The following is a 230686-nucleotide window of genomic DNA, read 5'->3' as shown; positions in this document are numbered from 1 at the left end:
GATAATAATGGTTTTGGTGGCTTGTTTAATGGTCGCAGCGGCGGCAGTCGAGCGACCTCGAAACAAGTTGCTTTGGGCCTAAATACCATGCCTGCCGATTTTATCAATGCTTATGTGCTCGGTAGTATGGGTTCCACTGGCGGTGTAACCGGTGCCTGTGCAACATTCTTATATAACTTACGCCAGGGCGCTGAAGACATACGCAGCGGACGACGTTTGGTTGCTTTAGTCGGTGCTAGTGAAGCGCCAATTATTCCCGAAATTATTGATGGCTATGGTGCTATGGGGGCCTTGGCCAGTGATGCGGACTTGCAAAAGCTCGATGCTTCAGAGGTGACTGACCATCGTCGGGCTAGCCGTCCCTTTGGTGAAAACTGTGGTTTTACCCTCGCCGAGTCTAGCCAATATGTAATGTTGATGTCTGATGAGTTGGCGCTGGAGTTGGGAGCGAAGGTATATGGTGCGGTTCCCGCTGTCTATGTTAATGCTGATGGTTATAAAAGATCTATCTCTGCACCTGGAGCAGGCAACTATATCACCATGGCTAAGTCTTTGGGATTGGTACGCACATTGTTGGGAGAAGAGGCTTTACAGAATCGTACCTTGGTGCAAGCCCATGGCTCAAGTACTCCTCAGAATAGAGTGACGGAATCCAAAATCTTTGACGCAGTGGCAAAAGCTTTCAATATTCATTCTTGGCCCGTTGGTGCAGTTAAATCCTATTTGGGGCATTCGTTGGCTGCCGCTAGCGGAGACCAATTAGCAGCTACTTTAGGAATATTTGAACATGATATTTTACCGGGTATAAAAACATTGTCCCATGTGGCGGGTGATATTTTTGACGAGCGCTTGACCATTCCCACGCAGGATTTGGCTTTAGATAGGGCTCAGACTGATGCGGTATTTTTAAATTCAAAAGGTTTTGGTGGTAACAATGCGACAGCGACAATTTTCTCACCGGATGTTGTCAAGAGATACTGGCAAAAGCGCCACGACAAATCCACAATGGCGAAATATCAAAACAAGCTTGAGAAAACAGAAATAAATATAGGCGATTATTTGACGTTTGCCGATAAAGGTAAGTTTGATCCCATTTATGAGTTTGGCAATAAACTCGTTGATGAGGATAAGATAGAAGTTAATACCAATCGTATTCAAATTCCCGGCTACGAATGTGCGATAAGCTTGGAAAACGATGAGGGCTTTGCAAACTTTTAGCGGCCAAAAAATGCGTTTAAGTGTATTTGAACTAGCCCTAGTTTACCGCCTTTAAATACGCATTTGGAATTAGTGTGGACAAACTCTAGCATGGTTGATTAAAGGGATATATAGTCTTGCCATGAACGAGACAGACAGCACACTTAAAGATCATCCAACTGCATCTGATGTAGGTAAAGATTTCAGTGACTCTATCGGTGCACGGCTTCATGCTTTGCGCAAAAAGTTTGGTTTATCCCAGCGTGAGCTGGCTCGTCGCGCCAATGTCACAAATAGCACCTTATCGATGATAGAGCAGGGAAAAGTGAGCCCTTCTGTAGGCTCTCTTGAAAAAATTCTCTATGCTTTTCCAATTTCTTTACAAGAATTCTTTTCCGAACCAGCCGAGTCTTCGCCGACGGTTATCCAAGCGGATGAATTTGTTATCGTCAATCAGAGCCAGGTAGAAATCCGCATGTTGCCACTGTCGATGGGGAGTAGGCGCGACGGTATTTTGTTAGCCGAACAAAGTTATCAGCCTGGTGCTCGCATAAATTCAGATTGGTTGGCGCACAATGGTTTTGTTGGCGGCATATTAATAGTTGGCAGCATAGAACTGCATTTAGACGGTATCCGTTATCAGCTTAATAGTGGTGATGGTTTCAACTTCTGCTTAAATCGGGATCATACCCTTATCAATAATGGTGAAGGCGTATGCAAGGTAGTATGTGCAATAACGAATAGGTGATTGTTCAACAGTCTGCTGGCGTCAGAAGTTTCATTTTTATGAGTCATGTATGTTTCAGAATTGATAGATCACAATGGCCATTCAACTTGGCGCATAATTACCTTGCTGAAAGGAAATTCTTTGAGTCATCATGCGTTACCTGTCGCGGTCGCGTTATTACGAATAAACATTTTAGTTTTTGTTCAAAATACAAGTGAACCTTAATACGCCACCGCTTTCTATAACGGTAGAGTCGTTGTCAGGTATGTGTTTAAAAGAGCAGAATATGGCAAGCATCGTTGCACATTTTTTATAAATTATGCTGCTGCATTGCCTTACTTCATTTAGGTATTATGACTGTCCTGTTTATGTGATGGTGAAATATTTAAAACATAGGCTTCATTTTTTATTAACTGGCTGACGACAAGTCCCGTCCGCAATAATTAGAGAAAAAAGGGGATAAAATGTTATTTGATGGTAAAGCGATCAAGCTTACTCAACTCGATAATGGGATTGCCGAGCTTCAGTTCGATCTTCAGGGTGAATCGGTTAACAAATTCAGCACCCTTACCCTAACTGAGTTACAAGAAGCTGTGGGCATCGTTGAGAATGCCAGTGATATTAAAGGTCTCTTGTTAACAAGTGCAAAAGATGTATTTATTGTCGGTGCAGATATTATGGAGTTTGTACCGCTATTTCAAAAAGGCACTGATGCTATTAAAGAGTCAGTTGCAGTAACCAACAGTATTTTTACTCGAATTGAAGACTTATCTATACCTACGCTGGCGGCAGTCAATGGCTATGCTTTAGGCGGAGGCATGGAAATTATCTTGTCGTGTGATTTCCGTATTGCCAGCACCGCTGCAAAAGTTGGTTTACCCGAAGTTAAGCTAGGGATTATTCCAGGTTGGGGTGGAACAGTGCGTCTACCTCGTCTAGCAGGACTCGATACAGCTGTAGAATGGATTGCTAGCGGCAAAGAAAATAAGCCAGATGCTGCTCTTAAAGCAGGTGTTGTCGACGGTGTTGTTGCGCCCGAGAATTTGCGTACGGCGGCTATTGATACATTGACGCGCGCAATCGATGGTAAACTGGATTACCTCAAGCGTAAAGAACGTAAAAAATCACCTCTGTTACATAATGATATTGAAGCTTTGATGGCATTTGAAACGTCCAAAGCCTTTGTTAAAGCTCAGGCTGGGCGCAATTATCCGGCGCCTGTCGCTGCTATCAAATCGATGCAGGATGGTGCCAAATTAGGCCGTGATGAAGCCATCAAAGTTGAAACGGGAATTTTCACTGAAATGTCACAGACTTCTGTGGCAGGTTCGTTAGTAGGCTTATTTATCAGCGATCAAATTATTGGCAAGAAAGCCAAGAAATTAGAAAAGGCCGCTGATAAAAAGGTGGAGAAAGCCGCTGTCTTGGGTGCTGGTATCATGGGGGGCGGTATTGCTTACCAGTCTGCCTATAAAGGCGTTCCCATTGTCATGAAGGACATTAACCAGTCCGGTATCGATCTAGGCTTGGCTGAAGCGTCAAAATTGCTCACTAAACGTGTTAGCCGTGGTCGTTTAACTGCCGAAAAAATGGCAGAAGTATTAAATAGAATTGATCCTGCCTTAGGCTACGATGATTTTAATAGCGTTGATATTGTTGTTGAGGCTGTCGTTGAAAATCCGAAAGTAAAACATGCAGTATTAGCTGAAGTAGAAGGAAAAATTTCTGACGATACTATTCTGTGCTCCAATACCTCGACTATCTCCATTGATTTCCTAGCTGAAGCTTTGAAGCGCCCTGAAAATTTTTGCGGTATGCACTTTTTCAATCCTGTGCACGCTATGCCTCTGGTGGAAGTCATTCGCGGTGAGAAAACTTCCGAACAAGCGGTCGCTCGAACAGTTGCTTACGCTAATGCGATGGGTAAAAAGGCCATTGTTGTCAATGACTGCCCTGGGTTTTTAGTTAATCGCGTGTTATTCCCATATTTTGCGGGCTCCAGTATGTTGATGCGTGACGGTGCCGATTTCCAGCAGATAGATAAGGTGATGGAGCGTTGGGGTTGGCCAATGGGCCCGGCTTACCTAATGGATGTTGTCGGCATTGATACCGGCGTTCATGCAGAAAAAGTTATGGCTGACGGTTTTCCAGATCGTATGAGTAAAACCTTTAAAGCTGCTGGGGATGTGATGTTCGAAAACGAGCGTTACGGCCAGAAGAATGGTAAAGGTTTCTATGTTTATGTTCCCGATAAAAAAGGCAAGCCACAAAAAACTGTATCTGAAGAAACTTATGAATTGCTGAAACCCCATGTTGCCGAGCGCAAAGAGTTTAGCGATGAAGAAATTATTGCTCGTATGATGGTGCCTATGGCAACAGAGCTTGCTCGTTGTCTTGAAGAAGGTATTGTCGCATCGGCCGCCGAAGCGGATATGGCGCTAATTTATGGTGTAGGCTTCCCTCCATTTAGAGGCGGTGTTTTCCGTTGGCTAGATGAAATGGGTATGGCTGCATTTGCAAAAATGGCCGAACCCCTCGCAGAGTTAGGGCCTATTTATCAATTAACTGAAGGTATGAAAGCTATGCTCGAATCTGGCGCTACCTATTACACTGCGGATAAAGGAGAATAGCTGTGAGTTTGAATCCAAGAGATGTTGTAATTGTTGATTTTGCCCGTACTCCTATGGGCCGTTCGAAAAATGGGTGTTTTCGCAATGTACGTGCTGATGACTTAAGTGCTCATGTCATTAATGGCTTATTAGCTCGCAACGAAGCAATTAATCCAGAAGAAATTGATGATCTTATCTGGGGATGTGTCATGCAAAGAGGTGAGCAGGGCTTTAACGTTGCTCGCAATGTACTTTTGCACGCAGGCCTCCCTCATACTGTTCCAGCGCAAACAGTTAACCGCTTATGTGGCTCATCAATGTCAGCATTGCATACTGCTGCTGGCAATATTATGTCCAATCAAGGTGATATCTATCTTGTCGGTGGGGTAGAGCACATGGGGCACATAGATATGAACAAAGAAGTTGACCCTCATCCCCAGCTAGGCTTATCAGTAGCTAAAGCCGCTGGGTCTATGGGTATGACGGCAGAATATCTATCTTTACTTCATGGTATTACTCGCGAGCAGATGGATAAATTTGGTGCTCGCTCGCATCGTCTAGCAGCAGCAGCTACTGATAAAGGCGAGTTTGATCGCGAAATTATTCCAATGATAGGCCACGACGACAATGGTGCACCTATTCTTGTGGAGCACGACCAAACCATCCGCAGAGATACCACTGAAGAAGGATTGGCCGCATTAAAACCTGCCTTTAACCCAAAAGGCGGAACTGTTACGGCGGGTACCTCTTCTCAGATTACCGATGGTGCTTCAGCGATGTTGGTTATGTCGGCAGAGCGTGCACAAGCGTTGGGATTAAAGCCAATTGTTAAAATAAAAGCTATGGCTTTAGCGGGAGTTGATCCCTCTATCATGGGCTATGGTCCTGTGCCTTCCACACAAAAAGCGTTAAAACGAGCTGGTTTAACCATTGCCGATATTGACAAAGTGGAGCTTAATGAAGCTTTTGCAGCACAAGCTCTTCCAGTATTGAAAGACTTAGAATTACTCGATCATATGGAAGAAAAAGTTAACCTGCGTGGTGGTGCTATTGCTCTAGGTCATCCTTTCGGTTGTTCAGGCACTCGTATTACTGGAACTTTGTTAAATGTTATGCGAGACACTGATGTCACATTAGGTGTGTCGACTATGTGTATTGGCCTTGGTCAAGGTATTACAACAATTGTTGAACGTGTTAATTAATTAGCGCGCTGATCATGTAAGTAGTAACAAAAGGAGGCGTAAGCCTCCTTTTTTGTATGCAACTATTTTAGTGTTTTTGTATCTTTGCATATTAAAATTTTTTTACTGTATCGAACTTAAAACTTCGCGAATTAAGTAGATTTTTTTTTCGGCCTTGGATAAAAAATAGAGAAATAAAATTAAAAAGCCACAAACAATCTTGTGGCCTTTTAGTACTAGCTAGATTGAGTACGAGTGTTAATCAAGAATAATGGGGTAGAGTGTCCCATGCCTGGGGATGTTCGTATCTTCTTTCCAATTATCTTCTGCTGCTTGGCCTTTGGTTGGCGCTCTGAGCGGCCCTGTATAAACAACGTCATCTCTTGATTGGGGGCGGCTACCACCATGGTTGAATTGAATACAGTCATTTTTCCAAAGGAAATTGGCTCTTCTTGAATTTCTGTGTTTGCTCGACCAGGGGCCCATAACACAGCGATAGTCTGGGCCGCCCGCACCATTCGCCGGTGGCATGTCGGCAGGTAAATGTATACGGTTGTTTTCAACCAGGTTATTGCCATCATCTCCAGCGTGGAAACTTACTTCTTGTTGGAAATCGTTATCGTATACCACATTGTATTCCACACCATCTCCCTGTAGCGAAATATGTCGAAGATGAGTTACCTTGTTTTGTGTAATTAAATTATAACCGTCTAAGATAAAGAAATAACCTTGGGCACCGCCTGCTTTATTGTGAGCGCCGTCAACATTTAGACCTCTCAACGTTATATGTTTTGCACTAACCCTTACAGGGAAGTCGTAGCTATTAATGATGTCTACGTCTGTTACCCAGCAGTCTTCAGATCCCTTGATGAATATTGAAATATTTTCATTACCTCGTAGTTCGTGGTTAGCATTAATGCCGAGGTTCCAGTCATATCTAGGTGGATTACCAGCACCACGAATATGCATGCGATAGATGCCTGCGTTTCTAATATCCCGCATTTCAAAAGCACCGGCGTTGGCTGTCATTGATCTTGGAATAGTGGCAATAACACCATCGCGAGATTCACCAATAATGGAAACATTAGATTTTAATCGCACCGTACGATTTATGTTATAGCTACCATTGCGTAGGTAAACCACACCGCCACCATTATTTGCGACTCGGTTAATCGCGTTAATAATGTCTTGTGCATCACCCCCATTCAAGGTGACAGTGAATTTCTGTAATTGTGTTTCAATCGAAGGAATACCGCCACGAACACCTGCTTTTACCCACTCACGCATTTGGGGATAATCCGGATCAAACTTACTTGTATCAAAACGCACGCCAGCATCCCCTGGTCTTTTTGTACCTGGAGTAGGATCTACATCGGGTGTTGGTACTGGGGTTGATGTGGGGGCAGGACTCGGTGTTGGGTTCGAGATACTATCACAGCGTTGATTTCCACACATGCAAACACTTGAATTACTGCGACTGTTCTTACAATCTGTCGCAATCGATCCAAAAATATTACGACACTGCTGAGTAGAATCGCATTGATCAGCGAGAATAGGTGACGGCGCTGGTTCTGGCACAGGTGTGGGTTCTGGTATTGGTGTTGGTGTGGGAGAAGGTGTCGGCGCTACAATGCGATCACAACGATCACTTCCACACATACAAATACTCGAATTACTGCGGCTATTTTTACAATCTGTAGCCGAAACCCCAAATGTCGTTCGACATTGTGAAGTTGTGTCACACTGGTCGACAGCATTAGCTGTTCCAGTAATAAAAAATAAAATGATTAGAAGAGCATGATTTCTAAGTAGCTTATTCATAGTGGAATTCCAATTTTATTTCTCTTTGAGAAATTAAAGGTATTTTAATAGGGGGGTTATGCGACATCGTGTGAACGCAAATATAAATAGCGCATAACAATACGCACTTTGAATACATCAGTGAGCCGAGGTGAGTATAGAAACTGAGTTGTTTGAATGTAAAGTACCTGTTCTATGTGAAATGATTTTTTGTGATTCAATTAAAAACTTTATTGCAGGTTGGGGTGATTTTTAATTGTTTTTTATAAATTATATTTTGTTAACAAAATTTAAAGTTGAATTTGTGTGTAGAAGTGTTAAGAGAATGTAATTTTATTTTATATGGTATATCGATTTAACTATAAATATAGTCTTGGTGTAAATCCTACATTATTTTATAAATATTCTAAGAAGAGGTTTTTAAAAGTAGGTGGTTATATTTTAAAAGATATTCTAAGTATTATTGTAAAAATTAAAATGTTGCTATGTGCTCCTATTTTATTTTTCTTGGTTGAGCTTAAAAAACGTATTTTTTGTATATTTGAAGAAAGGTTTTTTTATTTTTTAGTGCTCGAGTAAGTTAAATAAGAAAGAGTCGAATCGATAAGTTTAATACTTGTTGATGATTACTCATATGCTGTTTAAGTGAATTGCTGATGTTGTCCGGATCGCTTATAAAAAGAAATATACATGCTGAATTAAAGTAGAAGGTGTTCACTTATCTGAACTGCTGCTTGATGGCTAATAAATAATTAGTGACTTGTAAGTAGCGCCTAAAAACGAGGCTTAAATAAGTGAAAGTATCCATGTCAGTCTTAGACGTTGAGCTAATAAGCCTGGGCTAGTCTTGCCAATTTCCAGGCTCCTATTTAAGGTTTTCACGTGTCAAAGTTGTAATCAAGTTCTGAGCAAAGGATCATTGACCTAGCTTCTAACGGATGGCGTATGCGTGAGACTATATCTTCGGGTAAACCAACTATGTATCTAACTGTTATGCAACTGTGCTGGACTTTGATGTGAGTTCGCGAATATACTCCCGCCCTCAAATGATACGTTGCTTCAAGCTCTATGTTGTTTTTATCAAAGGAGCGGTTAGTTAGCAGCGATTTTACATAACTTTTCACGTGGCCTTTGGTAGGGGTCACCACTGATTAAGGATTTTTACATGCCTGTAATTACTCTCCCCGACGGTTCAAAACGCGAATTTGACTCACCTGTTTCTGTATTAGATGTCGCCACTGATATCGGTCCTGGCTTGGCAAAAGCTACTATTGCTGGCCGTATTAATGGCGAACGAGCTGATGCATCTGACATCATTCAAGATGACGCTGAACTTACCATCATCACCGCTAAAGACGATGATGGGCTAGAAATTATACGCCACTCTTGTGCTCACTTAATTGGCCATGCACTAAAACAGCTCTGGCCTGATGCAAAAATGGCGATTGGCCCAACTATTGAGAATGGCTTTTACTACGACATCGATTTAGATCATATGCTAACAGATGAGGATCTGGAAAAGCTCGAAACGCGAATGAAAGAGCTGGCTGCTACTAACTATGATGTGGTCAAGAAAAAAGTGAGCTGGCAGGAGGCGAGAGATACCTTTGAGGCGCGCGGCGAGACATACAAGATGCAAATTTTGGATGATGACATCAGTCGAGATGATCATCCAGGGCTATATCACCACCAAGAATATATCGATATGTGTCGCGGCCCCCATGTACCTAGTATGCGTTTTGTTGAGCACTTTAAACTGATGCGTGTTTCTGGGGCCTACTGGCGGGGTGACTCAGATAATAAAATGCTGCAGCGGATTTATGGCACCGCATGGGCGAACAAAAAGCAGCTTAAGCAACACTTAAAGTTTCTAGAGGAGGCGGCGAAACGAGATCATCGCAAATTGGGCAAAAAGCTTGATCTGTTTCATCTGCAAGAAGAAGCACCGGGAATGGTGTTTTGGCATCCTCGCGGCTGGGCTATTTACTCAGCAGTAGAAAGCTATATGCGTGATGTACAAAGGCAGAATGGCTATAGTGAGATTAAAACACCACAAGTGGTTGACCGCACTTTGTGGGAGAAATCTGGCCACTGGGATAAATTCCGAGACAATATGTTTACTGTGGAATCTGAATCCCGCGATTATGCGATTAAGCCTATGAACTGTCCTTGTCATGTACAGGTGTTTAATCAGGGCTTAAAAAGTTATCGCGATTTGCCTTTGCGTTTTGCTGAGTTCGGTTCGTGCCATAGAAATGAGGCTTCTGGCACATTGCAAGGTTTAATGAGGGTGAGAGGCTTTACGCAAGACGACGGGCATATTTTCTGCTCTGAAGATGCCATTCAAGATGAAGTTTCCATCTTTACCGACTTGTTATTCGAAGTCTACAAAGACTTTGGTTTTAATGAAGTGATTATCCGCCTGTCAACACGTCCAGAGCAGCGTGTGGGTAGCGATGAGGTATGGGATAAGGCAGAGAAGGCTTTGTCTGATGCATTAGATGCCAAGAAACTGGACTGGCAATTACTGCCTGGGGAAGGGGCGTTTTATGGCCCTAAGATTGAGTTTTCACTGCGAGATTGTTTGGGCAGAGTATGGCAATGTGGCACTATTCAGGTAGACTTCTCAATGCCTGGAAGGTTGTCTGCTCAGTTTGTGGCGGAAGATGGCTCGCGTCAGGTGCCTGTGATGTTGCATCGCGCGATTTTAGGTTCTTTTGAGCGCTTTCTCGGCATATTAATAGAAGAATATGAAGGCTCTTTTCCCACTTGGCTGGCACCAGAGCAGGTTGTTGTGCTAAATATTACTGACAATCAGGCACAATATGCAGAAAAAGTGAAAGATTCCTTGAGAAATCAAGGGTTTCGTGCCATTTGTGACTTGAGAAATGAAAAGATCGGCTTTAAAATTCGCGAGCACACTATGCAAAGAGTTCCTTATCTGCTAGTTGTGGGTGACAAAGAACTTGAGAACAATACCGTTGCGGTGCGTGCACGTGGCGGAGAAGATCTTGGAACACTCTCCATTGAAGCTTTTGTCGAGCGCTTGAATGATGATATTGAAAAGCGTGGACGTAAATCTAGTTAAGGACTAGATTTTAATAGAAAGGTAACGATGGTGGTGAGATCGTTTGTTTTTGTCATATAAATAATTCTGGAGATATTAACTATCAGTAATCGAGAGTATGCCAATAAAGGGCGTTCTAAAAAACCGGCAATTAATGATCAAATAGACGCTGCACAAGTGCGTTTAATAGGAAAAGATGGAGGGCAGGTTGGCATTGTTCCAATCGCTGATGCTCTCGCTCAGGCGCAGGCCGATGCGCTGGATCTGGTGGCAATCGTGCCCGATGCAGATCCGGTAGTATGCAAAATAATGGATTATGGTAAGCATGTATTTGAAGCGAAAAAGTCGAAGGCTGCTGCTCGAAAAAAACAGAAGCAACAGCAAGTTAAAGAAATGAAGTTTCGCCCAGGCACAGAAGAGGGTGATTACAAGGTTAAGCTGAAGGCTCTGACACGTTTTATTGAGCATGGCGATAAAGCTAAGGTCTCACTCAGGTATCGTGGCCGCGAGATGGCTCACCAAGAGTTGGGCATGGAGATGATGAAACGAATTGAATCGGATCTTCAGGACTTAGCAACAGTAGAACAGTATCCTAAAATGGAAGGTCGCCAACTGATTATGGTGATGGCGCCTAAGAAAAGAGGCTGAGATAAACCTCGTTAAGAAATTTGAGCGACTAGTGACAGCTAGGCTGTTGCATGTTGCTCAAAACCAGGAGCTGCCGGGCTTTTAGCTGCCTTGGGAGCTTTCAAGTAATATGTTGCCTACGGGCAAACTTTTTCATTGGAGAAGTAAAAATGCCAAAAGCTAAAGTACACAGTGGCGCTGCTAAGCGTTTTAAAAAAACCGCTAATGGTTTTAAGCATAAGCACGCGTTTAAGAGCCATATCCTTACCAAGATGACAACTAAGCGTAAGCGTCAATTGCGCGGCACCAACATGTTGAATGCTGCTGACGTTCCTGCTGTAAAACGTATGTTGCGCGCTGATTAATCTGGGCGTTGTTGATAATCTTAATTTTTGAGGAAGTAAATAATGGCCCGAGTTAAACGTGGTGTAGAGGCGCGTCGCCGTCATAAAAAAATATTAAAAGCAGCAAAAGGTTACTACGGAGCACGTTCTCGTGTTTTTCGTGTGGCGAAACAAGCTGTTATCAAAGCTGGTCAATATGCATATCGTGACCGTCGCGTTAAAAAGCGTAATTTCCGCGCATTGTGGATTACACGTATTAACGCACAGTCTCGCGCTGAAGGTTTGAGTTATAGTCGTCTAATCGCAGGCTTGAAAAAAGCAGACGTTGCATTAGACCGCCGTGTTCTTGCTGATTTAGCGATCCACGATAAAGCAGCCTTCGGTAAAATTGTTGCCAAAGCGAAAGATGCACTCGCTGCATAAATCGCATTACTTGGTAAATGAGACCTAGGGGAAGCGCTTTGGCTCTTCCCCTTTTTTGTTTATCAGGTATGCTTGCCTACCGATAAAAACATCACCCACTAAATCAAGACAATTAATTAAAGAGACTTTGATGGAAAATCTCAGCGCAATCACTGATGAAGCCATCGCACTAGTAAAACAGGCGGACGAACTGGCCGCTCTTGACAGCGTGCGTGTCAACTATCTTGGTAAGAAAGGCCAATTAACGGCGTTATTGAAAACGCTAGGTAAGCTTTCAAGCGAAGAGCGACCTGCTGCCGGCGCGGCAATTAATGAGGCTAAAGTACAAGTACAAGAAGAAATTAACAAGCGTCGAACGTTTTTAGAACAAGCCGCTATCGAAGCTAAGTTGGCATCGGAAACCATTGATGTAAGTTTGCAAGGGCGTAGCAGTGAAGTAGGCAGCCTGCATCCTATTACACGTACCATGCAGCGTATAGAAGCCATATTTGCATCAGTAGGCTTTAGTGTGGAAGAGGGGCCTGAAATTGAGGATGACTTTCATAATTTTGAGGCGCTCAATATTCCCGCGCATCACCCTGCAAGGGCTATGCACGATACCTTTTATATCGACGATACACATGTTTTGCGCACCCATACCTCACCGGTGCAAGTGCGTACAATGAAAAACAAAACACCGCCAATACATATTATTTGCCCCGGTCGTGTTTATCGTTGCGATTCTGATCTCACCCACACCCCGATGTTTCATCAGGTTGAAGGCTTGGTGGTAGATAAGGGCATTAGCTTTGCTCACCTTAAAGGCACTGTGGATCAATTCTTAAAGGCTTTCTTTGAAGCCGAAGTGCCCGTGCGTTTCCGCCCGTCCTACTTTCCATTTACAGAACCCTCAGCAGAGGTGGATATTCAGTGCACCAATTGCAACGGTGAAGGTTGCCGAATATGTAAACAAACGGGTTGGCTTGAAGTTATGGGTTGCGGCATGGTGCACCCCAATGTATTTGCTGCCTGTGATGTGGATGCGAGTATTTATACGGGGTTTGCCTTCGGTATGGGCGTGGAGCGTTTGGCTATGCTGCGCTATGGCATTACTGATCTGCGTCTTAATTTTGAGAATGATTTAGATTACCTAAAACAGTTTTAAATCCTGTTGCAAGTTTAAATCCAAGGTATCTAGACAGTAGAGAGTTAATTCATTTAGCTAATTTTTAGGATAAGTAAAGTTAGGGTAAGTAGAAATGCGTGTATCTATTTTTGGCACAGGCTATGTCGGTTTAGTGACAGGAGCATGTTTGGCACACTCTGGTCATCAAGTGACCTGTGTTGATATTGATGAAGAAAAAGTCAGTCGTCTCAAACAAGGTATTATTCCTATTTTTGAACCGGGATTGGATGTCATCGTGCAACAATCTATCGATGAAGAGCGGCTGCATTTTACCACTGAGGCAAAACAAGCGGTGGAATATGCGCAGGTAATTTTTATCGCTGTTGGCACACCACCCAATGAAGATGGAGCCGCAGATCTACGTTATGTGTTGCAAGTGGCCAAGTCGATAGGTGAACACATGCAGGATTATCGGCTCATTGTCAATAAATCCACAGTGCCGGTCGGCAGTGCTGACCGAGTAAAGAATACTGTGAGTGAAGCTCTTGCAAAACGGAATACTGACATACTCTTCGATGTTGCTTCCAATCCTGAATTTTTAAAGGAAGGTGCTGCTGTTGGTGATTTTATGAAACCCGATCGAATTATTGTCGGTGCAGAATCTGCCAAAGTGGAAAAACTTATGCGCGAGTTATATGCCCCCTTTAATCGCAATCGCGACAAGCTAATGTTTATGGATATTCGCTCTGCTGAGCTAACCAAATACGCAGCTAACGCTATGCTGGCGACTAAAATCAGCTTTATGAACGAGTTGTCCCGGATTGCAGATAAGCTCGATGCCGATATTGAGCTGGTGAGAAAGGGGATTGGCTCTGATCCACGTATTGGTTACAACTTTATCTATCCTGGCTGTGGTTATGGAGGTTCGTGCTTTCCTAAAGATGTAAAAGCTCTTGTACGTACAGCTAACGAGGTAGATGAGCCGGCGGAGTTATTAAGTGCTGTTGAAAGTGTTAACGACACTCAAAAAGAAATTCTGGTAAAGAAAGTTAAAGAGCATTTTGCTGAGGACTTAAAAGGCAAAACTATTGCACTTTGGGGGATTGCATTTAAACCCAATACTGATGATATCCGTGAGGCGCCAGCGAGAGTATTTATGGAAGCCATGTGGGATGCCGGTGTCATTATTAAGGCTTATGATCCTAAAGCGATGGATGAGGCGCGTCACATTTATGGGCAGCGCAATGATCTAATTTTATGTGACCGCTCAGAAGAGGCTTTGGCAGATGCTGATGCTTTGGTTGTTTGCACTGAGTGGTCCGCATTTCGTTCGCCAGATTGGGACAACATTGCCAGATTGTTAAAAAATAAGATTGTATTTGATGGTCGTAATTTGTATGAGCCAGAGTTAATGGTTGACAAGGGCTTCACCCATTACAGTATTGGCCGCCCTCAAATTAAACATTAAGACGCGTGCGCACTTGGTGTTTTAAGACGAATAAATAACATATAGGTATTCACTTATTAATAACTTAACTGTTAATACCTTAACCAACAGGAACTAGAGTTTTTTCATGAAAATTAGCGAAGCATGGCTACGAGAATGGGTAAACCCAGAAATTTCAACGCAAGAGCTGGTTGACCAGATCACTATGGCTGGGTTAGAGGTTGATAGTGTTGAGGCTGTTGCAGGTGAATTTTCAAATGTTGTGGTTGGTGAGATTTTAAGTGCTGAACAACATCCCGATGCCGATAAGCTAAAGGTTTGTCGTGTTGCCGGTTCTCCCGAGGGGGATATGCAGGTGGTATGTGGTGCACCAAACGCACGACCAGGCATAAAAATACCTTTTGCTTTGGTGGGCGCGAAACTGCCCGGCGATTTCAAAATTAAAAAAGCCAAGCTTCGCGGTGTTGAGTCTTTCGGTATGCTGTGTGCGCAGACTGAATTGCAAGTAGGGGACGATAATGATGGATTGTGGGAATTGCCTACAGATGCACCCACGGGGCAAGACCTAAGAGAGTATCTATCTCTTGATGATAAGATTTTAGAAGTGGATCTAACGCCTAATCGAGGAGATTGTTTGAGCCTGCGAGGCTTGGCGCGTGAAGTGGGCGTGCTCAATAAAGCGGAAGTTACTGCACCATGTCTTGATCCAGTTTCCTCGAGTATTAGCGATACTAAAGCCGTAACTTTGTCAGCGTCAGAGGCCTGTTCTCGCTATGTTGGTCGTGTCATCAAAAATATCGATATTAGTAAGTCCAGTCCTCTTTGGCTGCAAGAAAAGTTGAGACGCTGTGGCTTACGCAGTATTGACCCTGTAGTAGATATTACCAATTATGTGCTTATCGAGCTTGGTCAACCCATGCATGCCTTTGACCTAGACAAACTCAGCGGCGGTATTAATGTGCGCATGGCCGAACAGGATGAAGATATATCGCTCTTAGATGGCCAGGATATTAAACTCAACGATGACACTCTAGTTATTGCTGATGACTCCGGTGCCATTGCTATGGCAGGTATTATGGGCGGGGCATCTACTGCGGTAAGCGAAAACACGCGTAATATTTTCCTTGAAAGTGCCTTTTTTAATCCTTTAGCTGTTGCAGGCCGCGCCCGATCTTACGGTCTACACACAGACTCTTCACACCGCTTTGAGCGCGGCGTAGATTATCAGGAAGCGCATAACGTATTAGAACGTGCCACGCAACTTGTCTTGGATATTGTTGGTGGTGAAGCTGGCCCAACAGTTGTCGTCGATAGCGATGCGTTGCCACAGCCCAAGAGCGTTACCCTATCTCGTAAGCGTATTGAGTCAGGTCTAGGCATGGCCATGGAAGCTTCCGATGTTGAAGATATCTTTGATCGCCTTGGTTTTCTACTGGAAGGTAAGGACAATAATGGTTGGTCGTTTAAGGCACCTAGCTATCGTTTTGATGTGGCGATTGAAGAGGATTTGTTAGAAGAGCTGGCGCGCATTTATGGCTACAACCGCCTGCCTATTGCCCCGGTAAAATTGGATGCTACCTTGCCAAGAGTCACTGAAACACAAGTAAGTGTATCGTCTATCGAAAGGCAGCTGGTGGGCAGAGGGTATCAAGAAGTTATAACCTACAGCTTTATCGATCCTAAGTTGCAAAAGATGTTTGACGATAAGTCGACACCCACTGAGCTATTGAATCCCATAAGTGCCGATATGGCTGTGATGCGTACATCTATTGTGCCGGGGCTTGTTAGCACCTTGTTGCACAATATCAATCGTCAAAAAAGCCGTGTGCGTATTTTTGAAAAAGGCTTGCGCTTTATCCCAGATGCCAATGGATTACAGCAGACTAGAGGCTTATCCGGCTTAATCTATGGTGCCAGAGCGGCATTAGATTGGAATGCAGACAAACGAGATGTTGATTTTTATGATATCAAGGGTGATGTGGAGTCGATACTTTCATTCTGTGGGAAACCCATAACATTTCAGGCAACGCAACGAACGGCCTTGCATCCGGGGCAAACTGCTGAGATCTTAATAGAAGATAAGGTAGTAGGTTATATTGGCGCGTTACATCCTGGTGTCACACAAGAACTTGAGATTCCCAAGTCGGTCTATGTCTTTGAACTAACCTTAGATGACATTCTGGAAAGCCATGTGGCGGCTTTTGAGGCTATTTCAAAGTTTCCAGAGGTAAGTAGAGACTTGGCTGTTTTAGTGCCGCGTGAACTACCTGTCAGCGAGCTTGAGATATGTATCACACGACAAGCGGGAGAATATCTAAAAAACTTAAAGGTCTTTGACGTATATAGCGGCGAAGGTATTGATCCACAAAGAAAAAGTGTAGCATTTAACTTGACGTTTCAGCATCCTTCGCGCACTCTTAATGAGGAAGAAATAAATAACCCAATGGCTTCTGTTGTGAAGCGGTTGGAGGAACAATTTGATGCAAGACTTAGATAACAATTTTATTGTTTCTCTCACCAAAGCAGACTTGGCTGAGAAACTTTATGAAGAACTTGGTTTCAATAAACGTGAAGCCAAAGAGCTTGTTGAATTATTTTTCGAGGAAATTAGAGATTCACTTGAGAGCAATGAACAGGTTAAACTCTCAGGCTTCGGTAATTTTGATTTGCGTGACAAAAAACAACGGCCTGGTCGTAACCCCAAAACGGGAGAAGAGATTCCCATTACGGCAAGAAGGGTGGTTACATTTAGACCAGGGCAAAAACTAAAAGCACGAGTCGAGGCATATGCTGGAACCCAGTCATAACGACGAACTACCTGCAATTCCAGGGAAGCGCTACTTTACCATTGGTGAGGTGAGCGAGCTTTGCGCAGTAAAACCTCATGTATTGCGTTACTGGGAACAGGAATTTCCCCAATTAAAGCCGGTGAAACGCCGTGGTAATAGGCGTTACTACCAGCGTGTGGATGTTGTTACCATCCGTCAGATTCGCTCACTCCTTTACGATCAAGGGTTTACCATTGGTGGTGCAAGGCAGCAAATGAGTGGTGAAGCGCCTAAAAGTGAGGCAGAAGCGTACAACGAATTGGTTAAGAAGATGATCGTTGAGCTAGAAGAGGTCTTAGCCGTACTAAAAACGTAAAATCTTCTTGCAATTCAAATACTAATACGTATGATGGCCAACTCTTTCGGAGCGTAGCGCAGCCTGGTAGCGCACTTGACTGGGGGTCAAGTGGTCGTCGGTTCAAATCCGGCCGCTCCGACCAGACATAAAAAAAGCCGTCCTAAAGGACGGCTTTTTTTATGTCTGCTGGAACTGTCGAACGTGTTCTTAGATCCGGTTCCTAAAATCGCCGGGAGCGATTTTACACAGCGCAGCTGCCCGTAGGGTGAGGCGCAGGACGCGCCTCATGCAATCCGGCCGCAACCTTCTTTGCAATTCTTCTTCATGTGCTTTAGGACGGCTTTTTTTATGTCTGCTGGAACTGTCGGACGTGTTCTTAGATCCGGTTCCTAAAATCGCCGGGAGCGATTTTACACAGCGTAGCTGCCCAGGATAGCGAGAAGCGTACAAGGTTGACCCAATAAAAACTTGTCCTTTGCCATCTGATGTCGTTGCTTATTGCTGCTCATAGATGCACTATGAACAGCAATAAGCGTCTAATCAGATACCAAAATCCATCGTTTTTCTTTGTGCCCCCTTGTACACTTCTCGCTATGGGGTGAGGCGCAGGACGCGCCTCATGCAATCCGGCCGCAACCTTCTTTGCAATTCTTCTTCATGTCCTTTAGGACGGCTTTTTTTATGTCTGCTGGAACTGTCGAACATGTTCTTAGATCCGGTTCCTAAAATCGCCTGGAGCGATTTTGGTTGCGCGGCAATCCGTAGGATCAGTCACAGGAAGTGACTGATAATTAAATCGCCTGGAGCGACTTTATACAACGCAGCCGCCCAGGATAGCGAGAAGTGTATAAGGTTGACCCAATAAAAATTTGTCCTTTGCCATCTGATGTCATTTTTCTTTATGCCCTAGCTTTTAGCTTAATATTTTTGAGGTCATGGAGAAAACATGATTATCTACGCGTTTGCCGCGAGTAAACGGTTTAGAACGTCTACTCTGTATTATCTAATAGCGTTTAATAGTGATATTTAGAGCCTATAGGCATAGGTTTTTAATGGTGTACAATTAACCTATGCTTTTTGCGAGTGCTCTAACTTATAATTTCAATAGGCTTAACAGTGAGAAAATATACACAATGCTTTGCATGGCTAGCAGGAATTATTCTATTTTTATTACAAATGCCTGTTTATTCTCAAAATAAATATCCAGAGACTGAACTGCATCAAGCCATTAAAAACTTTAATCAGGCTTTTATGCAAGCCGATGTTGCAACTTTAGACAACTTGTTAACTGAACAGTATTTACATACCAATTCTGGTAACAAGGCTTTTAACAAAGCAAGCTGGTTAAAATGGATTGGAAGCCGTCAGGACGCAGTAAAGTCAGGACAATTAAAATATGATAGTTATCTGACCGAAGACCTTAGTATTATCATTTACCAAAATTCCGCTGTTGTCACTGGAAGAAATATTGCAAAAGGGATTAGCGCTGATAAGCCGTTTAATGTCGATATTCGCTTTACTCATTTATGGGTAAAGCAGCAAGGAAAATGGAAACGGGCTTCTTTCCATGATGCACCGGCGAAGTAATGTGGTCATTAATATGATTTAAAAAAGCTCTAGAGATAAGTTATTCTTATCTACTCTAGGAGAAATATAAACACTAAAGTGGCAAGTCCTAGTGCGATTGACAAGATAGCATTGTTTTTGAATTTGGCAATATTAAAGGCCAGTACCACACCACTTATCAAACTAAAAGCCAAACTTACTCCCAATAGTATGCCGAAAAACCAAAATATTTTTCCTGCATGGCCTTTGTGTATGAGTAAAAATTGATGCCATAAGTCATGTTCTCTAATAACTAATTGAGCCTGCGTTTTTTTTTCATCGGATGATAAAATTACCTCTTGTTTAAAGCCATACCAACTATGACTCTCATGTTCGAAATAATAGCCCTCGGGTAGTGATGGATGATTATTTTTATCTAAGTAAGGTGTTATCAATTGAGCTGCTTCTTGTGATGATGCAGGCCAGGGGCGTTGGAGTGTGATATCATATTGATAAGTCGCTTTTACACCACCTTTTATATCAAATAAGTAAAGCACGCCTGTAGCGGTGTAAAGTAGAGTGATTGGTAGAAAAAAACATGCCAAATAAGCATGAGATAATATCCACCATAAACGTATTTTAGGTTTCATACTTTTAACTAATTTTCATCATTTATATTAATTTTAACCAAATAAGATCGCCATGTTTTGCTTGGCTATGTTAGATCTTGTTTGAACTGCTGTGCATAGTTTTGCCTAACAACTTTGTGAGATAGTTAGGTGTAGCAGTTAGATGCGATAGTGAAAACTAAATATTATTTGTTATTCATTCACTACCGCTGAACTTTTTCACCTTACAACAGGTGCATGCTCGATGTTTTTAAAAACGAAATGAGCTCGACAATCGAATATCTCTGCCAGCCTCGTATAATCCTGCAATGCCTTCCCAGCCGGGAATATGATTATAGTCTGCAACACTTGAGTGATCGCGATACTGCTTATTAAAGAGATTTTGTATGGCAAGGTTAAAAATCAATCTTTCATTTGCCCATGGTAACCATTGTAGGTAAACATCATGGGTACTATATGTTGGCTTATGGACGTATTGTGTTGTATCTATCCAACCAATTTCTACCGCACGTTGAAGCACTTCAATATTCGCCAGTTCTTCCACATAAATAAGATTCCAGCCTAATTCTAGTGTATCTGAAACTGTATATATAAGATCTATATTCCAAGTATCACCTCTGGCATTCGCTAAGCCAATATGCTCATAACCTTCCACAGTATTATTATTTAATTCCGAGTCATTATTACTGTATGAAGCTGTGATACTTAAGTTGTTCCATTGATAACTGGCATTAAGCTCAAAACCGTAAGTTTCGAGTGTACCAACGTTTTCATAATAAGTTCCTGCTTGCGGTACAGGGCCGCGGCCGAGTTGATCGAGAATAACATCATCTATTTCTGTATGGTATACAGAGGCAAGAACATCCAGGTTACCATTGTTGTAACGTAAACCCATTTCAGTATTTGCTACCGTTTCTGCTTCAAGTTCTGACGTAAAAGAAATACGGTCAGTAGCTCTTTCTAGAGTAAAGGCGTCGCCCACTTCTTTTCCTCGCAAAGCTTCCGCGTAACCTACAGTTAATTCCCATTGCGGGTGGAGGTTGTAAACTAACCCAATATTAGGGCTGAAACCGTCGCTGCTGGTCTCGTCTTGGTAGGTAATTTGTTCTAACTCATAGTGATCGTAGCGCAGGCCAAAACTCATCAATACATTATTATTGTATTGCCAATGGTTTTGCACGTAGGCACCTTGGACTTGGCCTTCTTCTTCGAACCGGCCTACCTGAGGGTTCCATGCCCATGGCATCCATACCGAACTCTCAGCCAGGTATTGACTCACTACCGAGTCATCTCGATAGTCGATACCATAAGTAATAGTATTTTTATCTATAACACTGGTGTTACGAATATCGAAGCCAAAGGTTTTTATTTCTGCACCGTAAAGCCCCCAGCGATCAAACCTATCTTGTTCCACCTCGGCCTTGGTGTTGTAGAAAGTTGTTTTTAAATTAACAAGATCATTTAAGTCAAAATGGTGGTTGGCCACTAGTGTTTGACGTTTGGCATTTATGGGAAATAGAGGCGCACTGGCCAAGGTTGGCCAGTTTGGCCTGGCTCCAAAATCGCCGTTTTCCTCACGCTGCTCGTAACTGAACGTCAGTTTTTGCAAATCTCCAATGGCGCCACTAGTTTTAACGAAAGCCAGTGTTTGTTTTGCCGATGTCCCGAACAATTCATTACCGTTGCCATCTTCCATATTGTCTCGGTCAACATGGACGTATGAGGCTAATAATCCCCAGTTATCATTGACTCGTCCGTAAACTGATGTGCTAGCTCTGTAGCCGTCATTACTAAAATACCCTGCTTTTATTAAGCCGCCTATGTTTTGGCCTTCATCTAGTAAGTCGTCAGTATCCTTTGTTTGAAAACGTATTGCGCCACCTATTGCACCGGCTCCGCTAGTGGCTTCTCCAGCTCCAGCTTGTACCTCTACTTGCTTTAGCAACTCAGGCTCAATCGATACCCGACCGATATGATGAAACAGTGTGCCAGTTTGCAGTGCGCCGTCTACTGTAATATTAAGTAAAGTATCTTCCATACCACGAACGTAAATTTTCTGGGCAATACCGAGAGAACCTCCCACAGATACTGAAGGGATATAACGAAATACATCCGCTAGATCATTGGCCTGGTACTTGTTCAATTCCTCTGGTGTGATCACCGAGTTAGTCGTACTCCCCACCACGGTGACTGTCTCAATATTATGGTTTTGCTCGGTGCTTTGAGCTTGAGCTATATCGGCATAAACTCGGTTACTTATTAGTACAAGAGATATTGCTTTAGCTAGGGTAAAGTAGGGTATTTTCTTAGAAAATATAGAGTTCAGGCCTCTAGGCATATGGCTTATCCTTCAATAATGCTGTCAAACAATGGTGCTATCAAATAAAATTGATAATTATTATCATTTGCAAAGGAAAGCATAGGAAATTTACAATTGTTACAATCAAGCAGGGCTGTGGTTAATATGAACTTGGTAAGGTAACAGTCATTCTTAAACCACCTTTGGTGAGGTTCTCTGGTTTTACGTGGCCGCCTACTGCTGCCAATTGTCTTTGTGCCAGAGCAAGGCCTAGACCGAAGCTGTCAGAAGAATCATTGAGCGTTGTATTTATCTTGAAAAACGGCCGAAAAATTGACTTTAGATATTCTTTCGCAACTCCAGGTCCTTGATCATCAATAGTGATAGTATGATGAGAAGGTGAGGATTGCAGAACAACCTTTACTTCTTTGCCGGCGGGGGTGTGACGCAGTGCATTGCGAATAATGTTTTCCAACGCTTGCCCCACTGCTCTGTGATTGCTGTTATATAAAGGCGCAGTATTAGGTAGCTGTGAAGATAGAATACGGTCGGCAAATTCAAATTGCGCATCCTCTACTAGTACATCCAAGAGGTCTACTAAGTCTAGTGTTTCCCCATGTAAGTTTGGTCGTTCGTTTTCAAGCCATGCTAGGGTTAATGTATCGTCAACTAATTTGCGAATGTGCTGCGATTCACGTCGTATTCTCTCACTATGTTTAGGCTGCATGTGACCACTACTATTTAAGTTTTCCAGTGCAACATCTAAGCGTGTCAGCGGTGTTCTCAGTTCATGGGAAAGGTCTGATATTAGTTGCCTTTGGTTGATAATCAATTCACCAATACGCGTGGCCATTTGGTCAAAAGTATTGGCCAGTTCGGTAAGTTCGTCACTACGATTACCAAGCAATTGTCGTACACGAACATCAAATTTTCCTTGGCTAAAATCTTTTGTCGCAACCTTCATTTTCTGCAACGGTGTCATGATATGACGATACAAGATAATAGAAAGTAGAGTAAGTAGGATCATGGGTAAAATGATTTGTAACGCGACGCTAGTGTATCCCCAATATATTCCTGGTCGCATGCGTTGCGGTAGTAGTATTAAAAAGTGAATGTTTTTATTTTTAACATGGTTATTAATGCCGCCTTTATTAAAGGTCACTTCCATAATAGGATTTTCTTGGAAGTACAAATGAATCTTCCAATCGACACTTCTGCCAAGCCAGAAGCCTTCATGAAAGCGCTCGTTTAGTGAGTTGCCGGCGATGCTGGTAAGTTCAGATGTAACCACTGAAGCCCAAGTTGATTCTTGTTTTTGTAGCGTATCTAGCCACTGACGTAAAGCTTTGTAGTCACCTGATAAATAGAGTTTTTCTGCTTTGCGTCCCCAATTTATTAGCTGCTTGCGATCTTCTTTTGCGAGAAAACTCATGCCTTCTTCAGTGCGAGATGTTAATACATTAATAACATAAAATAAGGCGACGGTGCCCATAGTAATTGTTAGGCATAATTTCCATAGTAGACGTCGATTCATACCAAACGGTAGCCTTTCCCATGTATTGTTTGTAGGCGTTCCCCACACCAATTAGCATTTATAAGTTTTTTGCGAACTCGGCTCAAATGCATATCTATGCTGCGATCATATGCACTAAATGTACGATTTAATACCGCTTGATACAGGTAGGCTTTACTAAGAGTTTCTCCCTTTAACGATACTAAAATCCATAGCAGCTTAAATTGCACCGGCGTCAGTTCCAGTGTCTCATCATGGATGTGTGCCTTTTGTTTTAGGCGATCCATATAAAGGCCATCGTGATTTAAATAAATGGTTTTGCTGTTACTAACTTCGTTGTAACTGCGGCGTAATAAGGCTTCAATACGCAATAGTAATTCAGTGGTGTTAAAAGGTTTTGCTAGATAATCATCAGCTCCACATGTAAATCCTTTTATGCGCTCTTCTTCGGCCCCCTTTGCTGTTAACATAATAACTGGTGTTTGGCGCGATTCTCGGAGTACATTCAAAACTGAAAACCCATCACGCTCAGGTAGCATTACGTCAAGTAAAATAAGGTGCTGTTGTTTTTCAATGGCTAGTCTAAGGCCCTCTTCACCATCTTGGCATTGATCAACTAAATAGCCTTGGCTGTGTAAAAGATCTCCCAGCTGCTTATTGAGTTCTGCGTCATCTTCAATAATGAGAATATTGGTTGCCTTCATTAAGATATTTCTATTGCTAGTTTTCTTAGTCTGTATTATAAATAATTGATGCTAAATGTAAACACTTATCATTTTCATTTGTGTGTGTCATATTAGCCTGCATGGATATAAAGAAGCATTGTTATGGTAAGCTTTTATGACGTATGCTGAATTCTCATTGAGTTCCTTTCTACACTTGTGCATACAAAAATTTGTAATCAAGCTATTTCGTACAATGGCGCTGTGTGTTAAGAGATGAGGGCTCAATATATCAGTACGATATATTGAGCTGTCAGGTTAAAAGTATTATTTATCATGACATTGTATATGTGAAATTATAGTGGCGATTTTACAAATACAGCACCAGAGAAACCATTAAGGTATATTTGATAAGGGTGTATGAAAATTATAATTAACAAAATCATTTAGTTTATGTTTTTAGTATATGGAATACTTCATAGTAAATACTGCAATAAATATGTCTTACCATTGAAATATAAGTGAGGCATTGTCGCTAAATTAATTTTTGAAATATTTGCACAATAAGAAATATTTAGTAATTCATAGAAATAAGTCAAATTATTAAAAAAACATAGTAAAAAATCTGTTTATTTATCTTGTTTTTAGTAAGATGGTAACTTGTTTAGTATTTTCCAGTGTTAATCATATTTCGTTGGAAATTTTGTCGCCGAAAGCTTTTTGATAAATATTAGGTGATAGGTGATGCAGTAATTTTGTATATGTTTTTAATATCGTTTATTTATTCTCATAATAATATTTATACCAACTTATTGCTGAATTGAATATTCAAAAAATTATATAGAAAATCATCTATATAAAAATCATTTGCTATTGTTGCTTTAGGTTAAAAGGAGTTAGACCTGTGAAAATTATTGTTTATTCATATATTCGTTTATTTGCGGAGTCCCTGTGTTATTGCATTAAATTGAACGCAGATAAATTGGATGTAAGCTATTGTGAGCAATCTGATAACCTAGCGCGTGATGTATGTAAATTTTCAGCGGATATTGCGCTGGTTTATTCGCGGTAATGCCAATCCTACAGAAACGGCTAACTTTAGTTTAGACAGGTATGAGCTCCATTTACCCGGCGGTACCAGTGACTTTAATGCGGCTCTCCACTGGTTGTCAGTCTGTGGAATTTCTTTAATTCTTAGGGATAGCGTGGCAATAAAAACACTGTACGATTACCACCTATACAACTTCGAAGGGACGTATAACCATTATCATATCACGTTAGCCCGAGCCTTAATGGTATTTGACGATGACCCCAACGAAGCACAAAAACTGTTGACGGTTGCATTAGATGAGGCCTGTGTAGCGACATTATTTCCCGAAAGGGGACGTATAAAAGGTATACCTTTAGTTCAATTGGCAGAAGCGGTTCTATTTGAAAAGAAAAATAAAATAGTTAATGCCGCGTGTGATGCTTTGCGAGGTCATTACGCTATATCGAGGCAAGCAAGTGATAATTATCTGGCACATTTGTACATCTCCTATTGAATTGTCGGCTTATGTGCTATGGCTTATGACAGTGGCACGACTTTTGATATCGAATGTCGGTATCTTCCCAAGTACTTAGTTGAGGGAGTGCTGGTTTAGATAGAGAAAAATCAACTCATATCTTTTTTAACTTATCAGAGAGTAAGTTGAATATGACAATAGACTTTATACAAGCTATTAAACAATTACACCTAATAAGATCACAAATACTTGAAGGGTGTGATTATTTGCGGGCTGATTTTAATTGTTTACGCGTTTATGATTTCACAATTAAAAACACCAACCTAAAACAAGCAGATATGCATGAAATTGACTGGCGTAATTGTCGACTTTCTCAGGTGGCACTGGATCATGTTAACGCTGAAAAAGCAAAAATGCGCTTGTGTCAGTTTGATAATGTTTCATCAGCTGCTGCCAACTATCAAAAAGCTATTATCGAAAATTGTACGATTAGTAGCTGCAGTTTTGAAGAATCAAACTTTAATAGTGCCTCGTTAATCGATAATATTTTTCATCGTGTAAGTTTTGCCGGTGCTCATATGATGAAGGCGGATATCAGCTTTTGTCAGCTACGTGGCGCTGATTTTAGTTGCGCAAATTTAAATCATGCAAAGTTTATCGATGCCGACTTACGCGGTGCGGATTTCTCTAAGGCTGTGTTAATTGGGACTGATTTTAATGGTGCTGATTTGCGTGGTGCTGTTTTTGATAATGTCGATTTAGATCCCGCTGATTTTAGTGGTGCCTTAATCGATGTTGAGATGCAGAAACGTTTATTTGGACTTGAAGTACAAAACCTAACAGAAAATTATAGTGTGAACAGGTTGACATAGATGACGTTGCAAACTTCAATGTCAATTACACGTATGAGGAAAATTTTGAAAAATTTTCTGAAAACATAATCCCTATTATTACAAAACTATTTGCGTGCTCTCATTCTTAAGATAGAGATAACGACGCAGCACCAGAGGCTACCTTTTCAGAAATGATGAGTGAATTGAAAAACTCTCATTGGCTAAAGGGTATGACTAGAAATAATCAAAAAGATGCCGAAAATATAGAGAAAGCCACAGAGCTAATATTAGATACGATTAAGCAAATGGATTTAGCCCCAACAGTAGGGGCTTTAAACCATGATTAAGATGGCCCCTCCGATGCTCTTAAGGATATGCTAGAAAATCTTGCAGTAAGCTTTGAACCTGATGAAGGAAGTACTATGGAGGATTTGGCATCTCAACTATTCGATATATACCGGAAGCAATATTAATTTGTCGGCTGTGCGTATTTCACCTCTTTTTGTCGCGGTAAGTTTGGCCTAGTCCTGGGAGGCGCGATGGAAAGTTTTCTTATTAATTGCTGATCATAATCTATAATAAAAACGGAGGTATACTCTCATAATCAAAGCGGGCAAGGTTAAATGTTTGAATTTTGGCGCTTTAAAAAGCTATCCGAAGACAACCTAGTCGAAGTCGCAGGTGATTTTAATTACGCGTTAATATTTCTGTCGGTATCGATTGCATCTCTAGCCGCATATTCTGTGCTTGTTATTATCGAGCGCATCTGGGCATCTTCTCAAAAAGACATGTTAAACCTATGGCTATGGTTTGGATCATGTGTCATGGGAATAGGCGTTTGGGCAATGCATTTTACGGGAATGCTCGCTTTTATGTTGCCGTTGCCGATGAACTTCGAACCTTGGATTACTCTGTTTTCTGTTTTTCCACCTGTTTTTGGCTCTTATATTGCGCTTAGAATTCTCGCTCTGCGTATGTTTTCTTTCTGGTGGATACAAGTAGGGTCTCTTTCTTTAGCAACAGGTATAGGGACAATGCACTTTGTGGGTATGGAAGCTATGATCGTAGAAGCGACCATGCTATATGATTTCTGGCTATTTGTTGGATCAATTTGCATCGCTCATATTCTTGCTACTATTGCTCTTTATGTAAGAGTTTTACTGAAAACTGGGGAGGGCAAAGGCGTTTCATTACGAGTATTAAGCGCTTGTGTAATGGGTTGCGCCGTCTCCGGTATGCACTATACTGGCATGGCTGCGGTGACTTATTATGTCAGTCGCGATACGGTATTGATTCATAACATGCAATCATCGCAATCCTTGGTTTTCGCACTTCTGATTTTCTTAACTATTATCATATTTTCAGGTATTACTGTTATTGGGACTTTGGTTGATAAGAGGCTTCAGGAAGCTAAAAATAATTTATTTATTCATAGTGTTCGCGAGCATACCGTAGTCGAGACTCTAGCTGATGCGCTCATTATTATCGATCACAAAGGTAAAATAGAAACATTTAATAGTGCTGTAGCGAAGATGTTTGTTTACAGTAGGAAAACTATAGTAGGTAAAAAAGCCGAGTTTTTAATACCGTCTGTTAATTATCAGCATTTGCTAGACGAATCGCAGAAGGTGGGTGCTTTAAATAAAAGCAAAGAGATAGAAGGGGTTCGCTCAAATGGTGAAAAATTTCCCCTTGAAGTCTCCTTTTCCAGGATGGAAATAAATTCAAAGGTTATGTTTACCGCAGTTATCCGAGACATTTCTGAACGTAAAAAACTCGAAGAACAGCTGCGACAATCACAAAAAATGGAATCGATAGGTCAGTTGGCAGCTGGTATTGCTCATGAGATTAACACACCGACACAATATATTTCTGACAATACTTCCTTTTTGAAAAAAGCTTTTGTTGGGATACTTAATGCATTAGATATGGCTCAAAATATCGCAGACAAAGGGATTGGCAACATAAATGTTGATGACTTAACTGATTTGAGAAAAGCTCTAAAGAAAGCAAAAATAAAATTTGTTTCTGTCGAAATACCCAAAGCAATTGATCAGTCTTTAGATGGTTTGCAAAGAGTTGCTACTATTGTTAGTGCAATGAAGTCATTTTCTCATCCAAGTGATGGTGAAAAGCAGAATATAGATTTAGCCGAAGCCATACAGGCAACGGTCACTGTTGCTCGTAATGAATGGAAATATATTGCTGAAATGGAATGTGATTTCGATAAAAATGTCCCCGCTGTGCCTTGCCTTAGAGATGAATTCAATCAAGTTATTTTAAATATAATCGTCAACGCTGCTCACGCTATTGAAAGTATCTCTAAAATTGATAACAGAAAAGGGAAAATACATATAAAAACAAGTTTGCAGGGTGATTTTGCGGTTGTTGAGATTTCTGACAATGGTCAAGGTATGCCTAATCATGTTAAGCAAAAAATATTCGATCCATTCTTTACCACTAAAAGTGTAGGCAAAGGTACTGGTCAAGGCTTAAGTATTGCCTATTCTGTTATTGTTGATAAACACTATGGCACAATTAATGTTTCATCTCAAGAAGGGCAGGGTACGACTTTTGAAATTAGGCTGCCTTTAAAAATTAAAACTTTAGATGTTGAAAAGGTGGCTTCTTGATGAAAATACTTTTTGTAGATGATGAACAAATGATTCTCGATGGAATAGAGCGAAATTTGTTTGACAGCGATTGGGAAGTGGAAGTTGCTTGCGGTGGTGAAGAAGCTCTGGAAATGCTGGCTGATGAGGATTTCGATGTTATCGTGTCAGATATGTTAATGCCTAAAATAAATGGTGTAGAACTATTATCCGAAGCATCTAAAATACAACCGCATCTTGTTAAAATAGTACTCTCAGGTCACGCTGATCAAGATATGTCTATGCAGGCAGGGTTTGTCGCTCACCAATGGCTTGATAAACCCTGCGATGAAAAAGTATTAATGGAGACACTTTCTCATATAGAAGAGGGGCTCGCTAATCAGCCAAATCACAGTATTAAAAAAGCAGTAAGTAATGCTAATGTTTTGCCAACGCCGCCAGTTACATTTACTAAAATAAAAAAAATACTGAGCAATGATGGCGAAAACTTGGACGGAGTTGCTGATCTTATTTCACAGGACACTCCCTTGACCGCAAAGGTATTGCAACTAACAAACTCTTCTTTTTTTTCTAGAGGAAAGACTATTTACGATGTCAGAGAAGCCATCGTTCGTTTAGGGGTGGAGCTTGTTAATAGTATTGTTTTACTTACTGAAACCTATGCGAACTTACCGAATAATAAAGATATTAACTTTATTGAAGAACAGGAAAAGTGCTTGCTAATCAGCAGTTTAGTCGTACATATGGTAAGTCCTGAACAGAGAGAAGCAGCAATACTTACTGCATTACTGCACCAAATAGGTAAGTTGTTGTTACTGCAAGTGTTTCCAGAAAAAGCCGAACAGTATAGTGGTATATTAAAGGCTAATAGTTATTCTGAATTGAAGGAACTAGAAGAGGAAGTTTTTGATACCAATCATGGAAAAGTAGGAGCATATTTACTCTTCTTGTGGGGTTTTCCCGATGAAATTGTTGAAGGTGTTGCGAAGCATCAGGATAAGGAGCATTTAATTAATTCTGATTTTGGTATATCAGCAGCTGTATTTTTGTCTCACATGCTCATTGAAAGAAAAAAAATAGATGATGATTTTGTCGAAGAGTTAAAGATTACTGAAAGCCTTTCAAAGTGGGAGAAAATTGCTAACCAAATTTTATCGGATGCTTGATAAAGATTGGTTTTTTTGAATTCAACAAAAATGGCGGTGTCTTTTTTTGTTAAATGAAAAATAAATTATCAATTATCACTGTAACGGTAGTTTTCTATTATAGGATGTGTATTGTGGATAGTTTGCCCAGTATATTATGTGTAGATGATGAGAAGAATGTGCTTGATGGTTTGAGTCGTATTTTATTTGAACACTTCGAGGTTGAAACTGCTACAAGCGGAGCAGAAGGCCTTGAGCTTATAAAGAGCAATAATTTCACCGTCATTATTTCCGATATGCGTATGCCTGAAATGAACGGTGCCGAGTTTTTATCTAAAGCCTTGGCCTTAGCGCCTAACTCGACTCGTATACTTCTTACTGGACAATCGGACATGGATTCTGCGATAGCCGCGGTAAACGATGGCAATATTTTCAGGTTTTTACTCAAACCTTGCCCTGAAGAAAAATTAATCGCAAATATTAATGAGGGGGTACGTTTAAATCAATTAATAAAAGCTGAAAAAGAACTACTAGAAAAAACACTAAGAGGATCTATTAAGGTCTTAACTGAAGTACTTAGTATGGTAGCTCCTACAGCATTTAGTCGCTCGACCTATATTAAAGATTACGTTTCACACATGGCGAGTGCGACAAATCAGAAGGGTATATGGGAATTTGAAATTGCTGCTATGTTATCTCAGGTCGGCGCAATAATTTTACCCCCTGAATTATTAAAAAAAGCATTCAGTACAGTGCCACTTAGCGAAGACGAAAGAGAGACTATGAAAAGTATACCAATGGCAGGGGCGAAGCTAGTTGATACTATCCCCCGACTTGGAAATATTGCACTAATGATTGAGTCTCAATTTGGCACAGATAGGGATTTAGAATCACTGACGGGTAAGGTGCAAGCGGGAGCGAGAATGCTGCGAATCGCCAGTATGCTTGATAAAATTATCTTGCGAGAAAATACCGAAGTCCTTGAAGCTTGCGCTGTCTTGACCGATATTTATAGTTCCCCTAACGACCGGGTATTTATTGATTCGCTTGCAACCTATCAGTCTAAAAAATCTAATACGATTATCCGTGACGTAGCAATCGGAGACATGAAAAAAGGCATGATTTTAGCCCAAGATGTGTTTACGAAAAATGGTGGTATCGTCCTTTGTAAAGGGCAGACGTTAACATCTCCATTAATCAATCGGCTTATTAATTTTTCTAAAGGGTCAGGCATTGTTGAGCCCATTAGTGTAGGAATAAAAAAGAAATAAGTCGTTAAAAATCACCGCCTACTCAGTAAAGAATGGTTCGAGGATGCTTTGACTTATAAACTTCCAGGCATTCTCGAAATCTGAATCATCTAATGAGGGCTTACCTAATAGCAACTGAATTTGAGTGGCAAAATCTGCATAGGTTTGAGTCGAAGCCCAAATACCAAAAAATAGATGTTGCGGTGAAACTGGCTTTATTAAGCCTTGTTCTATCCAGCTATTAATGACCGCCACATCCCGTTCAAACTGAGGTTTTGCATGTTCTAAAATGTGCGCACGAAGTACCGGGGCACCGTTAATAATCTCATGAGCAAATACTTTTGAGGCATCGGGGTAGTCCCTCGACAGCTGTAATTTTTTCTTGATGTATCTTTCCATGATCTCTCTGGGCGAGAGGCCTGGTTCTTCAAATACATGCATCTTTTCAATCCAAAGATCGAGAACATGCTCGAGAACTTTAGCGTAAAGGACTTTTTTGGAAGGAAAATAGTAGATCAAATTCTGTTTCGATAGCTTAGCCTCATCTGCTATCGCATCCATAGACGAACCACTGAAGCCTTTGCTCGCAAAGATCTTCTCTGAGGCACGTAAAATACGAGCTTCAATCTGTTGTCTATTTTCGGAAGGTTCGCGAGCTTTTCTTTTTTTCATGTTGTCGTTATTCATAAGCCTCTTATTAGCGGGCTTCTTATCTAGTTTGAAAATTTAACATAAACTGTTAAGTGAATCTTAAAAAGTGTCCCTATGCTCAGTCAAATTTTACAGTAAAGTGACATCTTACTTGAGCAGTTGCATTTTATTTTACCAAAGGGTAAAGTTTATGTCATGAACTAATAATTGCATATATTGTGCGGCTATAATCGGTCAATACTCTGGACATTTAGCTTGGTTAACATTGAAGCTTAGATCCTAGATAATGGTGCTTAAATAGTATAATGAAGCAGTAATGTCATAAAAGTGTTGTACCGAGTCAGTAATAATAGATTTTTTACTGTTTTATCATTAGTTTAGCTACTTAACTTAACTATTCGAGCTAAGGTAAATTTTGCAGCTGAGCAGTCAGATAATAGCTGAAAACGTGCAATAAATAGGTAGAAATAGATAAGTAAACGCTAGATAAAAGCATAATCGGAACGGGTCTAATACTAAGTGAAAGCAAAAGTTGTTAATTTTGGGTCAATTAATATTGATCATGTCTATAAAGTAAACCATTTTGTTCAGCCTGGTGAAACCCTATCGAGTTTGGGTTTAACAACCGGTCTGGGCGGCAAGGGCGCAAACCAATCCGCAGCACTTGCCCGGGCAGGGGTCGATGTAGCCCATATTGGTCGTATATCCAAAGCAGATCAATGGGCTTTAGAGATGCTAGCATCGTTAAATGTCAAGACAGATTGCATTTCGCTCATTGATGGGCCCAGTGGCCACGCTATTATTCAGGTGGACGATAAAGGTGAAAATGCCATTGTTTTACACGGTGGTGCTAATCAAGGGTTTCAACATTCAGATCTTCAACAAATTTTTAATGAACTGGATTCGGTTGAATATTTACTAATGCAGAACGAAACCAATTTACTTGCTCAAGCGTTCGAATTAGCCAAACAAAAAGGCATTAAAATAGTATTTAATCCTGCTCCTATGACAGACGGTATTAAAGATTTGCCTCTTCAAACTTTAGATACCTTAATTGTCAACCAAGGTGAAGCTCAAGCCCTTTGTGGAGCAAGTTCGCTGGATGATATCGTCCAAGAATTGAAAACTATGTTGCCCAATGTGCGAATCGTTATCACCCTAGGAGGGGAAGGCGCTTTACTCATTTCTGCTGATGGTGAAATTAGTCGTAGTCGAGTTGAGGCTGAGCGTATTGTAGATACAACTGCTGCAGGTGATACTTTTGTCGGCTATTTTTTAGCAGGCTTAGTGGACGGATTAAATGAGAAAGACTGTCTACTCAGAGCCTGTCAGGCCGGCGCACTAGCCGTTACTCGTGAGGGTGCAATAAGTGCCATTCCTGCGCTGAATGAACTCGACACATAATAGCCGCGCAATTTATTTATATTTTAGGTCGACTAAACAAAAGGGGTACTCACCATGCATAAAATAATTATTGATACAGATCCAGGCATTGATGATGCCCAGGCAATTGCCTTCGCTATTGCACATCCTGATATTGAATTGCTCGGCCTAACGACCGTTTTCGGCAATGCTGATGTCAGTATTACCACTAATAACGCGCTACTTTTGCTCGATTTATTTGCTCGACCTAATATCCCGGTTGCTGGTGGAGAAGGTAAACCCTTGCAACAAGCGAAGTTCCCACCGGCTGATTTTGTGCATGGTACTGATGGTTTAGGAAATTTAAATTTACCTTCATCTGATCGTAAAGCATTAGACGAAAGTGCAGCAGAATTTATTGTTCGTCTTGCCAACGAGCAGCCTGGTGAAATAACTATTGTAGCAATCGGCCCTCTGACGAATATAGCAAAAGCGGTAATGCTTGATCCTCAGTTACCAAGTAAGATAAAACAACTGGTGATTATGGGCGGTACTATTGATGAGCCAGGTAATGTCAGTCCTATTGCTGAAGCTAATTTTATTAACGATCCTCATGCTGCTGATATTGTTCTTTCCCATGATTGGCCAGCAACTTTAATTGGCTTAGACGTCACACATAAAGTGATGCTGACTGATGGCAATTTGAAAGAGCTTAAAGATAAAGCCAAAAAGACGGGGCAATTCCTTTGGGACAGTAGTCGTTTTTATGTGGACTTTTATGTCAATCGTCGAGGGCCTGAAGAGCAGGATCTAGAACGTTCCTGTGCAATGCACGATGCCAGCGCTGTGGTTTATGTGGTTGCCCCGGATGCCTTTGAAGTGGTTTCCGGTGCGGCAAGGGTTATCACAGATGGAGTAGCTATTGGTCAAGTTGCGATCGATCGAAAAGGCAATGAATATCTAGTGTCTCATTGGGATGATAGGCCTAACACCCATGCTGCTATGCAATTAGATGCGGAGCGTGTAAGGCGTGTATTTCTCGATGCGTTAATAGAACATGCGCCAGTCTAATTTTTTGATTTTAGGTTCTATTTTTTAAGCTTGTTTTCTGGCCACAGTGTTGAAGTAGATATATTAGATTTTTAGCATTTATCAATAAGACGGCTGTCGATATTAACGATATTGTATGTATCTCGTCAGCTGTCTTTCATAACACTCTTCTTTTTATACCTCTCCATAGCGACGATTTCCGCAAATCTCTTATTACTTTGTATTCACCCTTGATAATTTTATTCTTAGGCTTTTGTTAGGGCTGTTAGATGTATTAGCTTAGCGTAAAAAGAATCTACCCCTATCGAATTTATTTTTTATATTTATTATACGTTATTTCATCTAAGCTGCAGTTCTATTTTTAAAAAAAGTGTCGCTAAAGATATTTTTTGTCGATAGAAAAAAATTTCCTTAAGTGTTACGTTAAATTAATAATTAAACATAATTAATTTAATTATTAGAGCGGCTCCTAAAATACATTAAAGCGATCTAATTGATATTTTTATTGCATGAATGAAACGTACAGCAAATAAAAGCCGTTGTTTTCCAGTGATAAAAATAATCATGACGTAGTTTTCAAAATATCTAAACGCACAACGGTTAAAGAGTGTATAACGATGATAAAACCATTTTATTTACTTGTTATCGCATTATTAAGTGTCAATGCGATTGCCCAGCCAACAGCACCCACTGGTAAAAAATGGGTTAAGCAAAATAATCTTTCTGATGAGTTTAATAACGGGTTTAACGATTCTAAATGGACAAAACCTTTATGGAACTATGGTGTGCCGGTTAATATGGTTGCGCAAAATTCTGGTGTTTCCAATGGCAATCTATGGATCAAAGCCACGCTTAACAATTCTTCACAAAGATGGTTTCAGACATCAAGAGTCATGTCTAAGGCTCAAATTAAATACCCTATGTATACTGAAAGCAGAATAAGAACAGCACATATTTCTGCATTTAACACTTTTTGGTTGAACAACGGTGATATTAACAATAGAGATGAAATTGATGTTATCGAAAATAATTCCAAGCCCTCGTGTGGCTGCCAACCTGACTTCCCGTGGCAAATGAATTCACAGTATTTTCATGTAGTAAATGGCGATACTAAGAGAAATGCCGATAATTTTGATAATAGAAATTTATCTAATAGTAACCCGCTAAAAGGTGTGCGTTGGAACGAAGATTACCATGTGGTAGGCGTATGGTGGAAAGACGCAAAGAATATTCAGTTTTATTTAAATGGAGAACCTGCTGGTAAAGTTGTGTCTGCGCGAAATTTCACAAGGAACTTGAATTTAATTTGGGATCTTTGGACTGCCGATGCCAACTATCTTGGTGGTTTAGCTGTGCGCAGTGATCTCAATAACAATGCGATAAATACTATGTATGTCGACTGGGTTCATACTTATAAATTAGTAGACGACGACGGTGCCAATAATGGTGGTGGTCGCGTTTCTGTACCCGCTAAAATAGAAGCTGAAAATTACGCTAACTTTTTTGATACCACACCGGGTAATGCCGGTGGTCAATTTCGCAATGACAATGTAGATATACAAAGTACTACTGATGCGAACGGCGGTTATAACATTGGTTGGATCGATGGTAATGAATGGCTTGAGTACCCCATCAGTGTGACTCGGGCTGGTGAATATAGAGTAGATACTCGTGTTGCATCACAAGCTGGTAATGGTATGTTTTCTATTGAAGTTGATGGTGTAACTCGCGGTGATACTGTTGCTGTTGGCGACACCGGTGGATGGCAAAACTGGCAAACAAAATCTACATCAATAGGTCGGTTATCCCCCGGTAACAAAACTTTGCGTGTGCAAGTACAAGCGGGTAACTTTAATTTGAATTGGTTGGATGTTGTTCGTACCGGCAACGGTGGTGCAGTCGATCAATGTGATACTACTTTACAATGTCGAAATATCTTTGGTAATCGTGCAACGGATTGCCGAGATAGTCAAAGTAATACAAGTGTCTGTATGTGTGGTTCTTCACCTTGTAATTAGGATCTAGTGGTTTTCTAAACGCTTCCCTACAGGTATTCTTCCGCACTTGTAGGGAAGCAAAATTGACTCCCTTCCTCATCTGTATAGTTTCTTCCAGGCTCTCAGAAAGCCTAGTTGAAGCTTTCCAATTCTTTCAGCTGACGACTCTAAATAGCAATGATTTAAGATGCTAGAACTGGTAGAGTATGCTTTTGGCGTGTCGAGTCACAAATTCTACGAATTAATCTATATACCGTGTCTAGGTAAGTAGATAGACAAGCCTCAAGGCAATAATTTTAATAATACGTTTTACATCCAAGGAAATTACGCTATGACAACTGTTATTACCCTCGTGGGCATGATTACGTTGCTAGCCATCGCTTTTGCATTGTCTCGTCATCGAAAATCGATCAATATTCGCACGGTCGCAGCTGCATTTGGTTTGCAATTTTTTATTGGTGCAATTGCTCTTTATGTCCCTGCGGGAAAAACAGTGCTTGAGTCGCTGTCAAATGGTGTTTCCGGGGTATTAAAGTATGGTCAGTCCGGTATTAATTTTATGTTTGGAGATATTGGGCAATTCAAAATAGGTTTTGTTTTCGCTTTTCACGTACTACCTATTATCATTTTTTTCTCGGCACTTATATCGGTACTTTACTACCTGGGTATTATGGGGTTTATCGTTAGAGTGCTCGGTGGCGCCTTACAAAAGCTTTTACAAACCAGTCGCGCTGAATCTCTCTCGGCTACGGCTAATATTTTTGTTAGTCAGACAGAAGCGCCTCTGGTAATAAAGCCTTTTATTAGCGGTATGACCCGCTCGGAGTTATTTGCCGTTATGGTGGGAGGGATGGCCACGGTTGCAGGTTCTATACTCGCCGGTTACGTCGCTTTTGGTGCAGAGATGAAGTATCTATTGGCAGCCTGTTTTATGGCCGCTCCCGGTGGTTTTTTAATGGCAAAAATGATGATGCCTGAAAGTGAATCTTTCGATGATGATCAGACAGTTTTACAAGAGGAACATGATCAGTATGCCAATGTTATCGATGCTGCGGCTACAGGCGCCAGTGAGGGTTTGAAGCTAGCGGCCAATATCGCCGCCATGCTCATTGCTTTCGTGGCTTTAATTGCCATGCTCAATGGTATTATTGCTTGGTTAGGTTCACTGTTTGGTATGCCTGATTTATCCATGCAAATGATTTTGGGCTACTGTTTCCAACCGGTGGCATTTTTATTGGGAGTGCCTTGGTCTGAAACCCAAGTTGCCGGTAGTCTTATTGGCCAAAAACTTGTGCTTAATGAATTTATTGCCTTTGCCGATTTTGCCGAGCAAAAAGAAGCCTTAAGTGATTATTCGAAAGTAGTAGTGACATTTGCGCTGTGCGGTTTTGCTAACTTTTCTTCCATTGCCATTGTTATCGGAGGCTTATCCAGTATCGCGCCCAATAGACGATCCGATGTTGCACAAATGGGTCTGCGTGCAGTGTGCGCAGGCTTTATGGCAAATTTAATGAGTGCAACAATTGCAGGGTTTTACTTGTCTTTGTCATAGACCCAGTCTATGTAGAGACATTTTATAAAACTAGGAAATACAATAATTGAATTTGCGCGAGCTTAGCATGCAAAAAATGAGTGTATGAGCTGGTAGAGTTTTCACCGGCGTTTTACTTCCGGCTCCATATTTTTGTTGCTTTGCCTGTGCCCGCGTGAGGTATTCTTCCTCTCTCCGCAACTTTTGGTATTTGCTTAGGGATACCTGAGCCATCTAATGTTAATCCCTTCATACCAATGGCAAGCTGATCCATGTTGTGGTCATTAATAGCTTCTTTAGCATCTTTTCGCTTGGTATTCATTAGTGGTTTTTTACTACTCGCTTTTGCCGCCATTTTACTTTTAGCTTTTTTTGTAGACTTTAGTATCGGTCTATTAATATGGGAGCTATATTTACCATAAACTTCATTGCCCATTGCGATGTCTGCCTCCGTCATTCTTTAGTGAAAGATTTTATATACTATTAATAGTATTAAATCGTAATACTTAAGTGTTTTATGCTTTTTAGTAGACGTGACAAAAATTAAGTTCGATTCACGTCAGCTTGCTAGAACCTTATCTACCAATTCGATTTCCAGGAGTGATTAAAGAAAATAGCGTATGCTATTTATATTGCTAAATTAAACTATGAAATAGGTTCTGGCTGGCTTGCTCTAATGTGCGTTTACAGACGTTAGTGTTGCGTTTTATATATAAAATCTGCATTGGGAGCGATGGTTTTGAGTAAGGATAAAATATGTTGTCGCTGACTGATTCTTGCTTCCTTCCTTTCTATTAATTCAACCGTTTTAATTTTCTTAAAGTCTTGCTCATAAAAACGTAGTCTATCCAGGGCAGAAATTAAAGGTGAAAGGCTGGGATTATAAGCGGCGTTTTCAATATATATGCCGAATACTTCGGTGTTTTTATTTTCTTCACTCAAAACTTCTAGGCGGACAATAGCTGGAGATTGAGTATGGGGCGCGTAACTATGTTGGAGATTAATATAAGCGTCTGATGTCTCTTGTTTGTTCTGTGTGTGTGAAAACAACATCTTTTCAGAGCCTAACTCTTTTGGCCCAAAAGGTTCAGGTAATAGATCACTAAGAGAAAGAGTGGGCTTGTCTAAAACAATAATTTCTATTGCTGCTGCATCTTTTATCTCATTAATAAATTGTCGGCAGTGACCGCAAGGTGGATGGGTAATGGCGATACGAACCACGCCTTTTTCGCCATGCAGTAATGCGTTGTTAATCGCGGACTGCTCAGCATGGATAGTACTTGCAAGGGCGTCGCCAGCAATTTCTAAATTGGCACCGAGATATAATGCGCCGCTTTTACCTTCGACAACCGCGCCCACATAAAACTCCGATGTTGCAGGCAGGGCATAGTGACGAGCTAGAGGGAGAAATTTCAGCATTAGCTCTGCTAGGTTTGCAGGTACCTGCAAAAGTTGTGTTACCAGATCAGCGGGCAGTACACCATTAAAATTATGCGCATTAATATGGTGTTGAATAACTGCTTGTTGCTGGGGTGAAAAACTATTGAGTGCTTGTCGAATGATATCTTCGTTCATCGTATTACCTCATGAGAGACAACAAGTTCTACATGACTAGTGGGACGGAAATAACATGTTTAGTTGGCAGTAAAAAATAAAAAAATACTCTTACCCTCAAAAACCCAAGGTTTAAGAGGGTAAGTGCTGGTTTAAAATTCTTTTGTAAAGCGTAAGCCAAATTCGCTGCGATCGTTATTTAAAATAACCAGTATGTAATCCCCGGTGTTTAAACGGGCGTTTTCATATTTTTCATCGAAGATGTTGCGCCCGTAAAGCCCCACCGTCCAGCTTTCATCCGGTGATAAATAGCTCACGTCAAAATTCACCAGATCACGACTATTGAGTGATGTTAAACGGCCAGGGTCATCGCTGGGCTCACCAAACATATCATCGCGATAGGAGTAATCTGCACGTAAGGTAACCGTGCCGCCGGTAGCAACGGAGAAGGCATACTGTGGACTTATCGAGGCGGTTATCTCTGGTGTTAGCGGCGCCACTGCGTTTTCATCATCCACGTCGACATCGATATAGCCAAGAGAGGTATTTAGGAAGAAATCGCTGACTATACGCCAGGAGCTTTCCCACTCCAATCCTCTTGAGGTTTGGTCGACAATGATGTTGACTGTATTAAAGCCATTCGCAGTAGTGGTGCTTACCTGATAGGGTAGGTCACTATACTCTGTGTTAAATACCGCCAAGCTCATTTGCAGGCTATTGGTCAGTTGGCCTTTGATTCCTACTTCATAATTAAGTGCGGTAATATTATCGAGATCCTGATCGAAGCAGTTGACCGGATCCAGGACTCCAGTAGCGAAGTCGAATGAACCAAACAAACAGAATGGGCGCGGATTAAACTGACCGGACTGGAAGCCATTTGAAATACTGGCATAGGTAGACATGCCACTATCGAGTTCATAAGTCGCCGATAAATCCCAACTGGTCTCCGTAAAGGTTTCTTCTGCGGTGGCTTGAATCAGACCGAAATTGATATCCACTGCCGCTTCTTTTTCGTCCTCAGTAAAGCGAATGCCGCCGCCGAGTCGCAATTTGTCTGAGACGTTGTAGCCGATATTGGCGTATATCGCCTGGCTGGTAGTCTCTTGTGACAGAGTTTCGCTACCTGGGCCTCCATTAAAGGTGAAATTAGGCTGCAAGGCAAAGCCATCTTCCTCGAAGAAATAGACCCCAGACACAAAGTCCCACTTATCATAGGTGCCGTTTAACTGCACTTCAAAAGAAGACTGATCCGCTTCACCTTCTTCGCCAAAGGCGAGGAAGTTAGTAATGGTGCCATCGTCGTCAAGGCCGGTGGTATAGTCGGATGTGCGATCACTGGCAATAACTTTCAGATTTAAGGTATCAGATATGGTCCAGTCTGCGGTGATTGAGACTCCAGAAGCGGAGTTTTCATTATCCACAAGATCCGCTTCACCGGTGGCATTATCATAAGGGTCAGCAGGCTGATCAGCATTCGATAGACCTGCCTGTGCAGGTGCACCGTTGGGAATCTCGTCAATCAGAGTGCGATAGGGGCCAAGACCACTTTCGGCATCATTGGCATCGGCACTTAACAGTAGTGAAAAGCTATCGCTGGGTGTCCAGAGTATGCTGATACGACCCGATAGGTCTTCAAATTCACCTACTTCGGTGCTGGTATCCACATTGACAAAGTCGCCCACTCCGTCGCGGCTTTCAAAGCTACCAGAAGCGGATATTGCCAGTTGGTCATTGATTTGATAGCTGCCATAGAGCGAGGCATTGGCGCGGCCGCGACTGCCGGCTTGTAGGGATAGTTTGGCAAAATCATCCCCATCCCCAGGTTTGCGGGTGATAATATTAATGGCGCCACCGATGGAGTTACGGCCATAAAGGGTACCTTGGGGGCCGCGCAATACTTCTACTCGCTCAGTACTGGCAAGGCTTAGGTTTTGTCCCAGTTGTCGCCCTAGGTAGACACCATCTACATAGACCCCAACGCCTGGATCAGTGGTGATCAAGTGATCTTGTAGACCGATGCCACGAATAAAGGGATTGGCCGATGTTACTTGCCCACCGCCAAAGCCAGTTACATTCAAGTTGGGAACAAATTTACCTATATCAATGAGACCGCTAATGCCTTGTTTCTCTATCTGATCAGAGGAGAATGCACTTATCGCAACCGGAACTTCATAAATACTTTGTTCGCGCTTCTGCGCGGTTACCACAACCTCTTCAAAGAAGTTTTCCTGAGAATCATTATTGCTGGCTGTCTGTGCCAAGCTGTCAGGTATGCCGGTAAGAGTAAGCAGTGGTGTAAAGGCCACTAAGGATTTTTTTAATTTCATGTATATTTTTCCCCTGTCAAATCGCTGTTTGCTAGTAGAGTCTCGCTAACGAAATACTTTTGAAGGTATTGCAAAAAGGTGTTTGCTTTGTCAATCCGAGAAATGACCTCGTGATCAGCTCTACAGCCCATCATTCTTATTGTGAAATTAATTGCCAATGTGAAATTGATTAAAGGTGCCCCACAACAATGGCTTTAACCCCATGGCAAAACGAACGAAGCGAATTTGACCTTATAAATTATATTTTTATAGTGCGCTTAAAATTTATTTTACCTAATGGTCAATAATTTGCAAGGCGTGGTTATCATTAATTTAACCCTAACAGGGGCTGGTGCGTTAAGGTAAAATGCTCGGCTATTTGTTTACCAGAGCAATTATTATGGCAAAAAAGTTTTACGTAGTATGGAAAGGTCGAGAAACAGGCATTTTTACCGACTGGAACACATGCAAAAAGCATGTTGACCAATTTCCAGGTGCGCGCTACAAATCTTTCAAAACAAAAGAAGAAGCCGAGCAAGCTTTTAACGGCAAGCCTTCCTCCGCTGCACTTGGCACATCCAATAAGCGCGCTACTGCCTCATCTTCTGCTAACAAAGGGCTTAAAACCTACAATGGCGATGAAATAGCAGCGATGACGATGGATACCAAAGTTTTTACCGATGGCGGCTGTGAGCCTAACCCCGGTGAAGCGGGCTCTGGTATTGCGGTTTATCGTAATGATGTGCTCGATGAATTATGGTACGGCTTGTACAATCCTAAAGGCACTAATAATACTGCTGAACTAAATGCACTGCATCAAGCATTATTGATGGCTCAAAGCGAAATTCAGCAAGATCGTTCTATTGCGATCTATTGTGACTCCAAGTACTCAATTCAATGTATTACTCAGTGGGCGGCTGGCTGGCAAAAAAAAGGCTGGAAAAAATCTGGTGGCGAAATTAAAAACTTAGCCCTTATTAAAGAAATGTTTGCCCTTTATCAAGAGCTAAAGAGCGATATTAATATTTTCCATGTGAATGGTCATGTTGGTGTTGAAGGTAATGAACTTGCCGATAGAATGACAATGGTGGCAGTAGAAAGAAAAGATAAATCGTTTTCGCGTTTTAAAGATACCCTTGATATAGGCACTATTTTAGCGATGCGTGCTGGTTAGTTGGTTAGTGTAAGAATCCTTGCTAAAGGTTCTATGTTAAAAACACCCTTCTTAGGTCACACTTTATTTGCCCAATCTAATGATAACGGTGTGTTATGGGTAAGACAGAGCTTCTGTATATGTCTAACATAATAAAGAAGCTCTAATGTTTCCCTATAAAAAGAGATTCATTGTTTGCTGCCATTTAAATGCTCAATGTGCTTTGAGGTGGCAAGCCCTAAGCATTCAACATTTCAAGTTCTTCGGTTTTCTCCATCCAGCTTTCTTCTTTACTTTCCAGTGTTTCTCGAAGTGTCTTTTGTTGTTGAATTAGGGTTTGTAGTTTTTCGTTATTGCCTTCATATAGACTAGGGTCGGCTAATTCCTGTGTGACTTGATCCAGCGCTTGCTGATATTTTTCGATGTCTTTTTCGAGTTTTTTGATAGCATTGGTGAGCGGTTTTAATTTTTCTCTGGCAGCAGCGGCGGCTTGCCGTTTACTTTTTTTATCTGAGCTTTTATCAGTGTTTGGTGAATCTTTTGGGATGTTTTTATCGTTATCAGTATTGTTCCCGGTACCTTGGTTTTTATTCAGCAACCAGTGGTGATAATCGTCCAGTGTGCCATCGAAGGTTTGTACTTTATTATTATCCACCAATAAAAAGGTATCGACGGTGTTTTTCAGAAGATGACGATCGTGTGATACCACCACAATAGCCCCTTCGAACATTTGCAACGCGAGGGTCAGGGCATGTCGCACTTCTAGGTCAAGGTGGTTGGTCGGTTCATCGAGCAGTAATAAATTGGGCTTTTGCCAGGCAACAATTGCCAGGGCAAGACGTGCCTTTTCGCCGCCAGAAAAATGGGTGATATTTTCAAAAGCGCGATCGCCGGAAAAACCGAAACTGCCGAGAAAATTGCGAATACTTTGTTCGCTTTCCTGTGGTTTAATCCTTTGTAAGTGCAGGGCGCAAGATGCGTCGAGATCAAGTGCTTCGAGCTGATGCTGAGCAAAGTAACCGATACGCAGATGTGTGCCTTCAGATAAATCTCCTTGTACCAGGGCATTTTCTCCGGCGAGAGTTTTCATCAAGGTGGATTTTCCGGCACCGTTACTTCCTAACAAGCCTATACGAGAGGTGGACAATATATTTAGTTCAATTTTGTCTGCAAGGACTTTATCTGCGCCGTAACCAATAGCCGCTTGGCTGAGGTTTATTAAAGATTGCGGCAGTTTCTCAGGTGTCGGAAAGCGAAAGCTAAAAGGGGACTCAATATGTGCCGGCGCAATCATTTCCATGCGCTCCAGTTCTTTAAGTCGGCTTTGTGCCTGTTTGGCTTTGGTGGCTTTAGCACGAAAACGACGGACGAAATCTTCAATTTCTGCCACACGTTCTTGCTGCTTTTTGTAAGCGGCCGCTTGTTGGGCGAGGCGTTCAGCCTTTTGTTTTTCGTAGGAGGAATAATTGCCTACGTAAGTATCTAATTGGCGGTTATGAATACTGACAATATTGCCCACCACGTTATCTAAGAACTCACGATCATGAGACACAATAAGTAAGGTACCACGATAATCATTGAGCCAATTTTCCAGCCAGTAGGTAGCATCTAAATCTAGGTGGTTGGTGGGCTCATCCAACAACAAGAAGTCAGAGCGACACATCAGTGCCTGAGCGAGGTTTAGACGAATGCGCCAGCCACCTGAAAAATCGGTCACCTTGCGCCCATCATCACCGTTGTTAAAACCAAGACCATGCAGGAGCTGCTGGGCACGGGAGGTGGCGCTATAACCTTGGATACTCTCCATTTTTTCGTACAGGTGTGCGAGCTTTTCGCCACCTTCGCACTGAGCTATTTCTTGCTCTAGCTGCCGCAGTTCTTTATCGCCGTCGAGGATATAGTCTAAGGCTGTTTGCGACGATGCTGCCACTTCTTGACCCATATGAGACAGCAGCCAATTTTTGGGAATACTATAACGGCCTTTATCTTCGTGTAACTCACCTAAAAATAGCTTGAATAGGCTGGTCTTGCCTGCGCCGTTTTGACCGATTAAGCCCCATTTTTGACCGGGATATATCGTTAAACTGGCATCGGCAAATAATTCTTTACTGCCCAATTGAAGGTGAATTTGATCAAGTTGAATCATTAAACTAATGGTCTATGTTGGTGGAAAGTAATGGTATTGGTAGAACGCTGTGGTGCGTTTTAAAGCAGTTTTTGCCAGAACATGGCGTAGCCTAATTCTGGATTGAGTTGATAGCCTGCAAAGCCAAATTTTGTATAAGCGCCCTTTGCCCGTTCATTGCCTTCTAACACCTCTAGCGTAATTTTATAGTAGTCATGGCGACGGGCGAAGTCTTCGACGGCTTGTAACAGTGCTTGGGCAGCACCTTTGCCTCGGTATTCGGGGATTACACCTAAGTCATGTATATTGATGGCAGATTTGGCTGCAAAGGTGGCAATATTCTCAAAGCAATTAGCGAAGCCAACAGGCCTATCTTGGTGGTAGCAGAGAAATCCATGGGCAAAATCTTTTTCTGCCATAAGGTCGATACTTTGCTGTGCTATAGCTTGAGGCAAGGCTTCGCCGCCACCCATAGGATCGGCCGAATAGCTCATCAACATATCCCGTAGATGCTGGCGCTGTAGAGGTTGGCTAAAATCTACGTTAATAACCTGGAGTTGTGTGTCTTGTGTGCTCATAGGTACTCTTTTAGGGAAACTCGTTGTATACAAACTTTTTTGCTAGCTTTTTCTTCTGGCAACAAAGATACCACGTAATGGCGCCGGGTGGCCTTCAACAGTAAGCTGAGGGTTGTCCTGGTCGAGGAAATTTTCCAATGATTGAAAGGTCATCCAGTCCGTTGCTCGCTGCTCATTAACGGATGTGGCGTCGCTACCTACATAGCGTACGTTGTCAAAGCCACACTTTTGCAACCACGAGATAAGAGTGGGAGCACTGGGAAGGAACCAAACATTATTCATCTGTGCATAGCGTCCTTCTGGTACTAAGCTTTGTCCCAGTTCTCCCTCGATAATGAGCGTTTCTAATATTAGCTCGCCGCCAGGTCTTAAGGTGCTTCGCAATTGCCTCAAGTGATCCATAGGGGAGCGGCGATGGTAGAGCACACCCATAGAAAAAGTGGTATCAAATGCGGATAAGTTATCCGGTAACTCTTGAATTCCGACAGGCAAGATATCCACTGCAAGTTGGTTAAGGTATTTTTTGATCATATGAAACTGCACGATAAAACGCGGCGAGGGGTCAATCCCGATAACACGTTTAGCACCTTCTCCCAGCATGCGCCAACAGTGATAACCGTTACCACAACCAACATCCAGTATCGTACGATTTTTTAATGGCGCAATATGAGGTAATAAGCGCTCCCATTTCCAGTCAGATCGCCATTCGGTGTCGATATGTATGCCAAATAGTTGAAAGGGGCCTTTACGCCAGGGTATAAGCTTGCGCAGGCATTGCTCTAAGATCTCCTTTTGTTGCGCACTGCAGTCATCAGCATTACCGATGCTGACTTCACTTTTTAGAGTATAAGTAGATGGCGAGAGCGAGGGTAATGCATCAAAAGCGGCTAGCCATTGTGCTAAATCACCATAGCGTTGGTGAGATAAATTGTGTTCGATCTGCGCCGGTAAGACTTCTGCCCAGGGTTTCAATGCTGTGCGTGACAGCTCATCGATAAGTTGTGAATAGTCGATCATTGTTTGAATGTAATAAAGGATGAAAAATTAAAACATTGAAACCAGAGTTCGGTATTTTTAAAACCGATGTCCTCTAGTCTTTGGCGGTGCACGTCAAATGATTCAGGTATCAACACATTCTCAATAGCATTGCGTTTTTGGGCAATTTCCATGTCGCTGTAGCCATTGGTTTTTTTAAAGTAATGATGGAACTCGGTCATCAACTCATTGTGGTGATTATTACTAAACTTGAGCTTCTCCGATATGATGAGTATTCCCCCTGGCAGCATGCCTTGGTATATTTTGGTAAGCAGCTGCTGGCGCTGTTTAAGGGGAATAAACTGCAAGGTAAAGTTAAGCACGCACACCGAAGCATTGGTAATCTCAACTTTAAGAATATCATCATGGATGAGCTCTACAGGCACCTCTGCGGAGTCCGCATCGATCACTTGGCGGCAGCGTTCTACCATATCTGCTGAATTATCGACGGCGACAATATGTGTGTCAGCCGCGGTGATACGGTGGCGCATAGCCAGAGTAGCTGCACCTAAAGAGCAGCCAAGGTCGTAGCATTTGCTGCCACTTTGATTATAGCGTTCGGCAAATTGGCCGATCATGTGAACAATGGTGCTATAACCAGGAACCGAGCGTTTAATCATGTCGGGGAATACATTAACCACACTTTTATCGAACACAAAGTCGGCAACTTTGCCCAGAGGCTCGCTGTAGATTGTGTCTTTATTATTCTCTTTGTCGTGCTTGTTATCGTTATTAGGTTTTACTGTTGTCATGATTATTTCTATTGCTGGCGCCTTTTTTTGTGCCGCTATTCTACCTCGAATAGACGAATATTTCTTGAATTTATCGCCTTTTATAACCTGTTAGTGGTGCTGGGCAGAGGCCTTATACAGTAGCAGATTATGCTTGTAAGTCTTTTTTACAGGGAAACTAAAGAGAATCAACTACACTTTCTAAAGCATCATATAAAAAATGTACAACACGCTGGATGACTTTTGTGTGCTATGAACGAAGTAGGGAGTGTTTATTGCAGGAATATTTAAACAGCTGATGAGCAAAATTAAATACCAGGACTTATCAATATTAGTGGCAGACGATTTCGGCAGCTTCCGCAGCTTAGTTAATACTATGCTAACGGAGTTGGGGGTCAGTGATATTGAAATGGCGTCTAATGGCGATCAGGTTATCGAAAAGTGTAAGCAGAAAAAATATGACGTTGTCTTGTGTGATTATGATTTAGGGGAGGGGCGCAATGGCCAGCATGTGCTAGAAGCTTTGCGCCATTATAATTACCTTTCCCGCTCCAGTATCTTTATTGTGGTTTCCGCCGAGGCCAGTCGCAACATTGTCATGTCTGCCTATGATTGTGAGCCAGACGATTATTTGATGAAGCCTATTACGGCCATGATACTACGGCAACGTATCGAGCGCTTGCTTGCTCAGAAAGATTCACTTCGGCCAGTGTATACAGCTTTAGATGAAGGCAATATGGAAACGGCCACTGATCTGCTCATTGATTTATCTATAAGTGAAGATCGACAAGCGAGTGCTGCTCAAAAATTACTTGGCCAAGTGTTTATCGAACAGGGAGAACTACAAAAAGCTGAAAAACTTTATATCCATGCCTTAGAGGCAAGACCTCTCGATTGGGCTCGCTTAGGTTTGGCAAGAGTAAAACAATTAAAAGGCGATTTGGACACAGCAGGAGACTGGCTATATCAAATTGTGGAAGAAAACCCTCTGTATTTACCTGCATATGATTTGTTAGCGGAAAACCTCAAGCAAAAAGGGGAGAAAAAAGCCGTACAAGAAACCATCGAAAAAGCGGTTTATGTCTCTCCCATGTCGATATTGCGACAAAGACGTTTGGCGGCTGTTGCAGAAGATAACGATGATGCATTAACAGCCATTGAAGCTCGCCGTAATACACTTAAATTGGGAAAGTTATCGTGTCACGGTTGTGTGGAAGATAACTTAAGCTTTGTACGCACTGTGGCTAATGCGGTGCAAAATCATTCCGAGCTTCCTAAGGAGCTTATTGATGATGCAACTGAGGTATTGAGCCTAACTCGTCAAGAATATGCACTCAGTTCTGAACAAGAGTCAAGATGTCGTTTACTCGAGGGCCGAGTCAGTGCTTGCCTGGGCGATATAACAAAAGCTAAGGCATGTATTGACGATGCGATTGCCGAAGCTACGATCCAAGGTATAGACGCAGATATTGAGCTGATACTACTGTTGTTATCTATTAATGCCGAAGATCAGGTCGAACGTTTTTTAAAAGAGTTACAAGAGAAATATCGAGATGATCAAGAGGCATTGGAAAAGCTTGATCAATTTCTTAGCGAGCCGGCGAGTCATAGCAATCGCCGTTTGGTTGCTGAAGCGAATAAAGAAGGGATTGCTTTGTATACGCAAGGAGAGTTTGATCGCGCTATTGCGTGTTTTGAAAAAGCGCGTACTGTTTTTCCTAAACATGTGGGCATTGGTCTTAATATCGTGCAGGCAGTGATTGGCAAATTGAAAAGCACACCTGAAGATGAAGCGTTAAAAGAAGAATGTCATTCTATTCTCAATGCTGTTGAATCCATAATTGATAATTCCCACAGTCAATATCAACGTTTTATAAAGCTGAAGAAAATATCAGAAGTTTTTCTACTGTGAGGTCAAGCATTATGATGGAAGAAAGAAAACCCATTGATTTTTCTATGGTGCTAGCATCTAGCGTTCATGATATGAAAAACTCGATTGGCATGTTGTTGGCATCACTAGAAGGTGTGATTGCTCATACACAAACAGAGAGTCCAGAACAAACCAAACATTTTAACACCTTGCATTATGAAGCCTCTAGGATTAATAGTGACCTGGTACAGTTGCTCACGATTTATCGTATGGAAAATTCTTTTTTACCTATACAAGTTGATGAACACTATGTGATTGATGTTTTGGAAGACCAAATAGCCCGCAATCATATTTTACTACAAACAAGTGATATTAAGCTGAGTACTCATTGTGATAGAAATTTAAAATGGTATTTTGATGATGATTTACTTGGCAGTGTTATCCATAATGTTTTTGTTAACTGTGTCCGTTATACCAAATCCCGCCTTTTAGTTGAAGCTGAAGTAATAGATGATTTTTTATGTATTACTATCGCTGATGATGGCCCTGGCTATCCTGACTACATGCTGGAAAAGCCACCAGGGTATATTGCAGAAGATGTCTCTTCTACTAGTACGCATTTAGGCCTGTATTTTGCCGATCGTATTGTTGCAATGCATAAGCAGCACGAAAAGCACGGCTATATTTTATTAGAAAATGGTGAGCCGTATGGTGGTGGTGTTTTTAAACTATTTGTACCCTAAATCTTAGACACTATTGAAAAATACAATGTTTTCACGTGTCAATCAGATGCTTAAACGCTAGAAGCACTATTATTTATTGTTTTTTGGTAAATTGAGTGTTTTAGTTTTTTGGAAATATTTATGTGGGCTCTTTATGTGCAATTGTCGTTACTTGTGCTCGAATATGAATTTGAGCGCAATAGTTCTTCATAGATATCTTTTTTTATCTCGTCATCCTTTTTAGATTTAATGCATAGGAGTTTTATACATACTATTTTGTCTGCTAATGAGCAAAAAATAGTAAGTTTGTGTTTTTTATATATAGGTATTATTTTATTTTTTGTTTTTGATAATTATGTCACAAAATAGCACCACGTCATTGAAAATATAAAATACAATGAACTTGTTCACATAATTTGTGAATTGTAATTTAACTAGGAAGTAAGTATGTATCTTCACGGAGGATAAATCCTTGATATGTTTTAGCTAATCCATAAATACCATTTAATTTGACTTTGTTATATTTCAATTTTTTTGAAATATTGCTTTGTTATTTAATTTTATTTCTTACATTGATTTTTATCAGTCTGGAGGATAAAAATATGAAAATGCAGTCATTTAATTATATTGCATCTGTCGCAGCTGTATCTGTTATTTCATTAAGCTCGTCCTTTGCTAATGCTTTTAGTGATTATTGTGATTCAAGTTCTCAAAGCTCTAACGTCGAATGGATTGAGTCTATTGCTATTAATGGCAAAGAATTCGCGTCTGGCAATAACGATGGGTATATAAGACATCCTGAAATTGTCGCCATGCTGGCTCCTGGAACTAACGAAATTACATTAACACCAGGGTTTCCTTTTAATGTCGCATTCAGTGAGACGTGGACTGGTTGGATCGACTTGAACGGTGATGATCTTTTTACTGATTATGAAAAGATTTTTGAGTTTCGTGCAACTACCCCAGAAACAGTAAGCTTTGAAATTCCTGAAGACTTGGATATTGGCTTGGCGACCTTGCGTGTTGTGATGAGTTACGATGGCTATAATCAGCCTTGTGGCGAATATGTATATGGTGAAACAGAAGATATGGCAGTATCTGTCGATCCATTACTTTTCCTTGATTAGTCGTTAAGGGTTTTATTTGTTATCGCAGCTGCTCATGTGCATATGGGCAGCTGTTACCTATTTTTAGAATAGGGTAAATAGTAAATTACCTAGTTTTATTCCTTGGAATTTTATTTTTTGTGTATGGTATGTCTTACGCTGCTGCTTCCTGATTGTTGACTTGTCTTTTTTAATCGTCTTTTGAGCTTTTTCGATAGCCCATCTACAGCTTCGTATGTTTGCAATTGCTTGCCTGTCCTCTCATAATATTTTCTTCCATAATTTTCTACTTGAGTCATCATTGGTGGGCTCGATTCTGAGAATCGTGCATATCTAATATGAGACTTTGTTGTTTTACTTCCATGATAATTTGCATGTCTTTCTTCATGCCCAGGGGTAAGCCATCTCGTTGCTCCCTTATCTTGCGTACATGTAACACAATATGGCAGTATGTTCGGCATTTTGCTTCTCTCCTATTCATTATGTAAAACTAACTTTCGAATTGAATGATGTATACGGTATTGTGTAGCTTTAGCTGGTATTAAGTTTGTTTTTTATAGAAGGCGCAAACATTTATGCTGAACGAGTGTACTAATGTTGAATTTTTATTTTTTGCCCATAATATATTAAATTATTCGCCAGGGAGTTAATCACAATATGAATACATTTCAACTTGCGCAAATTAATATCGCCAAAGCTCGGGCGACCATGGACTCTGACATAATGAAAGGATTTGTCGATCGTCTGGATGAAATTAATGCGCTAGCGGATAAATCTGAGGGCTTTGTCTGGCGATTACAAACGGATGAAGGGGATGCGACTTCCATCCAAGCCTATGATGATCCAATGATAATTGTCAATATGAGTGTCTGGCAAGACCTGGAGTCACTTAAGAACTTCGTTTATAAGACAGTTCATGTGGATCTCATTCGTGATAGAAGTGCCTGGTTCGACAAAATAACCAGTGCCCATCAAGCCTTATGGTGGATACCTGCAGGCCATATTCCTACTGTAGAAGAAGGTAGAGAGAAGCTGGAGATTTTACAGCGACAGGGTCCAAGCCGCGAAGCATTTACTTTTGCCAAGCCATTCGACCCATAAAGATTAAGATTTTCCCTCAATTACCGATAGCCACATGGAAGTGGCGTATTAGAGTAATGCAGGAGCAATTACCGATAGCCACATGGAGGTGGCGTATTAGAGTAATGCAGGAGCAATTACCGATAGCCACATGGAGGTGGCGTATTAGAATAATTTTAAAATGATATAGGGTTAAGACGTCTTAACCCTACTGATCAAAAGTCCCTATAGCTCAACAATCTCCAAACCTATTTTTTCTGCACTTTCTCGCTGGCCATTACTGGTTATTACCGCTGTGCTGGCTTTATCAGGTGTGAGATAAGTTTGCGCGACTCGTTTTAAGTCTTCAAGGGTGGTGTTTAGCACACGCTCTCTGAACTTTTGTCGATGGGCTACCGTTCGTCCGTGTAACTCTGCATGGAAACAGCGTTTAGCGCGACCGGCAGGGGATTCGGATTTATCCAAGCCACTGATAACACCCAAAATAGCTTCTTCGATTTTCTGTTCACTGGATTGTTGCTCAGCAAGCCAGTCTAAGGCTTTGTCAAAATCGTCTAGGGTTCCCTGCATACGCGGATCGCGATAAGAATAAAAACGAAACGCCGCTAGGTTATTATCTTGTGAGGCGCCGCCACCATAAGCACCGCCTTGCTCGCGAATGGCGGTATGCAAATAACCGTTACGCAAAAAGCCTCCGAGTACAACCAGAGGCGCCGCATCTGCATGATCCATGGAAACGGTTGCATAGGATTTAGCGCAGAAGTTAACTTGTGTATTAGTTAGCCAGGCCTCATGAATTTTTGCATTATGAGTTGCTAGAGCAAAATCATTTTTGCTCTGTGACTGATGGCTACCGCATAGGCTATGCAGGCCCTTATGGTAGGAGGGCAGCAGTTCTTCTTCACCGACGACTAATATCTCTTTTTCACCACTGATAATTGTGTTGTGTAAGTCGGCAAGCTTTTGTGCCAGCTGCTGTAATTGTTCAGGATTTTTAATCGCGTCATCAAGCGCTTTAATACCTTTAATTGCCGCCAACCCAGATTGTTGATGGTGTAACTTGGCAGTCGCGCAGATTCCGGCACTCGCTGCCATCATCGCTAAAGAATGGCCATTACCGGTAATACTCTGCTCTTGATGCACGCGAATTTGCGCCACCAGTTCTTGGATTCTGTTGACTTCGTCGAAGCGCGCTAGTTGGATACTGGTATGCATTAAATCGCTCAGTGCCGCCTGATTTCGGCTCAGCGCTTTGCCTGAGAATGTGTAGTAACCATTAATATCATTATTACTATCAACGGTACCGCGAATAGAACTGTAGGCATTGAAGCTGCCGCTGACACTCGCTTGCTGCCGCTGCATATCGAGATAGCTGTGCTCACCCGCGCCTAACTCTGTAACGATACTGCTATACAACGACAGATGAGGCAGTATTGTGGGTGCAATCTCTGGCAATTTAAAAATTACCTGCTGATACATCAAGCCATTAGTCCCAGCAGAATAGGAAGTCACACGAGTACTGTTTAACGATGATACTTCGCCGCACACGGAGTCTTCATGCTTGGGCACATCCTCTAAGGTGACCTTGGGTAAAATACTCTCATCATCTTGTGCTGCTTGTCTTTCCTTTAAGTCAGCCGCACGCTGAATAATATCTGCCACATCTTGTTCACTAAGCTGGCTTTTAATAGATGCTAAGGTATCCTTTTCAGACTGTTCTTGGCGCGCAGCCATTTCACTGTCTGGCACCATGGTCAGGCGAACACAGTGTTTATTTTGTAAAATTAATTCACGCGTTAAATTTTTAATAAAATCCGGTGATTTTATATCTTCTCGTAACTGTTCTAATTCATCGTCGATGTTTAACAGAGCAACAGGGTCACCGCGATGGGTAGCATTGGTCAGTGATGTTAAAATGAGCTGCAAACCATAGGGGTAACTATCGCCGCCCACTTCTCGTTGATGTAGCTCCAGTTGGTGGAGAGCAGATTCAATATCCTCTTGCAAAACACCATCTTCGGCGACCTTCTCTAAGGTTGTCATAATGAGTTTTTCAACATCATCGGCACTATCGGTTTTACAACCCGCTAAGCCACAGACAAAAGAGAGTTCTTTTTGCGAACTATCAAGACCACATAAAGGGGAGGGTGCATTACCCAAATCAGTGCTTTCAAGGGCGTACATAAGCGGCGTTGCGCTATTATCTAACAGCACACTCGATAGCAGCTGAGCACGCAGGCTGTCTCGTAAATTGGTGCTCTTGCCTAACAGCCACGCTATCACTACATGGGTTTTATCAGTACCGTCGTCATCGGTATTTGGATAACTTTCCTGCACTCGCACCGTTGCGTGTAGACGTTTCTCGTCGGGTACAGCAACACTGTAGTTTAAACGCTCGAATTGGTTTAAGGCTTGATCTTGAAACTTTTGCTGATGATCGTAGGCGCTGATATCACCGTAGGTCATAAAAATGGCATTACTGGGGTGATAATGTGTTTGATAAAACTGTTGTAATTGCTCGTAAGAGAGGTCTGGAATACTTTCGGGATCACCGCCGCTATTGTAATGATAGGTGGTAGTGGGGAATAAATATTTACACAAGCTGTGCCATAACTGTGAAGGCACCGAGCTCATAGCACCTTTCATTTCGTTATACACCACACCTTTATATTCTAAGGGGGTGCTTGAATCTGAGGCGTCTTTAAATTCCAGCCGGTGGCCTTCCTGGGCAAAATCTAGTTCATCGAGACGAGAGAAAAATACGGCGTCTAAATATACGTCCAGCAGATTGTTAAAATCTTTCTTATTGAGACTGGCGAAAGGGTAGGCTGTCCAATCGGAGCTGGTAAAGGCGTTCATAAAAGTATTGATCGAACGCCTTGTCATCATAAAGAACGGATCGCGTACAGGGTACTTTTTACTGCCACACAGTGCGGTATGTTCAAGTATATGAGCGACACCCGTTGAATCATGGGGTACGGTGCGAAGAGCTACTAGAAAAACATTCTCACTATCGCCACTAGACTGAGGTGACAAATGTATATGTTGGGCGCCAGTTTCGATGTGCTCATATTCATCGACATTGAGATTGAGTGATTTAACATGCTGTTGGCGAATTAAACGGAACGCAGGGTGCTGTTGTGACATTTAGGCCTCAGTGGTGATGATTGTTAAGATCAAGTGTAACGCAGTTTTATTCGAGATGTTTGAGCAATATCTCTTTGGCAATATTGACTCTGGATGCTAAGTAATCATTGCCACCTCGGTCGGGATGCAGCTTTTGCATAAGGGAGCGGTGCGCCTTAATAATATCCTTTTTATTGGCCCCTTTTGAAAGCCCAAGGATCTGTTGTGCTTCTTCTACAGAAGGGTCGCCGACACTTGCGTAATTATTATCCTGTGTAAACTGTTGTCCAGCGCGCTGTTGTAACACTCGCACAAGATAGTAGGAGCGTTTATCACGCTCTTGATAATAGTGTTCAAGTTCTTTTAATTGTTCAGTTGTAAGGGTATTAATTGCTGTGCCTTCATAAAGGCCACTGATAATTTGCCCGCTAATATTACCATTTTGAAGGTTGACTTGTACCTCCACGAAGGGGGTTTTAAAAACTGGATTGGAAAAAATACTACTGCGGCCCAAAAATTTAAACACCGATAAGGAGCCAAAAAATGCCCGCATGCTGAATCTTGCTAAGGCGAGGGCGCCGCCCAATATAGCGCCAAACCAATGTAGGCGCCCAGTAAAAATAGCTATAATACAAAAGCCCAGTGCAGTGTATATTAGCCCTTGAATAATGGCATTTTTGCGTTTTTCAGGTGGCAGCTTAAGCCAACGCTTATACGCCCAGTAAAGTGTAAATAAAACGGCGATGGCTAGAATAAGGCGTATCATGATTCCGGTGTCTCTTATGCTCTATTATTTATTGGCATTGATCATCGTTAGGACTTGTTTACATCCTGTAAGTTTCCAGTTGTCGTTTCTCATGCTATTACCAGCTACCATCTATTATCAGTCAGTATTTAGTATCAGTTAGTACACGTGCCTTTTGGCAGCGGCATCAGTACCTTCGGGTAACAGCCCGCATTATTATACGTATCTACTTTACCTGTGTATGTGCTTTAGGAGTCTATAGTTAATACGACGCCAATATTTTTAAGGTAGCTCTGTTCCTGTGTTAAACCTGCCATAGTTAATGGATGATTGCTGAGCCAATCTTTGGAAAAAGACAGATGAAAACCATCATAGGTTTCTTTAAGCGCTGGCGTATCATCTATATCTTCTCTTCGGCGATGCAGCAACGCCGCGATTCGCAGGCAAACCAGCAGCGGTACAAAGGCTTCTCGGGCAGTGCCGTCTAGTCCCTCTATTTTGTTCTCGTGAGGTTTTTTCCTGTGCAGTCTCACCAAAGTGGCTAAGATATATTGCTCGTAACGGCCAAACCCTGCAAGGTCACTGTGTCTAAGAATGTAGTGACCGTGATGATGGTAGCCAGAATGAGAAATATTGAGTCCGATTTCGTGCAGTTGTGACGCCCAATATAGTATTTTTGTGCGAGATACTCCCGGCAAGTTGGCGCGCTCAATTTGCGACCAAAAACGGCCGGCGGTAGTGCTGACTCGCTGAGCTTGGTCTTCATCAATATTGTATTGTGCCTTGAGTTTTTTTACTGTTTCCACCCGCGAGTCGTGGTCGCTGTAGCGCCCAATGGTGTCATAAATCAAACCCTCCTTGAGACTTGCAGATGCCACATGGATTTTTTCAAGTTTTAGCTGCTCGAAAATTGCCTGCAAAATAGCGAGGCCAGCGGGCAGTACATCTCGTCGCAGCTTGGTCACATTAGTGGCTATGATTTTGCCATTGTTGATGGTTTCTTCTACTAACTTGTCAAGAGATGCACGGGTAATGACAGCACCGCCATCTTTTTCTACCAGTATTTCGGCAACAGCCTTCATCGTGCCAGATGTACCATAGGCGGTTTTCCAGCCAGCTTTAAGATAATTTTTGCGAATTTCTTCTAGTTCTGTACACGCTTCATAATATGCCTTACGCATGTTGCCTTTGTTAACACCACCGTTGTGAGCAATATATTTTTCGGTAAAGGACACACATCCCAAGGCTAGGCTTTCTAGATGGGTTGGATCGTGGCTTGTGCCGATAACAAATTCGGTACTGCCGCCACCTATATCAACGACCAGCCTTTGATCATTTTCACTAATGGAGTTAGCGAGACCCGCGTAGACTAAGCGAGCTTCTTCATAACCCGATATGATTTGAATTTTAGCCCCAATAACTTGTTCGGCCTGAGTGAGAAACTTGTCTGAATTATTCGCCGCACGCAATGTTTTGGTTCCCACCACACGAATTTGTTGAGGGGGAATATCTCTTAGACGTTCTGCAAAGCGGTGCAAGCATTCTAAAGCGCGTTGCTGTGCATTATCGTCAAGTATCCCTTCTGATGTTAAGCCGCGAGCAATTTGCACCATTTGTTTTTCGCGATCAATAGTTTCTATTTTATCGTTGTCATTAATCCGAACGATTAACATATGAAAGCTGTTGGAGCCCAAATCAATGGCCGCAAAATAAGGAGATTCACATTGCATCATATTTGTTCTAATTATTACTTAATGTATAAACGGTTGAGCTAAAAATCACTTGGTTTAGTTCTTTTTGACTCTTGGTTTGGCGAGCAGAATCGATCATTGTTTACCAGCCTGAGCCAATTCTATCTCAATGTTAAAAAATGGACATACATTGAGTGTATAGTAAAGTGTTGCGTCTGGCTTCTAAGGACGCGATTCATTGAGGGCGATTATGCCCAGTAAACGTGTATTTGCAAGTTGTTAGTAGTGTTTAAGGGGGCTTGCCCCTAATTGTAAATACCTGTTGTAGTAATTTGTTGATGTTGTAGTACTCAAAGTGTATTTCTGGGGGAGTACTAATTGTATATAAGTACTAATTATATAATGTGTTTGATATAAGTGGAGTAAATTTTGATCAGTGATAAATGGGAGAGGCGTGCTTTTGGCCTGAGGATACTAAAAAACGGTCATCCAGATATTAGGAAGCTGCGTAAGCAAGCAGAGAATATTCCATCGATTCATGGCAATAAGTTTTGGAAATCAACGTTCTTACTTATGGATTACCTTACCGAGTTTCCGCCTGATAAAAAAGCGAAGGTCTTGGAAATAGGCTGTGGTTGGGGCTTGGCTGGTATTTTTTGTGCAAAGGAGTTTAATGCAAAAGTAGTATCGTTGGATGCCGATGATGCTGTATTTCCTTACTTGGAATATCACGCACTTATTAATGGTGTTAAAGCTAAGACGTGGAAGTGCCGTTATGAAAATGTGCGCAAGGAAGACCTAATGGATTTCGATCTTGTTATTGGAGCGGATATTTGTTTTTGGGATTCCATGGTAAAGCCCTTATATAACCTAACTAAGCGTGCTCATTCGGTCGGTACTCGAGTGGTGATGACAGATCCAGGTCGTCCTACTTTTCGAGAAATGTCTGAGCGAGCGATGAACAAACTTAATGCGCATTATGATAATTGGGTAACCCCGCATCCACATAATGCCACTGGCCTAGTATTAGATATGGACCCTGATTAGGTGGGACATGGGACACAAGCAAAAGTGGACACCGACCAGGCAGGCGTAAATCTGGCCAGCAGATATAGATTGAGAGAATGCAGATATGTTAACGAATAAAGCACAAATGCCTAGCGCAGAGACTGCGCTTGATGGAAGACAAGAAGCACTAGTAATATCGGATAAGCATTTTGTATTGGATAGCAATATGAAAGCCCCATTTCCCGATGATACTTCCTCAGTTCTATTAGGTATGGGGTGTTTTTGGGGGGCAGAACGACGCATATGGCAACAACAGGGTGTTCATACCACCGCGGCCGTTTATGCTGGCGGTTTTACTCCTAACCCGACCTATGAAGAGGTATGTAGTGGTATGACAGGTCATACCGAAGCGGTGCTTACAGTGTATAAAAATTCTCCAGAAGCGCTTGAAAATATACTCAAAGTTTTCTGGGAATCGCACGATCCAACTCAAGGAATGCGTCAGGGGAATGACTTGGGCACACAGTATCGCTCGGCAATTTATGTATTTAATGAAGAGCAAAAAGATGTGGCGCAGAAATCTTTGGCCTCCTATCAAGACGCACTTAAAGCTTCAGGACTTGGAGCTATTTCGACCGAGATAAAAGTGGTCGATACTTTCTATTATGCCGAAGAGTACCACCAGCAATACTTGGCTAAGAACCCTAATGGTTATTGCGGTATTGGAGGGACGGGTGTGTGTTTTATTGATTAAGCCGCTTTACGCTCACAGTTTGTTTTAATAAAGTAGCTATGAGCAAGCGAGATAAAACATACGCCTAGTTAGTATATTGCCTAGGGCCTGTTGATGCTATTTGAATGACCTTTGCTAAAGATTGTTCTGTCAGTACCGACGAGCTCTAGTACTACCATGTACTTAACGACTCACAATGGATAGTGCTTTACGGTGATGATCTTGTCGAGCTACTGCGTGCTAATCACCCTTCGGCTGAACATGACTACTATAAAACTCTGAAGTTTTTTCACAGCTTCCCTCTTATTTAATATTATCACTTGTTACAGGCTGTTAACCTAATTTTTTATAGACGCATTTTGGGGCTTTAAACCAAATAGATAACGGAAAAAGCTTACGGGCTTTACAAAAAAGTAACATAAGAAACTACAAACTAAGAATGTACTCAACAATAGAGTTATTGACTTTATTGCGATACCTTTATCCCATTGCACGATATAAAAGGCCAACGCAACAATAATCGTTTGATGCAATATATAAAATGGATAAATTAACTCATTCGCTGTATGCAGCCATGTGGGTGTTTTTGTGCATAGTGCACTCGCATATCCGATCATTGCCAATAATCCGGACCAGGATACAAGTGTGCAAACCAACCACCATAACTGCCAACGTATTACCAGTGGAACATAGTCACTCATATCCGGCATGAAATAGTAACTATAAAAAACAATGGAGCTGAATATAAACCATTTTAAATTGACTGATCGGTTAATCGATAATTGCTCCCATATCTTAGGCTTACTCATGAAGCTCATGCCGGCCATAAAAAATAATAAGAAGAATATTGAAACCGATAAGTTGTCCACCCCATTGTCTTCAGAGGGCATAAGTAGCTTAAGGCTACAACGAAATAGCGAGATAATAAGCACAAGTGAGAACAGTCCGTGTTTAGACGATACGACTAATTGTTCAAGCTTATTAATAACAATACAGCCTGCCTGGCTGTTGAGTGCTGATTTAGCTGGTATGGCTAACAGCATAAACACTATAAGAAACTCAATAAACCAAAGGTGATTAGCGTCAAACGAGAAAAATAAGTGCTTATAAGCATCGATTATACCGGTATACTCGTTGACATTTTCATAGTAGTTTTGAGGCGGTACTATAAGCATCATGCCAACAATAAGAGGAATAAAAAGGCGATGAAATTTACTGATGATGAATGTTCTTGTTTTAGTTTTCTTTAATAAAAGTAGGCTGCCTGCTCCCGCAATAAAGAAGAGTGTCGGTAATCTTAGTTGCTCGAAGTACACCATAATATCATCAAGCAATTTACTCGACTGTGTATTCATTACATGCCACTTATCGCCATTAAATGGCATGAACACATGATGTAAAAATACCGCCAGGATTAAAATGACTCTCAACCAATCTAATTCTGAATACCTTTGTACTTTCATTAAATGCATGCTCTCCAAGAGCTTATTTCCTCTACTTGGTTGCGTTCTGGTTGGAGTATCCTCTTTAGGATAAAGTGGTGGAGTCACTTTAAATAAAACATAAGCTGAAAAATCACATGGATAAATTTTCTGGTCTTTTTATACACATGTCATTATGTCACCATACCCACTTATAAGAAAGCTATTGCCGAAAAGTATGTTGCTATTAACCTACTGGCAGTATTTTAAGGGGCCATAAATGGAACTCGCCTAAGATGCTGGCAGTAAAATATCAAGCCTATGAATAACCGTATCATATGAAGTATTGTGTTGTGACGTTTGGTTTGAGGTGACGCTTGAGGTGATGAAGGTTACTACGACTTTGTAGAAGTGCCTGTCTTGGGGTATGGTTCTGGGGTATGTGAGTTATTATCGTCTCAGCGATGCTTTTTATGAATGCTCTAGGCTATCTTCTTCACCTAACACTTCAAGTCGCAGTTTATGAGCAAAAGCGATAATATGAGCTACAGCAATATATAAGCCTTCGGGGATTTCATCCCCCAGTTCAAGCTGTGATAGTAAGTCAACCAGCGGGGCATTATCGCACAAGGGGACGTTATTTTCTTGTGCAATTCGAATGATTTCCTCTGCCTGAAGACCTTCTCCTTTGGCTGCAATGGTCGGTGCTTGGTTGCCGTCATAGAAAAGTGCTACGGCTTGTTTTAACTCTTCGTCTGAAAACATAAGATTTAATTTAAGTTTTAATATCTATTAATGTTTGCTGTAATTTCATGGGTTTTTCTGGTGGTTTCCCTTGAATACACTGTATTTCTTCCAACTCGATACCATTTTTTTTCATTTCTTGTTTTAGGGTTTCTAGCTTTCTCTTGCCTTTGAGCCAGAGCTGTTTTTGTTCAATCCAAAGCGTTGTTTTAACACTATGGTCATCAACCGTAATGTCGCTGGCAAAAGTACCTAGCTTTTGTAAGTCAAACTCCAAAAAAACATGCCATCTTTTTTTGAGTTTTGCTGTGTCTTTATTGTCTTTATCCCTGCCTTCTGTCTGCTCTTTATTTTCGTAGTAACGTTCTTGAATGCTGATTGTTAGAGGAAAAAACTCATCGTTTATTCGCACCGGAAATTCAAATAGGCCGCCGCTACTTACTGTGGAGTCCTGCTGTTTTTGCAGTAACTGCTGGACTTGTAAGCTTGTAAGCCTGGCGAGTGCAGAAAGTAATAGTGGTTCTAGCCGAGTAATGAATTGTCGATGGGCATCTTGCCAATTAATTTTGCTATTGTTCGTTGTTGACGAAATATTAAAAAGTGACTGCATTAATTTATCGAAGGATGAACGTTCGATAAATTGATTTTTTTGTGGATGTTTTGATAGCTCCTGAGAGAAGTTTGTTAGGGTGTTGATAATGCGTAAAACATCTGCTTTTAAATCATCTTGGAAAACTTCTTTTGTTGTTATTCCTGGACTATTTATCTTTTGATTACTTTCACCTTGTAACGGTGTGTTTATTGGTGTGCGCTGAGTTGCTTGATACCCCTTATCATTGTTGAGTGACAATATTTTTTGTTCAAAAAATATTCCGGAATTTTTCAATAAACTTTTCAACGTGCCGGCATTTGTTAGTTGTTGTGTCTCAGGGGCTTTATCTAATAGCGCTAGGGTTTTTGTGGTAATTGACGACAAAAGATTTAAGTCTTTTATTAGCCGTTGATTATTTTCCAGTTTGGCAACCTGATTAAGCTTGGTAAATATTTCGCTCATGTTTTTTTGCAATGGTAGATATTGTTTTAAGCTATTTGCCAGTGTGCTTGTCGGTAATTTTGAAAACTCGTGGATGATATTTTTTTGTGATGATTTCGCCTGGTTGATATGTGTTAATAAAGTTGAGTTTTTTTCGTTGTTAAATGTTTTTGTAAGGTTGTTGTGTTGCACAGAACTTAGATGTGATGATGCCAAAGAAGATGTTTTTGTCACCTCAATAAACGCTTGGCCATCTTTTTTTATAAGCACGGGAACTTGTTGTTTTGCTTGTAATTCTAACGCGGTAAATGCAACGAACTTTTTGCCAAGGGCTGTGAGTCTGGCGAGATACAAATGTGGTTGTGCTATTAATGTATTTTTTGCCGCACTTGCTGTATTTGAATGTGCAGTTAGAGTGACCAGTTTTTCTCGCAAAGTCGAGTCGACAAATGTTACTGCATCTACAGTCGCAGTGATTCGGCTGCCTTCGGGCAGCTTGCTGATATTGAGCAAAGCGCCTGCCTGTTGGGTATTACCCAGCTGTTGCAGTAGCTTTTGGTGAGTAATCGAAGTGAGATCCATACCTTAAGTGTAGGTTATTTGATCAGGCTTTTTGTAAATTGAGTATTAAGTGGAACAAGCAGGTGGGATTCAACGAGTGTCGATCAAAACCCGAGTAAAGCATCGACACATACCATCTTTTTATTCGTTGAGTATAATGGCCTTTTTTTTCAGGAGCCTGGTTGGGTGACGTTAGCGTTGAGCTTGAATAATATTGCATGTGAAATAGACGATCGTGTGTTGTTTTCCAATTTGACAGTCCAGTTTAACTCGGGAGACTTAGTTCAGATTGTAGGCCCTAATGGTGCGGGCAAAACCACTTTGCTACGCATTTTGACTGGTATTTCCAGTAACTACGAGGGGCAATTAAGTTGGTGTGGGCATCCTGTTCCCAGCTATGAGTTTTATTCTTCGCTGCTATATCTTGGACATTTGACCGGGGCGAAAGCGTCGCTCACGCCGCTAGAAAATTTATCTTGGTATTTTGGCTTAAATGGAAGCAAAGCCCCAGGCGGTGATGAAAGTGTGGCTAATGCTGCAGCACCTATAACGCAAGCGTCTATCTTGCAAGCGCTTGAGGCTGTGGGGCTCGGAGGCTATGAAAATGTGCCTGGGTTTCAGATGTCCGCCGGGCAGCAGCGTCGTATTGCACTGGCTCGCTTGTATCTTTCTAAGGCGCCGCTGTGGATATTGGATGAGCCTTTTACTGCTATCGATAAGTTGGGTGTGGCCAACTTGGAGAAGCACTTTAATAAGCACAGAGAGCAGGGTGGAATTGTTATTTTGACAACTCATCAGTCCCTCAGCTATGCCGAGCCTAAAATGGTCGATTTAGCGGACTATGCGGGCGGTGAGCTATGGAGAGGAGAGTTATGGGGAGGTGAGAGATGAGTTCACCTTCAGGGTTGCCACGCTTGCCGGGATTAATAGAAGCGTTTAATACTACCTTTAAAAAAGAGATTATCATTGGCTTTCGCAATCGAGGGGATTTAGCCAACCCTCTAATATTTTTTCTTTGTATTATCGTATTTGTGCCATTGGGTATAAGTCCTGATGGTAAAGTACTGGTAGGCTTGGCACCGGGCATGATATGGATTGTTGCTTTGCTCGCAACTTTGTTGTCGCTCGACCGTATTTTTCAAAGTGATTTTGAAGATGGCAGCCTTGAGCAAATGATTGTTAGTGGCCAATCTTTATACTGGATGGTGATTGCTAAGGTACTCGTGCACTGGTTTATGACGGGCTTACCACTGACTTTATTGGCGCCTTTACTGGGAGTGATGATGTCCTTGCCCGAGGAAGGCTATCTGCCATTAATGGTGTCGTTGTTTTTAGGAACTGGCAGTCTCAGTTTGATTGGTTCCATAGGTGCTGCACTCACAGTGGCGTTGCGTCGGGGAGGTTTGTTGCTGTCGCTTATCATTATGCCCCTGTATGTGCCTGTACTGATTTTTGGTTCGGCTGTGGTCAGGAATGCTATCGATAATTCACCGATTGTGGGCCAAACAGCTATATTGGGCGCATTTTTAATTTTGTCATTGGTGTTGGCGCCGCTAGCGGCGGCTGGCGCACTTAAAATTAGTATTAACGGATAAATTAAGGGTTTATTGTGGGTTGGCAATGGTTTCATAGGCTGGGTAGTCCCAGATGGTTTTATGAGAAAACAGATAGCTGGATGCCCTGGCTGTTTAGCCTCGTCTTTGTGCTGCTGGCAGTTGGCCTAGTTTGGGGCCTTGGCTACGCGCCGGCAGATTTTAAGCAGGGCAATAGTTATAGAATTATTTTCATTCATGTGCCTGCGTCAATTGTCGCTATGGCAGGCTACTATATAATGGCAATATGTGGCGCCGTCGGTCTTATATGGCGCATGAAATTGGCGTTTATGATGATGAAATCCGCGGCACCTATTGGCGCCGTATTGACCTTTATATCTTTGATTACAGGGTCAATATGGGGTAAACCTACCTGGGGTACTTGGTGGGAATGGGATGCGCGTATTACTTCAGTGTTGGTTTTGTTTTTTCTCTACTTAGGGATCATTGCCTTGCAAGAGGCCTATCGCAACCAGGATGCGGCAGATAAGACGAGTGCTATTTTAGCCCTTGTAGGAATGGTAAACATTCCGATTATCTATAAATCGGTGGACTGGTGGTATACCTTGCATCAACCTGCAACCTTGAAACTTACTGAAGAATCGACAATCTCAGCAAGTATGGCGTATCCACTGATTTGGATGATTGTGGCGTTCTATGTCGCTTACGTAACACTTTTATTGGCATATGGACGATTAGAGGTACTCAAGCGAGAACGCAAAACTCGTTGGGTAGAAAGCTTAATACTCACTTCAACGCAGGAGAAGTAGATGGAATTTCAATTTGGATCACTACAGGAGTTTCTATTTATGGAAGGTCATGGTCCTTATGTGTGGGCCGCTTATATCATTACATTAATAGGCATTGGTGGTCTTGCGCTAAAGGCGAAGTTAGCGCGCAAAAGTTTTTTTGCTATGCAGTCATCGATTGCTAAACGAAATTCACAGTCTGCGCCAGAACCAATGGCAACGAGGTAAATATGCATCCGCTGAGGAAACAACGTCTCTTTACTGTATTGTTTATTATATTAGCCAGCTCTGCTGGCGTAGGCTTGGTGGTATATGCACTGAGCGAAAATATGAATTTGTTCTATCCGCCGTCGAAAATTATTTCTGGTGAAGCACCGTTTGATAAAACGATTCGTGCCGGTGGCTGTGTGGTACCGGGGTCGATTGTGCGAGATCAACATTCCCTTAAAGTGAATTTTGATGTGACTGATGGTAATAAGTCATTGACGGTGAGTTACGAAGGCATTTTGCCCGACTTGTTTGCCGAGGGGGAAGCAGCAGTGCTGACCGGCCAGTGGCAACAAGACCAGGTTTTTAAGGCATCAAAAGTGTTAGCTAAACATGATGAAACCTATACCCCAAGAGAAGTCGCTGACAGTGTTAATACTGGAGACGCTGAAGGTGGTGAATACCAGAATCATTCTGCCACTTGTGAGGTATTAACTTATGATACCTGAGTATGGTCAACTGTGTTTGATTTTTGCGCTGCTGCTGTCGGTGTGTCTGGCGATTGTGCCCTTAGCGGGTACCTATAACGGCAGAGTCGTATGGATGTCTGCGGCTCGCTCTCTGTCTGCTGGGGTGTTTGTGTTCGTCGCCATCGCCTTCGCTATATTGATGTGGTCATTCTATGTGGATGATTTTTCTGTACGTTATGTGGCAGGCCATTCTAATACGCTTCTGCCAACCCCTTATAAATTGAGCGCTGTATGGGGTGGGCACGAAGGCTCATTGTTACTTTGGGTGTTAATGCTTTCCGGTTGGACATTAGCCGTAAGTCTATTCAGCAAAAATTTGCCCATTGATATGGTGGCCCGTGTGTTGTCAGTAATGGGCATGATCGCTGTCGGCTTTTTACTTTTTACGATTCTTACTTCTAACCCCTTTGATCGCGCTTTGCCCAATGTGCCACCAGAAGGTTCAGACCTTAACCCCTTGTTACAAGACTTCGGCTTAATTATTCACCCGCCCATGTTGTACATGGGCTACGTGGGCTTTTCTGTGGTGTTTGCATTTGCGATTGCCGCACTATTGTCTGGACGTTTAGATAGTGCTTGGGCGCGTTGGTGCCGCCCATGGACAAACTTAGCCTGGGCCTTTTTGACCATTGGCATCGCCCTGGGAAGTTGGTGGGCCTATTACGAATTAGGTTGGGGGGGCTGGTGGTTTTGGGATCCCGTTGAAAACGCATCGTTTATGCCTTGGCTTGTAGGTACGGCCCTTATTCACACGCTGGCTATGACGGAAAAAAGGGGCTCCTTTAAAAACTGGACGTTGTTTTTGGCGATTTTCACTTTCTCACTGAGTTTGCTTGGCACCTTTATCGTTCGATCCGGTGTTTTGACCTCTGTTCACGCCTTTGCTTCCGATCCGGAACGAGGTGTATTTATCTTAGGCTTTTTACTCTTTGTCGTGGGTGGCTCACTGGTGTTATTCGCATTTAGAGCGCCAGCCGTGAAAAGTACCACGGGCTTTAAAGTGCTTTCGCGTGAGAGTTTTATGTTGGCTAACACTATTTTAATGGTGGTGTCAGTCAGCTTAGTACTGTTGGGAACTCTCTATCCTTTGTTGGCCGAAGCTATTGGCGCAGGTAAAATCTCTGTGGGTGTGCCTTTCTTTAATGCTTTCTTTTCTGTTTTCATGTCTATGGTGGCGGTACTGGTGGGTACCGGCATTATGCTGAACTGGAAGAAAACTGACTTTCAGAAAATAAAGAAATGGCAATTGATCCCATTGGTTATTAGTTTGTGGTTGGGAACAACAATCCCTGGCTTTATCGACGGGCCATACTCGATTGGCGCTGCATTCTCCATATTCTTAGGCTCATGGGTAATGTTTGCAAGCCTAATCGATGTTTATCGTAAAACCCAAAATGCTGCCACAACAACTGCTGGTTTAACGCGTTTATCTGCCAGTTACTACGGCATGATTATCGCCCACATAGGCTTTGCTTTTACGTTGTTAGGTGCATCACTTAATACTATTTACAGTGTTCAGAAAGATGTTCGCTTGACCGTTGGCAATACTATAGAAGTGGGCAGTATGACTTATGAATTAGCCGATGTACGCAAAGAACGCGGCCCTAATTACAATGCCAATGTGGGTGAGATTATTGTTCGCAAGGGTGATAAGACGGTGGTGGTGTTAGAACCAGAAAAACGCAATTACCTGTCTGGTGGTAATATTATGACGGAAGCCTCTATCGATGCGGGCTTTTTCCGTGATGTTTACGTAGCTCTCGGCAGCCAGATAAACAATACAGACTGGGAGGTGCGTATCCACTTTAAACCGCTTGTGCGATGGATATGGCTAGGTGCTATTTTTATGGCAATCGGCGGCATAATGGCAATTGCTGATAAGCGCTATAAAAAGTTTCGTGAGAAGCAAAAAATACAGCAGCAAGAACAACACCAGAATGGCTCAGAAGAAGTAGGGCTGGGAAACCTGACACCGGCACAACACCAGCCACAGCAAGTGACACAAAGCGAGTAATATGTGAACCGATTTAAGTTATTTATACCACTTATAGTTTTCGTCGTAATATCTATCTTTCTCTGGCGAGGCTTAAGCTTAGACCCGAATAACGTTCCTTCAGCGCTGATTGGTAAGCCTTTGCCAAAAGTGAGTTTGCCTGCGTTGAAACAAGAACGAGTGGTAGAGCGAGAAGAGTTGCTTGGCCAGCCCTTCTTGTTGAATGTTTGGGCAACTTGGTGTCCAACCTGTATCCATGAACATCCTTATCTTGTCAAACTTGCTGAGCGAGGTGTCAAAATTGTTGGTCTAAACTATAAAGACGAGACCGATAAAGCTTTGGTCTGGCTTGAGCGTTTAGGTGATCCTTATAGTGTGAATATTGTGGATACAGAAGGGCGTATGGGGTTGAGTTTAGGCGTTTATGGCGCCCCAGAGACCTTCATTGTTGATAGTAAGGGTGTCATTCGCTATCGCCACGCTGGAGACGTCAATGATCGTGTTTGGAAGGAGAAATTGGCACCAATTTATAGCACTCTGTAGAACTGCACACCCAATTTTTGCGCATATGTTACAAACAAGTGTTTTATATGCTCCTAATATTAGAGTATATTGAATTTAATATGCCAAATTGTTCAGTTGTTTGACGCGGTGCAGCATGTGTGTGCTATTATTCTCTGAAGGCAGCTTGATCGAAATTAGGAGTGTTTATGCTATATCACGCATATGAGTTAAACCATGCAGCGGTAGGTCCTCTAAGACAACTAGTCGATTTAAATAAGCGTCTTTATGAGTCTCCCTATAACCCTCTTTCTTATACATTAGCAGGACGCAATATCAGCGCCGCCTGCGATCTGTTTGAAGCCATGACAAGGCGCTATGAAAAGCCTGCATGGCGGTTGAACGAAACCTCAATTAATGGCTGTGCCATCCCGATCCGCGAACGAGAAGTGTGGCGCAAACCTTTTTGTCGCTTATTACATTTTCAGCGAGATCACAACACTAGAAAAGCTGCTCTTGGGAAGGATAAAGCCGATCCACGAGTAGTGATTATCGCGCCGCTATCCGGCCATTATGCAACATTGTTGCGCGGCACTGTAGAAGCTTTTTTGCCTGAGCACGAAGTTTATATCACCGACTGGGCCGATGCCAGGCAGGTGCCTGTCAGCAAAGGCAAGTTCGATCTCAATACCTATATTGATTATGTCATGGAAATTTTGCGCGTCATTGGACCTGACGCTCACGTGGTGGGTATCTGCCAACCAGGGCCTCCGGTACTTGCGGCCATTGCACGCTTGGCTGAGGATAAAGCAGACTATTTGCCCGCTACTATGACTTTTATGGGATCGCCAATTGATACGCGCCTGTCGCCCACGGTACCTAATCGTTTGGCTCAAGAGCGCAGTTACGATTGGTTTAAAGAAAATGTTATCTACTCTGTGCCATGGCCTAACAAAGGTTGGATGCGCCGTGTTTATCCGGGCTTTCTTCAGTTAGGTGGTTTTATCACCATGAACCAGGATCGTCACGTGACTGCTCATAAAGAATATTTTGAGCATCTGGTGCAAGGGGATTGTGACAGTGTCAAACGCCATGAAGAATTTTATAACGAGTATTTGGCCGTTTTAGACTTAACCGAAGAGTTTTATTTACAAACTATCCTTGATGTTTTCCAAGAGCATAAGTTGCCAGAGGGGACATTTGAACATCAAGGCCGACTCATTAAGCCTGAAGCTATTAAAAACGTGGCATTGATGACGGTAGAAGGGGAGAAAGACGATATTTCTGGGATTGGGCAAACCCAAGCGGCCCATACTTTGTGTAGTGGTATACCCGATAATATGCATATTGACTATGTACAGCCAGGTGTTGGCCACTATGGGGTGTTCAGTGGCACACGTTTTAGGACAGAAATACAGCCGCGTATGAGAGAATTCATGCGGCAATATTTTAATGCTAAAAAAGAGCGAGACTACCAAAATGAAAATCCTCATTTAACTGAATGAGGGTTCTGGAGTCGAGCCACTTAAAAATGATATGTGTCTTGACTCTACCTATAGACGTGTTTCTCATGGCCTGTTGGCAGGCCTCAGTACGGAGAGCTGAATAATTATGATAAAAACTATTTTCCCTGCATTAATTATGTTTTCTGCATGTGTAGCGGCAGAGCCGAAAGCGACTGAAGATTGGAATCGTAGAGAGGCTTTTATTCGACCTGAGACTTTGGGCGAAGAGGTTCTTAATTCTTGGCAAGGAGGGCGTTGGCAAGAGAAAGGTATCGATGGATCTTTTCGCTTTATCATTACGCAATTCAAAGCTGGTCAGGAAAAACTCTATGTGCAGTGGCTGACTTCAGAAGGTGAAATTGCATACTCCATCAGTGTTAAAGAAATTAATGTATTACCTGAATATGATATTGAGTTACCTCGCTGTGTTGATGGTGATGATTGTCGTGAAGTGATAGTTAATGCAAAGCACTATTATGAAGGTTTACAGCGAGAATTTACCATCAAACTCGACGGTTTAGGCCAGTATGCATTCCATATGTAGTTTCTCGATTTTACTTGTAATATAAGTTTTTTATTAGTTTAAATAAAAGAAAGCTTAGGTAAATCTCAATCAAACCCGATACACACAATAGGTTCAACTTAACCACCTAATATAACCTTAGCTACTCGGCTAAATAGCTAAGGTTATTTACGGCAAACAGCTAGCTCTAACTTTGTAGAATCTTTATAAATAAAAACTAAATAGTTTTGAGGCGATGAACCACTTGCCGTCAACTTTTACTAAGCCTAGGTAATTGACTACATCACCTTGGCCGAAAAAATTAAGCTCTTTTAGAGTGACATTGGCTACTGAGCCTTTCATTCGAACATTCTTGATTCTATGCTTGTATTCAATGCCTTGTGATTCCATTGAGGGATTAGAGGCAATATCATTTAAAAAAGGTTCTGCGTTAGAAAAAATCTGATTTCCCGGAAGGTCTCCAGCAACGATTGCAGAGCTATGGAAAAGCTGTGAAAGTAAGCAGGTGTCAGCGCGGTAGGTGCCATCAACATATGCTCGAACTAAGCCTCTTGGTGTTGTTAAATCATATTGCAATATTGTATTAAGACTACCTTTGAGATCTTCTTTACACCATTTATTGGGAGATGGTATTTCATCCTTTGTTGTCGAATCAAAAACAACCTTTCCTTTAAATATCGTCTTTACGGCTTTTGTGTTACTAAGCTCTGCTGGTGGAATTTCAAAGACATTTTGATTGAGAATGACCATATCGGCGTTTTTCCCCACTTCTATTGAGCCACTAACATCTTCTATACGAAGCGCCGCAGCCCCATTTTTTGTGTAGATTGCGATGGCTTCCTCTAAAGTGATGGCTTGTTCTTTACCGAGGTATTGACCTGGTCTGGATCCATCGGGGTTTTGTCTAGTCATCATCGCTTCGATAGCAAACCATGGATTAATTTCTCTTGATACAGGCCAATCAGAGCCACTGGTAGGCTTGGTATCCATCAGTGTCTTAATTAAACAAAATTGTTTGGTGCGATGTTCTCCAATTAAATCATTAAATCCGTCGGTTGTTGAATTGGGATACCAAAAAACAGGGGAGAAGTTAGGGACTACACCTAATTTATTAAAACGTTCTATATCGTTTGGATTAACAATACATGCGTGGGCGACTTCGTGTCGCAGTCCTAAATAACCGTTTTGCTGTTGCGCAAGATCGACGGCGTCAAGCACAACTCTTACTGCTCGATCTCCCGCAGCATGTGTTTGTACGGTATAACCTTGTTTGTCCAGCCATACTAACGAATCAATATACATGTCTTTTTCTAGCGATAGGTGGCCATGTTCACCGTGCTCTCTGGGTTCATATGGTTCCACAAGAGCTGCTGTTTTTGAAGAGGGTATGCCGTCTAAAAATATTTTTGCAAAATTCGATTTAATATTAGCTGTGCCTGGTTTTACCATCTTTTTAAAATGCGTTTTTGCTTCTTTAAAACTGTTAAAATTGTTGGGATCCCATATCCATGAAAGGCCCACATAGGCACTAAGCTCACCGGCATCATCGAGAGACTTCCAAGCGTTGTAATTATTTATACCCACCCGAGAATCTTTGATACCGATAAAACCATTGCGATTAAGTTGTTCTAGAGACCAACTTGCGGCTTGTTTTAACTTTTCATCGCTCTCTGCTGGCACTGCATCTAAAAATCTAAAAGCAGCTACTTCGTAGAAAATGCCACTGGGTTGTTTGGTATCTGGATCAAGCTGTACATACTGACTTAGCTGTTCGATTGTTTCACTATTAAAGCCTACCACTTCCATGGCTCTGCTATTGGCCCACACTGTATGGAAACTAAAGTCTACCAGCACAACGGGCCTGCCACCTGATACCCTATCGAGGGCTTCTTTATTTGGTTTGTCTTCTAGTAGCGCCGGCCCCCATCCAGAGCCATAGATCCACTCATCTTCACCAAGATCTTGTGCGCATTCTTCAACCCTATTGATGACTGCCTCGGTATTCATTTGGGGTGAAAGAGTACACTGAAATAATTCTTGCTCACCTGCTTGGATAGGGTGAATATGGCTGTCATAGAATCCTGGGACAACGGTTTGATTTTTAAGATCTATTATTTTAATGGGCGAGTGGGCCATAAAAGTAACTGCCACATCTCTATCTCCTACATAGATAAACTTACCGTCTTTGATCACCACGGCTTGGGCAAATGGACGGCTAATATCTCCGGTATATATATTTCCGTTGATGTAAATTGCGTCATTAGATTCTTTGTGTATGTAGGTGTCCTGAGCCGCTACATAACTATTTGCTGATAGCGCCATAGTGCATATTGACGACAATAATAGCTTTTTCATCGAAGACCTCAGAGTTAAGTGTGTGTATGTTCAGCAAGCAAGCTCGATTCGCTGTCATGAGCGCGCTTTTTGGGGAATTCGAGAAAATTATTTCAAAAGATGGTAAGGCTAACAAATTAAACTCTATCGCAAATCATGATAGAGTTAGACTCACACATTACCTAGCTACCGAGATGAATTGGACGCTTGACCAACTAAATATTTTTGTCAATTGTGCGCAGGCGGGGTCGTTTTCTGCTGCCGCAAGGCTATTGCGATGTTCTCAGTCAAAAGTGAGCACAGCAATATCCGATTTAGAAACAGATTTAGGTGTAAGTCTCTTCTCTCGAGAGGCTTATAAACCGGTACTGACGTCAGCGGGGGATCAGCTGTACAAAGAAGCCATAAAAATTCTTGATAGGTGCAATACGTTTCAAAACAACGCAGCTTTGCATGCTACACGCCAACAAATATCTTTCGTGGTTGCTTTAGATGAAGCCCTACCAACAGATAAATGTGAGCAGGTATTTAGTGAGTTTGCGCAAGCGTATCCCAATGCGAGGCTCAGTATCAAGACAGGCTCATTAGGAGATATTAGTCATTGGATCGATCAACATGAAGCGGATGTTGGACTTTCTTTCGGACTTAATATATTACCGCCAAATATAGAGCGAAGGACAATTTCTAGATTTGAGCAGCGCCTAATTATTTGTAAAGACCATCCACTTACTTCGTGTTGGGATAATATTAATGCGCTTAAGAAGTATCGGCAGCTCGTAATTCTAGACAACATGAATTATTCCTCAGCAGAAGTTATTTCAAACAACTATTGGTACGTAGATAATTATTATGGGATAAGTTCATTTGTTTCAAAAGGTGTCGGTTGGGCAATTGTTCCTGAGCATATTGCTACGTTATCTGAGGATGTAAGCGCTTTTCATGTAGAACATCTACCAGTGATTAAATATGTAGATATAACCTTATTAAAAAATTTGGATACTCAGGATAGTTCAATAACACAATGGTTTTTTACAATGTTTAGTGAAGTTTTTTAATGTGCTATTTGTAAATAAGTCAAACGTAGAGCTTGTAATAAACAATTACAAGCTCTACTTATATTCGTTTCGGTATTCCTAAGACCTCAGCATATCGAGGTTCCTACCTCCAGAGAGACTCTGTAAGTTGGGTAATACACCGTTAACTTGTGTATCATTTAACCCCAGCCAGCGGCCAAAAGTTGCGCCATATTCTTCTATGGAAACTTTAGGAATTAAACGGCCTCGCGATTCGGTATATTCTTGGCTGCTAATATCCGCAGAAGGGAGACTGCCAAATATTCGCTTGCCACGCACTGAACCACCGGCAACAAAATGGTGACTCCCCCAACCATGATCGGTGCCGTCTCCGTTTTCAACCATGCTGCGACCAAAATCTGACGCAGTAAATAAAGTAACTTTATCCCACATACCAATTTCAACCATGGCATCGCGGAATGCTTTTATAGCTTCGGCGATCTCACTTTGTAAATTAGGTACCTGGTCTGCTTGAGATGCATGTGTATCGAAGCCACCACGTGCCGAGAAAAACATTTGTCTTTCCACGCCCAAACCACCACGAGCTTGTATTGCGTTGGCTACTCCACGCAATTGCTGACCTATTCCTGTTCTTGGAAATTGGGTTCGAATATCCGGTGCAGCAGCATAAGCGGCTGAGGCTATGTTAGCATTTTCGATCGCTTGTGCTCTAAAACCAGTTAAATCTTGTTGGTATAGGTTGTTAGCACCAAAATCTCGACGCTCCAAAAATCGTCTGACAAGTTCACGAGTGTCTCGTGTTTCAGAACCACCGCGAATGACGCCGCTATTGACGATGTCCAGTGGCAGAGGACCATTGGGTGTAACACGGAACGGATTGACTCTAGAGCCATTTAAAAACAAGCTGGTACTAGAGGTAATAATGGCGGCATAGCGAGGATCGATAGTGGTAGGGGAGGCGAGCAACTCATCGATAAATCGTCCTCCCCAACCCATAGTCGCGCCTTCAACAGCGAGTCCTTGCCAATAGTTCTGCTGGTCATTGTGGGAAAATAATCGTGGAGGTATCGCAACACTGCCATTGGCAAAAGTGGTGCGATTAGTGTTGGAGCTCATAAGCGGGCCAACACTGCCAACAATGGCTAATTCTTCATTATTAAACATCTCATGTAGGGGCGCTAATTCTCTGGGCAGACCATATTGTCGACCGGCTAAAGCCCCAGTGTTGATGGGTTCTATGGGCAGTAGGTTTCGTCTTTCTCGTGACGAATTACCGGAGCTATCCCCTACACCATAAGCACGAAAAATACCTTTTCGAGCATTGGCTAAGCGATTATAGGACGCCTCGTCTCGATGGATAATGGTGTCATTATTATCGAGCCCCCCTAGGAAAAAAAGACATACCAGGGCGCGATAGTCACCACTGGCTGTGGCTGCGATAGTAGGGCGGCTTATAACACTGTTGAACAAACCCGTGGTAAGGGCACAAGCCCCCATTCCTTTAATAAACTTTCTACGACTTATCGTCATTGTATTTTACCTCTTAGAACTATTGAACCACGATGAATGAGGGGCTGGAGATGGCCATAAATATTGCAGTTTTAGCCCGCTGCTCACGTTGTCGAGCTTCGGAACTACTGCCAAGATTTAGGTCGATACTTTCTACCGCTTCGACAATGGCGCTGCGTGTTTGAGATAACATCCGGTCACCCGTAAGTAGGGTATCGAGATGATCCACTAGAGCGAGAGGGTCATTAGCCAAAGCAATTTCCCGGCTATAGTCAGGATTAAAAGCAGGCCCGTTAGGCACACAAGGGTTGACGCCGTTGAAGCGACTATCTGGAGGGCAGTCTCTAATGATCGATAAGTCTTCATAGACAAAATCTGTCATAAAGTTAGCGTAGCCAAAGAAAAAAGTGGTATCGAATATTTGAAATTCTGGTGCAGTCAAACTGCGTCCTCCAGATTGAGATTGAGGTGCGACATAACCTGGGCGATAAAAATTGAAGACTGATGGCGAGCCAAAATAACGCATCTGTAAACTGCCCACATCGCCGGTATTAAAGAGACGATATATACGCACAGCCTGATCGAGATTAGCGACTTTAAAAGTGCGCACCCAGCGAGCAAAACTCAATAGGGGTTCTTGTATTTTGCCGCTTGAAACAGTCTGGCTGCTAGGGTCGCTAAAAATACTCTGGTCGAGCAATATCGCGGCTAATGTGGCCTCAAGGTCACCACGTTGCCCGTTGCCAAATCGAGTGCCATTGGCTGATGTATAGCGTCCGTCATCAAAGGCGCTAACGACTCGTCTGACATAGTCTGGGGCAGGGTTGCTGGCAGTAAAGCGCTGAATCAGCTGGCGACAGATAAACGGCCCGACATTCGGGTGTGCGAAAATACCGTCCAATGCCATGTTGAGGGAGTCGAGCCCTGACGTATTGGCTGGTATGCGTACATTGAGGAAATTCTTTTCTAACGACGAATGGTTACTGTCATATATTTCAAGAGGGAGACCTCGATTGGATGCGGTAGCGTTAGCACCGAACCTTCTTCCCTGGTAAGAAAAACCTGTAAATACTCGTGCGAGATTAACAATATCTTGATTGTTATAGAGTTCAATATTTTGTCCATTGGCGCGCGTGACGGCTGTACCATCGGTATTAAGCTCGACCAAACCTATTGTGAAAAGCTGCAACAGTTCACGGGCATAGTTTTCATCGGGCATTCTGCCTGAAGCTGGGTCGCCACGGTCGTTATTGATATAACTTAACCATTCAGCCATGGCCGGAGAGAATGTGACATCCTCGATGAGTTTGCGGTAATTACCAAAGGCATTTGCAGTCAGGACATCTACATATTGTAAACCGCGTAATGGCGCAAAGTTGTTGGTGATAGTTTCATTGCCCACTACTAATATCTGAGACAGAGCTAAGGTCATTCTGGTGCGCAGTTGATCATCGTTTTCAAACAGCGTGCGGATTAATTGCGTGTTCATAAAGCGTGTGTAGGGCGCAAAGAAATTGCCGCCATTAGCTCGATGAGAAACAATGATAGGAGACAATAAAGTCGCAGGTTTATCCATTTCCTCTCGCAACCAATCGGCGGCATCTCGGCCAACCAGCTGCTGTATTTCTTCCTGTGATCCACCAAATGCAGCAAAAGCTAAAAAGCGTGCGGCGTCTGCATTAGAGCCAATAATATTCAAATCTCTTGGTATCGGGGTGGCCGAGGGCGATGGTATTGGTGAAGACGATGGCGCGGGTGAAGGTGGTGGCGCAGGTGTCGATTGCGGTGTGGCCGAAGGTTGAGGGTTCGCCGGCGCACCTGTACCCGGAGATGGCGTTGCTGGAGATGTCGGGGCGGGCAAGGGCGGACTAAATAAACTTGAGCCACCTTCCGAAGCTTCTTGTGATCCACCACATGCGGCTATAGTAAGAACGCAGCACATCAAGCTAGTTTTTTTAATAACACAGCCAAACTTTGCGCATACTATTTCAATGGAATTTTCGCGCACTTTTGATAGAAAAAAACTCATTTGATTAGTCACTCTTAACGTATTGATTTAAAAGCAAGCGCACATTAAATAATGTTTTTCAGTTGCTTTGAAAAATTGTACAGTTATTACATTGATCATATTTATATCGTTTAACTACTATGTCTATGTATGTCGCTATGAATCTTATTAACCGCGTGCTCCTAAAAATATGTATATATATAGTTTATGTTCACCTTTGTTGAGCTTAATTTAAGAAAGCTCAAAAGCTCCGACAAAAGTTATAAACGTATAAAACAATGAGCATTTAATATGCTTATTAACCGAATTAGAAAACCTTAAATACTAAGGAGCTGAAACCCCAAATCGATCGTTTAGATATTTTTAAGATGTTTTAAATTAATATAAGTATTTTATGGAAACTTATTCTAATTGAAACTGAAGTAAATAAAGATATAGTGTTTGTAACAATTCTGTATACAGTGAGATACATCTCATTTGTTTACAGGATACAAACAATGTTTATAAGGTTTTAGAAGATTAAATTAAGGATGTGTTGTGTGGAATTGGCAAGGCCAAATATGAGTTTATATAGTGCTAGGTAAGTAGTGAAAAGTTTATTTTTTATTGCTGAGTAAGATATGTTGTTAATGAGTCGTGATTAAAAAATAATGTTTATGCTTGCTTTTTATTTTTAGTCCCTTCCTCCATCTTTACTCTGTAAATGTTGAATAAGCCACTCAACAGTAAAGTCGGCTACTATCTGCTCATTAATGCCTGTGAATAGATACTAACGACCAGTCAGATTTGTGAGTACTAGATTGCCACTGCTAGCAGAATGAATAATCCCTAAGACAAATTTATTTTTAGTTAACCCTGTCGTAGGAAAAAGCAAATCTTTTTGAGAGATTATCTATTGGATTTAAATCTAGGGTTTATTTAGCTAGGGGCTATGTAGTTAAGGATTATGTAGTTAGGGATTATGTAGTTAGGATCTGTAGTCCTTGACTACATAGCCCCTAGATTGATTTTCTCTTTTTATATTTATTTTTGTTTGTATACGGTTCCCGCTTTCATAACAAAGCTGACATCTTTCATCAATGAAATATCTTCCAATGGATCTCCTGCAACGGCCACGAGGTCAGCAATTTTACCTTCTTCAATGCTACCTAGTTGGTCGCTAATATTGAGCAGCTTCGATGCTTCCAGAGTTGCCGCTTGGATCGCTTCCATGGGCGGCATGCCAGCCTCAACCATAAGTTCGAATTCCCGCGCATTGTCACCATGAGCGGAAACGCCTGAGTCTGTTCCGAAGGCGATTTTGACACCGGCTTTATAAGCCTTAGCGAAGGTCGCTTGAATAAGAGGTCCGATTTTCGCCGCTTTAGGGCGAACAATCTCAGGGAAGAAACCATTTATTTTAGCTTTTTCAGCCACCCAATCTCCGGCCATAATTGTGGGCACATAGTAGGTACCATATTTTTTCATTAGTTTGATGGTCTCATCGTCCATGTACGTTCCGTGTTCAATAGAACTTACGCCGGCTTTGATCGCTCGTTTCATGCCTTCGGCACCGTGGGCATGTACAGCAACAGTAAATCCATAGTCTTTTGCTGTATCTACAATGGCCTTAACCTCATCTTCCATAAACTGAGGGTTTTGACCACTTTTGGCGACACTGAGTACACCGCCGGTGGCAGTAATCTTGATAAGATCTGCTCCATCCTTATAGCGCTGCCGAACCGCTTCTCTGGCATCGGCGATACCATTGATCACTCCATGCTCAGGCTGTGGTGCATGCATTAGGTCTCTGCGAAAGCCGTTGGTGGGATCTGCATGGCCTCCGGTAGTCGCTATGCTCTTGGCAGCAGTATAAATACGTGGCCCTGTGATAAGCCCGGCGTTAATAGCTTTGCGTAATGCAACAGAAACATTGTAAGAATCGCCGAGATCTCGCACGGTGGTAAAACCCGCATCGAGAGTGCGTTGTGCGTATACCACACCTTTTAAGGCATAATCTGCTTCATTTTGTGTGAAACGCTCGGCATAGGTATTTTTGCCAAACTCAGATGTGAGGTGGGTGTGCATATCCATCAAGCCCGGCATAACAGTATAGTTTTTAAGGTCAATAATGCGGGCGCTAGATGTGGCTTTGACATAGCCCTCAATGATATTGTCTATCTTATCTTGCTTGATAACGATGGTGGATTCGCCTAATGCTTGGCGGCTTTTACCATCGATCACTTTACCTGCGTAAATATAGGTATCTTGTGCATGCGCGCCCACACAAAAAGCAAAAAATAGAAAAAAAAGAGTGCAATAATGTTTCACTGTAAAGCTCCCAGTCGATTTATTATCTGTGTCCTGCTGTATGTACTTAATTTTAAATAGATTCTATTAAAAACGGAATGGAATCTCATTTCCTCATTAGATATTAATATACGATATATGTGCGGCAAATTATATATGCTGGCCTAATCACTAGATCACCATGAAGGATGGAAGGGATGTTTAAATTAAAAAGAATTGCAGATAACAAAGAATTTATACTCAGTGAAGTATCACTGTTAATTGGGCGCAGTGAATCATGTGATATTTGTGTGAGCGAGGGTTATCCTTCACGGGAACACGCGCGAATTGTACAGAAAGATGAAGCGGTGTTAGTTGAAGATTTACACTCGACCAATGGCACGTTTGTCAATAATCAACGTATTGGTAGCTCGGCCCTATTGAATGTAGGAGATGTTGTAAAAGTTGGTGATGAGGCATTTAGTATTCAATCGCAGAGCCAACCTGATGCTACAGTTCTCGTTAAGTCTTTAGGCTCTGATGAGAATGTCAGCGCACTGGTTATCGAAGATGATGATGAAGATCATGAAGACTCTACTAGTTTGATTCATCAGTATTCTCTTCCTAGAGGGTGGAATCAGGACGGTAGCAATTTTATCAGTGAGATTGGCAAACTTGACGACCGTAAAAAGCAAGCGATAAATAGCTATATAGAAAAAGTCAGATCTAAATATAAAGGTCATATTGGTGTTTTGCTTATTCTATTTTCCGATGATAACCCTCCTGTTATTAAAAGTTTGGTGTATCAAGAAGGAGGACGTTCTAGTTGGACGTTTGGACGGGGTGATGGCTGTGATGTGATATTTCAGCATCCCTGTATTTCTATGCATCACGCGACTCTCACTTATGGTGAAGCCGGGTGGCATTTTGAAGATAGCGATTCCACCAACGGTATTTCTGTACAGGGTAAAAAACTTAAGACGATAAAGTTGCAGGATGAAATGAAGATAAGTGTGGCCAGTGCAGAAATATTTATACGCTTTATTTAGTATTTTGTTATCTAAGTTCCTATAACCTAGGTCTTATTATAACCTAGGTTTTCTTAACTCTTGTTCTCCTAATTCTTGTTCTTCTAAACTCCTGTTTTCCTAACCAAAGTCCTACTAACCTAAACGCTCCTAACCTAAACCTTACTATGCTAGACGCCTGATAGTATTTTTTGGGCGTGGCGGCATGCCTATTTGGGATACCGCCACTAGGCTATAAGCCATGAAAGACAGTGTATAGTTTGTTTTTTTTCGCGACAATGTGTTTTTTGGAATAGTTAAATAGGGCGGCATTCAGTTTTGCTATATGTTAGTTGTTACTACCTTTTTATCTCTTTATATGACAGACTTTTTTGAGTGTTGTGTTTGATTTTTAAGCTCTTTTTTTCACATTTCTCCGTGGTAAAATTACCGTCATCATAATTTACTCTCATGTTTGCTAAATAACACAAATTTAAGAGATCAAATTCATGTATTGCCCGCTTAAAAAAAACTCTAATACCCTAACTATTTCCCCATAAAAGCATGGGTGAAATTGCATGATGCGACGAGAATTAACCAGCAATTAGACGCTTATAAGCTATATTTAAAGGGATTGGCCTCTAAGATACAGAGGTATTTTGGTTTACTTTCTTTGCTTACTATTTAAATGATATGACAATGTTATTTTCTTCGTATAACAATATAGAAACAAAAGTAAAGAAAGTCTTATGTGTGAGATAAGATTGTTAAAATAGCGAAAATATTTCAAATGCCTAATAAAAATATTGTATTTTCTGCTTTTTTAATATTACTCTTTTCAAGGTTTGTATCGGCAACTGTCTCAACAGCTATAAATGCTGAAGAAATATCCTCGATATCCCATTTTCGTGCTTTCTCTCCTCCGTTTTTATCTGAGGATGATATTCTTTTTACTCGACAAATAGTTGAAGGAGCGCAAGGCTATCTCTGGATACGGGGGGGGGATAGGCAATTATTACGTTACGACGGTTATGAGCTTGAGAGTGTCGATGTTCCAAATTATGCAATGTTGGGTGATTACGAGGAGCAATTTTTATATAAAGATAATGATGGTCAGCTATGGTACACCAATCATAATTTGCATAAATATAGTTACGAAACCAAAAGTTTTATATCTAAAAACGTTACCAACTCTCGCTATATTTATGCTGCTGTAGATGATCATAATGGTGCATTATGGTTAGGTGGCAAAGGATTTGGCTTTATCAAATACGATAAGGAAAGTGAGCAGGTTATCCTATCAGACATACATACCTTATTACCTAATGCTCCGCAATTTGTTACAAGTATGGCTTATGATCATAAACAAAAAGCCTTGTGGATGTCTTCTACTGAGGGTGTATTTAAATTCGATACGATTTCCCGCAAGCTAGTTAAAATCGATACACCTATCGATAAAGTGTTCTCCACCCACTATACAAGAGATATTTCAATAGATATAGACAGAGAAGCGTTGTGGGTTCCTACACCTGAAGGCTTAATAAAGATTCATACCAAAAATTTTGCGGTGCATATCTACACTGAAGGTGACGATGAAAACTCTTTGCCAATTCGCTTTGTTACAACGACACTGATCGATTCTCGCGGTAATTTATGGGTAGGTTTAGAGAAGGAAGGCCTATGTCTATATCGTTACAAAAAAGATAATTTCCTCTGCGCAAGGTCATCAGCAGAAGACAAAAATAAAATACCTTTTGCCACAGTTGAAGATATCTATGAAGATTCTAATGGCTCTCTTTGGCTATCCATGAATAAAAAAGGGATGGTTCGTATCACGCCTTATTTAGAGAAATTTTCAAAGCTTCGTGATCGAATAACGGTTCCTGTGAACAACTATTTTAAACACTCTTTTAATGCCATCGTCCGAAAGAATGGCGATATATGGATTGCGACAGATGGTGGGGGTATTAATGTCTTTAATTATAAAACCGGAAACTTTTACACAATAAAGCATGATAATAAAAACCCTCACTCCCTACCTTCAAATTCAGTGATTACTATCGCTGAAGATGAAAAAGGGTTTATCTGGGCGGGAATGTGGGCCGGTGGCGTGTCTCGAATAAATCCAGACACGATGGAGATTAAAAACTATTATCATGACCCGGATATGAGCAGTGATCAATCTTTAGCGGGCAATAATATCTTTCACATCGAACCGGATATGAACGGTGGTGTATGGATAGCTATCTGGTATCATGGCATACAATATTTAGATAGAGGTACGGAATTATTTGATAGCTACTTAGCGTCACAAGACGAGAGGAAAATTACCAATACAGAAATTACAGATATTGCTATTAACGACGAAAAGGTATGGGTTTTGGGCCGTGCGGGGCTAGAGGTATTTGACCCCGCTACCAAAGAGTTTTCATTACATATTGCATCAGAAAAACACTTTTTCAGGTCTTTATATATTCATAGTGACGAAGAGTTTTATATTGGTTCAAGCAATGGCTTTTATATTTACAATCCCAGCTCACACACAAAAAAATATTACACCGTTGAAGATGGTCTCTCCGGTAGAGATACATTTTACTTTCACGTGGATCAAAAAAAACGGGTTTGGATTGCTACTAACAATGGTGTCTCCATTTTTGAACCGGACAATGAGAGCTTTGAAAAGTATAGCGAGCAAGACGGCTTGGTGAGTAACAAATCCAGTGAGTTTGGTGAGTTTTTTGAGGCCGGTGGTGACTTGTTTATCCCATCTGTTGGTGGTGTTTCTATTGTTAACCCAGATGATATCCCCAAAAGCCATTATGAACCTACAACAATTATCAGCAATATTAGCTATATTGCCACCGATGACCTTTCTTTTGACAAAAATACCCTCAAGCATGAATATTCATTCATTGATGGTATGGAAATTCCCTATAGCTCTAACAGTCTTGAGTTTAAATTTTTAATTCTTAACTTTATTTTTCCTGATAAGAATAAATTTAAATACAGGCTCATTGGCTGGCAGACAGCTTTTACGGAAACCAGCGCTCATGAGAATGTTGCACGTTATACTAATTTAAAACCAGGCAATTATACTTTCGAAGTGTTCGGCGCAAACGGACGGGATGTTTGGGATGAGGGGGGCGCCTCATTTTCTTTTGTCATATTGCCTCCATGGTGGCAAACCTGGTGGGCGATGATAATTTTTGCGTGCTTATTTTTTGCTTTAATTTATTTGATAATGCGTTGGCGATTATCGTTTAATATTTATAGGGAAAAAGAGCTAGCCAGAAAAGTTAAGGACAAAACCTTACAGCTTGAGCAATATGCTAGTGAGCTAAAGAGCACTAGCGACTCCTTAGCTTTACTTAATTCTGAACTTGAGCAGCGTGTAGAAAGTAGGACAAGAGAGTTACAAGTTGAAGTTAATGAACGTAAAGTAGCTGAATCTAAGCTTTTTCATATGGCCTTTCATGACTCTCTTACAGGTTTGCCAAACAGACAGTGGTTGATTCAAAAGATAGAGTCGTTAATCCACAAATGTCAAAATAACCATGACCTGGTTTTTGGTCTAATGTTTTTGGACGGAGATCGTTTTAAACAGATCAATGACACACATGGTCACATTATTGGTGACCAGCTGCTTATAGCCTCGGCCATAAGATTATCAAATTTACTCAATGAATATCAGCATGTAGCAAGGCTAGGCGGTGACGAATTCACTGTAATTGCTGAGCATGTAAAAGCGAGTGATGAATTGGAGTCTCTGGCCACACATATTATTCAAGCTTTTGCAAAGCCTTTTGATATTGACGGTAACATCATTTACTTTAATGTCAGTATAGGCGTGTTGATTTGCGATGCTAGTTACAGTCTAGTGCCCAGTGTCTTGCGCGATGCAGATATAGCAATGTATCGAGCGAAAGAAGCAGACAGGGGCACATATAAAGTTTTCGACCAAGAAATGCGTAAGGTAACGCTCGAATTAGCCCAACTAGAAGCTGGTTTGCACGAAGCGTTGGAAAATAATCACTTTTACCTTATGTATCAGCCTATCTTAGACTTGAGAAGTGGAGTGATAAATGGATTTGAAGCGCTACTTAGATGGCGACATCCTACCAGAGGCGATATCTCTCCCTACGAATTTATCCCTATTGCCGAAGAGACGGGTTTAATTTGGCCAATAGGTGAATGGGTTTTGTATGAAGCGTGTCGACAAGCGAAAATATGGCACGATATGGATATTGCCTGTCGTCCGACAATATCTGTAAATTTATCTTCTAAACAACTGAAAAATTTAACCTTTTTGGATATTATTGACAGTGCAATTACCAGCAGTGGTCTAGATGCAAACTTTTTAAATCTGGAGCTTACCGAAACAGTGCTCATGGAAAATAATGAAACAATTAGTTATTTCTTAGATACTTTGCGTGAACGCAAAATTGATCTGGCAATTGATGACTTTGGCACAGGGTATTCATCATTGGCTTATTTAAGAGAGATCCCGGTACAACACATTAAAATTGACCGAAAATTTATTGATGCTATCGATAACACGGCAGGCAATCGCATTAATTATGATGCTTTAAAAATTGTTAAAGCGACTATTTCTCTTGGGCAGAGTTTACGTAAAAAAGTCACTGCTGAAGGTATTGAAAGTAAGACCCAACTTGATGCGGTGATGGAGTACGGATGCGACTTTGCTCAAGGGTATTACATTGCCAAGCCATTGATGAGCGAAGAAGCAACTAAGCTTTTGTGTGTACCTATCGATGAGCTAGATGATGGATGCTCGGATCAAAAAGACAGTTTTCTTAAAAGATACCAGCTGGCGCAAAAAAATATGCAGCCGCGATTGCGAGATAAATTTAAGTAGGGCTGGCTATCCGTTTCGATCACAGACTGCTTTTTGATACAAGTCTTTTATTTCTTTTATTGCCACGTCTTCTATTTCCATAACAAGTAAACTGCAGACGAATAGCTGTGCCCCCAGGCGCCCGGAATTAAAACGTTGAGCGAGATTTCGTTCACTGATCTTTATATTAAACTGATTGTGTAAACCTTGACATATATCCTTGTATCTTAAACATCTAAGTTTACGCTGTGTGCGGAGGTATTCAGACAAAGCATAGGCCCATTCTTGCGAGTGGAAATATTTTAGTATGGAAGAATCTGTCATGGCGTGTTAGTTTCCTCGCAAGAAATTTTGCATATGACGAAGATTAAAAATAATGAAGAGAGCTATACTAGCAAGTATTGCTTGACTTGCACACATATTAGAGGCATATTGCCATAATATGCCATTTATGGAATAAGGGATTACACCATTTCTACTAAAATTTTATTATTTACTGTATGTATTAAAAGCTTTTTGGATCTAGCTTTGAGCCTAGATATAACCATAGCTAGATATAATTATAAAAAAGAAGTGATAAATTAGGGCGACTTGTGGCTGTTGTTGGAAAGCATCTTATTATCGAAGCGACGGGGGATGTCGCGTCACTCGGTTCAAGTGAACTAGAAGCGCTGACCAAAAAAGCGGCAGCCAGTACTGGTGCGACCCTTTTATTTAGTTATTTTCATCCCTTTGGCCAAGCTCAAGGCAGTACCGGTGTTGTAGTGCTTGGTGAATCCCATATGACAGTGCACACTTGGCCTGAATCAGATTATGCTGCGTTTGACATTTTTGTATGTGGACGTTGTGATCCATATAAAGCTGTCGATGTTTTAAAAAGTGCCCACCCGCATTCCTCATTTACAGTCAGCGATTTTAAGCGAGGTGCTCATCGACCGAGATTTGCTCTTGACAAACTAGCGACATTGACTCTGGATCTGTGTGAACGCAATCCTTTAATAGTAAAGCGCCTGCTCGATAAAAAACTAGTGACCAGTGACGATGATGCCAAAGCAGGTATTACTGAAACTCTGAGATTTTTGTACATCACCACTAGCTTTTCCGGTGTTCAAACCCCTTCGGTGAGGGTTGATGACATTTGGCATGAACTCATTATTTTTACCAAGGACTACGCTTGGTTATGTGACAAACTCGCAGGACGTTTTATCCACCATGTGCCTTCTGATGATCAAATACAGGAGCGAGGACAATACCGAACAACTTTGGATATTTATGCCACGCTTTTTGGTGATCCTAATCCCGCTTTTTGGGGAAGCCATAAAGATGTCAGTGCCGCCTGCTCCATGTGTAAAACAGCATTAGATAACTAAACTATTAAAAAGGAAAGTAGTGTATGTATTTTGAATCTAATTTTGACTTAAAGCCTGCGCCTAATATTAAAGATACTTTAGAGAGGCCCTCAAAAGTATTTAAAAAAATTTATTCCCTTGTTACCGGTGGTCTGACGCCAACAGAGCGTTTGCAGACAGAGGTTATGCTGTCCATATTACAATCTGTTAATGTCAAACTAAGAGAGATTGACATCGACCATCTAGTAAAGCTCTCTGCCGATAGCACTGATATTTATTGTGAAAAACAGAATGGGCCAAAAGATCTGTCAGAAGCTATTCAGAGCTTTGCCGTGCAAATGCAAGGTGATAGCGCGAAATTATACAAATCCTTTATGCTAGTGTTAACACATGATTACGAAGGCCTAAGGTTTCTTATTGAAATCTCTATTAAGCGTCGTGTTAAGGTCGGGGAGTCTCCCGTGCATGTGACGGTCTCTGCTGTGATAAACGAATTTAAGCGAGCGTTGGGTGAGACAGATGAAAAATTACAAGATCGATTGCAAAAAGTTATCGCAAATTCAAAATTGTTGGCAGAAAAAAGAAAAAAATATCTTAAGTCTTTCAAAGGGTTTGTAGAAAAACTCAATGTACAAATGTCTTCCATCGCTCACCTAGAAAAAACTCTTGAGCAAATAACTCGTGCTAAGATGATGGTGCCTCATTCCAGGAATTGCAATAGCCCTCGACGACGCAGCCAAGCATCATCTTTACATCACGATTATTATTGTTTAGACGATTGCACAGATTACTTATGGTCTTGGTTCTTTACTATGTGCGATTACGCATCTAATAGTGATTTTAGTTCATTTGAATTGAATGATGAATCTGGAGCGACACTTGCCTTGTCTTTTGATCGGTACTCCGATGGGATTGAATCATCTAGTACGTCTGGGAACGACTCCGATAGTGACAGCAGCTCTTCTTGGATTGGTGATTTTTTCTCAGGTGGCGATAGTGGTTCGAGTTCTTCCTCTAGTTGCTCAAGTTGTTCTAGCTGTGGTGGTGGTGACTAAGGCTTGCGTGACTTGTGTTAAGGCGCTAAGAAGTTAAAAGTAATATTTAGAATAATATAACAACATAGGAATACGCATATGGTGTCTCGTTTATCGCTTATGTCCCTACTGTTGCTTTTTGTGGTTATGACGGGCTGCTCATCTAATGATGATGAGGTGCTGGCTCGCTTGGCGCAAACAGAGCAGGAAGTGGACAAGCGATTATCTCTACTGGAAAAACATCTTAACGCTGGTCGGCTTTCGAATGGTAAATTAATTAAGCAATATGCGGCGTATATTAAGTCGAAATCGCCTGACCTCGCGCCCATTGCGAGTACGATGGAAAGCGAAGCAAGCTCCAAGGGGGCGCTATATCAAGGATTGGTCATGCGTTACCAAGCTGCTGTGGAGGAGGGTAAGTCTATTCTCAAAAAAACCGAGGAAGAACGCCTTAGACTCGGTGAAGAATTTGAATCCATCGCTTTCGCTGCTGATCCTCAAGAGTTCAACGCCGCTCTTGCCGATCCATTGAATGTATTGGCCGATATGTCTGGTGGTGCCTTAGCACGGATTAATGCCGGTTCAAGGAAGGATACAGAGTCTTCTAATGGGGCCACCCATTATGGCTCTGCCTCAACTTTAGTGGGTAACCCAAACTATGGTTATTGGCAACAAAACAGTAATGGTACTTCTTTCTGGGCGTTTTATGGTCAGTACCGTCTTTTATCTGATTTATTGTCGGGTCCGGTGTATTACAGTAACTGGTCGCGTCGTCGAGACTATAGTTATTTCCATGATTATGGTCGCAGCTATTACAGCTCTCCTAGTCAAAAACTGCAATCTACATTAACCCAGACTCGCACACAAAAACGATTTGAAGCTAAAGGTGAGCGCTTTTCCGGCCCCTATAGTAAACGACGTAGTACTGGAGCTGCCTATTCAAAAGTTCATGGCTCACAAAATAAAATAAATGAAGTAAGGCGTAAGTCCAATCGTTTTTCTTCGTCTTTAAGTTCGTCTAATCGGCTGGCAAGTGGCAGTAGCTCGTCAGGTCTATCTCGCTACAAAAGTAGCTCTCAACGTTCATCTTTCGGCTCTCGCGGCAGTTCCAACTCATCGCGCAGCTATAGCAGTCGTGGAAAATAATTCGGAGATTATCAATATGAATGCATTTTACATCTCAGCGCTGGCGATTAACTTAGTGATTGTTATTGCCGTGCTATTTTGTTACCGCCATGTGCAAGCTAAAATCGCCGGTGTGTCTTCAAATGAAGAGTTAGCCGATAAAGATAACTATGCTTTTGGCGTTTCTGTCGCTGGTGGCTTACTGGCCCTGTGTTTTATGTTAGCTGCTGCCGTGTCAGGTGATATTGCTGGGTCTTTGGCAGAGGAGGCTATTAATGTTTTATCTTACGCCTTGGTTGGTGTTGTGCTACTTAAACTTGGCATGTTGATTAATGACAACCTATTAATGAGGGGCTTCTCTGTTGGCGAACAGTTGCGTCAAAAAAATATGGCAGTGGGTGTTGTTAATGGATCAAATTTAGTTGCCCAGGGTATTATTACTTCTGCTGCAATTAAATGGGTCGAAACAGATTCTTGGCAGGGGCTAGGTTTTGTTGTCATGATTTGGTTAGTATCGCAAGTGGTGATTTCACTGGTGACGTTTATTCGTATGTCGGTGTATAAACGTCGCCATAATGGCTCGTCTTGGCAAACGGCTATAGAAGGGAACAATGCTGCGCTAGCTATTCGTTTTGCAGGTCAGATTATCGCTGCTGCAATTACAGTAAAGGCGGCTTCTAACATGGTGGCCTTTCTCCCACTATTATGGATGACTTCAATGGCATCTCTGCTGCTTTATTCTTTAGGCTTGGTAATTGTCGTGTGGGGTATTTATCGCATCGTTCTGCCAACGGTTCTCTATGGTGTTAATGTTGTTGAAGAAGTGGATAGTCAGGGAAATATCGGCATTGCTTTTATTGAGGCAGGATTATTTATTAGTATTGCCCTTATCCTACTATCTTTGTTGGCGTAAATATTTTCTATGCAACAGGCAAGTATGCAGGCTAATCGCGCTCAGCTGCGCATCCACGATATAAGCTTAATACTTCTGATGGGTGTGTTGGCTGCTTGTGGCCTTATTTATGAATATTTACTGTCTCATTATGCGGGGCGAATTTTAGGCGCTATTGAAACCACTTTGTTTGCCATGATCGGAGTTATGATCGTGTCTATGGGAGTAGGTTCTTTTTACGCTAAGTTTGTGCGCTGTGCATTTACTGGGCTTGCCGTACTTGAAGTATCTATTGGTTTACTTGGCGCTCTTGCAGTATTGATCATGGCGTTTATTTTTTCTGCCGCCTATGTTCTTCCTACGAGCTTGCAACAAATATACGGCCTAGATCCGGCAATTTTAATTCACGGCGGTGCTGTCAGCGCTTTTAATATTATTGCCCAAGCCGCTCCTTTTCTTTGTGGTTTTATTTTAGGCTTTATGATCGGAATGGAAATCCCGTTAATTGCCCGAATTCGTCAAAAAATTCATGGCACTTATCTTGAGCACAATGTAGGAACTATTTATGGTGCCGATTATATCGGTGCAGGCGTAGGTGCAGCCTTATGGATTTTAGTCTGCCTGAAACTGCCAATTATGGTGGCTGCCATTGGTACTGCCACAATTAATTTATCTGCCGGCGCATTTTTTCTCTGGCGTTATCAAGACGACATTCGTGGTGTTCCTCTGCTGTGGGTATGTCATGGCGCTCTGGCAATTGTACTGATTATTTTAGGCTTAACGGGGCAGAGCTGGCTGCAGTCGTTAAACAATATGTTGTTTCAAGATAAGGTGGCTTACTCTTTGTCGACGCCTTTTCAACAATTGACGATAACTCAGCGAGTTTTTGGCCAGGGTTTACCCAAAGTTACCAGCTTATTTATTAATGGCCGTTTACAGTTTTCCAGCAGTGATGAACAGGTGTACCACTCCATGCTTACCTATCCTGCATTGCTTGCCTCAGCTAAAACTGATCGCGTGCTTATTATTGGTGGTGGCGATGGCTTAGCCCTGCGTGATGTGCTGCAATGGAATCCAAAGCAGGTCACGTTGATCGATCTTGATCCCGCCATAATTACGCTATTCTCTGGACAGGATAAGAACGCGCCTGCGGACCTGTCTCAATATCTGTTGGAACTAAACCAGCGTGCTTTTCTCGATCCTCGGGTCACCCTTGTGTTGGGAGACGCTTTACTAAAAGTAGAAAGTCTCATTTCCAAGAGGCAAGTATTTGACACCATTATCGTGGACTTGCCCGATCCCAATCACCCAGATTTGAATAATCTTTACAGTGATTATTTTTATGCAAAATTGGGTGAATTGCTCTCTGGTGATGGTGCGATTGGAGTGCAGTCAGGTTCCCCTTATCACTCGAAAAAGGCTTTTGTATCCGTAGGTAAAACCATGCAAAAGTCGGGTTTTATCACTGAGCAATATCATACCAATGTGCCTACTTTTGGCGAGTGGGGTTGGACGATTGGGGTAAAGCATGGCCGGCGTGCTTCCCGGCGAATCATGCAGGCTGATGTGTTACCTGTGCAACATCATTGGATTTCTAAAGACCAGTTGCTGGCTGCCTTCGTGTTTGCTCCTAGCTATTACCTGTCTTCAGACGATGTGAAGGCTAATGAGCTGGGCAGTCACCATATTTATCAATACTACCGCGATGCATGGCAGCAAGAAGGCGGGGTATTTAATGCAAATGAAGGTTGATATTTTCAACGACAAGCAATATATTAGTAGCATAATGACATATTATGCCATTTACCCAATACTCTAAGGAGAATAAACACAATGAACGAAAGCAAGCTAGAAGACATCGCTTTTAAGCTTAACTGTTATGAAACCCCCACCGGGACGACGTTTGCTACGGAAGTGAGTGAGGATGGTGACACAGTGGCAGTTACCTGTTCCAACAACCCTGAGTTCCCTATCGTATTAGCCAAAACGGATACTCAAATTCTATCTGTTTGTCCGTTGTTTACTCTCGATGATGTGGAGCAAAGTAATCACGCCGAGCTTAATAAAGTGCTTTTACAATTAAGCCCAGTCGTGCCTTTGAGCTCTTTTGGTTATCAAGGTGATTCGATTATTTTATATGGTGCGATGGCGGTAAGTACGCTGTTTGAAAATATTGCCCATGAGCTTGAAGTGCAAGCTAATAATACCCTTGATGTTCTCGAATCTTTGACTGAATTTCTTAAATAGGAGTAGCGTGATGAGTATTCTTAAAGATATTTTTACGGCAATTAAAGGCGGTGCCAACGAAGTAGGCGAAGCAGTTGTTGATTCTCAAGCGCTGCGTATTTTGGAGCAAGAAATTCGTGAGGCCGACGAAGGTATTAACAAAGCCAAAGTTCAGTTGCGAAACCTCAAGTCAAAAGAGATTAAATTGCAGCGCGAGCTCAACGCATTGAAAGATGAAGAAGCGCAATACACAACGAAAGCTAAGCAATGTAAAGATGCCGGCAATGAAGCTTTGGCTCGTGAGTGTATTGATAAAATCTTGGAGTTGCGCGATAGCATTGCCAGCTTTGAATCCGAGTACCAAATGCTGAAATCCTCCGTAGATAATATTTACAAAGTGATTAAGCAGCGGGAAAAAACCATAGAAAAAAACCGCAACGAGTTAGAAAAAGCGAAAACTATTAAAGAGTTGAACAAAGTTAAGTCTGCGGTTGCCAGTGCTATGCCTACTAATGATAGTAGCGCAAAACGTGTTAACCGGGCACTTGATCGAGTTAAACGTCAAGAAGAAGAGTTTAACAATAAACAATCTGCCGATACCTGGTTTGCCGAACAAGAAGCTGGCGGTGACCTAGATCGAAAACTCAAAGAAGCCGGTATTGGTGGTAGTGGTAAAAGTGCTGCTGACGATTTGTTCGCATCTTTGTAAAAACTATGCCGGGCGAACCCCGGCTTTTTATTGCTGGTGAATTATGTTTTCTTTTTTTGGCAAGAAGAATAAAAATGGTACGCGTACCCTAACTAGCGCGAATGATTTACAGGTCGGTGACATCATTGTTTTTAAAGATACGCTACATTTGCCTGAATCTATTCGTGGGCAATCGGTTGAAGTTGTTCAAGTAGGCGCGTATGAATTTGAGTCTGGTTTTGAAGCCAGCTTCGCCTTGAAAACTGTCAGTGGCGAAGCTTATTTCTTAAGTAGTGAAAATGATGATGGCGAAACGATATTGACGCTGTCGCGACAAATTCAGCGTGAGGTTGTGGAAGCAATTTTTGATTTGGGCGAAATTGGTAATGTTCTGGATGAGGGGTTTAGTTCCTTAAAATCTCTCGACTCAACACCGGCAGAATATGATGAGTGGGTGGCCAGCGAATATCATGAGAACGCTGACTGTGTGCAGTGTTACTACCACAAGACAGACAAACGTGGTCAGACTCCAGCCCAATATTCAGATGGTAGCTTTGATGGTGAAGAACTGAATTATTATGAATGCACAAGTGTTAACGGTGACTATGGTGTCGCAATAGAAGTATACAAGACCGGGGATACGGACATTTCATTGTTTAAATGTTTCGATGAATCAGTAATTGAGGATTTATTACCTAATGCCGGTTGATAAAGATCCTATAAATAATGATTTGTGGGCAAATGAGCGAAAAGCGCTTAAAAAAATACAGATGCATTTTACTTTTACCGCACATGCTTCAAGGCTACTGAAAATTGATGCAGTTAACGAACGTATGTCGACCACTAACTACTTGCGCAAACTGCTGGGGTTAACCTTCGCACAGGATACTCGTGATCGAATAGGTATCAGTTTGTCAGAAGATGACTTCGCTCATTTGGCCCAGCGCTATGAAGTAGATGTGAATGACAAAGATGCGATAAAACGCAAAGTAACGGCAAGTATTAATTTGCTTTACAACAATAAGGACACAAGCCAAGAGCCTTAGCTATGAAGACCTTGGATTTAATATTACATGTTCGTTCGCGTATGCGTCATCGACGCTATACCAAGCACTTATCGTATAACTTATTTCGTCGTATTTTTAATTTCTTAGTGATTTTATGTGTTTTGCTAGGAATTAATACTGCTGCGATGATGTGGTTTGAAAAAATGAATTTTTCAGATGCGCTTTGGTTGTCCGCAACGACAGTTACCACCGTCGGTTATGGTGACTTCTCGCCTTCCTCAAATGAAGGACGTATTGTTACTGTCATATCGATGTATTTTATTGCCATCGCATTAATGGGACAAATCGTTGGCGAATATATGGACTGGCGTTCAATAAAAACAGAAAAGCTGCGCAGCGGCGCGTGGGAGTTTAAAGATATGGAACAGCACATACAGATTATTAATACCCCCAATATTGATACAGAGTCCTACCTTGATCGGCTATTAAATCAAGTGCGCAGTACCCCTGAGCTTAAAAATATTCCAGTACAGTTGCTGACACGTAAGTACCCCGAAGGTATTCCAACGTCGTTAAAACGCCATAAACTTATTCACCGAACTGGAGAAGCTGAAAACAGTACGATGCTAGAGTCCGTACAGGTAGATAAAGCATCTTATATTGTTATTCTCGCACGCGATGCATTTGACTCCATTTCCGATAGTCTAACCTATGATATTTTATCCCGCATTGCAGAGATTGGCACCGATGCTACTATTGTGGCAGAGGCCGTGAATGACGAGAACCGCAAGCGACTGCAGTCGGCGGGTGCTAATGTGGTGATTCGGCCTATGCGCGCTTACCCGGAACTTGTGGTAAGAGCCATGACAGATCCCGGTACTGAGCAGGTTATGGAAAATATTTTCACCCACGATGGTAGTCGCTTAGCCCGCGTTGATTTTGATTTTGCTAATACTAAGTGGGCCGATTTGCAATGCTCCATAATTCAATCTAATAAGGGAACGCCTGTGGCTTATATTACTGTTGAGGGTAAAATTGTTATCCCCGACTCCAACAGCATGCAATGTAGCGGTAAGGGCATTATTAGTTTAGTGAGTGATAAACAGACTTTTGTTTGATGCGCTCTAAAGTGCTAACAAAATCGCACTTTTGTGTTAAGCACTTTAGCGGCGACACTTTTAAAAAGGTAGGACGCTTTTTTAAAAGAATAAAGTAATCTCTTAGATTACGCGCTGCGCATGGAAGCGCAGTCATGGGCGCAAGCCCACTGCGAGTAGCTTAAGTGCTAACAAAATCGCACTTTTGTGTTAAGCACTTTAGCGGCGACACTTTTAAAAAGGTAGGACACCTTTTTAAAAGAATAAAAAAGGAAGATAATCACTATGTTGCGTAGATATAAAATACCCTTTGATGCGATATGGCTGTTGGCTATTATGTGGTCGCTATTTATTGTTGACTTTTTGTTGCCAATTAGCCTTAACTTTCTGGGTTTATCTCCAAGGCGATTGTTAAGTTTGCCTAATATTTTTACCTTTCCTCTTGTTCACAGCGGCCTATGGCATATTGTATCCAATAGCTTACCCTTTGTTATTCTCGGTTCTATTATTCAACTTTATGGACGTACAACATATTGGCTTACTACCTTTATTATTTTACTTGTTGGCGGGATTGGAACCTGGTTATTTTCATCTGCCGGAATAGTGGTCGGCGCTTCCGGTCTTATCTTTGGCTATTGGTCTTTCCTATTGTCATCCGCGTATTTTCGTAAATCATTAAAAACTTTTGCGATCGCCTTCGTGGTCTTTATTTTTTACGGATCACTACTGTTTGGTTTATTTGACTTAAGATCCCATATTTCATGGGCCGGTCATTTTTGGGGACTGATTGGCGGCGTAGTGGCTGCTTATTGGAGTGTTAAAAATATTCGCAATGCTGCGGATTCTGAAATTTAGGAGTTGTTATGTCTCGTGGTGCAGGTGGTACAGACGGTGGAATAGGGCAGTTTTTTATTGGACTGGTGATGTTATGCGGCGGTGTATATATGCTACTACAAGCCATTACAGTAACATCGTCCTTTGGTATGGGCGCGAGGATTTATAGTTTCACTGCATTTAATACCTCAATGGGCTTAACCACAGGAATGGTGATGGTGCCATTTATCTTTGGTGTGGGCATGATCTTTTATAATTCCCGCAATTTTCTCGGCTGGCTTTTAACGATAGGCGCATTATCGGGGCTTCTTTTTGGTGTTATTTCCTCAATTCATTTTCATATGCGCAGCATGTCTGCTTTTGAGCTTATTACCATATTAATATTAAGTTTTGGCGGGCTGGGTTTGTTTTTGCGATCGTTAAGGGATTCATCCCGTAAAAGCAGTGAAGATATTATCTAGCAATTTTTACACAAAGTCATGAAAGTATGATCAATACTTCATACGCCAAGGGCTATTGCGATGGCATATGAAGTATAACGACACTGTAGCAATGGCCTACTACTAAGAAAGGTGTTTATTATTTGCGGTGTTTGATCACCGTATGGATAACATGTTCTGCTTCAAAATACACGGTGAAGTCCGCATACTCCCAAAAATAAATAGGGGGTTGGCCACTGGGCCCTTGCTCACTTTGAGGGTCACCGAACTCAGCTTTTACCTGGGCTTTTGTTTGCCCTCGGTTAGGCGCTTTACCGGTCCAGGCTTGAGTGTCTTGGCCAATAGGTACACGCACTGTTTCGCTGTTTGCCAGTGTTGGCAATAGGAGACTTGTGCCTGTTAGCAAATTCGCCATGACTAATGTAATAAGGCGAGATGTCTTCATTTATGTTTCCCCTTGGGTTTTTGGCCGTGCCTTTTTTCTATTATGGATTTGGGCTTTCATTATTTGGCGGGATAATTCCTGCCGTTGAGCATCATTTAGTCGAAAAAACTTAACCGCGACTTGATACTTATCCTCTTTCTGGTTACAGCGTAATACTTTAGCAAAAGTGATCACCGGTGAGTAGCTTGGCAAGAATACCAACCTCACTGCAATATAGCTGTCTTTGTACAACATACGGTCACAATGAAAGGCGAGACCATCTTCGCTCAAGTTAATGCGTGTTGTTGGTTTACTGTTAGATTCTGCATCGTGAGCAAATAATGTATGACGTCCAATAAGATCAATTTTGTTGCTTAGCATCTGTAGATAGTCACCTAAAAGCCGGTTTTTCTCTGTGAGTAAACGCAAAGTTTGTACATTGTCTCGATCGAGTCGACGCAGTTCATTGATAAGGCCTAACGAGGCACTATCATCAAAGACATCTTCGGGTTGGTCATTTTCGGCACAGAATGTGTCTGTCACTTTATAGTCGAATAACACATCGTGGCTGATACGAAAGAAGTCCCGTTTATCAGCAGAAGTAGATGATTTATTGGTTGTTTTGCTCATAACATGTCGCGTTTTTGTGCTTTTGTCGTACTTAAATCATAGATCACCACGATATATCTTGTCCCGTTTGTATTTCTGCTGTTTAATCTGCGCCATGTCGCAATCTGTTTCTTGGTACATAGGTCTCCGTTATATCCGGGCTAAAAGGCGCAACGGCTTTATAGCCTTTGTCAGCCTGTTTGCTTTGTTGGGTATGATGTTGGGCGTGTTTGCTCTTATTGTCGTACTTTCAGTGATGAATGGTTTTGATCAAGAGCTGAAAAATCGCATTTTAAAGGTTGTGCCTCACGGTATGATTGAAAGCACTGATCCTATGGGCCAGTGGCAGACTGTTGCTTCTCAAGTAGATGATATTGCTCAGCAAGAGAGGATTCACCTGTTGGGGCGGGCTCCGGTAATTGAGGGCAAAGGACTGATTAATTTTCAGGGAGCAATTCGCGCCATTGCTCTTGAGGGTATTTTGCCAGAGTCTGAGAAGCAAGTGTCTGAAATTGCAGACAGTATGTTGATTGGCCAAATTGACGATCTTGTGCCAAGGCAATACGGTATTGTCATGGGGAGCTTAATTGCTCGTCATCTTGGTGTCACTACAGGAGATAAGGTATCGGTGACCCTACCGGTGGTATCCGTTACTCCAGCGGGTATTTTCCCTCGCAGTAAACGTTTTACTGTCACTGGTATATTTGAAGTGGGGGCTCAGGTAGATCAGAGTCTAGCGCTTATCCATATTCAAGATGCGCAAAAGTTATTTCGCCTGCCCAATCAAGTGCATGGTCTGCGCTTACGCTTTGATGATATCTATGCGGCGCCTGAAGGGGTGAAGCGGCTCAGTCAAAAGCTTGGCGATGACTATCGCGGAACAGACTGGAGCCATACTCAAGGGAGTCTATTTTCTGCGGTTAAGATGGAAAAGACTGTGGTTGGCGTGATGCTAAGTGTCATCATTGCCGTGGCGGCATTCAATATTATCACCAGTTTAATAATGATGGTGACTGAAAAGCGCAGTGATATTGCCGTATTGCGTACCTTAGGCTTGGCTAAGCAAGATGTGATTAAGATTTTTATGGTACAGGGAACTGTGATGGGGATTGCAGGTATTGTTATCGGTAGTTTCAGCGGTATCCTCGCGGCTCATTATCTGTCTGCTATGATAAGTTTTTTTGAAGGTGTACTCGGTTTTCAAGTGTTTGATAAAAACGTATATTTTGTCTCTTACCTACCTTCTTTGTGGAAACCTGAAGACACCATACTCACGTGCTCGTTTGCCCTTGTGGTCTCATTCCTGGCGACCATTTATCCTTCCTTTCGCGCAGCTCAAATTGAACCTGCCGAAGCGCTGCGTTATGACATATAGATGAATCAAGTATGGACAATATTGTATTAAGTTGCGCTAACGTAACCAAAGACTATGATGAAGGCCCACAGCGTGTCAGCGTACTTAAAGGGGTGGATTTTCAATTGCAGCGCGCTCAGCGAGTCGCCATAGTGGGGGCCTCAGGCAGTGGCAAAAGTACTTTACTCAATGTACTCGGTGGTCTCGATAAGCCTAGTGGTGGTGAGGTCACTGTGCTTGGCCAGGCCTTTTCCAAGCTCAGCGAAAATAAGCGTGGTAAGGTGCGTAATCAAAGTATGGGGTTTGTCTACCAGTTCCACCACCTTCTGCCTGAGTTCAGTGCTTTGGAAAATGTGGCGATGCCGTTGTTGATTGCTGGTCAGGATAAAAAAGCAGCGCAAGACAAAGCACAGGAGCTACTATCTGAGGTCGGTTTAATCGAGCGCATTCATCATAAACCGGCAGAGCTCTCTGGCGGTGAACGTCAGCGGGTTGCGATTGCAAGGGCTTTAGCTAATGATCCTGCTTGTGTCTTGATGGATGAACCTACCGGTAATTTAGATAAAGATAATGCTATGGCAATTCAGCAACTTATGATGAGCTTAAGTAAGTCTTTAGCCATCAGTTTTGTGGTGGTAACACATGATGAACAGCTGGCCCATACGCTTGATTTGGTATACGAGCTAGCAGACGGCGTATTGATTGAGCGTGCTTCTTAATGAAAAGCTCACTAGCATTTTTCATCGGCCTGCGTTACACCGGAGTTAAACGCTCCTCTCGTTCTGTTTCCTTTCTTGCTGGTGTATCTATCACGGGTTTGGCCGTTGGGATCTCCCTGCTTTTATTAGTGTTGTCGGTGATGAATGGCTTTGACCGGGACCTTAAGGAGCGGATACTGGGCCTAGTGCCGCAAGCAGCGATTTATCATCGTAGTAAAATTGAAGACTGGCAAAGCCTGCAAAAAGATGTCCGGCAAATGCCTGGGGTGGAAGCGGCTTCTCCGTTTATCCGTCTCAATGCATTAATCAACCATGGTAAGGCTACTGCAGCGGTTTTGCTCTATGGCTTTGATCCTCACGCAGAAAAAGATGTATCCCTTATTAATGATTATGTCAGTGAAGAGGTACAGAGAAGAATTTTAGAAGATGAGCCGGTTATTTTGCTGGGTAAAAATGTGGCTCAAAGTCTGGGGGTTGAAGAGGGAGAAAAAATTATGCTGGTTGTTCCCAGCAGTCGAACCACTTCTCGCTCACCTCGCTTAGCCTACTTTGAAGTGGCACAAGTCATCGAGTCGAAAACGGAGTTGGATGCAACACTCGCGCTTACATCTTTGCAACAGGCGGCAAATTTAACCGGGACGCCAGAGCGTGTTAGCGGTTTACGCTTAAAAATCACTAATCTATTTGAAGCCCCCAGTGTGATGTACCGGATTGGCGTGACGTTGGGTTCCAATTACTACACCAGTAACTGGACGCGCACCCATTGGAATTTATATCAGGCCATTCAAATGTCAAAGAATCTGGTTGGCCTGTTGATGCTGTTGATCGTCGCGATTGCGGCATTCAATGTGGTTTCCACCTTGGTGTTGGTTGTGGTGGATAAGCAAGGAGATATCGCGATTTTACGGACTTTGGGACTCAATACTCGACAAATTATGGCCATATTTATGGTGCAGGGCATTGTGATTGGCTTTTGGGGGGTATTGTTGGGGATTGCTATCGGGTGTTTGTTATCCCTCGGTATTCAAGATTTTGTGGCGCTAGTGGAAAGTGTCTTTAATATTCAGTTTCTTAAATCAGATGTCTATCCGTTAACCTATTTACCGACAGAAATACGTTTAAGTGATATCGCATCGGTTACATTCACCGCACTGGGCATGAGCTTAATTGCCACGATTTATCCGGCTTGGAAGGCCTCTCGCGTGCAGCCGGCTGATGCCTTGCGTTACGAATAACAACAACTGCTCTTAGCTAATGCTATTTTGGGCTGCGTCTTAGCTTGCGGCTTTCCCATTTTTTAACCACGTGCCAGCGCCATGTCCACTGGATGGCTATATAGCCTGCACAGCCAAAGAACAGACCAGCAAGGAAGCAGCCGGTGAGTAGTGGTTGCCAGAGCATTAAAAACTCTGAGTGAAACCACTCGAAGCTCAACTCAAAGCTAAAACTGCGTTCGGGCATTTGCAGAATACGTGCACCAAAAATGTAGCAGCCATAGAAAATAATAGGGAAGGTAAGAGGATTACTAATCCACACTAAGGTCATGGCAATAGGCAGATTGCAGCGTACTAGCAGCGCTCCAGCTGCAGCCAGAGGGATTTGAAAAGGAATCGGCTGGAAAGCGAGAAATAAGCCGATAAAAAATGCCACCGAGACCGAGTGCCGATTCAAATGAAAAAGGTTGGGGTCGTGCAGCAAAACGCCTAAAAACTTGAGAGCAGGTTTCTCACGAATTGTATGGGGCGAGGGCATCCATCGCTTGAGAATATTTCGCGGCATGTTAAATACGTATCTAAGAGTGCTCTGCCAACTTTAAAGGGCCGGTATTATGCCGATGAATACTTGGATTTTCCAGACAAACTTGTACAAGATTTTTGCTCCTAAAGTTGATTAAACTTTCCTCAAATGCTGTTCTTAAAAGTCGTGGCAAGGTAGACTGGTATCCAGAGCCAATTTGTATTTAATTAGCTCTATATATATGGACTGTTTAACGTTTACCAAGAGGCAAGGAATGCCCAGCTTTGTATATCTATCTTCGTTCATCTTCGGCCTTATGCTGCCGGTGTATTTCCCGTTTTTGCCAGACCTTAATACCTTGTTGTTACTAGGGTTTTTAGCAAGCTTCATTTGCTTGTTATCAAAAGCGTATATTTCGCCAGTAGTGAACCATTTCATAACGTTAGCGTGCCTTTTTGCTATTAGCTTTTGTATCAACAGCTGGCATATACGCCACATCATAGATCATCAAATGCCGAGTGTTATGGAAGGCCTTGATTTAGTGCTCGATGTTGAAGTTATTGGTCTACCAGTGATTCGGTCTCAGTCGTTACGCTTTGATGCTAGGGTAATAATGGCACAGTATATTGGTCAGAAATATGAAGGCAAAAAAATAAGTGATAAAAATGGCGTAAGTTTAAACTATCCTTCTCCTACACAGGTGCTTACGGGCAAGAAGGTTCGCCTTTCTTGGAGAAAAGATGCCGCGCGGGAAGCGTTAAGAGCAGGGCAGAAGTGGCGCTTATATGTCCGCTTGAAGCGTCCGCGAGGCTTTGCCAACCCCGGTGGTTTTGACTATCAAGTATGGCTACTGCAACAACATATCAGTGCCACTGGCTACGTCAAAATTCAGGCTGATAATGTTATGCTAGTGACGGGACAGCCTAAATTTTTTGACGGCCTCAGGCAGCATCTCGATCATGGTTTGTTCAGCGATGGCGAGAAGGATCTCAACGGTATTTTGCGGGCGCTTATTCTTGGCGATAAATCTTTTATCTCTCAGGCGCAATGGCAGCTATTGGTGAAAACCGGAACGGCGCATTTGATGGCTATTTCCGGTTTGCATATTGGTTTAGTCGCTGGTTTTGCTTTTTTCGGTATCAGGAGAATTATGGCGCTTGTTTGGCTTCTTCCAATATACCAGCCAAGCCCACTAATGCTGCGCCTAGTACCAGCCTTGTTTAGTATTCTTGCCTCAGGTATTTATGCGGGTATCGCAGATTTTGCCATACCCACTCAAAGGGCTTGGCTTCTTGTCACCATATTTAACTTCGCCCATGTCTTTGGTCGCACATTCAGCGTTATTTATAGCCTTATTTTGGCTGCTGCTGTTATTCTAATGATCAACCCGTTCTCGGCATTACAAAACGGATTTTGGCTGAGTTTCGGTGCTGTCATCTGTCTGTTATTTTGTTTCTCACATCGCAGGCCCAAAATCTCTGGGGCGAAGAGTATATTGCTTGCCCAATTCGCCGTGTTTGTAGGGTTGGCTGCACTATTGAATATGCGCCAGTTGCCTCTGACGTACATGAGCCCTCTGGCTAATATCATTGCTGTTCCTATTGTTTCTTTTTTTGTCATTCCGTTTTTATTTGCGGCGGGACTGGGTGTTTTTATTGAACCAGGCCTTGCGCAGTTTTTTCTTTCCATCAGCCAGTGGGTGATGGCAAAGCTTTGGTGGTTTTTGCAATGGCTGAGCCAGGGAGATAGTCTACTATGGCTATTCTCATCAATACCGCTTGCTGCTTTTTTTGCCATATCTGCGACGGTCTTGTTATTGTCTCCGCGTGCTTTGGGCGGGCAGCTTCCCGGCGTGGCGCTATTAGCAGTATGTTTAATGCTTGATAATAAGCGCTCAGATACTCGTATTACCGTACTTGATGTGGGGCAGGGCTTGTCCGTCGTAGTGGAGTCTGATGCAACCACCTTTGTTTACGATGTGGGTGCGAAATACTCTGATAATTTTGATATTGGGAGCCGCGTGCTGGCGCCTTTTCTACGTTATCAAGAGGTTAGAGAAATTGATCTTCTTGCAATTAGTCACGGTGATAATGATCATGCCGGGGGGCTCGTAGGTTTACTTAATAATATTAAAACACGACAACTGGCAAGCAACGAAGTATTGCCGGTCGATAATCTACTTAAGGCTAAACAACCTGGTGTGTTGCGATCTACGTGCTTGGCTGGACAACGCTGGGATATGGGCAGCATGACCTTGAAGGTTTTATGGCCTGATACTAGTGTCCCTCTTGCTTCTGTTGGCGACGAACCTCATAAACATCGCAGGCAGGTTAGTTCTAATAATACTTCATGCGTTATTCTACTTACCTTAGATAACTTCTCGATGCTGCTCACTGGCGATATCGAGCGTTCTGTGGAGCGTCGTTTACTTGCAAATGGTACCTTACCTATGAATATAGATGTGCTGATTGCGCCCCATCATGGTAGCAATACCTCCTCATCTATAAAATTTATTTCTCACCTATCTCCTCAGCATGTGATTTTTAGTAGTGGCTATAAGAATCGCTACCGTCATCCTGCAACCAAGGTACTCAAACGTTACGAAAAATTAGACAACGTTATTTGGAACACCGCGGATGATGGGGCTATTGTGATCCATATCGACAGCGAGGGTGAGGCTCAGTTGATGTCGGAGCGAGAGACGCATCCCAAGCCTTGGTATTAATAAGAGCGTGCTAATAGGAATATTAATGTGAACAGGCCTAGTAATTTCACCTCAATCATTAGCCAAAGGCGAGCAATTTCGACAGAGGTTAGGGTATGATAGCGCCCTTAGCTGGTGGCCATCTATACCGCCAGCTTTATGTGAATTCGAATTTTCTGGTTCATCGATTGCGAGTGAACCACTGTTGAGGAGGCAGGTGTGCAAGAAATAGTCTTTGCTGGCGGCATATTAATGTTACCCATAATTTTGTGCTCTATTGCGGTTATCGCTATTAGTATCGAGCGCTTTTGGACGCTTGATGCGAACAAAATAACGCCAAAATCACAATTGGGACAGGTATGGAGCTGGATTCGAGATAATGAGTTGGATAGTGATCGTTTAAAGCAATTACGCAGATCCTCTCAACTCGGTCGGATACTCGCCGCAGGTTTGAGTAACTCACGCCAAGGGCGTGATGTTATGAAAGACAGTATCGAGGAAGCAGCCAGTCAGGTAGTGCATGAACTTGAGCGCTTTCTAGGCCCTCTGGGCACTATCGCTGCTATTGCACCATTACTCGGTTTGTTAGGCACAGTGATTGGTATGATTAATGTTTTTACTGCCTTGAATCTAGAGGGTGCAGGTAATGCTGCTGTGCTTGCCGGAGGAATCTCGGAAGCACTTATCACCACTGCTGCCGGATTATGTGTCGCAATTCCGGCTATGATTGCCCACCGTTATTTTGTTCGTCGGGTCGACTCACTGGTAGTCACCATGGAGCAAGAAGCGGTGAAATTAGTGGATGCCTTACACGGTGATCGTCGCGTTGATTTGAAGGTGGCCTAATCATGGCGATGAGTTTTAAACGTCAGGTATCTGCAGAAGAGGGGATTAACCTAACACCTCTTATTGATGTAGTGTTTTTATTGCTGATCTTCTTTATGGTATCGACGACCTTTACTAAAGAGAGCCATTTACAAATCGATTTACCCGAGGCGACGGGTGAAGCTTCTCCCCAAAGACCAGAACAACTTAATGTGGTTGTGGATGCCGAGGGGGGATACTCAGTTAATGGTAAGAAATTGATTAACAGTCAACTCGATACTCTACGTCGTGCGTTATCCGATGCTTCCGGTGGTGAAACCAAAATTCCCTTTGTCATCACTGGCGATGCTGCCAGCTCTTATCAGTCGATTATCTCGGTAATGGACACGGCCGGACAAATGGGCTTCGTTAACATTAGTATGACCACTCGCACTCCGCAAAGCGCTGAAGGAAGCGGGAGTGAGACACAGTAATGTGTGCAGTCTTTCTCTTATATTGGCGACTGACTCTTAATCTTCGGCGGCTAGCTTTCGGCCGCCTTGCAGTATGTATGCCACGATTTTCTATACATAGGTATCCGTTTGGTGGCTAAACGCTTTTCTTTGCAAGCGGCGGTTGAGCGGCGTTGGTATGGTCAGCCAGGGTGTCTATTGTTATTGTCTCCTTTAGAAAAGCTATTTTCTTCCATAACTCAAAAGCGCAAACGAACGCACTTGCAAGCAAGTAGCGTTTATTCTTGCCCTGTGATTGTCGTTGGCAATATATCGGTGGGGGGTACCGGTAAGACGCCGACAATTATCGCCTTGGTTAAGCTGCTGCAAAATATGGGTAAAAAGCCGGGTGTTATTTCTCGTGGTTATGGCCGTAAGTCGGATACTTTAGCGCTAGTTGATGATAATTCTAAAGCACATGAGGTGGGTGATGAGCCTCTGCTTATTTATCGCGCTACTGCTTGTAATGTGGCGGTTAGCAGTGACCGGCATGAAGCTATTGAGACCCTAGCGAAGCAGCATCAATGCGATATAGTACTGTCAGATGATGGACTGCAACATTATAAAATGCATCGAGATAAGGAAATTATTGTCGTTGATGGCGAGCGCCTTTTTGGCAACGGTCACTTGCTTCCCGTAGGCCCATTGCGAGAGTATCCCGCTCGTCTGCGCGAAGCTAGCTGGGTGCTAGTCAATATGCCTTCTGGTTCGAGCTTTGGTGACCTTGAAAACCTGCAAGAATTATCCACAGCCCATGCTATAAGAGTAAAAGCTAAGGTGCTGACGGATATTGTATCCGCACAGCAATACCCTTTGAGTATCTTGCAGTCTTGCGATAATTTGGTTGCCTTTGCTGGACTGGGTAATCCGAATAAGTTTTTTAAGACCTTGGATTCTCTGGGCTTTCGCTATCACAAGAAACCTTTTCCTGATCACCATCATTATTGTGCTGAAGACTTTTCGGGTTTAGAAAATAAAACCATCATCATGACAGAGAAAGACGCGGTTAAATGTCGTCATTTGATTACTGGCGTTGCCTACTCTTTAGCTATTGAAATGGTTTTTCCCGAAGCCTTTATCGAGCAATTTCGTAGTGCTATTACAAAATTGTTGAATAATAGCTAGTTCAATACCAAATACTGGAATTATTATGAGTTTTACTGTTGTTATTCCCGCTCGCTATGCATCGCAACGTTTACCGGGCAAGCCTCTAGCCGATATCGCCGGTAAAACCATGATCGAACGGGTTTACCGCTCTGCCGAAAAAAGTGATGCTAAGAATGTTTATGTTGCTACCGATGACGAGCGTGTTTTCAAAACTGTCAAGGATTTTGGCGGTAATTGTTTGATGACATCGGCCGACCACCCGTCGGGCACCGACCGTTTGCAAGAGGTGGCAAGCCTGCTGTCTCTCGATAGTGATGATATTGTTGTTAATGTACAAGGTGATGAGCCTCTTATCCCTGCCGTGGTCATCAACCAAGTTGCCGAAAACTTACAACAGTTCTCACAAGCGCAAGCAGCGACACTTAGTGAAGCTATTGTCGATATAGAAAAGGTATTTAATCCTAATGCGGTAAAAGTGGTTACTGATGAGCAAGGCTACGCCCTATATTTTTCGCGTGCCAGTATTCCCTGGGTGCGGGATAACTATGATAGTGACTCACCGTCGTTACCTAGTGCAAGCCTGGCACAGCTGCACATTGGTATTTACGCTTACCGCGTAAGTTTACTAAATCAATTTGTGACGTGGCCCAGCAGTGCTTTGGAGCAAAACGAGAGACTTGAGCAACTACGAATATTAAGTAACGGCTGTAAAATTCATGTAGCCAAGGCCTGTCAACCGGTTCCTGGTGGTGTTGATACTCCTGAGGACTTAGTTAAAGTGCAAAAAATATTTTCTAAAAGAGGTTAATACATTGTCATCGTCAAAAAAAACTAGCGTGTTATTTGTCTGTTTAGGAAATATTTGTCGTTCGCCCACAGCTGATGGCGTTTTTCAGAAACTTGTAAATGAGGCTGGCTTAACAGAGAGTATTGAAGTGGATTCTGCTGGCACTTCTAGTTGGCATATTGGTTCCCCTCCTGATCGTCGCACTATCCAAGCGGCAAAGACTCGTAATTATTCGCTTGATCATTTACGCGGTCGTCAAGTAATGACTGAAGACTTTGCAGCCTTTGATTATATATTGGCAATGGACGCAGACAACTTACATGAGTTAGAGACTTTAAAGCCGGTAAATTATCAAGGCCATTTAGGATTGTTTTTAGATTTTTCCACACAACAAACTTACCGAGAAGTGCCTGATCCTTATCATGGCGGAGAAAGTGGATTCAATCTTGTGTTAGATCTAGTTGAGGATGCCTGCCACGGTTTATTAACGCATATCAGTAAAAAATGAAGCTAGAACATCAAAAAAATATACAGATGCTGAATACCTTACGTATTCCCTCCGTTGCTAATGCCTATGTGAATTGCCGCAGTCTGCTGGAAATTCGGCAAGCTATTGCTTGGGCGTGTGATCATGATAAAAAGGTTTATGTGCTTGGTGGAGGATCCAATGTTATTCCGTTACAGCATATTCAAGGTCTTGTACTTCAGCCTAAACTCAAAGGTATCGAAGTTTTTGTTCACAACAACGATGAGGTCTTAGTTAAAGCCGGGGCTGGAGAAAATTGGCATAGCATTGTTTGTTACTGTGTCGAGCGTGGATACCACGGTGTTGAAAATTTGGCGCTTATTCCTGGCGATATGGGCGCGGCTCCGATTCAAAATATTGGTGCTTATGGTGCAGAACTAAAAGACGTTTTTTGGCAATTGGAAGCGTTAAATATACAAACTCAACAACTGGAGGTTTTTGATTTTGCCGACTGTGATTTTGGTTATCGCGATAGTGTTTTTAAAAATGCTAAACGCGATCAGTATATTATTACCAGTGTTACCTTAAAACTTTCGACGAAGGCAAAACCAAACCTTTCATATCCTGCATTAGCTTCTCATCTGCGTGAGCGGGGAATCGATAATGTTGATGCTAAAGATATTCTGAATGCCGTCATTCATATTCGTCGTTCTAAATTGCCTGATCCACGGTTGGTTCCTAATGCTGGGAGCTTCTTTAAAAACCCTGTGGTAAGTGTGCAGCAGTATCAAACTTTACTAGCAAGCTTTCCCGATATTCCTGCTTATGAGGTCAGTTTAACTCAAAAGAAACTTGCCGCTGCATGGTTGATAGAACAAACTGGTTGGAAAGGGAAACCTTTGGATAAGGTACTTGTTCATAAAGACCATGCTTTGGTATTAACCAATCCGTCTTGCGAAATTGCGGATAAAGTACTCGGCTTGGCGGACGCTATTGCGCGAGATGTACGCGCAAAATTTGATATTAGCTTGGAGCTTGAGCCAAGGCTAATAGGGGAGTTATAGAGTGTAGGGTATGGATCAGTCTGACCTGTTTGCCCAAGAAGGCAGTAATAATAAACTATCACTACAAGGTTTTGGGGAGCTGGATTATTTTCCCAAGTGGCTCACCCGGGAACAAGCCGACGATTACTTTAATTGCCTATATAGCGAATTGGAGTGGCTGCAACCGAAAACGACTGTCTACGGTAAAACGCGTGCTATTCCTCGCAAGCAAGTTTGGTTTGGAGAGAGCGAAGCGCATATGCTTTACTCCGGTAAAATTTTTTCACCCACTCCCTGGCATCCTTTGTTGTTAACAATAAAACAGAGCATTGAGCAACAATACAACCTTCGCTTTAATAGTGTATTGGTAAATTTATACCGTGACGGACAGGACAGTGTGGGGTGGCATGCAGATGACGAACTTGAATTAGGTGTCGATCCTGTCATTGCTTCTCTCAGCCTTGGTTGTGAGCGCGTATTTAGCCTGAAACCAAAATCGGCAAAGCTGGCTAATGCTAAATGTAGTCCTATTCATTTAAGCCTATACAACGGTGATCTGTTGATTATGAGAGGAAAAACACAAACATTTTGGCATCACGCTATTTTAAAAGATCAAAACATAGTTTCTCCTAGAATAAATTTAACCTACCGTTTAATTGTTAGCCCGGTTAGGAATAATACCTAATGGAGCTATTACTCATAGGGCTTCTATGAGTAATCTAGCGCCTCGATAACTAACGGTTTTCTCGTTTACTGCACGTAGCCAATCAAAATGTTTTACTTTTGCAATCTTACCACACGCACTTCTCATTAAAATATCGTATCGCTGTCGATCAAAAATAGCCTAAGCAATAAAAAAAGTTCACTTGGCTATGATCCGGTAAACACTAATAGCAACAAGCATTAAAAAAAATGCAGGAGAAATTGGCAAACATACTGTTTATAAGATATTTGTTAATAATGTTTATTAGCTTGTTGCCAATAAATATTAATAAAGCACAGATGTTTAATATTGATTTTTTCTATACATAGAGCTAATTGCTAGAAACTGTTCAGATAAATGCAACAGTTATGAAGTTGCCTCAAGGTTTTAATAGGGCAATTTATTGTTATTCAGCTCTGTATTACTTGATCATGCAGTTGAGTAATACTTCATTGTATGACAAATATTTTATTTCTATAGCAGAGAATGAGGTATATAATGAATTTATCCCGTCGTTCGTTTTTATCAAGCTCTGGCCATTTGGTTTTCACTTCGTTAGCGGCAACGTCCATTTCTTTTTCTGCTTTGTTGACAGGATGCCAGGCCGATTTTTACAGAATTCGTTTTCGGAATTGGTCTCGTGAAATTGATGTCTCTAATGTTCTCGCGTCCAAGCCCCATGATGCAGATAGTTTACTCCAAGTAATAAATGGTGCACTTGAAGAAAATCTAAAAATTCGCCCATTTGGCCAAATGCATAACTGGTCTCCTATCGCAATTAATAACTTTGCTACTAGCGCTGACGAGTTTTTATTAGTAGACATGTCTTTGTTTGATCAACTTGCTATGCTGCAAGAATCTCCTAACTACGGTGTAGTAAAAGTGGGGGTAGGTGTATTGGCCGAGGATTTATATCGCTTTCTCGATAAACAAAAAACAGCGCAGGGCTCTATAACCGGTTATGCCTTTAGTAATACGCCTGCTCCTGGTGATATTACAGTCGGGGGCATGATGGCCATCGGAGGACATGGTACTGGCGTTGACTACCAAGGTTCTTTAGAAAGTGCGAGCTTTAATGGCTGCATCAGTAATATGATTTTGTCGCTGACGGCTGTCGTTTGGGATGCAAATACTCGCAAGTATACGCTTCGTGAGTTTAAGCGCGATGATCGAGAAACTGCCGCATTTCTTGTACACATTGGGCGAGCCTTTATTGTCGACTACACTTTGCAGGTTGTGCCAAATTACTCTTTACGCTGTTTAAGCTTTACGGATATTAGCTGGCGCAAACTGTTTGCCCCTAATGCGGGTGATAGTGAATTTACCGTGACCAACTTATTAAATAAATACGGACGTATAGAGACTATATGGTTTCCCTACACCGAGACACCTTGGCTTAAAGTTTGGCAAAATATTCCTGAAAAACCACAGCCTTCATTGGCAACATCTGGGCCTTACAATTATCCATTTTCTGACTCAATTCCAGAAATTGCCTCTGACCTAATTGCTTTATTACTCAATGCGTTTCCTGAAAAAATTAAAGGTTTTAGTAAATTTCAACTGCACGTTATTAAATTGGGCCTCGGAGGTAATCTAACTAAAGATAGCTTAAGTCGGGCGATGGTCTCGGAAGGTATTGATATGGAGTCTTATCATTTGCATAACACGCCAACATCCGAGCAAAGCGCCGCGGATATTTGGGGGCCTGCCTATCACACCCTGTTATATGTGAGAAAACAAACCTTGAGAGTCACAGCTAACGGTTATGCGGTGATAGTACCACGAAGCCGTGTGCAGGAAGTGCTGAACCGTTTTTCCAACAAATATATATCTTTACTGGAAGAATATAACTCTCGAGGGCTGTACCCTATACTTGGGCCGGTAGAGTACCGTTTCACCGGATTAGATGGTGTGAAAGATCTGCATGTGAGTGATGCTAAACCTCCAGCTTTATCGCCCGTTGTGCCGGAAAAGTATGAGATACCTGAGAATTTAACTGGTGGAGAAAGTGATGATATTGCGATTTGGTTGGACTTGTTAACAATTCCAGGTGCAAGCGGGCAGAATGAGTTTTATCGGGATATGGAGGCTTGGTTGTATGACAATTATCCTGCCGCACAAAATAGAGTGGAATGGTCGAAGGGTTGGGCCTATAGCGAACAAGGGGCATGGCAAGACCGAGAACGCTTGCGACGCACTATTCCTGCAAGTTTCGCCAACGGCGATATGAGCTTTGACGAAGTCAAGGCAATTCTAAATAAATATGACCCTGAACGGAATTTCTCAACCGACCTAGTTGGCGTTTTATTCTCCTAACTAAAAAATGAATCACCTTGATTATGCTCCAGGGGCGGCGTCAGTCTAGGTATTTGATTGCGGGCAGAGTAGGGCGACGTTAGATGCCTCTTACTATGGCGAAAAAATGCTGGTATAATCCGCCCGCTTTTCGCCAAAGAGCGTCCATTTCAAGCGAATTTCTAGGGCTCACAGAGCTTTCCTAGTGTCCTAATATGCGACGTTGTACAATTAAAACAGTACAGCTGAAATTAGTACGAAACTAGTACATTCGAAATAGTACATTCGAAATACTACAGTTGCATATAGCGATCCAATTATACTGCCAATTAACAACGGAGTTAGCGCATGGGATATCAACATATCCAAGTTCCTACTGACGGTGAGAAAATCACTGTAAATGATGACCTTTCAATCAACGTACCTAATCGACCCATTGTTCCCTACATAGAAGGTGACGGTATTGGCGTTGATATTTCTCCAGTAATGATCAAAGTAATAGATGCGGCTGTCGAGAAAGCATTCGGCGGTGAGAAGAGCATTGCTTGGATGGAAGTTTTTTGTGGTGAAAAAGCCGCGTCGACTTACGATGGAGAGTGGTTTCCTGCTGAAACTTTAGAAGCTATCAAAGAATATGTTGTTGCCATCAAAGGCCCTCTAACTACGCCTGTTGGCGGTGGTTTTCGCTCTCTCAACGTAGCCTTGCGCCAGGAAATGGATCTCTATGTTTGTCAGCGTCCTGTGCGTTGGTTCAATGGTGTGCCAAGTCCTGTTAAAGAGCCCAATTTGGTCGATATGGTGATCTTCCGTGAAAACTCTGAAGATATCTATGCAGGTATTGAATACAAAGAGGGTACGCCAGAAGTTAAGAAACTCATCGACTTCTTACGTAATGAAATGGGCGCAACTAAGATCCGTTTCCCTGAGACAAGTGGTATTGGTGTTAAGCCTGTGTCAAAAGAGGGGACTCAGCGTCTTGTTCGCAAAGCGATTCAATACACGATCGATCAAGATTTACCTTCTGTAACTCTAGTTCACAAAGGTAATATCATGAAGTTTACCGAAGGTGCTTTCGCTGATTGGGGCTATGAGTTAGCCAAATCTGAGTTCGGTGCTGAGCCGATTGATGGTGGTCCATGGTGTTCATTCAAAAACCCTAAGACAGGCAAAGAGATTGTTGTTAAAGATGTTATCGCTGATGCGATGTTACAGCAAATCTTGTTGCGACCAGCGGAATATAGCGTTATCGCTACCTTGAACCTCAATGGTGACTACTTGTCAGATGCTCTTGCTGCTCAAGTTGGTGGTATTGGTATTGCTCCTGGTGCGAATTTGTCAGACAGTGTTGCGCTATTTGAAGCGACTCACGGTACTGCACCTAAATATGCCGGCCAAGACAAAGTTAATCCTGGATCATTGATTCTCTCCGCCGAAATGATGTTACGTCACTTGGGTTGGAATCAAGCTGCTGATCTAGTGATCAAGGGTGTTGAAGGAGCGATAGGTGCAAAAACAGTAACGTATGACTTTGAGCGTTTAATGGACGGTGCCCAACTGAAATCCTGTTCAGAGTTTGGCGAAGAAGTTATTAAGCACATGTAAACAATTAGATGTGTGCGTTATAAAAAAGCCCAGTTTTCACTGGGCTTTTTTGTTTAACCTATTTCTGCTGGTTTTTTAATCACAAGCCTCAACTTACCATCTTTATATTTGCTGTCTTTCTTTTCGCTGCCTTATGTTCGACTTTTGTCAAAACTGCAGGTAATCATGACCTTATTGCAGATTGTCAACGAAGTAGATCAACTTAAATTAGTCTGTTAAGTGCCGGTTTCTAGGCTAACTCGCTAGTTTCAGCCTGATTATTATCGGGGTTCGAGTTTTTTTCGGCTTGCTCAGGTTTTATATGATTGGCATGAAGCCCTTTGTCACCTTCCTCTATTTCAAATGTTACACTCTGACCTGCCTTGAGTGTTCTATAGCCATCCATTTCAATGGATGAGTAGTGAGCAAACAAGTCATCGCCACCATCTTCAGGTAAAATAAACCCAAATCCTTTGGCATTGTTGAACCACTTAACTGTTCCCCTGGACATACTAATTCCCCTTTTTTTACGAAACTGCCACCTTTATAATAAGTAAATAGGTGTGGTATTGGAGGGTTAAATATTTTATTGTTTTGTCATATATTGCAATGAAATAATTTGGCACTTTGTATACAATAATGGCGCGCTTGTCAAGTTTTGTGGCTTTTTTCATCCGTCACGGCTTTGTGTGCCAGTATTTAGTTTTGAATGCCTTACTGCACTTTTGGTTTGTAAAAGACACAAATATAGAACGTTTTTATAAGGTTAAAAGAATCCATGGGTAATCTTGAAAAACTTCAGCTAACATTAAGTAAAGAGGGCGATTCAGACTCGCTCACTGGTGATGATGGCGGGGTTGCGGTACAAGAGGAAAAGCCTAAACTCAAGCGTCCACCACTGTATAAAGTTGTTTTGCTTAATGACGATTATACTCCTATGGAGTTTGTTGTTGATGTGTTACAGCGTTTTTTCTCAATGGGCAAAGAAAATGCAACACGCGTGATGTTAACAGTGCACACTGAAGGCAAAGGGGTCTGCGGGATATTTTCGCGAGATATTGCTGAAACTAAAGCAGCACAAGTGAATCAATATTCAAAGGAAAACGAACATCCCTTGATGTGCGAAATCGAAGCTTCGGATGATAGCGATCCAGATTGAAGCCTAAAAATTAACAAAAAACTTGAATCTAGGCGTAATTCACAATGTTGAGTAAAGAATTAGAATCAACACTAAATACAGCATTTAAAAGTGCTAGATCAAAGCGTCACGAATTTATGACGGTTGAGCACTTGCTGCTTGCGTTAGTGGACAATGACTCTGCAGCAGGCGTTTTGCGGGCATGTGGTGCTGATTTAAGCCTTCTTAGGCAAGATCTTTCGGAGTTTGTTGATTCCACAACACCACTCATTCCAGAAGATGATGAAGAGAGAGAAACGCAGCCAACTCTGGGGTTTCAGCGCGTTCTCCAGCGAGCAGTATTCCATGTGCAGTCATCGGGTAAAAATGAAGTTACCGGTGCAAACGTGCTAGTCGCTATTTTTAGTGAGCAGGAAAGCCAGGCAGTTTATTACTTGAAAAAACAGAGTGTTGCACGTATTGACGTGGTCAATTATATCACTCACGGTATTTCCAAGGTGTCTGGTTCCGGCGGCCATAGCGAACAACCTGAGCATCACGAGGATGAAGGCGTAGGATCTGGTGATGGCTCACAGCAAAATCCGCTAGACTCATATGCGACAAATTTGAATGAGATGGCTGTATTAGGCCGTATCGATCCTTTGATAGGTAGAGATATGGAGCTTGAACGTTTAACACAGGTATTGGCCCGTCGCCGTAAAAATAATCCTCTTCTTGTTGGCGAGAGTGGTGTGGGTAAAACGGCTATTGCCGAAGGCTTAGCGAAAAAAATCGTCGATGGCGATGTGCCTGAGGTGCTGGCTCAGAGTACCGTATACTCCCTTGATATGGGGTCACTGCTGGCGGGTACTAAGTATCGCGGTGATTTCGAGAAACGCTTCAAGGGCTTGCTTGCTGAGTTAAAGAGACGAGATCACGCCGTATTATTTATTGATGAAATTCATACTATCATCGGTGCAGGCGCTGCTTCTGGTGGGGTTATGGATGCCTCCAACCTCCTCAAGCCTCTGCTGACTTCCGGCGACCTGCGTTGCATCGGCTCTACCACATTCCAAGAGTATCGCGGGATTTTTGATAAAGATCGCGCTCTTTCTCGTCGTTTCCAGAAAATTGATGTGGATGAGCCAAATGTAGAGGATACCTTCAAGATACTGAAAGGTTTGAAGTCCCAATTTGAGGCACATCATAACCTTAAGTATACAGATAAAGCCCTGAAAGCTGCTTCTGAACTTGCCAGCAAATATATCAGTGATCGTTTTATGCCTGACAAGGCCATCGATGTAATTGACGAGGCAGGAGCCTTCCAGCAACTGCAGACTGAGAGTAAGCGCAAAAAGCAAATTGGTGTGCGTGATATTGAAGAAATCGTCGCTAAAATTGCGCGAGTTCCAGCGAAAACAGTTTCTTCTTCTGACAAAGAACAGTTGGCCAAGCTTGACGACGTACTCAATATGACGGTATTTGGTCAAGAGACAGCCATCGGTGCTATTTCTTCCGCTATCAAATTATCTCGCGCTGGCTTGACTAATCACGACAAGCCTATCGGTTCGTTCCTGTTCTCTGGTCCTACTGGGGTGGGTAAAACTGAGCTGTGCCGGCAGTTGGCCATGGCGATGGGCGTCGAATTAATTCGTTTTGATATGTCGGAATATATGGAGCGTCATACTGTATCTCGTTTGATTGGTGCGCCTCCCGGTTACGTGGGCTTTGATCAGGGCGGATTGCTGACCGAAGCAGTTACTAAGCAGCCTCATTGCGTTCTTCTGTTGGACGAGATTGAGAAAGCTCATCCTGATGTGTTTAACTTGCTACTACAAGTTATGGATCATGGCTCGTTAACAGATAACAATGGTCGCTCGGCTGATTTCCGTAATGTCATTTTAATTATGACGACTAATGCCGGTGCCGAATCTATGAGTCGTGCTTCTATTGGCTTTACTAAGCAGGATCACAGCACCGATGGTATGGAGGTGATTAAGCGCACCTTTACACCAGAGTTCCGTAATCGTCTCGATAGTATTGTTCAGTTTGGAGCTTTGTCGGTAGATGTTATTAAAACAGTTGTCGATAAGTTTCTTACCGAACTTCAATCTCAGCTGGATGATAAGAAGATCACAATGGAAATCACCGATGAAGCGAGAGACTGGCTAGTGGAAAATGGCTATGACGAGAAAATGGGTGCTCGCCCAATGGCTCGCATTATCCAGGATCGCATTAAAAAGCCACTTGCAGAAATGGTGCTATTCGGAGATCTGTCTGATAAAGGCGGCACGGTAATAATAGATGTTAAAGACAATAACATCGCACTCAGGCCAGAACTAGAAGCGGTTTAAACCGCTTCTCATTTCATATTTTATCTTGCGCGGTAGGTAATTCTGCCTTTGCTTAGGTCGTAAGGTGTCATTTCAACCTTTACTTTGTCACCGGTAAGGATGCGAATATAGTTTTTACGCATCTTGCCAGATATATGGGCCGTAACTACGTGTCCATTTTCTAGCTTTACACGAAAAGTTGTATTGGGAAGTGTATCGATAACTTCACCTTCCATCTCAAAATTGTCTTCTTTTGCCATTCGGGCAGTAACCTCGACCTCAAAAATATACTTAGATTTAGAAAGGCGGCAATTTTGCCTTAATTATGACGTAAAGCCAAGAACTTGCGCGAAATTCTGGCCATAGTCGCTTAACTAATGTGCTAATACCTATGATTTGTAGTCTTTCACGACGACCCAGCGATTTTCGATGAGCACTTGAAAGGGACGGTATTCAACTTTGTAGCTCATCTTCTTACATTTGCTAATCCAATATCCTAAGTAGACAAAAGGGAGCTTCAACTCCTTTGCCCACTGTGTCTGAAACAAGATATTAAAAACGCCGAGGCTACGCTTGGTTTCGTTTGGATCGAAAAACGCATAAATAGCAGAGATTCCATTGTCCAGCAGGTCACATACAGAAACCGCAATTAGACGATTTTCTATTCGAAACTCAAGATAGCGAGTGATGCCCCATTCACTGGTTAAAAAGTCACGGTATTGCTGAACCGAAGGAGGGTACATATCTCCGTCGGCATGACGCTGTTCTATATAGTTGGCGTAGAGCTGGTAGTGTTCTTCGGTATCGATATTGTCTACGATAAGGGTTTGTACATCCCGGTTCGCTTTGATACAGCGCTTCTGAGAGCGGCTCATTTTGAACTCCTCTACAGGAATTCGGATAGGAACACAGGCGCGACAGTCCTGACACTTAGGACGATATACATGATGCCCACTGCGGCGAAATCCTAGCTCGGATAATTGGCTAAAAATATCACCGTTCATATCTGCGTCGGGATCGATAAATATTGTTGTGGCGTCCTTCCCAGGCAGATATGAGCATGGATGAGGCTTGGTTGCATAAAGCTTAAGTTCAGAGAGATCTGTCAATGCAATGCACCTTTAGAAGGGTTATTGGTCAAGCAATGTTCGTCGTTGATGTTAGTTGCCATGTGTGTTCGCTTGGTTCTGAGACTGCGATTTTCAACAGTGATTCAAATTCTTCACGAGGCACTTCCTGCGCACCCAAAGAGGCAAGATACTCAGTATGAATCTGACAGTCGACGAGTTTATAGTCCCATTTTTGTAGTGTGTGAACTAGGTGAATAAACGCAACTTTTGACGCGCCAGAGACAAGACTAAACATGGATTCGCCGAAAAACGCCTTGCCCATAGCTAAACCGTATAACCCGCCTACTAAACGATCACCTTGCCAGGCCTCAATAGAGTGGGCATAACCTAGCTTATGCAGATCGAGATAAGCTTGTCGCATTTCGTCTGTTATCCAGGTGCCGTCCTGTTCTGGTCGTTCAATTGATGCGCAGTGCTCAATTACCCGGGCAAAAACGGTATCTGTTGTAATTGAAAATAGTTGCTTATTGAGAAGTTTTCGAGCAGATCGGCCTACATGAAGCTTATTTGGCTCAAGAATCATACGAGGGGAGGGGGACCACCAAAGAATCGGTTGTTCGTCACTGTACCACGGAAATATTCCTTTGCTGTAGCCTCTTAGCAGTCTCTCGGGCGACAAGTCGCCCCCAACGGCGAGTAAGCCGTTGGGTTCATCCAATGCATTTGACGTGTCCGGAAAATCATATTCAACTCCAAGCCAGCCCAATTGATGCATAGGTATTTGTTTATCCCAAGGTTATCGAGGTATTTTTAGCTATCGAGATACTTTTCAGCATCCAGTGCGGCCATACAGCCTGAGCCTGCTGAAGTGACGGCTTGTCTATATATATGATCCGCCACATCACCTGCGGCAAATACACCTGGAGCGCTGGTTGAGGTGGCTCCACCTTCGATACCACTTTTGACAATAATATAACCGTTATTCATTTCTAACTGGCCTTCAAATATATCGGTATTAGGTTTGTGGCCGATGGCAATGAATACACCAGTTAATTCAATTTCTTGTGTTGAATCATCTTGTGTGGATTTTAAACGCACGCCGCTAACGCCAGTATCGTCGCCTAGCACTTCGTCCAAAGTATGATTCCAGACAATGGTAATATTGCCATTTTTCTCTTTATCATACAGACGATCTTGTAGAATTTTCTCGGCGCGAAGGCTATCTCGACGATGAACTAACACTACTTCTTTACATATATTGGCTAAGTAAAGCGCTTCTTCAACTGCAGTGTTACCACCGCCCACTACAACAACTTTTTGATCTCTGTAGAAAAAACCATCGCAAGTGGCACATGCGCTAACCCCTTTACCCATGAAGCCTTCTTCAGAAGGAAGACCTAGATATTGTGCAGAAGCGCCTGTTGCAATAATTAATGCATCACAAGTGTAAGTTTCATTACCCTTTAAGGTATAAGGCTTTTGCTTGAGATCTACTTCGTGGATATGGTCAAAAATAACCTCAGTATCAAAGCGCTCAGCATGTTGTTGCATTTGCACCATAAGATCAGGGCCTTGCAAGTCGGCAACACCACCAGGCCAGTTTTCAACCTCAGTTGTGGTTGTAAGTTGTCCGCCTTGTTGCATTCCTGTGATAACTACAGGCTTTAAGTTGGCTCGGGCAGCGTAAATTGCGGCAGTGTATCCAGCTGGGCCGGAGCCGAGGATAATTAGTTGGTGGTGCTTGTTATCACTCATAGTGTGTGTATTTCCTAAATTAATTCAGAGGATTTCAATATTGATCGAATGATAATTTATTCATCATTATTAAGCTATTTAAAGCGTTCTATTCAGATGATAAATAATAGCTAATTTGGCCAGTTTTGTTGACTTTAAATATACTATTCATTGTGGATGAATTGCTCCGAGTAATCAGACGCGATTGCTCTTGCAATATTTTGTATGCTACCTGTAAACAGTTTGAAAAATTAACAAAGCAAACAGTATGGATTATTTTATGTAAGTGTATTGCGAGTGTATCTAGTTACTTGTGGTGAAAGGGGGCTTGAAAGGCACCTTGTTTATTGAAGCAATGCCGCCGTGACTATATGTAATTAGTGTGAACAGTCCCTACAACTTCTATGGCACTGAATGCGTTCAGTGAGGCCAAAACTGGGGTAAAATATACGGGCTTTTGGCCTGCCTTCATTGGTAGGAAATGTAAATTGAGTGAATATTGGCGATAAATGGCTAAAAAATCAGCAAAAGAAGTGGAAGTAATTGAGGAAGCGCAGGGTGCGGTGGTGCGTATTTTACGTGAGGGGTTGTTAATTGCGCTGATTGCGTTATGCGTATATCTCGCCCTAGCACTTATTAGCTACAGTGCCAATGATCCCGGTTGGTCGAAAACTGGCACAGGTGGCCCAATTCAGAATGCTGGCGGTCCGGCAGGTGCTTGGTTGGCAGACGTGTTTTTCTCCATGTTCGGTAATTTGGCTTTTCTGTTTCCCATCATGTTGGCTTATCAAGTTTGGTTGCAATTGCGTCATAAAAGCGGAATTAATTTCGATCCATTAATGCTACTGCTTAAATTTATTGGTTTCTTACTGGTGATGTTATCGGCAACAGGTATCGCAGTAATGCAATATGGGCAAAGTAGCAACTCCCTGCCTTTTTCTTCTGGTGGCTATCTAGGGTTGACCACGGCCTCTGCGGTAGATGCATCGTTTGGTTACGTGGGCGGCAGCCTTATGTTGAGTGCCATGCTGCTGTTTGGACTCACAGTATTTGTTGAGATTTCCTGGTTTGGAGTGATGGACTCCATCGGGGCTGGCATTCTATGGTTTATTAATCACATTAAGCAAAGATTCATGATGTGGCGTGCAGGCTTGCAAGAAAGAAAGCAAATTAAGCAAGCGGTTCAGGAGCGGCGCGAAGCAGTGAAAGAAGAAAGTATTCGTCTTGAGGCCAGAATACCACCAACCATTAAGCCGGTGAAAAAGAAACCGGATGTTAGTGTTAGAGTGCAAAAAGAGAAACAACAGAAGTTGTTTGATGATCAGCCGGTGGTGGGTGAACTACCGCAAGTGAGTTTACTAGAGCCTGCCGATAAGCAAAGCAACAAAGGATATTCTGAAGAATCTCTGGAAGCTATGTCTCGTCTGTTAGAACTTAAGTTAAAAGACTTTGGGGTTATTGCTGAGGTAGTTGCGGTGCTGCCGGGCCCTGTGGTTACCCGGTTTGAAACCCAGCCAGCGCCGGGGGTTAAGGTGAGTAAAATCAGTAACCTGGCAAAAGATTTAGCCCGTTCCCTGGCGGTTAATAGCGTACGTGTGGTGGAAGTTATCCAGGGTAAATCTGTTATTGGTATTGAAATCCCCAATGAACACCGAGAAATTGTTCGTTTAAGTGAGGTGATCTCTTCAGATATATACGACAAGGCTAAATCGCCTCTAACTTTAGCGCTGGGGCACGATATTTCAGGCGAACCAGTGATTGCGGATCTGGCGAAAATGCCCCATTTATTGGTGGCGGGTACCACCGGATCAGGTAAATCTGTGGGGGTCAACTCCATGCTGGTAAGTATGCTGTATAAATCTACACCAGAAGAAGTGCGCATGATTTTGGTGGATCCTAAAATGCTTGAACTATCAGTGTATGATGGTATCCCACATCTTCTTACCCCCGTTATCACTGACATGAAAGATGCTGCCACAGGGCTGCGTTGGTGCGTGGGGGAAATGGAGCGCCGCTATAAATTGATGGCTGCTCTCGGTGTGCGTAACTTGGCTGGCTTTAACAAAAAGATTAAAGATGCCCGCAAAGGGGGAGAACCTATATTAGACCCCCTCTGGACACCAGAAGATGAGGGTGTTATCGAGATGGAAAACGCACAGCCTCCTGAGCTGGATACTTTGCCATTTATTGTTGTGGTGATTGATGAATTCGCTGACATGATGATGATTGTCGGTAAGAAGGTTGAACAGCTGATCGCCCGGATCGCGCAAAAAGCAAGGGCGGCAGGTATTCACCTGGTGTTGGCCACACAGCGTCCGTCAGTAGATGTCATTACTGGTTTGATCAAAGCCAACGTGCCCACCCGCATGGCTTTCCAGGTCTCTTCTAAAATTGACTCGCGCACCATTCTCGACCAAGGCGGCGCAGAGCAGTTACTGGGGCATGGTGACATGCTTTACTTGGCGCCAGGCACTGCGGTTACCACGCGTGTTCACGGTGCCTTTATTGACGATCACGAAGTGCACAATGTTGTTGCCGATTGGAAAAAACGGGGAGAGCCTGACTACCTTGAAGACATTTTCAGTGAGAGTGTTCAGTCCATCCCTGTGCCCGGTTACAGCGGCGATGAAGGCGAAGGTGGTGGCGATAGTGATGACGAATCAGATCCTCTTTATGATGAGGCGGTGGCTTTCGTCACTGAATCGCGCAAGGCTAGTATCTCTTCTGTTCAGCGTAAACTAAGAATCGGTTACAACCGCGCAGCGCGTTTGATTGAGCAAATGGAAACTTCCGGTGTGGTTACAGCGATGGCAAGCAATGGCAGTCGTGAAGTTATTGCCCCTCCCGCACCTAAGCACTAAGTGCCTAAAAATTCAACAGGAAACTCTATGAAAGACCTTATACATCGTTTTATCTTTTTTGCTTTATTACTCTCTTTTACCAGCTCATGCTTTGCCCAAGGCCAAGCTAGCAAGAATGTCGTAACCGAGGGTGGAGCTACGCAAGAATTTGTGACAACACTAAATGCTCTTGAAACCATGAGTGGTAAATTCAAGCAACGAATAAGTGATAATGATGATAATGAGCTGCAGGTGACCGAAGGGGAATTTCGCGTAAAGCGTCCTGGTTATTTTCTGTGGAAAATTGCACCGCCCTATGAGCAAGTGGTGGTGGGTACGCCTTCAGAACTTAAGGTATATGATCCAGATCTTGAGCAAATGACAATATATGAAAAGGATTCATTGGCAGGCAGCCCAGCGGCGCTTATCAGTGGTGATGTCAAACGTATTTCAGAAAACTACGATGTAGAGTATCGCGGTGAAAATAATACCTTTACGCTCACGCATAAAAATAGTGAACAAGGTTCCTTTGCCTCTTTGTCTTTTTCATTTTTACAAAAGGGTAAGAAGAAATTGCTCAATAGTATGGTATTTGTGGATAAACTGGGACAAAAAACAGAGATTAGTCTTTCGAAGCTAACGATTAATCGCACTATTAATGACGATATCTTTCAATTTGTTCCACCAAAAGATACCGATATTATTATCGATGGATGATTTATTTGGTGAAACTCAAAATATAGGGCAGCCGCTTGCAGCGCGTATGCGCCCATCTCATTTGCGTGACTATATTGGCCAAGAGCATTTACTTAGTGATGGCAAGCCGCTGCGCACCGCGTTGGAACGGGGTCAAATTCACTCAATGGTATTCTGGGGGCCACCAGGTGTCGGTAAGACTACGCTTGCGCGTCTGCTAGCGAATGAGATTAACGGCCATTTTATTGCGATTTCTGCAGTCTTATCGGGTGTTAAAGATATCCGCGCAGCAGTAGATGAGGCGAAAATTCAACAGCTGAATTATTCCCGCAAAACGATTTTATTTATCGATGAAGTCCATCGTTTTAATAAGGCACAGCAAGACGCTTTTTTGCCCTATGTGGAAGATGGTACTGTAGTGTTTGTCGGCGCAACCACCGAAAACCCTTCATTCGAGCTTAACAATGCATTGTTATCTCGTTGTCGAGTCTATGTACTAAAAAGTCTTTCTGATAAACAATTGCACACACTAATTCATCGTGCACTAAGTGATGAGGCTTTGGGCTTGGGTAAGCGAAAGCTTGAGATTGAGGCTGAAGATTTAGGTTTGCTGGCTGCAGCTGCAGATGGCGACGGCCGCAAAGTCCTTAACTTATTGGAAATTGCCAGTGATCTTGTTGAAGATGGAGAGACTATCGCCCACGACGTTCTCCAACAAGTATTAAGTGGCGATGTGCGCCGTTTCGATAAGGGTGGAGACCTATTCTACGAACAAATTTCCGCATTGCATAAATCTGTTCGAGGCTCAGACCCGGATGCCTCATTGTACTGGTTAATGCGTATGCTCGATGGTGGTTGTGATCCAAAGTATGTGGCTCGTCGTGTCGTGCGTATGGCCAGTGAAGATATTGGTAACGCTGATCCACGTGGCTTGCAATTGGCACTCAATGCTTGGGAAGTGCAAGAACGTCTTGGCAGCCCCGAAGGTGAGCTTTCTATTGCCCAAGCGGTGGTTTATCTTGCCTGCGCGGCAAAAAGTAATGCCGTGTATAATGCCTTCAAGCTTGCTCGTTCCGATGTCAAATCCCTGCCTAGCTATGATGTGCCTATGCACTTGCGCAATGCGCCCACAAGCCTTATGAAAGACATGGATTATGGTGATGGTTATCGCTATGCCCATGATGAAGAGGGTGCTTTTGCTGTCGGAGAGAAGTATTTTCCTGACGAGATGGACGTGAGATACTACTACCAGCCAGTAACACGCGGTCTTGAGATAAAAATTGGTGATAAACTCAAGCACCTGCGCGAGCTAAATAAAAATGCCCAAGAGGATACATAATGCATTGGTTGGCAGTAGCGTTGGGGGGCAGCATGGGTGCTTTATGTCGTTATGGGCTTACGCTTATACTGCCCAATACACCGGGAAAACTACCTTTAGCAACTTTTCTTGCCAATGTGGTCGGCTCATTTTTGATCGGTATGTTTTTTGTTGTCATTGTTGAGAAAAGCGTATTGCCCGCCATTTGGCGACAATTTGCTATGGTGGGCTTTTTAGGTGCATTAACGACCTTTTCTAGTTTTTCTCTAGAGTCATTTCAGTTACTGCATAGTGGTCATTGGAAATTAGCCTTAATTTACGCCACAAGCAGTGTCTTGGCCTGCGTTTTCGCAGCTTTTGGCGGATATTTAATATTCAATAAATTAATTTGACGGAAGTAATATGTTAGATCCAAAACTCATTCGTTCTGATTTAACGGCGGTTGCCGCGAATTTAAAAAAGCGTGGTTTCACCTTAGATGTTGAGAAAATCACTCAGTTAGAAGAAACTCGTAAAGTGATTCAAACAGAATCTGAGTCCCTACAAAATCAGCAAAAACAGAGTTCGAAAAAAATTGGTGCGGTAAAAGCTTCCGGCGGCGATATTCAGGCGTTACTGCAGGAAGTAGACGAGCTTAAGCAAGCAAAAATTGCAGCTGAGAAAAAGCTTCATGATCTTCAGAATGATATCGAAACTTTGTATTTAACAATACCTAACATGTTATCTGATGAGGTGCCAGAAGGTGGCAGTGAAGATGACAATGTGGAAATATCTACCTGGGGACAGCCAAAGACATTTCCCTTTGATGTTAAGGACCATGTCGATGTTGGCATGGCGCTAGGTGGTCTCGATTTCGAAACGGCAGGTAAAATCGCGGGTTCGCGCTTTGCCTTGATGTCAGGAGATGTGGCTAGACTGCATCGTGCGCTGATTCAATTTATGCTCGATACGCATATTAATGAACATAACTATCAAGAAGTATATGTGCCTTATGTGGTCAATCGCGATTCTTTATTTGGTACAGGCCAGTTACCAAAGTTTGAGGAAGATTTATTTAAGTTAAACGATGAGCGCGAACTATATCTGATTCCTACAGCGGAAGTTCCTGTGACGAATATTATGCGCAATGAAATTATTGAGGAGAGTGCATTACCTCGCAAATATACCTGTCACACGCCTTGTTTTAGGTCTGAAGCGGGCAGCTATGGTAGAGATACGCGGGGTATGATTCGCCAGCACCAGTTTGAAAAGGTAGAGCTTGTACAATTTGTTAAGCCAGAAGACTCAGACCAAGCACTGGAAGAGTTGACGGCGAATGCTGAAACTATTTTACAAAAACTAGAATTGCCTTATCGCAAAGTTATCCTGTGCGGCGGTGATATTGGCTTCTCTTCTCGCAAGACCTACGACTTAGAAGTGTGGTTGCCATCGCAAGATAAATATCGCGAAATTTCATCGTGCAGTAATTTTGGTGACTTCCAAGCTCGCCGCATGAAGGCGCGTTATCGCAGTAGTGAAACTGGCAAACCAGTCTTGCTCCATACTTTAAACGGTTCTGGCTTGGCGATTGGCCGTACTTTGGTGGCAATTCTTGAAAATTATCAACAACAAGACGGCAGTATTGAAGTGCCCACTGCGTTGCAAAATTATATGGGTGGCAAAACCCATATTAATATTGCTAAATAGAAATAACTGAATTGCAATTAAAGGTGTCCTAAAGACATACATGGATTATCTACCGCTTTTTTTTGATCTTAAGAAAAAACCCTGCTTGATTGTTGGTGGTGGAACGATAGCGACGCGTAAGGCGCGTTTATTACATAAGGCGCAAGCAAAAATTGATGTAGTTGCCCCAGATATCGACAAAGAGCTTTTAGAGATAGTTAACGACAGTGGTGGTGAGTATTTTTGTGATACCTATGCTAGCCAATACCTTAGCTCCAAGGTATTGGTGATCTCTGCAACGGATATTAATAGCGTTAATGAAGCGGTGGCGCGTGACTGCCACGCTCGTCATCTGCCAGTCAATGTTGTTGATAACCCTGCTATATGCAGCGTGATCATGCCGGCTATTATCGATCGCGATCCGATTATTATCGGTGTTACAAGCGGTGGTGAGGCCCCAGTTTTAGCTCGTCGAGTAAGAACCCAGCTTGAAAGTATGATTCCCGGTCGCTATGGCGAACTGGGCAGGATTGCCAGTGAATTTCGGAGCCTAGTGAAGAGTACCTTTGCTTCTGAGGATGAGCGCCGTCGCTTTTGGGAAGCTGTGTTAAATGGTGATATTGCCGAGAAGATACTCGCCGGTGAAAGCGATCAAGCCAAAGTCTTAATACAGAAGAAAATAGATGCAAAAGAATGTGACAGTGGTGGCGAAGTTTATTTGGTAGGGGCAGGCCCTGGTGACCCTGATCTACTCACATTTAAAGCCTTGCGTCTCATGCAAAAGGCAGAAGTGGTTTTATACGATCGCCTTGTTTCGCCGCCAATATTGGATATGGTAAGACGAGATGCCGAACGTATTTACGTTGGTAAAAAGCGTGATAAACACGCGGTGCCACAACAGCAAATCAATCAAATGTTGGTAGATTTCGCCCTTGAAGGGAAGCGTGTATTGCGTTTAAAAGGGGGAGATCCTTTTATTTTTGGTCGTGGTGGTGAGGAAATTGATTTGCTCGCTGAAAACAACATTCCTTTTCAAGTGGTACCTGGAATTACTGCGGCTTCCGGTTGCGCATCTTATTCGGGCATCCCTTTAACCCATCGAGATCACTCTCAGTCAGTGCGTTTTATTACTGGTCACTTAAAAGCAGGGGAAACCGACTACCCTTGGCCAGAGTTTGTTAACGATCAACAAACTCTTGTGTTTTATATGGGGCTGGCCCGCTTGCCGATAATCTGCCAAAAGCTTATTGAGCACGGTAAGGATGAAAACACGCCTGCGGCGCTTATTGAAAAAGGAACCTTACCCAACCAGCGCGTGCATATTGCTAATTTAAAAGATTTGCCTGAATATATTGCAGACAAAGATATTCACGCGCCGACTTTGCTGATTATCGGTAGCGTAGTATCCCTTCATAAACGCTTGCATTGGTATAAAAAGCATTCAGCAGATGATTGATAATATTCAAAAAACCTATCGTCAGCCTGTGAGACGAACCACGGTGAACAAAGTTCAAGCATCGGCTGAGCCGCACAGTCATAATGATAGTGGTAAAAGCTCGGTTGCCACTGGAGCTTATATTGCCAGGCCTGATCGACGCCAAAGGCGTGATCGACGCAGGCTACAGCGAGGTATCAGAGCACTGTATGACATGCGGTCGGGCAGGGGACGACGCAAGGGCGACAGGGGACGCAAAGTTGAGTTGAAAATTTAACCCCAGTGCACATATTAACGCTAAGGATATAAAGAATCTTATTTAGCATTAGTTTTAAGTTCTCAGTTGTTTGTTTTTTACTCCTATGGGGAACCTGCCTCTACACATTGGGTTTTTATGCCCAAGGGTCTAAACTCATAACAGTTTTACCTGTCCAAGCGGCTTACATCTTTTATGGCAGGGTCTAGTGACACACATGTTATCGTGGCTGTTTTACCCTAAAGCCCTTCAACACTAATATTTTGGAGATTATAAAGTGAATTACGATTATGATTTATTTGTTATCGGTGCCGGTTCTGGTGGTGTTCGTGCGAGCAGGATTGCATCGCAGTTAGGAGCCAAGGTGGCGGTAGCAGAAGATCGCTATTTGGGTGGCACATGTGTCAATGTTGGATGTGTTCCTAAAAAGTTATTTGTTTATAGCTCTGAATATGCGAAAAGCTTTAAAGATGCAGCGGGATTTGGTTGGGCTGTAGGTGAGACTAAGTTTCAATGGGATACGCTGCGTGATAACAAAACTGCAGAAATCGAACGCCTGAACGGTATTTATGGCAATATTCTAGAAAATGCAGGTGTTGAGCTTATTAATGGCCATGCCAGTATTGTTGACCCTCATACTGTCAAAGTAGGTGAAAAAAACTACACTGCTAAATACATATTAGTTGCCGTGGGTGGTTGGCCGCGTAAGCCAAGCTTTCCTGGCGGTGAGCATACTATTGACTCCAACGATGTTTTCTACTTAAAAGACTTTCCAGAGAAAGTATTAGTGCAAGGGGGCGGGTATATCGCGGTAGAGTTTGCAGGTATTTTTAACGGCCTTGGTTGTGATACTGAGCTACTTTATCGTGGGCCTCTATTCTTGCGTGGCTTTGATGAGGAGATCCGCCGTTTTGTTTCCTCAGAAGTAGAGAAAAGTGGTGTTAATTTGTCATTTAATACGGATATTGAAAAGATCGATAAACGCGATGATGGCAAGTTAGATGTGCAACTTAACAATGGCGAAACACGCACGGTAGATGCTGTTTTTTCTGCTGTAGGTCGAGTGCCTAAAACCGAAGGTTTGGGGCTTGAGAACACTGCTGTGCAATTTAATAAAACTGGCGAAATTCTTGTCAACGAGAATTTTCAAACCGATGAGCCTAGTATCTATGCCCTAGGTGATGTGGTAGGCCGTAAAACATTAACGCCTGTGGCCTTAGCCGAAGGTATGGCCTTAGCCCGTCATTTATTTAGAGGTGACGATGTGACTTTGAGTTATAAAAATATTGCTACAGCAGTATTTTGCCAACCCAATATAGCCACACTTGGCGTTACTGAAGAAGAAGCGCAAGCAACGGGTAAGCCTTATGCGATTTTTAGCAGCGAATTCAAACCACTGAAAAATACTGTCAGTGGATCAGAACAGCGCACTTTAATGAAATTAATTGTTGATAAAGAATCAGATAAAGTCATCGGTGCTCATATGGCTGGGCCAGATGCCGGTGAAATTATTCAAGGTTTGGCTATTGCTGTGAAAGCTGGGGCGACTAAGCAAGATTTTGATGAAACTATTGGTATTCATCCGACCTCAGCAGAAGAGTATGTGACCATGCGCGAGTCTGCTAGAGAAGGTAATGTTTGATTGTAAGCGTTGCTTATGGGCTTAAACGAAATAAGGCGATGTCATTAAAATACATCGCCTTATTATTTTATTGCCACTGGATTCTTTAGCTCTTGCTTTAAGGAAGTAACTTAGGAGAGTAGCTTTGCTTTTTTTGCATAAAAAAATCTAAGCAGAGAATGCAATATAGTTGTTAACACCGCACGCTAGTTACTAAACATCCTTATAGTACTTAATCCCGGTGAAATTAGCATCACGCTCTTCTGGCCGATAATTTTGTAATTTATTAGCTATCCGTTGTTTGAGCACTTCTTCGTCAACCGTTTCTGTCGCAATTACAGGGCGCTCATACGTTTGCTCTTCTTGTACATCCGTATGGTGGTTGGGTTGTCTTTTCAGTCTGCTCTTAAGCACACTAAACATCTGCTTAACCTTCTGTAGAGTTGGAATAGTGAAGTAATGGAATTCTCAGGACGGAGCGATCGAATTCCTAACTAATATTTAAATTGTAACGCTTTTTGTCAGTATTGATACAAAATTTGTTAAATTGCAGTGCCAAAAAGCTACTTTGGTGACCTCTGTCACATATCATAAAAGAATGTTAAATTGGACTAAGTTATCTGCATTTACACCATGTTTTGTGCTTGTCATGGAGTTTCGTTAAAAACGTTATAGCTAAAATCTTTTTATGGCTTGTTAGAGTATATTTGCACTATAAACTTATGTTTTAGCAGCAATAGAATCGTTAACCAAAGTATTGGTAAAAACACCAACAAGGCCTTTGATAATTGACAATAACTGGCGCAGATAAATCGGAGCCCCATCTCCCATTAACCGATTGAGAAGACATTACTGTGTGGCAAGAAATAAAGAGTAGTTCAATTGCGTTTCGTAAGCACCTTCACCAACACCCTGAATTAACATGGCAGGAAGTTAAGACGACTGAATTTATACGCAGCAAGCTTGATGAGTTTGGCATAGCCTGGGAGCCTTGCACTGATACCGGCACTATCGGTCGCTTAGCTCAGGACAAAAAAGGTAAGCACATTGCCTTGCGGGGCGATATTGATGCCTTACCCATTAATGAAAATACTCACCTTGATTGGAAGTCAAAACATGCTGGCTGCATGCATGCGTGTGGACACGATGGCCATACGGCGACGCTATTAGCCACTGCACAATGGTTAAAACTGCATGAAGCCAGTTTATCAGGCCCCGTATCTTTAATCTTTCAGCCTGCTGAAGAAGGTGGTCATGGTGCGTTAAAAATGATCGAGCAGGGCGCATTGTCAGGGGTTGATGAAATATACGGATGGCACAACTGGCCCTCTATTGCCTATGGTCATGCGGTGTGTCCTGAAGGGCCTGTGATGTCGGCAAACAGTATCTTTAATATTAAGGTTAAAGGTGTAGGTGGCCATGGCAGTCAGCCTGAATCCTGTCGTGATCCAGTGTTGGCCGGTTCTGCCATCGTGATGGCTTTACAACAAATTGTCAGTCGGCGAATTCCACCGCAGTTGGCAGCGGTGGTAAGTGTCACCTCATTCGACGCTAAAAGTGCCAGTAATGTCATTCTCGAAGAGGTAAATTTGGCCGGTGGTATCCGTGCTGAGCGCACTGAAGCCCGGGATATGATCAGCGAACTAATAACAGAAATCGCCGATGAAACCGCTCGTGCCTATGGCTGTGAGGCTGGTGTTACTCATACTCCTTGTTATGGTGCAACCGTTAATCACGCACACCAGAGTGCTAATTTTCGCCAAGCCTTAGCTCAAGAATTTGGTGATCACTGGCAAGCAGAAAATATTGCTGTACCCATTATGGCCTCAGAAGATTTTAGTTATTTTATCAATGAGATACCTGGTGCTTTTGCCCTTATTGGGGCTGACGACAATAACAACCACCATCACCCATGCCATAGCTCCCACTACGATTTTAATGACAAATTAATAGAACGGGTAGTTAGCCTCTACGCTCGCTTAGTGGGAGCCCCGGTTCCAGAGAAACTATAAAACCTTAATAGATCACACGGACAATTGGGCATGGGCGGCTAATGCTCGCTCTCGCGTGGTTTTCAAATCTACTATCGGCTTCGGATAGTTTTTGCCAAGGGTAACGTCGGCGCTGCTGAGAATCTGTGCGGGTGCTGTCCATGGCTCATGAATATATTTTGCTGGCATCTGCGCTAATTCGGGTACCCAACGACGAATATAGTCGCCTTCAGGGTCAAATTTCTTAGATTGAGTGACGGGGTTAAAGACCCGGAAATAGGGTGCTGCATCAGCACCGCTGCCCGCGACCCACTGCCAGCCTCCTGCATTACTTGCCAGGTTAGCATCGACCAGGGTATCCCAAAACCATGCTTGGCCTTGTTGCCAGGAAATCAGAAGGTTTTTTACAAGAAAAGATGCTACCACCATACGTATGCGGTTGTGCATCCAGCCTGTTTTCCATAGTTCACGCATGCCCGCATCTACCAGGGGAATGCCCGTTTGGCCCTGCTGCCAGCATTTAAGATGTTTACTGTTGCTTAACCAGGGAAAATGGGAAAATTTCTCTTTAAAGGCTTGCTCAGGCAATTGTGGCCAATGAAAAAGCATGTGGTGGCAGAATTCTCGCCAGCCCACTTCGCTTAAAAAACGTTTTCTATCTTCATCATCACTATTATCCGCATGGCTTTTGTCAACTTCATGCCAAATCTGCCGAGGTGAAATTTCACCGAAGTGAAGATGTGGGGACAGGCGTGAGGTTAGCGTTTGGCTAGGAATGTCTCGTCCATGGTCATAACTATCGATGCTGTTACGTAAAAAATTTCGCAGCTTGTTTTGTGCGCCGCTTTCTCCAGGCGACCACCACTGCGTAAATTCAACAGCCCAATCAGGATTATTAGGCAGCAACTTCCAGTCTGCTAGATTGTCGCAGGCGAGAGTGCTACTTGGCTCAAAATTCGAAATCCTACGAGGTGCGGCGAGGGGAATCTGTGCTTTTCCCAGTTGGCAGCAATGTTTCCAAAAAGGGGTAAAAACCTTAAAAGGCGTATGGCTTTTGTTTTTAATATGTTCTGGCTCAAATAATAGATACCCCGCGTAGCGTTTTATCTGGATATTTTTCGTATTGTTATTCTGGCTGCGCTTGTTAAATGTTTCGTGTAACTTATTTTCCAGTGCGATCTCGCAGGGTTCGTATCGGCGGGAGCAAAAAATGGTTGAAGCTTCGATTTCCTTTGTCAGCGCCATAAGTATTTCAAAGCTGTCCCCCTGGCGTAATATCAATTCGGCGCCTTTTTTTGCTAAAGACTCCTTTAGGGACGTGAGGCTGTGGTGCAACCACCACTTACTCGCACTGGCCAATGGCCAGGGTTTTTGAGGATCGTGTATATAGAGGAAAACGATGGGTTGGTTGACTTTAAGCGCAGCCGAAAGAGCCGCGTTATCGCGCAATCGAAGATCATTTCTAAACCAAAAGATTACTGGCTTTGCTGTCATTTTGTTGTATTGCCTTTATATTTTTTATGTTCTACGAAGCTTATTCTTTTTTATATTACTATTGTAGGGCCTGTTGCCCTTTCATAACTGCTCCTGCCTTAAAAAGCGCTACTCGGTGTTGCTCGTCGTTCATTTAGCGCCACTAAACGCCTCTCCTCGCGCCGTGATTAGCGCTTTTTTAGACTCCGACAGGAATACTTATGAAAGGTCAACAGGCCCTAGTTTTATTATTTTTATGCAGGGCCATCACTTTTGATCTAAAAATGCCCGCCGATTCCATTTTAGACTGCTACTATTAAATGATGTAAAGGTATATAGAACGAATAGGCCTTAGTGTCACAACAGATTCAAATGTCGACTGGGAGAGGGTAATTCAATTGGACCCAAAATTTATTAGTCCATTTGTGCATGCAGTGAAAAATGTGATGACCACAATGGTGCAACTTGAACCTGCGGCGCAAGCGCCGAAGCTTTATAAAAAGCCCGCACCTTTAGGGGAAGTTGCCAGTGTAATGCCTATGGAATGCGAGCAGGTAACAGGGCAGCTGGTGGTGTCTTTTACCGGAAGCGCTATCCTTGATATCACTAGCCGTATGATTATGGAAGAGTGTAAAGAAATTGATCAAATGGTGATGGATTGCGCAGGCGAATTCACCAATATGATTACCGGGGCAGCAAAAGTGCAATTGCAAGAAAATGGCTTCGATTTTAATATGAATCGACCTTCCACCTATGTTGCTGATAACTTTTCAGAGTTAAAGTTGTCCGGCCCATCGCGTATCGTAATTCCTTATTGCATTCCATCTGGTAATTTCTTTGTCGACTTGGGTTTTGTGTCTACCGCCAGCTGACCCCTTTTTATACACCGATAAATTGTGCTAGTTGCTACCTCCGTGTTTAAGCTAGCTTTAAGGTGTACATATCAATAATTTCTTCATACCAGTCATAAGCTTGTCATATACTATCAATATGACGTGTATTAAATTATTAGTTTGTATTCAAATAAGTTTAGGAAGTAGATGTTGTTGTAAACGGCGCTCTCTTATCGCTTATCTTACCGGCAAACTAATCACCCATTTCATAAAAGAATATGCAGGCGATAGTCTAAGAAAGAGCACAAAGAAACAAATAATAAAGCGCGTAAAGAATGGAATAAAAACGCATAAACCCATCATAAGTCTTGTCATTACATCTATTTTTCCTTGTCTATATGCACATGCAGAAAGCTATATTGAGCCGCCGCAATCACAACCAGAGTCACACTACATGCTGTGTGATTCGGCACAGACTTGCAGCCCAATTTTAATCTCCAGGCAGTTTACTCAAAGGTCTATCATTACATCCCTGGATTTTAAACCTTTGGCAATGCAAAAAACGCGACCTAACTTTTTAGACCGCCAACGTGTTTTTATTAATAATCAGTTCTTAGGTTTGAAAAATGGTCTTGACCGAATTCTTTCGCAGAAAAAAAATGGGCTCATTGAAGATGATAGAAGCTTTTTGGTACTGAACTTGGAGTCTATTTTTGGTGAGGCTGGAGAGCATGAATTTAATGTGCGAGCGAGAGCGAAAGCGGATCTGCCTAATACTAAACAACGTTTTAAATTTATTTTTGAATCGCAGCCAGAGGAAGATGTTTCCTTACAAAATAGTGAGCGAGTTGGCCGTCTTCGCAATGATAGAATTGTCAATGATAATGCGGTTGCTGGTATAGAGTTTACGCAGCAAAGTCGAGAGTTTGAGTGGCGTCCTTCTATTGATGTGGGTTCCAGGCTCGATTTTCCCCTTGATGTATTTACACGCTTTCGCTTACGCAAGAAAAATATACTGTGCCCGTCTTGGATGTTAACCAGTCGCTTCGATTTTTCATATTTTGCAAGAGAAGGAGCTATCCCCGCCGTTAGTTTTAATCTCGACAAAACCATCAATGATGTTTGGTCATTTTTATCTGTAAGCCGCTATAAATACACCGATGAAGATAACCTGCAAGAATATTTTCAGTCGGTACAACTTAATCATATTTATAGTGATAGTTTGTTTTTAGAATATAAGCTCGGGGCTTTTGGAGATAGTGAACCTCATAATGATCTTGATGGTTATTTTACGCATGTGGCCTTTAAAAAACGTGTATACGACGACTGGATATACTTCTCCGTTATTCCAGAAATAAGTTTTCGTGCCGAAGACAATTGGAATCCCAGCTTTGCCCTGACATTGCAGGTACAAAGCATTTACTCTAACTATTAAGCCCAGCCTATTTGACTTTTTTGTTACTTCCACCTAAAGTCCGCGCTGCTTCAGGTGCTTATGGTTTGTCTAGAGTGAAGCTAGAAATTGAAAACTATAAGCTTAAATGGGAAGTTTGGTGAAAAGCCAACGCTGCCCCCGCAACGGTAAGTGTCTTGCATAGCTGAAGCACTATAAATTTGCATAAAGAAAAGCGCACTATTTTCGTGCTGAGTAAGGCGCTCATTGCCGCGCAAAGCTTCCGCTCCCTGCTCACGCCCCTTACCTACAATCTATGTAGGCATGGGCCTGTAGGCAAAATGAGCAACGCCACACAGCGCTTAAATAGCCGGTTTTATCATATCAATTTATAGTGCTTCAACTATATAAAACAAAGCCCGATACCAGCCTGCCGCATGTTCATAGATGGAGCGGAGGGCTACCATCCGGGGCGATGTTGTGGCACCTGCGTGCGCATATTTTCCTTGTGATGCCTTCCTCAAATATTTGAGTCTCCCTACAAGTGGACAGGCTCTGGTTAATTTTTGAGGTTTTTAATGAAAAAATCAGTTGTATCTTTCGTACTTGTCAGTGCGCTTTACAGTCAATTCACGGTCGCTTCAGGGCCGTCTCAACTAGAACACAAAGAACGTCTAGAAGAACAGGTGCTGGTGAGCTCCTCAGGGGTGGCAACGCCTATTCGCCAGGTCGGTACTTCAGTTTCTATTATCACCCATGAAGATATTGCTCTTAGAGGTTATCAGTCTTTAAGCGAGATCTTGCGCACTCAAGTGGGTATTGCCGCCAGTAATTCCGGAGGACGAGGCAAGGCAACGGCGCTTCGCATACGTGGTGAAGAGGGTTTTCGTACCTTGGTAAAAATAGATGGTGTCGACATCTCAGATCCTACCGGAGTGCAAATCGGCCCTCAAATACAGCATTTGTTAGCGTCAGACGATATTGAAAAAGTCGAAGTGTTAAGAGGGCCACAGGGCTTTATCTATGGCGCTGACGCAGGTGGCGTTATTAATATTTTTACTCGCTCTGGCAAGCAGCAGGCCCAGGGGAAGGTAAGTGCTGAATATGGTCGCTTCGATTCTACTGCGCTCAATGCTTATATTACCAGCGGTAATGATGTCGGCGATATTTTTGTTGCTATAACAGATCAGCGCAGTGAAGGTTTTAACACCAGTGAAACTGATCTAAGTAATGATAATGACGGTTACGACAATACCACTTTGCACACCAAGCTTGGCTGGAATATACAACCTAGCTGGCGGGCACAACTGGTTGTGCGTAACGTGGAAGCGGAAAATGAGTTCGATAATTGTAGTTTCCGCGATAGCAGTGGCAGCTTTGTTGGAACCAATCAATGTTTAGGGGAATTTGACCAGCTAACGGCCAGAGGTTCACTGGCTTATACTGGCGAGGCAATGTCTCATAGTTTGGCTTATTCCTACACCGATATTGAACGCAATAATATTGCTTTAGGCTCGATTAATACCTTCGCCACTGAAGGTGGTATTGATAAATTGGAATATCTCGGCAGACTTGATCTTGCAGATCAACTTACTTTAGTTGTAGGCAGTGATTTTCAGTCCCAAAGTATTGACACGGGTACATCTCAAGATCGTGACCAGTTGGGAGTCTTTGGTGAGGTGCAATTGGCTTTAGCCGATAGTGTTTTTGTGACCGCTGGTGCCCGTCATGACGATAACGATGATTTTGGTGAGCACACAAGTGTGCGACTTTCAGGTGCTTATATTTACACGCTTAACGCTGATGCCTATCTAAAGGCACGTTCAAGTTACGGTACCGGCTTTCGCGCACCTAGCTTGTTCGAAGTTTCTTACAACGCCAGTGACAATGCCTTTGGCGAAGCAGCTGCAACAGTATTAAAAGAAGAAAATAGTGCAGGCTATGATGTTGCGTTTGAATACCACAATAGTGCGCTGGGCTTATCTTTTGAACTAACATATTTTGATCAGCAGGTAGAAGATGAAATCTTCTTTGATAACAGTGCCTTCTCTGGTTATTTACAGGACGATGGTAAGACAGTGTCTGAAGGGATAGAGTTTGCCACTGAATATAATGTGCTACCGATCTTGGCTATAGTGGCTAACTACACCTATAACGATACTGAACTTGCCGAGCGTAACCAAATGGCAGCAAGTGGCGATACTATTACCAATATACAACGCCGCCGTAGGCCGCAAAATATTGCCAATGTGGGGCTCAATTTTTCCTTGCTTGAAAATAAATTGAATCTTTTGTTTAACCTGCGCTCATCTAGAAATGCAATCGAGAGAAATGGTGATACAGTGGTAGCCCTTGACGACTACGAGGTATTGGATGTGAGTGCGAGGTATCGTATTACTAATAACTTGGTTATCAATGCACGTGTTGAAAATGCCAACGATGAAGACTATCGCGAAGTACTTGGCTTTAATACTTCGGGATCGGCCGTGTACGCCGGTATAAAATATCAATTCTAAGCTGGAGTGAGATGATGGATGATGAAAAGAAAAACGCCAAACACAAAGCAGCGATGGAAAAGCAAAAAGCTAAGGTGGATGACAAAATAGAGCAGGCTTCCACGGAGCGAGGTGTTGCGGTTCTACTTACTGGGGACGGCAAAGGAAAATCCAGTTCAGCTTTTGGTATGGTAATACGTGCCCTGGGGTATGGCCAAAAAGTAGGTGTTGTACAATTCATAAAAGGTGAACAGTTATCCGGCGAAGAAATCTACATTCGTGAACAGTGTCCCCAGGTGAATTTTTACCAAATGGGAACGGGTTTTACCTGGAATACGCAAGACCGCAGTGGCGATATAGCCGCGGCAGAGCGCACCTGGGCCCAAGCTGAACCTATGTTGCAAGATCCTACTATCGATCTGGTTGTGCTTGATGAAATTACCTATATGCTCGCCTATAAATACCTCGATGAAGATAGCATAATAAAAGCCATTGCAGACCGCCCACAGGAGCAGAGCGTTATTGTTACCGGGCGAGGTGGTGGCTCACGTTTGCGAGATATTGTCGACACAGTATCGGAAATTAAAGATATTAAACATGCATTTAAGTCCGGTATAAAAGCGCGTAAAGGTGTGGATTATTAACCTTTTATGATTAACATGTTAATGGTGCAGGGCACTACTTCTGATGCTGGTAAAAGTACACTTGTTGCTGGCTTGTGTCGTTTATTGAAAAAAACAGGCGTCTCAGTCGCGCCGTTTAAGCCACAAAATATGGCCTTAAATAGTGCTGTTACTATTGACGGTGGTGAAATTGGGCGGGCGCAGGCACTACAAGCCAGCGCTTGTGGTATCGATGCCCATACGGATATGAATCCAGTTTTAATAAAACCCAGCAGCGATACTGGAGCGCAAATTATTATTCAAGGACAGGTGCGACATACCATGAATGCCCAGTCCTACCATGAATTTAAACCAATAGCGAAAGATGCTGTTTTACAGTCTTTTAAACGTTTATCTGAGGCTTATGACATCGTACTGGTGGAAGGTGCCGGTAGCCCTGCTGAAATAAATTTGCGTGAGGGAGATATTGCAAATATGGGGTTTGCCGAGGCAGTGGATTGCCCCGTAATTTTAGTGGCCGATATCGATAAAGGTGGCGTATTTGCCCATATTGTAGGAACCCTTGAATTACTTTCTGAGTCTGAAAAAAACCGTGTAAAAGGATTTGTTATCAATAAGTTTCGCGGTGATATTGCACTGCTACAACCGGGCTTAGATTGGTTGCAGGCACGAACTGGCAAGCCGGTGCTAGGGGTACTACCTTACCTGCATGATTTTTATATGGATGCTGAGGATGCTATTGATCGCCGTCAGCAGTCTGATGCTGAAGGCCAAAAGTTAAAGGTGGTCGTGCCCATACTACCCCGCGTGAGCAACCACACTGACTTTGATGTTTTGCGCCTACATCCCCAAGTAGATTTACATTTCGTCAGTATCCATCAAGTGCCACCGGCGTGCGATCTTATTATTTTGCCTGGCAGTAAGAATGTGCGCGCTGATTTGGGCTCTTTACTGAATAATGGTTGGCAAACTACACTAGAAAAACATTTGCGCTATGGTGGTAAAGTCATTGGTATTTGTGGTGGTTATCAAATGTTGGGGCAGGCAGTGGATGATCCTCTTGGTGTTGAAGGAGAGCCAGGCTGCCATCGCGCTTTTAATTTTATTCCTCATACCACAATATTGCATCAGCAAAAGAAGCTTATCCGTGTACATGCGACTTTGAATTTATGCGGTGAATCTGTTCCCGTTGATGCTTATGAAATTCACAATGGCCACAGTGCCCAATCAGATTTTCCGCGCTCACCTATTATTTATCGTGATCAACTACAAGATGCTTACCTCAGTGAAGATGAACAAATACTTGGCTGTTATTTGCATGGCTTATTCGATAACCCTAAAGCTTGCCAATGTATTTTACAGTGGGCAGGCTTAACCCATGCGAAAACAATGAATATTGAAGCTATTCGTGAAGCTCAGATAGAACGTTTAGCTTCATCTTTAGAAGAGTATCTAGATACGGAAAAACTTGCAAAACTATTGCAAGTTAAAACATCAGAGATTGAAATATCAAAAATTGCGTCTGAAAATCTCCTGCATAGAGAACAAGGGAATACAGTATGACTGCCGATGAACCTCTATGGCAGCGCTATTGGCCTTGGGTTCTGGTTTTCTTTTTTATTATTTTGATACTAGCAATATATATCAGCTTATTATTTGGTGCCGTTGCTATGAGTATCGATCAGCTTTTTTTCTGGACAAAGGGTGTTCTGCCTAATCTGTTTAACGCAGAGAAAGTGGCAACTATAGAGCAAACGGTTCGCGCTACTGAATTGCAAAACCAAGTGATTATTCAGCAGCTGCGTTTGCCTAGAGCGTTGCTAGCGGCAAGTATTGGTGCCTTAATGGCTAGCTGTGGTGCCATTACTCAGGGTCTATTTCGCAATCCCTTGGCTGATCCTTCATTAATTGGAGTCAGTGCTGGTGCGACAGCGGGAGCCAGTGCGGTTATTGTTTTAACCCATAGTTTACAAGGTAGTGTGCTGGGGCTGTCCTTGGTATCTTTTGGTGCTTTTATTGGTGGCGTTTTAGCTGTAATAGTGGTTTACCGGGTTGCTACAAGTATTCATGGCACTTCAGTGTCTTCCATGCTGCTGGCAGGTATTGCTATAACATTTTTAGCGGGCAGTATTTCTAACCTTCTAGAATTTATTGCCGATAATGAAATGCTCAGACGCATCAGTTTGTGGCGTATGGGTGGCTTAGATATCGCAGATTATCCTCGAGTATTTATTGTTAGCTTTGTATTAGTGCCTGTTTTTTTCATACTGCCAAAGTATTATGCAGCGTTAAACGCTTTACTTTTGGGAGAATCAGAAGCTCGTCATTTGGGTGTGAATGTAGCTCATATAAAAAAGATAATTGTTTGTGTTGTTGCTGTGAGTGTGGGGGTGTCGGTTGCTATCGCAGGTACAATTTCATTTATGGGTTTAGTAGTGCCGCATATTATACGTATGTGTATTGGCCCTAATCATCGATTCCTTGTTCCTCTAAGCGCATTGTTGGGGGCCTTATTACTGCTCGTGGCCGATGTCTTTGCGCGTACTGTCATCGCACCTACCGAATTGCCTGTTGGATTAGTGACCGCGATAATCGGAGCTCCTGTATTTATTTCTTTATTAAGGCGACGTCATCACTATGCTATGGACTAAAAAAATAGGGCGGGCGAAGGTAAATGGCTAATGTGCTAGATATTCGTCGACTGGATGTGATAGCAAATAGTGTAACGCTGCTTAAAGATATCAATCTGACGCTTAAGCCGGGTGAAATTCTGGCCGTGATAGGTGCTAATGGTGCAGGTAAAACCACATTATTTAATAGTATTACCGGTGATGTTGCTATTACTCATGGGAACATTATGTTGTGTGATAAGCAAAATAATGAATGGACACTAGAAGATAAAGCCAAACACTTAGCTGTATTACCGCAGCTAAGTTTGCTCAATTTTCCTTATAAAGTAGCAGAGGTGGTGGGCCTAGGTCGCATTCCTCACAGCACGGGACGTGATATTGACCAACAGACTATCCACCAAGCGATGGTTATGATGGATATCGCGCATCTAGCCAAACGTGACTACACGCAGCTTTCCGGTGGAGAAAAACAGCGTACACAATTAGCTCGAGTGATGGCACAAGTATGGCGAAGAGAAGATGCGCACAGTCGTTTACTGTTGTTAGATGAACCTTCTGCTGCATTAGATTTAGGCCATGTACAGCAGTTGATGAAAGCAGTGGTGAGTTTTGCTGAGCAAGGTGTTGGCGTCGCTATGGTAGTTCACGATGTTAATATTGCAGCTAAGTATGCTCATAGCATTCTTGCTTTAGACCGTGGCCACATAGCTGCCTATGGCTCTGTTCAATCTGTATTGACCAAGCCTTTATTGGAGCGCTTGTATGGTGCCCATGTTTGTATAAGTCAGCATCCCCATACTCAAAAAACTATTGTATTAACTTAAGGCGCTGTTGATAAATGTGCGTTAAAAGGTGTTGTGATGAAAGCGTTAATTTTAGGTGGTGCACGTAGTGGTAAGAGTCAGTATGCCGAGCAGCAAGCATTATCTCAGGCACATCTGTCGCAAGATAAAACATGTGTATATCTTGCCACCGGCACGGCAGGAGATAAAGAAATGGCGGCTCGCATTGATCACCACCAACGACGACGAGGGTCACAGTGGTTGTTGGTGGAAGAGCCGATAAATCTAGCCCAGGCGTTACACAATATTGATAGTGAAGACAATATTATTGTTATCGACTGTTTAACTCTTTGGCTAAGCAATTGTCTGTTAGCAAGTGAGCAAAATAATAACCACGATTCGTCTGAAAAGAGTATCAATACACATGTCATTACCCAGCAAAAGGAAGCATTTTTAGATATATTACCAAGCCTTCGTAGCGATGTGTTTATTGTAAGTAACGAAGTAGGATCGGGTGTTGTGCCCCTGGGTAAGCTATCGCGCGATTTTGTGGATCATAGCGGTTGGTTACATCAAGCCCTGGCTAAATTATGTGATACGGTAACTTTGGTCGTCGCTGGTTTGCCTTTAGTCTTAAAAAATCAAGAACTAAACAAAGCAGAATAAAAAAACAATAACGAAGCAGTAATTAAGCAGTAAAAATAAAAAGAGATAAACCATGATCAAGTATTTAAGCTCTAATCATTGGATTTTCAATGCTGTTAAGCCGCTTGATAGTGCTGCTGCCGAGCAAGCCCAAAGTTATCAAAACACGTTAACTAAACCTCCGGGCTCCCTTGGTTTTTTGGAGACTCTGGCGATTAAGTTTGCGGCGTGCCAGGGACAAAAAAAACCATTGCTAAATGAAATTTGTGTAAGAGTTTTTGCTGCGGATCATGGTGTATGTGATAAAGGAGTGTCGGCTTTTGATCAGGCGGTTACCGCCGCTATGATTGCTAATTTTGCCAGTGGTGGTGCAGCTATTAGTGTTTTAAGCCGCATCATTGAGGCTGACTTTGCAGTGGTTAATTTAGGCACAGTGTCTGCGGTAGAGCTTCCATCAGCCCCAACACATAGTAAGCCGCAAGCTACGATTATCGATGCTTATATCGCCGATAAAACCCAGGATTTTAGTGAGTACCCGGCAATGACTAATGAGCAATTAACGTTGGCTTTAGCCGCAGGCAAACGGGAAATAGATAACAGGCAAATGGATCTTTTTATCGGTGGCGAAATGGGTATTGGCAATACCACTTGCGCTTCAGCTTTATATGGTGCCTTACTGGGGCTTGATGCTAGCAAAACCGTGGGGCCTGGAACGGGTGTTGATCAAGCGGGGGTAGAGCATAAACAGAATGTGGTTCGACAAGCACTGCACCTGCACGCGAATATACTAGACGACCCTATCGCTGTATTAGCTTGCTTAGGCGGCTTCGAAATCGCTGCGCTGTGTGGTGCTTATATGGCCTGCGCTCAAAGGGGAGTACCTGTTGTTGTCGACGGTTTTATTAGCACTGCTGCAGCTTTAGTCGCGGCTAAAATTAATCCTCGCATCGTGGACTGGTTTATTTTTTCTCATTGTTCGGCAGAACCTGCTCATCGTTTGGCGCTGGATTTTTTTCAGGCCGAACCACTGATAGATTTTTCCATGCGTTTGGGGGAAGGCAGCGCCGCTGCATTAGTAGTGCCTCTAATTCAATCGGCACTTAAGCTTCACAATGAAATGGCAAGCTTTTCTGAAGCCGGTATAATCTCATAAATTTATCCCAATCTCTCAATTAATAGTATTTGGAGTCACGGTATTAAGGGTAACAATATGTTTGCAGATATTGAGGTGACACAGCTTTATATTTTGCGCCATGGTGAGTGTGAAGGCGGAAATATTTTTCGTGGCTCGACAGATGTCGCTTTGCTTGAGAAAGGTATGGCTAATATGAACAGTGCCTGTAAGCAGTCAAATGTTGTGTGGGACGTGATAGTTTCTTCCCCACTAATACGTTGTCATGAGTTTGCAAAAGCTAAGTCACAGGAGTTATCGCGGCCGCTTGTGGTGGATGAACGCCTGCGAGAAATGTTTTTCGGCAGTTGGGAAGGTAAGTTAATGGAAGATGTCTGGCGTGAGCAATACGATAGCATAACCGCGTGGATGAAGAACCCAGAAGCTGCCGACCCGCCCAATGGTGAGCCTCTTGCTGAGGTGTTTGAACGTGTTGAAGTTTGTTATCAGCAGTTACTGGCGGCTCACCGTGGCAAAAAAATATTGTTAGTTACCCATGGGGGAATAGTCCGCGCTTTACTCACTTTTCTATTAGGTATGCCACGCTCAAAAATTCAGGCTTTTGACGTGCCTTATGCAAGTCTCTCTCAGGTGAGTGTGTATCACATGGAACATGGCGATAGGGTAAAATTGACGGCCCATAATTTTACCCAATAAATCGAGTTTTATTGCGAATTATGGCCATATCAAAATCTCGTTTTATGCTGCAAGGGCTGCTGCTCGCTTTAGGTTTATTAACGCGTATTCCCATACCCTTGCAGCAATTGCCATCTAATATAGACGCGTCTTTAAAGACAGTGTCCGCTATATTTTATCCTGTTGTAGGTGCCATCATTGGCTGTCTGTTGTGTGTCTTTCTTTTATTGCTGCTACAATTTTTTCCGGCTTCTTTTTCGCCGCTCGTACAAGCTGCTTTAGTGTTGTTTCTTTGGGTTATGGTAACAGGGGCAATTCATCTAGACGGTTTAGCTGATGCGGTGGATGCTGCTTTTGCCTCTCATAAATCGCCAGAACGCGCGCTTGCAGTATTTCGTGATCCCAGTGCTGGACCAATGGCGGTTGTGGCGGTTGTATTGCTATTAATTATGAAATTGGCAATGATCGAGTCTCTGCTAATTTATGATAATGACTCCGATAGCTATTATTCATGTATCGCTATTGTCGCAGCTAGCACTTTAAGTCGTTTAAATGGGCTAATATTTATGGCTAATACCCCATATGCGCGGCAAGATGGTTTAGCTGCTAATATTATTCTTGATGCCTATCAGAAAATTATCATTATTTTTGTATTGCTTAGCTTTACTCTTCTATGGCTACTAACCCATTTCTTTACCTCACTCTTAATTATACTGATGCTCGGTGCTTGGGCACTTTACTGGCGATCTTTCTGGCTAAAAAAAATTAATGGTTATACTGGGGATTGTGTCGGCGCTTTAATTGAAGTTTCGGAGCTTATTACGCTGTTTATATGCTTATGGCTTGTACCGAGCACGAGTGGGCTATGAACATAGAAGTGTTTTTGTTTGCACATTTGCTTTCCCTCTTTCTTGCCTTGGTATTAGACACATTACTTGGCGAACCTAAACGCTATCATCCTCTGGTCGCTTATGGTTCGCTTGTTAACTATTTATCTGCAGAATTTAATATCTCCGCTTCCAATAAAGTTAAACTACTTATGGGTGGTTTAGCATGGGGCATAGCGGTGATACCTTTAACGGCGATTGTTGCTTATCTACACTATATTCTGGTTGTTCAGCATGAATATATAACGGCTATTATTTTTCTTGAAAGCGTTATTTTGTATTGTTGTATTGCTCGCAAAAGCTTGCATCAACATGTGATGGCGGTTTATCGACCTTTAAGCCGCGGTGAAGTAGATAAGGCGCGTCAGGCGGTTGGTTTAATTGTGAGCCGCGATACTGCTTCACTCGATAAACGCGGTATTCGTAGCGCAGCGATAGAGTCGGCATTGGAAAATGGTGCTGATGGGATATTTGCACCTATTTTTTGGTTCTTACTGCTAGGAGCACCAGCCGCCCTATGTTACCGACTGGTGAACACCTTGGATGCTATGTGGGGCTACCGCAACGATAAGTTTTTTTACTTTGGCCGAGTCGCCGCCCGTGCCGATGACCTTATGAATTGGTTTCCTGCCCGCCTCGTGGCGTTTAGCTATAGCATGTTGGGTAGTCATCGTAGTGGTATGCAGGCATGGCGAGACCAGGCACATAAATGTGCAAGTCCCAATGCCGGTCCGGTAATGGCAGCAGGAGCTGGGGCCTTACAAATAGAAGTGGGAGGCAATGCTATTTACCACGGTAATCTAGAGCAGCGTCCTGTGCTTGGCATTGGTGCTAAGCCCAGTGATGAAGATATTGTGCGCAGCTTGCAGTTAGTAGATAAGACATTGATTCTCTGGCTGGTGTTAAGTGCACTATGCACGGCATTGTTTTTTTTCTTTTGGAAGATATATGGCTGATATCACATACCAACAAGCGAGTAGGCATGCTGTACTCGACGAAGCAATGCCAGCTCATGGCGGTGACCTGCATTGGGCTAGCCAAACCTTTGGTTACGCCGCTGACGAGTGGCTTGATTTGTCTACTGGTATCAGTCCCTGGAGTTGGCTTGTGCCTGAAGTACCAGCACATATCTGGCGACAATTACCCCAGAGCGATGATGGTTTAAGAGAGGTGGCTGCAGGCTACTACAACTGCGCTGCCACTCAGTTATTGACCGTTCCTGGAACACAATATGGGATTGCCTGTATCCCTGAGTTAGTTGAAAAAGGGTATGTGGCCATTCCTGCCCATGGCTACCAGGAACATCAGCAAGCATGGCAAAAAGCTGGGCATCGCCTGTGTTATTACAAAAATGTTGATGAATTACTGACGCTAGTCACCTCAAAAAAAGTGCAGTATGTGGTTGTTATTAACCCCAACAACCCCACAGGTGAATTACTGGCTTCGGCCACCTTAAATGTAATTCAAGAGTCCCTATATCGTTATTGGGGGAATGGAGGTTTATTGTTGGTGGATGAAGCGTTTATGGATATGACGCCAGATGAATCTGTGGTTAAACCTAATATGCCAAACAATATTATTGTTCTGCGTTCCATTGGAAAGTTTTTTGGTTTGGCAGGTATTCGGCTCGGTTTCGTTGTTTCCAATGAGTTTTGGAAACAACGCCTTGCTGCGCTTCAATCGCCATGGAGTATTAATTCCCCCGCTTTATTTATAGGCCAGCAGGCACTGGCAGATTATCAATGGATAGCGCTGCAAAGACAACGCCTCCAACATCAAAGTAAGGTGATGGAAGCCCTTTTGGAGAATGCTCTTGGATTAAAGGTGCACAATAGTGGGTTGTTTCTAACCCTATGGGGAACAGTAGAGCAATGTCTTGAGATATTCGCTTATTGTGCCAGGCTCGCTGTTTTGTTGCGTTATGGGAAACCATTTCATCAAGACATTGATAGTTCTCAACAAAGCCAAGGTGCATGGATTCGCTTTGGTTTGCCTGGCGAGCAACTTGATCGAGTCAACGTTATTTTTCAGAAATATACTCTATGAAATATTGTATTGCTTTTTTATTTTTTTGTATTTACACCGTTGCTAACGCGGCTATCGATGTAAAAGATTATATGAATCGCTCTGTGGCTCTTGAAAAGCCTGCGAGACGTATTGTGGCATTAGCGCCACATATTGTTGAGAACCTGTATTCTGCAGGGGCAGGGGAGTATATTGTGGGAGCGGTTGACTATTGTGATTATCCTGAATCGGCTCAACGTATTCCCAGAGTCGGAGGCATCAGCTCTTTTAGTATCGAAGCCATCATCGACCTTAAGCCTGATTTAGTGATCGCTTGGCGCTCCGGCAGAGGTGGCAAAATACTTGAAAAACTTGAACGCTTAGGCCTTACGGTTTACGCCAGCGATCCCCGTCGTCTGACCGACGTTGCCCGTTCAATACGAGACTTTGGTGAACTGGCCAATACGCAAAAGATCGCAGATAAAGCCGCGCAAGGTTTTGAATCTCGTTATCGTCAACTTAAACACAGGTACAGCCAGCAAACGGGTCACATACAAAATCGAAAACAGGATCAACACATGGTGAAAACCCTATACCAAGTATGGCATGATCCTATCCAAACCATTAATGGCACGCATATTATTAGTGATGTTATTCGCCTGTGTGGTGGCGTCAATATCTTTGGTAAGGCGATGAGCTTGGCGCCTAAAATTAGTGTGGAATCCGTTGTCCAGCGTGACCCTCATGTAATTATTGCCAGCGGTATGGGGGAAAGTCGTCCTGATTGGTTAGATAGTTGGAAGCGATGGCCGAGTATTGATGCTGTTCAGCATAATCGACTTCATTTTATTGCCCCTGATATTATCCAGCGACACACTGTGCGCATACTCGATGGTGCTGCCTTGATGTGTCAGTACTTGGCAAATAAATAGCGCCTTGATATTGCCAAAAACAGCCTATAAACATGTCACTAAATATAAGCTGATATCAAAGAACGAATTTGCGTACTAACTTACGTTTTTTTGCCATTGTATTAAACTAGGACCTGTTAATACTAATGTAAATAGGCAAGTAGACTGGCGAGTAAATAGAATTATTAAAGAGAGTTATTTATGAAATTTAATAGCACTGAACGGTATGTGGCGACGGACGAATTGCGAATGGCGGTAGACGCTGCTGTAACATTGCAACGCCCACTGTTAATTAAAGGTGAGCCAGGAACGGGTAAAACCATGCTGGCTGAAGAGGTAGCAGAAAGCTTAGGCAAACCTCTTATCCAGTGGCATATTAAGTCTACTACCAAAGCCCAACAGGGGTTATATGAATACGATGCCGTGTCTCGCCTTCGAGACTCTCAACTGGGTAATGATGATGTCCACGATATTAATAATTACATAAAACAAGGTAAGTTATGGCAAGCTTTTACTGCACCTGAACAAGTAGTTTTATTAATTGATGAAGTCGACAAAGCGGATATTGAATTTCCTAACGACTTACTGGTTGAGTTGGATAAAATGGAATTTTTTGTCTACGAAACCGGCGAAACAGTAAAAGCTAAACATCGTCCTATTGTTATTATTACCAGTAACAATGAAAAAGAATTGCCCGATGCATTTTTACGCCGTTGTTTTTTTCATTATATCAACTTTCCTGATCGTGAAACCATGACGCAAATTGTTAATGTGCATTTTCCTAAGATAAAATCGACCTTGGTGAAGGAAGCTCTCGATATATTTTTTGATGTGCGCAATGTTCCAGGGTTAAAGAAAAAGCCCTCCACTTCAGAACTGGTCGATTGGCTCAAATTGCTGCTGGCGGATGATATTCCCGATGATGTACTGACCAACCGTGATCCCAGTAAAGCGATACCGCCGCTATATGGTGCTTTGCTTAAAAATGAGCAGGATGTTCACATGTTAGAGCGCCTAGCTTTTATGTTGCGCCGTGAAAAGCGTTAATACACCTCCATAAAATAGTATATTGTTATGTTAATTAATTTCTTCTATGGACTTAAACAAGCGAAATTACCCGTTTCTATAAAAGAGCATCTTATACTATTGGAAGCTTTAGATGCCGGCCTGGGGTTTGGCTCGGTCGATGATTTTTACCTATTATCTCGCACTGTGCTGATTAAGGATGAAAAATATTTTGATCGTTTTGATAAGGCTTTTAGTGCATATTTTGATGGTCTTGCCAGTATTGAAGATATCATAGATACAATAATCCCTGACGATTGGGTTAAGTCTGAATTTTTAAAGTCCTTAACGGAAGAAGAAAAAAATAAGATTGAATCTTTAGGTGGCTTAGAAAAACTAATAGAAACCTTTAAACAGCGTCTAGAGGAGCAACAAAAAAAACATAAAGGCGGTAGCAAGTGGATCGGCACCGGCGGTACATCGCCTTTTGGCAATGACGGCTATCATCCTGAAGGGATTCGAGTCGGGGGCAAAAGCCGTAACAAAAAAGCCGTAAAAGTTTGGGAAAAAAGACAATTCAAAAATCTAGATGATAGTGTCGAGTTAGGTACCCGTAATATTAAAATGGCATTACGCAAATTGCGAAAATTCGCCAGAACGGGGGCTGCTGATGAGTTGGATTTATCCGATACAATCTCTTCTACTGCTAAAAATGCAGGTCTGCTTGATATTAAAATGGTGCCTGAGAGGCATAACGCAGTAAAGGTTTTGCTGTTTTTTGATGTAGGTGGTTCGATGGACCCTTACGTAAGTATTTGCGAAGAATTATTTTCGGCCTGTCGCAGTGAGTTTAAACACTTAGAGTATTTTTATTTTCATAATTTTATCTATGAAAATGTGTGGAAAAATAATGCTCGCCGTACCACGGAAATGACACCGATGATGGACATCCTACATAAATACAGTAAAGATTATCGCGTTATTTTTGTTGGCGATGCTTCAATGTCTCCTTATGAAATTCTCAGCCCTTACGGCTCAGTTGAATATATGAATGAAGAACCGGGCGCGCTATGGATGGAGCGTTTAACAGACACTTTTAATAAAGTTGTGTGGCTAAATCCAACACGTTTTAGTGCATGGGAGTACACGCAGTCTATTGATATCACTCGTAAACTTTTAAAAGATCATATGTATCCTCTCACCATAGATGGTATAGATCAAATGATTAAATATTTGAGTAAGTGATTTAGAGTCTGTGAGTGATAATTTATCGGTGTTGTAAGCTAGCTAGGAGGGCACAAACTATGTTTGCTGCAATTGCGATAAATGGTGAATAATCAGTAAAAAATTGCAAGCAATATCATCATTTTATTAGCAGGTAAAATTTTTAAAGCCCTCTTTAAAAGAGGGCTTTTTAGTGTTGGCTATTTACTTAAGCTCTTATACTAAGTGGCTTATAACGCTTATAAAAATGTCATTATTTTGACGGCTTTTTTCGTTATTATTCTTTCTATATAACCAGAAGAACAAATATATATTCCCAATATGTATCTTATCAATTTATCAATACGATAAATGCGCTCTAATTTTAGTCAGCTAGATTTGGTTAAAAGCGAAACTTTTTTATTTTTATCCCGTATAAATATCTGTCTATCACGTAAATATAACGTCATGGAATTTTCTCATAAATACAGACTCCAAATTTATGAGTAATGTAGTAAAGTTGCATACAAGTTGGCACAATAAATGAGCTTATTGAGAAATCTGAAAATAGATGATAAAAAGCTAATATATTGCAATTCGATGCAACAGTCTGCTAACAGGCATTCGGTACCAAAATAACTATAAGCATCAGGAAATGTTATGAAATCGTTGAAGTTACATACTCATCCTACCTCTGTAGGACATGGTAGTGGTGTAGAATTTGCCAAAAAGAGCACAATGGCTACTCAGTATTCGGATGACTTTATTGATAATATCGACAGGTCGTGCGAAACCGCTGATTTTGTATGTGATAAGTATCAAGAAGATGTTGCTCTTAGAGATAAGGTCACCTTGCTAGTAGTGCTTATGTTAATCAGTACTATGGCGTTATCTTACAATTGGCTATCGTTTACTAATTTGGCGATAGTGGTTTTTTGCTTGTCTTCTCTTTCAGCTATGTATAAGCGATATCGTCTAAGCAGTGTACTGCGTAAGATCTAGCTAGGTTCGCGTGTAAAATATCCTAGCGATTTAAGGTTCGGTACACGCAATAACAGACTGATATTGCCGCATTGCTTTTGTTTAATGCGAATTTGTCTGCCGAGGATGGATCACATTGTTACGCAAGTTACCTAAGAGCGCTCTTTTACTTGGATCCTGTTGTTGATTTTATCGATTTCTCTTGGCGCATTATATAAACTTATCCATATAAGAGCGTTGCTTTCCCTGAGACAGTCATCTATATTCAAACACCGTAAATCGCGCTATTCGATTATCCCAATGATCAAAGGCTAACTGCCTGGCCGATATCAATTGTCTGCGAATATTCACCTGTGCTTGCAAAACAACCAATATACTCCTAGGAATTATATGCAAATATCGCAAATACTTTTCACGAAGTTTCTGTCTCGAACTAAAATTATCCTTTATGCTGCAGTGCTTTATATTCTTCCGATTTCGGTTAATGCCGCTCATCAATGTGATCCAGTATCTTTAGCTGTTTTAGGTAGTGGTGGCCCGGAACTGGACGACGGCCGCAATAGCTCTGGCTTTGCTATTTTATTGGAAGATAAGGCGCGAGTGTTGGTTGATACAGGAATGGGAACCAGTCGCGAGTTTGAACGAATGTCTCTTAAGTTTAATGATGTTCAGGCGGTTCTTATCACTCATTTACATGTGGATCATGTCAACGATCTTCCGGTATATGTAAAAGGCTCATTTTTTACTGGCCGTGCAGAAGATCTTCAGCTATTTGGTCCGTGGGGCAACGAGCATCTGCCGAGTATGGAAAGCTACATTAAGCAAATACTCGATAAAAAAGATGGCCTCTATCCGTATTTACATCGCCACCTCCCAGAATATGAAGCACCTTATAGTTATAACTTTCGCACGCAGTCTGCACCCGCTGAGAAAAGCCAAAATTTTACGGTAAACAAAAATTTAATAGTATCCAGTCTACCTACAAGTCATGGCGCTTTGCCATCTGTGGCGTGGAAGGTGAATATCGGAGGTTGTCACCTTGCTTTTATGGGGGATAGTGGTTCAAAAGCCCGCGATGCAATTGCTAAGTTTGTTAAAGACGTGGATCTACTTGTACTTAATATGCCAATTGAAGTAGGTGCTCCAGAGCCTGTGCAGGCTCTGCATATGGTACCCGAGGATTTAGCAGTAATTGCCAAAAACTCAAAGGCTAAAAAAGTAGTGCTGGCTCATTTTATGAAACGCAGTCTTAAAAATCTTAGTGCAAATGCTGATATAGTAAGTAAAGCTATTAAAAGCACTGCTTTATTGGCAAAAGACGGTGATAAAATACCCGTAAAGTAATTTCTATATAAACTGTAGCGTGCCAAATCAATAAGATGTGGAGGATAGTATGGCTTTTTTAAAAGTAGGGAAGCTTTGTTTTCAAAAAAGTAGGACGGGGATACTGGTAATTTCTCTATTAAGTTTCATTGCTTTGTCGTGCTCCACGCAAACAGGACTTCCTTCTCAACAATTCTCAATTATAGTCGAAGACCCTAATAGGATACGCTTTTCCGGTAAAGGGGCGGGTGCAGGAATGATGCTAATGTCTACCCTGGGGCCAACTGGAATTGCGGTAGGTATCGCTATTGATGAGGGTATAGGAAAAGAAATTGATGAGCGTGCGAAAGCGGGGCAGGTGAATATTGAGCGTATTTTGCAAGAACAACTTGCAAAAACATCAATCAAATACCCCCCCAAAACGGAGATTGTTATTCAGCGCTACGGCTTTCTTTCCTCCTCAGAAAATAGAGATAATGTTCTCCCGCAATTGCATCTTGTTATTATAAGCGATGGACAAAAAAGAACTTTAAAATATCCTGAGGACTATAAAGAAGTTGCGTCAAATCCACCTTCAGCGCCATTGGAACATGTAAAAAGTGATGCTGAAGTTATCGAAGAATTACTTAATAAAACTGCACATTTTCTGGTGGGAGAAATGATATCTTTATATTGAAGGCAGTGCTTGGCCACTTCTAGTAAAGCAGATCGTATATAAAGTGTGTTATCACTAGATTGAGTAGCTTTAAGTATTCTTTCTAGTGAAATTTGATTGCTTAAACCTTTTCTTTAAATAATGGAAAATGAAGAAACAATATAATTGGAAATGAGATAAAGAATAGAAACAATATCATATTCTTTATTAGTTTTATCCAATCAGCAGAAATTCCACTTAAGACCACTAATTGATATAAAAAAGCGCTAAATAAAACTGAGACAACAGCTGCCATTATTGACGTTGTAATTACAACAGGAACTATCTTACTAAAATTCTTAATTATTCTGTTAGCGATAAAATCGCTGTTCCTCTTAAATATGGCATTGCCTTCTCGATCTGATTCTACTGGTCTATAGGACTGTAAATGCTTCATTTTTATAATCCAATAAATGACGATTCATATTTACCTATTAAGTATCGAATTATCAATTAAAGTTCATCTTTAGGTGATCTATAGACAGAAAACACATATCGAATATAAATGTTCGCTATTTTTTAAGGTGGTATTAGGCTTTGGTGTAAAAATGGGCTTAAAAAATTACTGAATTGCCAAAGATCATATTTATCACTAATGAGATATTTGAAAATGAAATATCGATCTATCAGATGGCTTCGGCGCTAGAATTAAAGTTATCGAGCCATACTACTAATTGGTCAAAGCCAATTGGCCGAGAAAAATAGTATCCTTGTATATAATCGCAACCGTAGCTTTCCACGATACGTAAAACATTTTCATCCTCTATACCTTCGGCCACAACGGTTAGTCCTAAGCGATGTGAGAGCAAAATAATTGCTTCTATTACTATCCCGCCGTTATCATTGAAGTCGCGTAAGAAGCTTCGATCAATTTTTAACTCATCGATTGGTAATCGAACTAGATAAGAAAAAGAAGAATAACCGGTGCCAAAATCGTCCATTGAAAGCTTGACACCTAAAGGTTTAATTTTTTTCAGGGCATCGATAGTTTGTTGAGGGTTTTTTGTTGTACATGATTCTGTCAGTTCTAGTGTAATATTTTCTCTGGGGAAGCTGTATTGATTTAGGATGTCGCCTAATTTCTCGAAGAAATTCACATCATTGAGCAGGCGACCAGATAAATTGATGGATATTTTAAGCTCGTATCCCTGTGCCTTAAGCTTTTCAGCGTCTTTTAGACTTTGTTTCATTACCCATTCGGTAATTGTTTTAATTAAAGACGATCGTTCTGCAATAGCAATAAATTCATCAGGAGGTATAAACCCCAGATCTGGATGGTTCCACCTCAATAAGGCCTCAATACCCTTGACTTCTCGCGTAGAGCTCACGATGATAGGTTGATAATATATAATTAACTGATTGTTATGAATAGCATGTTCTAGATCTTTCGAGATTATTTCTCGCCGGTGTATCTCATAGTTTACTTGTGTATTATAAAGGGCAAAACCATCTTCATTTTTTTTGGCTTGATACATTGCCATATCTGCATTTCGAAATAATGAGCTAGCATCATTTCCATGATCTGGATATATAGCAACACCCACATTAATGCCAGAAAATATACTTTCGCTTTCGTATGCTATGGGGTCGTAAGCGCAATTCACAATTCTTTTGCCAACATGTTCAATCGAAGTTTTGTCAATATTTTGCAGCAACATCGCAAACTCATCGCCCCCCATACGAGCTATGGTGTCGGCATCACGCATTGATTGGTTCATTCTTCGAGATAATTCCTTTAATACTGCATCGCCAGCTTGATGACCAAAGGTGTCGTTAATCTCTTTAAATTTCCGTAAGTCAATGCTGGCGACTGCGAAGCAAAATTCTTCTCTTTGGGCGGAGTGAAGAAGGTGTTCAATACGATCATGAAAAAGGTTTCGATTTGGAAGGCCAGTCAAAGGGTCATGTAAAGAGAGATGCTTGAGTTCTTTGTTTATTTTTTCTATTGTTGATGTTCTTTCTAAAACTCTCTGTTCCAGCGTCAGATTTTGCTTTTCAATAATATTTATCTTATCGATAATAGCATTTTTCATTTTTAAAAAGCTATCGGTCAAACTGTGGATCTCGTCGTTAAATCCAGAGTGATAAATTCTCTCTAGTTTATGCTCTTCTTCTATTTTTCCCGCTTCGTTCGGTATCAATCTCTGGGTGGCTTGATTAAGTAGGTCAAGTGGCTCAGATATAATTCGCTTGATGAAAAACAAGAATATCAACCACAATGCAAAAGTTTTTATCAACGAATTGATAATGATGATGAAAAAACCATATTTTACACGTGAGATAATAGAAGAATGATGAGAGTAAATATAACAATAACCTATAACTGCGTTTTTATCTGAACTAAAATTATCTTTAATAGGAAACTTATATTGAAATATTGTCTTTGTCTGCGTGTCTTCTTTATAACTTATTTCATAAACATTTCCTTGCCCAAAATCACCTTGATGTTCGGTAAAAGATATTAGAATATCATCGTTAACGATATTGCCATCGACAGTAAATAGATTGCCTTCTGTATCTGTTACTTTTATTCCTGTGACTATGCTGATTTTTTTTACACCTTGTAGGGTGGCTTCCATCTGATCAACATCAAAATTCCATATAGACTGAGCCAAACTGTTTTCGAGTGTTTCACCAAGATTAGATAGTTCATTGAATATGCTTTTTTTTACATTCAAATATTCAGAGATCAATTGTACACTCGTTACAAGTAAAGCAATGACAAAGTACCACCCAAATACATGGCGTAATAGACGAATTCCTATATTTTCATTCAAGGAAATAAGCACATTGAAGACCAATCGTTAACTATATTAAAAAATAGTAGAACAAAAATATGCTTTTGAATTATTTAGAGTATGAAAGTAAATATAAGAAATGTTTATAAGAAAGTTATAAATAGTTAAGATTTCTTATTTGTTACCGTAAAAACTACGTATTTACAGAAAAACGTTGTTTTAGGCGCTAGTTAATAACTATTTAGTAACTATTACCTGTGTGTTCGCTATAATTATATGAACTGCTATGAGAAAAGTAGTATAAGAATAGCTGTACGTAGCATTAGGTACTTAGAAAACTATTGAAATACTGGTGGAGATGCTCCGAAACAGCTTCGTTCTATGAAAATATTCTTGCTTACTCTGATATTATTCATATCTATAAACCACGTTTACGCTAGCCAACAGATTGTATGGCATCTCCAGTCTCAGGCTCCAGAAGCTAATCCCGATTATATTGCGGTACAGAGATTTGCAAAAAACATCAAAACTATGACGAATGGTCGCCTGTCTATCATCACTATTCCAGGTGATAGTATTGAACGTAAGTCGAAAGGCCCCGGTATTTATAATGCCATCAAACATAACAAAGTTCAGATGGCAGTGGGATGGCCTAATTGGTGGCAGGGCTCAGATATCGCGTGGAATGCCTTGCAATCTGGCCCTTATGGATTTATGAATATTGATGCTTCTATGATGTGGTTTTTTGTAGGTAACGGCACTAAATACGCCAACGAATTGACAAGCAAAGATGGCATACTTTGGCGACCTGCTTGGTGGGCAGGCATGGAACTTGGTTTAATTACCCAAAAAGAAATTAAAGGTCTAGATGACTTAAAAGGTAAATCTGTGCGGATTGGTCCTGGTATTCCTAATGAGACTTTGCGACTAGCCGCTCCTGGGATTAGGACAGTTACTATTCCTAGTGCTGATATTAAAAAAGCCTTTGAATCGGGTAGGTTGCACGGTGTTGAATGGACGGTGCCCAGTGCAACCATAAAGATGGAGTTTCATCACGCAAAAAAAATGAAAGCTGACCATATCATTGCCCCAGCAATATGGCAGCCTTCTGTTCTCGGTGATTTCCTAATAAATAAGTCTTCTTTTGAAAGTCTTCCTAAAGATATACGGGCCATCCTAGAAACAGCCATGCAAGCTTTTGCATTAACTACGACTTTGCAAGGAAAGGTAATGGACATACAAGCGCTAGAGCAATTTAAAAGGGAAGGTGTGACGATTAGCGCATGGACTGAAGAAGATTTAAAAGTATGGAAGCAAAAGTCAGAAATTATTTATGATAAATACAGTAAACAAAGTAAAACATTTCAACGTTTTTTTTCTGATAAAATGGAGTTTAAAAAACAATTTAATGACTATTATAAAATATATGGCGCCTATGAGGACGTCAGCGATAATAATTAACCCATCTTTTTGAAAGCCTCTTTATATAACACTCTTCTACTGAATATGTTTGCTAAATTTAGTCTTCTTAACTCTTTATTATTCGGTTTTAGCATTGTATGTTGTGTAGGTGTATAATCGAATATCACATTCTAAGGGGGAGGGGAACTATGTTAAGACTGCTATTCTTTTTTGCTACGTTATTGCCTTACACCTATGTAAATGCTCAAAAAGAGCACGAGGTGCGCGAAGAAAATGCAATCCAAGCCTTAAGTTTTTTAGTCGGCAATTGGGCGGGGCCGGGTATATCTTATGGTGCTGATAAGTCACAGACGCCATATTATGACACCGAGTATGTTCGTTTTGACTTGGACAAAAAGCTACTATTAATAAATGCAAGAGGGGAGCGTGATGGTAAACAAACCTACGCCTTGCATACGGTCATATACTACGATGTGAAATCTGGTCACTATTGGTATACACCGTACTCAGGAGGTAAGCCCCGTTCTTTTAAGTGTGCCTTGAATGATAAAAAATTTATTTGCCTAAATAAAGCTGGCGACTTTCGACTAACTTTTCAGCGTCTTAAAAATGGTGAATGGAATGAGTATGGACAGAGACTTGCCAATGGCCAATGGCAAAAGACCTTTGAGACCATCCTCACCTCTAAAAACTAGGCGAGGTCTAAAAGTATCCTCTTCACCGCTTTCGGTGTGTAGAAAGCAATACGAATAATAAGACTATATAAACTAGATAGTTAAAATATGTTTTTTATCACTCAGGAATTTCATGATTGGTTCAATAAGAATTTGTCAATTTATCACTGTATTTTTGATAGAGAATCGTTTCACGACAATTTATTTGAAACGCATAATGTTGTTATGCCTGATCGACTCGCCAAGTCAGTACTGAAAAGACGATCAGAATATTTTGCTGGACGCTATTGTGCAATAAAAACGTTAAAACGTTTTGGTATTGAAACTTCTTTTATCGATACTGGTGAAAATCGTGAGCCACTATGGCCACAAGGCCTGATTGGCTCTATCTCTCATTGTAGTAATCATGCGGTGGCTGTTATCGATCGCTCTTCTAGATTTCTAGGAATTGGTATTGATATTGAGGATAAAATTAGCGCTAAAACTATGCATAATGTTCAAGAACAGATTTTAGATGAGCGGGAGTTGCAGATAATTAGTCGCAACCCGGAAGAGAAAGCCATATTATTTACTATGGCTTTCTCAGTTAAAGAGGCTTTTTTCAAAGCCGCTTACGGAAGCGTTAGACGCTATTTCGGCTTTGATGCTGTGTCAATTATTGAACTAGATCGAATGGCTAATACTGTCTCGTTTGAACTCAATGAAACTCTAGCGGAGGTTCTTCCCAAAGGAATGTTAGTCCAAGGAAGTTTCCATATCTTGCCAAATGAACAAGTTGTAACATGTATTACTCTTAATCACTGACAACCCTCTTATGCTAACTTCTCAATGTTCAAGCTACTCTTTGGCAGTGGCTTAGCTCTTATTTGCCTTTTATTACGACTTCTTTTACCTGCGCTCGACTTACCCCTGCATATAAACGCTTGTACCGCTATCCGTACCCTTACTTACGGTTAAGATAGTTATTTAAACTTTCCTGCTTCGATTCAAAACTGATTGCTTGACAAGCAATTCATCATGCATTAATCTACCTATCAGTAGATAGTTTTTTTACCCCTTTATTTTAAATATTTAACAGAAAACCATATAACCGAAAGTGAGGAAATGTAATGAAAATATATGATTTTGAGGGTTTCCCTAATCCTGCTCGTATTCGTATCGCATTAGCTGAGAAAGGCGCATTTGATAAAGTTGAATTTGTCTCTGTTGACGTTCCTGGCGGTGAGCATCGTAAGCCTGAGTTCTTGGCCAAAAACCCCGGCGCTTCTGTGCCTGTGCTTGAGCTTGATTGCGGCACAACTATTTCAGAATGTACTGCAATCACCGAGTATATTGATCAAACATTCGATGGTATCTGTCTTACAGGTAAAGATGCTAAAGAGAGTGCAGTTGTTCATATGATGCAGCGCCGTGCAGAGCAGGGAGTATTGGATGCTGTTGGAGCTTATTTCCACCATGCGACTCCTGGTTTGGGCCCAGATATTGAAACTTATCAAAATGCTGAATGGGGTAACAAGCAAAAGGAGAGAGCGCTCGATGGTATGCGTTACTTTGATTCAGTATTGGCAAACAATGAATACGTAGCTGGCGAAAATTTTTCAATGGCCGATATCACCTTGTTTGCGGGTTTAGCTTTTGCTGATTTTGTTAAAATGGAGGTTCCTGCTGAATGCACTAACCTTCTTGCTTGGAAAGGACGTATGGCAAGTCGACCAAGTATTGCAGGCTAATTGTGAGTACAGCACATCCTGAGTTTTATCTTAAGATGTGCTGTGTTTCAGTTTCCAGTAAAGCTACTTGATGGCGAATAACACTAGGCCATGCAAAGAAATATAAATTGATGTAAAAAGATACTAAACACAGTAAATATTATCCCGCTGATGTCGAAATACTCAATCTCGACTGAATAAAATCATTAGCCGCAAAGCTGGGCTGGTTGACCTATATATAGGAGGAATAACTTCCACGTTGCTTGATCTATTACTTGGTCTATTAATAGTCAGTTGGTGTTATAATTATTTACGAATAATATATTTGTAGGTAAATATCGATGTCTGATAAACGTTCAAAACTTGAAACTGTAGCAACGGCTACGGTACAACAATCTGGCTTTCACAATCTAAGCTTTCGCACACTTGGCGACGAAGTCGGTGTTAAATCATCAAGCGTACACTATTATTTTCCAGAAAAATCAGACCTTGCTTGCACTATTATTGATAAATATTCCATTACATTTAATGAATTATTGCAGGAGATTGATCAGCGCGAGACCAAATTACAGGGAAAAGTGGATGCTTTCATCGAGATATTCGAAGATGTTTTAAAGGCGAATAAGTTTTGTTTGTGTGGCATGATGGCGGCGGAAGTGATTACTCTAGATTCCCGTAGCAGAGATTTATTGCAAAAGTACTTCCATCAAGTGGAAGACTGGTTGAGTAATATTTTTGAGAAGCATAAAGATCAATTAAACACGCAGATAAGCCCTAAATCTCTTTCGAAAATTATAGTCTCTGGCTTAGAAGGCGCAATTCTTATTGATAGAGTCGAAAATGGGATAGATCGACTGCGGGCACAGCAAGAACTAATAAGAAGCTTTATTGTTTAGCGAGCAAAAAACAATCGATTTTTTGCCAAGTTTAGGCTATCAAGTTTAAGCGTGTTCGCAAATTAATTAGAAGATTAAGGTGTTAATGGATGGATTACCTTGATAAAAAAGTAGATTAATTATATTGAGCCGCTAGTAAAGATAAAGTAACCAGTCGAGCAGTGCAGCAAATGAGACAACGGTAATAGCATTACGACAGTAGGGCAATGAAAAGTTGCCCTATCTTGAAGATGCAATGATATTCTCGTTCTTGCTTAAAGATTTTTCACCTAAACGTCGTAAACCTAGAACTGCTAAGTACATCGCTGCACTAGCGCCAAGTAACCATGGGATGGAAAACTTAGGATGTTGCATAAAAGTGCCAATCTGGTAGAGGCAACTGGCTGTCCAATAGGCTAAAAAGCTCGACCAGGCGACAACCAAACTCGACCAATACCACCCCGACTCTCTCTGCATAGCTCCGATTACCGCGACACAAGGCGTGTAAAGCAGAATCAAAACCAAATAACAAAAAGCAGCAAAATGTGTTTCGAATAGAGATTGCATCGCTCTTAGGCCGGTATTTGAGACACCTTGTTCATCAGCGCTATCGCTAACACTGCCTAAACCTATTGGGTCGAGTAGTGCATTACTTAAGTCCAGTAAGTTGTTGCCAATAGATACGAAGGCTTCTACCGTGCTGTTTAATAGAGAAGAATCGTCTTGCTCATCAGCGCTCTCTCCGGCTACATCTTGGTATAGAGCATCCAGTGTTCCCACAACAGCTTCTTTGGCAAAAACGCCGGTGAATATACCTACAGTGGCTGGCCAATTCTCTTCCTTAACACCAATGGGTGCGAGCACGGGTGTTAAGGTCTTGCCTATTTTACTTAGCATTGAATCTTGGCTGTCTTGATTGCCAAAACTGCCGTCAATACCAATGGAATTGACAATCGTCAGCACTGTAACCACTTTAATTATGGTGCTGCCGGCTCTTACAATAAAGCCTCGTAGCCTGTGCCAACTGGTGGTGAGAATATTACGTAAGGTTGGAATGTGATAGGCAGGCATCTCTTGAAAGGATGGTGATGCTTGACCAGAAAACAGTGTTTTTCGAAATAGCCAGCCTGTAAAAACAGCCACTAATATTCCACACATATATAGCGCAAAAACTATGGTGGTGCCATTATTAGGAAAGAAAGCGGCGGCAAATAAAGCATAAACTGTAAGTCTTGCCCCACACGACATAAATGGTGCCATGGCAATAGTTAACAGGCGATCTTGCTCACGGGTAAGTGAACGAGAGGCCATCACTGATGGTACGTTACAGCCAAAGCCAATAATGAGCGGCACAAAGGAGTTGCCTGGCAAGCCAATTCTTGACATCAAACGGTCGACCACAAAAGCGGCTCGCGCCATATAACCAGAATCTTCAAGTACGCTAAGACAAAGGTATAAAAAGCCAATAACGGGAATAAATGTGCCTACCAGTTGAATGCCACCGCCAATACCATCGGCGACGATAGTAACTAACCAGTCTGGAGCTCCGATACTACCGAGTGCGCCGCCAAGGCTATCAACCAATAAAGCCCCCAGGAAGATATCAAAAAAATCTATAAATACCGCACCCAAGTTAATGGCTAGCATAAACATCAAGTACATCATTAACAGGAAAATCGGGATACCTAGCCATCGATTTAGCACTATCCGATCAATTTTTTCCGTAAGAGATGTGGTCTGCGGGGAGAACATGACCACATCACCGGTCTGTTCTTTAATCCAGTGGTAGCGCTCGGCAAGAGAGCTTTCTGAGCCGACAATCGCTGAGTTCGGCGTATTTAAGAAATCGGGTTGCTCAATAATTTTTTGGGTTAGGGTGCGCAGTTCAGGTAAGCCTTCATTACGGCTGGCTACTATTGGTACTACTGGCACGCCAAGACGATTTTGCAACTGCTCGATATCGATCTCGACACCCTGTTGGCGCGCCACATCCATCATATTAAGGATAACGATCGTGGGACATCCTAATGCTAGTAATTCCTGGGTAAGAAGCAGGTGTCTATTAAGGTTGGCGGCATCAACAATGTTGAAGACCAAATCGGGAGCGTCTTGATAGAGAAAATTGCGTGCTATTTCTTCATCGAGGCCCCGATCCTCAGAATTCAAAGAATAAATTCCTGGTAGATCGGTCACATCGATATGATGTTGGTCGAGTTTAAAAATCCCCGTCTTCTTTTCAACAGTTACCCCCGCCCAATTGGCAACTTTTTGTCTGGAGCCGGTTAAATCATTGAAAAGCGTTGTTTTTCCGCAGTTTGGGTTGCCAGCTAATGCTATACGAAATGTTTTCATAAACATTCCACATGAATTTGTTTGGCATCTGCAGCGCGAATACTTAACAAAGTATTGTCGACACGCACTTGCAATGGGTCACCCAATGGCGCGCTGCGAAGTATTTTAGCTGTCGCGCCGGGAATTACGCCGAGAGTTTGCAGACGGTTTAATGTTTCGCCTGTTTGAGAAAAGCCGGTAATGCGGCTTAATTGGTTCTGTTTTAGTTCTGCAAGCGTCATATAAAATACTGATCGTTAATTCTTTGTTAATACCAACATGGAAATAATCAACATTTCCAGGCTTTGTTTTCTTAATTTAAACTTATATATTGAAAATTGATCATGTATGAAATATGAACATCGTTAACCTGCAAAAGTGTGGTTAAAAGCCAAACGAAATGCTATGTGACGGCCTATGCTATTTATCGCTACCGCCTATTAGGCCTGTTGTCAGTATTCATGCTGTAAAAGATAAAATTCTCGATTTTCAATATTAATAGTGTTAAACCACTCGCTTGCACAATAGTTCTATTGTGAGCTGCATTCGTGATTATTTTGAAGAAAAATGGCGCGATTAATTTCTTCTTGTTCAATTTCTACTTCTCTAGATATCGCTATGTGTTCAACATTAATTCAATGGGCTTTCTACATAACCTACCTAAGAGCTCTTCTATATGAATCTATAAAATTCATATTCCACCTAAATGTGCCATAAATGTCTTATCTTCTATTATTTAGGATGTGATAAAAGTTCTCATTATCATGTTATTTAGCGTCTAATTCAATATTTAGTATGCCAATGTAGAGGTTTCCAGGCTAGGGTAGGTGTGTCTTACATAAAACAGGAAGGAATAGCTAGATTGCTATGAGGTGATACCACGATTAAAAACTTGTATACCGTCTTAGGTAATTGATCGGACTTCTAAATAAGCCCAGATGGCTTCCGGCTTTTAAGTATTAAAATAATTTTTGTGCTAGGTTGCAGGAGTACGGATGTTTTTAAAACATCAAATAACACGAAAATAAAAATACCTAAATGCCTCCCTCCCTCAAGGAATGAAAATATTTTGAAAAACACGTAACAATAAATCGCTTTATTATTAGTGCTTCACAACCTTTCATAAAAAGCCTTCTGGGCTTATTTAGAAGTACGACAAACCTCTAAAACGTTCTTGCCACATTGTTAACAGCTTATTTAGGACATAAGTACTCGTCCGTCTTTGTTTGTATACGTGGATTACTCGATTAAGGTATTAACTCCTCCGTATAAATATAGGGTAACGACTTAATAAAGGAGCTTCATGTATAAGTCATTCTAATCAACTATCTATTACTATTATGGAAACTTTATTGCGGTTTTTTCATATATTTTCCAAACTCGCGTTATCTTTCTCGCGGTTTTGATGGGCCTAAGCGAAAAACCAAGTAAAAATATAGACTGCTACCTACGATTGGCGTTCCATTCTCTGCCTAGTTCACTATGATTGTAAGGTTAGCATTTCTTTAAATGATAATCAATATCATTTACATTGCTTGCGTTCGCTGATACCATTTTTATCGTCGTAGCGGAATATGCTTTCGCTTAAATACATGCACAGTAACGGCATTTTCTTCACGAGAATACTTTTGTTTGAAATTTGATCGAATGTTTGTTGACACCTGAAAGGGGAGTGATGCGCTGTGCACAGATATAGGCGTAAACATAAATGCATCTATTACTCAGTACACTAATAGTGTTTTGTCGATAGTGAAAGCGCTTCAGGTTCAGCAAGTAATGGTGCCAAATTTGGACTTTGTTAGCCTTATAGAAGAACAGGCCGAAATGCTGCCGCACGCGTGTGCGGTAATTGTCAATGGGGATAAGACTAGCTATCGCCAGTTGAATCGACGAGCCAATAAATTAGCACGTTATCTATTACATCGAGGATTGGGCCCTTCATCTAAAGTTGCTGTTCTTCTGCCGCTTACTACCGATTTTATTGTCGCTTTATTGGCGGTTTTAAAGATAGGAGGAAGCTATTTAGCTCTCGATTCTAATTTATCTGCCTCTCTCCTAAATACTATGGTGGTTTCTGCTGGGGTGGAAATGGTATTAACCGATTTTAAACAGCGTCATCTATTTAACACATTAGCTAATCCTAAGTTAACATTTATGGGATATGTACATGATGATTTATCGGCTTATTGTGGGGGCAATATCGAGTCTCCAATAGATCCAAGATTACCTGCATGTACTTCGTTAATTCCATGCTACGGTACACGCGAGCACAAAATAGTAGACAGTAGAGTCGACGGTGAAGAAGATATAGTACTGCAGCAGATAAATATTTCTCGTCTTACTATGAGTCACTTTTTACTCGCAAGACTTGATCGTTCAACGAGGAAATATTTTTTAACTACTTTATCCGCGCTAAAAACTCTTTGTCTACCTCAACTTTTCTTGCCTATTATACAGGGGGCTACATTGGTTTTAGTCCCGTGTAAATATGCTTGCGATGCAATCTTAGCTCATAATATAGTGAATTAGCTGATTAAAATGAGCTAATTAATCCTTTCTATTCCTCTGCTCGTGTTTTTTTGATAGATAAATATGAATGACAAAATATGCAGCTGCGCCAAAAAGTCCGAGATATATACATAACTTATGTAATGCCGGTATTGAAATTATTCCTAATATTGGATTTATTTCGCTAAAGGGGAAAAAAGGCTCCATATCTGCATGCATAATACTATCGAGCAGCACATGGCTAAAGCTACCAACAAATGCACTTAGCAAAGATACCCACCAAGCAATATGAATAGGACGACGCTGTACCATCTTTAGCGCTATTTCAGACAAATATTTTCCAGACAATGCACTGAAGATCGCAAGTAAACACGCCCCTATGTAGGTATGACTAAAACCATGTAAATGTCCTTCGCCAGTGATTAGTACAACTAGAGGTTGTATATCCATCACGATTTGTGTCCAACCAAATACCATAAGACTGAAGCTACCTTGTAAGAGCGCTTTTATGCTTATTCCTGTACCCATATGAAAAGGAGTAAATGGCATGATGTATTTTCCTAAAATCAATATTTAACGTGCTAACAAAAATTTGAGATGGCTTCTATACTGGCGTGGCTCAATCTAGTTTGCTTGTTTGAAAGTCTTTACCATTTATAAGACATTACAACAAAACAGGCTTAGTTATGCGCAGATATTATTATATTTTAACATTATTGTTTGGTATTACGTTAAATTCCTATGCTATCGATATGACTAATACTCAGAGAGGCCATCCTAGTACAGCGAAACAAAACGATAATGTGCTTGTACAGGGTGTTCCCATTGTTGGCAGTGCTAATGGTTTGTTCTTTGATAATAATGGCTTGCTTTATATCGCCAGTTCCCTTGGCCAATCCATTACTGTTATGAATCCTGAAAGCGGCCAAATAATTAATCGTCTTGGCCCTCAGCAAGGCGTGTTTTTTCCAGATGATTTAGCCTTTGCTGCCGATGGTTCATTGTTTTGGACCGATATTGCAGCAGGCTTTGTTTTTAGCTTATCGCCACAAGGCCAGTTCAATACGATTGCGCAAGATATACCTTCGGCAAATCCTATTACTATATCCGATGATGGTCGAGTTTTCTTCGCCCAATGTTTTGCTGAGACTAATGGACTTTTTGAAGCTGATCCTCTAGGACTAACACCGCCGACAGTGATCCTTGACGGTGTCCCAGGTTGCGCATCAAATGCGATGGATTGGTTGGATGGCTCGCTGTATCTTACCCGCTGGTTTGAAAACCGAGTGATCAAACTTGATTTAGAAACCAAAGAAATTACCGACGTAACTACTCATTGGCCTGTGCCAGCGGCAGTAAAATTTAATTCTCAAGGAGAGCTCTACGGGGTAAGCCAGGGCACTGGAGAAGTTGTGCGTATTGACCTTAATACTGGTCGACGCAAGGTATTAGCTCGTTTTCCAGTCGGTTTGGATAACTTGGCTTTTGATATGAATGACCGTTTATATGTTTCCAGCTCCGCCGATGCTTTTATTGCCGAAGTCTATCCCTATGGTGGTTTTCGCGTGGTGAGTCCAGGTGGACTGAATATTCCTTTAAGTCTTGCGTTGCAAGGCAACACTGTTGTTGCCAGTGAATTGCAAACCTTGCGCACTTTTAATAAAAATTCAGGGCAAAACTACGAAACAGTAAGAAGCATTTTTGGTATAGGACCTTTACCTTTTGTGCCGCTTGCTATTGAAGCTCTCGATAATCGACGTTTACTCCTGCTTGATGCGTTAACAGGTAGCGCCGCCATTTGGGATAGAAATACTCGTACTGCCAAAAACCTTACTCCTTTTGCTTTACCCATTGATGCTGAACTCTTTATGGGTGGTGTTGCCGTAACAGAGGCGGGTACTGGTAGCGTTGTTTTAGCATCAGGACAGCGCTTAAATAATCGCAAAACCCTTTTCAGTGGTTTGGCATTTCCTGCCGGTATCGCATCTAGTGGTGATAATCTTTATGTGAGTGATACGGTGCAAGGACGTGTATTCCAAGTTGTTCGTGATGGGCAAATACTTTCGACTGCCGAAGCTGTGACAGATACAGTTTTTGATGGTCCTGAAGGTATCGCTATTCGTCCCGGTAATCGCTTAGTTGTGGTTGAGGGAGGCAGTGGTAAGCTAAAACAGATAGACCTAAACAGTGGTGAAATTACCACACTTCTCGATAACTTAGAATTTCAGTCGGCGCTACCAAATGGCTTGCCCCTTGGTCTTATCAATGATGTAGAGGTGGATAAACGTGGCGCTGTATATGTGAATGGCGATGCAACGGCCACCATCTATAAGTTTCAAGACCGTTAACACTATCTATCCGTTCATTTTAGAAGCGTGGTTTTTTGCACGCTTCTTCCCATACATCTTCCCATACATCTCTTCACACATCGTTTCTGATTTCACCCAATTAAACTAGTGTGAGCAGGCCCTAAAGATTATATGGCCAACTTATCCACATGAACAATGTTAGCTGCCTTTAACAGTGCACACACAGAGGTTGCATCTGAAATCTCACCTTCCGAGGCCATCTTAACAGCAAGGCTTAACGGTATTTTCCTAACTTCAATATCTTCTGTTTCATCTAATAATTGTTTATCGTGATGAATATCTTGTGCCAGATAAACGCAACAGCTTTCGTCGCTAATGGAAGTAGACGTGTGAAGGTCTAATAGTAGTTGCCAATTTTTAGCAATAATACCTACTTCTTCATTTAGTTCCCGTTGTGCACAATTAATAGCTGACTCGCCTACTATTGCGCCACCTTTGGGAATTTCCCAGGTTTTCTTGTTGATTGCATATCGGCTTTGCCTAACTAGCCACGTATTGCCAAAATTATCAATGGGTACTATTCCCACCCCTCTAAGTTTGAGTTTTACAACGCCATATATACCTTCGCTACCATTAGGCCGTACAACGTGATCGTGGCATACTTTTATCCAAGGATTCTCATACACAATATTCTGATTAAGTTGTACCCAACCACCTATTTTTAATTTCATATTTTTAGCTTTGTTACACCCTTTGTCGGATTCAATACTGATGACTTTTGTCATTAGTAAGAATGAAAAGTATATTGTTCTATATCTTTTTATTATTCATTTTCATCAATTAATGACATTTTGTAGTTTTTTTGTGACTAGAGATTAAGGTACTTAATACTTTAGTTTTTCGTAAAGCTATATGGTTTCTGGGTATCCATAAGAACATAAAAACAGCTACAAATAATATGGCATTTATTATCACCATGTGAAATCTACTATATGATAGTCTTAAATCTTATTGTCCAATCTATTTGATAAGCGAAAAAGTTATTCTTTTGAGGTAAAGCTTTTTCGGTTAGGGTGTTTTCGGGTAAAGTGTCTTTATTAAACTCAGCAAACACAATGCGTTTGCATTAAGGAAAAGATTTTACTGAAAAGTTAAAGATCAATTTAGGTGTTTAATTTTTCTTTAATTACTCTCCATAACATAAGGAAATTATATGAATATCAAATCCTCCTCTCTTTCAACGTTGTTTTTCTGTGGTGTATTTTTAGGTGGCTCCGGTGCCTTCGCTGCTGATTTTGAGGTTCGTCCTTTTGCTGCAAGCTATTACTTAGAAAATGATGGTAGGCAACCTGGGCAAGGCAATAATGGATCAGACCCTAATATCACTCCAGCGCTTATCGCCACAGAAACAAGCCCTCGCGCTTCCATTAACTATAGTTGGGATGATCTACATGGTATTGACTCCTATAATTTTAATGGTGTTTGGGAAGGTGATATTGAAGTCTTTGATCCTGTCGCCACCATTAACGCTAACTTTTCTTTGTCCTGGTCAGACGTGAGTTTCTACCTCAATGGTGCATTACAACACCGTTGGGCAAATAGCGATAAGCACCTTCCCCTGACCCTGCCACAAGGTGTGCACAGAGTGCGTATTGAGCATCACAATCACTGGCATACAACATTTTTTAACGTGTCATTTACGGATTACCCAAAGCTCACGACCTCCAAATTAGTGGAGTATGACGAATTGGCAGCGTTAGTCGATGATGACACGCGTATTGTGTATGTCGCTGGTTATGAAGCAAATAATCGTTTTAATGAGGCCACGATTACTTTGCCAGAACATGAGGGCTCCATTATTTTATTTGTGAGTTCATATTCGCCTGTGAATTGGATTATTGACAACCCCAATAATACTGATATTGCAGCGGTAGTTTTTACGTCATATAGTCAAGGCTCTACTATCGAAAATGAAGCGGGGGCGGCTGTCTATGACGTTGCAGATTTTAATTGGCGTTACAATAATACCAGCGCAGGGCAGGCTCAAATTTCCCAGTTAACAGGAGCATCTACAGATTATACATATAGCAGTTATAACCTGTCTCGAATCACCGTGCCTGACTTTCAATAAGTAACCAGCAGTCACCAAGTAAAGAGGGCTTTATTTCTATAAAGCCCTACATGCATAATAGTTTAAACCTTCATAGTCAATATTGTTCGCGCTATTGTGTGCCTCTGCAGGGATTCCGGTTTTGCAACTGTTGTGGCCAACTCTTGAATATAGAGAAATTGAAATGACTGTTATTGCAAAACTAAATTATGCAGTTCAAAGGTTTGAGAATTAAAGAGTTTGCCTTATGAAGTCACGACTTTATTTACATGCAAAAGAGGGCTGAATTTTTTAGCGGAAGATAAAGTTAAATGAGTAGGTGGCGTTTTCTCTTTTGGTGTTGTTCTAGATATAAAATTATTTGGCCTCAAAGTAACAGCAAAAAAAGCGGCTATTGTGGTGGTATTTGATCATATCTGTAGTCTTTATAATAATATTCTCTGTCTCTCTCGCTAATTGTCCTTAAAACGCGGCAAGGGTTGCCAACTGCTACAACGTTGCTGGGTATGTTCTTTGTTACTATACTGCCTGCACCTATTACCGAGTTTTCGCCAATAGATATACCAGGTAGAATTACGCAACTAGCACCTATCCACACATTGTCGGCAATATGAATAGGGATATTAAATTGCTCAATATTTTTTCTTCTTTGTGGCTCTATCGGGTGGCCGGCTGTTGTTATTGTAACATTGGGGCCAATCTTTACATAATCACCAATATAGATATGTGTATCATCGACCAAGGTTAAGTTAAAGTTAGCGTAAACATTATGGCCTAAATGAGTGTGTTTACCCCAATTCGCGCGTAGGGGGGGCTCAATATAACAATTATCACCTACCTCAGCTAATAATTGATGCAAAATCTCTTTTCTTCGGGCTATCTCGCTTGGTCGTGTGTGATTAAAATCGTATAAAATCTCGAGACATTGCACTTGTTCATCCACTAAGGCCTGATCATTACATGAATAGATTTGTCGGCTGTGCATTTTTTCTTTAGCTCTCATCGCTGCTCCTAATTGATATCCGTAAATATCTACAATGTATTAACTAATTAAAGCTCATTCTTAAATAACATGGTAACAATATAAACCTAATCCTTGCTATAAAACTGAGCTTTATGACAGTAGACTCTATTGTGATAACACTATCTAGAGACATAGTAGAGAAGAAAACGATGGCTTAAAAGCACTCTACGCAGATTTATAAAACCATCTCAAATCTTCAACTTCTTCACATAGTGTAAGAATATATTTTTCACAGTGATGGTAATCTCCAAGTAGTGATTGTTTAGCCTCTATCAAGCAGTTTTGTAAGTTTTTTGAAGCGTTTTTTGCCTCTTTTTTAATGCCTACATTGGAATTATCTAAAAAGTTTATATCGTTTAATTGAGTCTCCAATTGCGGTGGTTGTTTCTGAAAGCGCCAGCTACCAGTGGTTTGATCATAATGGTAATAAGGGAGTAGACGCCAGCCATATTCGGCAATCAGTTTTATTGCGTTAACGAGGTAGTGAAAGGTATCATCGTCAATAAAATAATTAAAGCTCAAACGTACCCAGCCGGGGCGTAATATCATGTGACCTTTGAGTAACTGTGATTCTATTTGGCGACTTTTTTCCATATTTAGGTTCAATAGTGCATGTCCATAGGGGCCAGCACAAGAACAGCCTCCTCTCGCTTGAATCCCAAACACATCATTAAGTAGTGCGACTACAAAACCATAATGTAATTCCTGATGTTGATGGTAGATTCGAAGAGAAAATATACCTAGCCTTGGCATTTCTGTATTGCCTAGAATTTCAATATTTTTACATTCACTCCATACCTGCAATGCTTTGTTGATAAAATCGTGCTCGCGTTTTTCTATTTCTTCTAAGCCTACTTGCTGTTGTAGTTTAAATACTAATCCTGCTCGAATAGACTCAATAATACCCGGTGTTCCTGCTTCTTCTTTGCGCTCTAGGTCTTTAGTATAGCGGTGATGTTCGGGGCTGACATATACAACCGTGCCGCCACCGCTAACAGCGGGTATACGATTCGTTAATAGCTTGCGCTTCACCACTAATATTCCAGGTGTTCCAGGTCCGCCAATAAATTTGTGGGGCGATAGAAAGACGGCATCTTTATTTTGAGCCATATCAATGGCGACATAGGGTGCGGCTGCGGCGTAATCCCAAAATGATAAAAATCCATACTGCTGTAATAATTTGGCAATATCTTCCACGTCAGTTTTGATGCCTGTCACATTGGAAGCAGCAGAAAAACTGGCAATTTTAAGAGGGCGGCTTTGGTATTTTTCAAGCTTTTGGGTCAGTATCGTTCGGTCAATATCACCTTGTTGCGTTAAAGGAATGGTAATGATTTCAGCGATACTTTCTCGCCAAGGTAGCTCGTTAGAGTGATGCTCGTATGGTCCAATAAAAACTATTGGGCGCTCTTCGCTAGGTATTGTTTGTTGCCATTGATAGCGTTCGTTTAAATCTGCAGGTAAGCGCAGGTTTAAAATATCAATTAGCTTATGGATGGCTGCAGTAGCACCTGTACCACAAAAAATGACACAGTCATCGGAGTTTGCATTAACAGCTTGTTTGATTTCATCACGAGCCTGCTCTCGCAGACTATTTGTCTGAGCGCCAGTATAAGAGCTTTCACTGTGGGTATTGGCATAGAAAGGTAGTACACGTTGGCGAATAAAATCTTCAATAATATCCAGGCTCCGACCTGAAGCGGTGTAATCGGCATAGATGAGTGGCTTGTTGCCAAAGGGGGTTACTATCTGTGTTTGTTCTCCGATCACTGCTTGCCTGATGCTTGTCAATAACGCGCTCATGATGTCCTCGATGAATAATTGTATCGGTGTTTTGTATGAGTAGGTGTCTTATGTGAGTAGTCTACGCATTTTTGCTTAGAAAGATGTCTCCATTTAGACAATAAAAGGCCTATATTTCGAAACAATGTTTCAATTTTCTATGTTATTATGGTTTACTGTTTCACTTATTGATATCTTGGTGCAATAATAAATAGCTAATGGATATTCTGGTGGAATAAAATCATGAAACTTGATTTTCAAGATAAGTCGATATTAGAGCGATTACAGAGAAATGCTCTGTTATCGGTAGCTGAGATTGCTGAGCAGATCAATATTTCTAAGTCTGCCTGCTGGCGTCGTATTCAAAAGCTAGAGCAGGGAGGCTTCATTCGTGGACGTGTGACTTTGCTTAACCCTGAGCCGCTGCAACTGACACTCACGGTATATATTTTGATAAAAACCAACCAACACAATGAGCAGTGGGCGAAGCGCTTCACCGAAGTTATTGGCAATATCCCTCAAGTTTTAGAGGCACACAGAATGAGTGGTGATGTTGACTATTTATTAAAAGCGGTGGTGCCTGATATGGCAGGCTATGATGTGCTTTATAAACGGCTTATTACCGCAGACTTATTTGACGTGAGTTCCAGCTTTGTGATGGAAACTATGAAAGAAACTACACAGCTGCCCATTTTTATCTAGGGCCTGTTGGCAGTCTCTAGATAACATGCTTTATTGACAGGCCAATGTTGTTATATATCACGATAAAGGCTGAGTTGATTGTTAGCGTTATTCCTGTCACCAATACTGATAGTAGATATTTGCTGTGACTTGCCAGAAGCTGACGGTGACAATACAACTTGCGTATTAGAATGTAGACATTTTTGCAATATTATTTCTAGCGTATTGAGGTGTGCTAAAATTATTGGTTTTATTTAGTACTTGTTTTATTTGAGACGTTTTAATAATGATAGATGAATAGAGTTTTCTGGTTAAGAGCTTTATTTATTTTCTTTAGTTAATGGCTATAAAGCATTTCCATGCGCTTTTATTTTTTGATTTTTAATGTCGACAGATAATTTCTTATTACTATTAATGGAGAGTAGATGATCTTATCGGGATTGATGAGAGTTTCTTGTTAAAAAATGTTTTTCTGTTACTAATTCTGCCGCCAATTATCTAGTGATGGTTAACAGATGAAAATATGTTAACAAATATAGAAAATCTTCTTTTATTTTAGTTGTGTTTGTCATTTCTCATCTGCTTTGAGTAATCTCAGTACAGAAGTGAAGAGGTGTTAAATATAAACAAACATAAAATATTCAAGGCGTCTGTTGCTTTTTGTGACAGCCCTTTACCCTATAATTACATTTTTACGATCGATTCGACTGAAAATACCATTGTGTTGTGAAATAATAAAAGCTATGAAAAGGCGTATAGAATAAAGCACCAATCATTAGATTTTATTTTGTGTCGTCTTATTTAATATTTGAAAGCGTTGAGTGAACATACTTTAGAGCACAAGATTGGGGGTGGTGTAATCTCAATACTCGCTCAGGTGGACTCGCTGCTGGCTAGCCAGTGTTGTATCCACGCTATCGCTTGCTAAGTGTGTTCATGTTCCATAAAGAAAACCTTGTTTTGTGTGATGTGGGTCTGTTGAAATGGGTTCATTTGTGTGATAATAGCGCCGTTAAGTTTAAACTGTATATTTTTTGAGGTGTTGCACGTTGGATTTCTTTGATTATTTGAAGCAAAAGGAGCGAGAGTTTTTAGACCAAATAAACTCTTCAAATTTGAAAAGTAAAGTTGAACCTCAGATGCAAACTCTTTCAGACTTGATTAGTAGCTCTATTAACAAGACATGGTTGTCAAAAATCAGTTTGTTTTCTGACCCAGCGGTCACGATTGGGCCTGAAAATGGAATACTAACCTGCCCAAAAACCAAGGATTTTTATAGCCATTGGCGTCGTCGCATAGGTGAGGAAACTTACTTAGGTGAATGGCACCTTATCGATCAGGACTGTATCGACCGTTTTGCCGATGCTACAGGAGATAAACAGTGGATTCATGTGGATCCTGTAAGGGCAAAGACAGAGTCTCCTTTTAAAAGCACTGTTGCCCATGGTTTCCTTGTTCTTTCTCTGCTTCCAGAGTTGTGTGATGTCACTCGTTCTCAGGCTTCGCTTTATCCAGAGTCTAAGCTCATTGTGAACGCGGGTCTCAACCGTGTTGTGTTTCCCCATCCGGTGAAAGTGAATTCAGAGATTCGGGCGAGAATGAAGCTAAAATCCATTCGCCCCTTTAAGCGCAGTGTAGAGATAGTTAATGATATTTCTATTGAATTGAAAAATTCGACTCGAATTGCATGCGTTGTTGAATCTGTACTACGTATTTATTTTTAGTTTTGCCCGATAGTTTGGACGATATCTAGACGTCGCGTGATACCCGCATGCCACAGTGTGGCATGCTCTATTTAATGTAATTTAGCCGTTTTTTTCTATTTTTCCTCAAGCATAGGGTAGGCTTGGGTGTAAAGCCAATCTGTATCTTTGGCCGGTAAATGGCAGCCTTGACAGTCTTTCTTATAGTCAGATGCGGCATTTTTACTAAGGCTATCAGGTTTGAATAGTGCCCAGCCCCAACCATCTCCCCATATAGGATTGTTGTCGAAACGATTTTTGCTGTCCTTTATCATGACAAACCATTGCTTCAATTGACCTGTAGCATGGCTGACATTTTTGCCCGTAGTGAAATCACCACTGAGTGATGCGCGCAGTTCTTTAACAATGGTGGCACCATCGGGAAATTTACCGTGTTTTTTATAATACTCAACCGATTTCTTTTCGGTGTATACATCATGGAAGCCGCTGGCACCACCTTCAGGTACATACCATGAGCCTAAATGTATCATTGATGAGCGGAAGCCTTGCGGAAAACTAATATTTCCTTTTTTATTTACATATTGTGACAGGTCACTTTGCGCATGAGTGGATATAGCAATGGGTAGTGCAAGTGTCGCCAATGATAATTGCAATAATTTCTTGATAATAATTTTTGCACGCATTAATTCTCTCCTGTAAGCATCTAAATCATGGAATGTTAATCGAGTCTAGAATAGTCACAATCGAAATTTATGGTATGTGCGATAGTCCAGTTTTTTTGTCAGATTGGCCTTTAATATGTAGTTGTAGTGGCGCGGTTAAAATATGCTTTATCGAAGCCATTTTACTGCTAAGCGCCCAAAAGAGGTAAATGTTTCACTTTATGATAGGTGAGGGCGAGGGTAATACAGTGTTTTAGTTCTTTTTCGGGAAGCTTGGCCTTTATATCCAGCACGATAGCCCTGTTTCCTTGATAGTGAAAGGTATGGGGATATACTTCTTTAAAGGTGGCAACCAGTTTGCTTTGGCAGTGGAAGTACATGGCATAATGCTTCGGTGCGCTAGGTTTCCAATCAATACGAATCGTACTACCAAATTTTGTTAAATAGCTTGGCTCCCCCCATTTTAAGGTTTCTTCAAGATCCGTAATTTGGCATTCTTCTGCCACTTTATAAATAAGTTTACGTAGCTTTTGCAGCTTAGTTTGAGCGCCTTTAGGATAGCCGGCAAACTTTTCCTCTACTTTCACATTCATAATAAGTATTTGTAACCTATCTTAAAAAGACAAATCATTAATTTTAGAACATCTCATATTTATTTATGACTGGTGTTCCTATCAGTTAATAAAAGACACCGTTAATAAAAGACATACAACACACTACATGATCGGCCATGAATCTTATACAAATATGTCACTTATACAGTTTAATTCAGTATTAAATACTCAACAAGATTAGCGACGATAGCCTTTTGGCTACTGCTGTCTGACACTTTAAGTCAAATGACTCCGGTGCAAGATAGTGGCTTGCTTGAAACTGAATTGTTCAGCCTTATTTAATAAACTACATTTTTGTTTTTAAGAGGCGCAATATGTCAGTACCCATTGTTCGTGTTAATCCTAATACGCTACCCAACTCCCAGGAAATGGGGTACTCCCAGATTTCAATAGTTGAGCCAGGTCGTATGGCTTATATCTCTGGTCAAGTTGCGTGGCTGCCTGATGATAAACCTGTACCGAGCGATATTGTTGAGCAGATGAAGCTAGTATCTCAAAATGCCCGTTCGGCTTTAGAATCTGTGGGAGCTAAACCTGCGGATGTAGTGATTGCACGGGTATATATGGTGGATTTAACACCCGAGAGACTGGAGCTGTTGATGCCAGAATTTCTGGCGACTTTTGAAGGGGCGCAGCCCTGTGTTACTGGGGTAGGTGTTGCTGCATTGGCCGCACCGGAGCTACAAGTAGAGATGGAATTGGTGGTAAGGTTGCCTGATTAGTCTAAAACTAGAAAGTCTTAAGTAACGTTGTAATGCTAAACCAGGAGTGGTCGAAATCTATAAAGAGGCTATAGTTTATTTGAGGTAGAGGATTATAAGGCTAGAGTATGAAAGATGAACCCGATTGGTGGGAGCTAACGCTAAGGTTGCATGAACAATCACATTTTTACTGGAAATCAATTGTACTAATACCCGTAACAATTGTTGGTTGGGCGCTTCTGGCACAGCAATCGATCGGGCTGGAAGTGGCCACTATCCTTTGTTCACTACTTGCTATTGTACTGTCCTTTTTCACGCAAGGCTTGCTACGACTCTACAATTTATTTAGAGCCTCTCTTGATGAGTATGTATTACAAGCCCAGCGCCTAAACCGTAATGGGCCTTTTTCTAACAATGCAGCCAATATTAAACTACTTGCCAACTACCAAATTATTTTATTGAGCCTAAGCTTATATATTATTTGTGTGTGCGCAATTTTATTTAAAGCGGGTATGTTAGAGCCCCTTGAAACACCTGTTATTACACCTGCCGTCAAATCATTTTCTGTTTAGTTCGATTGGCTCAAATTTTCAAGGTTTAATATTTTTCCACTAGCCGCTTTGGCATCTTCTTGGTCATGGGTGACCATGATACAAGGAAGATTCCTATCGATAATTTCAGCGAAGGTAAATTCACGCATTTGTTGGCGCAGTGTTGTATCCAATTTTGAGAAAGGTTCATCTAATAGAATAGCATCTGGCTCGGCCAGCAGAGTTCTCATCAATGCCACCCGTGCTCTTTCCCCGCCAGACAAAGTAGCTGGATCTTTTTTGCTGTACCCCGCAAGTCCAGCGTCTTGTAATGCAGTTTCGATACGATCTTTACGCTCTGATCCTCGAATTTTTGAAGTCAGTCCAAAACCTAAATTTTCACCCACCGATAGATGGGGAAACAATAAAGCATCTTGAAACAACACGCCTATCTTTCGCGTTTCTGGTGGTTGTTCGGTAATATCTTGGCCATGTAAAAAGATCTTTCCTTGTGCACGAACGTCATCGGCCAATGTTCCCGACAGAAAAGCAAGTAAGGTGGATTTCCCTGTACCGCTTGGACCCATAATCGTTAATATTTCTCCTGTTGCCACACAGAAACTGAGATCCTCGAAAAGAACACGATTATTAATCGTCGCACTAGTATGTTTAACTTCAATACCTACATTACTCATGGCTTTACCATCGTTTTTATTTCGATGATTAACATGTGCACTACTATGATTGTCGATGGCAGTCACGATAACTTTCCTGAAAGAGCGCGCCTGTGGCGAAAAATAATTTTGGGAATACGGTGTGCGATTTCAAGTACTAGCAGTGGCAATACCACCAACAATACCATCATCACAGCCACACTTCTTCTATCGCCACCAGAAGCTAAAGCAATACTTTCTGTGATTAAAGTAGGCAGACGCCCAGCAGAAGCCACTAAGGTTGGCAAGTAAAGAGAGACAGAAATCAACACACATAAAGCTGCGGCAGTAAAAATGGGCGCTGTGAGCAATGGCAAAGAGACTCTAAAGAATGTCGCCCATGGGCCTAAACCTAAGACGCGGGCACTTATTAATAGCCGTGGATCTATGGCCTTATGGGGGCCTGCCAGTGTTAGCCATGCGTAGGGTAGGCAATATATAAGGTGTGCCCACAAGACAGTTAGCCATTGACCATCCATCCGCCAAGTAGACCAGGCGACATTGAGGCCAAAGATAATTGTGGCTTCGGGTATAAACAAAGGTAAGAATAAGGCGATATTCAGCAGCATGCGAAAGCGCGGCCTGGCGGCACTCGCTTGCAAACCAACTAATGCCAATGTCGGTGCAATAATAGCGCAAGCTATACCAAGACTAAGGGTGTTGATAGCAACATCTTGTAGGACGAAACTACTACGGGCCCAGACCTTGAGTGTCCATTGGGTGGGTAAAATATCGGGAAAGCGCCAACCTTCAATAAAAGCGGTTAATCCAAGGCCTAGCAGGGCGACAACAGTACAATACAGTACGAAAGAAGTTGCTTGGGCAAATACTGTTGCGATAACGGGCAGAGTACTATTACGCTTGCCGCGCAGAGCGCTATAGCGTACTAAATGAGAACATGCATATTCCCCCAGGCGCCATAGGGCAAAGGCGATGATGACGCAGAGGGCGAGCGCAATGGCGCCAGCGGCAAGTGGGAGTCGTGCCGCTAGATCTGGATCGTTAAACCACTGTAATAAACGAACGGCCAGTGTGGCAGGTATGGTAGGGCCTAAAATTAAAGCTTGCTCTATAGTTGTGGTAGCAAAGGCTAACGCTGCAAAAATAGGCAAGCGAATGCGTGTATAGAGTTGAGGCGTAACAACCATCAGCCAGCTCTTTATACGTCCATAACCGAGACTGGCTGCCTGAGCGAGCATAGGGCTTGGATTCGTATCGCGCGCCGCGATGGCACTGACTGCTATGAGAAAGGGCGTTTCCTTCAAAATAAGTCCCAATATAAGCGCCAGGCCATTGCTATCACCAGGAAAAAGATAATCCAGGGGTGTGGTTAAATTGGCCACCGGGCTGATCAAGCGCATTAAGAAACCTGAAGGTGAGAGTAAAAAGATCAGGCTTAAAGCCACCGCTACGTGGGGCGTCGCCAGTAATAAGCGGCTGATACTTTCGGCGTGTATAAAACGCTTTTTGCCCCATAGGCTTGCCAGCAAACTTTGTGACATTACAAAGGCACAAAACGTGGATATCAAGCCCACTGATAGGGATAGAAATAGCGAAAACCCTATCCCTGGCGCCTGCAAGAATAGCTGCCATGCTTGCAGGCTGGGTCCGAATCTATTGATTGCTGGCAAGTGCCCGAAGGCGGGCGCCAAAATACCCAGCAAACCTAGTATCACTGTGCCGGCCGTTATCGACAATAAGCCAACACATGTTAGCAACGATAGCTTTGAGCGCTGTCTCATTGGGCGTAACGTTTTGCCCACTGATTTTCAAGTTGTCGCAACCATGAGGGGTGAGGCTCTTGGTAGACATAGCTGTCGCTGCCATCACTGATTTTAAGTTCAACCGTTGCCAGAGTGCCCGCTACTGCTTTATCGCGAAATAGTTTTTGCTCTGCCGGCGCTAAACGTTCAAGACTTAGGACTGCGGCATCTCCCCAAACATGAATGTCTGCTTTGCGTGCCTGCGCCGCGGGTGATAATAAAAAGTTGATAACTACCCGAGCACCTTCACTGGCACTGGCATTGGCCGCAATGGCAAGAAAATGAGTATTGCCAAGACTACCACTGTCTAGGCCATAGCTTTTCACTGTATCTGGCAATAGACCTGAAGCAATAGCACTTAGAGCATCTGATGGGTTAAACGATAAGGTAATATCAAGTTCACCATCGGCTAACAATTGGCGCTGGGCAGGTCCAGTACGCGGGAATGTTTTACCTTTGCGCCATAAATGTGGATGCAGTTTATCCAGGTAGGAAAATAGCGGTGCCGTCGCTCGCTGGAATGTTGCATCGTCAGGTGTTTCACTAAACTGGATATCTTTTGGAGCTAAACTGAGCATTGCCTGCTTTAAGAAAGATGAGCCGGTAAAGTTAGGGGGCGCCGGGTAGGTAAACCTTGCCGGGTTCTGCTGCGCCCATGCAAGTAGCGCCGGATAAGTGCGTGGAGGCTTAGCAATTCTCTGGCTGTCATAGATAAAGACAAATAAAGATCGACCCCATGGCGCTTCCAAACCTTCTACAGGAATAGTGAAGTCGGTGGTTAATGATGGATTGTTGGCAAAATCAATAAATTTCGAAGAAGGCAGCTGCTCAACAAAAGGACCAAACAACATATTGTTTTCCTTCAGCGAAGCAAAGTTTTCGCCGTTGATCCACATTAAATCTACCGAGCCTCCCTGTATTCTTCCTGCAGATTTTTCTGCCAGTATCCGGCTCACCGCTTCGGCAGTATCTTGCAATTTAACGTGCTTTAATGTGATGCCATATTGTTGGTTAACCTGTTCAGCGACCCACTGGATATAGGCATTTATTTTTTCATCGCCCGCCCAAGCATTCCAATATACGCTCTGCCCACGCGCTGTATCCACTACCTCTTGCCACGGCGCCGTATGGCTGACTACTGTTCTTTCTTTGCCATCATCGTTGCTGCTTTTACTGCAACTGGCTAGCAATAATACTAGGGAAAAAAGTAAGACCGCTTTCATGCTAACTGCCACACTGTAAGACGTAATGTAGGAACCGGTACGAGGGATTATCTGCATAGTTAAAAACACATTATTTGAGAACTGTTTGAGCATATTAAAGCGTATGCTTCTACTGTACCAAAGTAATAGGAGATTGCAGCGCTGCCAAGCGCTGGCGGCGCAGTTCAAGAAGCTCTGGCCCTAGCACCTGCTGATGAAAATTGTCGCAGCCAATACAGAGGTTGCGGTAAGGTTTGCCTGTCGGCGTTTGAGTTTCACAGGCATTTAAAAAATTTTCCACACTCCATCCTCGTTGCAAGCCCATGCGCTCGGGCGTACCCGCGACTAACGCTTCGTATACCGGATGTCCAATCAAACTATCGAGAATGCCGATAAGAGGTTCTTCTGTAAGGTTGCCAATGGGGAATTTAGTTTTCATGCAGCAGGGAAAAACATCGCCGTTGGGATCGATAGAAACTTCTGAACCTGAATATTGATGATTTAAAAAGTTTTTTGCGCCTGCCCATTCAGCGCAAAAGTTATCGCTAATATCTGCCGAGGAAAGGCCGTTCTCCCATGCACGGCCTCGGGGCCATAGTTTGCCGATCCATTCATCTGGAGTAGCGCCGAAGAAGTGATACAATGGGCCGTCCTCGTCCCCCCAGGAAACATTGTCTGAATTGTCGGCTTGCCAACCCGATGGGTTTATCCCAGCGGCTGCAAACCACTGTTTTAGTTTGGCAATTAAAGGTAGGCGCTTATCCCCCTCAAGGCCTACGTGATAGTCGTCCATGCCGGCGATGGAAATCATCCAGACGCCTCGTTTAAGAAGCTGCTCAATAATTTCCTCTGTAACGAGGTCGCCTGTGGTTTGTACGATCACTTTAATACCACCTGCGCCATAGCGTTGCTGCAAACGTTCGAGCACAGGGTAGAGCACTTGTTGACGCACCGGCTCAAGTAGAACTTCTCCACCGGCCAAAATAATACGCCCAGTTTTCTCCTGATAACCGCCCCCGGCAAGTGGCGCGGCTAAATCTCGGTAGGTCATAGTTTCTGGTAGGTTGTCGATAATCCTAGGGAAGTTAGCCACACTTTCAGCAACGACTTTCTTTAATTCATCTCGAATATAGGGACGAAAATTTGTTTCGTAACAGTGCTTACAGCGACGATGACACGCCCAGTTCATCACATAGTAAATCGATTCCAAGCTAACTTCCCTCACTCATTCATGAACATATTTTACAGGTAAAAATTAAAAATTGTATTTCGCCGAAAACTGGAAAGTACGTGGTGACGCTGCACTGTTCTGTACTCTGGATTCACCGAATACCTGAATCTGATTTGATGCAGTAAAGTTCACCGGGAAACCACTCTCATTATTAGTATTGAGCAGATTGAAGAAGTCTGCACGGACTTCAAGTGAGCCAGAACCCAAATCTTCAAAGATGTAACCGGCGCCTAAATCCAGAGTATATGACCAGGGAAGTCGGTCGGAGTTGCGCGAAACTCCAGGAAATCGGTCCGGGTTACCAGTGAATTGGTCAGCAAAAGATAAGCCATCACCATTGATATCACTGGTGCCAAAGGTAGTGGCGTTGGGCACCAGGTTAATGGGTTGTCCTGATTGGATGATGGCCGCGAGGCTGACCGTTAAATGCTCGATAGGAAAGAAATTAATATTCGACACAATCACATGTGTTCGGTCGTTTAACGACGGGCCGAAATCGGCAGCAAAGTTGTTGGAGTCATTAGCACGGAAGTTGATATCATCGGTATCGTTCTCTAGACGTGACAGTGTATAAAAGATACTGGCATCGTAGAAGTTATCCCCTTGTGCTTTCTGTGCTTTGAAAATAAGTGCGCGATAACGCGACCGGCCACCGGTATCAGAAACAATAATCGAACGAGCGCCACCTTCTGGTATGACGCCATTGGGGCCGGCGGCAGGGCGGGTTAGGTTGGCAGCGGTGGCGGAGCGCACCAGTGACAAGTCCTCCCGTTGTTGTGGCGTTAGTGCTGCTACGCCATCAAGTCCTAGATTGTCAAAGGCCGCCTGATTGAAAACAAAAGGCTCCGGTGCATTGAGGTCGACCAAACGTAAGAGATTACGTCCACGAGAATACTGCCAGTCCACGCCCAGCAGCCAGTCATCGTTTGCTTGCCACTCAACTCCCAGGCTCACTTGCAGAGCTTCAGGGTTTTCCAGGCCAGAAGGGTTAAAGATGCGTCGCTCTGTATTGGTTAACAGATCAGCTTCATTGGCAAATGTAGTAGGGTCGGGGCAGTTGAATAGACTTGTGCATTGTGCTGCTGCATTAATGGCCTGGTTGCCTTCACCGGTAGTGATTTCATCAAGGTTGGTGCTATTGGGTAATATGCCTCTGTCAATTAATGTTTGCAGCTGTGCACGAAACCCTGCGGAATCCGAGTTCTGTTGAATGGCATCGGATATTACAGCATAGGGTATCTTCTCGATAAAGAGACCAACACCACCGCGTACGGCGACTGTTTCTGTGGGGGTGAAGTTAAAGCCAAAGCGCGGTGCAAAGTTATCGTAATCACCACTGCCACCAATACTGGTGAGGTTATCGTAATCCCAGCGCAAGCCTAGAGTAAGGCTTAAGTTATCCGTGGTTTGCCATTGATCTTCCAAAAACACACTGTGCACACGTTGGGTGGTACCAAAGGCGTTAGGCTGTGTTTCAAAGCTAGCGCTGATAATATTTGCGTCCGCGGGTAAGTCATTTGTCGATAAGCCCGGTCCGATGTTTTGCAGAGCAGCCAGTTGTTGATCTGTCAGTGAGACCGCAAAATTGCCATTAACATTGCCACCGCCGAATAGATCAAAGTCGGCCACGACCAGATCTGTACCAAACTTGATACGGTGTTGGCCAATATCAAAAGTGAATTTATGCTGTGTTTGAAAGGTTTTTTCCGTGGAATCAAAAATAAAGCCCGGATGACCTAGCACGGCAATGGGCGCTGACTGATCGGCACCACCAAACACACTTGCCTGCGGTCCAGGGCCATTTAAAGGCTCGCCAAAATCCCAATTAAAACGGCTGTACTGAAAAGAACCCACATAGTCGAAATAATCCGTGGAAAACGTATTAGTTAGTGCGATATTCGTGGATAAACGGTCTTGCACACTGCCGGCACTTGGGAACGTGACACCGCCATCGAGACCACCACCTTGACGTTCTAATTCCACATGACCGTGGTTGATGCGCAAAGACGTGCGCAGCTGTGAATTCCAATTGTGATCGAGGCGGCCGGTGATTAGGATTTGTTCGTTAGTGCCCTCCAAGGTGCTATTCACATTAAGCAGGGGGGCACTTAATATATTGTCGGTCTCGTCTAGCACATACTCAGCATTAAGAAAAAAGAAGGTCTGGTTTCTTACAATCGGGCCGCTTACAGTAAAGCCGCCTTGGTAGCGATCAAAAGAGTCAGATACCGGGGCACCAAATAGCGAGGTTTGGTTAGACTCGGGGTCAGCAGATAAAAAACCGCCGGGGCGTGTGACAAAAAATATTTCACTTTTTACCTCATTGCCACCGGATGGCGTGGTGACGTTAACCACACCATTGGCGGTGCGTCCATATTCAACAGAATAGGAACTGGATAATACGGTGACATCCTGCACTGCGCCCACGGGTACCGGAAATTTCTGGCCACCTAAAAAGTTTTCGTTATTGTCTAAGCCGTCAATAGTGTAATTGGTAAAAAGCGCATTAGCGCCGTTAATGGCAACCGACGGCGCTTCTCCAAAAAAACCGGTAGATTGGGTTACACTGGGCAAGCGAAATAATAGTCTTTCTAAACTGCGCGCCTCGACGGGTAATAATTTAATTTGTTCGGCAGACAGTGTCGCTGACACTTCAGCGTTGGAGGTATTTAACAAAGCACCTGAACGACTACCTGTGACGATGACTTCGTCGTCTACTTGACTGCTATCGCGAAGGTTTAATTTGAGGGTGATGTTTGACTGAAATTCCGAGCGTAAACGCACATTATCCGAGATAGTAGAAACATAGTTTTCATTGCCCTGTGCATGCAGTCGCCAGGCTCCACCGGTGGCTAAGCCACCAAAACGTACCCGTCCTTGAGCGTCAGAGACTCCAATAAATGATGCGCCTGTGGCAGAGTTTTCGGCTCGCACTGTAATATTAGCGATAGCTTTGCCATCAGCACCAATGACCCTTGCTTCCATAGAAGACTGTGCTGCAGCGATGTGTGTGTATAGCGCTAATGCGCCTATTAATGTTGTCTTGATATTGCCAGTAACTACTCGTTTAACCATGCGCCTAACCGCAGTGTTTGTTGTCAAAATTCCCATTAATAAAAATATCCTCATGAAAAAGCTATCTGCAAGTGGAAAGCTTGCGTGTTAATTCATAATTGATTTGGTAGTTGTCGTAAAAGTGGAGTTCGAGACTTTTTTGGCCGGGTATTGTTACGAAAAAATCATCCCAAGTTATAACTTTTTTAATAAATATTTAATATTTGAGTCTTGAGGTTGATTGCTTTTTAAACTTCTGGGCGGTTTTTATTCAAGAAACTCCATGTGATTTCGCAAAGCAAGTATAGGGAGGTGGGGTAAAGGAGGGTAAACTATCTGTCTTAATATTTTACCTTGTAGTCTAATGCAGGATAACTGATGCTGGGCTATTCGATCCCAGTAGGAATGGAATCAAATAGCGGGCTAATGGTTTCTTTCTAAGACGCTTTCTTGCACTCAGAGCCAGACGCATTTAGAAATGTGCCTAGCTGTTCTTTCTCCAAGGCGCTTAGTCGCAATCCTAATTTACTTCTGCGCCAAATAACATCGTCGACCGTGTGCGCCCATTCTCGATCAATAAGATACTCAACTTCACGCTGATAGAGCCCACAGCCAAAATGCTGTCCCATATCTTCAACGCTAATACATCCATGCAAAATGGTTTTGGATAAGGTGCCGTAACTGCGCACGTAACGAGTGAGCAGAGAGCTATCTAGCCATGGATAAGTTTTATGCAGCTGCGCAAACAATATCTCCTGATCTTTAAAATCGCCACCAGGTAGAACGTTTGTTTTGGTCTTGCTGGCGGTCATTTGGGGGAAAAACTGATTGATCTTATTTCCCGCGGCTTCAGCCAGTTTGCGATAAGTGGTGATTTTGCCTCCAAATACAGACAGTAGAGGAGGGGTTTTATCTGCGTGATCTACCTCTAGTGTGTAATCGCGAGTGATGGCTTGAGCGTCTGACGATTCATCATCTAATAACGGCCTTACACCAGAGTATGTATGGACAATATCATCACGACAAATTTTGTGTTTGAAGTTTTGATTAGTGACGTCAATCAAATAACTGATTTCTTCCTCTGAGATCTGGACTTGAGATGGGTCTCCTTTTATCTCCACATCCGTGGTACCAATCAAAGAAAAATTGTCTTCATAAGGAATAACAAACACAATGCGATTATCTTCATTTTGCAAAATGTACGCTTGCTCTTGATCGTGTAATTTAGGCACCACAATATGGCTGCCTTTGATTAAACGAACGTTTTGCGGAGCTTTGACATCGACCACGCCGTCAAATAAGTCTGCTACCCATGGCCCTGCCGCATTGACTAGCATTTTACAGCGTGTTTCTGTCACTTGCTGGGTGATGTTATCTCTCAGCTGTACCAACCAGCAGTCTTGTTCCCTTTTAGCGCTGATACAGCTAGTTCTCGTCAGAATATCTGCCCCATTGTCCCTAGCCGCCATGGCGTTAAGTACTACTAACCGCGCATCATCAACCCATGCATCTGAGTATTCAAAGCCTTTTTTTACCTCGTCTACAAGAGGACTGTCGGGGCCAAAGGCGACACCTTTTGACTTTTTTAAGGTGGTCAGTTTGCTCAGATTGTCATATAAAAATAGGCCCGCCAATATCATCCAGCGCGGTCTTAGGTGAGGCCTATGAGGCAGTCTAAAACGCAGCGGCCATATAATATGAGGTGCATTGCCAATCAGTACTTCGCGTTCTTTCAGTGCTTCTCTGACCAGACGAAATTCATAGTGTTCCAGATAGCGAAGACCACCGTGAATAAGCTTGCTACTGTTAGAAGAGGTATGGGAGGCGAGATCATTTTGCTCGCAAAGGAGGACATTTAAGCCGCGGCCGGATGCATCGTGTGCAATACCACAACCATTGACACCACCGCCGACCACAATCAAGTCATACATATTCATAGGCATCACTATTGGTAAGTTATTCTGTGGCTGCATAAGCACTGGCTCCACTTGAGATTTGAGCCTTGCCAGCAGCTGAGCCTTGTTGGGTGCTTCCTTCAGTTCGCCACCTAACAAGAGCAAGGTAGTATGAATATAAGTTGAGTAAGGAATAAAATCAACAAAAAAGAAAAAAAGAGAACATTTCGGCGTAGGGGATGATCAAACACGTTCGTATTTGACATCTTGTGGGCATGTTAAGCGAACACTTGCGAATGGTGACTAGGTTTTATGCAACTGAACACCGTTGGTTTCTAACAGGGTTTTGATATTTTTAGAGGGATCAAAATCGGTGAAAAAATGGTGCGCCTCATTGATATTCCCTAATCGTATCATGGCATTGCGACCGAATTTTGTCTGATCCGCAGCCAGTAACACTTGCCGAGAATTTCGAATGATACTGCGCGACACTTTTACTTCTCTATAATCGTAATCGAGTAAAGAGCCATTATCATCAATACCGCTGATGCCTATAATGCCGAAATCCATTTGAAATTGATCGATAAATTCCACGGTAGATTCACCAATGATGCCGCCGTCGTTATTTCGCACTTCACCACCTGCAACAATAATAGAGCAAGACTCATTTTCACTTAGAATAGAGGCAACGTGTATGTTATTGGTTACGACTTTAAGGTTTTTATGATGCAGTAAAGCCTGGGCGACAGCCTCAGTAGTTGTACCAATATTAATGAACAGCGATGAATTATCAGGAATTAACTGTACCAATTTTTTAGCGATGTTATTTTTCGCTTGTTGATTGGTCACTTTCCTTTTGGAATACTCCGTATTAACTGTGCTCAGACCTAAACATGCTCCTCCATGATGGCGGGTAATGGCATTGGTCTTTGCTAAAGTATTAAGATCGCGTCGTATCGTTTGGGGCGTAACTTTAAAGTGTTCAACCAATTCATCAATGGATACAAAATTACGTTCTTGTATCAACTGCAGTATCTGACTGTGGCGATAGGTTTGATTCATATCGGAATAGTTCTATTTTATTTATCTATTTGTTATTCGCATTATTCTTCGTATTTTAGCGGAAATTCTTTTTTTTGTCATAAAAGTATATTTTGCCGGCAACAGGCATTGAGGCGGGCAACTCATATTGGTTGATATTCAAAATTGCTCACTAGTAACAGGCGGTTCTCTCATCGATATTGCTAACCGAGATTAGTAGGATGCGGCGCAGCAATATGACAAGTGCATTGCCGTCTAGTTTATGCGCCAGTTTATATCGCAGTCGCATAAAATTGTATATGTGCTGCTTTATTGACTCAATGTTTGTCCGGTTGTCATAAATTTTGTCTGTTTACAAGAATTTACATGGCTATAAGACATTTTTTAAGCCAAAAGTCCACTATGATAATTTTTCCAGATATGATTTAATCCGAAAATAAGTGAAAAATAACTACATAATAAAATGTGTCATCACTATCTTCTGGGCGGGTACTTTCGGGTTGTGGCGCAATACTATAATTTTTGTCGCGATTTCAGTTTGCTTGAGCGCAACTACATCATAGTGTGTCCTTAAGACGGTCTTAATTATCATGTGGTATCGGCATTATTATATTCACCTGTTAAATAAATTTAAAATATATGACATCTTAGAACTGTGGTTTAAGTAGTGGATTCCTGATGATTTTTTTGATGCGTAAAGTTTAATAACTAAATTAAATCGTCTGCTTTTAGGTTTCCTAAAAATTTTGGCAGATTAGTTTTGGTAATGACATTTAATTTGGTTGTAGCATTCAACATTTAAATAGAGCTGTGACTTTTAAAGTGTAAAGCGAGTTGTGGCGCTAGAGTATGTAACATCGCTTCGTCTAGAAAAAGAGCAATATCATTATGTCGCTAACCTTAAGTAATATCTCCTATATTGTCGATGGTGAGAAGTATATCGACGATATTAATATCACCTTTACGGCGGGATCATTTAATGTACTTTTGGGGCGAACATTAGCAGGTAAAACTTCTTTAATGAGGTTAATTGCAGGCTTAGATAAGCCCAGCAGTGGCAGCATATTCATGGACGGCGTAGATGTGACTAATATACCTGTGCAAAAACGTAATATTGCTATGGTCTACCAACAATTTATTAATTACCCCAATCTTACAGTATTTGAAAATATTGCTTCCCCCCTACGCATTGCCGGCTTTGATCGAAAAATTATTAATGATCGTGTTAAAGAAATAGCTCAAATGTTACATATTGAGCCATTTTTAGAGCGTCGACCTCTGGAGCTTTCCGGCGGGCAGCAACAGAGAACTGCGATGGCGAGAGCTTTAATAAAAAAAGGGGGGGTGATTTTATTTGATGAGCCACTGGTAAATTTGGATTACAAATTACGAGAGCAGTTGCGTATCGAACTGCGCGAGCTATTTAAGACCCAAAATACTATAGCTATTTATGCCAGTACCGAACCTAATGAGGCACTTGCTTTAGGCGGCTCGACTACTTTGATGCACGAGGGGAAGGCAATTCAGAATGGTCCAGTAGAAGAGGTGTACTATTTTCCCAATAGCATTGTGGCTGCCGAGTTATTTGGTGAGCCCCCGATCAATATTTTAGCGCTCACCATAAATGATTGTCTTGGTCATATTAATGATAGCACTGCTGTAAATTTTCAAAAGATGATTGGTATGAGGGATCTTAGCAATGGCCAATATAAGCTAGGCATTCGTCCTCATCATATTAGTACCGTGCAGCAGTCTGATGATGATATTGCCATGGATGTATCTATTGATGTGGCAGAAATTAGTGGTTCTGAAACTTTTTTACATATGACATCAGCTGTTGGGTCTATAGTGGCTCAATTACCAGGTGTTCATAGCTTTCATACCGATACGCCGATAAAAATATTCTTTCCTGTTAGCAAGTTATATATTTTTGATTTAAGCGGCAATATGATCCACTCACCACAGTACCTTAATTCATTGACAAATAGTCATCATAATCGGATTAATTATGGCTGAAATACAATTACAAAATTTGGCTCACAGTTATCTCGATAACCCACAACAAGCCCAAGACTATGCCATTCGTCAAATGAATCATGTATGGCGACAAGGAGGTGCTTATGCTCTGCTAGGGCCTTCTGGTTGTGGCAAAAGTACCTTGTTAAATATTATCTCCGGTTTATTGCAGCCATCCGAAGGGACGATATTGTTTGATGATAAAGAAGTTAATCACTTATCACCCGACAAACGCAATATTGCACAGGTTTTTCAGTTTCCTATAGTTTATGACTCTATGACCGTATACGACAACTTAGCGTTTCCATTGCGTAACTTAAAATATAACAAAGCGCGTATAGATGAAAAGGTGAGGGAGGTTGCGGAGATTTTAGACTTAGAGGCGTCATTGAACCGTAGAGCGACGAATTTAAGTGCTGACGAAAAACAGAAAGTATCCATGGGGCGGGGGCTAGTAAGAGATGATGTTTCGGCAATCTTATTCGACGAACCCTTAACTGTTATCGATCCTCATTTGAAGTGGAAGTTACGCAGAAAGCTAAAGCAAATACATGAAAAATTTAATATCACTATGGTCTACGTAACTCATGACCAGCTTGAAGCTTCGACCTTTGCCGATCAGATAGCCCTTATGTATCAAGGTCAAATCGTACAGTTCGGAACACCTCAAGAATTATTTGAAAATCCCGCCCACACTTTTGTCGGTTATTTTATCGGCAGCCCAGGAATGAATATTATTGAGGTGTCATTAATAGATAATGCTCTCGCTTTTGATAAGCAAACAATAACGCTTGATAGCAAGACCATTGATGCACTTAATGCTTGTCAATCAGATAATATTAAAGTGGGTATTCGTCCTGAATTTGTTGAACTTGCACGTGAGGCGTCTTCTGATACCTATTGTTGTTCACTCGATGATGTAGAAAACTTAGGGACATACAAAATTCTAACACTAGGGTTAGGACATGAAAAAATTAAAGTGAGAATTAGCGAAGATGAGTCAATGCCTGCCGATAAAGTGCATATCCGCTTCCCCAAGCAATGGTTAAAAATTTATGTGGACGAATATCTTTTTAAGGAGCAGCAGGCATGATCCCTAAAGTTCACAATAATAGAGCTTGGTTCTTGATTTTACCTGTGCTGTTGCTTGTTGCATTTTCAGCACTAATTCCGTTAATGACGGTCGTTAATTATTCAGTGCAAGATATTTTTGAGCAGAATAGTGCTTACTATGTTGGCGCAGAATGGTACAGAGAGGTGTTGCGAGATCCTCGCTTACAAGCTTCTTTATGGCGGCAGTTTATATTTTCTGGGAGTGTTTTGTTGATTGAGATACCCCTGGGAATTTTAGTCGCTTTAATGATGCCTGAAAAAGGACGTATGGCTTCTATTTGCCTTATCGTTTTAGCCATGCCATTGCTGATTCCATGGAATGTAGTTGGTACGATATGGCAAATTTTTGGCCGTGCCGACATTGGTCTGATGGGGGCTTTTTTGGTGGGTATTGGGCTTGACTATAACTATGCTTCAAACCCCGTAGATGCTTGGTTTACAGTGTTATTAATGGATGTTTGGCATTGGACTTCTCTGGTTGCTTTACTGTGCTATTCCGGCTTGCGTTCAATCCCCAGTGCCTATTACCAAGCTGCTCGAATCGACCAAGCATCTTCCTGGTCTATCTTTCGTTATATTCAATTACCTAAGCTCAAAAGCGTATTGGTTATTGCCGTACTACTGCGTTTTATGGATAGCTTTATGATCTATGCCGAACCCTTTGTTCTGACCGGAGGTGGGCCTGGTAATTCTACGACTTTTTTGAGTCAAACCTTAACTAAGATGGCGATTGGTCAGTTTGATTTGGGGCCGGCTGCGGCCTTCTCTCTAATTTATTTTCTTATTGTATTATTGGTGTCTTGGTTGTTCTTCACCACGATTACTCACTTAGATAGCAGACATTAGTTAGCATTATGAATAAGCGTAAAATCATAGGCATTAGCCTTTATCTAGTTTTTATTATTTTGCCTATTTATTGGCTGCTCATTATGTCATTTAAAAGCAATGAAGAAATATTGGGACAGTTAAGCTACTGGCCACAAAATTTCTCATTGGATAATTATGCAACGATATTTTCCGATCCTAGTTGGTATATGGGATATGTGAATTCAATGATCTATGTGTTGATGAATGTAGTGATTACGTTGGTGACGGCTTTGCCTGCTGCTTATGCTTTTAGTCGCTATCGTTTTTTGGGTGATAAACCGCTCTTCTTCTGGTTGTTAACTAATAAGATGGCGCCACCTGCTGTGTTCCTACTGCCATTTTTTCAGTTATATTCGGCGGTAAATTTGTTCGATACTCATATAGCTGTGGCGTTGGCACATTGCTTATTTAGTGTACCCTTGGCTGTTTGGATATTAGAGGGTTTTATGTCAGCAATACCAAGAGAGATTGACGAGACAGCCTATATTGACGGCTACAGCTTCCCGCATTTTTTTATCAAAATATTTCTTCCAATGATTCGCTCAGCGATTGGCGTAACGGCGTTTTTCTCGTTTATGTTTTCCTGGGTTGAGTTGCTTATGGCGAGGACATTAACCTCGGTAAATGCCAAGCCCATAGGCGCTATTATGACACGCACAGTTGGCGCTGCAGGTGTAGACTGGGGCTTGTTATCTGCAGCCGGAGTTCTAACCATTATTCCAGGGTGTTTAGTGGTATGGTTTGTACGGCATCATATTGCCAAGGGTTTTGCCTTAGGTCGTGTGTAACTAGGCCTATCTCTATATTAATGCTAATTATAAAAAGGTGAGAAAAAAATGGCGTGGATGGCTTGGTCTAAGGTAACAGCCTTATTTTTTATCGGGATAGGGGGCATTTTAATTGTGATGACTATTGCCCAAATTAAATCGCCAACTATTGCTCGCAAGGGTTTCTTGCCTTTTATCGCCACGACTCGGGGGGATCGTCTGTTCATCGGCTTGTTAGGTAGCGCTTATATCCATTTAATTTTTCTCGCAGTTAGTGATGCTTCCATATGGATTGCTTTTGTCATTTCTATACTGTGGTTGATCATTGTTTTACGCTGGGGCTAGAAAAATGTGTCGGCACTAGTCGGTGTATTTTCAATTACAAAAAGGTTAGTTATGAAACGTAATACTAGATACAAATCGTCGGTTTTTATATCGGCAATTTCAGCTATTATATTAAGTTCAAGTGCTTTGGTGGAAGCAGATCAGTACTCCGATGCGGCGAAAAAATGGCTGGAGAAAGAGTTTACTGTATCCACCCTAAGTAAAGATGAACAGTTAAAAGAGATGGCTTGGTTTGCCAATGCTGCAAAAGACTTTCGCGGTATGGAAATTAATGTGGTTTCTGAAACTATTGCCACTCATGAATATGAATCTAAAGTACTGGCTAAAGCGTTTACAGATATTACCGGTATCAAAGTCACACATGACCTTATTCAAGAGGGTGATGTGGTTGAAAAATTGCAAACTCAAATGCAGTCTGGACGTAATATTTATGATGGCTGGGTTAATGATTCGGATTTAATCGGTACCCATTTTCGTTACGGAAAAGTTATTGCTATATCGGACATGATGGCTGATGAAGCAAAGAATTTAACCTTGCCTAGTCTTGATCTAGATGATTTTATTGGTATTAGCTTTACCACAGGTCCGGACGGAAAAATCTACCAATTACCGGATCAACAATTTGCTAATTTGTATTGGTTTCGTGCGGATTGGTTCGAGCGTCCACAATTAAAAAAACAGTTTAAAGAAAAATACGGCTATGAGCTTGGTGTTCCAGTAAACTGGTCCGCCTACGAAGATATTGCCAAATTTTTCTCGGAAGATGTAAAAAACCTTGATGGTAAGCGCATATACGGTCATATGGATTATGGCAAAAAGGACCCTTCCCTAGGGTGGCGCTACACTGATGCTTGGTTTTCAATGGCCGGTGCCGGGGATAAAGGAATACCCAACGGTTTGCCGGTGGATGAATGGGGGATCCGCGTAGAAGGCTGTCGTCCCGTTGGCTCTAGTGTTTCACGCGGTGGCGCTACCAATGGCCCCGCTGCGGTGTTTGCTACCACCAAATATGTCGATTGGTTGCGTAAGTATGCACCTCCACAAGCACAAGGGATGACTTTTGGCGAAGCTGGGCCAGTGCCAGGGCAGGGTAATATTGCTCAGCAAATTTTCTGGTATACCGCATTTACAGCAGCATTGACAGAAGAGAGTCTAGCTGTTGTCAACGACGATGGCACGCCAAAATGGCGAATGGCGCCATCTCCCAAAGGACCTTATTGGGAAGAAGGAATGAAATTGGGGTATCAAGATGCAGGCTCATGGACATTTCTCAAATCTACGCCTAAAAAACGTCGCCTCGCTGCTTGGCTATATGCACAATTTACTGTGGCTAAAACAGTATCCTTAAAAAAAACCTTAGTCGGGCTGACTCCCATTCGCGAATCTGATATTAATTCTCAAGCGATGACAGAAGCTGCTCCTAAACTGGGTGGTTTAGTGGAGTTTTATCGAAGTCCTGCACGTTTACAGTGGTCGCCTACTGGTACCAACGTTCCAGATTATCCTAAGCTGGCTCAACTTTGGTGGCAATATATTGCTGAGGCTGCAAGTGGAGAGTCCACACCTCAGGAGGCTCTGGATGGTTTGGCGAAAGCGCAGGATAAAGTGTTGCGACGTTTGCAAAGAGCCAATGTGCAAGGTGACTGTGGGCCGAAACTCAATCCTGAAAAAGGTCGTGATTATTGGCTTAAACAACCTGGAGCACCTAAGCCTCAACTTGCTAATGAAAAACCTCCAGGGCAAACGATCGCCTATGACGAACTATTAAAAAGCTGGCAACAGAAATAGCACTTTTAATTTGTTGGAGTCGTTTTATAGCTTATACCTTCTAAGTTATGAAGCGACTTCTAAATGCTGCAAACACTTCTCCACTTGTTGTCTTTTTCTATACATTATGAATACAAATGTTAATCAATAATGTAAAAATTTAAATAAAATATGTTCTGTGTCGCAAGATTAAAATGTGCAGTTTTTTGGTCTGTTTCTTTTTGTTTCTTAAACCCTTTCTATCGCTATCTTTTATTCTAATTATTTTAAAGCTCTTCTTGGCATTTAAAATAATTTAATTCTATTAGTAAGTTAGTCTTTTTAAAGTCTATGCTTATACATAAGTTGTATGTTGTTGTTTTTTTGTTTTTAAAATGCATGAGCTACGCTGAACTTCTCGCTTCGCACCGTTGGGAAATTGTCCAATCTTATCTTTATACGTTATTTAACTTGGCAACATATATAATATGGCTATCTTTTGATTTGTAATATTATGCCGGCCTTTATTTTTCTCTTACGTATTATTCTTTAATTTTTAAATAAAAATGTAGCCATTACATTTTTATTTAAAAACTATGTGCGGGTCTAATAAAAACCTTGAGCCTGTTGGCAGGTGTTAAATCGTCACTAGAATTTGATTGTTCACATTCTAGTAGGTTTGTATTTGTGTTAATTTATAATTATTGAGTTATACAATGAAAAAAGATTCATCAAAAAAGATAGCTGCAATTTGTGAAATTGCATTTTTTGTTACTTGCTTTTCAAGTTCAGTAAATGCGATAGAATTTAATTTAAGTGAAGGTTGGAAAGGGGATGTGGGGTTGCAGTTGCAAACTTTTCTTGCTGACATTGAAGATAATGTGTCTGGTGAGTCTAGCACCAGAGTTATATCAGGTTTTGACCCTTCAAAATTAACTATTGGTGTGACTGCACCTGAGTATGAAGGTGTTACGCTCTCCGGCAATTTTCAAATAGCGCAAGCTATTAATGGAGCAAAGGAAACGGGCGATAATACGTTTAATCGTGCTAATGGTGGTCAATTTCAGGTACGTATTGCCCAGTTATCTGTTGCAGGTGATTTCGGTACTTTTAAATTTGGACGGGGATGGGGCATTTTTGGTGCAAGCTCCATGCTTCACAATAGTAGTGGTTTACCTGGCGTTGGTAGAAGTGCGCCTATTGATGCCTACGGCGGAAGTGCTGGACGTATTGATTATGGCTATTATTTCCCTGATTTTCATGCAGGCGTTCAATACGAATCTCCCAGTTTCTCTGGCCTATCATTTCGTGTAGGTGTTTCTGATCCCATTGATGTAAAAGATCGTTCTGATCAAAATTCTAATACTGATACTGTTGTAACACGTGCTGAAGACCTGCGCCTTGAAGCTGAGGTAAATTATAAAAGCGAAATCTTTGATGCTTGGTTCAGTGTTGTTGATGCAAGTACTGAGGGTGAAGAAAAGCAAAGTGGTTTTGATGTGGGGAGTGAATTGCGTCTTGGGCCTGCTGCAATTACAGCTGCTTTTAGTGATGGAGAAGGTATTAAGTGTTGTGTTCCCAGCACCGACGAATTACGTCAATGGTATGTTGAAGCCGATGTCACGTTCGGGAAAACTACTTATGGTGTGAGCTATGGTGAAAATGAGATTTCCGATGCAAATGATGTGGATATCTCTGATGGGGAACTAACGGTTTTATTTGTACATTATCAACTAACACCACAAATGACTGTCATTGGGGAATGGAATAATGAAACAGTATCACCGGCTAACGGCGGTGACGATACAACAGATCGTGATACCTTGGCACTGGGTGTTAATTGGCAATTTTAAGTAAGAAGTGATGGCATAGTCGCTGATTATAAAATATTAGGATGTATTCTGGGGTGTTATCAAGAATTACTGTGGCCAAGTTGGGCATCTAAATAGTAGGATGTTAGCAGTATTTTCTGCTGTTGTTTGCTTGGTGCCTGTCCATACTTATTGAACAGGCGCCAACGTATAAACAGTTATTCATTCATAGCAAGGTTACGAAGAATTATGATAACAGTTCATCATTTAAATCAGTCGCGTTCAAAACGTGTACTGTGGTTATTAGAAGAGCTACACATGCCTTATAAGGTGGTTGAGCATCAGCGCGATGCCGCCACTCGCCTGGCGCCCGAGAGTTTAAAAGCTATTCATCCTCTAGCCAAAGCCCCGATTATCGTTGATGGTGATATTACTTTATGTGAATCAGGTGCTGTGGTTGAGTATATTTTAAACCAAGATGAGCAAAAGCGCTTACGTCCCGAGCTGACTGACCCTGAATATTATGCCTATCTTGAATGGTCACACTTTGCTGAGGGATCTCTAGCAATGCCGATCATTGCTGCTTTATTTATGAACATGGAAGAGCGAGATGGTAAGCAAGCGATGGATATGTATATGAAAAAAGAAGCAATGCTTGACTTTTCTTACATCGAGTCGACCCTTGCTGAGCGAGAATATTTCGCCGGTAAAAATTTTACTGCGGCAGATATTATGATGACGATCGTATTAGAGTTTGCAAACTATTCTGGCTTAATTAAAGAGAAACCCCATACGCTTGCATATTTAGAAAAAATGCAAGCCAGGCCAGCTTATCAAAAAGCAGCGAGTTACGGTTAATACTGTATTTCATCTCCATCTGCTTTTTTACTAGGTAATGACTGTCATATATAGAGCTGAAGTTTTATCATGCTTCGGCTTTGTATAGCATATCAGTCTTCTTCTGTTCTAATAAGTGCTTTGCAGTATCGCTTATAAATGCCGTATTCGCATCTGCTAAAGCGTTACCAATACTAAAGCGTCTTACTCCTAGCTGATATAAAGTATCTGCATCCGTTAAACCGGGTAAGGACATAACATTGAGGGGGACGTTTATGGCAGCGGCTAATGCGCGAATTTCCTCACTGCTTTGTATCCCGGGAACGAAAATTCCGTCGGCACCACTTTCAATATAGTGTTTTGATCGTTCCAGTGTGTCTTCGTATGTATAGTAGCCTTGTAAATAAGTATCGATACGCGCGTTAACAAAAAAATCTTTATAGCCTTGATTATCTAAACGATGTTTTATCTGATTGAGCAACTCCGCTTGATCACATATATTTTTTAAACCTGTTTTATTGCCTTTAAACGAATCTTCAATATTTATACCGGTCACACCAAGGTCAGCAAGGCGTATAACATGTTCTATAATTTTGTAGTTTTCTTCAGAGTAGCCCGATTCAATATCAACGCTTACTGGCAGGGTAACGGCAGAAGTAATAGCTTTGACCATTTTATATAAAGCGCTGAAAGAGATATTTTCTCCATCTTTGTACCCAAGGTAATCTGCGATACCTGCACTGCTGGTTGCAATTGCTTGAAATCCTACCTTTTCTATAATACGTGCCGAATGAGTATCCCACACATTGGCTAATAGTAAGAGGTGTTCCTGTGCATGCATTTTTTTGAAGCTTAACAATTTATTCATAGCTAATCCTTATATTATAAACTTTAATGCGAGTTCTAATTTTGTTTTTCATGTTCTAACAGCCATGCCTTGCGCTCCAGACCACCAGAATAACCTGTTAACAAACCATTGCTACCGATAATACGATGACAAGGAACGACGATGGCAATAGGGTTTTTCCCATTCGCAGCGCCAACAGCTCTCATTGCTTTGGGCCTGTTTATCATCATCGCAATATCGCGGTAAGAAGCGATTTTGCCGTAAGGTATCTGTAGTAGGGATGCCCAAGTTGCCTTTTGAAAATCTGTTCCCTGCGCAGCCAAAGGAAAATCAAAAACTTTTCGTTTTTTATTAAAGTATTCTTTTAGTTGTTGTTTACATCGATCTGTTATGGCATTTTTATAGGTTTTTTTTCTATTTTCTTTTATGAACTGTATTTTGGTGACTCCTTCATCATTGGCATTAATTTCGATATTGCCAATGGGGGAAGCCATAGTATCGATAAACATTTCTTTATTCTCTTAATTGGTATTAATAGATGCTAAATGCCAAAGTTGTAGGGTTAGGTAACTTCGCCATGGTGAAGCTAAATCACTATTGATAATATCTTCCCCTAAATTGGCCATCGTTTTTTTTATCACCAGGTCGGTGTTCAAAAAAATGTCTGGATTACTCAGACCTCTTAGCTGAGCGTAGTTAATAGTCCAGGGGCCAATACCTTTGATTTGTGCCCAATTATCCGGCTGATCGAAATGTTTATTTGTTAAATAGCCTTGACTAAAATCTCTCAGTGTACGCTTGCGGGATTCTGGGATTTTTAAAAAATCAAAGTCGCTAGTTGCTAATGACTCAGCGCGAGGAAAAATTTTGTGGCTCTTATACTCTTCTCCTAAACTGTTAACTATTTGAGAAAGAAGTTTATGGGCAGCGCTAAGCGAAACTTGTTGCCCAAGGATAGCCCTAATACCTGCTTCGAATACACTCCAAACACCCGGCAGACGCAAGCCTTTTTTCCAGTTAACATTTGCCGGAAAATGATGAGCAAAATCCTCTTCAATAGCTTGTATATCCACATCTAAGTCGAGGATACGACGAATATTGTTAACGATAGATTTGAGATTCGATAATTCATCAACGTCGATGGTCACCTTGAAGTTATTGTCTGCAGCCATATGCCTAGCTGTAAAACATCCTTTACTTCCCATCCATGTAAAACTGCGGCCGTAGCTATCGTCGCTTGTCCACTCAAGGGATGGGGCGGCTCTACGTGTTAAGAAGTCACGCATTGATGGCCAGTCATAGGGTGGACGGTAAGATAGGTGTAGTTGTAATGTATTGGCATTTATCTTTTCTGTCTTGCGAACCTGGGAAGGAGTTAAATTTAGTTGTGATGAAAAACAGTCATTAAAGCGTCGAATACTGTTGAAACCGCTAGCTAACGCCACTTGCGTGATAGGTAATTGGGTTTGGTGTAGTAGTTGTTTTGCAAATAAACATTGCTGATATAAAGAGTAAGCTTTTGGTGATATTCCTAGATGCTTATTAAAGAGTTGGCGTAGGTAGCGATCGCTGATACCTAAGCGTTCTGCTAGTGAATTCATCGATGCTTCATGCAATGCGCCTTGATCAATAAGTTTTATTGCTCTTTCCAATGTGGTGTTCACACCTTTCCACACAGGGGAGTCCGGCGCACTATCGGGGCGACAGCGTAAGCATGGTCTGTAACCGGCATTTGCAGCATCAATGGCTTTCGCGTAGTAAACGACATTCTCTTCTTTCGGAGCCACCGCTGGGCAAATTGATCGGCAGTAGATGCCTGTGGTTTTTACTGCTGTAAAAAACTTACCATCAAAACGAGGGTCGCGAGATAATCTCGCTTTTGAACATGTCTTTGGGCTATACATCAAGTTCTTCATTTTTTGCTTAGTGTGATAATCACTATAACTTGAGTATAAAAAAATTCTAGCCAGATTCGGAACTGGACCTTACTTGCCCCAGTTATATTGTTGGAAGAGGTTGTAAATGTAAGAGGAGGGAGTTAATGCCTTTGATCCGATTCGATTCAAAGGCATTGATCATAGGTGAACAAAAGAAGGGTATTTATCTTTTCCAGTAATAATCGTGAATCTTAAATCCAATAAACTGGTTCACTTGAGGGCCAAAGGCACTGAAATTATCATCTGAAACGAGAATTAGTGTACGTTGTCCATTGATTTTGGGGCCTAAGGTCATACCTTCGACATTGTCCGGTGTAATACCTAAATCGTCCAAATCTAACAGCAATCTCTTGCGCATAGGGCGTATTTTCTTACCTTGGATAGAGTCGAACCGACTGACTTCTGTAGCGCCGCGAGTTGTGGTTAAGTAGAGTTTGACACTATAGCCGACGCCGATCGAGAAAGATCTTTCCATAGCAATCATGACATTTTTGTCCAGAGTTAATAGTTCTACTAAACCACTGTCAGCGAAGCCATCACTTGGAACAGGTGCTTGTGCAATAGGCTCTACCATGTAAATGTATTCTTGCTTTGCTTTGCCCGTTTTGGCGTTGAGTTTCATAACTCGCGCGGGGCTGCCTGAAGTAAGTGTAGATTTTTCTCCATCTTGCACTAAGGCACTTTCGTTAGCGACAAACAACGTACTCGTATTTCTACCATAGGTTATACTTTCAAAACCGACGTTATTTCTTGTTCCTGCTGTATCGCCGATGCCGACAAATTTTTCTGGTAAATCGAATTCAGCCAAATAACGCCCGTCAGCACTCATGACCCGTGTGAATGGTGTAGTGTCTCCTTCTTGTCTCTCGCTCGTCCAATATAAAAGGCCAGGGAAGGGCATAACTCTAATGCCTTCGGGATCGGGTCTTGTTGTAAAAGGTAAGCCATCTTTATCCAAGATGGTGGTAACTCTCGTTATCTCTATATCGTCGTTATCTAGCCAACCGTCTTGTAAATCTATATTTAAATTATAATACCTTGGTGCAGAGCGATCATCACTAATAGCCACATAGCTGTTGGTATCTGTGTTGTAATCAATGCCTGATATGCCACCAAAAATAGTGTCTTCAAACATCGTCCTACTAGGTACTTGAGCCTCTCCAATAAATTCTAATTCATAACCATAAAAGTTACCTTTAGCGCTTACAGGTAACGCGCAAACACTCAACAATGCGGCTGAAAGTACCGAACGAAACATAATGAACCTTCCTAATTAAAATATTAGACAAATATATTCAGCGGATGATTTGACATTTTTATGAAGCAAAAGTGAAGTTTTGGTGGCACATAAATAAAGCATTTGGCATTTTTATTTTAAAAGGGTTGCTTTAGGCTGCTGGTTTTTATGCCACCTAAAAAGGTCGGCCCTTGTTGTGCAGAAATCCGCACAACAAGCAGGCGCCATTAATTTGCATGTATAAACCGCTCATTATACGTCTTAGATGAAATTAAATATGAGAAGGGGATCCTATTATTAATTAATGTCTATATATGTATTAGACATGATGTAAGAGTAATATCGAAAAAATCATTTTTGTGTTTTGTTTAAATGAAGATAAGCCACTATCGCGAACACTATTTACGCCGATCCAAATAAAAATAGACCGTTTTTATTTGGATCTATTTTTTTACTATGCAGCGTGGTTATTTATTTAAAATGGAAAAATTATCAATGTGGATTACTACTTAACATCCCCGCTCTCGATGATGTCTGAGTTGTTACCCGATCCTCAATTACTTACATTACTTTTCTTGTCTCGTTAGCAGATTGTTGTTATCCATCATAATTTTTTAAAAATATCTCTTGCCATTGTTGTTTTCAATGCCATGCTTAGTGATTTAATTAAAAATCTGAAGACCAATTTTAAAAAAATGATCATTATTTTTTAAATAGAAGAGATTAATTTATTTTTTAATTATTTTAATTTTTTTTGGTCTGTCCAATATTTTTTTAATTAGCGGTTATAGTGTTTTTTATGGTGGAATTTAAAGGTAAATCACGATATTCTAAAAAAGTGGTCTTATCACTGAATAATAAATTGCCAGCCAAAAACACAATTATTGGTATGGCCAAAAAAATGATGGCCATATTTAAACCAAATATACTTATCCAAAAATTACATAATAATAATCAAAAGTACGGCTTTAGTTTTTCCAAAATAAAGGCCTGCGTCCGGAGAGAATATAATGGGATACAAACATCCACTCGTTTTACCTGCCTTGTCGATATCTACTTTAGCACTAGCTTTAAATACTTATGCCCAAAATAAGGTTACGGAAAATGTTAATGAAGGATTAATTCAAGAAGAAGTAATTGTGACTGGGATTCGTCAAAGCCTCGAAGCTGCCGCCGATGCTAAACGTGCAGATGCACGTATTATAGACACTATTGTTGCTGAGGATATTGGTAAATTACCCGATAACAATATTGCTGAAGCATTACAAAGAATTACCGGCGTATCTATTAATCGAGAATTCGGTGTTGGTTCTGAAGTGTCGATTCGCGGGTTGCCGCAAAACCGTGTGGAATTAAATGGCCGTTCAACATTGGGTGACGGGCGCAACGGCGTAGACTTTCAGGATTTTCCATCGGATTTTTTATCCGGAGTTGAAGTGGTTAAATCTCCTACACCAAAAATGATTGAGGGAGCACTGGGCGGTACTATAAATCTTAAAACGGTTCGCCCTCTCGACACTAAAGATCGCGTTCTTTCTATTTCAACAAAGGGTGAATATACAGATAACACAGAACACTGGGGGCCAATTTTAAATACCACCTATGGTGATCAGTGGAGTCTGGATAGCTCGGGTAATTTTGGAGTTATTGCCAGTATAAGTTATCAGGAAAGAGAACTACGCCGCGATGAATCTCGCGTAGGCTTTGATGTTGAACCTTTGGACTTAGACGGTGATGGTGAATTAGATCCTGGTAATATTGTGATTCCTATTAATATAACCTATCTACCAGCGATTGATACTCGTGAACGCTTAGCGGGAAATGTATCTCTGCAATGGCAGCCAACATCATCGCAAGGTATGTTGTATTTCGAAGGCGCTTTTACTCAGAGGGAAGGGGATAATCAAACATTTTCGCCACTATCCATTATTCATAGCCCTCTAAGAGCGCGAGAGAATCTTGATAACTTGAGCGATGCTGAACAGCAAGCTATTGCGCAGAGGGAACGCGATGCGGGTTTTAGAATTGATGATACAGGTCAAATTGTAGATTACACAGATACAGATGTACGTTTTCTTAATCGTACAGAATCCACTTTTCGCAATACCGATTCTATTAGTGCAGCGTTTGGTGGTGAATGGTCGTTAAGTGGCAATATTCAAATATCGGGTGAGCTGAGTTATGCCGACTCTGAAACCTTTGAACCTTCTTCTGACTTTCGTTTTTATGCGGTAGATCCTGTACGTGAAGCAGCCAACCCGGCTGCCTTTAATCCACTCAATGGCGGCATTCGCTACGATACTGATAATAATAGTGTGCCGACGGTAGCATTAACTGATCCCAATACTTTTTTAGATCCTAATCAATGGGTATTTCGCCGCTATGAAAATCGTGAAGACTTTGTCGATAACGATGAAACCGCAGCGCGTTTTGATATCACCTTTGATACACCTTTCACCGGTGTCGATTTTATTTCATCAATAGATGCTGGGGTTAGATTTTCCGATAGAGGCTTTCAAGCTTCAAGAAATCGTTTATTCGTCAGTGGTTTGGAAAATCAACTGCAAAATGCTAATGGTGACCCCATTGTTATTCCAATGACGGCCTTTCCCGATGGTACAATTAGTCAATACAACTTCGATGCTTTTGACGGTGATAGCGCACGCTATGATTTGGCCAACTTTTTAACTTTTAATGCTGACGTGTTACAAAATGAAGAACGTACCTTGCAGATCGTGGCCGACTTGTTACGTGGAACCAATCGCGAAATCAGTGGTAATCGTAGTGACCTTGCCTTTCAATTCGACCGCTTTGCCACAGTAGATGAAGAAACCACAGCAGCTTATATTCAATTCAATATCGATGCAGAAGTATTAGGCTTACCTGTACGAGGTGTTGCCGGCACACGTTATGTGCGGACCGAATTAGAAACAGGTGCCTTTGAGCGCAATACGAGTGGTGATTTTGTGCCCACCTCCGATAGTAATAACTATGACGATTGGCTGCCTAGTATGAATTTAACTATGAATGTGCAAGATGATACGTTACTACGTTTTGCCGCGGCCAAAGTGATGAGGCGCCCTGATTTTAATCAGCTTAACCCGGCTTTTAATATTAATGTTGATAATACTCGCGCAGAACGAGGTAATCCGCAACTTAATCCTTTTCGCGCAACGCAATATGATCTTTCCATCGAACATTATTGGGGAGAGAGTAATCTTATTTCGGTGGCGATCTTTTATAAAGACGTTAGCTCATTTTTATCTCAGACACAAATATGTTCCAATGCGCCGAGCTTTGTTGCCATTTCCAATCCCAACGTACGCGATGAATTATGCTTTCTTGATGGACGAGGCGACAATCCAGCATTAACTTCACCCTTGTTAGAACTGGGGATCCCCACTACCATTCAAACCAACGGTGAAAGTGGCACTGTGGAGGGATTTGAACTGGGCTACCAGCAGTCTTTTGATTTTCTTCCTGCGGCATGGAGTGGCTTAGGTATAAGTGCAAATTACACGTATGCTGATAGTGAAGACCCCAACGGCACACCCTTAGAGGATATTTCTGAAAATACATATAACGCCTCTATTTACTATGAGAAATATGGCTTTAGTACTCGTTTAGCCTATACCTATCGTGACCGATTCCTCGACAGCGCCTTTGAAAATCGCGTGCGAGAGGTAGGAGTTTTACTACTGGGGCCTGGTTCTGATGATCCGACATTAGGTAACTCTTTTCGCGAGCCTATTGAACAGCTGGATTGGTCAGCCTCCTATGACATTAATGCCAAACTTCGTATACAAGCTGATATTGTTAATCTTACTAAAGAGCCGACGTTAGACACCGCGACTAATGGTGCCTTGTATCAAGTGCGTCAGAGCGATCGTCGATTTACACTTGGTGTAAGAGTGAAGCTGTAACGCAATACTATGCGAGGTAAACTGAGTGTTTGCATGTTTTACGTCGCAAAATTTCGGTAGGAAAAGCAGCTAAGCTATGTAATGGAAAATAATAGTCATAGCTGTTTGCCTAATTAATATTAATACTGTTTCATGCTTTTTTCTCATGGCTTACAGCTTTTGTTAGTACTTTAGTATTAATTTTGTGGCCTGTTAGGTTCTCATTTATTTCTATTTAACTATTTTTTTGACTAATCTCAGGGCTAATTATATGTATGATTTTAAATATGATAGTGCAAAAAACGGCCCTAATAATAATTCTATAGAAGTTTGAGCCATTTTGGCTGCATTAGCTGCTCAGCAAGAAGTATCCTTTCATTTGTACGAGTGCCATAGTGGTGGCAGTCGACCGTTAGTTGGCTATATCCGTATTAAAAAGTAACATGTAACTTTATATCGAGCTTGGTGATTTATATTTACCAAACGCTATTAATTTTTTCTACAGTATCGAATTGGCGCAAGCTTCTAATTCTTAATAATGTAATAAAATTATTTCACTTTACCTCCGTAACCTCTACAAAAAAATGGTGACATAAGAGCTACACCACTGCAATTTAATTAGTGTTAAAAGGCCATGACTTAGAAATTTCATTTTTTAATGATTATTTGCTCACTAATGCGTCGGTTTTGGGAAAGCTTTACTGTGTTTCTGTAGATTATTGAAAGAAAATGTAATTAACGCTTAACACGATAAAAAACGTCATGTTAGAATTCACTAACACCGTTTATAGTGACTTTTTAACAGGAAATTTTATACAAGGAAGAGTATGTATATTCCTCCAATTTTCAAAATAGATAGCAATCTACTTAAATATTGATCAGCGTTTAGTCACTGATCTTGCATTGTTGTGCGTTTAACTTTTGCTTAAAAGTAAGTGTTTAAGTTGGTAAATCTACCTATATATAGTTTTACTAGATTTTTATGCTATTAATTGTTTTGGTGTTTTCATGTTAACAGATAACAACTATATGGTGCTCGTATCTGAGTGGTTTTAGTGTTTTAAACACTGTTTTTCTCAAGGATATACAAAGGAAAGTAGATGATGGATAGTAGAGATAAGTATTTATCTGTTGAAAGTATTCGGGGCCTTGCATGTGTGATGGTTCTGATGTCACATCTTAGTTTGACTTTTTTTCCGTTCTTACATGCCTTCGATGGTAAGGGGGATATTGCACTTAACTCTATTCAGGGGTTTATTCACGAGTCTCCCTTCGGTTTTTTCTATTCAGGAAGTGCAGCGGTTTATATTTTCTTTGTTCTTAGTGGATTTATTCTTACCAAGGTTGCGCTGAAAAAAGATGATGCTCCGGTAAAAATATTTTCTATGTTTTTAAAACGCTACCCTCGTTTAATGATTCCTGTTCTGGTTTCTTGCATAATTGCGTATGTTTTTTTTCAGCTGTTCGATATTTCCAGCCCCGACCTAGGGCCTTGGATAAAAGGCTATGGTAGCTTGGACTACTCATTAACAAACGCAATTTACAGCGGTACAGTCGATGTCTTCTTCCTGTCCGGATATAGTGCTTATAATCCAGTGCTTTGGACAATGAAAATTGAGTTGCTTGGCTCCATTGTCGTTTACCTATTATGCTTAAATAAGGTCACATTAAAACTTCCATTTTTACTAGAAGTCGTTGCATTGCTTACTGTAATTTTAACCTTCTTAAAAATCATTCCTTCGAGTCTTGGTTCCGGTTTATTCGCTTTCTATGGTGGCTATTTATTTTGTATTTATGGCAGAGTGATTCCTCTAAAAATTGCATTGCCGGTACTATTGTTCGGACTTTTCTTAGCGGGTGCACATAACCAAAGTTACTCATATTCTCTGATTGCCACATTACTGGGTACAAAGACTTACTCACTTTGTAATTTTATGTCGGGCTTCTTTGTTGTTTATGCTATTATATTTAACGATAAGCTAAATATGTTCTTTTCCGGTAAAGCTCTGGTTTTTATGGGTAAGGTGTCATTTTCTGTATACCTGATTCATATGCCAATCCTCTCAACCTTTGGGATCTACGCTTTCAATATTTTGTTTCAATATACAGGTGTTTATCACTGGGCTGCAGTAGGTACCTCACTATTAACTATTTTGTCAGTTTATTTATGTTCAATTATGTTCTACCGCTATGTTGATGCGCAAGGTATGAACTTTAGCAACTTTTTTGCAAATAAGATTATTACCCAACTGCAGGCTGTGAAAAAGACAGCGCAAGGGTCAATTTCTTAACAATTATACGGAGCTTTTTTAGGTAGATATATATCTGCCTTATTTTTTAATCAATACATTTAGAAAGGGAAATAAATATGGAAATTTTCGACAACGTAATAGAGTTTTTACTAGGGGCTTCTGCTTATACGGCAGGTGTTAGTCTGCTCGCTACACTTATATACACGAGTGTGCCGATGTAGTTTTACTGTAATATTATGGCTTAGTCCTAAATGGAGGTTCGGGTTTGGAGATAGGCTTGGCTTGATTGCAGCTTTAGGTCGGTATAATAGTTTAAAATAATGCTATGTATGTTGTCCTGGTGTATGATTGCTATCAGCTTTTCCGCCTTATAAAAACCTACGTATGAGCAATAAACCTCCGATTAATCCTAACAAAGTCGTTGTTTTTTCTGGTGCGGGCATCAGTGCTGAGAGTGGTTTGAACACGTTCAGAGATGCGAACGGCCTTTGGGAAAATTACCCTGTTGAACTGGTTGCTACATCTAAAGGCTGGCAGCAGGATCCGGGCCTGGTATTGGATTTTTACAACAAACTACGCCAGCAAAGTAATCATGCGCAGCCGAATCAAGCACACTATGCTATTGCTGATTTAGAAAAAACCTTTGATGTTGTTGTCATTACACAGAATATTGATGATCTGCATGAGCGAGCAGGTTCAAGCGTTGTTATCCATCTGCATGGCGAATTGAACAAGGCCCGAAGCTCATTAGATAACGACCTTATATACAATATCGAAGAAAAGCCTATTCATTTGGGTCAAAAGTGCGAACTTAACAGCCAACTGCGCCCCCATGTTGTTTGGTTTGGTGAAACGCCACTTCATATGGAAAAAGCTAGAAAACACTTTCTCGATGCCGCCTATGTGCTTGTAGTAGGTACCTCTCTTGTGGTGGAGCCTGCTGCTGGATTATTAAAAAAAGCCCGCTATAAAGCGCAAAAAATTATCGTAACTCTCGATATTGATAAAATTCCCTATGGTTATAAACTGTTGCGTGGACGTGCTTCTAGTTTGGTGCCTGCTGTTTGTGAGCAGTGGAGGAGGGGGTAAGGGTGTACAAAGTCTAGAAAAGAAAGTAAAGCTACTCTTCTTTACTTTCTGGTCGAACCAGATTTTTAGGGTTTCCCATTACAGTTTCTTTTTCGAATTCTTCTTTTACATCTTTTGGCTTTTCTTTGAAAAGCTCTTTGGACGATTCTTTCGCTTTTTCTTTTGCTAGTTTTATTCGTTCTTCAGGGGTCATAATGGTTTTCCCAGGTTATTGAAGCTGTTACAGCTTTAGTATCAACATTCTTTGAAAAGAGATCCCTGTACCATGATAAGCGGTTTAACATATTTACCTTTGTTAAACTAAGAGATGTTTATGAGTAAGCTGAAGCAAACAATGACACTCAATTTTAAGTCCGAGCATGGTATCCCCTTAATAAATGTTTTATCTTCTTAGTTAAAAAAGAAAGAGTCTTATGAGGCTAAAAATATGGAAATAATGTTGAGGCTTTAAGAGATTAGCCTTGTCTGGCAGATGTTCTGTTTGAAGAGGACGGGTGTTGTCTAAAGAAATGGAGACTGTCGCGTGGCCGGGAGTTCACGAGCGCCTTCCTTGGCGCTCGCCCTGCGGGCAGCTATCGCTGTGAAAATTCGTTCCAGACGAATTAGTTGTCAGCCACATCCTTGTGGCCGATCCTTCGGATTGCTGCGCAACCAAATTCGTTCCTGACGAATTTTTGAACCCTACGTATAGCATTCGCGTCTTTTCTAAATTCTACATATACAAAAAAGCCCGCATCTTTCGATGCGGGCTTTTTTGTATATGGCGACCCGGAAGGGAATTCACGAGCGCCATCCTTGGCGCTCGCCCTCCGGGCAGCTGCGCTGTGCAAAATTGCTTTCCTGCAATTTTGTGAGCCCTGCGCATTGAGTCCAGATTCGTTACAGAAACATGATACAAATAAAAAACCCCAGCATCTTTCGATCCTGGGGTTTTTTATTTGTATGGCGACCCGGAAGGGACTTGAACCCTCGACCTCCGGCGTGACAGGCCGGCATTCTAACCAACTGAACTACCGGGCCGCAGATTTCTTGAGATTCCACTTTTACACTACTTTATTAAAGTGGTGGGTGGTACAGGGGTCGAACCTGTGACCTACGCCTTGTAAGGGCGCCGCTCTACCAACTGAGCTAACCACCCAGACCTCAAGAAAGAAGTCGCCATTGTAATGATATTCGCTTGTTGGTCAACACTTTTGTCACGGAATCTTAAAACTACTTGTATTGAACTAGTGGTGGTATGTTTCTGCCTGATATACTGGATGCCGATAAACCTTAGGGGGAACGTGTGAATTTCTACTTTCGTGTCTTACTTTTGTCTTTAATTTGTGCTGCCTTACCCAGTATGGCAGTGGATGTGGTTGAATTTGATTCACCGAGGGATCATGAGCGCTATCAGCAGCTAACCTATGAACTTAGATGTCCAAAGTGCCAGAATCAAAACTTGATCGACTCTAATTCTCAAATATCTGAAGATTTACGTGATGAAGTTGTGCGCTTAATAAAGGAAGGTAAAACCGATAGTGAGATTAAAGAGTATATGGTATCGCTATACGGTGATTTTATTTTGTACAAGCCACCTTTGCAAAAAAATACCATTGTACTTTGGGCAGGCCCAGTGCTAATGCTGATTTTGGGCATGTGTATTTTTGGTGTGATTATTTTTAAACGATCTCGCATGAACGAGGATGACGAGATTGGGTCTATAGAAGACGATTCAACTAATAGCGACTTTTTGTCTGAATCCACTCCCTCGGATGATGAAAAGGCTGACACATAAGACTTAATTTAACATAAAGAGTATTTATGGAATTTTGGCAGGTTTATATATTAATCAATATTTTGGCGGCGATATTTATTGTATGGCCAGCTATTTTTGTCGCCAAGAAATATAAAAAAGATTTACGTGCAAATGCGCGGACAGAAACTAATACAGAAGTTTTTGAAGGGCATTTCGCTGAACTAGAGCAAACCTATAATCGTGGTGAAATCAGCGAAGCGGAAATGACAGGTTTAAAGAGGGATTTGGAAAAAACACTTATAGAAGAAAACCATATGGCTTTGGATGACAGTGAGCGTCCTGTGGTGTCTTCTTTTAAAAGTCGCATACCTGTTTTGTCGCTGGTGTTGGCACTACCTATTTTAAGTTTGATTTTATACTCCTCATTGGGTTCGAAAAAAGATTGGGAAATTTATCAGCTGGCAATCAATCGTGGTGGGGAAACACCTGAAGTATCAAAAGAGCGGGCCAATGAATTAATTTTAGCCTTGCAAGACCGGGTTAATGAAAAGCCTGAAAATGCACAGAATTGGTATTTATTAGCCACTGTATCAATAGAACAAGGCATTTATGAAGAGGGTGTTCGTGCTTTTCGTGAGGTGTTAAATATTCAACCGAATGCACCCAAGGTTCAAGCGGAGTTGGCCCAAGCTTTATTTTTACGTGCAGGCAATACCATTACACCCGAAGTGCGCGAGCATACCAAAGCTGCATTGGCAGCTGCGCCGAATATGCCAACAGCTTTGGGTTTAGCTGGTATCGATGCTTATCAAACAGGTAATTATAAAAATGCCATGGATTTTTGGCAGCGTGCACTTGTGCAATTGGACCCCCAATCAGCAGCGGCACGGGCGCTAACCGGCGGCATTGCACGGGCAAAATTGGCTCTAGATAAAACGGGTGATACGCAACAAGTGGCGCAGAATACAGAAACAACTGCACCTGCTTTACATGTTAAAGTTTCGGTAGACAAACAAAATGTTCAGGTGAGCGATGACGATTTTGTATTTGTCTATGCCCGTGCTTGGCAAGGGCCGCGTATGCCTTTAGCTATTCAAAAAGTGAAGGTGTCGGATTTGCCATTGGAAGTTAAATTGGATCAATCAATGTCGATGACCCAAGGCATGGATTTGGCCAGCTTTCCTCAAGTAGAAGTGGTTGCTCGTATTTCTTCAACGGGCAGCGCTATCTCTCAACCCGGCGATTGGCAGGCCGCTTTTGGCCCTGTAATTGTCGCCAGTCAAAATACGCCTATTGATTTAAAAATAAGCGAAAAAATTCCAGAGAAATAAAAGGTTTGCATCTGCGCTGGATAATACTACAGTCATAAAAAGGAGTGGGGATAACAGGTTGTGACTGTGGTTCAAATTCGGCGCGCATTTTCACGTGCTTCGTTGCTATGAAATGTGTAGAATCGCAGCTTTTTAGTATAAACAGGGCCAGCATCTGGCATGCCTAATTAAAACGCGCATTTTTTACGCCTAGATGAGTATTAGGTGTATAAATTGATTAAATTAGTAGCTGTCTATCAACAGGTATTAATAATCTCGCGAGAATGTAATGGCCAGAACGGGCGCAGGGTGCGCGTTTCTGTATGCTAACGGACCCTAGATATTTATAAATAACGCTTCCTGGGAAATCATTGATATTTATAGATGAGTGTAGGTGTTTATCGTTTAAATGCCTTCTGCGCCTATGGTATTTGTGAACATATAAGAGAAATAGCGAACAACAAACATGCGGTTGAAATCTATCAAGCTTGCCGGCTTTAAGTCTTTTGTCGATCCTACTACTGTCCATTTTCCGAGTAACTTGAGTGCGGTGGTGGGGCCAAATGGCTGTGGAAAATCCAATATTATTGATGCCGTGCGCTGGGTAATGGGAGAGTCGTCTGCGAAAAACTTGCGCGGCGAAGCTATGACCGATGTTATTTTTAACGGTTCTAGTGGTCGTAAGCCTGTTGGCCAGGCATCCATCGAGCTGATTTTTGATAACAGTGATGGTTCGTTGGTGGGGGAATATGCCGGTTACAGTGAAATTGCCATCAAAAGGAAAGTGACTCGCGAAGCACAAAATTTCTACTACCTTAATGGCAATAAGTGCCGTCGCCGGGATATTACCGATATCTTTTTGGGGACCGGCCTTGGCCCCAGAAGTTACGCCATTATCGAACAGGGGATGATTTCTCGTTTGATCGAAGCCAAACCGGAAGAGTTGCGTGTCTATATAGAAGAGGCCGCCGGTATCTCCAAATATAAAGAGCGTCGCCGAGATACCGAAAACCGGATGAATCGAACACGTGAAAACTTGGAGCGTTTAACGGATATTCGGGATGAATTAGAAAGACAATTATCACGCCTAGAAAGGCAGGCGCAAGCGGCTGAAAAATATAGTGAATTCAAAAAGTTAGAGCGAGAACTTAAATCTAAACTACAAGCTTTGCGCTATATAACCCTAGAGAAGAAGTCGGAAGAAAAACACAAGGTCATTAAAGAGTTAGAACTAACAGTTGAAGCCAGTGTTACCGAGCAGGTTCATCACAGCTCTGCTATTGAAAAACATCGCACTGAGCACTCAGAACTCAGTGATAAGTTTAACGAAGTTCAAGGCCGTTACTATGCAATCGGTTCCGATATTGCTCGTATAGAGCAAACCATTCAACACGCTCAAGAGCGGGAGCGACAGCTAAAAATTGACCTTGACCAGGTGCTGCGCGATTGCAGCGAAGCTGAGGAGCATTTGGCTGCTGACAAAGCCAAAGCGGAAGGTTGGGAAGCTGAATTGCTAGAAATTGAGCCAGAACTTGAAATGATCAAAGATGCTGAAGAGGACTCCAGCGGATCTCTACTTGAAGCTGAAGAAGCCATGCATTTATGGCAGCAAGAATGGGATCACTTTAACCAGAAAGCCGCAGAACCTCGTCAACAAGCAGAAGTGCAGCAATCGCGTATTAAATACCTAGAGCAGGTTCAGCAAAGGGTAATTGAGCGTATCGAAAAGCTGCAAAAAGAGTGTGATGAGCTGGTGGTTGGCGATGTTAAAGACGAAATCGATGAGCTGGATGAAACCCTAGCCGAAGTGGCCTTATCGATGGAGGACAAAGCCGAGCAGATCGAAACCTATGCCGCTAAGGTCACTGAACAAAGAGAGTTCCTGCAGTCTTGTAATGACGAGCGTGATCATTTACGCGGCCAGTTGCAGCAATCCAAAGGGCGATTGGCATCTCTGGAAGCCTTGCAACAAGCAGCTTTAGGGGGAAGTTCCGGCGCAGTCAGTGAGTGGTTGGAGTCGCAGGGTTTGGAGAATTACCCTAAGCTTGCAGAGAAAATATCCGTCGCCGACGGTTGGGATACAGCGGCAGAGGCTGTACTGGGTAATTCTTTACAGGCGGTCTTCAGTGACACCTCATTTGAAGCATTTAGTGACTCTTTAGCTGATTTAAAATCTGGCGAGCTGATGGTGCTTGACACTGGCAAAGGTGGCAACGGCGAGCGCAAACCTGATGCGTTAATCAGCAAAGTCAGTTGTGATATGGACTTAAGCCATTTAATGGCGGGTGTCTACGCTGTGGAATCCTTACCAGAAGCGCTGGCGCGTCGCAGTCAGCTGCAGGCGGGAGAGTCGCTGGTAACGAAAGAAGGCATCTGGCTGGGAGCCAATTGGATCAAAGTGATTAAGGGCGATGATCAAAACAGCGGTATTATTGCCCGTAAAGATGAAATTGAAAGCCTCACCGAAAGTATCTCTGAGCTTGAGATGCAGATTGAAGACTTGTCTCTCAAAATCGAAGATGCCAAACGACATTTGCAAGATGCAGAAAGCAGTCGTGAATCCAGTCGGCGTGAATCTGATGATCTACGTCGTAAACATGGTGAGTTGCAAGCCCAGTTGAGTTCCAAAAAAGCCAAGGTAGAGCAGGTGCTCGAAGGTCGCGAGCGAGCTGAGCGAGATATTCTGGAGGCCAAGCAACAGTTGGATATTGAGAGCGAAAATTTAGTGGACGCTCGTGCCAAGTTGCAAGAGGCGATTACGGGTATGGAGGCCGACACAGAAGAACGGGAAAAGTTGTTAGGGCAGCGGGATAATATACGCAGCAGCCTTGATGGGGCGCGCCAGCGGGCGCGGCATGATAAAGATCGCGCTCATGCTTTGGCTATGCAACATCAATCGGTTAAGACGCAGCTTGAGTCTATTCGCCAGGGCATCAGCCGCTTACATGAGCAGATGCAACGTATGGAAGAACGCCGCGAGACCTTAAGTCTGGCATTGGCTGATAGCCAAGAACCTGCTACTGAGCATCAAATGGAGTTAGAAGCATGTTTGGAGAAACGTATCTCGGTTGAACAACAGTTAACAGATGCTAGGCGAACCATGGAAGAATCTGAAAGTGCTTTGCGCGAAGCTGAGAAAAAGCGTTCTCAGGTGGAGCAGGTGCTAGCGGGTTTGCGTTCTAATTTGGAAAGCGCACGCCTTGATGCACAGGCACTGGATGTGCAACGGGAAAGTCTCAAGCAGCAGCAAGCGGAAGAAGATCTTGATATTGATAATATTGCACAAACCTTAGAAGAAGACGCCGACGAGAAGGAAATGGAGAGCGAGCTGGAAAAGGTTGGTAATCGTATTAGTCGCTTGGGAGCAATTAACTTAGCCGCGATTGATGAATTTAAGACCGAATCTGAGCGCAAGAACTATCTCGATGCACAAAATGAAGATTTACAAGAGGCTTTGGAAACCTTAGAAGGGGCAATTAAGAAGATTGATCGCGAAACTCGCACCCGTTTTAAAGAAACTTTTGACCAAGTGAATTCCGGCTTGCAGGAGCTGTTTCCGAAAGTATTTGGTGGCGGTCATGCTTATTTAGAATTGACTGGGGAGGATTTGCTCGATACCGGTATCGCCATTATGGCGCGGCCACCAGGCAAGAAGAACAGTACGATACATTTGCTTTCAGGGGGAGAAAAAGCGCTCACCGCAATCGCATTGGTTTTCTCAATATTTCGTCTCAATCCGGCGCCATTTTGTATGCTCGATGAGGTGGATGCGCCGTTGGATGATGCTAACGTTGGTCGATATGCTCGAATTGTTGAAGAAATGTCGGCTCAGGTACAGTTTATTTATATTACACATAATAAAATCGCGATGGAGATGGCGCATCAATTACTCGGAGTTACCATGCATGAACCTGGTGTTTCTCGCATGGTAACGGTGGATGTCGACGAGGCTGCGGAGCTTGCTGCGTCTTAATGGGCCGACTATGCATGTTTTTAAAAGGTTATGTTTTAAAGCTCATGTTTTGGAAGGTCATAGTTTCACATTCAGTGCTGGAGGGAGCTAAGTGAAAGACTGGTTAACCGTTATTATTGTATTGCTGATTATCGCCATTGTGCTTGACGGTGTGCGACGTATGCGTCTGTCTCGACGGGAAAACATCCGCTTATCCAAAAATGCACAAAAAGCTGATGCGGAACTCGATTCCGTGGCACCTACATCCAGTAGTGAATTTCCTTCTGGTGGTGCCCGCATTGTCAGTTATCGCGACGAAGAAGACGCACTCCATTTGAATGAGTCGGTGCGTCAAACCTTTGAAAGTGGTCGCACAGTAGGCAAAACGCCCCAGCGTATTCCTGAGCAAGTATCGCTCAATTTAGAAACCTCAGTGCCTATGCTAATGGACTCGGTTGAGAGTGTTGAGGCAAGTGATGAGAATGCCGACGAAAATCACTATGTTGAAGAGATTATGGAGCGGGAGGATGCTTCATCAAGTGTATCAGTCGATACACCTTCAGCAACGGACGCTAGCGCACAGAGCCAGCAGTCCGGTGATAATGTAGGTTTTCATGACATAGATGGCGCCCATGCGCCTAAGATCGGCTCACTTGAAGGTTTAGATGACGCGCAAATTCCACCGGAGCCCAATCTGGGCACTGTATCCACAAGTGAAAGTTCATACGATCAGCCTGAACAGCCGTATTCAAGCGATACAAGCCAGCAGGTTGAACAGGATGCTTCCAGCCATAGCGGGGGACAGGACTCTGCCGAGAGTGCAGATTACCATGAGCCTGATGAAGTGCTAATTATGAATGTGATGGCGAAGCCTGGCACTCGCTTTAGCGGCGCAGATTTGTTGGCGACGCTGATGGAAGCTGGTTTGAAATTCGGCGACATGAATATCTTTCATCGCCATCACAATAACGATGGTGATGCACCAATTTTATACAGTTTGGCCAACATGGTAGTACCTGGAACGTTTAATCTTGCCACCATGAACGATTTTGAAACACCCGGCGTGAGCTTGTTTTTGAGCTTACCTGTAGTCGGCGAAAGCTTAGCTGCTTATAATGATTTAGCGCAAACCGCACGTTTTATCGCGGATCAATTAGACGGTGAACTGAAAGATGAAAATCGCAGTGTTATGACGAGCCAAACCGTTGAGCATGGCCGCCAGCGGGTAATTGAGTATGAGCGCAAGAAAAAACTAACACGAGCATAATGTTATCGATCTTGGGGATGGAGAATGACGGCTTCGGCTGATGCAAAAACAATAACAGAAGTAACACAGCGTCTTGAAACACTAAAACAGCAACTAATCTACCACGGCCACAGATACTATGTTCTTGATGACCCGGAAATTCCAGATGTGGAATATGACCGAATGTTTCAAGAGCTTAGCACAATTGAAGCGCAATACCCCCAGCTTATTTCGCCAGACTCGCCATCACAGCGAGTCGGCGCTGCGCCTTTGAGTGAATTCACCAGTGTTCGTCATGAAATGCGCATGCTTTCCCTTGATAATGCTTTTAGCAGTGAGGATATGCAAGCCTTTGATGAGCGTATTAAAGACCGTTTGAAGTCTGATGCGACCATTGAATATGCGTGCGAGCCTAAATTTGACGGTATTGCCATCAGTCTTCTTTATCGCGATGGTGTGCTGGTAAGGGGAGCAACTCGCGGTGACGGTGAAACGGGTGAAGACATTACCCAGAATGTTCGTACTATCGGCTCTATCCCTATTCGCCTAATGGGTGAAGGCTACCCCGCTAATTTGGAAGTGCGGGGTGAAATTTATTTACCACATAAAGGCTTTGATGCGCTCAATAAAAAGGCACTTGAAAATGGTGATAAGCCCTTTGTTAATCCACGCAATGCTGCCGCCGGCAGTTTACGCCAGCTCGACTCTAGTATTACGGCATCACGCCCGCTAGTGATGTGTGCCTATAGCGTTGGTTGGTATGAAGGTGGCGAACTACCCGACACCCATATGGCAATTATCGAAAAGCTTGGCCAATGGGGCTTTTTTATCAGCGATCAAAGGCGCGTAGTTGAAGGTGCTGACGGTTGTCTTGATTATTACCAATATTTAGAAAAGCTGCGCCCGAGCCTACCTTTCGATATTGACGGTATTGTCTTTAAAGTAAATTCAATGGCCTTGCAGCAGAGTCTTGGCTTTGTATCTCGTGCGCCTCGTTGGGCAATTGCCCATAAGTTCCCAGCCCAAGAGGAAGTGACTTTACTCAAAGATGTGGAGTTTCAAGTAGGCCGCACGGGTGCCATTACTCCAGTAGCAAAACTTGAACCGGTGTTTGTTGGCGGTGTCACAGTATCCAATGCGACATTGCATAATCGCGATGAGGTGGAGCGCTTACAGATTAAGATTGGGGATACGGTGATTGTCCGGCGCGCGGGAGACGTAATTCCTCAAATTGTTTCAGTGGTATTATCGAAAAGACCTGAAGGGGCGCAGAGTATTCATTTCCCGGAGCGCTGTCCTGTGTGTCAATCTCCTGTGGAAGCAAAAGAAGGGGAGGCGGTATATCGCTGCACGGGAGGTTTCGTTTGTGAAGCACAGAGGAAGGAAGCGATAAAACATTTTGCCTCGCGCAATGCTATGGATGTGGATGGTCTCGGCGATAAAATTGTTGAGCAGCTGGTGGACAATGCACTTATTCATTCGGTTGCAGATTTATTTGCACTAAAACGGGATGATGTTGCCAATCTTGAGCGCATGGGAGAGAAGTCGGCGGATAATCTTCTTCACGCGCTGCAAGAGAGTAAAAATACTACCTTCGCTCGTTTTATCTTTAGTTTAGGTATTCGCGAAGTGGGGCAGGCCACTGCGCGTAACCTAGCACAGTATTTTGGCGGTTTGGATAGTCTGCGCACTGCTAGTGCTGAGGACTTGCAGGAAGTGGATGATGTCGGGCCTGTCGTGGCCGACTTCGTGGTGCAGTTTTTTGCACAAGAGCAAAATAATGCCGTAGTTGATGCGCTGGTTGCGGCTGGTGTTCACTGGCAGGAAACCGAAAAAGTTACGCCTGAGGTATTGCCGTTAAATGGCCAAACCTTCGTGCTGACAGGCTCTTTAGAGAGCATGAGTCGCAACGATGGCAAGGAGATTTTACAGAACTTTGGAGCCAAAGTTTCCGGTAGTGTTTCTGCTAAAACAGACTGTCTAGTGGCAGGCCCTGGTGCCGGATCAAAGCTTACTAAAGCGGAATCTCTTGGTATTAAAGTCATTGATGAACAGGCATTTTTAGAATTGATAGAGACATTGCGTTCATGATGCGGGGTATTGTGCGACCCATCGTTATTCTCACCCTAGCCACACTTGTTGCTGGCTGTGTCAGCACGCCGCCTAAACATACCAACAATATCTGTCATATATTCGATGAGAAGAGAAAATGGTATAAACAAGCCCGTAAAGCGTCGAAAAGGTGGAATATTCCGATCAGTACCAATATGGCCATCATGTATCAGGAATCGCGTTTTGTTGCCAAAGCTAAACCGCCGAGAACAAAAATCTTAGGCTTTATTCCTGGTCCTCGAAAGAGTAGTGCTTACGGCTATTCTCAGGCAAAAAAAGATACATGGAAATGGTATAAAAAAAGTTCTGGCCATCGTGGCGCTGACCGTAATGACTTTGACGATGCTATCGACTTTATCGCTTGGTATAACAGTATCAGTGTCAAAAAGAGCAGAATATCAAGAACCAATACCTATGGCCTTTATCTGGCATATCACGAGGGGCATGGTGGCTATACCCGTGGTACCTACAAGAAAAAAAAATGGCTAAGAAACGTCGCACAAAAAGTCGCTCAGAGAGCTCGGCGCTATAGCAGTCAACTTAAAACCTGTGAAAAGCGTTTAAATTCATCTGGCTGGTGGTTTTTTTAGTCTTTCATAGGTGCTTCTAGTACAGAGCTTACAATAGAGAAATACATAGAGTATGGATCAAGAATCAATAGTATATGGCTGCATTAAAGATGTTGTTGGCAACGAGCTGGATTCTGAACGCAGGCGCTCTAATCGAGAAGCGATGATGACCTTGCCTTCGGCTGAGCAATGGCCGTATTTATGTCGGGAGATGTTTTCATTGCCAAGAGTAGAAGTGTATGGCGAAAGCTATCTCACTGAAGTTATGCATTTTGGTGCTTCCTATAAGGCGATCGAATATGAGTGGTCGGCGTGGATGAAAAAATTTGAGGCATTGCTAGATAAAATGTACTGGGTTTCAGCTGTAGTGCACTTGGAGACTGAGCTTTCTGGCATACACACGTTTACATGGGAAAGTAAGTCTGATGGTCATAGCCCGGGTGCTGGACAGCAGCAAATCCATTGTGAGTGGACGCAAGAGAAAAGTTTTTTGTAGTTTTATTTTGGGGTGTTGCAGCGCCACCCTAGGCAACGGCTTTATTCGTTAAGGCCCTTTGGTGTTTCTATCACCTGGTAGAATGTGGTTGGGTAATGACCAGCCAAGCAGCGATTCATCATGTCATGTATTCATCATGCCATGCATTAATCATGTATAGTGCCTGAATTAGTGCTGTATTAATAAAATAATAAACTAGGTGTGAATTGAAGATAAAAATACGTTTTCAGCGACGATACAATGTAATCATAACTCTTCTCGCGTGTGCTTTTTCGATTTGGATGATGATCACCCGTTTTGGATTACCCGTCGAGAGCGTGATCAAGTTCGCCCTGATATGCTTTATTCTAATCGGAGCCATTATTGTGATTGCCGCTCCGATCGCACTTATTAGTCGTTGGCTTTCAGACAGGAGAGATCGATGAAGCAATCCATGCTTCCTATCCATTACGCAGCGCGTTTACTAGATCAGGCGCATAAGGCAGGTTGTAAAGTAGATGATCTGCTGGATAAGTTACAATTAGATGCAAGCTACTTTGAGCAAAACAATGAAATTCCTGCCCTTAAATATGGTGAAATTTATCAGCTAGTAATGCGTTCTACGCAGAATGAGTGGTTTGGTATCTTCGCCGATGGCAAGGTGCCGCTGGGGGCATTTCGTTTGATGTGCTTAACGTTATTAAACTGCTCAAATTTACGCCAAGCCATTGTTCGAGCAGGAGAGTTTGCAGAAGTTTGTCGTGGCCTGCAGGTGCGTTACCTATTGCAAGCTAATGAAGAATTAGCCAACCTGTCACTGGCTCCTTCGCGGACAATGTCTGAGCAAGAATTCGCTAAAAAAGTGGACGAGGCGGAATCAGAGACGTTAGTTGCTTCGATGATTACGTGGCACCGTTTGTCTGAATGGCTTATTGGTATGGAAATTCCAATCCGTAAAGCAACGGTAACTTTTTCAAAAGAGCGTGAGAGTATTCCTCTTGTGTTGCCGAAAGTCGAATATTTTGAATATGCAGCGCCAACCAATTCAATTAGTTATGATGTTAAGTACTTGGATTATCCTATTGTGCAAAATGAATCGAGTTTGATGTCGTTTTTGCGCACGGCACCTTATCACTTGGTAACCGAAGACCCCACTCATGTTAGTACTGCGGATAAAGTGAGAAACATATTAAAACGGGATGTCAGCGGCAATATGCCGTCGGCCGAAGCTGTTGCTTCTCAGCTCAATGTATCGGTAACAACCTTAAGGCGGCAACTGCAAAAAGATGACACTTCTTATCAGAAATTGAAAGATGAATGCCGAATGGAAGCCGCTTTCCATTACTTAGGCTGCTTAGACCTCTCTAATAATGATATTGCTGAAATGCTCGGCTTTGATGAGCCCAGTGCTTTTTTTCGTTCCTTTAAAAAATGGACAGGACAGACTCCGGGTGAATATAGAATGACCATTAGTCAGGATCATTAAGTAGCTTTTAGCCAGGCAATTTTTAGTGTTAATCAAGCAGTTCAGGATAAATCATGTGGTGGCTGTGTTAATAAAGCCTCTCTAACGAGCTGCTAGCCACTCACTTCTTTTCTCTATTCTATAATTAATTAGGCCCACTCCCTTTTGTTTATAAAGCTTATTTTGTTGTTTTTTGTGCCATTTGGGGCATTGTGTTTGCACCGATATGAGCTAATCTTCGTATAGATATAAGGCGCCATTTAAGCGCAAAAAAATGGAGTATTGCGGTTGCAATAAAAGAGTTGAATTAGCAAGGGCTTTAAGTATAGTTGTTGCCTGTTTGTAGATAAGTATCAGCTGTATTATAAGAATATAATGTTGAAAGTTGGCGATCATAAGTCGTTGATTTTGAGGGCAAGTAAAGCGCATTTTTATCTGTACTACTTTTTATATGTACTACCCGACATACATGTTGTTTGTATTTTTCTGGATGAGCAAGCTTAGCTCAAACATTATTGCCGGGTGGGTCAGTAGTTATTTTGCGGATAATTAACGCTAGCACAGATGATCGGGCTTGTTAGTGCATTTTTTTGCTGATGGATGTGGCGTTTATCTCTGCCAAAATCTTATGCTCTTTGTTATTCATTATGACGCTTTTAGTGATTGAAACTACTCCTTTAGACAGGCCAAATATATTGCAAATTTATTGAGGATTTCTGTATGTCTGATTTCAAAGTTCCAATGCGAGATATGCAGTTCGTAATGGATGATGTATTGTCTTTCAATGCCCATTTCGAACGTTTAGGCCAAGGTGATGTCGCATCTCCTGATATTGTTTCAGCAATTCTTGAAGAGTGTTCAAAGTTCTGTGAGAACGTATTAGCACCATTGAATGCAAGTGGAGATGAAGAAGGCTGTACCTGGAATGACGGTGAAGTGACAACACCTGCAGGCTTTAAAGAAGCGTACCAGCAGTTTGTCGAAGCCGGCTGGCCATCTATGACTCATCATCCTGAAATGGGTGGTCAGGGGTTGCCTGAATCACTTGGGACAATGCTGAGCGAAATGGCAGGCTCTGCTAACTGGTCGTGGGGGATGTATACAGGTCTTTCCCACGGTGCTATGAAGACTATCGATCTTCACGGAACTGAAGAACAACGTAATACGTATCTTACTAAATTGGTTGAGGGTCGATGGACCGGCACCATGTGTCTTACTGAAGCACACTGCGGCAGCGACTTGGGAATGTTACGTACGAAAGCTGAACCCGATGCCGATGGTTCTTATAAAATCAGTGGAACAAAAATATTTATCTCCGCTGGTGAGCATGATATGGCAGAAAATATTGTTCACATTGTGCTGGCTCGACTTCCCGATGCTCCCGAAGGAACAAAAGGTATTTCTCTATTTGTTGTGCCTAAGTTTTTACCTAATGATGCCGGTGAAGTCGGTGAGCGTAACGGTGTTAACTGTGGCTCGATCGAACATAAGATGGGTATTCACGGTAACGCTACTTGTGTTATGAATTTTGATGGTGCCAAGGGTTTTCTTATTGGTGAACCAAATCGCGGTTTAAATTGCATGTTCACTTTTATGAATGCAGCGCGTATTGGTACCGCTGTTCAGGGGTTGGCGCATGCACAAATCGGCTATCAAAAATCTCTTGAATACTCTAAGGATAGAATCCAGTTCCGTGCTTTGGGCGGAGTTAAAAACCCTGACGCTGCGGCAGATTCTATCATCTGGCATCCCGATGTTAGACGCATGCTATTGACCCAAAAGGCTTTTGCCGAAGGCGGTCGTATGCTCATTTATTTTCTCTCGCAGTTGATTGATATAGAGAATCTTTCACAAGATGAAGAAGAAAAGAAAGAGGCAAACGGTCTTCTGGCTTTCCTTACTCCCATTGCTAAAGCTTTCTTAACCGAAGTGGGCTTTGAAGCGGCTAACCACGGCCTTCAATGTTTTGGTGGTCACGGTTATATCAAAGAGTGGGGTGCGGAACAAAACGTGCGAGATAGTCGTATCTCCATGCTTTATGAAGGTACCACCGGCATTCAGGCACTTGATTTATTAGGGCGTAAAGTCTTAATGAGCCAAGGCGAGATGCTTAAACGCTTTACTAAAATTATTCATAAGTTCTGTAAAGAGCATGAGTCGAATGAGGCCGCTAAAGAGTTTGTTGAGCCGCTGGCCGCTCTTAATAAAGAGTGGGGTGATTTGACTATGCATATTGGTCTCACCGCAATGGAAAACCAAGAAGAAGTAAGTGCCGCTAGCTGCGACTATCTCATGTATTCAGGCTATATTACATTGGCCTACTTCTGGGCTAAAGCAGCACTTGTGGCCGCTGATAAGGTCGATGGCAGTGAGGCTAGTTTTTATAAGAGTAAGATTAAGACCGCACGTTTTTATTTCCAACGCATTTTGCCGCGGACAAATTCATTAGCTATCACCATGAAATCTGGTGCTAATAACTTGATGGATTTTGAAATAGAAGAAATATAGTGAAATAGGGTAACAAAAGCCGATGCTAGTCATCGGCTTTTTTATTTTGTGATTACATTAATAATAAAAAGACGGTAAAAAAGCCTATATTTTCACTCATAGTTTGTAAAACAGTTGCTAAGCTGTTTAAATAAAATTTCGCAGTTGGATAAGCGAGAACCCTTCTGGGGTAATCAAGATAATTATAATTTGTAATGCGGAGCTGAACACGTTGATTCCTCGATATAATAATGTACTTGAACTATTGGATCATGCCTTTTCATCTTTTAGTGATAGACCTGCCTATACTTGCCTTGGACACACCCTTACTTTTAAAGAAATAGACGCGTTGAGTTTGCGTTTTGCAAGTTATTTGCAGCATGATCTAGGACTTGAACCCGGTGATCGAATCGCGTTTCAGATGCCCAATATTTTGCAATATCCGGTGGCTATGTACGGTGCTTTGCGGGCGGGTATGGTGATTGTTAATACCAACCCTTTATACACCGCGCGTGAGCTCAAACACCAACTTAATGACAGTGGTGCAAAAGCCATCGTAGTGCTGTCTAACGTTGCCAACACTGCTGCTGAAGTTATCGATCAAACACCGGTTGAGCATGTCATCGTGACCAACTTGGTCGATCTTCACCCAACGCCGAAAAGGCAGTTGATAAATTTTGCTGTCAAATATGTCAAGAAATTAGTACCAGACTATCACTTCAACAAGATAATAAAGTTTAGAGATACTGTAGCCAAACCCGCTAAAACCCTTAAGTCCTTTAGTACGGATAGCGACACATTGATGGCTCTGCAATACACCGGTGGTACGACAGGTGTTTCTAAAGGTGCAATGTTGACCCACGGTAATTTAGCCAGCAATGTATGGCAAATGATCAGCCACATGCCAACCGCTTTTGTAGAAGGAGAGGAGGTGTTTGTCGCCTGTCTGCCGCTCTATCATATTTATGCTTTTAGTATGCATGGCTTGTGTGCTTTCTCCTTTGGTGAACACAATATTTTAATTCCCAATCCAAGGGATCTGAACTCGTTAGTCGATGCCATTAAAGACGCTCAGATTACGGTCTTTATTGGTATTAATACCCTTTATGTTGCCTTGTCTCGATTTGAGAGAGCAAAAACCATTGACTTCTCCAAGATGAGAATTTCATCTGCTGGTGGTATGGCAATGACGGAGGATGCCACCAAGCTTTGGCTTGATCTTACTGGTGTAGAGATTGGTGAGGGCTATGGTATGACCGAAGCATCACCTGTTGTTACCGCTAACCAAATTGATAATGTTCAAACCGGGACTATCGGTTTTCCTGTTGCTGAAACTGAAATTAAGCTGATTGATGAAAATGGTGCCGTTGTGCCTGATGGTGAGGTGGGTGAGCTTTGTGTACGCGGCCCTCAAGTTATGAAAGGGTATTGGCAGAGACCTGATGAAACGGCGAAAGTGTTGACTGAGGATGGCTGGTTAAAAAGCGGTGATATGGCGTTTAAACGCGAAGACGGCTGCTACAAGCTGGTTGACCGTAAAAAAGACATGATTTTAGTTTCAGGCTTTAATGTCTACCCGAATGAAATTGAAGATGTTGTCAGCCAGCACCCTGGGATTGTTGAAGCTGCTGCCATTGGTCACGAGGACCCTGCCTCCGGTGAAGTTGTGAAAATTTTTGTTGTCCTGGATGATAAAAACCTAACTAAAGATGAGATTAAGGCTTACTGTAAAGAACATTTGACGCCTTACAAATGTCCTAAAATCATCGAGTTCAGGGATAGCTTGCCAAAAACAAATGTCGGTAAAATTCTCCGTCGTGAGTTGAGGGATTCTGCACAAAGTTAACAGTTTGCATAGGAGGTAGGTGCCTCACCTTGGCAGTTACTACCAGTATGTGTATTGTGAACCTTTGGTGTTTGCATTGGAATTTAGAAGTTAATGTCGACAAATGCGCTGATTTTATCAGGTGGCGGTGCTCGTGCAGCCTATCAAGTAGGCGTCTTACAGGCGCTGTCTGATATTCTACCAAGTTTACACAATCCGTTTCCTATTATATGTGGCACTTCAGCAGGTGCCATCAATGCCACAGGTTTGGCTGCCCATTCCGGCCAGTTTCGTCGCTCGGTGAGAGATTTATCAAAAATCTGGCGCAATCTTGAAATTGAGCAGGTATTTAGAGTGGGTTGGCGCGCCCAAATTGGTGGTGCGGCAAAGGTAGTGGCCTCACTTTTTAACGAAGGTGTGGGGCGTGAAAACCCGGTAGCTTTGCTTGATAACTCGCCTTTGCGTGAATTATTAATGGCTGTTATTCCTTTTGATAACCTACAAAATAGGATTGATGCTGGTGATCTTAAAGCGCTGTCGATTACTGCTTTGGGGTATAATTCTGGTGAATCTGTTAACTTTTTTCAGGGCGACCCATCTTTGAGAGGCTGGCGCCGCTATCGCAGGGTAGGTACACCGGCGAAAATTACGGTTGATCATCTACTGGCATCATCCGCGATACCCGGTATATTTCCCACTGTGCGACTGAGTCAGGAATATTTTGGCGATGGGGCTATGCGACAAATGGCGCCTATCAGTTCAGCCTTACACTTAGGAGCAAACCGGGTATTTATTATTGGTGTCAGTGGCAATCGTCATGCTCGCAATTTATGGAAATTTAAACGCTCTCAGCCCAAGCGCTCACCCTCTGTAGGACAGATTATGGGCCAGGTGTTTAACAGTGTCTTTATCGATGCTTTAGAAGGTGATATTGAACATCTTGAACGTGTCAATCAGTTGCTTGAGCTTGCCGATCAAGAGCGTTGTGAAAATACCTATCATCTGCGTCCAGTAGAAACTTTGATTATCTCTCCCTCGAAGCCATTAGATAAAATAGCGGGCCGACGTATTCGTAATATGCCGCCGAGTATGCGTTTTTTTATGCGAAAATCTGGTGCGACAGCCAAAGGAGGGGGGTCGGCTGCGGCAAGTTATCTGTTGTTTTCTCACGAGTATTGCGATGAACTTATGGAGCTTGGCTATCAAGACACCATGTGGGAGCGCGATGCTGTTGAAGCCTTTTTCTCTTCGCAAAATTAAACCTCTTAAAGTCTGCTTGATCTATTCTGATACAAGCAATTTTCAGCTGGGATCAACATAGCCCGCAAATTTGTTACACTGCTTTGCTATCTAATGAGTTTTTAATGGAGGGGGATGTGAAAGCATTTAAAATTATTATTGCCTTTGTTATTGCCGTACCTGTTTTGTTTTTTGCGCTTGGTACTTTATTACCGAAGCAAACCCAATTACAACGGAGTATCGATATCAATGCGCCTATAGGAACTGTATTTCATCTGGTTAGTGATTTAAGAGAATTTAGCCGTTGGGATCCGTGGTCAAAAAAAGATCCTAACATTCGTGTACGATTTTCAGGGCCTGATCTAGGCGTTGGCTCTGTACGTTCATGGTCTGGTAATAGTCAAGTTGGATCCGGTTCTATGACAATGACCGGATACAACCCCAATGCTAGTGCAGCAATGAGTATCCTGTTCGGGCAGGCTGGTGCTGGAGATGCCCGTTATGATTTGGTCGAGAAAGGATCTACAACCACTATCACTTGGAGTTTTCATACTGTGCATCAAAATATTATTGCCCGATATTTTGGTTTGGCTGTGGAAGATATGTTGAGCAAAGACTATGAAAAAGGCTTAGCCTCGCTAAAAGCTATCGCCGAGTCTGAGCCTTTAGATCTTATAAAAACTCAGGATGTTAGCTATAAGGTCGATGGAACAGAACTAAATGGCTTTCTTGCTTATCCAGTAGGTCTACTGGACCCTGTGCCCGGAGTGCTAGTTGTGCATGAATGGTGGGGGCACAATGACTACGCTCGCGAGCGGGCCAAGATGCTTGCAAAAGAGGGCTACGTGGCATTTGCGCTTGATATGTATGGTGATGGTAAGCTTGCCGAGCACCCCCAAGATGCAGGTAAGTTTATGGAACAGGTCGGCACTAAAACAGCGCTTGCCGAGGCTCGTTTTGATGCGGCAGTAGAGATATTACAGAAAAACTATTTTTCAGATCCGAATAATATTGCCGCTATTGGCTATTGTTTTGGTGGTGCCGTGGTCATGAATATGGCGCGTATGGGCAAACCTTTAAAAGGTGTGGCAAGTTTTCACGGTGGCTTAGGCGGTCTGGTACCAATCGATTCGAGTCGCCAGTCATCGATTGCTCCCATGCTGGTGCTTAATGGTGCCGAAGACCCTTTTGTAACGGCGGAACAAAAGCAACAATTTCAACAGGAGATGAACGTCGCGGGTGTGACTTACGAGTTTGTTGATTACCCTGGTGCACTGCATTCCTTTACTAACCCTGGTGCGGATGCTTTAGGTGAAAAGTTTGAATTACCGCTTAAGTACGATCAACAAGCTGACGATGACTCTTGGCAAAAACTGAAAGAGTTTCTGCCAAGAGTCTTTTTTTAGCTTAATGAGATCTACTGAGACCTGAAGCTTCCTAATTGGGCTTGTGGACACTTGCGTTGATGCCATCGATCATTGGAGTGACATCTGACCAAAAGATGTCATTTCAGTTGTAATGAAAGGTATGCCTTTAGCCATTAAATGCTAAAAAAATCATAAATGTGACGAATGTCGCTGACAGTTAAGCTGCTTTCCTACGTTCTTATCGTCAATTTCCTACAAAAGTTTCAGATTAGACTGACATGTCATTCTACGGCAACGCGCTATAGTGTTCTTAATATATCGAAAAGAATAAAGAGTGCATTGTATGAAAGGCAAAATTGTTTTTGTAAATATGTCTAGTAGACTTGCAGCAGCATTTGTGGGCCAAGATCAATATATTGTTTTTGAATTTCCAACCAATTGTGAATTGAAAGAAAATGATGAGCTGGAGAATCTTGCTGATACCTTTGGCTTTGCCAGCTGTTATCGTCTTAGCGATAACAAAAATATTAAGCTAAACATTCTATCTTCAGCGATGAGCTTCGCCAAAGCAAAACTTGTTGTATCACCATGGCAAGAATCATATACCGACGATGTTAGTGTGGCCTAGCTTTTTATTTTTTCAAGGATAATACCTTATCGTTTTAAACCAATCGCTTTGTAAAACTACAAAAGCGATAATTTAAATTCTAAGCCCTTCTAAAAGGGCTCAATATACTTACCTACCATCCAGTCATTTGGATAACTCTATTCAGTTTTAATTGCTTTTCAATATAAAGACAGCTTCGCAATCTAGGGTAACCAGATTTGTCTTTTATTCTGTAACAAAGTGTGACATTTAAAGCGCTTTTTCGGCATTGTATTTGTGTGATGTTATTTTTTTGTTTTGTAAAAATGTAAAAACAATTAACAATATGTTAACGAGTTAAATAATATTAAAAATTTTTTATTCTACTTAAGTGTCATTCATATTTCGAGTGCTAAGATATTTTTTCGGCTATAGATAGGGTCAAAAAATTAACATTTTATTTTGGTCATATCTATTTTCTTCCAATACTTACTGCACTTAATTAAATTATGAAAAACGAAAAAATATACGGCAATAACGAACAATTTATTAGCTCAACTCCTATGCTAAATCCGTCACAAATGTATTTTTTACAAGGGTTTATTGACGAGCTTTATCAGCGTACGCCTTTATATTCATTTAAAGCGCTATTCTCAGAAGTTGTAAAAATATCAAATAACAACGAACAAATGGATATAAGTTTGTTGGAAAAAATGCAGCAGGCTTTTCGCAGTATATTATCTCATGTGAATTCAAACCTTTATCACACCGACCGCTTTAGTAGTGATCAAAAAATAATTG

191 protein-coding genes, 3 tRNA genes and 1 riboswitch (2 of these 195 running past the window's edge) are annotated in these 230686 nt (G+C 42.0%); of the genes, 136 read left to right on the top strand and 58 right to left on the bottom strand.

The window, feature by feature from the left end; genetic code table 11:
- The 4 genes from BVC89_RS17545 to fadA all read left to right on the top strand — a co-directional run.
- A protein-coding gene (locus tag BVC89_RS17545) for a beta-ketoacyl synthase (protein WP_086932439.1) crosses the window boundary here: on the top strand, positions 1–1218 show its 3' portion. Its footprint begins 627 nt before the window's first position; 1218 of the gene's 1845 nt are visible here — the last part of the coding sequence; its start codon lies off the left edge, out of view; its stop codon occupies positions 1216–1218.
- 121 nt (positions 1219–1339) lie between these two features.
- Positions 1340–1945 (top strand): helix-turn-helix domain-containing protein, encoded by a 606-nt coding sequence (locus tag BVC89_RS17540; protein WP_086932438.1) that lies wholly within the window; start codon positions 1340–1342, stop codon positions 1943–1945.
- Between the two features lie 443 nt (positions 1946–2388).
- Entirely contained in the window at positions 2389–4554 is a 2166-nt protein-coding gene (gene fadB / locus BVC89_RS17535) for a fatty acid oxidation complex subunit alpha FadB (protein ID WP_086932437.1), read from the top strand.
- Positions 4555–4556: 2 nt separating this feature from the next.
- Positions 4557–5735, top strand: a complete 1179-nt coding sequence (gene fadA, locus BVC89_RS17530) for an acetyl-CoA C-acyltransferase FadA (RefSeq protein ID WP_086932436.1) — start codon at positions 4557–4559, stop codon at positions 5733–5735.
- A 237-nt stretch (positions 5736–5972) separates the two neighbouring features.
- On the opposite strand, the gene BVC89_RS17525 is transcribed toward fadA, so the two are convergent.
- Positions 5973–7535 carry a glycoside hydrolase family protein gene (locus tag BVC89_RS17525; RefSeq protein ID WP_086932435.1) on the bottom strand — a complete coding sequence of 521 codons (1563 nt, stop codon included), beginning with the start codon at positions 7533–7535 and terminating at the stop codon, positions 5973–5975.
- A 1144-nt stretch (positions 7536–8679) separates the two neighbouring features.
- On the opposite strand from BVC89_RS17525, the gene thrS reads away from it, so the two are divergent.
- From thrS to BVC89_RS17465, 11 genes are all read left to right on the top strand, one after another.
- The gene (gene thrS, locus BVC89_RS17515; protein WP_086932433.1) at positions 8680–10602 is read left to right on the top strand and encodes a threonine--tRNA ligase; all 1923 of its coding nucleotides are present in this window, start codon (positions 8680–8682) and stop codon (positions 10600–10602) included.
- A gap of 60 nt (positions 10603–10662) precedes the next feature.
- Positions 10663–11229, top strand: a complete 567-nt coding sequence (gene infC, locus BVC89_RS17510) for a translation initiation factor IF-3 (protein ID WP_425428396.1) — start codon at positions 10663–10665, stop codon at positions 11227–11229.
- 149 nt (positions 11230–11378) lie between these two features.
- Positions 11379–11573: a 50S ribosomal protein L35 gene (rpmI, locus tag BVC89_RS17505; RefSeq protein WP_086932431.1), complete on the top strand. Its 195-nt coding sequence runs from the start codon at positions 11379–11381 to the stop codon at positions 11571–11573.
- Between the two features lie 42 nt (positions 11574–11615).
- A complete protein-coding gene (gene rplT, locus BVC89_RS17500) occupies positions 11616–11975 on the top strand; it encodes a 50S ribosomal protein L20 (RefSeq protein ID WP_086932430.1) in 360 nt (119 codons plus the stop codon).
- Between the two features lie 130 nt (positions 11976–12105).
- On the top strand, positions 12106–13119 hold the full coding sequence (gene pheS, locus BVC89_RS17495) for a phenylalanine--tRNA ligase subunit alpha (protein WP_086932429.1): 1014 nt from the start codon (positions 12106–12108) through the stop codon (positions 13117–13119).
- Between the two features lie 94 nt (positions 13120–13213).
- On the top strand, positions 13214–14548 hold the full coding sequence (locus BVC89_RS17490; protein WP_086932428.1) for a UDP-glucose dehydrogenase family protein: 1335 nt from the start codon (positions 13214–13216) through the stop codon (positions 14546–14548).
- A gap of 106 nt (positions 14549–14654) precedes the next feature.
- Positions 14655–17024 carry a phenylalanine--tRNA ligase subunit beta gene (gene pheT / locus BVC89_RS17485; protein ID WP_086932427.1) on the top strand — a complete coding sequence of 790 codons (2370 nt, stop codon included), beginning with the start codon at positions 14655–14657 and terminating at the stop codon, positions 17022–17024.
- Complete coding sequence (gene ihfA / locus BVC89_RS17480) at positions 17008–17334, top strand: integration host factor subunit alpha (RefSeq protein WP_425428316.1); 327 nt, start codon at positions 17008–17010, stop codon at positions 17332–17334. Before pheT ends, ihfA begins: the two co-directional genes overlap by 17 nt.
- Positions 17315–17671: a MerR family transcriptional regulator gene (locus BVC89_RS17475; protein WP_086932426.1), complete on the top strand. Its 357-nt coding sequence runs from the start codon at positions 17315–17317 to the stop codon at positions 17669–17671. The genes ihfA and BVC89_RS17475 overlap by 20 nt, the downstream gene beginning before the upstream one ends.
- A 47-nt stretch (positions 17672–17718) precedes the next feature.
- A tRNA-Pro gene (locus tag BVC89_RS17470) sits at positions 17719–17795 on the top strand.
- 974 nt (positions 17796–18769) lie between these two features.
- Positions 18770–19240, top strand: a complete 471-nt coding sequence (locus BVC89_RS17465) for a nuclear transport factor 2 family protein (protein ID WP_086932425.1) — start codon at positions 18770–18772, stop codon at positions 19238–19240.
- A gap of 50 nt (positions 19241–19290) precedes the next feature.
- Here BVC89_RS17465 and BVC89_RS17460 read toward each other — a convergent pair whose 3' ends face one another.
- From BVC89_RS17460 to BVC89_RS17445, 4 genes are all read right to left on the bottom strand, one after another.
- The gene (locus BVC89_RS17460) at positions 19291–19848 is read right to left on the bottom strand and encodes a hypothetical protein (protein ID WP_086932424.1); all 558 of its coding nucleotides are present in this window, start codon (positions 19846–19848) and stop codon (positions 19291–19293) included.
- A gap of 229 nt (positions 19849–20077) precedes the next feature.
- Positions 20078–22165, bottom strand: coding sequence for a TonB-dependent receptor (locus BVC89_RS17455; protein ID WP_086932423.1), 2088 nt, complete (start codon positions 22163–22165; stop codon positions 20078–20080).
- A 121-nt stretch (positions 22166–22286) separates the two neighbouring features.
- Positions 22287–23660, bottom strand: a complete 1374-nt coding sequence (locus BVC89_RS17450) for a sensor histidine kinase (RefSeq protein ID WP_086932422.1) — start codon at positions 23658–23660, stop codon at positions 22287–22289.
- Positions 23657–24343 carry a response regulator transcription factor gene (locus BVC89_RS17445; RefSeq protein ID WP_086932421.1) on the bottom strand — a complete coding sequence of 229 codons (687 nt, stop codon included), beginning with the start codon at positions 24341–24343 and terminating at the stop codon, positions 23657–23659. Before BVC89_RS17445 ends, BVC89_RS17450 begins: the two co-directional genes overlap by 4 nt.
- Before the next feature lie 983 nt (positions 24344–25326).
- On the opposite strand from BVC89_RS17445, the gene BVC89_RS17440 reads away from it, so the two are divergent.
- The 6 genes from BVC89_RS17440 (at position 25327) to BVC89_RS17420 (ending at position 31667) form a co-directional block, all read left to right on the top strand.
- Positions 25327–25845: a hypothetical protein gene (locus tag BVC89_RS17440; RefSeq protein WP_086932420.1), complete on the top strand. Its 519-nt coding sequence runs from the start codon at positions 25327–25329 to the stop codon at positions 25843–25845.
- A 152-nt stretch (positions 25846–25997) separates the two neighbouring features.
- Positions 25998–26678 (top strand): pentapeptide repeat-containing protein, encoded by a 681-nt coding sequence (locus BVC89_RS17435; RefSeq protein WP_086932419.1) that lies wholly within the window; start codon positions 25998–26000, stop codon positions 26676–26678.
- Positions 26679–26830: 152 nt separating this feature from the next.
- Positions 26831–26986 (top strand): hypothetical protein, encoded by a 156-nt coding sequence (locus BVC89_RS29850; RefSeq protein WP_158658003.1) that lies wholly within the window; start codon positions 26831–26833, stop codon positions 26984–26986.
- A gap of 276 nt (positions 26987–27262) precedes the next feature.
- On the top strand, positions 27263–29272 hold the full coding sequence (locus BVC89_RS17430; protein ID WP_086932418.1) for an MHYT domain-containing protein: 2010 nt from the start codon (positions 27263–27265) through the stop codon (positions 29270–29272).
- Positions 29272–30417, top strand: coding sequence for an HDOD domain-containing protein (locus tag BVC89_RS17425; RefSeq protein WP_086932417.1), 1146 nt, complete (start codon positions 29272–29274; stop codon positions 30415–30417). The genes BVC89_RS17430 and BVC89_RS17425 overlap by 1 nt, the downstream gene beginning before the upstream one ends.
- A 113-nt stretch (positions 30418–30530) precedes the next feature.
- Positions 30531–31667 (top strand): response regulator, encoded by a 1137-nt coding sequence (locus tag BVC89_RS17420; RefSeq protein WP_158658002.1) that lies wholly within the window; start codon positions 30531–30533, stop codon positions 31665–31667.
- Positions 31668–31685: 18 nt separating this feature from the next.
- Here the strand turns inward: BVC89_RS17420 and BVC89_RS17415 are convergent, their stop codons facing one another.
- Positions 31686–32333 carry a TetR family transcriptional regulator C-terminal domain-containing protein gene (locus BVC89_RS17415; RefSeq protein WP_216825001.1) on the bottom strand — a complete coding sequence of 216 codons (648 nt, stop codon included), beginning with the start codon at positions 32331–32333 and terminating at the stop codon, positions 31686–31688.
- Between the two features lie 483 nt (positions 32334–32816).
- Between BVC89_RS17415 and BVC89_RS17410 the strand changes: the two genes are divergently transcribed.
- The 4 genes from BVC89_RS17410 (at position 32817) to BVC89_RS17395 (ending at position 38258) form a co-directional block, all read left to right on the top strand.
- Positions 32817–33701, top strand: coding sequence for a ribokinase (locus tag BVC89_RS17410; RefSeq protein WP_086932415.1), 885 nt, complete (start codon positions 32817–32819; stop codon positions 33699–33701).
- Between the two features lie 54 nt (positions 33702–33755).
- Entirely contained in the window at positions 33756–34730 is a 975-nt protein-coding gene (locus BVC89_RS17405) for a nucleoside hydrolase (protein ID WP_086932414.1), read from the top strand.
- Between the two features lie 596 nt (positions 34731–35326).
- Positions 35327–36727 carry a carbohydrate-binding protein gene (locus tag BVC89_RS17400; RefSeq protein WP_086932413.1) on the top strand — a complete coding sequence of 467 codons (1401 nt, stop codon included), beginning with the start codon at positions 35327–35329 and terminating at the stop codon, positions 36725–36727.
- Positions 36728–37037: 310 nt separating this feature from the next.
- Complete coding sequence (locus tag BVC89_RS17395) at positions 37038–38258, top strand: NupC/NupG family nucleoside CNT transporter (protein WP_086932412.1); 1221 nt, start codon at positions 37038–37040, stop codon at positions 38256–38258.
- Between the two features lie 112 nt (positions 38259–38370).
- Here the strand turns inward: BVC89_RS17395 and BVC89_RS17390 are convergent, their stop codons facing one another.
- From BVC89_RS17390 to BVC89_RS17380, 3 genes are all read right to left on the bottom strand, one after another.
- Positions 38371–38673: a hypothetical protein gene (locus BVC89_RS17390; protein ID WP_086932411.1), complete on the bottom strand. Its 303-nt coding sequence runs from the start codon at positions 38671–38673 to the stop codon at positions 38371–38373.
- Between the two features lie 257 nt (positions 38674–38930).
- Positions 38931–39812, bottom strand: a complete 882-nt coding sequence (gene cdd, locus BVC89_RS17385) for a cytidine deaminase (protein WP_086932410.1) — start codon at positions 39810–39812, stop codon at positions 38931–38933.
- 131 nt (positions 39813–39943) lie between these two features.
- Positions 39944–42118, bottom strand: a complete 2175-nt coding sequence (locus tag BVC89_RS17380; RefSeq protein WP_086932409.1) for a TonB-dependent receptor — start codon at positions 42116–42118, stop codon at positions 39944–39946.
- A gap of 379 nt (positions 42119–42497) precedes the next feature.
- Here BVC89_RS17380 and BVC89_RS17375 point away from each other — a divergent pair, with 379 nt between their 5' ends.
- Positions 42498–43271, top strand: coding sequence for a ribonuclease H1 domain-containing protein (locus BVC89_RS17375; RefSeq protein ID WP_086934659.1), 774 nt, complete (start codon positions 42498–42500; stop codon positions 43269–43271).
- A gap of 217 nt (positions 43272–43488) precedes the next feature.
- Here BVC89_RS17375 and BVC89_RS17370 read toward each other — a convergent pair whose 3' ends face one another.
- From BVC89_RS17370 to cmoA, 4 genes are read right to left on the bottom strand one after another with little or no spacing between them, the layout of a single operon-like run.
- Entirely contained in the window at positions 43489–45396 is a 1908-nt protein-coding gene (locus BVC89_RS17370) for an ATP-binding cassette domain-containing protein (RefSeq protein WP_086932408.1), read from the bottom strand.
- 59 nt (positions 45397–45455) lie between these two features.
- Complete coding sequence (locus BVC89_RS17365) at positions 45456–45953, bottom strand: GNAT family N-acetyltransferase (protein ID WP_216825000.1); 498 nt, start codon at positions 45951–45953, stop codon at positions 45456–45458.
- 42 nt (positions 45954–45995) lie between these two features.
- Positions 45996–46970: a tRNA 5-methoxyuridine(34)/uridine 5-oxyacetic acid(34) synthase CmoB gene (cmoB, locus tag BVC89_RS17360; RefSeq protein ID WP_173780734.1), complete on the bottom strand. Its 975-nt coding sequence runs from the start codon at positions 46968–46970 to the stop codon at positions 45996–45998.
- Positions 46967–47740 carry a carboxy-S-adenosyl-L-methionine synthase CmoA gene (cmoA, locus tag BVC89_RS17355; protein WP_086932406.1) on the bottom strand — a complete coding sequence of 258 codons (774 nt, stop codon included), beginning with the start codon at positions 47738–47740 and terminating at the stop codon, positions 46967–46969. The genes cmoB and cmoA overlap by 4 nt, the downstream gene beginning before the upstream one ends.
- 277 nt (positions 47741–48017) lie before the next feature.
- Between cmoA and BVC89_RS17350 the strand changes: the two genes are divergently transcribed.
- From BVC89_RS17350 to BVC89_RS17330, 4 genes are all read left to right on the top strand, one after another.
- Positions 48018–49631: a response regulator gene (locus BVC89_RS17350; RefSeq protein ID WP_103654280.1), complete on the top strand. Its 1614-nt coding sequence runs from the start codon at positions 48018–48020 to the stop codon at positions 49629–49631.
- 11 nt (positions 49632–49642) lie between these two features.
- Positions 49643–50332 carry a sensor histidine kinase gene (locus BVC89_RS17345; protein ID WP_245929128.1) on the top strand — a complete coding sequence of 230 codons (690 nt, stop codon included), beginning with the start codon at positions 49643–49645 and terminating at the stop codon, positions 50330–50332.
- Between the two features lie 581 nt (positions 50333–50913).
- A complete protein-coding gene (locus BVC89_RS17340) occupies positions 50914–51438 on the top strand; it encodes a GEVED domain-containing protein (protein ID WP_086932403.1) in 525 nt (174 codons plus the stop codon).
- A 636-nt stretch (positions 51439–52074) separates the two neighbouring features.
- Positions 52075–52518, top strand: a complete 444-nt coding sequence (locus BVC89_RS17330) for a DUF3291 domain-containing protein (protein ID WP_086932401.1) — start codon at positions 52075–52077, stop codon at positions 52516–52518.
- A gap of 204 nt (positions 52519–52722) precedes the next feature.
- Here BVC89_RS17330 and BVC89_RS17325 read toward each other — a convergent pair whose 3' ends face one another.
- The 3 genes from BVC89_RS17325 to BVC89_RS17315 form a co-directional block, all read right to left on the bottom strand.
- Positions 52723–55644 carry an insulinase family protein gene (locus BVC89_RS17325; protein WP_086932400.1) on the bottom strand — a complete coding sequence of 974 codons (2922 nt, stop codon included), beginning with the start codon at positions 55642–55644 and terminating at the stop codon, positions 52723–52725.
- Between the two features lie 46 nt (positions 55645–55690).
- Complete coding sequence (locus BVC89_RS17320) at positions 55691–56389, bottom strand: DnaJ domain-containing protein (protein ID WP_086932399.1); 699 nt, start codon at positions 56387–56389, stop codon at positions 55691–55693.
- Positions 56390–56616: 227 nt separating this feature from the next.
- Positions 56617–58101, bottom strand: coding sequence for a Ppx/GppA phosphatase family protein (locus BVC89_RS17315; RefSeq protein ID WP_086932398.1), 1485 nt, complete (start codon positions 58099–58101; stop codon positions 56617–56619).
- Between the two features lie 387 nt (positions 58102–58488).
- Between BVC89_RS17315 and BVC89_RS17310 the strand changes: the two genes are divergently transcribed.
- Together BVC89_RS17310 and msrA are read left to right on the top strand one after the other, a co-directional pair.
- The gene (locus BVC89_RS17310) at positions 58489–59106 is read left to right on the top strand and encodes a class I SAM-dependent methyltransferase (protein WP_245929126.1); all 618 of its coding nucleotides are present in this window, start codon (positions 58489–58491) and stop codon (positions 59104–59106) included.
- Positions 59107–59191: 85 nt separating this feature from the next.
- On the top strand, positions 59192–59821 hold the full coding sequence (gene msrA / locus BVC89_RS17305) for a peptide-methionine (S)-S-oxide reductase MsrA (protein WP_086932396.1): 630 nt from the start codon (positions 59192–59194) through the stop codon (positions 59819–59821).
- 317 nt (positions 59822–60138) lie between these two features.
- Here the strand turns inward: msrA and BVC89_RS17300 are convergent, their stop codons facing one another.
- The 3 genes from BVC89_RS17300 to BVC89_RS17290 form a co-directional block, all read right to left on the bottom strand.
- Positions 60139–61263: an acyltransferase family protein gene (locus BVC89_RS17300; protein ID WP_086932395.1), complete on the bottom strand. Its 1125-nt coding sequence runs from the start codon at positions 61261–61263 to the stop codon at positions 60139–60141.
- A 429-nt stretch (positions 61264–61692) separates the two neighbouring features.
- On the bottom strand, positions 61693–61986 hold the full coding sequence (locus BVC89_RS17295) for an EscU/YscU/HrcU family type III secretion system export apparatus switch protein (protein ID WP_086932394.1): 294 nt from the start codon (positions 61984–61986) through the stop codon (positions 61693–61695).
- Positions 61987–61996: 10 nt separating this feature from the next.
- A complete protein-coding gene (locus BVC89_RS17290) occupies positions 61997–63580 on the bottom strand; it encodes a hypothetical protein (RefSeq protein ID WP_086932393.1) in 1584 nt (527 codons plus the stop codon).
- A gap of 165 nt (positions 63581–63745) precedes the next feature.
- Between BVC89_RS17290 and ccmA the strand changes: the two genes are divergently transcribed.
- The 9 genes from ccmA (at position 63746) to BVC89_RS17245 (ending at position 71180) form a co-directional block, all read left to right on the top strand.
- Positions 63746–64450: a cytochrome c biogenesis heme-transporting ATPase CcmA gene (gene ccmA, locus BVC89_RS17285; RefSeq protein WP_086932392.1), complete on the top strand. Its 705-nt coding sequence runs from the start codon at positions 63746–63748 to the stop codon at positions 64448–64450.
- Positions 64447–65154, top strand: a complete 708-nt coding sequence (gene ccmB / locus BVC89_RS17280; protein ID WP_086932391.1) for a heme exporter protein CcmB — start codon at positions 64447–64449, stop codon at positions 65152–65154. The genes ccmA and ccmB overlap by 4 nt, the downstream gene beginning before the upstream one ends.
- Before the next feature lie 14 nt (positions 65155–65168).
- Entirely contained in the window at positions 65169–65921 is a 753-nt protein-coding gene (locus tag BVC89_RS17275) for a heme ABC transporter permease (protein ID WP_086932390.1), read from the top strand.
- The gene (gene ccmD, locus BVC89_RS17270; RefSeq protein WP_086932389.1) at positions 65922–66128 is read left to right on the top strand and encodes a heme exporter protein CcmD; all 207 of its coding nucleotides are present in this window, start codon (positions 65922–65924) and stop codon (positions 66126–66128) included. It abuts the gene before it with no gap.
- Positions 66129–66130: 2 nt separating this feature from the next.
- The gene (gene ccmE / locus BVC89_RS17265; RefSeq protein WP_086932388.1) at positions 66131–66616 is read left to right on the top strand and encodes a cytochrome c maturation protein CcmE; all 486 of its coding nucleotides are present in this window, start codon (positions 66131–66133) and stop codon (positions 66614–66616) included.
- A complete protein-coding gene (locus BVC89_RS17260; protein ID WP_086932387.1) occupies positions 66606–68651 on the top strand; it encodes a heme lyase CcmF/NrfE family subunit in 2046 nt (681 codons plus the stop codon). The genes ccmE and BVC89_RS17260 overlap by 11 nt, the downstream gene beginning before the upstream one ends.
- A gap of 3 nt (positions 68652–68654) precedes the next feature.
- Positions 68655–69173, top strand: coding sequence for a DsbE family thiol:disulfide interchange protein (locus BVC89_RS17255; protein WP_086932386.1), 519 nt, complete (start codon positions 68655–68657; stop codon positions 69171–69173).
- Between the two features lie 167 nt (positions 69174–69340).
- Positions 69341–70636: a polyhydroxyalkanoate depolymerase gene (locus tag BVC89_RS17250; RefSeq protein ID WP_086932385.1), complete on the top strand. Its 1296-nt coding sequence runs from the start codon at positions 69341–69343 to the stop codon at positions 70634–70636.
- A 106-nt stretch (positions 70637–70742) separates the two neighbouring features.
- A complete protein-coding gene (locus BVC89_RS17245) occupies positions 70743–71180 on the top strand; it encodes a hypothetical protein (RefSeq protein WP_086932384.1) in 438 nt (145 codons plus the stop codon).
- 183 nt (positions 71181–71363) lie between these two features.
- On the opposite strand, the gene BVC89_RS17240 is transcribed toward BVC89_RS17245, so the two are convergent.
- The gene (locus BVC89_RS17240) at positions 71364–73514 is read right to left on the bottom strand and encodes an amidohydrolase family protein (RefSeq protein ID WP_086932383.1); all 2151 of its coding nucleotides are present in this window, start codon (positions 73512–73514) and stop codon (positions 71364–71366) included.
- A gap of 26 nt (positions 73515–73540) precedes the next feature.
- Between BVC89_RS17240 and BVC89_RS17235 the strand changes: the two genes are divergently transcribed.
- Positions 73541–74548, top strand: a complete 1008-nt coding sequence (locus tag BVC89_RS17235; protein ID WP_086932382.1) for a LysR family transcriptional regulator — start codon at positions 73541–73543, stop codon at positions 74546–74548.
- Between the two features lie 78 nt (positions 74549–74626).
- Here the strand turns inward: BVC89_RS17235 and BVC89_RS17230 are convergent, their stop codons facing one another.
- The 3 genes from BVC89_RS17230 to BVC89_RS17220 all read right to left on the bottom strand — a co-directional run bounded on the left by BVC89_RS17230 (position 74627) and on the right by BVC89_RS17220 (position 80354).
- Positions 74627–76057 carry a DUF1501 domain-containing protein gene (locus tag BVC89_RS17230; protein ID WP_086932381.1) on the bottom strand — a complete coding sequence of 477 codons (1431 nt, stop codon included), beginning with the start codon at positions 76055–76057 and terminating at the stop codon, positions 74627–74629.
- Between the two features lie 19 nt (positions 76058–76076).
- Positions 76077–78065: a DUF1800 family protein gene (locus BVC89_RS17225; protein ID WP_086932380.1), complete on the bottom strand. Its 1989-nt coding sequence runs from the start codon at positions 78063–78065 to the stop codon at positions 76077–76079.
- Positions 78066–79067: 1002 nt separating this feature from the next.
- Positions 79068–80354: a metal-dependent hydrolase family protein gene (locus BVC89_RS17220; RefSeq protein ID WP_086932379.1), complete on the bottom strand. Its 1287-nt coding sequence runs from the start codon at positions 80352–80354 to the stop codon at positions 79068–79070.
- Between the two features lie 176 nt (positions 80355–80530).
- On the opposite strand from BVC89_RS17220, the gene BVC89_RS17215 reads away from it, so the two are divergent.
- Positions 80531–81361: an FHA domain-containing protein gene (locus tag BVC89_RS17215; RefSeq protein ID WP_158658001.1), complete on the top strand. Its 831-nt coding sequence runs from the start codon at positions 80531–80533 to the stop codon at positions 81359–81361.
- Positions 81362–82109: 748 nt separating this feature from the next.
- On the top strand, positions 82110–86195 hold the full coding sequence (locus BVC89_RS17210; RefSeq protein ID WP_086932377.1) for an EAL domain-containing protein: 4086 nt from the start codon (positions 82110–82112) through the stop codon (positions 86193–86195).
- Positions 86196–86201: 6 nt separating this feature from the next.
- On the opposite strand, the gene BVC89_RS17205 is transcribed toward BVC89_RS17210, so the two are convergent.
- Complete coding sequence (locus BVC89_RS17205; RefSeq protein WP_086932376.1) at positions 86202–86498, bottom strand: DUF6471 domain-containing protein; 297 nt, start codon at positions 86496–86498, stop codon at positions 86202–86204.
- A 269-nt stretch (positions 86499–86767) separates the two neighbouring features.
- Between BVC89_RS17205 and speD the strand changes: the two genes are divergently transcribed.
- From speD to BVC89_RS17145, 12 genes are all read left to right on the top strand, one after another.
- The gene (speD, locus tag BVC89_RS17200; protein ID WP_086932375.1) at positions 86768–87544 is read left to right on the top strand and encodes an adenosylmethionine decarboxylase; all 777 of its coding nucleotides are present in this window, start codon (positions 86768–86770) and stop codon (positions 87542–87544) included.
- Positions 87545–87567: 23 nt separating this feature from the next.
- A complete protein-coding gene (locus BVC89_RS17195; RefSeq protein ID WP_086932374.1) occupies positions 87568–88578 on the top strand; it encodes a hypothetical protein in 1011 nt (336 codons plus the stop codon).
- 78 nt (positions 88579–88656) lie between these two features.
- Positions 88657–89703, top strand: a complete 1047-nt coding sequence (locus BVC89_RS17190) for a hypothetical protein (RefSeq protein ID WP_086932373.1) — start codon at positions 88657–88659, stop codon at positions 89701–89703.
- Between the two features lie 16 nt (positions 89704–89719).
- On the top strand, positions 89720–90595 hold the full coding sequence (locus tag BVC89_RS17185) for a DUF350 domain-containing protein (protein WP_086932372.1): 876 nt from the start codon (positions 89720–89722) through the stop codon (positions 90593–90595).
- 9 nt (positions 90596–90604) lie between these two features.
- Positions 90605–92326 carry a polyamine aminopropyltransferase gene (locus BVC89_RS17180; RefSeq protein ID WP_086932371.1) on the top strand — a complete coding sequence of 574 codons (1722 nt, stop codon included), beginning with the start codon at positions 90605–90607 and terminating at the stop codon, positions 92324–92326.
- A gap of 81 nt (positions 92327–92407) precedes the next feature.
- A complete protein-coding gene (locus BVC89_RS17175; protein WP_086932370.1) occupies positions 92408–92821 on the top strand; it encodes a YjfI family protein in 414 nt (137 codons plus the stop codon).
- 10 nt (positions 92822–92831) lie between these two features.
- On the top strand, positions 92832–93509 hold the full coding sequence (locus BVC89_RS17170) for a PspA/IM30 family protein (RefSeq protein ID WP_086932369.1): 678 nt from the start codon (positions 92832–92834) through the stop codon (positions 93507–93509).
- A gap of 43 nt (positions 93510–93552) precedes the next feature.
- Positions 93553–94197 carry a hypothetical protein gene (locus tag BVC89_RS17165; protein WP_086932368.1) on the top strand — a complete coding sequence of 215 codons (645 nt, stop codon included), beginning with the start codon at positions 93553–93555 and terminating at the stop codon, positions 94195–94197.
- Positions 94187–94534, top strand: a complete 348-nt coding sequence (locus BVC89_RS17160) for a hypothetical protein (protein ID WP_086932367.1) — start codon at positions 94187–94189, stop codon at positions 94532–94534. Before BVC89_RS17165 ends, BVC89_RS17160 begins: the two co-directional genes overlap by 11 nt.
- 2 nt (positions 94535–94536) lie before the next feature.
- Complete coding sequence (locus BVC89_RS17155) at positions 94537–95613, top strand: potassium channel family protein (protein WP_086932366.1); 1077 nt, start codon at positions 94537–94539, stop codon at positions 95611–95613.
- Positions 95614–95877: 264 nt separating this feature from the next.
- A complete protein-coding gene (locus BVC89_RS17150; RefSeq protein ID WP_086932365.1) occupies positions 95878–96447 on the top strand; it encodes a rhomboid family intramembrane serine protease in 570 nt (189 codons plus the stop codon).
- Between the two features lie 8 nt (positions 96448–96455).
- Complete coding sequence (locus BVC89_RS17145) at positions 96456–96887, top strand: hypothetical protein (RefSeq protein ID WP_086932364.1); 432 nt, start codon at positions 96456–96458, stop codon at positions 96885–96887.
- A 118-nt stretch (positions 96888–97005) separates the two neighbouring features.
- On the opposite strand, the gene BVC89_RS17140 is transcribed toward BVC89_RS17145, so the two are convergent.
- Both BVC89_RS17140 and BVC89_RS17135 read right to left on the bottom strand, forming a co-directional pair.
- Entirely contained in the window at positions 97006–97311 is a 306-nt protein-coding gene (locus BVC89_RS17140) for a hypothetical protein (protein WP_245929125.1), read from the bottom strand.
- Positions 97312–97920, bottom strand: a complete 609-nt coding sequence (locus tag BVC89_RS17135; protein WP_086932363.1) for a PilZ domain-containing protein — start codon at positions 97918–97920, stop codon at positions 97312–97314. It abuts the gene before it with no gap.
- 94 nt (positions 97921–98014) lie between these two features.
- Here BVC89_RS17135 and BVC89_RS17130 point away from each other — a divergent pair, with 94 nt between their 5' ends.
- The 3 genes from BVC89_RS17130 to BVC89_RS17120 are packed head-to-tail and all read left to right on the top strand — an operon-like array spanning position 98015 to position 101207.
- Positions 98015–99274: a lipoprotein-releasing ABC transporter permease subunit gene (locus BVC89_RS17130; protein WP_086932362.1), complete on the top strand. Its 1260-nt coding sequence runs from the start codon at positions 98015–98017 to the stop codon at positions 99272–99274.
- A gap of 11 nt (positions 99275–99285) precedes the next feature.
- Positions 99286–99972, top strand: a complete 687-nt coding sequence (gene lolD, locus BVC89_RS17125; protein WP_086932361.1) for a lipoprotein-releasing ABC transporter ATP-binding protein LolD — start codon at positions 99286–99288, stop codon at positions 99970–99972.
- A complete protein-coding gene (locus BVC89_RS17120) occupies positions 99972–101207 on the top strand; it encodes a lipoprotein-releasing ABC transporter permease subunit (protein ID WP_086932360.1) in 1236 nt (411 codons plus the stop codon). Before lolD ends, BVC89_RS17120 begins: the two co-directional genes overlap by 1 nt.
- 22 nt (positions 101208–101229) lie before the next feature.
- Here the strand turns inward: BVC89_RS17120 and BVC89_RS17115 are convergent, their stop codons facing one another.
- Positions 101230–101751 (bottom strand): DUF2062 domain-containing protein, encoded by a 522-nt coding sequence (locus BVC89_RS17115; RefSeq protein WP_086932359.1) that lies wholly within the window; start codon positions 101749–101751, stop codon positions 101230–101232.
- A gap of 135 nt (positions 101752–101886) precedes the next feature.
- Positions 101887–102147, bottom strand: a complete 261-nt coding sequence (locus tag BVC89_RS29845; RefSeq protein ID WP_158658000.1) for a hypothetical protein — start codon at positions 102145–102147, stop codon at positions 101887–101889.
- On the opposite strand from BVC89_RS29845, the gene BVC89_RS17110 reads away from it, so the two are divergent.
- The 10 genes from BVC89_RS17110 to icd all read left to right on the top strand — a co-directional run bounded on the left by BVC89_RS17110 (position 102035) and on the right by icd (position 113732).
- On the top strand, positions 102035–104434 hold the full coding sequence (locus tag BVC89_RS17110; protein ID WP_245929427.1) for a DNA internalization-related competence protein ComEC/Rec2: 2400 nt from the start codon (positions 102035–102037) through the stop codon (positions 104432–104434). The genes BVC89_RS29845 and BVC89_RS17110 overlap by 113 nt on opposite strands.
- Before the next feature lie 198 nt (positions 104435–104632).
- Positions 104633–105259: a MotA/TolQ/ExbB proton channel family protein gene (locus tag BVC89_RS17105; RefSeq protein WP_086932357.1), complete on the top strand. Its 627-nt coding sequence runs from the start codon at positions 104633–104635 to the stop codon at positions 105257–105259.
- An 8-nt stretch (positions 105260–105267) separates the two neighbouring features.
- A complete protein-coding gene (locus tag BVC89_RS17100) occupies positions 105268–105711 on the top strand; it encodes an ExbD/TolR family protein (RefSeq protein WP_086934656.1) in 444 nt (147 codons plus the stop codon).
- Positions 105712–105822: 111 nt separating this feature from the next.
- The gene (gene lpxK, locus BVC89_RS17095; RefSeq protein ID WP_158657998.1) at positions 105823–106854 is read left to right on the top strand and encodes a tetraacyldisaccharide 4'-kinase; all 1032 of its coding nucleotides are present in this window, start codon (positions 105823–105825) and stop codon (positions 106852–106854) included.
- A gap of 25 nt (positions 106855–106879) precedes the next feature.
- Entirely contained in the window at positions 106880–107644 is a 765-nt protein-coding gene (gene kdsB / locus BVC89_RS17090; protein ID WP_086932355.1) for a 3-deoxy-manno-octulosonate cytidylyltransferase, read from the top strand.
- Between the two features lie 4 nt (positions 107645–107648).
- A complete protein-coding gene (locus tag BVC89_RS17085) occupies positions 107649–108131 on the top strand; it encodes a low molecular weight protein-tyrosine-phosphatase (RefSeq protein ID WP_086932354.1) in 483 nt (160 codons plus the stop codon).
- Positions 108128–109153: a UDP-N-acetylmuramate dehydrogenase gene (gene murB, locus BVC89_RS17080; protein WP_086932353.1), complete on the top strand. Its 1026-nt coding sequence runs from the start codon at positions 108128–108130 to the stop codon at positions 109151–109153. The genes BVC89_RS17085 and murB overlap by 4 nt, the downstream gene beginning before the upstream one ends.
- Before the next feature lie 10 nt (positions 109154–109163).
- Entirely contained in the window at positions 109164–109817 is a 654-nt protein-coding gene (locus BVC89_RS17075) for an alpha-ketoglutarate-dependent dioxygenase AlkB family protein (RefSeq protein WP_086932352.1), read from the top strand.
- A 516-nt stretch (positions 109818–110333) separates the two neighbouring features.
- On the top strand, positions 110334–112151 hold the full coding sequence (locus BVC89_RS17070; RefSeq protein ID WP_158657997.1) for a cholesterol oxidase substrate-binding domain-containing protein: 1818 nt from the start codon (positions 110334–110336) through the stop codon (positions 112149–112151).
- 327 nt (positions 112152–112478) lie between these two features.
- The gene (gene icd / locus BVC89_RS17065; protein ID WP_086932350.1) at positions 112479–113732 is read left to right on the top strand and encodes an NADP-dependent isocitrate dehydrogenase; all 1254 of its coding nucleotides are present in this window, start codon (positions 112479–112481) and stop codon (positions 113730–113732) included.
- Between the two features lie 229 nt (positions 113733–113961).
- Here the strand turns inward: icd and cspD are convergent, their stop codons facing one another.
- Positions 113962–114222, bottom strand: coding sequence for a cold shock domain-containing protein CspD (gene cspD, locus BVC89_RS17060; protein WP_086932349.1), 261 nt, complete (start codon positions 114220–114222; stop codon positions 113962–113964).
- Between the two features lie 267 nt (positions 114223–114489).
- Between cspD and clpS the strand changes: the two genes are divergently transcribed.
- On the top strand, positions 114490–114870 hold the full coding sequence (gene clpS / locus BVC89_RS17055; RefSeq protein ID WP_086932348.1) for an ATP-dependent Clp protease adapter ClpS: 381 nt from the start codon (positions 114490–114492) through the stop codon (positions 114868–114870).
- Between the two features lie 44 nt (positions 114871–114914).
- Positions 114915–117182 carry an ATP-dependent Clp protease ATP-binding subunit ClpA gene (gene clpA, locus BVC89_RS17050; RefSeq protein WP_086932347.1) on the top strand — a complete coding sequence of 756 codons (2268 nt, stop codon included), beginning with the start codon at positions 114915–114917 and terminating at the stop codon, positions 117180–117182.
- Between the two features lie 20 nt (positions 117183–117202).
- Here clpA and infA read toward each other — a convergent pair whose 3' ends face one another.
- The 4 genes from infA to trxB form a co-directional block, all read right to left on the bottom strand.
- Positions 117203–117421: a translation initiation factor IF-1 gene (infA, locus tag BVC89_RS17045; protein WP_086932346.1), complete on the bottom strand. Its 219-nt coding sequence runs from the start codon at positions 117419–117421 to the stop codon at positions 117203–117205.
- Positions 117422–117550: 129 nt separating this feature from the next.
- Positions 117551–118270, bottom strand: a complete 720-nt coding sequence (locus BVC89_RS17040; protein ID WP_086932345.1) for an arginyltransferase — start codon at positions 118268–118270, stop codon at positions 117551–117553.
- 28 nt (positions 118271–118298) lie between these two features.
- Entirely contained in the window at positions 118299–119006 is a 708-nt protein-coding gene (aat, locus tag BVC89_RS17035) for a leucyl/phenylalanyl-tRNA--protein transferase (protein WP_086932344.1), read from the bottom strand.
- A gap of 35 nt (positions 119007–119041) precedes the next feature.
- The gene (trxB, locus tag BVC89_RS17030; protein WP_086932343.1) at positions 119042–119986 is read right to left on the bottom strand and encodes a thioredoxin-disulfide reductase; all 945 of its coding nucleotides are present in this window, start codon (positions 119984–119986) and stop codon (positions 119042–119044) included.
- Between the two features lie 488 nt (positions 119987–120474).
- Here trxB and BVC89_RS17025 point away from each other — a divergent pair, with 488 nt between their 5' ends.
- The 8 genes from BVC89_RS17025 to gorA all read left to right on the top strand — a co-directional run bounded on the left by BVC89_RS17025 (position 120475) and on the right by gorA (position 129817).
- Positions 120475–122826, top strand: a complete 2352-nt coding sequence (locus BVC89_RS17025) for a DNA translocase FtsK (protein ID WP_086932342.1) — start codon at positions 120475–120477, stop codon at positions 122824–122826.
- Positions 122827–122853: 27 nt separating this feature from the next.
- Positions 122854–123522 carry an outer membrane lipoprotein periplasmic chaperone LolA gene (gene lolA / locus BVC89_RS17020; protein WP_086932341.1) on the top strand — a complete coding sequence of 223 codons (669 nt, stop codon included), beginning with the start codon at positions 122854–122856 and terminating at the stop codon, positions 123520–123522.
- Positions 123515–124840, top strand: a complete 1326-nt coding sequence (locus BVC89_RS17015) for a replication-associated recombination protein A (RefSeq protein ID WP_086932340.1) — start codon at positions 123515–123517, stop codon at positions 124838–124840. Before lolA ends, BVC89_RS17015 begins: the two co-directional genes overlap by 8 nt.
- Entirely contained in the window at positions 124840–125211 is a 372-nt protein-coding gene (gene crcB / locus BVC89_RS17010) for a fluoride efflux transporter CrcB (RefSeq protein WP_245929122.1), read from the top strand. Before BVC89_RS17015 ends, crcB begins: the two co-directional genes overlap by 1 nt.
- Before the next feature lie 10 nt (positions 125212–125221).
- The gene (gene serS / locus BVC89_RS17005; RefSeq protein WP_086932338.1) at positions 125222–126505 is read left to right on the top strand and encodes a serine--tRNA ligase; all 1284 of its coding nucleotides are present in this window, start codon (positions 125222–125224) and stop codon (positions 126503–126505) included.
- 40 nt (positions 126506–126545) lie between these two features.
- Positions 126546–127940, top strand: coding sequence for a siroheme synthase CysG (gene cysG, locus BVC89_RS17000; RefSeq protein ID WP_086932337.1), 1395 nt, complete (start codon positions 126546–126548; stop codon positions 127938–127940).
- Complete coding sequence (locus BVC89_RS16995; protein WP_086932336.1) at positions 127933–128196, top strand: hypothetical protein; 264 nt, start codon at positions 127933–127935, stop codon at positions 128194–128196. Before cysG ends, BVC89_RS16995 begins: the two co-directional genes overlap by 8 nt.
- A 256-nt stretch (positions 128197–128452) precedes the next feature.
- On the top strand, positions 128453–129817 hold the full coding sequence (gene gorA / locus BVC89_RS16990) for a glutathione-disulfide reductase (protein WP_086932335.1): 1365 nt from the start codon (positions 128453–128455) through the stop codon (positions 129815–129817).
- A gap of 192 nt (positions 129818–130009) precedes the next feature.
- Here gorA and BVC89_RS16985 read toward each other — a convergent pair whose 3' ends face one another.
- Positions 130010–130219, bottom strand: coding sequence for a hypothetical protein (locus BVC89_RS16985; protein ID WP_086932334.1), 210 nt, complete (start codon positions 130217–130219; stop codon positions 130010–130012).
- Between the two features lie 431 nt (positions 130220–130650).
- Here BVC89_RS16985 and doeB2 point away from each other — a divergent pair, with 431 nt between their 5' ends.
- A complete protein-coding gene (gene doeB2, locus BVC89_RS16980) occupies positions 130651–131808 on the top strand; it encodes a N(2)-acetyl-L-2,4-diaminobutanoate deacetylase DoeB2 (RefSeq protein WP_245929120.1) in 1158 nt (385 codons plus the stop codon).
- Between the two features lie 12 nt (positions 131809–131820).
- Here doeB2 and BVC89_RS16975 read toward each other — a convergent pair whose 3' ends face one another.
- Positions 131821–133281, bottom strand: a complete 1461-nt coding sequence (locus tag BVC89_RS16975) for a cryptochrome/photolyase family protein (RefSeq protein ID WP_086932332.1) — start codon at positions 133279–133281, stop codon at positions 131821–131823.
- A gap of 377 nt (positions 133282–133658) precedes the next feature.
- Between BVC89_RS16975 and BVC89_RS16970 the strand changes: the two genes are divergently transcribed.
- The 19 genes from BVC89_RS16970 (at position 133659) to BVC89_RS16880 (ending at position 153458) form a co-directional block, all read left to right on the top strand.
- Positions 133659–134132, top strand: coding sequence for a chemotaxis protein CheX (locus BVC89_RS16970; RefSeq protein WP_086932331.1), 474 nt, complete (start codon positions 133659–133661; stop codon positions 134130–134132).
- Between the two features lie 514 nt (positions 134133–134646).
- Entirely contained in the window at positions 134647–135528 is an 882-nt protein-coding gene (locus BVC89_RS16965) for a hypothetical protein (RefSeq protein WP_158657996.1), read from the top strand.
- A 35-nt stretch (positions 135529–135563) separates the two neighbouring features.
- Positions 135564–135768: riboswitch (cobalamin riboswitch) on the top strand.
- Between the two features lie 296 nt (positions 135769–136064).
- Positions 136065–138002, top strand: a complete 1938-nt coding sequence (locus tag BVC89_RS16960) for a TonB-dependent receptor plug domain-containing protein (RefSeq protein WP_086932329.1) — start codon at positions 136065–136067, stop codon at positions 138000–138002.
- Positions 138003–138013: 11 nt separating this feature from the next.
- On the top strand, positions 138014–138625 hold the full coding sequence (cobO, locus tag BVC89_RS16955) for a cob(I)yrinic acid a,c-diamide adenosyltransferase (RefSeq protein WP_086932328.1): 612 nt from the start codon (positions 138014–138016) through the stop codon (positions 138623–138625).
- A gap of 6 nt (positions 138626–138631) precedes the next feature.
- Complete coding sequence (locus tag BVC89_RS16950) at positions 138632–140167, top strand: cobyric acid synthase (protein ID WP_216824999.1); 1536 nt, start codon at positions 138632–138634, stop codon at positions 140165–140167.
- Positions 140164–141255 carry a FecCD family ABC transporter permease gene (locus BVC89_RS16945; RefSeq protein ID WP_086932327.1) on the top strand — a complete coding sequence of 364 codons (1092 nt, stop codon included), beginning with the start codon at positions 140164–140166 and terminating at the stop codon, positions 141253–141255. Before BVC89_RS16950 ends, BVC89_RS16945 begins: the two co-directional genes overlap by 4 nt.
- 23 nt (positions 141256–141278) lie before the next feature.
- Positions 141279–142058, top strand: a complete 780-nt coding sequence (locus BVC89_RS16940) for a heme ABC transporter ATP-binding protein (RefSeq protein WP_086932326.1) — start codon at positions 141279–141281, stop codon at positions 142056–142058.
- 36 nt (positions 142059–142094) lie between these two features.
- The gene (cobU, locus tag BVC89_RS16935; protein WP_086932325.1) at positions 142095–142682 is read left to right on the top strand and encodes a bifunctional adenosylcobinamide kinase/adenosylcobinamide-phosphate guanylyltransferase; all 588 of its coding nucleotides are present in this window, start codon (positions 142095–142097) and stop codon (positions 142680–142682) included.
- Between the two features lie 52 nt (positions 142683–142734).
- Complete coding sequence (cobT, locus tag BVC89_RS16930) at positions 142735–143814, top strand: nicotinate-nucleotide--dimethylbenzimidazole phosphoribosyltransferase (RefSeq protein WP_086932324.1); 1080 nt, start codon at positions 142735–142737, stop codon at positions 143812–143814.
- A 57-nt stretch (positions 143815–143871) separates the two neighbouring features.
- Positions 143872–144489 carry a histidine phosphatase family protein gene (locus BVC89_RS16925; RefSeq protein WP_086932323.1) on the top strand — a complete coding sequence of 206 codons (618 nt, stop codon included), beginning with the start codon at positions 143872–143874 and terminating at the stop codon, positions 144487–144489.
- A gap of 20 nt (positions 144490–144509) precedes the next feature.
- Positions 144510–145337, top strand: a complete 828-nt coding sequence (locus tag BVC89_RS16920) for an adenosylcobinamide-GDP ribazoletransferase (protein WP_086932322.1) — start codon at positions 144510–144512, stop codon at positions 145335–145337.
- Positions 145334–146311 (top strand): adenosylcobinamide-phosphate synthase CbiB, encoded by a 978-nt coding sequence (gene cbiB, locus BVC89_RS16915; protein WP_086932321.1) that lies wholly within the window; start codon positions 145334–145336, stop codon positions 146309–146311. The genes BVC89_RS16920 and cbiB overlap by 4 nt, the downstream gene beginning before the upstream one ends.
- Positions 146304–147401: a threonine-phosphate decarboxylase gene (locus tag BVC89_RS16910; protein WP_086932320.1), complete on the top strand. Its 1098-nt coding sequence runs from the start codon at positions 146304–146306 to the stop codon at positions 147399–147401. The genes cbiB and BVC89_RS16910 overlap by 8 nt, the downstream gene beginning before the upstream one ends.
- Positions 147398–148291 (top strand): cobalamin-binding protein, encoded by an 894-nt coding sequence (locus BVC89_RS16905; protein WP_086932319.1) that lies wholly within the window; start codon positions 147398–147400, stop codon positions 148289–148291. The genes BVC89_RS16910 and BVC89_RS16905 overlap by 4 nt, the downstream gene beginning before the upstream one ends.
- 180 nt (positions 148292–148471) lie before the next feature.
- Positions 148472–149317, top strand: a complete 846-nt coding sequence (locus BVC89_RS16900; protein WP_086932318.1) for an AAA family ATPase — start codon at positions 148472–148474, stop codon at positions 149315–149317.
- Between the two features lie 27 nt (positions 149318–149344).
- Positions 149345–150520, top strand: coding sequence for a vWA domain-containing protein (locus BVC89_RS16895; protein ID WP_086932317.1), 1176 nt, complete (start codon positions 149345–149347; stop codon positions 150518–150520).
- 618 nt (positions 150521–151138) lie between these two features.
- Positions 151139–151480: a hypothetical protein gene (locus BVC89_RS16890; protein WP_086932316.1), complete on the top strand. Its 342-nt coding sequence runs from the start codon at positions 151139–151141 to the stop codon at positions 151478–151480.
- 369 nt (positions 151481–151849) lie between these two features.
- Positions 151850–152803 (top strand): MBL fold metallo-hydrolase, encoded by a 954-nt coding sequence (locus BVC89_RS16885; RefSeq protein ID WP_086932315.1) that lies wholly within the window; start codon positions 151850–151852, stop codon positions 152801–152803.
- Between the two features lie 49 nt (positions 152804–152852).
- Positions 152853–153458 carry a hypothetical protein gene (locus tag BVC89_RS16880; protein ID WP_086932314.1) on the top strand — a complete coding sequence of 202 codons (606 nt, stop codon included), beginning with the start codon at positions 152853–152855 and terminating at the stop codon, positions 153456–153458.
- A 644-nt stretch (positions 153459–154102) separates the two neighbouring features.
- Here BVC89_RS16880 and BVC89_RS16870 read toward each other — a convergent pair.
- Positions 154103–156253 (bottom strand): EAL domain-containing protein, encoded by a 2151-nt coding sequence (locus tag BVC89_RS16870; RefSeq protein ID WP_158657995.1) that lies wholly within the window; start codon positions 156251–156253, stop codon positions 154103–154105.
- A gap of 342 nt (positions 156254–156595) precedes the next feature.
- Between BVC89_RS16870 and BVC89_RS16865 the strand changes: the two genes are divergently transcribed.
- The 5 genes from BVC89_RS16865 (at position 156596) to BVC89_RS16845 (ending at position 160915) form a co-directional block, all read left to right on the top strand.
- On the top strand, positions 156596–157675 hold the full coding sequence (locus BVC89_RS16865; protein WP_086932311.1) for a TRAP transporter substrate-binding protein: 1080 nt from the start codon (positions 156596–156598) through the stop codon (positions 157673–157675).
- 149 nt (positions 157676–157824) lie between these two features.
- On the top strand, positions 157825–158331 hold the full coding sequence (locus tag BVC89_RS16860; protein WP_086932310.1) for a hypothetical protein: 507 nt from the start codon (positions 157825–157827) through the stop codon (positions 158329–158331).
- Positions 158332–158418: 87 nt separating this feature from the next.
- Positions 158419–159114 (top strand): 4'-phosphopantetheinyl transferase family protein, encoded by a 696-nt coding sequence (locus tag BVC89_RS16855; protein ID WP_086932309.1) that lies wholly within the window; start codon positions 158419–158421, stop codon positions 159112–159114.
- Positions 159115–159419: 305 nt separating this feature from the next.
- The gene (locus BVC89_RS16850; protein ID WP_086932308.1) at positions 159420–160040 is read left to right on the top strand and encodes a glutathione S-transferase; all 621 of its coding nucleotides are present in this window, start codon (positions 159420–159422) and stop codon (positions 160038–160040) included.
- 320 nt (positions 160041–160360) lie between these two features.
- Positions 160361–160915, top strand: a complete 555-nt coding sequence (locus BVC89_RS16845) for a TetR/AcrR family transcriptional regulator (protein WP_086932307.1) — start codon at positions 160361–160363, stop codon at positions 160913–160915.
- A 219-nt stretch (positions 160916–161134) separates the two neighbouring features.
- On the opposite strand, the gene feoB is transcribed toward BVC89_RS16845, so the two are convergent.
- Together feoB and BVC89_RS16835 are read right to left on the bottom strand one after the other, a co-directional pair.
- On the bottom strand, positions 161135–163246 hold the full coding sequence (feoB, locus tag BVC89_RS16840; RefSeq protein WP_086932306.1) for a ferrous iron transport protein B: 2112 nt from the start codon (positions 163244–163246) through the stop codon (positions 161135–161137).
- Entirely contained in the window at positions 163243–163467 is a 225-nt protein-coding gene (locus BVC89_RS16835) for a FeoA family protein (RefSeq protein WP_086932305.1), read from the bottom strand. Before BVC89_RS16835 ends, feoB begins: the two co-directional genes overlap by 4 nt.
- A gap of 1534 nt (positions 163468–165001) precedes the next feature.
- Between BVC89_RS16835 and BVC89_RS16830 the strand changes: the two genes are divergently transcribed.
- Positions 165002–165754, top strand: a complete 753-nt coding sequence (locus tag BVC89_RS16830) for an AMP-binding protein (RefSeq protein ID WP_086932304.1) — start codon at positions 165002–165004, stop codon at positions 165752–165754.
- 18 nt (positions 165755–165772) lie between these two features.
- Here the strand turns inward: BVC89_RS16830 and BVC89_RS16825 are convergent, their stop codons facing one another.
- Positions 165773–166282, bottom strand: a complete 510-nt coding sequence (locus BVC89_RS16825; protein ID WP_086932303.1) for a metal-dependent hydrolase — start codon at positions 166280–166282, stop codon at positions 165773–165775.
- Positions 166283–166419: 137 nt separating this feature from the next.
- Between BVC89_RS16825 and BVC89_RS16820 the strand changes: the two genes are divergently transcribed.
- The gene (locus BVC89_RS16820) at positions 166420–168081 is read left to right on the top strand and encodes an NHL repeat-containing protein (protein ID WP_086932302.1); all 1662 of its coding nucleotides are present in this window, start codon (positions 166420–166422) and stop codon (positions 168079–168081) included.
- 128 nt (positions 168082–168209) lie between these two features.
- Here BVC89_RS16820 and BVC89_RS16815 read toward each other — a convergent pair whose 3' ends face one another.
- A complete protein-coding gene (locus BVC89_RS16815) occupies positions 168210–168773 on the bottom strand; it encodes an NUDIX domain-containing protein (protein ID WP_086934654.1) in 564 nt (187 codons plus the stop codon).
- Positions 168774–169255: 482 nt separating this feature from the next.
- On the opposite strand from BVC89_RS16815, the gene BVC89_RS16810 reads away from it, so the two are divergent.
- Positions 169256–170173, top strand: coding sequence for a hypothetical protein (locus tag BVC89_RS16810; protein WP_086932301.1), 918 nt, complete (start codon positions 169256–169258; stop codon positions 170171–170173).
- Positions 170174–170543: 370 nt separating this feature from the next.
- Here the strand turns inward: BVC89_RS16810 and BVC89_RS16805 are convergent, their stop codons facing one another.
- The gene (locus tag BVC89_RS16805; protein WP_086932300.1) at positions 170544–171155 is read right to left on the bottom strand and encodes a sugar O-acetyltransferase; all 612 of its coding nucleotides are present in this window, start codon (positions 171153–171155) and stop codon (positions 170544–170546) included.
- Positions 171156–171341: 186 nt separating this feature from the next.
- Positions 171342–172979 (bottom strand): aminotransferase class V-fold PLP-dependent enzyme, encoded by a 1638-nt coding sequence (locus tag BVC89_RS16800; RefSeq protein ID WP_086932299.1) that lies wholly within the window; start codon positions 172977–172979, stop codon positions 171342–171344.
- Between the two features lie 222 nt (positions 172980–173201).
- On the opposite strand from BVC89_RS16800, the gene BVC89_RS16795 reads away from it, so the two are divergent.
- Both BVC89_RS16795 and BVC89_RS16790 read left to right on the top strand, forming a co-directional pair.
- Positions 173202–173660 (top strand): Lrp/AsnC family transcriptional regulator, encoded by a 459-nt coding sequence (locus tag BVC89_RS16795; protein WP_086932298.1) that lies wholly within the window; start codon positions 173202–173204, stop codon positions 173658–173660.
- A 1028-nt stretch (positions 173661–174688) separates the two neighbouring features.
- Positions 174689–175363, top strand: coding sequence for a MaoC family dehydratase (locus BVC89_RS16790; protein ID WP_086932297.1), 675 nt, complete (start codon positions 174689–174691; stop codon positions 175361–175363).
- Between the two features lie 95 nt (positions 175364–175458).
- Here the strand turns inward: BVC89_RS16790 and BVC89_RS16785 are convergent, their stop codons facing one another.
- Together BVC89_RS16785 and BVC89_RS16780 are read right to left on the bottom strand one after the other, a co-directional pair.
- Positions 175459–176025, bottom strand: a complete 567-nt coding sequence (locus BVC89_RS16785) for a cytochrome P460 family protein (RefSeq protein ID WP_086932296.1) — start codon at positions 176023–176025, stop codon at positions 175459–175461.
- A gap of 167 nt (positions 176026–176192) precedes the next feature.
- Entirely contained in the window at positions 176193–176597 is a 405-nt protein-coding gene (locus BVC89_RS16780) for a DUF1801 domain-containing protein (protein WP_086932295.1), read from the bottom strand.
- A gap of 335 nt (positions 176598–176932) precedes the next feature.
- Between BVC89_RS16780 and BVC89_RS16775 the strand changes: the two genes are divergently transcribed.
- The gene (locus tag BVC89_RS16775) at positions 176933–177340 is read left to right on the top strand and encodes a RidA family protein (protein WP_086932294.1); all 408 of its coding nucleotides are present in this window, start codon (positions 176933–176935) and stop codon (positions 177338–177340) included.
- A 107-nt stretch (positions 177341–177447) separates the two neighbouring features.
- A complete protein-coding gene (locus BVC89_RS16770; protein ID WP_086932293.1) occupies positions 177448–177891 on the top strand; it encodes a hypothetical protein in 444 nt (147 codons plus the stop codon).
- On the opposite strand, the gene BVC89_RS16765 is transcribed toward BVC89_RS16770, so the two are convergent.
- The 7 genes from BVC89_RS16765 to BVC89_RS16735 form a co-directional block, all read right to left on the bottom strand.
- A complete protein-coding gene (locus BVC89_RS16765) occupies positions 177888–178610 on the bottom strand; it encodes an ATP-binding cassette domain-containing protein (RefSeq protein WP_216824998.1) in 723 nt (240 codons plus the stop codon). The genes BVC89_RS16770 and BVC89_RS16765 overlap by 4 nt on opposite strands.
- Positions 178607–180304, bottom strand: coding sequence for an ABC transporter permease (locus BVC89_RS16760; protein ID WP_086932292.1), 1698 nt, complete (start codon positions 180302–180304; stop codon positions 178607–178609). The genes BVC89_RS16765 and BVC89_RS16760 overlap by 4 nt, the downstream gene beginning before the upstream one ends.
- On the bottom strand, positions 180301–181548 hold the full coding sequence (locus tag BVC89_RS16755) for an ABC transporter substrate-binding protein (protein ID WP_086932291.1): 1248 nt from the start codon (positions 181546–181548) through the stop codon (positions 180301–180303). The genes BVC89_RS16760 and BVC89_RS16755 overlap by 4 nt, the downstream gene beginning before the upstream one ends.
- A gap of 109 nt (positions 181549–181657) precedes the next feature.
- Positions 181658–182737, bottom strand: a complete 1080-nt coding sequence (locus tag BVC89_RS16750; protein WP_216824997.1) for a radical SAM/SPASM domain-containing protein — start codon at positions 182735–182737, stop codon at positions 181658–181660.
- A 45-nt stretch (positions 182738–182782) separates the two neighbouring features.
- A complete protein-coding gene (locus BVC89_RS16745; RefSeq protein ID WP_158657994.1) occupies positions 182783–185869 on the bottom strand; it encodes a TonB-dependent receptor in 3087 nt (1028 codons plus the stop codon).
- A 380-nt stretch (positions 185870–186249) separates the two neighbouring features.
- The gene (gene glpD, locus BVC89_RS16740) at positions 186250–187785 is read right to left on the bottom strand and encodes a glycerol-3-phosphate dehydrogenase (protein WP_216824996.1); all 1536 of its coding nucleotides are present in this window, start codon (positions 187783–187785) and stop codon (positions 186250–186252) included.
- A 225-nt stretch (positions 187786–188010) separates the two neighbouring features.
- Positions 188011–188769 carry a DeoR/GlpR family transcriptional regulator gene (locus BVC89_RS16735; RefSeq protein WP_086932288.1) on the bottom strand — a complete coding sequence of 253 codons (759 nt, stop codon included), beginning with the start codon at positions 188767–188769 and terminating at the stop codon, positions 188011–188013.
- 867 nt (positions 188770–189636) lie between these two features.
- Between BVC89_RS16735 and BVC89_RS16730 the strand changes: the two genes are divergently transcribed.
- From BVC89_RS16730 to BVC89_RS16695, 8 genes are all read left to right on the top strand, one after another.
- A complete protein-coding gene (locus BVC89_RS16730) occupies positions 189637–190764 on the top strand; it encodes an ABC transporter ATP-binding protein (protein WP_086932287.1) in 1128 nt (375 codons plus the stop codon).
- Entirely contained in the window at positions 190757–191857 is a 1101-nt protein-coding gene (locus BVC89_RS16725) for an ABC transporter ATP-binding protein (protein WP_086932286.1), read from the top strand. Before BVC89_RS16730 ends, BVC89_RS16725 begins: the two co-directional genes overlap by 8 nt.
- Complete coding sequence (locus tag BVC89_RS16720; RefSeq protein WP_086932285.1) at positions 191854–192723, top strand: carbohydrate ABC transporter permease; 870 nt, start codon at positions 191854–191856, stop codon at positions 192721–192723. Before BVC89_RS16725 ends, BVC89_RS16720 begins: the two co-directional genes overlap by 4 nt.
- Positions 192724–192731: 8 nt before the next feature.
- Complete coding sequence (locus BVC89_RS16715) at positions 192732–193532, top strand: carbohydrate ABC transporter permease (protein ID WP_086932284.1); 801 nt, start codon at positions 192732–192734, stop codon at positions 193530–193532.
- A gap of 48 nt (positions 193533–193580) precedes the next feature.
- Positions 193581–193856 (top strand): DUF2160 domain-containing protein, encoded by a 276-nt coding sequence (locus BVC89_RS16710; protein ID WP_086932283.1) that lies wholly within the window; start codon positions 193581–193583, stop codon positions 193854–193856.
- A gap of 51 nt (positions 193857–193907) precedes the next feature.
- Positions 193908–195644 carry an ABC transporter substrate-binding protein gene (locus tag BVC89_RS16705; protein ID WP_086932282.1) on the top strand — a complete coding sequence of 579 codons (1737 nt, stop codon included), beginning with the start codon at positions 193908–193910 and terminating at the stop codon, positions 195642–195644.
- Positions 195645–196318: 674 nt separating this feature from the next.
- Complete coding sequence (locus tag BVC89_RS16700) at positions 196319–197455, top strand: porin (protein WP_086932281.1); 1137 nt, start codon at positions 196319–196321, stop codon at positions 197453–197455.
- A 207-nt stretch (positions 197456–197662) separates the two neighbouring features.
- A complete protein-coding gene (locus tag BVC89_RS16695; protein WP_086932280.1) occupies positions 197663–198271 on the top strand; it encodes a glutathione S-transferase family protein in 609 nt (202 codons plus the stop codon).
- A 67-nt stretch (positions 198272–198338) separates the two neighbouring features.
- Here the strand turns inward: BVC89_RS16695 and BVC89_RS16690 are convergent, their stop codons facing one another.
- The 4 genes from BVC89_RS16690 to BVC89_RS16675 form a co-directional block, all read right to left on the bottom strand.
- Positions 198339–199118: an isocitrate lyase/PEP mutase family protein gene (locus tag BVC89_RS16690; RefSeq protein WP_086932279.1), complete on the bottom strand. Its 780-nt coding sequence runs from the start codon at positions 199116–199118 to the stop codon at positions 198339–198341.
- Positions 199119–199153: 35 nt separating this feature from the next.
- On the bottom strand, positions 199154–199606 hold the full coding sequence (locus BVC89_RS30580) for a methylated-DNA--[protein]-cysteine S-methyltransferase (protein ID WP_086932278.1): 453 nt from the start codon (positions 199604–199606) through the stop codon (positions 199154–199156).
- A 12-nt stretch (positions 199607–199618) separates the two neighbouring features.
- Entirely contained in the window at positions 199619–201001 is a 1383-nt protein-coding gene (locus BVC89_RS16680; protein WP_086932277.1) for an AlkA N-terminal domain-containing protein, read from the bottom strand.
- Positions 201002–201197: 196 nt separating this feature from the next.
- Entirely contained in the window at positions 201198–202292 is a 1095-nt protein-coding gene (locus BVC89_RS16675; protein WP_086932276.1) for an esterase-like activity of phytase family protein, read from the bottom strand.
- Positions 202293–203281: 989 nt separating this feature from the next.
- Between BVC89_RS16675 and BVC89_RS16670 the strand changes: the two genes are divergently transcribed.
- From BVC89_RS16670 to BVC89_RS16660, 3 genes are all read left to right on the top strand, one after another.
- On the top strand, positions 203282–206194 hold the full coding sequence (locus BVC89_RS16670; protein ID WP_086932275.1) for a TonB-dependent receptor: 2913 nt from the start codon (positions 203282–203284) through the stop codon (positions 206192–206194).
- Positions 206195–207276: 1082 nt separating this feature from the next.
- Positions 207277–208464 (top strand): acyltransferase family protein, encoded by a 1188-nt coding sequence (locus BVC89_RS16665; RefSeq protein ID WP_158657993.1) that lies wholly within the window; start codon positions 207277–207279, stop codon positions 208462–208464.
- Between the two features lie 345 nt (positions 208465–208809).
- Entirely contained in the window at positions 208810–209514 is a 705-nt protein-coding gene (locus BVC89_RS16660) for a Sir2 family NAD-dependent protein deacetylase (RefSeq protein WP_086934651.1), read from the top strand.
- Positions 209515–209545: 31 nt separating this feature from the next.
- Here the strand turns inward: BVC89_RS16660 and BVC89_RS29840 are convergent, their stop codons facing one another.
- The 3 genes from BVC89_RS29840 to BVC89_RS16645 all read right to left on the bottom strand — a co-directional run bounded on the left by BVC89_RS29840 (position 209546) and on the right by BVC89_RS16645 (position 210652).
- Positions 209546–209707: a hypothetical protein gene (locus BVC89_RS29840; RefSeq protein ID WP_158657992.1), complete on the bottom strand. Its 162-nt coding sequence runs from the start codon at positions 209705–209707 to the stop codon at positions 209546–209548.
- Positions 209708–210457: 750 nt separating this feature from the next.
- Positions 210458–210534 (bottom strand) — tRNA-Asp (locus BVC89_RS16650).
- A 42-nt stretch (positions 210535–210576) separates the two neighbouring features.
- A tRNA-Val gene (locus BVC89_RS16645) sits at positions 210577–210652 on the bottom strand.
- A 147-nt stretch (positions 210653–210799) separates the two neighbouring features.
- On the opposite strand from BVC89_RS16645, the gene BVC89_RS16640 reads away from it, so the two are divergent.
- The 14 genes from BVC89_RS16640 to BVC89_RS16570 all read left to right on the top strand — a co-directional run.
- Complete coding sequence (locus BVC89_RS16640) at positions 210800–211291, top strand: cytochrome c-type biogenesis protein (RefSeq protein WP_245929118.1); 492 nt, start codon at positions 210800–210802, stop codon at positions 211289–211291.
- 26 nt (positions 211292–211317) lie between these two features.
- A complete protein-coding gene (gene ccmI, locus BVC89_RS16635) occupies positions 211318–212583 on the top strand; it encodes a c-type cytochrome biogenesis protein CcmI (RefSeq protein WP_086932272.1) in 1266 nt (421 codons plus the stop codon).
- 445 nt (positions 212584–213028) lie between these two features.
- Positions 213029–216535, top strand: coding sequence for a chromosome segregation protein SMC (gene smc, locus BVC89_RS16630; protein WP_086932271.1), 3507 nt, complete (start codon positions 213029–213031; stop codon positions 216533–216535).
- Between the two features lie 91 nt (positions 216536–216626).
- Positions 216627–217781 carry a cell division protein ZipA gene (gene zipA / locus BVC89_RS16625; protein WP_086932270.1) on the top strand — a complete coding sequence of 385 codons (1155 nt, stop codon included), beginning with the start codon at positions 216627–216629 and terminating at the stop codon, positions 217779–217781.
- 24 nt (positions 217782–217805) lie between these two features.
- Complete coding sequence (gene ligA / locus BVC89_RS16620; protein WP_086932269.1) at positions 217806–219851, top strand: NAD-dependent DNA ligase LigA; 2046 nt, start codon at positions 217806–217808, stop codon at positions 219849–219851.
- Positions 219851–220462: a transglycosylase SLT domain-containing protein gene (locus BVC89_RS16615; protein WP_086934649.1), complete on the top strand. Its 612-nt coding sequence runs from the start codon at positions 219851–219853 to the stop codon at positions 220460–220462. The genes ligA and BVC89_RS16615 overlap by 1 nt, the downstream gene beginning before the upstream one ends.
- A gap of 52 nt (positions 220463–220514) precedes the next feature.
- Positions 220515–220937, top strand: coding sequence for a hypothetical protein (locus BVC89_RS16610; protein ID WP_086932268.1), 423 nt, complete (start codon positions 220515–220517; stop codon positions 220935–220937).
- A gap of 421 nt (positions 220938–221358) precedes the next feature.
- Positions 221359–222402: an AraC family transcriptional regulator gene (locus BVC89_RS16605; RefSeq protein ID WP_086932267.1), complete on the top strand. Its 1044-nt coding sequence runs from the start codon at positions 221359–221361 to the stop codon at positions 222400–222402.
- Between the two features lie 699 nt (positions 222403–223101).
- Positions 223102–224889: an acyl-CoA dehydrogenase C-terminal domain-containing protein gene (locus BVC89_RS16595; RefSeq protein WP_086932265.1), complete on the top strand. Its 1788-nt coding sequence runs from the start codon at positions 223102–223104 to the stop codon at positions 224887–224889.
- A 202-nt stretch (positions 224890–225091) separates the two neighbouring features.
- Entirely contained in the window at positions 225092–226714 is a 1623-nt protein-coding gene (locus tag BVC89_RS16590) for an AMP-binding protein (protein WP_086932264.1), read from the top strand.
- 93 nt (positions 226715–226807) lie between these two features.
- Positions 226808–227953, top strand: coding sequence for a patatin-like phospholipase family protein (locus tag BVC89_RS16585; RefSeq protein ID WP_086932263.1), 1146 nt, complete (start codon positions 226808–226810; stop codon positions 227951–227953).
- Positions 227954–228069: 116 nt separating this feature from the next.
- Positions 228070–229338 (top strand): dienelactone hydrolase family protein, encoded by a 1269-nt coding sequence (locus BVC89_RS16580; RefSeq protein ID WP_158657991.1) that lies wholly within the window; start codon positions 228070–228072, stop codon positions 229336–229338.
- 304 nt (positions 229339–229642) lie between these two features.
- On the top strand, positions 229643–229927 hold the full coding sequence (locus BVC89_RS16575; protein ID WP_086932261.1) for a hypothetical protein: 285 nt from the start codon (positions 229643–229645) through the stop codon (positions 229925–229927).
- A 467-nt stretch (positions 229928–230394) separates the two neighbouring features.
- Positions 230395–230686, top strand: partial view of a class I SAM-dependent methyltransferase gene (locus BVC89_RS16570; RefSeq protein ID WP_086932260.1) — the 5' portion only. 791 nt of this gene lie beyond the right edge of the window; only the first 292 of its 1083 coding nucleotides appear in the window; it begins with the start codon at positions 230395–230397; its stop codon lies off the right edge, out of view.

It is taken from the genome of Agarilytica rhodophyticola, assembly GCF_002157225.2.
GTDB lineage: Bacteria > Pseudomonadota > Gammaproteobacteria > Pseudomonadales > Cellvibrionaceae > Agarilytica > Agarilytica rhodophyticola.
Note: the sequence above shows the minus strand (reverse complement) of the source record. Positions and strands in the feature narration are given on the sequence as shown.

Excerpts from the sequence above, each read along its gene's own strand:
- BVC89_RS17540 (WP_086932438.1), top strand. The coding sequence starts at position 1,340 with ATGAACGAGACAGACAGCACACTTAAAGATCATCCAACTGCATCTGAT.
- fadB (WP_086932437.1), top strand. The coding sequence starts at position 2,389 with ATGTTATTTGATGGTAAAGCGATCAAGCTTACTCAACTCGATAATGGG.
- BVC89_RS17525 (WP_086932435.1), bottom strand. The coding sequence starts at position 7,535 with ATGAATAAGCTACTTAGAAATCATGCTCTTCTAATCATTTTATTTTTT.
- thrS (WP_086932433.1), top strand. The coding sequence starts at position 8,680 with ATGCCTGTAATTACTCTCCCCGACGGTTCAAAACGCGAATTTGACTCA.
- rpmI (WP_086932431.1), top strand. The coding sequence starts at position 11,379 with ATGCCAAAAGCTAAAGTACACAGTGGCGCTGCTAAGCGTTTTAAAAAA.
- rplT (WP_086932430.1), top strand. The coding sequence starts at position 11,616 with ATGGCCCGAGTTAAACGTGGTGTAGAGGCGCGTCGCCGTCATAAAAAA.
- pheS (WP_086932429.1), top strand. The coding sequence starts at position 12,106 with ATGGAAAATCTCAGCGCAATCACTGATGAAGCCATCGCACTAGTAAAA.
- BVC89_RS17490 (WP_086932428.1), top strand. The coding sequence starts at position 13,214 with ATGCGTGTATCTATTTTTGGCACAGGCTATGTCGGTTTAGTGACAGGA.
- pheT (WP_086932427.1), top strand. The coding sequence starts at position 14,655 with ATGAAAATTAGCGAAGCATGGCTACGAGAATGGGTAAACCCAGAAATT.
- ihfA (WP_425428316.1), top strand. The coding sequence starts at position 17,008 with ATGCAAGACTTAGATAACAATTTTATTGTTTCTCTCACCAAAGCAGAC.
- BVC89_RS17475 (WP_086932426.1), top strand. The coding sequence starts at position 17,315 with ATGCTGGAACCCAGTCATAACGACGAACTACCTGCAATTCCAGGGAAG.
- BVC89_RS17460 (WP_086932424.1), bottom strand. The coding sequence starts at position 19,848 with ATGAAACCTAAAATACGTTTATGGTGGATATTATCTCATGCTTATTTG.
- BVC89_RS17455 (WP_086932423.1), bottom strand. The coding sequence starts at position 22,165 with ATGCCTAGAGGCCTGAACTCTATATTTTCTAAGAAAATACCCTACTTT.
- BVC89_RS17450 (WP_086932422.1), bottom strand. The coding sequence starts at position 23,660 with ATGAATCGACGTCTACTATGGAAATTATGCCTAACAATTACTATGGGC.
- BVC89_RS17445 (WP_086932421.1), bottom strand. The coding sequence starts at position 24,343 with ATGAAGGCAACCAATATTCTCATTATTGAAGATGACGCAGAACTCAAT.
- BVC89_RS17440 (WP_086932420.1), top strand. The coding sequence starts at position 25,327 with ATGTATGTAAATTTTCAGCGGATATTGCGCTGGTTTATTCGCGGTAAT.
- BVC89_RS17435 (WP_086932419.1), top strand. The coding sequence starts at position 25,998 with ATGACAATAGACTTTATACAAGCTATTAAACAATTACACCTAATAAGA.
- BVC89_RS29850 (WP_158658003.1), top strand. The coding sequence starts at position 26,831 with ATGATGAGTGAATTGAAAAACTCTCATTGGCTAAAGGGTATGACTAGA.
- BVC89_RS17430 (WP_086932418.1), top strand. The coding sequence starts at position 27,263 with ATGTTTGAATTTTGGCGCTTTAAAAAGCTATCCGAAGACAACCTAGTC.
- BVC89_RS17425 (WP_086932417.1), top strand. The coding sequence starts at position 29,272 with ATGAAAATACTTTTTGTAGATGATGAACAAATGATTCTCGATGGAATA.
- BVC89_RS17415 (WP_216825001.1), bottom strand. The coding sequence starts at position 32,333 with ATGAATAACGACAACATGAAAAAAAGAAAAGCTCGCGAACCTTCCGAA.
- BVC89_RS17405 (WP_086932414.1), top strand. The coding sequence starts at position 33,756 with ATGCATAAAATAATTATTGATACAGATCCAGGCATTGATGATGCCCAG.
- BVC89_RS17400 (WP_086932413.1), top strand. The coding sequence starts at position 35,327 with ATGATAAAACCATTTTATTTACTTGTTATCGCATTATTAAGTGTCAAT.
- BVC89_RS17395 (WP_086932412.1), top strand. The coding sequence starts at position 37,038 with ATGACAACTGTTATTACCCTCGTGGGCATGATTACGTTGCTAGCCATC.
- BVC89_RS17390 (WP_086932411.1), bottom strand. The coding sequence starts at position 38,673 with ATGGGCAATGAAGTTTATGGTAAATATAGCTCCCATATTAATAGACCG.
- cdd (WP_086932410.1), bottom strand. The coding sequence starts at position 39,812 with ATGAACGAAGATATCATTCGACAAGCACTCAATAGTTTTTCACCCCAG.
- BVC89_RS17380 (WP_086932409.1), bottom strand. The coding sequence starts at position 42,118 with ATGAAATTAAAAAAATCCTTAGTGGCCTTTACACCACTGCTTACTCTT.
- BVC89_RS17375 (WP_086934659.1), top strand. The coding sequence starts at position 42,498 with ATGGCAAAAAAGTTTTACGTAGTATGGAAAGGTCGAGAAACAGGCATT.
- BVC89_RS17370 (WP_086932408.1), bottom strand. The coding sequence starts at position 45,396 with ATGATTCAACTTGATCAAATTCACCTTCAATTGGGCAGTAAAGAATTA.
- BVC89_RS17365 (WP_216825000.1), bottom strand. The coding sequence starts at position 45,953 with ATGAGCACACAAGACACACAACTCCAGGTTATTAACGTAGATTTTAGC.
- cmoB (WP_173780734.1), bottom strand. The coding sequence starts at position 46,970 with ATGATCGACTATTCACAACTTATCGATGAGCTGTCACGCACAGCATTG.
- cmoA (WP_086932406.1), bottom strand. The coding sequence starts at position 47,740 with ATGACAACAGTAAAACCTAATAACGATAACAAGCACGACAAAGAGAAT.
- BVC89_RS17350 (WP_103654280.1), top strand. The coding sequence starts at position 48,018 with ATGAGCAAAATTAAATACCAGGACTTATCAATATTAGTGGCAGACGAT.
- BVC89_RS17345 (WP_245929128.1), top strand. The coding sequence starts at position 49,643 with ATGATGGAAGAAAGAAAACCCATTGATTTTTCTATGGTGCTAGCATCT.
- BVC89_RS17340 (WP_086932403.1), top strand. The coding sequence starts at position 50,914 with ATGAAAATGCAGTCATTTAATTATATTGCATCTGTCGCAGCTGTATCT.
- BVC89_RS17330 (WP_086932401.1), top strand. The coding sequence starts at position 52,075 with ATGAATACATTTCAACTTGCGCAAATTAATATCGCCAAAGCTCGGGCG.
- BVC89_RS17325 (WP_086932400.1), bottom strand. The coding sequence starts at position 55,644 with ATGTCACAACAGCACCCTGCGTTCCGTTTAATTCGCCAACAGCATGTT.
- BVC89_RS17320 (WP_086932399.1), bottom strand. The coding sequence starts at position 56,389 with ATGATACGCCTTATTCTAGCCATCGCCGTTTTATTTACACTTTACTGG.
- BVC89_RS17315 (WP_086932398.1), bottom strand. The coding sequence starts at position 58,101 with ATGATGCAATGTGAATCTCCTTATTTTGCGGCCATTGATTTGGGCTCC.
- msrA (WP_086932396.1), top strand. The coding sequence starts at position 59,192 with ATGTTAACGAATAAAGCACAAATGCCTAGCGCAGAGACTGCGCTTGAT.
- BVC89_RS17300 (WP_086932395.1), bottom strand. The coding sequence starts at position 61,263 with ATGAAAGTACAAAGGTATTCAGAATTAGATTGGTTGAGAGTCATTTTA.
- BVC89_RS17295 (WP_086932394.1), bottom strand. The coding sequence starts at position 61,986 with ATGTTTTCAGACGAAGAGTTAAAACAAGCCGTAGCACTTTTCTATGAC.
- BVC89_RS17290 (WP_086932393.1), bottom strand. The coding sequence starts at position 63,580 with ATGGATCTCACTTCGATTACTCACCAAAAGCTACTGCAACAGCTGGGT.
- ccmB (WP_086932391.1), top strand. The coding sequence starts at position 64,447 with ATGAGTTCACCTTCAGGGTTGCCACGCTTGCCGGGATTAATAGAAGCG.
- ccmD (WP_086932389.1), top strand. The coding sequence starts at position 65,922 with ATGGAATTTCAATTTGGATCACTACAGGAGTTTCTATTTATGGAAGGT.
- ccmE (WP_086932388.1), top strand. The coding sequence starts at position 66,131 with ATGCATCCGCTGAGGAAACAACGTCTCTTTACTGTATTGTTTATTATA.
- BVC89_RS17260 (WP_086932387.1), top strand. The coding sequence starts at position 66,606 with ATGATACCTGAGTATGGTCAACTGTGTTTGATTTTTGCGCTGCTGCTG.
- BVC89_RS17250 (WP_086932385.1), top strand. The coding sequence starts at position 69,341 with ATGCTATATCACGCATATGAGTTAAACCATGCAGCGGTAGGTCCTCTA.
- BVC89_RS17245 (WP_086932384.1), top strand. The coding sequence starts at position 70,743 with ATGATAAAAACTATTTTCCCTGCATTAATTATGTTTTCTGCATGTGTA.
- BVC89_RS17240 (WP_086932383.1), bottom strand. The coding sequence starts at position 73,514 with ATGAAAAAGCTATTATTGTCGTCAATATGCACTATGGCGCTATCAGCA.
- BVC89_RS17235 (WP_086932382.1), top strand. The coding sequence starts at position 73,541 with ATGTTCAGCAAGCAAGCTCGATTCGCTGTCATGAGCGCGCTTTTTGGG.
- BVC89_RS17230 (WP_086932381.1), bottom strand. The coding sequence starts at position 76,057 with ATGACGATAAGTCGTAGAAAGTTTATTAAAGGAATGGGGGCTTGTGCC.
- BVC89_RS17225 (WP_086932380.1), bottom strand. The coding sequence starts at position 78,065 with ATGAGTTTTTTTCTATCAAAAGTGCGCGAAAATTCCATTGAAATAGTA.
- BVC89_RS17215 (WP_158658001.1), top strand. The coding sequence starts at position 80,531 with ATGTTTAAATTAAAAAGAATTGCAGATAACAAAGAATTTATACTCAGT.
- BVC89_RS17210 (WP_086932377.1), top strand. The coding sequence starts at position 82,110 with ATGCCTAATAAAAATATTGTATTTTCTGCTTTTTTAATATTACTCTTT.
- BVC89_RS17205 (WP_086932376.1), bottom strand. The coding sequence starts at position 86,498 with ATGACAGATTCTTCCATACTAAAATATTTCCACTCGCAAGAATGGGCC.
- BVC89_RS17195 (WP_086932374.1), top strand. The coding sequence starts at position 87,568 with ATGTATTTTGAATCTAATTTTGACTTAAAGCCTGCGCCTAATATTAAA.
- BVC89_RS17190 (WP_086932373.1), top strand. The coding sequence starts at position 88,657 with ATGGTGTCTCGTTTATCGCTTATGTCCCTACTGTTGCTTTTTGTGGTT.
- BVC89_RS17185 (WP_086932372.1), top strand. The coding sequence starts at position 89,720 with ATGAATGCATTTTACATCTCAGCGCTGGCGATTAACTTAGTGATTGTT.
- BVC89_RS17180 (WP_086932371.1), top strand. The coding sequence starts at position 90,605 with ATGCAACAGGCAAGTATGCAGGCTAATCGCGCTCAGCTGCGCATCCAC.
- BVC89_RS17175 (WP_086932370.1), top strand. The coding sequence starts at position 92,408 with ATGAACGAAAGCAAGCTAGAAGACATCGCTTTTAAGCTTAACTGTTAT.
- BVC89_RS17170 (WP_086932369.1), top strand. The coding sequence starts at position 92,832 with ATGAGTATTCTTAAAGATATTTTTACGGCAATTAAAGGCGGTGCCAAC.
- BVC89_RS17165 (WP_086932368.1), top strand. The coding sequence starts at position 93,553 with ATGTTTTCTTTTTTTGGCAAGAAGAATAAAAATGGTACGCGTACCCTA.
- BVC89_RS17160 (WP_086932367.1), top strand. The coding sequence starts at position 94,187 with ATGCCGGTTGATAAAGATCCTATAAATAATGATTTGTGGGCAAATGAG.
- BVC89_RS17155 (WP_086932366.1), top strand. The coding sequence starts at position 94,537 with ATGAAGACCTTGGATTTAATATTACATGTTCGTTCGCGTATGCGTCAT.
- BVC89_RS17150 (WP_086932365.1), top strand. The coding sequence starts at position 95,878 with ATGTTGCGTAGATATAAAATACCCTTTGATGCGATATGGCTGTTGGCT.
- BVC89_RS17145 (WP_086932364.1), top strand. The coding sequence starts at position 96,456 with ATGTCTCGTGGTGCAGGTGGTACAGACGGTGGAATAGGGCAGTTTTTT.
- BVC89_RS17140 (WP_245929125.1), bottom strand. The coding sequence starts at position 97,311 with ATGAAGACATCTCGCCTTATTACATTAGTCATGGCGAATTTGCTAACA.
- BVC89_RS17135 (WP_086932363.1), bottom strand. The coding sequence starts at position 97,920 with ATGAGCAAAACAACCAATAAATCATCTACTTCTGCTGATAAACGGGAC.
- BVC89_RS17130 (WP_086932362.1), top strand. The coding sequence starts at position 98,015 with ATGTCGCAATCTGTTTCTTGGTACATAGGTCTCCGTTATATCCGGGCT.
- lolD (WP_086932361.1), top strand. The coding sequence starts at position 99,286 with ATGGACAATATTGTATTAAGTTGCGCTAACGTAACCAAAGACTATGAT.
- BVC89_RS17120 (WP_086932360.1), top strand. The coding sequence starts at position 99,972 with ATGAAAAGCTCACTAGCATTTTTCATCGGCCTGCGTTACACCGGAGTT.
- BVC89_RS17115 (WP_086932359.1), bottom strand. The coding sequence starts at position 101,751 with ATGCCGCGAAATATTCTCAAGCGATGGATGCCCTCGCCCCATACAATT.
- BVC89_RS29845 (WP_158658000.1), bottom strand. The coding sequence starts at position 102,147 with ATGAAATGGTTCACTACTGGCGAAATATACGCTTTTGATAACAAGCAA.
- BVC89_RS17100 (WP_086934656.1), top strand. The coding sequence starts at position 105,268 with ATGAGTTTTAAACGTCAGGTATCTGCAGAAGAGGGGATTAACCTAACA.
- kdsB (WP_086932355.1), top strand. The coding sequence starts at position 106,880 with ATGAGTTTTACTGTTGTTATTCCCGCTCGCTATGCATCGCAACGTTTA.
- murB (WP_086932353.1), top strand. The coding sequence starts at position 108,128 with ATGAAGCTAGAACATCAAAAAAATATACAGATGCTGAATACCTTACGT.
- BVC89_RS17075 (WP_086932352.1), top strand. The coding sequence starts at position 109,164 with ATGGATCAGTCTGACCTGTTTGCCCAAGAAGGCAGTAATAATAAACTA.
- BVC89_RS17070 (WP_158657997.1), top strand. The coding sequence starts at position 110,334 with ATGAATTTATCCCGTCGTTCGTTTTTATCAAGCTCTGGCCATTTGGTT.
- icd (WP_086932350.1), top strand. The coding sequence starts at position 112,479 with ATGGGATATCAACATATCCAAGTTCCTACTGACGGTGAGAAAATCACT.
- cspD (WP_086932349.1), bottom strand. The coding sequence starts at position 114,222 with ATGTCCAGGGGAACAGTTAAGTGGTTCAACAATGCCAAAGGATTTGGG.
- clpS (WP_086932348.1), top strand. The coding sequence starts at position 114,490 with ATGGGTAATCTTGAAAAACTTCAGCTAACATTAAGTAAAGAGGGCGAT.
- clpA (WP_086932347.1), top strand. The coding sequence starts at position 114,915 with ATGTTGAGTAAAGAATTAGAATCAACACTAAATACAGCATTTAAAAGT.
- infA (WP_086932346.1), bottom strand. The coding sequence starts at position 117,421 with ATGGCAAAAGAAGACAATTTTGAGATGGAAGGTGAAGTTATCGATACA.
- aat (WP_086932344.1), bottom strand. The coding sequence starts at position 119,006 with ATGCATCAATTGGGCTGGCTTGGAGTTGAATATGATTTTCCGGACACG.
- trxB (WP_086932343.1), bottom strand. The coding sequence starts at position 119,986 with ATGAGTGATAACAAGCACCACCAACTAATTATCCTCGGCTCCGGCCCA.
- BVC89_RS17025 (WP_086932342.1), top strand. The coding sequence starts at position 120,475 with ATGGCTAAAAAATCAGCAAAAGAAGTGGAAGTAATTGAGGAAGCGCAG.
- lolA (WP_086932341.1), top strand. The coding sequence starts at position 122,854 with ATGAAAGACCTTATACATCGTTTTATCTTTTTTGCTTTATTACTCTCT.
- BVC89_RS17015 (WP_086932340.1), top strand. The coding sequence starts at position 123,515 with ATGGATGATTTATTTGGTGAAACTCAAAATATAGGGCAGCCGCTTGCA.
- crcB (WP_245929122.1), top strand. The coding sequence starts at position 124,840 with ATGCATTGGTTGGCAGTAGCGTTGGGGGGCAGCATGGGTGCTTTATGT.
- serS (WP_086932338.1), top strand. The coding sequence starts at position 125,222 with ATGTTAGATCCAAAACTCATTCGTTCTGATTTAACGGCGGTTGCCGCG.
- cysG (WP_086932337.1), top strand. The coding sequence starts at position 126,546 with ATGGATTATCTACCGCTTTTTTTTGATCTTAAGAAAAAACCCTGCTTG.
- BVC89_RS16995 (WP_086932336.1), top strand. The coding sequence starts at position 127,933 with ATGATTGATAATATTCAAAAAACCTATCGTCAGCCTGTGAGACGAACC.
- BVC89_RS16985 (WP_086932334.1), bottom strand. The coding sequence starts at position 130,219 with ATGTTTAGTGTGCTTAAGAGCAGACTGAAAAGACAACCCAACCACCAT.
- BVC89_RS16975 (WP_086932332.1), bottom strand. The coding sequence starts at position 133,281 with ATGACAGCAAAGCCAGTAATCTTTTGGTTTAGAAATGATCTTCGATTG.
- BVC89_RS16965 (WP_158657996.1), top strand. The coding sequence starts at position 134,647 with ATGCAAAAAACGCGACCTAACTTTTTAGACCGCCAACGTGTTTTTATT.
- BVC89_RS16960 (WP_086932329.1), top strand. The coding sequence starts at position 136,065 with ATGAAAAAATCAGTTGTATCTTTCGTACTTGTCAGTGCGCTTTACAGT.
- cobO (WP_086932328.1), top strand. The coding sequence starts at position 138,014 with ATGATGGATGATGAAAAGAAAAACGCCAAACACAAAGCAGCGATGGAA.
- BVC89_RS16950 (WP_216824999.1), top strand. The coding sequence starts at position 138,632 with ATGATTAACATGTTAATGGTGCAGGGCACTACTTCTGATGCTGGTAAA.
- BVC89_RS16945 (WP_086932327.1), top strand. The coding sequence starts at position 140,164 with ATGACTGCCGATGAACCTCTATGGCAGCGCTATTGGCCTTGGGTTCTG.
- BVC89_RS16940 (WP_086932326.1), top strand. The coding sequence starts at position 141,279 with ATGGCTAATGTGCTAGATATTCGTCGACTGGATGTGATAGCAAATAGT.
- cobU (WP_086932325.1), top strand. The coding sequence starts at position 142,095 with ATGAAAGCGTTAATTTTAGGTGGTGCACGTAGTGGTAAGAGTCAGTAT.
- cobT (WP_086932324.1), top strand. The coding sequence starts at position 142,735 with ATGATCAAGTATTTAAGCTCTAATCATTGGATTTTCAATGCTGTTAAG.
- BVC89_RS16925 (WP_086932323.1), top strand. The coding sequence starts at position 143,872 with ATGTTTGCAGATATTGAGGTGACACAGCTTTATATTTTGCGCCATGGT.
- BVC89_RS16920 (WP_086932322.1), top strand. The coding sequence starts at position 144,510 with ATGGCCATATCAAAATCTCGTTTTATGCTGCAAGGGCTGCTGCTCGCT.
- cbiB (WP_086932321.1), top strand. The coding sequence starts at position 145,334 with ATGAACATAGAAGTGTTTTTGTTTGCACATTTGCTTTCCCTCTTTCTT.
- BVC89_RS16910 (WP_086932320.1), top strand. The coding sequence starts at position 146,304 with ATGGCTGATATCACATACCAACAAGCGAGTAGGCATGCTGTACTCGAC.
- BVC89_RS16905 (WP_086932319.1), top strand. The coding sequence starts at position 147,398 with ATGAAATATTGTATTGCTTTTTTATTTTTTTGTATTTACACCGTTGCT.
- BVC89_RS16900 (WP_086932318.1), top strand. The coding sequence starts at position 148,472 with ATGAAATTTAATAGCACTGAACGGTATGTGGCGACGGACGAATTGCGA.
- BVC89_RS16895 (WP_086932317.1), top strand. The coding sequence starts at position 149,345 with ATGTTAATTAATTTCTTCTATGGACTTAAACAAGCGAAATTACCCGTT.
- BVC89_RS16890 (WP_086932316.1), top strand. The coding sequence starts at position 151,139 with ATGAAATCGTTGAAGTTACATACTCATCCTACCTCTGTAGGACATGGT.
- BVC89_RS16885 (WP_086932315.1), top strand. The coding sequence starts at position 151,850 with ATGCAAATATCGCAAATACTTTTCACGAAGTTTCTGTCTCGAACTAAA.
- BVC89_RS16880 (WP_086932314.1), top strand. The coding sequence starts at position 152,853 with ATGGCTTTTTTAAAAGTAGGGAAGCTTTGTTTTCAAAAAAGTAGGACG.
- BVC89_RS16865 (WP_086932311.1), top strand. The coding sequence starts at position 156,596 with ATGAAAATATTCTTGCTTACTCTGATATTATTCATATCTATAAACCAC.
- BVC89_RS16860 (WP_086932310.1), top strand. The coding sequence starts at position 157,825 with ATGTTAAGACTGCTATTCTTTTTTGCTACGTTATTGCCTTACACCTAT.
- BVC89_RS16855 (WP_086932309.1), top strand. The coding sequence starts at position 158,419 with ATGTTTTTTATCACTCAGGAATTTCATGATTGGTTCAATAAGAATTTG.
- BVC89_RS16850 (WP_086932308.1), top strand. The coding sequence starts at position 159,420 with ATGAAAATATATGATTTTGAGGGTTTCCCTAATCCTGCTCGTATTCGT.
- BVC89_RS16845 (WP_086932307.1), top strand. The coding sequence starts at position 160,361 with ATGTCTGATAAACGTTCAAAACTTGAAACTGTAGCAACGGCTACGGTA.
- feoB (WP_086932306.1), bottom strand. The coding sequence starts at position 163,246 with ATGAAAACATTTCGTATAGCATTAGCTGGCAACCCAAACTGCGGAAAA.
- BVC89_RS16835 (WP_086932305.1), bottom strand. The coding sequence starts at position 163,467 with ATGACGCTTGCAGAACTAAAACAGAACCAATTAAGCCGCATTACCGGC.
- BVC89_RS16830 (WP_086932304.1), top strand. The coding sequence starts at position 165,002 with ATGGTGCCAAATTTGGACTTTGTTAGCCTTATAGAAGAACAGGCCGAA.
- BVC89_RS16825 (WP_086932303.1), bottom strand. The coding sequence starts at position 166,282 with ATGCCATTTACTCCTTTTCATATGGGTACAGGAATAAGCATAAAAGCG.
- BVC89_RS16820 (WP_086932302.1), top strand. The coding sequence starts at position 166,420 with ATGCGCAGATATTATTATATTTTAACATTATTGTTTGGTATTACGTTA.
- BVC89_RS16815 (WP_086934654.1), bottom strand. The coding sequence starts at position 168,773 with ATGAAATTAAAAATAGGTGGTTGGGTACAACTTAATCAGAATATTGTG.
- BVC89_RS16810 (WP_086932301.1), top strand. The coding sequence starts at position 169,256 with ATGAATATCAAATCCTCCTCTCTTTCAACGTTGTTTTTCTGTGGTGTA.
- BVC89_RS16805 (WP_086932300.1), bottom strand. The coding sequence starts at position 171,155 with ATGAGAGCTAAAGAAAAAATGCACAGCCGACAAATCTATTCATGTAAT.
- BVC89_RS16800 (WP_086932299.1), bottom strand. The coding sequence starts at position 172,979 with ATGAGCGCGTTATTGACAAGCATCAGGCAAGCAGTGATCGGAGAACAA.
- BVC89_RS16795 (WP_086932298.1), top strand. The coding sequence starts at position 173,202 with ATGAAACTTGATTTTCAAGATAAGTCGATATTAGAGCGATTACAGAGA.
- BVC89_RS16785 (WP_086932296.1), bottom strand. The coding sequence starts at position 176,025 with ATGCGTGCAAAAATTATTATCAAGAAATTATTGCAATTATCATTGGCG.
- BVC89_RS16780 (WP_086932295.1), bottom strand. The coding sequence starts at position 176,597 with ATGAATGTGAAAGTAGAGGAAAAGTTTGCCGGCTATCCTAAAGGCGCT.
- BVC89_RS16775 (WP_086932294.1), top strand. The coding sequence starts at position 176,933 with ATGTCAGTACCCATTGTTCGTGTTAATCCTAATACGCTACCCAACTCC.
- BVC89_RS16770 (WP_086932293.1), top strand. The coding sequence starts at position 177,448 with ATGAAAGATGAACCCGATTGGTGGGAGCTAACGCTAAGGTTGCATGAA.
- BVC89_RS16760 (WP_086932292.1), bottom strand. The coding sequence starts at position 180,304 with ATGAGACAGCGCTCAAAGCTATCGTTGCTAACATGTGTTGGCTTATTG.
- BVC89_RS16755 (WP_086932291.1), bottom strand. The coding sequence starts at position 181,548 with ATGAAAGCGGTCTTACTTTTTTCCCTAGTATTATTGCTAGCCAGTTGC.
- BVC89_RS16745 (WP_158657994.1), bottom strand. The coding sequence starts at position 185,869 with ATGGGAATTTTGACAACAAACACTGCGGTTAGGCGCATGGTTAAACGA.
- glpD (WP_216824996.1), bottom strand. The coding sequence starts at position 187,785 with ATGCAGCCACAGAATAACTTACCAATAGTGATGCCTATGAATATGTAT.
- BVC89_RS16735 (WP_086932288.1), bottom strand. The coding sequence starts at position 188,769 with ATGAATCAAACCTATCGCCACAGTCAGATACTGCAGTTGATACAAGAA.
- BVC89_RS16730 (WP_086932287.1), top strand. The coding sequence starts at position 189,637 with ATGTCGCTAACCTTAAGTAATATCTCCTATATTGTCGATGGTGAGAAG.
- BVC89_RS16725 (WP_086932286.1), top strand. The coding sequence starts at position 190,757 with ATGGCTGAAATACAATTACAAAATTTGGCTCACAGTTATCTCGATAAC.
- BVC89_RS16720 (WP_086932285.1), top strand. The coding sequence starts at position 191,854 with ATGATCCCTAAAGTTCACAATAATAGAGCTTGGTTCTTGATTTTACCT.
- BVC89_RS16715 (WP_086932284.1), top strand. The coding sequence starts at position 192,732 with ATGAATAAGCGTAAAATCATAGGCATTAGCCTTTATCTAGTTTTTATT.
- BVC89_RS16710 (WP_086932283.1), top strand. The coding sequence starts at position 193,581 with ATGGCGTGGATGGCTTGGTCTAAGGTAACAGCCTTATTTTTTATCGGG.
- BVC89_RS16705 (WP_086932282.1), top strand. The coding sequence starts at position 193,908 with ATGAAACGTAATACTAGATACAAATCGTCGGTTTTTATATCGGCAATT.
- BVC89_RS16700 (WP_086932281.1), top strand. The coding sequence starts at position 196,319 with ATGAAAAAAGATTCATCAAAAAAGATAGCTGCAATTTGTGAAATTGCA.
- BVC89_RS16695 (WP_086932280.1), top strand. The coding sequence starts at position 197,663 with ATGATAACAGTTCATCATTTAAATCAGTCGCGTTCAAAACGTGTACTG.
- BVC89_RS16690 (WP_086932279.1), bottom strand. The coding sequence starts at position 199,118 with ATGAATAAATTGTTAAGCTTCAAAAAAATGCATGCACAGGAACACCTC.
- BVC89_RS30580 (WP_086932278.1), bottom strand. The coding sequence starts at position 199,606 with ATGTTTATCGATACTATGGCTTCCCCCATTGGCAATATCGAAATTAAT.
- BVC89_RS16680 (WP_086932277.1), bottom strand. The coding sequence starts at position 201,001 with ATGTATAGCCCAAAGACATGTTCAAAAGCGAGATTATCTCGCGACCCT.
- BVC89_RS16675 (WP_086932276.1), bottom strand. The coding sequence starts at position 202,292 with ATGTTTCGTTCGGTACTTTCAGCCGCATTGTTGAGTGTTTGCGCGTTA.
- BVC89_RS16670 (WP_086932275.1), top strand. The coding sequence starts at position 203,282 with ATGGGATACAAACATCCACTCGTTTTACCTGCCTTGTCGATATCTACT.
- BVC89_RS16665 (WP_158657993.1), top strand. The coding sequence starts at position 207,277 with ATGGATAGTAGAGATAAGTATTTATCTGTTGAAAGTATTCGGGGCCTT.
- BVC89_RS16660 (WP_086934651.1), top strand. The coding sequence starts at position 208,810 with ATGAGCAATAAACCTCCGATTAATCCTAACAAAGTCGTTGTTTTTTCT.
- BVC89_RS29840 (WP_158657992.1), bottom strand. The coding sequence starts at position 209,707 with ATGACCCCTGAAGAACGAATAAAACTAGCAAAAGAAAAAGCGAAAGAA.
- ccmI (WP_086932272.1), top strand. The coding sequence starts at position 211,318 with ATGGAATTTTGGCAGGTTTATATATTAATCAATATTTTGGCGGCGATA.
- smc (WP_086932271.1), top strand. The coding sequence starts at position 213,029 with ATGCGGTTGAAATCTATCAAGCTTGCCGGCTTTAAGTCTTTTGTCGAT.
- ligA (WP_086932269.1), top strand. The coding sequence starts at position 217,806 with ATGACGGCTTCGGCTGATGCAAAAACAATAACAGAAGTAACACAGCGT.
- BVC89_RS16615 (WP_086934649.1), top strand. The coding sequence starts at position 219,851 with ATGCGGGGTATTGTGCGACCCATCGTTATTCTCACCCTAGCCACACTT.
- BVC89_RS16610 (WP_086932268.1), top strand. The coding sequence starts at position 220,515 with ATGGATCAAGAATCAATAGTATATGGCTGCATTAAAGATGTTGTTGGC.
- BVC89_RS16605 (WP_086932267.1), top strand. The coding sequence starts at position 221,359 with ATGAAGCAATCCATGCTTCCTATCCATTACGCAGCGCGTTTACTAGAT.
- BVC89_RS16595 (WP_086932265.1), top strand. The coding sequence starts at position 223,102 with ATGTCTGATTTCAAAGTTCCAATGCGAGATATGCAGTTCGTAATGGAT.
- BVC89_RS16585 (WP_086932263.1), top strand. The coding sequence starts at position 226,808 with ATGTCGACAAATGCGCTGATTTTATCAGGTGGCGGTGCTCGTGCAGCC.
- BVC89_RS16575 (WP_086932261.1), top strand. The coding sequence starts at position 229,643 with ATGAAAGGCAAAATTGTTTTTGTAAATATGTCTAGTAGACTTGCAGCA.